This window comes from Kitasatospora sp. NPDC088779 (genome assembly GCF_040685395.1).
Classification (GTDB): domain Bacteria; phylum Actinomycetota; class Actinomycetes; order Streptomycetales; family Streptomycetaceae; genus Kitasatospora.
Genome location: NZ_JBFBHW010000008.1, coordinates 55082 through 244225, shown reverse-complemented (window position 1 = coordinate 244225; position 189144 = coordinate 55082). Strand labels below are relative to the sequence as shown.

General features: G+C 72.9%; 167 protein-coding genes, 1 tRNA gene and 4 pseudogenes (1 of these 172 running past the window's edge). 109 read left to right on the top strand and 63 right to left on the bottom strand.

Annotated elements, in window-relative coordinates:
- Window positions 1-89: 89 nt before the first annotated feature.
- Together AB0P03_RS10480 and AB0P03_RS10475 are read right to left on the bottom strand one after the other, a co-directional pair.
- Complete coding sequence (locus tag AB0P03_RS10480) at window positions 90-968, bottom strand: alpha/beta hydrolase (protein WP_363628418.1); 879 nt, start codon at window positions 966-968, stop codon at window positions 90-92.
- Window positions 969-1094: 126 nt separating this feature from the next.
- Window positions 1095-2306 carry an FAD-dependent monooxygenase gene (locus AB0P03_RS10475; protein WP_363589395.1) on the bottom strand — a complete coding sequence of 404 codons (1212 nt, stop codon included), beginning with the start codon at window positions 2304-2306 and terminating at the stop codon, window positions 1095-1097.
- Window positions 2307-2624: 318 nt separating this feature from the next.
- Between AB0P03_RS10475 and AB0P03_RS10470 the strand changes: the two genes are divergently transcribed.
- Window positions 2625-3878 carry an MFS transporter gene (locus AB0P03_RS10470; RefSeq protein ID WP_363628416.1) on the top strand — a complete coding sequence of 418 codons (1254 nt, stop codon included), beginning with the start codon at window positions 2625-2627 and terminating at the stop codon, window positions 3876-3878.
- 49 nt (window positions 3879-3927) lie between these two features.
- Here AB0P03_RS10470 and AB0P03_RS10465 read toward each other — a convergent pair whose 3' ends face one another.
- From AB0P03_RS10465 to AB0P03_RS10435, 7 genes are all read right to left on the bottom strand, one after another.
- Window positions 3928-4806, bottom strand: coding sequence for a helix-turn-helix domain-containing protein (locus AB0P03_RS10465; RefSeq protein WP_244293271.1), 879 nt, complete (start codon window positions 4804-4806; stop codon window positions 3928-3930).
- 113 nt (window positions 4807-4919) lie between these two features.
- Window positions 4920-5762: a class I SAM-dependent methyltransferase gene (locus AB0P03_RS10460; protein ID WP_363628414.1), complete on the bottom strand. Its 843-nt coding sequence runs from the start codon at window positions 5760-5762 to the stop codon at window positions 4920-4922.
- On the bottom strand, window positions 5759-7333 hold the full coding sequence (locus AB0P03_RS10455) for a 4-hydroxyphenylacetate 3-hydroxylase N-terminal domain-containing protein (protein WP_363589401.1): 1575 nt from the start codon (window positions 7331-7333) through the stop codon (window positions 5759-5761). Before AB0P03_RS10455 ends, AB0P03_RS10460 begins: the two co-directional genes overlap by 4 nt.
- 19 nt (window positions 7334-7352) lie before the next feature.
- Window positions 7353-7883, bottom strand: a complete 531-nt coding sequence (locus AB0P03_RS10450) for a flavin reductase family protein (protein WP_079135392.1) — start codon at window positions 7881-7883, stop codon at window positions 7353-7355.
- Entirely contained in the window at window positions 7880-9715 is a 1836-nt protein-coding gene (gene asnB, locus AB0P03_RS10445) for an asparagine synthase (glutamine-hydrolyzing) (RefSeq protein ID WP_363628413.1), read from the bottom strand. Before asnB ends, AB0P03_RS10450 begins: the two co-directional genes overlap by 4 nt.
- Window position 9716: 1 nt before the next feature.
- Window positions 9717-10496, bottom strand: coding sequence for a hypothetical protein (locus AB0P03_RS10440; protein WP_363589405.1), 780 nt, complete (start codon window positions 10494-10496; stop codon window positions 9717-9719).
- A gap of 255 nt (window positions 10497-10751) precedes the next feature.
- Entirely contained in the window at window positions 10752-11693 is a 942-nt protein-coding gene (locus AB0P03_RS10435) for a response regulator transcription factor (RefSeq protein ID WP_363628411.1), read from the bottom strand.
- Window positions 11694-12435: 742 nt separating this feature from the next.
- Here AB0P03_RS10435 and AB0P03_RS10430 point away from each other — a divergent pair.
- The 7 genes from AB0P03_RS10430 (at window position 12436) to AB0P03_RS10400 (ending at window position 19906) form a co-directional block, all read left to right on the top strand.
- Entirely contained in the window at window positions 12436-13380 is a 945-nt protein-coding gene (locus AB0P03_RS10430; RefSeq protein WP_350880832.1) for an ABC transporter permease, read from the top strand.
- A 1-nt stretch (window position 13381) separates the two neighbouring features.
- On the top strand, window positions 13382-14320 hold the full coding sequence (locus AB0P03_RS10425; protein ID WP_363628410.1) for an ABC transporter permease: 939 nt from the start codon (window positions 13382-13384) through the stop codon (window positions 14318-14320).
- Window positions 14317-15099, top strand: coding sequence for an ABC transporter ATP-binding protein (locus AB0P03_RS10420; RefSeq protein WP_363581888.1), 783 nt, complete (start codon window positions 14317-14319; stop codon window positions 15097-15099). Before AB0P03_RS10425 ends, AB0P03_RS10420 begins: the two co-directional genes overlap by 4 nt.
- Window positions 15096-15893, top strand: a complete 798-nt coding sequence (locus tag AB0P03_RS10415) for an ABC transporter ATP-binding protein (RefSeq protein WP_363581886.1) — start codon at window positions 15096-15098, stop codon at window positions 15891-15893. Before AB0P03_RS10420 ends, AB0P03_RS10415 begins: the two co-directional genes overlap by 4 nt.
- 108 nt (window positions 15894-16001) lie before the next feature.
- Window positions 16002-17621 carry an ABC transporter substrate-binding protein gene (locus AB0P03_RS10410; RefSeq protein ID WP_363581884.1) on the top strand — a complete coding sequence of 540 codons (1620 nt, stop codon included), beginning with the start codon at window positions 16002-16004 and terminating at the stop codon, window positions 17619-17621.
- A gap of 67 nt (window positions 17622-17688) precedes the next feature.
- Window positions 17689-18750, top strand: coding sequence for an LLM class F420-dependent oxidoreductase (locus AB0P03_RS10405; protein WP_363581882.1), 1062 nt, complete (start codon window positions 17689-17691; stop codon window positions 18748-18750).
- A gap of 64 nt (window positions 18751-18814) precedes the next feature.
- Window positions 18815-19906, top strand: a complete 1092-nt coding sequence (locus AB0P03_RS10400; RefSeq protein WP_363624725.1) for an LLM class flavin-dependent oxidoreductase — start codon at window positions 18815-18817, stop codon at window positions 19904-19906.
- Between the two features lie 82 nt (window positions 19907-19988).
- On the opposite strand, the gene AB0P03_RS10395 is transcribed toward AB0P03_RS10400, so the two are convergent.
- Entirely contained in the window at window positions 19989-20561 is a 573-nt protein-coding gene (locus AB0P03_RS10395) for an RICIN domain-containing protein (RefSeq protein WP_363628408.1), read from the bottom strand.
- Window positions 20562-20764: 203 nt separating this feature from the next.
- On the opposite strand from AB0P03_RS10395, the gene AB0P03_RS10390 reads away from it, so the two are divergent.
- Complete coding sequence (locus AB0P03_RS10390) at window positions 20765-21121, top strand: hypothetical protein (protein WP_363581876.1); 357 nt, start codon at window positions 20765-20767, stop codon at window positions 21119-21121.
- A gap of 7 nt (window positions 21122-21128) precedes the next feature.
- On the opposite strand, the gene AB0P03_RS10385 is transcribed toward AB0P03_RS10390, so the two are convergent.
- Window positions 21129-21887, bottom strand: coding sequence for a helix-turn-helix domain-containing protein (locus tag AB0P03_RS10385; RefSeq protein ID WP_363581874.1), 759 nt, complete (start codon window positions 21885-21887; stop codon window positions 21129-21131).
- A gap of 293 nt (window positions 21888-22180) precedes the next feature.
- Between AB0P03_RS10385 and AB0P03_RS10380 the strand changes: the two genes are divergently transcribed.
- Window positions 22181-22984 carry an alpha/beta hydrolase gene (locus AB0P03_RS10380; protein WP_363581872.1) on the top strand — a complete coding sequence of 268 codons (804 nt, stop codon included), beginning with the start codon at window positions 22181-22183 and terminating at the stop codon, window positions 22982-22984.
- Window positions 22985-23298: 314 nt separating this feature from the next.
- On the top strand, window positions 23299-24039 hold the full coding sequence (locus AB0P03_RS10375) for a class I SAM-dependent methyltransferase (RefSeq protein ID WP_363628406.1): 741 nt from the start codon (window positions 23299-23301) through the stop codon (window positions 24037-24039).
- Window positions 24040-24090: 51 nt separating this feature from the next.
- Here AB0P03_RS10375 and AB0P03_RS10370 read toward each other — a convergent pair whose 3' ends face one another.
- Window positions 24091-25194, bottom strand: coding sequence for a hypothetical protein (locus tag AB0P03_RS10370; RefSeq protein WP_363628404.1), 1104 nt, complete (start codon window positions 25192-25194; stop codon window positions 24091-24093).
- A 149-nt stretch (window positions 25195-25343) separates the two neighbouring features.
- Window positions 25344-26321, bottom strand: a complete 978-nt coding sequence (locus tag AB0P03_RS10365) for a helix-turn-helix transcriptional regulator (RefSeq protein ID WP_363628403.1) — start codon at window positions 26319-26321, stop codon at window positions 25344-25346.
- 198 nt (window positions 26322-26519) lie between these two features.
- Here AB0P03_RS10365 and AB0P03_RS10360 point away from each other — a divergent pair, with 198 nt between their 5' ends.
- The 3 genes from AB0P03_RS10360 to AB0P03_RS10350 all read left to right on the top strand — a co-directional run bounded on the left by AB0P03_RS10360 (window position 26520) and on the right by AB0P03_RS10350 (window position 30752).
- Window positions 26520-26900, top strand: a complete 381-nt coding sequence (locus AB0P03_RS10360; RefSeq protein WP_363581864.1) for a nuclear transport factor 2 family protein — start codon at window positions 26520-26522, stop codon at window positions 26898-26900.
- 196 nt (window positions 26901-27096) lie between these two features.
- Complete coding sequence (locus AB0P03_RS10355; protein ID WP_363628402.1) at window positions 27097-28968, top strand: ABC transporter ATP-binding protein; 1872 nt, start codon at window positions 27097-27099, stop codon at window positions 28966-28968.
- Window positions 28965-30752, top strand: a complete 1788-nt coding sequence (locus AB0P03_RS10350; RefSeq protein ID WP_363628401.1) for an ABC transporter ATP-binding protein — start codon at window positions 28965-28967, stop codon at window positions 30750-30752. The genes AB0P03_RS10355 and AB0P03_RS10350 overlap by 4 nt, the downstream gene beginning before the upstream one ends.
- A 37-nt stretch (window positions 30753-30789) precedes the next feature.
- On the opposite strand, the gene AB0P03_RS10345 is transcribed toward AB0P03_RS10350, so the two are convergent.
- Window positions 30790-31203, bottom strand: a complete 414-nt coding sequence (locus AB0P03_RS10345) for a cupin (RefSeq protein WP_363581858.1) — start codon at window positions 31201-31203, stop codon at window positions 30790-30792.
- 92 nt (window positions 31204-31295) lie between these two features.
- On the opposite strand from AB0P03_RS10345, the gene AB0P03_RS10340 reads away from it, so the two are divergent.
- Window positions 31296-31958, top strand: coding sequence for a TetR/AcrR family transcriptional regulator (locus tag AB0P03_RS10340; protein ID WP_363624706.1), 663 nt, complete (start codon window positions 31296-31298; stop codon window positions 31956-31958).
- 28 nt (window positions 31959-31986) lie between these two features.
- Here the strand turns inward: AB0P03_RS10340 and AB0P03_RS10335 are convergent, their stop codons facing one another.
- From AB0P03_RS10335 to AB0P03_RS10300, 8 genes are all read right to left on the bottom strand, one after another.
- On the bottom strand, window positions 31987-33174 hold the full coding sequence (locus tag AB0P03_RS10335) for an SPFH domain-containing protein (protein WP_363581854.1): 1188 nt from the start codon (window positions 33172-33174) through the stop codon (window positions 31987-31989).
- 37 nt (window positions 33175-33211) lie between these two features.
- Entirely contained in the window at window positions 33212-33448 is a 237-nt protein-coding gene (locus AB0P03_RS10330; RefSeq protein WP_350880803.1) for a hypothetical protein, read from the bottom strand.
- A 249-nt stretch (window positions 33449-33697) separates the two neighbouring features.
- Entirely contained in the window at window positions 33698-34378 is a 681-nt protein-coding gene (locus tag AB0P03_RS10325) for a hypothetical protein (RefSeq protein ID WP_208869047.1), read from the bottom strand.
- Window positions 34379-34558: 180 nt separating this feature from the next.
- Window positions 34559-35191, bottom strand: a complete 633-nt coding sequence (locus AB0P03_RS10320; RefSeq protein ID WP_363628400.1) for a LysE family transporter — start codon at window positions 35189-35191, stop codon at window positions 34559-34561.
- Window positions 35192-35371: 180 nt separating this feature from the next.
- Complete coding sequence (locus AB0P03_RS10315; protein ID WP_363624702.1) at window positions 35372-36670, bottom strand: coproporphyrinogen-III oxidase family protein; 1299 nt, start codon at window positions 36668-36670, stop codon at window positions 35372-35374.
- A 65-nt stretch (window positions 36671-36735) separates the two neighbouring features.
- The gene (locus tag AB0P03_RS10310) at window positions 36736-38241 is read right to left on the bottom strand and encodes a radical SAM protein (protein WP_363581848.1); all 1506 of its coding nucleotides are present in this window, start codon (window positions 38239-38241) and stop codon (window positions 36736-36738) included.
- A gap of 35 nt (window positions 38242-38276) precedes the next feature.
- Entirely contained in the window at window positions 38277-39713 is a 1437-nt protein-coding gene (gene amrS, locus AB0P03_RS10305; protein ID WP_363581846.1) for an AmmeMemoRadiSam system radical SAM enzyme, read from the bottom strand.
- 851 nt (window positions 39714-40564) lie between these two features.
- On the bottom strand, window positions 40565-41203 hold the full coding sequence (locus AB0P03_RS10300) for a TetR/AcrR family transcriptional regulator C-terminal domain-containing protein (protein WP_363628399.1): 639 nt from the start codon (window positions 41201-41203) through the stop codon (window positions 40565-40567).
- 54 nt (window positions 41204-41257) lie between these two features.
- Between AB0P03_RS10300 and AB0P03_RS10295 the strand changes: the two genes are divergently transcribed.
- The 6 genes from AB0P03_RS10295 to AB0P03_RS10270 all read left to right on the top strand — a co-directional run bounded on the left by AB0P03_RS10295 (window position 41258) and on the right by AB0P03_RS10270 (window position 50365).
- Window positions 41258-42772: an FAD-dependent monooxygenase gene (locus tag AB0P03_RS10295; protein WP_363628397.1), complete on the top strand. Its 1515-nt coding sequence runs from the start codon at window positions 41258-41260 to the stop codon at window positions 42770-42772.
- Between the two features lie 147 nt (window positions 42773-42919).
- Window positions 42920-43798, top strand: coding sequence for a BadF/BadG/BcrA/BcrD ATPase family protein (locus AB0P03_RS10290; protein WP_363628395.1), 879 nt, complete (start codon window positions 42920-42922; stop codon window positions 43796-43798).
- Between the two features lie 193 nt (window positions 43799-43991).
- A complete protein-coding gene (locus tag AB0P03_RS10285) occupies window positions 43992-46724 on the top strand; it encodes a penicillin acylase family protein (protein WP_363628431.1) in 2733 nt (910 codons plus the stop codon).
- 201 nt (window positions 46725-46925) lie between these two features.
- Window positions 46926-47480: a YceI family protein gene (locus tag AB0P03_RS10280; protein WP_363628393.1), complete on the top strand. Its 555-nt coding sequence runs from the start codon at window positions 46926-46928 to the stop codon at window positions 47478-47480.
- A gap of 111 nt (window positions 47481-47591) precedes the next feature.
- Window positions 47592-48830: a pyridoxal-phosphate dependent enzyme gene (locus AB0P03_RS10275; RefSeq protein ID WP_363628391.1), complete on the top strand. Its 1239-nt coding sequence runs from the start codon at window positions 47592-47594 to the stop codon at window positions 48828-48830.
- A gap of 179 nt (window positions 48831-49009) precedes the next feature.
- Complete coding sequence (locus tag AB0P03_RS10270) at window positions 49010-50365, top strand: hypothetical protein (protein WP_363628429.1); 1356 nt, start codon at window positions 49010-49012, stop codon at window positions 50363-50365.
- A 65-nt stretch (window positions 50366-50430) separates the two neighbouring features.
- On the opposite strand, the gene AB0P03_RS10265 is transcribed toward AB0P03_RS10270, so the two are convergent.
- From AB0P03_RS10265 to AB0P03_RS10240, 6 genes are all read right to left on the bottom strand, one after another.
- Window positions 50431-51486 (bottom strand): NADP-dependent oxidoreductase, encoded by a 1056-nt coding sequence (locus tag AB0P03_RS10265; RefSeq protein ID WP_363628389.1) that lies wholly within the window; start codon window positions 51484-51486, stop codon window positions 50431-50433.
- On the bottom strand, window positions 51483-53147 hold the full coding sequence (locus AB0P03_RS10260; RefSeq protein ID WP_363581915.1) for an NAD(P)/FAD-dependent oxidoreductase: 1665 nt from the start codon (window positions 53145-53147) through the stop codon (window positions 51483-51485). Before AB0P03_RS10260 ends, AB0P03_RS10265 begins: the two co-directional genes overlap by 4 nt.
- 26 nt (window positions 53148-53173) lie before the next feature.
- Window positions 53174-54853 (bottom strand): NAD(P)/FAD-dependent oxidoreductase, encoded by a 1680-nt coding sequence (locus AB0P03_RS10255; RefSeq protein WP_363581834.1) that lies wholly within the window; start codon window positions 54851-54853, stop codon window positions 53174-53176.
- Window positions 54840-64082, bottom strand: a complete 9243-nt coding sequence (locus AB0P03_RS10250) for an amino acid adenylation domain-containing protein (RefSeq protein ID WP_363628387.1) — start codon at window positions 64080-64082, stop codon at window positions 54840-54842. Before AB0P03_RS10250 ends, AB0P03_RS10255 begins: the two co-directional genes overlap by 14 nt.
- 69 nt (window positions 64083-64151) lie before the next feature.
- Window positions 64152-64970 (bottom strand): sterol desaturase family protein, encoded by an 819-nt coding sequence (locus tag AB0P03_RS10245; protein ID WP_363628427.1) that lies wholly within the window; start codon window positions 64968-64970, stop codon window positions 64152-64154.
- A 391-nt stretch (window positions 64971-65361) separates the two neighbouring features.
- Window positions 65362-66810 (bottom strand): helix-turn-helix transcriptional regulator, encoded by a 1449-nt coding sequence (locus AB0P03_RS10240; protein WP_363628385.1) that lies wholly within the window; start codon window positions 66808-66810, stop codon window positions 65362-65364.
- Window positions 66811-67178: 368 nt separating this feature from the next.
- On the opposite strand from AB0P03_RS10240, the gene AB0P03_RS10235 reads away from it, so the two are divergent.
- Both AB0P03_RS10235 and AB0P03_RS10230 read left to right on the top strand, forming a co-directional pair.
- On the top strand, window positions 67179-70319 hold the full coding sequence (locus AB0P03_RS10235; RefSeq protein WP_363581911.1) for a M28 family peptidase: 3141 nt from the start codon (window positions 67179-67181) through the stop codon (window positions 70317-70319).
- 193 nt (window positions 70320-70512) lie between these two features.
- On the top strand, window positions 70513-71751 hold the full coding sequence (locus AB0P03_RS10230; protein ID WP_363628383.1) for a cytochrome P450: 1239 nt from the start codon (window positions 70513-70515) through the stop codon (window positions 71749-71751).
- On the opposite strand, the gene AB0P03_RS10225 is transcribed toward AB0P03_RS10230, so the two are convergent.
- On the bottom strand, window positions 71700-72185 hold the full coding sequence (locus AB0P03_RS10225; RefSeq protein WP_363628381.1) for a hypothetical protein: 486 nt from the start codon (window positions 72183-72185) through the stop codon (window positions 71700-71702). The two genes, AB0P03_RS10230 and AB0P03_RS10225, sit on opposite strands and share 52 nt — an antisense overlap.
- A gap of 86 nt (window positions 72186-72271) precedes the next feature.
- On the opposite strand from AB0P03_RS10225, the gene AB0P03_RS10220 reads away from it, so the two are divergent.
- The 3 genes from AB0P03_RS10220 (at window position 72272) to AB0P03_RS10210 (ending at window position 74396) form a co-directional block, all read left to right on the top strand.
- The gene (locus AB0P03_RS10220; protein WP_363581822.1) at window positions 72272-72574 is read left to right on the top strand and encodes a muconolactone Delta-isomerase family protein; all 303 of its coding nucleotides are present in this window, start codon (window positions 72272-72274) and stop codon (window positions 72572-72574) included.
- Window positions 72571-72930, top strand: a complete 360-nt coding sequence (locus AB0P03_RS10215; RefSeq protein ID WP_363628379.1) for a nuclear transport factor 2 family protein — start codon at window positions 72571-72573, stop codon at window positions 72928-72930. Before AB0P03_RS10220 ends, AB0P03_RS10215 begins: the two co-directional genes overlap by 4 nt.
- A 200-nt stretch (window positions 72931-73130) precedes the next feature.
- A complete protein-coding gene (locus AB0P03_RS10210; protein ID WP_363628377.1) occupies window positions 73131-74396 on the top strand; it encodes a DUF4157 domain-containing protein in 1266 nt (421 codons plus the stop codon).
- 59 nt (window positions 74397-74455) lie between these two features.
- Here the strand turns inward: AB0P03_RS10210 and AB0P03_RS10205 are convergent, their stop codons facing one another.
- The 4 genes from AB0P03_RS10205 to AB0P03_RS10190 all read right to left on the bottom strand — a co-directional run bounded on the left by AB0P03_RS10205 (window position 74456) and on the right by AB0P03_RS10190 (window position 83188).
- Complete coding sequence (locus AB0P03_RS10205; RefSeq protein WP_363581816.1) at window positions 74456-75151, bottom strand: hypothetical protein; 696 nt, start codon at window positions 75149-75151, stop codon at window positions 74456-74458.
- On the bottom strand, window positions 75148-79368 hold the full coding sequence (locus AB0P03_RS10200) for an NEW3 domain-containing protein (RefSeq protein ID WP_363628375.1): 4221 nt from the start codon (window positions 79366-79368) through the stop codon (window positions 75148-75150). The genes AB0P03_RS10205 and AB0P03_RS10200 overlap by 4 nt, the downstream gene beginning before the upstream one ends.
- Window positions 79369-79451: 83 nt before the next feature.
- Window positions 79452-81896 carry a discoidin domain-containing protein gene (locus AB0P03_RS10195; protein WP_363628374.1) on the bottom strand — a complete coding sequence of 815 codons (2445 nt, stop codon included), beginning with the start codon at window positions 81894-81896 and terminating at the stop codon, window positions 79452-79454.
- 215 nt (window positions 81897-82111) lie between these two features.
- The gene (locus tag AB0P03_RS10190; RefSeq protein WP_363581810.1) at window positions 82112-83188 is read right to left on the bottom strand and encodes a LacI family DNA-binding transcriptional regulator; all 1077 of its coding nucleotides are present in this window, start codon (window positions 83186-83188) and stop codon (window positions 82112-82114) included.
- Between the two features lie 170 nt (window positions 83189-83358).
- On the opposite strand from AB0P03_RS10190, the gene AB0P03_RS10185 reads away from it, so the two are divergent.
- From AB0P03_RS10185 to manA, 7 genes are all read left to right on the top strand, one after another.
- Entirely contained in the window at window positions 83359-84648 is a 1290-nt protein-coding gene (locus tag AB0P03_RS10185; RefSeq protein WP_363581808.1) for a sugar ABC transporter substrate-binding protein, read from the top strand.
- A gap of 97 nt (window positions 84649-84745) precedes the next feature.
- The gene (locus AB0P03_RS10180; protein ID WP_363581806.1) at window positions 84746-85618 is read left to right on the top strand and encodes a sugar ABC transporter permease; all 873 of its coding nucleotides are present in this window, start codon (window positions 84746-84748) and stop codon (window positions 85616-85618) included.
- A 5-nt stretch (window positions 85619-85623) separates the two neighbouring features.
- Window positions 85624-86550, top strand: a complete 927-nt coding sequence (locus AB0P03_RS10175) for a carbohydrate ABC transporter permease (RefSeq protein ID WP_363628372.1) — start codon at window positions 85624-85626, stop codon at window positions 86548-86550.
- A 76-nt stretch (window positions 86551-86626) separates the two neighbouring features.
- A complete protein-coding gene (locus tag AB0P03_RS10170) occupies window positions 86627-87895 on the top strand; it encodes a glycosyl hydrolase (RefSeq protein ID WP_363623716.1) in 1269 nt (422 codons plus the stop codon).
- Window positions 87896-87944: 49 nt separating this feature from the next.
- Entirely contained in the window at window positions 87945-90986 is a 3042-nt protein-coding gene (locus AB0P03_RS10165) for a glycoside hydrolase family 38 C-terminal domain-containing protein (RefSeq protein ID WP_363581799.1), read from the top strand.
- A gap of 177 nt (window positions 90987-91163) precedes the next feature.
- A complete protein-coding gene (locus AB0P03_RS10160) occupies window positions 91164-92114 on the top strand; it encodes an ROK family protein (RefSeq protein WP_363628370.1) in 951 nt (316 codons plus the stop codon).
- A 24-nt stretch (window positions 92115-92138) separates the two neighbouring features.
- Complete coding sequence (gene manA, locus AB0P03_RS10155; RefSeq protein WP_363628369.1) at window positions 92139-93398, top strand: mannose-6-phosphate isomerase, class I; 1260 nt, start codon at window positions 92139-92141, stop codon at window positions 93396-93398.
- Here manA and AB0P03_RS10150 read toward each other — a convergent pair.
- The 6 genes and pseudogenes from AB0P03_RS10150 to AB0P03_RS10125 all read right to left on the bottom strand — a co-directional run.
- Window positions 93281-93757, bottom strand: a complete 477-nt coding sequence (locus tag AB0P03_RS10150) for a DUF2267 domain-containing protein (RefSeq protein WP_079135401.1) — start codon at window positions 93755-93757, stop codon at window positions 93281-93283. The two genes, manA and AB0P03_RS10150, sit on opposite strands and share 118 nt — an antisense overlap.
- 350 nt (window positions 93758-94107) lie before the next feature.
- A complete protein-coding gene (locus tag AB0P03_RS10145; RefSeq protein WP_363628367.1) occupies window positions 94108-94719 on the bottom strand; it encodes a thioesterase family protein in 612 nt (203 codons plus the stop codon).
- Window positions 94716-95015 (bottom strand): hypothetical protein, encoded by a 300-nt coding sequence (locus AB0P03_RS10140; protein WP_350880739.1) that lies wholly within the window; start codon window positions 95013-95015, stop codon window positions 94716-94718. Before AB0P03_RS10140 ends, AB0P03_RS10145 begins: the two co-directional genes overlap by 4 nt.
- A 288-nt stretch (window positions 95016-95303) precedes the next feature.
- Window positions 95304-96272: a DUF6528 family protein gene (locus AB0P03_RS10135; RefSeq protein ID WP_363628366.1), complete on the bottom strand. Its 969-nt coding sequence runs from the start codon at window positions 96270-96272 to the stop codon at window positions 95304-95306.
- A gap of 193 nt (window positions 96273-96465) precedes the next feature.
- Window positions 96466-97854, bottom strand: coding sequence for an FAD-binding oxidoreductase (locus AB0P03_RS10130; protein WP_363628425.1), 1389 nt, complete (start codon window positions 97852-97854; stop codon window positions 96466-96468).
- 163 nt (window positions 97855-98017) lie between these two features.
- A pseudogene (locus AB0P03_RS10125) lies at window positions 98018-98434 on the bottom strand (flavoprotein); the annotation flags it as partial.
- A gap of 355 nt (window positions 98435-98789) precedes the next feature.
- Here AB0P03_RS10125 and AB0P03_RS10120 point away from each other — a divergent pair.
- Together AB0P03_RS10120 and AB0P03_RS10115 are read left to right on the top strand one after the other, a co-directional pair.
- Window positions 98790-99146 (top strand): hypothetical protein, encoded by a 357-nt coding sequence (locus AB0P03_RS10120; RefSeq protein ID WP_363581790.1) that lies wholly within the window; start codon window positions 98790-98792, stop codon window positions 99144-99146.
- Between the two features lie 207 nt (window positions 99147-99353).
- Window positions 99354-100511, top strand: a complete 1158-nt coding sequence (locus tag AB0P03_RS10115; RefSeq protein WP_363628365.1) for a serine hydrolase domain-containing protein — start codon at window positions 99354-99356, stop codon at window positions 100509-100511.
- 101 nt (window positions 100512-100612) lie between these two features.
- Here the strand turns inward: AB0P03_RS10115 and AB0P03_RS10110 are convergent, their stop codons facing one another.
- Window positions 100613-101098, bottom strand: a complete 486-nt coding sequence (locus AB0P03_RS10110) for a cysteine/serine endopeptidase inhibitor (RefSeq protein ID WP_363628364.1) — start codon at window positions 101096-101098, stop codon at window positions 100613-100615.
- 261 nt (window positions 101099-101359) lie between these two features.
- On the opposite strand from AB0P03_RS10110, the gene AB0P03_RS10105 reads away from it, so the two are divergent.
- Window positions 101360-101569: a hypothetical protein gene (locus tag AB0P03_RS10105; RefSeq protein ID WP_363628362.1), complete on the top strand. Its 210-nt coding sequence runs from the start codon at window positions 101360-101362 to the stop codon at window positions 101567-101569.
- Between the two features lie 60 nt (window positions 101570-101629).
- Here AB0P03_RS10105 and AB0P03_RS10100 read toward each other — a convergent pair whose 3' ends face one another.
- Together AB0P03_RS10100 and AB0P03_RS10095 are read right to left on the bottom strand one after the other, a co-directional pair.
- Complete coding sequence (locus tag AB0P03_RS10100; protein WP_363628361.1) at window positions 101630-102439, bottom strand: SMP-30/gluconolactonase/LRE family protein; 810 nt, start codon at window positions 102437-102439, stop codon at window positions 101630-101632.
- Between the two features lie 25 nt (window positions 102440-102464).
- The gene (locus AB0P03_RS10095) at window positions 102465-102779 is read right to left on the bottom strand and encodes an SDR family oxidoreductase (RefSeq protein WP_363628359.1); all 315 of its coding nucleotides are present in this window, start codon (window positions 102777-102779) and stop codon (window positions 102465-102467) included.
- Window positions 102780-103351: 572 nt separating this feature from the next.
- On the opposite strand from AB0P03_RS10095, the gene AB0P03_RS10090 reads away from it, so the two are divergent.
- The 5 genes and pseudogenes from AB0P03_RS10090 to AB0P03_RS10070 all read left to right on the top strand — a co-directional run bounded on the left by AB0P03_RS10090 (window position 103352) and on the right by AB0P03_RS10070 (window position 107381).
- On the top strand, window positions 103352-104302 hold the full coding sequence (locus AB0P03_RS10090; RefSeq protein ID WP_363628358.1) for a TauD/TfdA family dioxygenase: 951 nt from the start codon (window positions 103352-103354) through the stop codon (window positions 104300-104302).
- Window positions 104303-104417: 115 nt separating this feature from the next.
- Entirely contained in the window at window positions 104418-105713 is a 1296-nt protein-coding gene (locus tag AB0P03_RS10085) for an ROK family transcriptional regulator (RefSeq protein WP_363628357.1), read from the top strand.
- Window positions 105714-105798: 85 nt separating this feature from the next.
- Window positions 105799-106118 (top strand): annotated as a pseudogene (locus AB0P03_RS10080) (hypothetical protein); the annotation flags it as partial.
- Between the two features lie 184 nt (window positions 106119-106302).
- Window positions 106303-106956 carry a 4'-phosphopantetheinyl transferase superfamily protein gene (locus AB0P03_RS10075; protein WP_363628355.1) on the top strand — a complete coding sequence of 218 codons (654 nt, stop codon included), beginning with the start codon at window positions 106303-106305 and terminating at the stop codon, window positions 106954-106956.
- Between the two features lie 41 nt (window positions 106957-106997).
- A complete protein-coding gene (locus tag AB0P03_RS10070) occupies window positions 106998-107381 on the top strand; it encodes a barstar family protein (protein ID WP_063346419.1) in 384 nt (127 codons plus the stop codon).
- 49 nt (window positions 107382-107430) lie between these two features.
- Here AB0P03_RS10070 and AB0P03_RS10065 read toward each other — a convergent pair whose 3' ends face one another.
- Window positions 107431-108381 (bottom strand): polysaccharide deacetylase family protein, encoded by a 951-nt coding sequence (locus tag AB0P03_RS10065; protein WP_363628353.1) that lies wholly within the window; start codon window positions 108379-108381, stop codon window positions 107431-107433.
- Between the two features lie 287 nt (window positions 108382-108668).
- Here AB0P03_RS10065 and AB0P03_RS10060 point away from each other — a divergent pair.
- From AB0P03_RS10060 to AB0P03_RS10035, 6 genes and pseudogenes are all read left to right on the top strand, one after another.
- Window positions 108669-109049: pseudogene (locus AB0P03_RS10060) on the top strand (phosphoesterase); the annotation flags it as partial.
- Between the two features lie 49 nt (window positions 109050-109098).
- The gene (locus AB0P03_RS10055; RefSeq protein ID WP_363628351.1) at window positions 109099-110553 is read left to right on the top strand and encodes a recombinase family protein; all 1455 of its coding nucleotides are present in this window, start codon (window positions 109099-109101) and stop codon (window positions 110551-110553) included.
- Window positions 110554-110657: 104 nt separating this feature from the next.
- Window positions 110658-110924 carry a hypothetical protein gene (locus AB0P03_RS10050; protein ID WP_363628349.1) on the top strand — a complete coding sequence of 89 codons (267 nt, stop codon included), beginning with the start codon at window positions 110658-110660 and terminating at the stop codon, window positions 110922-110924.
- Between the two features lie 324 nt (window positions 110925-111248).
- Window positions 111249-111322: transfer RNA gene (locus AB0P03_RS10045), tRNA-Gly, on the top strand.
- Window positions 111323-111368: 46 nt separating this feature from the next.
- Entirely contained in the window at window positions 111369-112256 is an 888-nt protein-coding gene (locus AB0P03_RS10040) for a class I SAM-dependent methyltransferase (RefSeq protein ID WP_363628347.1), read from the top strand.
- Window positions 112151-112639, top strand: a complete 489-nt coding sequence (locus AB0P03_RS10035; RefSeq protein ID WP_363628345.1) for an HNH endonuclease signature motif containing protein — start codon at window positions 112151-112153, stop codon at window positions 112637-112639. Before AB0P03_RS10040 ends, AB0P03_RS10035 begins: the two co-directional genes overlap by 106 nt.
- A 59-nt stretch (window positions 112640-112698) precedes the next feature.
- On the opposite strand, the gene AB0P03_RS10030 is transcribed toward AB0P03_RS10035, so the two are convergent.
- Window positions 112699-113328, bottom strand: coding sequence for a hypothetical protein (locus tag AB0P03_RS10030; protein ID WP_363628343.1), 630 nt, complete (start codon window positions 113326-113328; stop codon window positions 112699-112701).
- A 166-nt stretch (window positions 113329-113494) separates the two neighbouring features.
- Window positions 113495-113938, bottom strand: a complete 444-nt coding sequence (locus AB0P03_RS10025) for a DUF3307 domain-containing protein (RefSeq protein ID WP_363628341.1) — start codon at window positions 113936-113938, stop codon at window positions 113495-113497.
- Window positions 113939-114635: 697 nt separating this feature from the next.
- On the opposite strand from AB0P03_RS10025, the gene AB0P03_RS10020 reads away from it, so the two are divergent.
- The 32 genes from AB0P03_RS10020 to AB0P03_RS09865 all read left to right on the top strand — a co-directional run bounded on the left by AB0P03_RS10020 (window position 114636) and on the right by AB0P03_RS09865 (window position 143816).
- The gene (locus AB0P03_RS10020; RefSeq protein ID WP_363628339.1) at window positions 114636-115001 is read left to right on the top strand and encodes a hypothetical protein; all 366 of its coding nucleotides are present in this window, start codon (window positions 114636-114638) and stop codon (window positions 114999-115001) included.
- 592 nt (window positions 115002-115593) lie between these two features.
- On the top strand, window positions 115594-116664 hold the full coding sequence (locus AB0P03_RS10015; protein ID WP_363628337.1) for a terminase: 1071 nt from the start codon (window positions 115594-115596) through the stop codon (window positions 116662-116664).
- A 14-nt stretch (window positions 116665-116678) separates the two neighbouring features.
- Entirely contained in the window at window positions 116679-118073 is a 1395-nt protein-coding gene (locus AB0P03_RS10010; RefSeq protein WP_363628335.1) for a phage portal protein, read from the top strand.
- A complete protein-coding gene (locus AB0P03_RS10005) occupies window positions 118070-119026 on the top strand; it encodes a hypothetical protein (RefSeq protein ID WP_363628333.1) in 957 nt (318 codons plus the stop codon). The genes AB0P03_RS10010 and AB0P03_RS10005 overlap by 4 nt, the downstream gene beginning before the upstream one ends.
- A gap of 59 nt (window positions 119027-119085) precedes the next feature.
- Window positions 119086-119625, top strand: coding sequence for a hypothetical protein (locus AB0P03_RS10000; RefSeq protein WP_363628331.1), 540 nt, complete (start codon window positions 119086-119088; stop codon window positions 119623-119625).
- Between the two features lie 35 nt (window positions 119626-119660).
- The gene (locus AB0P03_RS09995) at window positions 119661-120587 is read left to right on the top strand and encodes a P22 phage major capsid protein family protein (RefSeq protein ID WP_363628330.1); all 927 of its coding nucleotides are present in this window, start codon (window positions 119661-119663) and stop codon (window positions 120585-120587) included.
- A complete protein-coding gene (locus tag AB0P03_RS09990) occupies window positions 120587-120964 on the top strand; it encodes a hypothetical protein (protein WP_363628328.1) in 378 nt (125 codons plus the stop codon). The genes AB0P03_RS09995 and AB0P03_RS09990 overlap by 1 nt, the downstream gene beginning before the upstream one ends.
- 32 nt (window positions 120965-120996) lie before the next feature.
- Window positions 120997-121314: a head-tail adaptor protein gene (locus AB0P03_RS09985; protein WP_363628326.1), complete on the top strand. Its 318-nt coding sequence runs from the start codon at window positions 120997-120999 to the stop codon at window positions 121312-121314.
- Window positions 121289-121573 carry a DUF5403 family protein gene (locus AB0P03_RS09980; protein ID WP_363628324.1) on the top strand — a complete coding sequence of 95 codons (285 nt, stop codon included), beginning with the start codon at window positions 121289-121291 and terminating at the stop codon, window positions 121571-121573. The genes AB0P03_RS09985 and AB0P03_RS09980 overlap by 26 nt, the downstream gene beginning before the upstream one ends.
- The gene (locus AB0P03_RS09975) at window positions 121570-121989 is read left to right on the top strand and encodes a hypothetical protein (protein WP_363628323.1); all 420 of its coding nucleotides are present in this window, start codon (window positions 121570-121572) and stop codon (window positions 121987-121989) included. The genes AB0P03_RS09980 and AB0P03_RS09975 overlap by 4 nt, the downstream gene beginning before the upstream one ends.
- Before the next feature lie 11 nt (window positions 121990-122000).
- Window positions 122001-122561 (top strand): hypothetical protein, encoded by a 561-nt coding sequence (locus tag AB0P03_RS09970; RefSeq protein ID WP_363628321.1) that lies wholly within the window; start codon window positions 122001-122003, stop codon window positions 122559-122561.
- Window positions 122562-122605: 44 nt separating this feature from the next.
- Window positions 122606-122953, top strand: coding sequence for a phage tail assembly protein (locus AB0P03_RS09965; RefSeq protein WP_363628319.1), 348 nt, complete (start codon window positions 122606-122608; stop codon window positions 122951-122953).
- Window positions 122905-123312, top strand: coding sequence for a hypothetical protein (locus AB0P03_RS09960; RefSeq protein ID WP_363628317.1), 408 nt, complete (start codon window positions 122905-122907; stop codon window positions 123310-123312). Before AB0P03_RS09965 ends, AB0P03_RS09960 begins: the two co-directional genes overlap by 49 nt.
- Window positions 123313-123333: 21 nt before the next feature.
- Entirely contained in the window at window positions 123334-125979 is a 2646-nt protein-coding gene (locus AB0P03_RS09955) for a hypothetical protein (RefSeq protein ID WP_363628315.1), read from the top strand.
- Window positions 125980-125983: 4 nt separating this feature from the next.
- Complete coding sequence (locus AB0P03_RS09950) at window positions 125984-127249, top strand: hypothetical protein (RefSeq protein WP_363628313.1); 1266 nt, start codon at window positions 125984-125986, stop codon at window positions 127247-127249.
- Window positions 127236-129470: a hypothetical protein gene (locus AB0P03_RS09945; RefSeq protein WP_363628311.1), complete on the top strand. Its 2235-nt coding sequence runs from the start codon at window positions 127236-127238 to the stop codon at window positions 129468-129470. The genes AB0P03_RS09950 and AB0P03_RS09945 overlap by 14 nt, the downstream gene beginning before the upstream one ends.
- Window positions 129471-129529: 59 nt before the next feature.
- Window positions 129530-129667, top strand: a complete 138-nt coding sequence (locus AB0P03_RS09940; RefSeq protein WP_363628310.1) for a hypothetical protein — start codon at window positions 129530-129532, stop codon at window positions 129665-129667.
- A gap of 71 nt (window positions 129668-129738) precedes the next feature.
- The gene (locus tag AB0P03_RS09935; RefSeq protein ID WP_363628309.1) at window positions 129739-130857 is read left to right on the top strand and encodes a peptidoglycan-binding protein; all 1119 of its coding nucleotides are present in this window, start codon (window positions 129739-129741) and stop codon (window positions 130855-130857) included.
- 16 nt (window positions 130858-130873) lie between these two features.
- Window positions 130874-131098, top strand: a complete 225-nt coding sequence (locus tag AB0P03_RS09930) for a hypothetical protein (RefSeq protein WP_363628308.1) — start codon at window positions 130874-130876, stop codon at window positions 131096-131098.
- 62 nt (window positions 131099-131160) lie between these two features.
- Window positions 131161-131385, top strand: a complete 225-nt coding sequence (locus AB0P03_RS09925) for a hypothetical protein (RefSeq protein WP_363628307.1) — start codon at window positions 131161-131163, stop codon at window positions 131383-131385.
- A 169-nt stretch (window positions 131386-131554) separates the two neighbouring features.
- Window positions 131555-133132: a hypothetical protein gene (locus AB0P03_RS09920; RefSeq protein ID WP_363628305.1), complete on the top strand. Its 1578-nt coding sequence runs from the start codon at window positions 131555-131557 to the stop codon at window positions 133130-133132.
- Between the two features lie 121 nt (window positions 133133-133253).
- Window positions 133254-134087, top strand: a complete 834-nt coding sequence (locus AB0P03_RS09915) for a hypothetical protein (RefSeq protein WP_363628303.1) — start codon at window positions 133254-133256, stop codon at window positions 134085-134087.
- A 65-nt stretch (window positions 134088-134152) separates the two neighbouring features.
- On the top strand, window positions 134153-134860 hold the full coding sequence (locus AB0P03_RS09910; RefSeq protein WP_363628302.1) for a hypothetical protein: 708 nt from the start codon (window positions 134153-134155) through the stop codon (window positions 134858-134860).
- Complete coding sequence (locus AB0P03_RS09905) at window positions 134853-135128, top strand: hypothetical protein (protein ID WP_363628300.1); 276 nt, start codon at window positions 134853-134855, stop codon at window positions 135126-135128. The genes AB0P03_RS09910 and AB0P03_RS09905 overlap by 8 nt, the downstream gene beginning before the upstream one ends.
- On the top strand, window positions 135125-135742 hold the full coding sequence (locus AB0P03_RS09900) for a hypothetical protein (protein WP_363628298.1): 618 nt from the start codon (window positions 135125-135127) through the stop codon (window positions 135740-135742). Before AB0P03_RS09905 ends, AB0P03_RS09900 begins: the two co-directional genes overlap by 4 nt.
- A 44-nt stretch (window positions 135743-135786) precedes the next feature.
- The gene (locus AB0P03_RS09895) at window positions 135787-138207 is read left to right on the top strand and encodes a phage/plasmid primase, P4 family (protein WP_363628296.1); all 2421 of its coding nucleotides are present in this window, start codon (window positions 135787-135789) and stop codon (window positions 138205-138207) included.
- Window positions 138208-138314: 107 nt separating this feature from the next.
- A complete protein-coding gene (locus AB0P03_RS09890) occupies window positions 138315-140117 on the top strand; it encodes a DNA polymerase (RefSeq protein WP_363628294.1) in 1803 nt (600 codons plus the stop codon).
- Between the two features lie 371 nt (window positions 140118-140488).
- A complete protein-coding gene (locus tag AB0P03_RS09885; protein WP_363628292.1) occupies window positions 140489-141295 on the top strand; it encodes a sigma-70 family RNA polymerase sigma factor in 807 nt (268 codons plus the stop codon).
- A 207-nt stretch (window positions 141296-141502) separates the two neighbouring features.
- Window positions 141503-142513 (top strand): DNA cytosine methyltransferase, encoded by a 1011-nt coding sequence (locus AB0P03_RS09880; RefSeq protein WP_363628291.1) that lies wholly within the window; start codon window positions 141503-141505, stop codon window positions 142511-142513.
- Between the two features lie 143 nt (window positions 142514-142656).
- Window positions 142657-142926, top strand: a complete 270-nt coding sequence (locus tag AB0P03_RS09875; protein WP_363628289.1) for a hypothetical protein — start codon at window positions 142657-142659, stop codon at window positions 142924-142926.
- A 264-nt stretch (window positions 142927-143190) separates the two neighbouring features.
- Entirely contained in the window at window positions 143191-143544 is a 354-nt protein-coding gene (locus AB0P03_RS09870; protein WP_363628287.1) for a hypothetical protein, read from the top strand.
- Window positions 143541-143816, top strand: coding sequence for a hypothetical protein (locus AB0P03_RS09865; RefSeq protein ID WP_363628286.1), 276 nt, complete (start codon window positions 143541-143543; stop codon window positions 143814-143816). The genes AB0P03_RS09870 and AB0P03_RS09865 overlap by 4 nt, the downstream gene beginning before the upstream one ends.
- 66 nt (window positions 143817-143882) lie before the next feature.
- Here AB0P03_RS09865 and AB0P03_RS09860 read toward each other — a convergent pair whose 3' ends face one another.
- Together AB0P03_RS09860 and AB0P03_RS09855 are read right to left on the bottom strand one after the other, a co-directional pair.
- A complete protein-coding gene (locus AB0P03_RS09860) occupies window positions 143883-144086 on the bottom strand; it encodes a DUF397 domain-containing protein (RefSeq protein WP_363628284.1) in 204 nt (67 codons plus the stop codon).
- Entirely contained in the window at window positions 144079-144912 is an 834-nt protein-coding gene (locus AB0P03_RS09855; protein ID WP_363628282.1) for a helix-turn-helix transcriptional regulator, read from the bottom strand. The genes AB0P03_RS09860 and AB0P03_RS09855 overlap by 8 nt, the downstream gene beginning before the upstream one ends.
- A gap of 109 nt (window positions 144913-145021) precedes the next feature.
- Here AB0P03_RS09855 and AB0P03_RS09850 point away from each other — a divergent pair, with 109 nt between their 5' ends.
- The 6 genes from AB0P03_RS09850 to AB0P03_RS09825 all read left to right on the top strand — a co-directional run bounded on the left by AB0P03_RS09850 (window position 145022) and on the right by AB0P03_RS09825 (window position 148555).
- Complete coding sequence (locus AB0P03_RS09850) at window positions 145022-145273, top strand: hypothetical protein (protein ID WP_363628280.1); 252 nt, start codon at window positions 145022-145024, stop codon at window positions 145271-145273.
- Window positions 145270-145524, top strand: a complete 255-nt coding sequence (locus AB0P03_RS09845; protein ID WP_363628278.1) for a hypothetical protein — start codon at window positions 145270-145272, stop codon at window positions 145522-145524. Before AB0P03_RS09850 ends, AB0P03_RS09845 begins: the two co-directional genes overlap by 4 nt.
- A gap of 340 nt (window positions 145525-145864) precedes the next feature.
- The gene (locus AB0P03_RS09840) at window positions 145865-146182 is read left to right on the top strand and encodes a hypothetical protein (protein WP_363628276.1); all 318 of its coding nucleotides are present in this window, start codon (window positions 145865-145867) and stop codon (window positions 146180-146182) included.
- Window positions 146183-146406: 224 nt separating this feature from the next.
- Complete coding sequence (locus AB0P03_RS09835; RefSeq protein WP_363628275.1) at window positions 146407-147528, top strand: radical SAM protein; 1122 nt, start codon at window positions 146407-146409, stop codon at window positions 147526-147528.
- Window positions 147525-147656: a hypothetical protein gene (locus AB0P03_RS09830; protein ID WP_363628273.1), complete on the top strand. Its 132-nt coding sequence runs from the start codon at window positions 147525-147527 to the stop codon at window positions 147654-147656. The genes AB0P03_RS09835 and AB0P03_RS09830 overlap by 4 nt, the downstream gene beginning before the upstream one ends.
- Window positions 147657-147748: 92 nt before the next feature.
- A complete protein-coding gene (locus tag AB0P03_RS09825) occupies window positions 147749-148555 on the top strand; it encodes an aminoglycoside phosphotransferase (RefSeq protein ID WP_363628271.1) in 807 nt (268 codons plus the stop codon).
- Window positions 148556-148798: 243 nt separating this feature from the next.
- On the opposite strand, the gene AB0P03_RS09820 is transcribed toward AB0P03_RS09825, so the two are convergent.
- A complete protein-coding gene (locus AB0P03_RS09820; protein WP_363628269.1) occupies window positions 148799-149059 on the bottom strand; it encodes a GntR family transcriptional regulator in 261 nt (86 codons plus the stop codon).
- A 171-nt stretch (window positions 149060-149230) separates the two neighbouring features.
- On the opposite strand from AB0P03_RS09820, the gene AB0P03_RS09815 reads away from it, so the two are divergent.
- The 4 genes and pseudogenes from AB0P03_RS09815 to AB0P03_RS09800 all read left to right on the top strand — a co-directional run bounded on the left by AB0P03_RS09815 (window position 149231) and on the right by AB0P03_RS09800 (window position 151763).
- Window positions 149231-149707 (top strand): hypothetical protein, encoded by a 477-nt coding sequence (locus AB0P03_RS09815; protein WP_363628268.1) that lies wholly within the window; start codon window positions 149231-149233, stop codon window positions 149705-149707.
- Window positions 149704-149886 (top strand): hypothetical protein, encoded by a 183-nt coding sequence (locus AB0P03_RS09810; protein WP_363628266.1) that lies wholly within the window; start codon window positions 149704-149706, stop codon window positions 149884-149886. The genes AB0P03_RS09815 and AB0P03_RS09810 overlap by 4 nt, the downstream gene beginning before the upstream one ends.
- A gap of 77 nt (window positions 149887-149963) precedes the next feature.
- Window positions 149964-151085, top strand: a pseudogene (locus tag AB0P03_RS09805) (CehA/McbA family metallohydrolase); the annotation flags it as partial.
- A gap of 183 nt (window positions 151086-151268) precedes the next feature.
- Window positions 151269-151763 (top strand): hypothetical protein, encoded by a 495-nt coding sequence (locus AB0P03_RS09800; RefSeq protein WP_363628264.1) that lies wholly within the window; start codon window positions 151269-151271, stop codon window positions 151761-151763.
- Window positions 151764-151807: 44 nt separating this feature from the next.
- Here the strand turns inward: AB0P03_RS09800 and AB0P03_RS09795 are convergent, their stop codons facing one another.
- The gene (locus AB0P03_RS09795) at window positions 151808-153859 is read right to left on the bottom strand and encodes a hypothetical protein (protein WP_363628263.1); all 2052 of its coding nucleotides are present in this window, start codon (window positions 153857-153859) and stop codon (window positions 151808-151810) included.
- Between the two features lie 379 nt (window positions 153860-154238).
- On the opposite strand from AB0P03_RS09795, the gene AB0P03_RS09790 reads away from it, so the two are divergent.
- Window positions 154239-155081, top strand: a complete 843-nt coding sequence (locus AB0P03_RS09790) for a methyltransferase domain-containing protein (protein WP_363581766.1) — start codon at window positions 154239-154241, stop codon at window positions 155079-155081.
- 132 nt (window positions 155082-155213) lie between these two features.
- On the opposite strand, the gene AB0P03_RS09785 is transcribed toward AB0P03_RS09790, so the two are convergent.
- Complete coding sequence (locus AB0P03_RS09785) at window positions 155214-156488, bottom strand: MFS transporter (RefSeq protein ID WP_363581764.1); 1275 nt, start codon at window positions 156486-156488, stop codon at window positions 155214-155216.
- A 238-nt stretch (window positions 156489-156726) separates the two neighbouring features.
- On the opposite strand from AB0P03_RS09785, the gene AB0P03_RS09780 reads away from it, so the two are divergent.
- The 3 genes from AB0P03_RS09780 (at window position 156727) to AB0P03_RS09770 (ending at window position 160160) form a co-directional block, all read left to right on the top strand.
- The gene (locus AB0P03_RS09780) at window positions 156727-158088 is read left to right on the top strand and encodes a condensation domain-containing protein (protein ID WP_363628262.1); all 1362 of its coding nucleotides are present in this window, start codon (window positions 156727-156729) and stop codon (window positions 158086-158088) included.
- 93 nt (window positions 158089-158181) lie between these two features.
- Window positions 158182-159156, top strand: a complete 975-nt coding sequence (locus AB0P03_RS09775) for an NAD-dependent epimerase/dehydratase family protein (RefSeq protein ID WP_363628261.1) — start codon at window positions 158182-158184, stop codon at window positions 159154-159156.
- 143 nt (window positions 159157-159299) lie between these two features.
- A complete protein-coding gene (locus AB0P03_RS09770) occupies window positions 159300-160160 on the top strand; it encodes an AAC(3) family N-acetyltransferase (protein WP_363628259.1) in 861 nt (286 codons plus the stop codon).
- A gap of 93 nt (window positions 160161-160253) precedes the next feature.
- On the opposite strand, the gene AB0P03_RS09765 is transcribed toward AB0P03_RS09770, so the two are convergent.
- The 4 genes from AB0P03_RS09765 to AB0P03_RS09750 form a co-directional block, all read right to left on the bottom strand.
- Entirely contained in the window at window positions 160254-161780 is a 1527-nt protein-coding gene (locus tag AB0P03_RS09765) for a M1 family metallopeptidase (RefSeq protein ID WP_363628423.1), read from the bottom strand.
- A 241-nt stretch (window positions 161781-162021) separates the two neighbouring features.
- A complete protein-coding gene (locus AB0P03_RS09760; RefSeq protein ID WP_363581754.1) occupies window positions 162022-162894 on the bottom strand; it encodes a sulfurtransferase in 873 nt (290 codons plus the stop codon).
- Between the two features lie 139 nt (window positions 162895-163033).
- Window positions 163034-163360, bottom strand: a complete 327-nt coding sequence (locus AB0P03_RS09755; protein ID WP_363581752.1) for a hypothetical protein — start codon at window positions 163358-163360, stop codon at window positions 163034-163036.
- Between the two features lie 178 nt (window positions 163361-163538).
- A complete protein-coding gene (locus AB0P03_RS09750) occupies window positions 163539-164399 on the bottom strand; it encodes a polysaccharide deacetylase family protein (RefSeq protein WP_363581750.1) in 861 nt (286 codons plus the stop codon).
- A gap of 228 nt (window positions 164400-164627) precedes the next feature.
- Between AB0P03_RS09750 and AB0P03_RS09745 the strand changes: the two genes are divergently transcribed.
- A complete protein-coding gene (locus tag AB0P03_RS09745; RefSeq protein ID WP_079135406.1) occupies window positions 164628-165488 on the top strand; it encodes an SAM-dependent methyltransferase in 861 nt (286 codons plus the stop codon).
- A gap of 87 nt (window positions 165489-165575) precedes the next feature.
- Here the strand turns inward: AB0P03_RS09745 and AB0P03_RS09740 are convergent, their stop codons facing one another.
- Window positions 165576-166445 carry a DNA-formamidopyrimidine glycosylase family protein gene (locus tag AB0P03_RS09740; RefSeq protein ID WP_363628257.1) on the bottom strand — a complete coding sequence of 290 codons (870 nt, stop codon included), beginning with the start codon at window positions 166443-166445 and terminating at the stop codon, window positions 165576-165578.
- A 135-nt stretch (window positions 166446-166580) separates the two neighbouring features.
- Here AB0P03_RS09740 and AB0P03_RS09735 point away from each other — a divergent pair, with 135 nt between their 5' ends.
- From AB0P03_RS09735 to AB0P03_RS09720, 4 genes are all read left to right on the top strand, one after another.
- A complete protein-coding gene (locus AB0P03_RS09735; RefSeq protein ID WP_363581746.1) occupies window positions 166581-167033 on the top strand; it encodes an SRPBCC family protein in 453 nt (150 codons plus the stop codon).
- Between the two features lie 166 nt (window positions 167034-167199).
- Window positions 167200-167859 carry a hypothetical protein gene (locus AB0P03_RS09730; protein ID WP_363628255.1) on the top strand — a complete coding sequence of 220 codons (660 nt, stop codon included), beginning with the start codon at window positions 167200-167202 and terminating at the stop codon, window positions 167857-167859.
- 98 nt (window positions 167860-167957) lie between these two features.
- Window positions 167958-168755, top strand: coding sequence for a thioredoxin domain-containing protein (locus AB0P03_RS09725; protein WP_363628253.1), 798 nt, complete (start codon window positions 167958-167960; stop codon window positions 168753-168755).
- Window positions 168752-169369 (top strand): vitamin K epoxide reductase family protein, encoded by a 618-nt coding sequence (locus AB0P03_RS09720; protein WP_363581740.1) that lies wholly within the window; start codon window positions 168752-168754, stop codon window positions 169367-169369. The genes AB0P03_RS09725 and AB0P03_RS09720 overlap by 4 nt, the downstream gene beginning before the upstream one ends.
- A 75-nt stretch (window positions 169370-169444) precedes the next feature.
- On the opposite strand, the gene AB0P03_RS09715 is transcribed toward AB0P03_RS09720, so the two are convergent.
- The gene (locus AB0P03_RS09715) at window positions 169445-170428 is read right to left on the bottom strand and encodes an adenosine deaminase (protein WP_363581738.1); all 984 of its coding nucleotides are present in this window, start codon (window positions 170426-170428) and stop codon (window positions 169445-169447) included.
- A 173-nt stretch (window positions 170429-170601) separates the two neighbouring features.
- Between AB0P03_RS09715 and AB0P03_RS09710 the strand changes: the two genes are divergently transcribed.
- On the top strand, window positions 170602-170883 hold the full coding sequence (locus AB0P03_RS09710) for a DUF6158 family protein (protein WP_350883625.1): 282 nt from the start codon (window positions 170602-170604) through the stop codon (window positions 170881-170883).
- Window positions 170884-171006: 123 nt separating this feature from the next.
- The gene (locus AB0P03_RS09705) at window positions 171007-172395 is read left to right on the top strand and encodes an NADP-dependent succinic semialdehyde dehydrogenase (protein ID WP_363581736.1); all 1389 of its coding nucleotides are present in this window, start codon (window positions 171007-171009) and stop codon (window positions 172393-172395) included.
- A 46-nt stretch (window positions 172396-172441) separates the two neighbouring features.
- Here the strand turns inward: AB0P03_RS09705 and AB0P03_RS09700 are convergent, their stop codons facing one another.
- A complete protein-coding gene (locus AB0P03_RS09700) occupies window positions 172442-172732 on the bottom strand; it encodes a hypothetical protein (RefSeq protein ID WP_363628252.1) in 291 nt (96 codons plus the stop codon).
- A 44-nt stretch (window positions 172733-172776) separates the two neighbouring features.
- Window positions 172777-173799, bottom strand: a complete 1023-nt coding sequence (locus AB0P03_RS09695) for a Ku protein (RefSeq protein ID WP_363628250.1) — start codon at window positions 173797-173799, stop codon at window positions 172777-172779.
- A gap of 151 nt (window positions 173800-173950) precedes the next feature.
- On the opposite strand from AB0P03_RS09695, the gene AB0P03_RS09690 reads away from it, so the two are divergent.
- The 3 genes from AB0P03_RS09690 to AB0P03_RS09680 all read left to right on the top strand — a co-directional run bounded on the left by AB0P03_RS09690 (window position 173951) and on the right by AB0P03_RS09680 (window position 177219).
- Window positions 173951-174178, top strand: coding sequence for a hypothetical protein (locus AB0P03_RS09690; protein WP_363628248.1), 228 nt, complete (start codon window positions 173951-173953; stop codon window positions 174176-174178).
- Window positions 174179-174423: 245 nt separating this feature from the next.
- A complete protein-coding gene (locus tag AB0P03_RS09685; protein WP_350883615.1) occupies window positions 174424-175863 on the top strand; it encodes an amino acid permease in 1440 nt (479 codons plus the stop codon).
- A gap of 165 nt (window positions 175864-176028) precedes the next feature.
- Window positions 176029-177219, top strand: a complete 1191-nt coding sequence (locus AB0P03_RS09680; RefSeq protein WP_363628246.1) for a helix-turn-helix transcriptional regulator — start codon at window positions 176029-176031, stop codon at window positions 177217-177219.
- A gap of 116 nt (window positions 177220-177335) precedes the next feature.
- Here the strand turns inward: AB0P03_RS09680 and AB0P03_RS09675 are convergent, their stop codons facing one another.
- Complete coding sequence (locus AB0P03_RS09675; RefSeq protein ID WP_363581726.1) at window positions 177336-178133, bottom strand: serine protease; 798 nt, start codon at window positions 178131-178133, stop codon at window positions 177336-177338.
- Between the two features lie 143 nt (window positions 178134-178276).
- On the opposite strand from AB0P03_RS09675, the gene AB0P03_RS09670 reads away from it, so the two are divergent.
- The 4 genes from AB0P03_RS09670 (at window position 178277) to AB0P03_RS09655 (ending at window position 184625) form a co-directional block, all read left to right on the top strand.
- Window positions 178277-179122, top strand: coding sequence for an EI24 domain-containing protein (locus AB0P03_RS09670; RefSeq protein ID WP_363628244.1), 846 nt, complete (start codon window positions 178277-178279; stop codon window positions 179120-179122).
- 539 nt (window positions 179123-179661) lie between these two features.
- A complete protein-coding gene (locus AB0P03_RS09665; protein WP_363628242.1) occupies window positions 179662-180324 on the top strand; it encodes a lytic transglycosylase domain-containing protein in 663 nt (220 codons plus the stop codon).
- Window positions 180325-180524: 200 nt separating this feature from the next.
- Entirely contained in the window at window positions 180525-181529 is a 1005-nt protein-coding gene (locus AB0P03_RS09660) for a glycosyltransferase family 2 protein (protein ID WP_363581720.1), read from the top strand.
- Between the two features lie 174 nt (window positions 181530-181703).
- On the top strand, window positions 181704-184625 hold the full coding sequence (locus AB0P03_RS09655; RefSeq protein ID WP_363628240.1) for an FAD-binding and (Fe-S)-binding domain-containing protein: 2922 nt from the start codon (window positions 181704-181706) through the stop codon (window positions 184623-184625).
- 151 nt (window positions 184626-184776) lie between these two features.
- Here the strand turns inward: AB0P03_RS09655 and AB0P03_RS09650 are convergent, their stop codons facing one another.
- Together AB0P03_RS09650 and AB0P03_RS09645 are read right to left on the bottom strand one after the other, a co-directional pair.
- On the bottom strand, window positions 184777-185235 hold the full coding sequence (locus AB0P03_RS09650) for a CBS domain-containing protein (protein WP_363628238.1): 459 nt from the start codon (window positions 185233-185235) through the stop codon (window positions 184777-184779).
- Between the two features lie 77 nt (window positions 185236-185312).
- Complete coding sequence (locus AB0P03_RS09645) at window positions 185313-186284, bottom strand: SPFH domain-containing protein (protein ID WP_363581714.1); 972 nt, start codon at window positions 186282-186284, stop codon at window positions 185313-185315.
- Between the two features lie 171 nt (window positions 186285-186455).
- Here AB0P03_RS09645 and AB0P03_RS09640 point away from each other — a divergent pair, with 171 nt between their 5' ends.
- Window positions 186456-187235, top strand: coding sequence for a uracil-DNA glycosylase (locus AB0P03_RS09640; protein ID WP_363581712.1), 780 nt, complete (start codon window positions 186456-186458; stop codon window positions 187233-187235).
- Window positions 187236-187317: 82 nt separating this feature from the next.
- On the opposite strand, the gene AB0P03_RS09635 is transcribed toward AB0P03_RS09640, so the two are convergent.
- On the bottom strand, window positions 187318-188091 hold the full coding sequence (locus AB0P03_RS09635; RefSeq protein ID WP_363581710.1) for an SDR family oxidoreductase: 774 nt from the start codon (window positions 188089-188091) through the stop codon (window positions 187318-187320).
- Window positions 188092-188238: 147 nt separating this feature from the next.
- Between AB0P03_RS09635 and AB0P03_RS09630 the strand changes: the two genes are divergently transcribed.
- On the top strand, window positions 188239-189090 hold the full coding sequence (locus AB0P03_RS09630; protein ID WP_363581708.1) for a helix-turn-helix transcriptional regulator: 852 nt from the start codon (window positions 188239-188241) through the stop codon (window positions 189088-189090).
- A 7-nt stretch (window positions 189091-189097) separates the two neighbouring features.
- On the opposite strand, the gene AB0P03_RS09625 is transcribed toward AB0P03_RS09630, so the two are convergent.
- Window positions 189098-189144, bottom strand: partial view of a CHAD domain-containing protein gene (locus tag AB0P03_RS09625; RefSeq protein ID WP_363581706.1) — the 3' end only. It continues 841 nt past the right edge of the window; only the last 47 of its 888 coding nucleotides appear in the window; the start codon falls outside the window, past its right edge; the stop codon is at window positions 189098-189100.

The window sequence follows — 189144 nt, the reverse complement described above, 5'->3', positions numbered from 1 at the left end:
GTCCAAGCACACCTACTCGAACTCCTCGGCATAGACGAAACCCGACCCCGCTGGCTGGAGACCTAAAACCCCATGTGCGAAGTCCGGGCCTAGACAGCTGAAATACCTTCGACGATCCGGCGGATCTCTCGCGCCAGGGCGTCGGGGTCGCTGGTCGGCACCATGTGGTCGGCGTCGGCCGCCAGTACGTGGCGGCCGACCTCGGCCCGGCCGACGCGGTGGGCGTGCGAGGCGTTCACGGCCTCCCGGATCTTCGGGCCCATGCCGGCCGAGGTCCGCACGGCCGAGACCACCGTGAGCGGGAGGCCGCCCAGGGCCGGCGGATTCTCCTTCATGGCGGTCAAGTCCGCGACGACGGAGCCGAGTTCAGCTCCCCGCGTACGGATGGTGGAGACGGTGAAGCCCTCCTCGCGCATCTCGGCCGCGGCGTCCGCCGGCAGGGCGTCGAGCATCGGGCGGAAGGCCCGGGCCAGCAGGCCGGTGCGGGCCAGCAGCATGCTGACGGCCTGCCCGATCCGCTCCTGGCGGCGCACCGAGGGCGCGAACACCAGGTCGCAGGACTCGTCCGTCGGGTCGGCCAGCACCAGGCCCGCGATCCGCTCGGGGCGGGCCGCCGCGGCGAGCCGGACGATCGGCCCGCCCCAGCTGTGCCCGACCAGGACGAACGGCCCGTGGCCGAGGCCGCCGAGGTGGTCGAGCAGGTCGTCGAGGTCCTCGGCGAGGCGGCGCAGCGGGCGCGGCGCCGGATCCGGCACGCTGCGGCCGAGCCCGCTTCGGTCGTACGCCACCGTCGCCGCGACCCCGTCCAGCCGGAGCTGCACCGGCGCCCAGTACGAGCGGCTGGAGGCGAGCCCGCCCTCCAGCACGACCGTCGGCACGCCCTCGCCGCCGGGCCCCGGCCGCCGCATGTAGAACAGCTCCCGGCCGTCCCGTGTCCGCGCCCGCCCCGGCTCACCCTGACTGTGCATCCCCGGCACCGCCCTCACCCTCGACCGTCCATCAAGTTTGGTTAGCCTAACCTCACTTGCCTGGTGATCGCGACCACCCGTGGCCGACCTGCGGGGCGGCGGGGTCGGCGGGGGCGGCGGGGTCGGTCAGTACTCGGCCAGGTCGAAGACCGTGGCCGCGCGGAAGGCCTCGCCCAGCTCGGGGCCGGGCCGGTCGAAGCCCTCGACCCCCTCGGAGTCGACCTCCGTGGTCTCGAACCGGCCCTTGGTGTGGTCGAGGATGGCCTGATTGGCCGCCACATGGCCGCGCAGCCGCTGCTCGTAGGCCTGGTAGGCGGCCTCGTGGTCGCCGTCGGCCGCGTGCAGTTCCCCGGCCAGCACATAGGCGGCGGTCAGGGCCACGCTGGTGCCCTGGCCGGTGGCCGGGGAGCAGCAGTACCCGGCGTCGCCGAGCAGGGCGACCCGGCCCTGCGACCAGCGGTCCATCCGGATCTGCGCGACCACGTCGTAGTGGAAGGCGTCCCCCTCCCCCAGGGACTTGAGGAACTGCGGCACCTCCCAGCGCATCCCGGCGCAGCGCTCGGCCACCAGCCGCCGCTGCTCCGCGAGGTCGCGCGGCAGCAGGTCCCCGACCGGCTCGTCGGACGTGAAGACGGCGAAGACGCGCAGCTCGCTGTTGTCCCGGACGGTCATCGCCATGCAGCCCCAGGCGGCCTGGCCGTTGGGCTGGTGGATGACCTCCCAGTGGTCGAGGCCGAGGTGGTTGGGGGCGCTCCAGCCGGCGATGTAGATGCTGGTCGGGTGCAGGTAGTCGGCCTCGGGGCCGAAGACCAGGCGGCGGGTGTTCGAGTGCAGGCCGTCGGCGCCCACGACAAGGTCGAAGGACTGCTCGTCGCCGCTGGTGAAGCGGACCTGGACGCCCTCCTCGTGCTGCACGAGGGTGTCGATCGACTCGCCGAACCGGTACCGGACGCCGGGCCGGGCCGCCCCCGCCAGCAGGGCGGCCAGTTCGTCGCGCAGGATCTCCACGTCCGGGCCGTCCACGGCGCCCCCGGTGGCCGTCCACTCGGTGGTGCGCTTGAGCTCGCGGCCGTCCGCGTCGACCAGGGACATGCCGCGCAGTCCGGTCCTGCGGGCCCGGACCTCCTCCAGGAGGCCCATCCGCTCGATGATCTCCAGCGCGTTGCCCCGCACGTCCACCGCCTGTCCGCCGCCCCGGAGTTCCGGGGCGCGCTCGACGACCGTGACGTGGAAGCCGTAGCGCTCCAGCCAGTAGGCGAGGGCGGTGCCGGCGATCCCCGCCCCGGAGATCAGGACCGAGGTCGTGCGCGAGTGGTGCGGTCGGGTGCTGTTCGACATGGTGCTCGACATAGTGGACCTCCCGTGAGTCGATGTCGTGCCGCCAGTCTCGCCACGGCGGCCGACAGGTCGCTCACAGGACGCTGACACGACCGACGAGCGACCGCCGGACCGCCGACAGGCCACCGACAGGCCGTGGCACCGGCCGGACCAGGGCGGCAGCCTGTGACCTGGGGTCACAGGATGACCGCCTGTCTGGCTGGCCGCGAGGGCCGTCCGCAGGATGGCCGCATCGGACTCCTGCCCTCCCGTCGCGGCCGCTCGCGCCTGCCGTCCGAAGGCCCGGCCGCTCCCTCGCACGACAAGGTGGTGATCGCTGTGAGCAGCATCTCCGACCCTCCCCGACCCGAACAGGCCGAGGACGTCCCGCCCCTGGCGCCGGCCCAGGCCTTCGAACGGTGGCGCTACGCGGGAGTGTTCCTCCTGCTGTTCCTGTTCGGCACGGAGACCTTCCTGGTGTCGCCGCTGCTGCCGACCATCGCGGACTCGGTGCACACCACCGAGGCGGCCGCCGCCTCCAGCGTCACCGCCTACGTGCTGGTGTACGCCGTCGCGGCGCCCTTCCTCGGGCTGCTGAGCGACCGGTTCGGCCGCCGCCGCACCCTGGTGGCGGGCACCGTGCTGTTCGTCGTGTCCAACGCGGCGGCCGCCCTCTCCACCGGGCTGACGCTGCTGGTCGTCTCCCGCGCGGTGGCCGGGCTGGCGGCGGCGGCGGCCGGGCCGGCGATCTGGGCGCACATCGCCGAGACCGCGCCGGAGGCGGTGCGCGGCCGGGCCCTCGGCCTGGGCATGGCGCTGTTCTCCTGCGGCCAGGTGATCGGCGTGCCGCTCGGCGGCTTCCTCGCCGGGCTGGCCGGCTGGCGGTCGGCGTTCTGGGCGCTGACCATCGGCACCGCGGCGGCCGTGCCGCTGCTGCTGAGCCAGGTCCAGCGCCGTTCGGCGCAGGCGGACGCGCCGCAGGTGGGGGCGGTCCGGGCGATCCTGGCGGGCTGGGCCGACCCGACGCTGCGCCGCGCCCTGCTGGTCAACACGGTGTTCAACACGGCCAACCTGGGCGCCTACACCTTCCTCGGCGCGGTGCTGGTGCAGCGCTTCGACCTGTCGGTGCAGGCCCTGGGCCTGGTGGGCGTGCTGGTCGGTGCGGGCAGCCTGGTCGGCTCGCTGCTGGGCGGCCGGCTCGGGGACCGGGCCAGGACCGCCGGGCGCTCCGACCTGCCGCTGCTGCCGCTGTGGGGCGTGCTGCTGGCGGCGGGCGTCGCGCTGGCGGCCAAGGGGCCCGGCCTGGTCCTCGCCCTGGCCGGCGTGGTGGTGTGGTTCCTGGCCTCCGGAGGCTTCGTGACGGACCAGCAGACGCTGGCCGGCACCATCGCCCCGGAGCTGCGGGCGACCTCCAGCGCGTGGCTGACCTCGACCATGTACGCGGGCACCGGCCTCGGCGCCTGGGCGATCGGCACGTTCGGCAACGTCGCGGACGGCACCCTGCTGATCGGCACCGGGCTCGCGCTGGTGGCCGCCCTGGGCGCGCTGGCGGTCAGCCTCGGCCTGCGCCGGTCCACCGCATCGGGCACCTGAGGCCCCGCCGGAACGGCCGGGCCGCCCCGGGGGACCGGCGACCGGCGGCTCAGCCGACCCGGCGCTCCCCCTCCACGCCGCCGACCGCGCGCAACGGATGATCGACCAGTTCGGTCATCCGCGCCCGGTCGGCGGCGCCGTGCGGGGTGAACAGCAGCACCGTCGCGGTCGGGTCGTCCACCGGGTGGAAGGACGACAGCGTCAGCCGGACCGGGCCGAGCCCGGCCGGCTCGACGGTGACGGTGCGGACGGTCAGCTCCGCCACCGAGTGGCAGCCCCACCAGTGCCGGAACTCGGGCGCGTCCTCGTCCAGGTGCCGGTAGACCTCGCCGGTGCGGGGGTCGGCCAGGGCGGGACCGGCCTGCGCCCGGAACTGCTGGAAGACGTTCATCGCGAGCGGCTCCCAGTCGCGGAACACGGCCCGCACCCGGTGGTCGGCGGCCATCACCCACATCAGGTTGCGCCGGTCCGCGGGGACGAACTCGGGCGAGCCCCAGAGCGCGACCCAGGCTGCGTTCCAGCCGAGCAGGTCGAAGTGCCGGTCGAGCAGGACGGCCGGGCTGGTGGGCCAGGAGTCCAGGACCGGCCGGATGGCCTCGGCGAGCCGGTCGGCGCCGTCCTCCGAGGCGGCGGCCGCCGTCGGCTCGTGGTAGCCGGCCAGGCGCATGGCGTGCCGCAGCCCGGCCGCGTCCAGCCGCAGCACCCGGGCGATCGCCTCCAGCACCTGCCGGGAGGCGGTGACCCGCCCCTGCTCGACCCAGGTGTACCAGGCCAGGCCGACGCCGGAGAGGGAGGCGACCTCCTCCCGGCGCAGACCGGGGGTGCGGCGCCGGGTGGTGGCGGTGAGGCCGACGTCGGAGGGCTTGAGGAGCTCACGATGGGCGCGCAGGAAGGCGCCGAGTTCCCTGCCTGCGGGGGGAGTTGACACGGTTGGCTCCTCGGCCCTGGTCGGTGCCGTCGAATGCGGGGGGTGTGGGCTGCCACCAGCGTAGACGCAGCCCGCCGCCCACCCCAGGGGTGAGCGGCGGGCTACACATGTTGTTAACGAGACGTCAGCTGCCACAGCCGGACGGGCATGTGGCTGACGTGGCCGCGCTCCTGCTGCCGGCGCCAGGCGCTCTCGCCGACCGCGCGGAAGAAGGCGGGCCGCTGCTGCGCCGGCACCGCACGGCTGTAGTAGTCGCCGAAGGTGGCGGCGTGGAAGTGCTCGTACTGGGCGGCGCCGTCGACGGTGACCACGGCGTCGCGCTCCAGGTGGCCGGCCACCGCGAGGTGCGGGCCCACCACCGCCGCGAGCTCGTCGACGGTCCTGGTCCGGGTCGCGATCGGCAGCACCCCGGCGCGCTCCAGGACGCCGGGCACCTCGTCGTACGAGGTGCCGAGGGCGACCAGGGCCTCGCGGACCAGCTCGTCCTCACCGCCGAGGCCGCGCTCGTCCCGGGCCGGGTGGTAGGTGGTGAGCAGGAAGCGACCGCCGGGGGCGAGGTGGGCGGCGGCCCAGGCGAAGATCCGTTCCTCGTCCGGGTACAGCCAGTGCAGCACCGAGGTCTGGGTGATCACGTCGGCCCGGAACGGCAGCGGCTCGGGCACGGTGAGGTCGGCCCGGTGCAGGGCGACCCGCTCGCCGTAGGGCTGGAGCCGGGCGGCGGCTTCGGCGATGCGGTGCTCGGAGCGTTCCAGGCCGACGGCGCGCCGCAGGGAGGGGAAGCGCTCCAGGGCCTCCTGGAGCAGCTGGCCGATCCCGCTGCCGAGGTCGATCAGGGACTCGGGGGCTCCGGTGACCTGGTCGAGCACCCAGTCCCGGTCCTGGACCTGGCGCAGCCGGCTGGCGTCGGCGTACCCCGCGAGGGTACGGGCCTGGATCTCGACGGCGGACGTGCTCACGGCTGGTTCTCCTCCACGGTGGACGGCTGTTCGGTGGACGGCTGCTCGGTCGGCGGCTGTGCGGCGGACGGCTGTGCGGCGGCGGGCTGCTCCGCGACGCCCTGGTCGACCAGGTGCAGCAGCCGTTCGCGGGCGGCGCTCTGGTCGTAGCGCTTGAAGAGGTTGATCCGGTTGCGGGCCAGGTCGCCCCGGTGCACGTACTCGTAGAGGTCCTGGCGCTGGCCGAAGCCGTCGCCGGTCAGCTCCCAGGCGATCCGGAAGAGCCGGGCCTTGCGTTCGGCGTCGATGTCCCGGCCGCGCATGTAGCGGTCCAGGTGCGGGCGCAGCCGGGGGTTGGCGAGGTCCCCGGCGGTGGGCTGGATGAGCAGCCCGGAGGCGCCGATCCTGCGGACGATCTCGACCGCGCTGCCGGCCACCTCGGCCGACCAGACCCGGGAGGCCGCCGTGTCGCCGGGGGCGAACAGGCCGCCGTCGGTGAGGCCGCCGCGCGCCTCGGCGGCGTCGAGGAAGTACTCGGTCAGTTCGGCGTACCCGGCGAGGCGGCCCAGGTCCTCCTGGATGTTGCGGAAGCCGTCCACGCCGATCGACTCGGCGACCAGGGTGGCACTGGCCAGCAGGGTCCGCAGCCGCTCGCGGTAGCGGATGTGGCCGACGTAGGCGCTCCAGGCGTTGATCCGGCCGAGGCCGGTGCGCGCCAGGTTCGCGTCGCGCAGCAGGAAGACGCGGTCCCAGGGCACCAGGACGTCGTCGAAGAAGAGCATCGCGTCCTGCTCGTCGAACCGCGCGCCGAGCGGGTGGGCGTGCCCCCAGGAGGCGCTGCCGAGCGGCTCGCGGGCGAGGGTGATCAGGCCGGGGGTGTTGAGCGGCAGGGCGAACCAGGTCACGAACTGCTCGCCCCGGCCCTCGGTGAACGACGCCGAGAGGTAGACCAGCACCTCGTGGGCGATCGGGGCGAGCGTGGTGAGCTGCTTGGCGCCGCGCACCACGATGCCCCGGTCGTTCTCCTCCACGACGCGCAGGGCGAGGTCCGGGTCGTCGAGCGGGTTGGCGGAGCGGTCGATCTGCGGGTCGCCGAGGGCGTGCGAGAGGACCAGGTCGTTGCTCGCGCAGTGCCGGTACCACGCCTCGGCGTTGGCGCCGAAGCGCGGGTCGGCCCCGGCCAGCTGGTGCCGGAAGTCGTAGACGCCGACGGCGATCGAGGCCATGAAGGCGGGTGAGCGGCCCTGCTGCCCCAGTGCCTCGGCGTGCCACAGCTCGGCGCTGCGGCGCTGGAGCCGCAGGTCCTCCAGGGTGCGCGGGGGCTGGTAGGCGCGGGCGAGCCGCAGGCCGCTGTCCGGGTCCTCCCAGGTGAGCAGGTCGCGGTGGGCCGGGTCGTGCTGGAGGTCGATCAGGCGGGCCAGTTCGTCCACGGCCGGGCGGAACGCGGGGTGCTCGGCGGGGTTCGCGATGCGCTTGCCGTCGAGGTAGAGCTCGCGGCCGTCGTCCAGTTCGGCCCGGTACCGGTCGCCGGTCAGCAGGCCGCGGGCGGTGGCGGGTGCGCCGCGGCCGGTGATGGTGCCCAGCAGTGTCATGCGCCAACTCCGTTTGATGTCAAGGGTTCAAGGGTTTCGGGTCGATCACGCGGTACCGGCCGTCGTGGTAGAGCAGCGGGTCGCCGTCGCCGCGGTCCGCGGCGGCGACCCGGCCGACCAGGATGGTGTGGTCGCCGCCGGGCAGGGTGCCGTGCAACCGGCAGTCGAACCAGGCCAGGGCGTCGTCGACGAGCGGGGCACCGGTGACCGCCGTCCGCATCGGCACCGCGGTGAAGCCGCCGAGCGCGCGCCCGGCCCCGGGTGTGGCGAAGCGCCGGGCCACCGCCGACTGGCCGTCCGTCAGGACCGAGAGGCCGAACCGTCCGGCGGCGCGGGCCGCGGCCACGAGCGGGCTGTGGCGGCTGACCGCGACGGTGACCAGCAGCGGGTCGAGGGAGAGGGTGCTGAAGGAGGAGACCGTCTTGGCGAAGACCTCCTCGTCCGCGCGGGTGGTGACCACCGCGACCCCGGTGGTCCAGCCGCGGGAGGCGGCCCGGAAGGCCTCCTCGGTGGCCTTCGCCGTGGTCACGGCCGCCGCGGGGCCGCTCATCGCAGCCCCACCCGGTAGGCGCGCAGCCACTCGTCGACCTGGACCAGGTGGTCGAGGCCGCCGACCGGGTTCGGCGCGGTGCGCGGGCTGGGCAGCGGGCGGCCCTCGGCGAGCAGCCGGCGGACCGGCTCGCGGTCCACCAGCTCGAAGACCGGCGCGTTCGGGTCGGCCAGCAGCTCGTGCGCCCGGGCGGTGAGCACCTCGGTGTAGCGGACGGCCGGGGTGGACGGGTAGCCGCTCTTGGGCCGGTCGGTGACCTGCGGCGGGAGGAGGTCCCGGACGGCGTCGCGGAACAGGCCCTTGGCCCGCCCGTCCGGCGCCTTGAGCGCCCACGGGACGTTCCAGAGGTACTCCACCAGGCGGTGGTCGCAGAACGGCACCCGCACCTCCAGGCCGACCGACATCGACACCCGGTCCACCCGGTCCAGCAGCGGGGGGAGCCAGCGGGTGAGCGCGAGGTGGAAGACCTCGCGGATCCGCGCGTCGGCGGCCGACTCGCCGGGCAGGCGCGACACCTCGCCGAGCGAGCGGTGGTAGGCGGCGGCGGTGTACTCCTCGGGTCGCACCTCGGCCCGGACGTCCGGGCGCAGCAGGTCCGCCGGCGTGGCCTTGCCGTGCAGCCACGGGAAGGTGGGCGCGGCGACGGCCTGCGCGTCGTGGAAGTACGGGTAGCCGCCGAAGATCTCGTCCGCGGCCTCGCCGGAGAGCGCGACCGTGGAGCGCCGCCGCACCTCGCGGAAGAGCAGGTGCAGCGAGGCGTCCATCTCGCCCCAGCCGGGCCGGTCCCGGGCGCGCAGGACGGCGTCGCGGGCGTCCAGCAGGTCGTCGTCGGGCACCAGGACGGTGGTGTGCAGGGTGCCGATGTGCTCGGCGGCGGCCTGCACGTACGGGGCGTCGAGGGTGGTCCGCCAGGCGTCCGGGGTGCGGTCGGTGCTGCCGGGGAAGTCCACCGAGAAGCTGGCGATCTTCCCGTGGCCGGCCCGCTCGCGGGCGGCCGCGGCCAGCGCGGTGACGGCGCTGGAGTCGACGCCGCCGGAGAGCAGGGTGCACAGCGGCACGTCGCTGATCAGCTGCCGTTCGACGGCGTCGGCGAGCAGGTCCCGGACGGTGCCGCGGGTGGTCGCGGCGTCGTCCCGGTGCTCGGCCGACTCCAGCCGCCAGTAGCGGAGTTCGCGGGTGGCGCCGCGGCCGACGACCACCAGGTGGCCGGGCCGGACTTCGTGCAGCCCGCGGAACAGCCCGTGGCCGGCGCTCGGCGCGGCGGGCAGCGCGAACAGCTCGGCGATGCCCTCGGCGTCCAGTTCGGCGCGGAACAGCGGGTTCGCGAGCACCGCCTTGGGCTCGGAGCCGAACAGCACCCCGGTGGCGTGGGCGTGCCAGTACAGCGGCTTGATGCCGAGGTGGTCGCGGACCAGCAGCAGTTCCTCGCGCGCGGCGTCCCACAGGGCGTAGGCGAAGATGCCGTTGAACCTGGTCGGCGCGTCCTTGCCCCACTGGAGGTGGGCCCGCAGGACCACCTCGGTGTCCGAGCGGGTCCGGAAGACGTGCCCGAAGGCCTCCAGTTGCGCGCGCAGCTCGCGGTGGTTGTAGAGCTCCCCGTTGTAGCAGAGCACGGCGCCGGCGTCGGGCCCCGGGCGGTCGGCGAGCGGCTGGACCCCGCCGTCCAGGTCGATCACGGACAGCCGGCGGTGGCCGAACGCGGCGTGCCGGGAGAGCCAGACGCCGTCCGCGTCCGGGCCGCGGCAGGCCAGGGTGGCGGTCATCTCCCGGACCGTCCGCGCCTGGTGGCGCAGGTCGGTGTCCCAGTCGATCCAGCCGGTGACACCGCACATCTCAGGACTCCCCCGGTTCGTCGTTGGCGGCGGGCCCGGCCGCGGCGCTCGACTCCCAGCGGCAGCCGTGGCCGGTCGGGCCGTTGGTCAGGCGGTGCGCGGGCCGGTAGCCCTTGGCGCGGATGTTGGCGGACAGCGCCTCGGTGCAGTAGGTGCAGGGCGAGGCGAGGGTCAGCTGGACGCCCGAGCGGCGGGCCTTCTCGCGGTAGTCCCAGATCGCGCAGTGCGTGATGGTGAGCGCCGCGTGCTCGGCGCCGGGCGGCTCCTCGTCGTCGAACTCGTACTCCGAGCCGTACAGTTCGGCCTGCCGGGCGATCCGGTGGATCGGGTCGGCGGCGCCCCGGCCGTGGTCGGGTTCGACCTCGCGGTGCACCTCGGCATTGGACCGGGCCCAGTCCCCCAGCCCCTCCTCGCCGTAGCGGCGCACGAGGAAACGTTCCATCAGCGCCTGGTCGCGGAAGAACACCCGCTGCCACTCCGGGGCCGGGGCGTCCGGCGCGGGGAGGTCGGCGAAGAGCTCGGACTGCAGCACGAACCAGTCGGTCAGGTGCAGCCCGTTCCCACGCGACACCAGGTACCGCGTCAGGCCCGCCTCGGCCTCGTGCAGCCGCTGGCGCCAGAGCGCGGACCGCTCGGCGTCCGACATCGCGCGGTACGGGGACCTCGGCTGCTCCGCGCCGGGGCTCCGGTGACTCGCGGCGGCCAGCACCGCCGTGCGCGGGCCGGCGTCGGCACCCGCCGCACCGGCGGAACCGGTCGGGCCCCCGGTCCTGTCGGACACACCCCCCATCGGGCCATCTCCCTTCGGCTGGACGATCCTTCGGACCGTCTCGTGTGGTGGTCGTTTCCCGCCACGCTACGGAGCCGGCCAGGCGCCCCGGTAGCCCCGAACGGCGCCGCTCAGGGCGCCGATCGTCGCCTCGCACATGCTCCGAAGGTCACCTGCGGGAGGCGGCCGGAACACGACGGAGGGCGGGCCCCGCGTGCTGCGGGGCCCGCCCTCCGGAGGGTGGCGACGAAGATGTACTGAGACGAACTACCCGGCGAGGCCGTGCCGGTGGGCGTAGAGCGCGGCGCGCAGCCGGTCGGGCTGCCCGATCTTGCGCATGGCCTGGGTGAGGTGCTTCTTCACGGTGGCCTCGGCCAGGGCGAGTTCACGCCCGATCTCGGCGTTGCTCAGCCCGAGCCCGAGCTGGACCAGCACTTCGCGCTCACGCTCCGTCAGCCCGGCGTGCTGCGGCGGCAGTTCGCCGACGTGCTGCGGGGGCACCGCCGCGTGGGTCCGGGCCGGCGGCGGCGCGGGCAGGAACACCGACCCGCCCGCCGCGGCGAGTTGGACGGCGCTGATGATCCGGTCCTCGGCCAGGTCGAGCGGGAAGCAGCCGCTGGCCCCGGCCAGCAGCATCCGGCTCGCCTCCGCGGTCGACTCGGCCCGGCGCAGCAGCAGCACCCGGGCGTCGGGCGCCGCGTCCGGGCCGCGCAGCGCCACCACGACGGCGAGGTCGGCCTCCAGGCTCGCGCCGCGGCCGAGCAGGATGACGTCGGGGGCGACCCGGCGCACGGCGGCCACCGCGCGCAGCGGGTCGCCGGTGGACCCGACCACGGCCAGTCCGGGCACGGTCGTCAGCACGCTGCGCAGCCCGGCGCTGGCCACCGAGTGCCGCTCGACCAGGAACACCCGGGCATCGGCCGTGCGGTCGCGGTCCTCCTCCACGCACATCGGATGGCCGCACCCGCAACCGGTGGCGGTCGGCCCCGCCGGGGGTGGCGGCGTCACCGTCTCCGCCAGCAGCTGGTGACCGGCGATCAGATCGAGCGGGTTGTCGATCTCGGCCTGCGCCGGTGGTGCGGCGTGCACCGGCGGCGCGCCCGCGGCGGGGGCGTCCACCAGGGTGGCGCCGCCGCAGGCACCGCGTCGGGCGGGAAGCCGGCGGCCGCGCGGGCCGGCCGGAACGGCGATCTTGCTCACTGCGGCCATCGCGCACCCCCGGGGGCGGAGGCAGGGCGTCTGAGGTACGGCATGGCGATACGGTCCCCTTGCTGGTGGCGGGCCGGCCCGGTGGGCACGGGTGCTGCGGCGAGGATCCGTCGAGGACGCGCACGGGCGTCGGCTGCGGAATCCGGGACTGGGGAGGGGCGCCGACCGCAGCGACTGGGAACGGGGCGGTCAGCGCGCAGCGCGCGGGCGACAGAGCTCGTCGAAACACCGTCGGTGCCACGAGCCGCCGATCCCGACCAGGGTGATGTCGGTCCGCCGAATAGCCATGCGGGGAACCCTAGGTCCGGTTCCTTGTGCAGGTCAAGGACGGAACCGGGGCTCAGCGCCCTGGGCAGTGGCGGTCCTGACACTCCGGATGCTGTGACCAGGAGTAACAGCATCAAGTGCTGACTGGCTGTCCGGGCCACCGGTCCGCAACGCTCCTTCAAGCGGCCGCAGCGGCCGGAGCGGCACCGACGTCCCACGTCCCACGGACCGCCCGACCCGTGCTCCGGCACCCGATCCCGCCCGGACGCGGCATCCGCCCCCGGCGAACGGCCCGTCCCACGGCCCCGGTCCGGCGCTCCAGCCCCCCGGACGCCGCCGGTGACTGCCGGTTACCGCTGGTGACCGTCCCGACCCGCTCCCGAACCGCCCCTCCCGGAAGGACCACCAGCCCCATGCCCGCCCCGCCCAACCGGCCCGCCGCCGGCCAGTCCGGCGCCACGCCACGGAGGGCCGGGTGACCCGCTTCCTGCTGCGCCGCCTCCTGCTGGCCGTACCGACCCTGCTCGGCGTCACCGCCGTCGTCTTCGCGACCGTCACGCTCGTCCCCGGCGATCCGGTGGCCCTCTTCCTCGGGCCGGGCGCACCGCCCGAGGCCCGCCGCGAGCTCTCCGAACGGCTCGGCCTGGACCAGCCGTTGCCCGTCCGCTACGCCTCCTGGCTCTGGCACGCGCTCACCGGCGACCTCGGCACCTCCGTCTCCGGTCAGCGCCCGGTCGCCGACCTGCTGCTCCCGGCGCTCGGCCAGACGCTGACCCTGACCGCGGCCGCCTTCCTGCTGGTGCTGGTCGGCGGGGTGGCGCTCGGCGCCGTCGGCGCGCTGCGCCCGCGCGGCCCCGGCGGGCGGATCTCCGGCGCGCTGTCCGCCCTCGCGGTCTCCGCCCCGCAGTACTCGGTGGCCCTGCTGCTGATCGCCGTCTTCGCCGTGGGCCTGCGCTGGCTGCCGGCCGGGGGCACGCACGACGTGTTCGGCTCCGGCGGCCTGCCCGACCTGGCCCGCCACCTGGTCCTGCCGGCCGTGGCCGCCGCGCTCGTCCCGCTCGGGCTCACCGCCCGGGTGTTCCGGGCCGCGCTGGGGGGCGTGCTGGCCGGCGAGCTGGCCGACTCGCTGCGCGCCCGCGGCCTGCGCCCGGCCACCGTGCTGCGGCACTGCGTGCACAACGCCTCGCCGGCACTGCTCACCATCGGCGGCCTGCAACTCGCCTACCTCCTGGAAGGGGTGATCTTCGTGGAGACCCTGTTCGCCTGGCCCGGCGTCGGCCGGCTGCTGTACGACGCGCTCACCTCCCGCGACCTGCCCCTGGTGCAGGGCGGGGTGCTGGTGGTGGCGGTCGCGTTCGTCGGCGTCAACATCCTCGTGGACGCGGCGCACGCGGCGATCGACCCGCGAGTAAGGAACTGATGTGACGTCACGTGTCCTCGCCCGAGCGAACCTCGGCCTGACCGTCCCCGCCGCCCTGGCCGCGCTGCTGGTCCTGCTCGCGCTCGCCGCGCCGCTGGTCGCCCCGTACGACCCGGCCGCCGGGCGGCTGGCGGACCGGCTGCTCGACCCGGGCAGCCCCGGCCACCCGCTCGGCACCGACGGCCAGGGCCGCGACCTGCTCAGCCGGCTGATCTGGGCCGGGCGCGCCTCGCTCACCGGCGGGCTCGTCCCCGTTGCGGTGGCCGCCGTCGTCGGCACCCTGCTCGGCGTCGTGGCCGGGCTCGGCGGCCGGATCACCGAGCAGGCCCTGCTGCGCCTGCTGGACGTGCTCTACGCCTTCCCCGGGGTGCTGCTGGCGATCGCCATCGCCTCGCTGCTCACACCCGGCCTGGGCGCGACCGTGCTCGCGCTGTCGGTGGTGCTCACCCCCGCGGTGGCACGGGTCGCGTTCACCGAGACCCGGCGCGTCCGGGCCGCCGAATACCTGGTGGCCGCCCGGGTCAGCGGCGCCGGCTGGGGGTCGCTGGTCCTGCGCCAGGTCGCCCCGGTGGTGGCGCCGGTGGTCCTGGTGTACGCGTCCTCGCTGGTCGGGCTGGCCATCATGTACGCCGCAGGGCTGTCCTTCCTCGGGCTCGGGGTCGCCCCGCCGACCGCCGAGTGGGGCGCGATGCTGGAGGAGCTGCGGCCCTCGCTGCTCACCCACCCCTGGGTGGCGGTCCTGCCGGCCCTGGTCATCCTCGCCGTCTCGGTCGTCTTCAACACCCTCGGCGAGACGCTGCGCACCCGCGTCGGCGACACCGCCGCCCTGCTGGCGCACGCCGCCCCCGCCGCCGCCGCGAGCCGGTCCGCCGACCGCTCCACCGACAGCTCGGCCGACGGCTCGGCCCGGCCGCGGGCCGCGAAGCGGGTGGGCGCATGAGCGCGCTGCTGGAGATCGACGGCCTGACCGTCGAGTACCCCGGCGGGGTCCGGGCCGTCGACGACGTCTCCCTCGCCCTGCCCGCCGGCCGCTCCCTGGTGCTGCTCGGCGAATCCGGCAGCGGCAAGACCACCGTCGCCCGCACCGTGCTCGGGCTGCCGGGGCACGGCGCCGCCGTCACCGGAGGCGTCCGGCTCGCCGGGACCGACCTGCGGGCGCTCGGCGAACGCGAACTGGCCGACGTCCGCGGCCGGCGCATCGGCTACGTGCCGCAGGACCCGACCGCCTCGCTCGACCCGCTGCGCCGGATCGGCCCGCAGCTCGCCGAGGTGCTGCGGCGGCACGGGATCGCCGCCGACCGCCGGGCCGCCCGCGCGGCCGTCCCGAAGCTGCTCGCCACCGCCGGCATCCCGGACCCGGAACGCGTCGCCCGGGCCTACCCGCACGAGCTCTCCGGCGGCCTGCGCCAGCGCGCCGCCATCGCCGTCGCGATCTGCTGCGGCCCGGAACTGCTGATCGCCGACGAGCCGACCACCGCGCTCGACGCGCTGATCCGCGGGCGGATCCTCGACCTGTTCGCCACCCTGCGCGCCGACTGCGGCATCGCCCTGCTGCTGGTCACCCACGACCTCGCGGCGGCCCGCCGGATCGGCGGCACCGTGGCGGTCATGCGGGCCGGCCGGATCGTCGAGCTCGGGCCCGCCGAACGGGTGCTGGGCGACCCGGAACACGCCTTCACCGCCGCCCTGGTGGCCGCCGAACCGGGAGCCCGCCGATGAACACCGTCGACCACGCCCGGCCTGACGCCGTCCACGCCCCGCCGGGCCCGGTCCTGGTCGTCGACGCCGTCACCAAGCGCTACGGCGACCGGACCGCCCTGGACGCCGTCAGCCTCACCGTCGCGCCGGGCGAGACCGTCGGTCTGGTCGGCGAGTCCGGCTCGGGGAAGTCCACCCTGGCCCGGCTCGCCCTCGGGGTGCTGGCCCCCGACGCCGGCAGCGTCCGCTTCGCCGGCCGCGATCCGTACCGGCTGCGCGGCCGCGCCGACCGGGCGCTGCGGGGCCGGCTCCAGTTCGTCCCGCAGGACCCGCGCGGATCGCTCAACCCCAGCCTGCGCGCCGGGGAGGCGGTCGCCTTCGCGCTGCGCCTGCACGGCACGCCGCGCGCCGAACGCGCCGCGGCCGTCGCCCGGCTCTTCACCCAGGTCGGCCTGGAGCCCGCGCTCGCCGACCGCTACCCCCGGGAGCTGTCCGGCGGGCAGCTCCAACGGGTGGCCGTCGCCCGGGCCCTGGCCACCGGGCCGGACCTGGTCGTCTGCGACGAACCGACCTCCGCCCTCGACCGCAGCGTGCAGGCCCGCCTGCTCGACCTGCTGACCGACCTCCAGGAACGCACCGGCCTGGCCTACCTGTTCATCTCCCACGACCTCGCCGTCGTCCGGCACCTCGCCCACCGGGTCCTGGTGCTGCGGCACGGCCGGGTGGTCGAGGAGGGCCCCGCCGGCCTGCTCTGGGACTCCCCCGCGCACCCGTACACCCGGGCGCTGCTGGAGGCCGCCACCGGCGTCGCGTGACCCGCCGCCGAAGCCCCGTGCCGACACACCGCTGAACCTCCGTACCCCCGCACCACCGAACCCCCGCACCACCGAACCTCCGCACCACCGAACCGACGAGGACTCACCATGACGCGCACCAGCCGTATCCGCTCCAGAGCCGTCGCCCTGCCGGCCGCCGCCGTTCTGCTCGCGGCGGCGGCCGGCTGCGCCGGCTCCGACGGCGGCGGCTCCGCGGGGGCGGGCGGCGGTGACGGCCGCGGCGGCACCCTGGTCATCGGCGCCACCGGCAGACTCCCCAACCCCGACACCGTGATCGGCGGCGCCGGCTTCGAGGGCAAGCGGCTGGTCTCCTTCCAGCTCTACGAGGGCCTCACCCGGTACGAACTGCTCAAGGACACCGACAAGCCGCCGGCCGTCACCGGCGCCCTGGCCACCGACTGGCAGGTCGCCGCCGACGCCAGGACGTGGACCTTCACCCTCCGCAAGGGCGTCACCTTCCAGGACGGCACCCCGTTCGACGCCGACGCCGTGCTCTTCAACCTGGCCCGCTACCTCGACAAGAAGAGCCCCGAGTACACCGACGCCCTCGGCGCCGCCGCCGCCGAGTACGCGGGCGACATCGTCTCGTACCGCAAGACCGACGCCGACCACGTCGAGCTGGTCACCAAGGACCCCAACGGCCACTTCCCCGAGGACCTCGCGCACGTCCTGATCGCGAGCCCCACCGCCGTCCGCAAGTCCGGCTCGGCCGACTTCGCCCAGCACCCGGTCGGCACCGGCCCCTTCTCGTTCGTCTCGCAGACCGAGGGCCAGCAGATCGAGCTGGCCGCCAACAGGAGCTACTGGCGCGGCGCCCCCAAGCTCGACCGGCTCGTGATCAAGGCGCTGCCGGACGCCGCGGCCCGCACCGCCGCCCTGCGCTCCGGCGGCGTGAACTGGATCGAGTACCCGAACCCGGACGACATCGACAGCCTCAAGGCCGACGGCGTCCAGATCGCCACGAACAGCTACGACCACCTCTGGTACTGGATCCTGGACACCTCGAAGGCACCCTGGGACAACCCGCTGGTCCGCAGGGCCGCCAACTTCGCGATCGACCGCAAGGCCATCGCCGAGAAGCTGCTGCACGGCACCGCCGACCCCGCCTACCAGACCGCACCGCGCGCCACCGCCGCCTACGACCCCGCCGGCGACGTCTACTCCTACGACCCCGCCAAGGCCCGGCAGTTGCTCGCCGAGGCCGGCGTCCCGAACGGCTTCAGCACCTCCGTCACCGTGCCCACCGGCGGCAGCGGCAACCTGCTGCCGGTGCCGATCGCCGAGGCCCTCCAGCGGGATCTCGCCGCCGTCGGCATCAAGGTCGAGCTGCGCACCACCGACTGGACCACGCTGATCGGCGCCGAGGCCAAGGGCCAGGTGGCGCTCGGCTCGGACGCCGTCGCCCAGTCCACCACGCTGTTCCAGTCCGAGGCGCTGCTCCCGCTGTTCATCGGCTCCAAGAGCCCGTTCTGGACCGGCCACTACACCAACCCGCAGGTCGACGAGCTGCTCGCCTCCTCGGCCGCCGATGCCGACCAGACCGCCCGGCAGGCCGGGTACCGCAAGGCGCTCGCCCTGGTCACCCAGGACGCGCCCTGGCTGTTCGTGGTCAACGACCGCAATCCGCGGGCCCTTTCGCCGAAGGTCCAGGGGCTCGTGCAGCCGCAGTCCTGGTTCCTCGACCTGACCACCGTATGGGTCCGCTGACCCGCGGACACCGCCTCTCCCCCGGCTCCGAAGAGCACCGCGCACCACAGGAAGGACGGCCATCCCGATGACCGACCCGCACCGACCGCACCACCACAGCGGGACCGTCCCGCCCGGCTCCGCGCACGGCCCCGTGCCCGCCGCACCGCCCAAGTGGGGCATCACCCTCCCGCTGCCCGGCCTGACCATCGACCGGCACCGGTTCCTGGTCGAGCGGCTGCCCGACCTCGGCTACACCGACGTGTGGAGCGCCGAGGGCGGCGGCACCGACGCCTTCACCCCGCTGGCCGCCACGGCGGCCTGGTCCCCCTCGCTGCGGATCGGCACCGGCATCGTCCCGGTGCACACCCGCGGCCCGGCCGTGCTCGCCCAGACCGCCGCGACGCTCGCCCAACTCGCCCCGGGCCGACTGCTGCTGGGCATCGGCGCCTCGGTGCCCGCCCACGTCACCGACATCAACGGCATCCCGTTCGACGAGCCGTTCAAGCGGACCAGGGACGTCCTGCGCTTCGTCACCCGGGCGCTGCGCGGCGAGTACGTCACCGGCGGGTTCGACACCTTCGACATCACCGGCTACCGGCTGCCTCACCCGCCGACCGAGCCGGTCAAGGTCATCCTGGGCGCGCTGCGGCCCAACATGCTCCGGCTCGGCTTCAACGAGGGCGACGGCGCCATCACCAACCTGCTGTTCCCGCACGACGTGCCGAAGATCCTGGACGCCGTCGGCCCGCAGCCGCCCGGGAAGGAACTGGTCGTCAAGGTCTTCGTCTGCCCCACCGAGGACACCGACTACGCCCACCGCGCCAGCCGGCCGTTCCTCGCCTGGATCCTCAACCGCGAGCCGTACCGCAAGTTCCACGAGTGGCTGGGCCACGGCGAACTCCTCGCCGAGACCCACCGCCTCTGGGCGGCCGGCGACCCGGAGGGCGCCCAGAAGGCGCTGCCCGACGAGGTCGTCGACGGGCTGTTCATCAGCGGCTCGCCGGAGGAGTGCCGGGAGCGCATCCTCGCCTACCACCGCCCCGGCGTCACCACCATCCAGCTGTACGTGTCGCTGCCGCCCGAGGTGTTCGTCAGCCGCGCCAAGCTGCTCGACACCCTGGCCCGGCTCGGGCCGGCCGCCCTCTGACCGTCGCGCCCCACCCGTCCCCATCCCCTGCCACCCTCACGACGCTCACGACCGGAGGAGAGCCGTGCCACTCGAAATCCGCGGCGGGGTCCGCGCCGCACCCGTTCCCGGCCACACCGCGCAGGAACGCCAGGCCCTGCGCTGGGCCCCCGACGGCCGCGACCGCACCGCCGACCCCGCGTACGTCGCCCGCACCGCGCGGGAGAACGAGGAGGACGGGCTGGACAGCGCCCTGGTGGTGCAGTCCAGTTCGTGGCCCGACCCGTGGCTGGTGGCCTCCTGGGCCCTGGCCGCCACCACACGGCTCCGCATCGCGGTCGCCCACCGGGTCGGCACCACCGCGCCGACCGTCGCCGCCCGCTCCCTCGCGACCCTGGACCGCCTCTCCGGCGGGCGGGCGGCGGCCCACGTCATCATCGGCTCCAGCGACCACGACACGGCCCGCGACGGCGACCTCCTGGACAAGCAGGAGCGCTACCGCAGGGCCGACGAGTACCTCGACCTGTTCACCCGCTACCTCGCCGCCGACCAGGACATCGACCACAAGGGCGAGTTCTACACCGTGTCCGCCGCCCGGCCCGGCCTGCACCCCAGACCCGGCGGCGAGCTGCTCTCCTTCGGCGGCTCGTCACCGCAGGGCCTCGACCTGGCGGCCCGCTACGCGGAGGTCTACGCCGTCAGCCCGCTGCCGCTGCCGGACACCCGTCGGCGGATAGCCCAGGTCCGCACCGCCGCCGCCGCGCACGGCCGGACCCTGCGGATCTGGCGGCACGTCACCGTCGTCCTCGCCGACACCGACGAGGCGGCCCGCGACCGCGTCCGCCGGCTGCGCCGCGACGCCCTCCGCCTCACCTCCGGCGGCGGCGGACCCTGGACGGAAGCCGTCCAGCTCGACCGCGACCGCGAGCGCGGCCGCTCCGACCCCTCCCGGGGCGACGAGCAGGTCGCCGCCTACATCCGCCGCTCGCTCACCGCCGCGTACGCCGGCTCCCCCGCCACCGTCGCCGCCCGCATCGGCCTGCTCCGCTCGGCCGGCGTGGACATCGTCCAGCTCGACCTCCCCGTCGAGACCGACCAGGACCGCGAGCTGCGGCGCAGCCTCGTCCGCCACCTCCGCACCGGCCTGGGCACCCCCGCCGACCGCCGCGTCTGGTGACCGGCGCCCCCCGTTCGGCCGGGGCCGAGGCGATCACCGCCTCGACCCCGGCCACGCCGGTCCCCGGACAGGGCCCAGATGTCTAGATGTTGGGGTTGATCGGACGGTCGCTGTCGGAGTGGTGCCAGTCGAACTCCTGGGTCTGCCCCATGCTCGCGTTCCGCCCCAGCGTCCAGAGTCCGTAGGAGTTCCGCGGGCCCTGGTTGCCGACGTAGGTCAGGCAGGCACCGACGGCGTTGCACACGCCGCGGTCGGTGCCGAACGTCCAACGCTGCTTCGGGTCGCCCCCGTTGCACCCCACCGCCGTGGCGCCCGGGCTGTCGGACGGGCCGCTCGGGACGTGGCCCGACAGACAGCGGCCGTCGTTGGTGCTGTGGATGAGGCCGTCCTCCGAGACGAACCAGAACTGGTTCCAGGAGCCGTCGCACGGCCGCAGGACGACCGGCCGGCCGTCGCCGTTGGTCTGCCGGTACTCGTCCATGCAGTAGTAGGTGCCGTTGGGGCCGCCGTTGGCCGGGCGGGCGAGCGCGGCGAGGTAACCGTAGGCGTAGGGCTGCGGATTGGCGGGGTCGGCCTGCGCGGCGGCGACGGGCAACGAGACGCTCAGGCCGATCGCGAGTGCCAGGGCTGAGACGATCTTTCGGGCGGACTTCATGAGGTCCGACACCTCCCTCTCTGACGTCGTGTCACTGCGGAATGCGGCCATCCTGGCAGCGGAGTTGAGGGCCTGGGCAGCTTTCCGAACGATCCCGAACAAACGGGAGTGTATGGATTTCGCCATTTGATTCACCTCAGTTGACAGGAACCCCCGGCGCGAAGAGGCTGTTCACGCAGGCCCGGCGGGGGGAGGACAGAGCGTTGACCTGGTCACCTATGCGCACCACGGCGGCCCCGTGCTCCTGCCGGGCCGCCGAGGTCAACTCCGCTGCGACGCTAGCCCGTTCGCACTCCTTGGACGCGCTCGCCGAGTCCCTCACCCTGCTCAGGCAGGAGGCCGGCAGCCCCTCCTACTCGACCATCGTCCGGCGGATCAGCTCCGTCCGGGCAGCCCGCGGCGTCCCGGCCGGGGAACGCACACCCGGGCGGATCACCGTCTACGACTGCTTCCGCAGCGGACGCCAACGCCTGGACGTCGAACTGCTCTCCGACATCGTCCAGGCCCTCGGCGCGGACCCGGGCCCCTGGCGCCGCGCCTACCGCGCCGCCTCCCGGTGACCGCCGGCTATCCGTGGTCCGGACGCGGAGCGGCCGGTCCGGACGGGGTCGCCTCGGGCTTCGCGTGGAGGATCTCGCGGGCCTGCTCCGCCGCGCGGACGATGCTCTCGGAGACGAAGTCGACGAAACGGGCGATGTTCTCCAGGCGGGTGGCGGCCGGGGTCTGCGGGCCGAGGACGCCGACGCCCTGCCGCGCGACCTCGACGAGGTGGGCGGTGGCGCGGGCGCTGGCCATCATCGACTGGTACCAGACGTCGTCGTCGACGACGTAGCGCTCGCGGCGGCGCTCGTCGCGCTCCCGGCGGACGAGGCCCTGGCCGTCGAGGAACGCGATCGCCTTGGAGATCGACGGCGGGCTGACCTGGAGGTGCCGGGCGAGTTCGGACGCGGTGAGGCTGCCGCTGTCGGTGAGGGTGAGGCAGGCCAGCACCCGGGCCGTCATCTTGGGCATGCCGGAGGCCATCAGGACGGTGGTGTACGTCTCCTGGTACTCGCGCACGGCCTCGGCATCGCGCCCGTGGGCCTGCGGGGGCGCCTCCGGCCCCCGGGGCGCGGCCGGCCTGCGCCGCTGGGCGCGGCGGCGTTCGGTGGCCCGGTGGGCCAGGTCGGCACGGTAGGCGGTGGGGCCGCCGTTGCGCATCACCTCGCGCGTGACCGTCGAGGTGGGGCGGTCGAGACGCCTGGCGATCTCCGCGTAGGCGAGGCCGTCGGCCATCCCCAGCGCGATCTGCTGGCGTTCCTGCTGAGTGAGCCTGCCTCCCGGCACCGCGATTCTCCCTTCACGCTTCCCCGAATGCCCTCACCATAGCGTTCACTCCCATTCCAGTGCAACGAACACAGTGGCTGACGTTGCGTTAAATTCAAGGCCACTGCAACGATAATCGCGTCTTCACCTGCACCAATGCTGATTACGAGCAACGAACTGGTTGCCGCCATCCGTGAAGGCAACGTAGCGTTTCCATCATCAGAAACAACGAACCGCAGCAGAGCGGCCCTCGGCAACCCGCCACCCCCGCACCCGCACCCGCACCCGCACCCGCACCCGGAAGAAGGCACACCATGACCATCGAGCAGCCCGCCTGGACCGGCATGGTCTCCGTCGACGACACCGCCCTGGCCGTGACCGACACCGGCGGGCCCGGCCGTCCCGTGGTCTACCTCAACGGCTCCTACGCCGACCAGTCGCACTGGCGGCGCGTCATCGCCGACCTCGGCGACGACTACCGGCACATCACCTTCGACGAGCGCGCCCGTGGCAAGTCGAAGCGCTCGGCGGACTACTCGTTCGAAGCGTGCCTGCGCGACGTCGACGCCGTCCTCGCCGCGAGGGGCGTGGACCGGCCGATCCTGGTGGGCTGGTCCTACGGCGCGATGCTCGCGGTGCACTGGGCCGCCCGGCACCCGGACCGCGTCCTCGGGGCGGTGTCCGTGGACGGCGCGTTCCCGCACGAGTGGCTCGACGACGCCACCCGGGAGCAGGTCCGCAAGCTGTTCCGCCGGCTGAGCCCGCTGTTCCCGATCGCCCGCCGACTCGGCATGGCCGCGCGGATGAGCGCCGAGCAGCACGCCGAGATCAACCTCGAAATCAACGAGCTCTGCGCGCCCGCCGCCCTCGACCCGGTCTTCGACCGGGTGACCGCACCGGTCCGGTACGTGGTCGCCTCGGGCGGCAACCTGGGCGGCGAGGCGAAGCTGATGGAACAGATCCGCACCAACCTCGACCCGGTGCTCGCCCGCAACCCGAACATCCGGGTCAGCACGAAGGTCGCGAGCAACCACTCCAAGATCCTGCGCAAGGACTTCCACGCCATCGCCGACACGGTCCGCGACCTCGCCGCCACCCCCGCGAGCGTGACCGGCTGAGCCTCGCACCGACCCTGCGGGGTCACCGCCCCTGCGGGGTCACCGCGACGCGCTCGCACGGCGGGGCGGCCGTTCGGGCGAACTTCGCTCGGAATTACCGCATTCGGGTGACTCGCGGCCGGCCTCGCCCGCCGGGGTCGTTAGCGTGACTGACCGTCATCGGCCGTCCGGTCGGGCGGAGCTGCGCGCAGCTCGGGGGTTCAGGGAAAGCCGGGGGCGCAGGCCTTCGCGGATTCCCTATGCGCCTCCACGCGCCGCTCGCCGTCCGGGGCCGATCCCGACACCGTGCTCCACCAGCTGGGAGGTTCTCCGCCATGCCCGTGTCGAGTCGGTACCTGAACGCCTGGGAGGGCTTCTGGCGCGACGCACCGGCGGAGGCCGGCGCGGTGATCTGGGACGCGGAGCCGGCGCTCACCGCGAGCGTGCACCTCGCGCTGTTCGACCCCTACCTCGCCGACCCGGCGCTGCCCGTCGTCGACGTCGGCTGCGGCAACGGCACCCAGACCCGCTTCCTCGCCGAGCGCTTCGGCCGCGTCCTCGGGGTCGACCTGTCCACCGCCGCCGTGGGGCTCGCCCGCACCCAGCATCCGGACGGGCGGGCCGAGTTCACCCAGCTCGATGCCACCGACGGGCCGGGCGTCCGGGAGCTGCACGCCCGGCTCGGCGATGCCAACGTGTATGTGCGCGGCCTGATCCACCAGTCCGAGCCGGCCGACCGCCAGCCGGTCGCCGACGCCATCGCCACCCTGGTCGGGGGTCGCGGCCGGGCGTTCGTCGTCGAGCTGTCCTCGTCGGCGAAGGCCGTCCTGGCCGGCCTCGCCCAGAGCCCGCAGGGCCCTCCCCCGAAGCTGCGCCCCGTCTTCGAGCACGGCCTCGCCCCCGCCGAGGTCGTCGACTCGGCCTTCGGCGAGCTGTTCCGCACCGCCGGGCTCACCGTCCTCGCCTCCGGCGAACTGCCCTTGTTCCTCACCGAGTTCGCGCCCGACGGCAGCCGGATCGACCTTCCGTCCCACTGGCTGGTGGTGGGCGTGGACGGCGCCGCACCCCAAAGGTGACCTGGTCGGGGCGGTCGGTGGAGTTCCACCGACCGCCCCCACCAGGCGGTGTCAACCGGCGATCCAGGCGCTTTCGGCCGCCTTGTACAGCGGCTTCGTGATCGCGGAGGTGAACTGCGGGCCGACCAGGTGCCGGGTGCAGGAGGTGTCGCCGAAGTCGCAGACCCGGCCCGAGGAGTCGAAGGACGGGCCCTGGGTGTTGTCGCCCACCACGGTGCCGATCCCCGAGGACGGGTCGAAGTCGGCGATCCGGGGGCCGCCGCTGGAACCGCCGCCCATCACGCAGGGGGCGCCCCACTCACCCGGGGGCACCGGGTGGCCAGGGAAGCCGGGGTGCTCGCGGGTCTGCCCCGCGCAGTAGGCGAGCCGGGCCCCGGTGTATTCGGGCAGGCCCTGGCGCGCGGGATCGCCCGACGCCGCACGCGGGTAGCCGAACTGGTGGACCTTCGCGCTGCCCGGCCGGTCGAAGCCGATGCGCTGCGCGGCGCCGACGGCGTCCTGGACCCGCTTGCCCTCGGCGTTGCCGTTCAGGACCAGGAACGCCTGGTCGTAGGCGGAGTACTTGCCGTCCTGCTGGTCGTTGAGGAGCCAGGTGGCGTGGACGACCCCGGTGCGGGCGACGAACGTGCCGTACGGGGCGGTGCCGTCGTGGTAGCCGGGGACGAACATCGAGTTCGTCAGCCACTCGTTGTTCTCACCGAGCAGGTCGGTGTTGTTGACGCAGTGCGCCGCCGTGACGACGGTGCTGCGGTTGGCGCTGTCGACGACGGTCGCGGTGCAGCTCCCGTCCTCGCCGTGGTCGGTGAAGAAGAGCCGGCCCACCGTCTTGCTCAGGGTGGCGGAGCCGGTCCACGGAGCCCCGTCGGGGCCGCTCTTGGGCGGGTTGCCGGAGGACGGCTGGGTCAGGGCGGCCATCCGCTCCGGGGTCCAGTAGTCCAGGACGGCCTGCTGCTGCGCGGGCGTGACCGCCTCCGGGTGGACGGCCACCTGGCTGGTGGCGGCCCCGTCCTGCGGCGCGGCCCCTGCGGGCGCCGCCAGCGCGAGGCCGGCGGCCACCACGAGGGCGGTCAGGAGGACTCGGCCGCGCGCTCGGCCGCGGGCCCGGTCGTGGTTCCGGTTGTGCTGACTGCTGGTCTGGCCATAGGTAGGTGGCATGCGTCGCACGGTAGGAGCGGGATGTCAGGTTCCTGTCGAGGAGGCGTTTCATCCGTCCATCGGTCACGTCAGGTTCCCGTGTGGAGCGCGTCTCATCCGTGTATCGGTCATGAGGATCGCAGGCCCCGTCACCGCTGGGCGGGGTGGAATCATCGCTGGGCCCGGCGGAAGTCGCCCGGGGTGCGGCCGGTCTCGCGGGCGAAGAACTTGCCGAAGTTGGTGGCCTCGGTGAAACCGAGCGCGCGACCGATCGCGGCCACGGGCAGGTCGGTGTGGGCGAGCAGCCGCTGTGCCTGTAGGGCGACGCGGGCGTCGGCGAGTTGCTTGGCGCTGCGGCCGGTGGCGGCCAGGCAGGCGCGGGTCAGGGTGCGCGGGGAGTAGCCGAGCCGCGCGGCGTAGTCCTCGACGGAGCGGGTGGCGGCGAAGGAGCGTTCCAGTTCGCGGCGGAAGGCGGGGTAGACCCCGGCACCGGGCGGGGAGAGGGCGGGGCGTCCGGCCGGGTCCGGGAGGCGCGCCATGCGGATGAGCAGCGCGCCGAGGAGCTGGCACAGCAGCACTCCGGTCAGCTCGGCATCGACATCAGCACCGGCATCGGCATCGGCATCGGCATCGGCATCGGCATCGGCATCGGCATCGACGGGCGCTGTCGGGCCGGGGGCCTGCCCGTCCCGCAGCCTCCGGTACTCCGTGTCCAGTTCCGTCACGGCGCGGTCGAAGGCGTCGAGCTCGGCCGGCGGCAGGAGCCGTGCGACGGGGCCGAACCCGTCGAGCATCTGCTGCGTCGCGGGCAGCGGCGGCGGGAAGTCGGCGGTGAACAGCAGCAGGACGGCGTCAAGGTCCGCGGGGTGGCCGTTCGCGTCCGAGGGCAGGCGCTGCACCTGGCCGGGCCGCAGGTGCAGCAGTGTGCCGCGGGTGCACGGGTAGGTGACGAAATCGACCATGGCGGTGCCCTCGCCGCCGCGCACCAGGATGAGCTGGTGGAAGTCCAGGCGGCTCGGCCGGCGGGCGACCGCGCTCTTCAGGCGCGGTTTCAGCGCGTCGAAGGTCAGCACCTCAATGCCGGTCCGCAAGCGGTCGGGGTTGTCGTAGGCGATGTCGACGACGTCGCGCTGTCCACTTTCGACCATGTCGAGTCCCGACTCTACCTCGCCCGAGGGGTGGCTGCGGCGGCATCGTGGAGTCACGGGCGAACGGCGGGCACCGCAGCGAACACCGCAGCGGGCGCCGCACCGGGCGCCACGCCCGGCAGCACAGCGAGCACCGCACCGGGCGCCGCGCCGAAGGGCCGTCACCACCACCCGTTCCCGACCTGAGGACCTCTCACCATGCTCCCTGTCATCACCGACCCCACGCAGCTGCCGACCGTGTTCCAGGACGCGCTGAACGCCGGAGACGTCGACGACGTGCTGGCCCTGTTCGCCGAAGGTGCCGCCATGCGCACGGTGGCCGGCGAGCTCCTCACCGGCGTCGAAGCACTGCGTGCGGAGATCGGCGGAACCGTCGCCGCCCGCGGCAGGCTGACGAACGTCCCGCGGCACAAGGTCATCGGCGCGGACACGGCCCTCCTGGTCACCGACTGGACCCTGGAGATCGACGGCCCCGACGGCGAGCGGATCGCCCCCACCGGCACCACCGCCAACATCGCCCGCCGCGACGCCGACGGCGGCTGGCGCTTCACCGTCCTCAACCCGCGCGGCATCGCCTGAGCCCTGCCGCCCCGCAACCTGGCGGCCCCCGGCCGCCGGCTGCGCGCGGGGGGGGGGGGGGGGCGGCAGGCCCGCCGCCCCCCGACCTGTGGGTGCGTCAGTTCCGTGGTGGGGCGGTCTGCCAGACTCCGGGAATGAGACATCAGCGAATCCTGGACCAGTTCGCGGCTCGGGGGCCCGTCCGAGGGCAGGCGGGATGACCGGCGCCGGACCGGACCTGCCCGCGGGTGCGCGCCGGGTCCCCTACCGCGATCCCGGGGTGCCGGACCACCGGAGTCCGCTGCGCTTCCTCTGGTGGCTGGTGCGCAGGCAGCGCGGCCGCGTACTGCTCGGCGCGACCTGGGGCAGCCTGTGGATGTGCGCCCTGATGCTGCCGCCCTACCTGATGTCCAGGACGATCGACGAGGGCCTCCGGGCCCGCGACAGCGGCGCGCTGGTCTTCTGGGTGTCGGCCGTCCTCGCGGTCGGCGCGCTCATCGCCGTCCTCGGGATCCTGCGGCACCGCACCATGACCTTCATCCGGGTGGACGCCGCGTACCGCACCGTCCAGGTCATCGCCCGGCACGTCAACCGGCTGGGGACGACGCTGCCGCGCCAGGTGTCGGCCGGCGAGCTGACCCACCTCCAGGCCGGCGACATCGGCCGGATCGCGCAGACACTGACCATCACCGGGCCCGGCGTCGGCGCGGTCATCGCCTACCTCGCCACCGCCGTCCTGCTGGTCCGGATCTCCGTCCTGCTCGCGGCGGTGATCCTCCTCGGGGTGCCGCTGCTGGCCCTCACCGTCGGCCCGTTGCTGGGGAAGCTGCACGGCGCCGAGGGAAGCTACCGCGAGCAGCAGGGGGCGCTGACGGCCCTGGCCGGCGACCTGGTCGCCGGGCTGGGCGTGCTGAACGGCATCGGCGGCAAGCCGATGTTCGCCCGGCGCTACCGGGAGCGCTCGCAGGCCCTCGTGCCGCTCGGCTACCGGGTGGCCTCGTTCACCAGTTGGGTGCAGGCGCTCGGCGCCTGCCTGCCGGTGGTCTTCCTGGCCGTGGTGACCTGGCTCAGCGCCCGGATGGCGGCCGCCGGTTCGATCACGGTCGGTGAACTCGTCTCCGTCTACGGCTACGTGGCGGCCCTGCTGGTGCCCGTCTCCGCCTTCATCGAGGGCGCGGACGACCTGCCGCGCGGGCTGGTCTCCGCCCGCCGGGTCACCGACATCCTGGCGCTGCGGCCGGATTCGACGCGCAGCCGGACACTGACGGACCCGCCGGAAGCGCCGGCGGTGCTGAGCGACCCCGACTCCGGCCTGCTGCTGCGGCCCGGGCGGCTCACCGCGCTGGCCGCCGCCCGGCCCGAGGAGGCCCGGGCCGTCGTCGAGCGACTGGCCGGCTACACCGACTCGGACGCCACCTGGGGCGACACCAGGCTGTCCGACTGGGTACCCGCCGAGCTGCGGCGCCACGTCCTGGTGTCGGACGACGACGCGTACCTGTTCGGCGGCACGCTCCGTTCCGCGGTGTCGATCCGCGGCGACCGCATCGAGGAGGAACTGCGGCGCGCCCTGCACGCCGCCGCGGCCGAGGACATCGTCGACGCCCTGCCGGGCGGCCTGGACGCGCCGCTCGACGACCGCGCCGGCAACGTCTCGGGCGGGCAGCGCCAACGGCTGCGGCTGGCCCGCGCGCTGCTGGCCGATCCCGAGATACTGCTGCTGGTCGAGCCCACCTCGGCGCTGGACGCGCTCACCGAGGCGGCTGTGGCGGCCCGGATCGGCGCCGTACGCGGCGGCCGGACCACCCTGGTCGTCAGCACCTCCCCCCTGGTACTCGGCCGCGCCGACGAGGTGGTCCACCTGGTGGACGGCAAGGTCCGGGCCACCGGCACCCACGGCGAGCTGCTGGCCCGCGACCCCGGCTACGCGGCGCTGGTGTTCCGCGGCAGCACCGGCGCCCGCCCGGCGGGCGCCGCGACCGACGACCGCCCGCGGACCATCCCGGCAGGCGCCGACCGCCCCGCGAGCGTCACGACCGACGACCACCCGCGGAGCGTCGCCGCGGACACCGAGGAAGGACTGGCCCGATGAGCGACCCCGACGGCCCCGACGGCCCCGACGACCGCCACGCCCCCCACCGCCTCCCGGTCGCCGACACCACGACGGTGCGCCGGGCCAGTTGGCGCCTGCTGGCGGACGACGGCCGGGCGATGGGCGCGATCGTCGCCCTCACCTGCCTCGCCGCCCTCGCGGGCGTCGCCGGGCCGTGGCTGCTGGGCCGCATCGTCACCCGGGTCGAGAACGGCGAGCTGACGGTCGGCCAGGTGGACGGCTTCGCCGCGGCGGTCCTGGGGTTCGCCCTCGCCCAGCTGGTGCTCACCCGCTACGCCCGCCACCTCTCCCACCGGTTCGGCGAACGCGCCCTGGCCCGGCTCCGCGAGGAGGTCGTCGAGCGGACGCTCGCGCTGCCCGGGCGGTACGCGGAACGGGTCGGCGCCGGCGACCTGGTGACCCGCTCCTCGCTGGACGTGGGCACCGTGGCCGCCACCCTGCGCAACGCGGCCCCGGACGTCTTCATCGCCGTCGTCCAGGTGCTGGTCATCCTCACCGCGACGTTCCTGCTCGACCCGCTGATCGGGCTCTGCGCCCTGGTGGGCCTGCCGATCGTCTGGGCGGTGAGCCGCTGGTACCTGTCCCGGGCCCGGGAGGCCTACCTCGCCGAGGGGGCCGCGGCGGGCGGGGTCACCGAGGTCCTCGACTCCACCGCCCACGGCGCCCGGACCATCGAGGCGTACGGGGTCGGGGCGCGCCAGGACGGCGTGGTCGACCGGGCCGTCGACACCGCCTACCGGGCCCGGGTGCGCACCCTGTTCCTGCGGACCGTGCTGTTCCCGGTCACCGAGTTCGCGCACGCGCTGCCGACGGCCCTCATCCTGCTGGTGGGCGGCCTCGGCTACCTCCACGGCTCGGTGACGCTGGGCGCGGTGGTGGCGGGCGGCCTCTACATGTGGCAGCTCGTCGACCCGCTGGACCGGGCGCTCAACTGGGTCGAGCAACTGCAGAGCAGCGGTGCGTCGTTCGCCCGCATCAAGGGCGTCGGCCTGGTGTCGCAGGAGCCGCCGGCCACCGGCCCGCGCCCCGCCGACGACCGGATCGAGGCCATCGGCGTGCGGTACTCCTACACCGGCTCGCACGACGTGCTGACGGACGTCGACCTGGTGGTCCGGCCGGGCGAGCGGCTGGCCGTGGTCGGCCCGTCCGGCGCCGGCAAGTCGACCCTCGGCAAGCTGCTCGCCGGCGTCGACGCCCCGGACGCGGGGCGGATCCTGGTCGGCGGCGTGCCGGTCGCGGACCTCGCCGCGGCGGGCGAGCTGGGCAACCGCGTCGTCCTCATCACCCAGCAGCACCACGTCTTCATGGGGACGCTCCGGGAGAACATGACGCTGGCCGCCCCGGACGCCGAGGACGCGGCGGTCCTGGCCGCGCTCGCCCTGGTGGAGGCGGACTGGGTGCGCGACCTCCCGGACGGGCTGGACTCGCTCCTGGGCACCGGCGGGACCGAACTCGGCGCCGCGCAGGCCCAGCAGCTCACCCTAGCCCGGGTCCAGCTGGCCGATCCGCACACCCTGATCCTGGACGAGGCGACCTCCCTGCTCGACCCGACCACGGCCCGGCAGGCGGAGCGGGCGATGGCGGCCGTGCGCTCCGACCGCACGGTCATCTCCATCGCCCACCGGCTCCAGACCGCGCACGACGCGGACCGGGTCGCCGTCATGGAGGCGGGCCGCATCGTCGAGCTGGGCACCCACGACGAGCTGGTCGCCGCCGGCGGGCGGTACGCGGCGCTCTGGCGGTCGTGGAGCGGGGAGTCCTGACCGGCCCGGCGGCGGTGCCACCGGGCCGCGCCCGCGGTCAGGGGGTGTCGGTGCGCTTTTCGAGCCGGGTGCCGTGGCGCAGGGTGAGCGACATCAGGTCGCTGGGGCCGTCGAGTTCGAGGCGGTGCCAGCGGCCCCGGGGGACGACCACGGCGCTGCCGGCGGGCAGCGGCACCATCTCGTCGGCGCCTCCCCCCGCGCCGCGCCCGTCCCCGTCCGCGGGGCGGAGGTGGAGCCGCGCGCCGCCGGTGAGGCAGCACACCGCCTCGTCGGCCTCCGGGTGCATCTCCCAGTGGTCGGCGTGGACGTCGGCGTCGGTCTCCACGTGGAAGGCGCCGAGGTGCCAGGTGCCCGGCGCGCCGCCGGCCATCTGCCGCCCGGCGGCTCGGACTTCGCCGTCGGGGTGGAAGTGCAGGGCCGAGGCGAACAGGTCGACGACGGTGGGCGTCATGGTGGCGTTCCTTCCGGTCAGCAATTTCTATACGCGTAAGAAAACTAACCCCGCACGACCGCCGCTGTCGACCCCTGGGGAATGATGGACCCATGCCGACCGCACCGCGCAGGACCTCGGGCCGACCGCCCCGCATCTCCCGTGAGCAGGTCGTCGAGGCGGCCCGCCGGATCGTGACCGAGGAGGGCGTGGACCGGCTGACCATGCGCCGCCTCGCCTCCGAGGTCGGCAGTACGCCGATGGCGCTCTACCACCACGTGCGCGACAAGGAGGAACTGCTCGTCCTGCTGCTGGACGACTACGCGGCGCGGACACTGCGCCGGCCCGAGCTGCCCGCCGACCCGCGCGACCGCGTCGTCGGGTCCGCCGCCGCGATCCACGAGGCGCTGGCCGGCTGCCCCTGGATCGTCGAGGTGCTGACCGCCGACGACCTGATGTCCGCGTCCGCGCTGTGGTTCGTCGAGCAGATCGTCGACGGCCTCACCGCGTGCGGCCTCACACCGGAACGCGCCGTACAGGGGTACCGCACGATCTGGTACTACACCGCCGGCGAGCTGGTGGTCCGGGCGGCGGCGGCCCGGCGGCGCGCGGACGACGAGCGCGCCACCTACCGGGAGCAGGTGTTCGGCGGCCTCGACCCGGACGAACTCCCCCGCCTCGCACAGGTCGCGGACCGCTGGGCCGCGCTGACCACCGACGACACCTACCTGGACGGCCTGCGGGCCCTGGTGGACGGCCTCGTCGCCGCCCGTTGACGCCCCGGCCCGCAGGCCCCGGCGCGCCTCAGGTCCGTTCCGGGAAGCGGGGCTTGGACTTGCCGTCGCCGAACGGGCCGGTCGAGTGCTGGAGCGAGTGCAGGATGGCGAGGCCCTGGCTGACGATGCCCGCCGCCATCTGGTTGACCCCGTCGCTGCCGTTGAGGACGGTGAGCTCCGCTCCCGACATGCCACGGGCCGCCGCGTCGGCGAGGGCCGGCAGGTTCTCCACGATCCGGTTGGCCGCGATGAGCTCCTGGTTGCCGCCGCGCAGGGAGTCGGCCCGGGCGGTGTTGGCGTCCGCCTGCGCCTGGGCGAGCGCCCGCTCGCTGTAGGCGCTGCCGTCCGCCTCGAACTTCACCCGGTCACGGGCGGCCTCGGCCAGCGTCCGCTGCCGGTAGGCCTCGGCGTCCGCCGGGCGCCGCACCTCGGCCTCCAGTTGCTGGGCGGCCAGCGCGGCCCGGCGTTGGGCGAGCGAGGTCTGCTCCTCGATGACGTCCTGGGAGGCCCGGGCCTCGGCGAGCGGCCCGGCCTGGGCGGCCCGGGCCCTGGACTGCTCGGTCTCGGCGAGGAACCCGGCCCGTTTGATCGCGGTGTTCCGCTCGTACTCGGCCTTCAGCGCGGCCGCCTGCTGCTCCCGCTCGGTGGCCTCCTGGTCCGCCTTGGCCTGGGCGATCCGGGCCTGGCTGGCGACCGCCGCCGCGTGCGGCGCGGCCAGGTTGTCGATGTACCCGGTCGAGTCCTCGATCTCCTGGATCTGCAGCGCGTCGACCACGATGCCGAGCTTCTCCATCTCGCCGTGGCTGCCCGCCATCACCTCCTGGGCGACCCGGCTGCGCTCCCGGATGATCTGCTCGACGGTCAGCCCGCCGATGATCGAGCGCAGGTGGCCGGCGAAGATCCGGCCGACGAGCTCCTCCATCTGGTCCTGTTCCGAGAGGAAGCGGCGGGCCGCGTTGGCGATCGACACGGCGTCGTCGCCGACCTTGAACACGCAGACCGCGCGCACGGTGAGCCGGATCCCCTGCTGGGTCACGCAGTCCTCGGCGATCTCCGCCTCCCGCAGGGCCAGGGAGAGCATGCGGACCTTCTGCTTGACCGGCAGGACGAGGCTGCCGTGCCCGGTGACGATGCGGAACTGGGTGTCCTGCGCCTGGTGCTTGGACCCGGAGATGAGCATCGCCTCGTTGGGTGCGGGAACGTGCCAGAAGAACATGACCGACCACCTGACCAGCTGGGATCCGAAACCGCGGTTAGGGCGGCAGCAGCTCGACGATCACCGAGCGGGCCGAGATCGCGTCCACCACGACCACCCGGACGTCCCGGCCGACCGGCTCCGAGCACCAGGCCGCGAACACCTCCGAACCACCCCGGAGGGCGACCAGGACCTCGCCCGGGCCGCCCGCCGGAATGGGCACCGTCACCTTGCCGACGGCTCCGACCGGGCTCTGCCGGGAGTCGTCGACCGCGGGCATGCTCTCTCGCGCCACCGGCGCCTCCGGTCCCCGCGTCGCACCACGTCGCACCACGTCCGCCGCACCTGCACCGTGGACGGTCACCGGCCACCACCGCCTCCGAAAGGCCCGGGCCGCCGGGCTCGCCACGGGTCGAGGACACCTGCGGCAACCGCCGACGGCGGCGGTGCCTCGACCCCTTCCACGGTACTCCGGCAGCCGGTCCGCCACCGGCCGACGCCGGAGCGGGCCGGACCGCCGCCGGAGCGGACGGACCGGCGCCGGTCAGGGCACGGCCAGGGCGACCGCGAAGCCGTGGTCCGGAATGTCGAGGAAGCGCCGGTTGAACCGGACGAAGGGCTCGATGAGCAGGTCCACGAAGACCAGGAAGGCCACCGTGCCGATGCCCACCGGGCCTCCCAGCAGCCAGCCGCAGAGCAGCAGCACCCCTTCGATCAGCCCCTTCGCGCACCAGAACGGCCAGGTCCAGCGGTGCCGGATGGTGATCGCCAGCAAGTCGATGGCCCGGATGCCGAAGCCGCTCATGATGATCAGCGCCGAGGCGTAGGCGCACAGCAGCGCGCCGAGCAGCATCAGCGGGTAGCTGCTCAGCCCCAACCAGGCGGCAGGCCGCAGCCATTGGAAGAGGTCGATCAGGCTGCCGCACAGGAAGAAGGTCACGAAGGGCGAGACCACCGGGCGCTTGCGGTTCCACGCCGCCCACGCGCCGATGCACACCACCGCGACGGCCGCCTGGCACAGGCCGATGGTGAGCGGCAGGTGCTTGAGCACGCCCAGCGAGAAGACGTCGAGCGGGTCGGTGCCCAGATCGGACTGGATGAAGAAGTGGGCGCCCGTCGAGAAGACCACGCAGCCGGCCAGGTACACCAGCGCCCTGGGAAGTAACTCCCCCAGCCGCCAAGGTTTTCCGTTCGGATCGACGCCAGGGGGACGGTGGGACGCCATCGGTTCCTCCAGGGGGACGGGCGTCCGGCCCGCTGCCGTCCCCGAGGCGCGGAGGCGGGCGGCGGCGCGGACACCGGGCTGTTCGGAAGCCGGGGCCCGCCGCCGAACTCCCGCCAAACGGCTGGGAGTTCGGCGAAGGGCCTCGGTCAGCCGCCGCCCGACGCCGTCACCGCGGCCGGTTCAGGCGAGCGACTGGTAGGCCAGGAAGCCGCCGAAGAGGATGACCCCGATCCCGGCGACCAGGTCGACGCCCTTCAGCAGCCGGGCGCTGAAGCGCCGGCGGAACACCACCACGCCCGTGCTCAGCAGGGTGAACCACAGGAGCGTGCCGCAGCCGACGCCGACCAGCATGGACACCGAGGCGGGCAGCGTCCCGGTGACGTTCGCCGCCGTGGCCGCGGCGAAGGCGGCGGCCCAGTAGCCGATCGTCGCCGGGTTGGAGGCGGTGGCCGCCAGCGCCGTGCGGAACGCCGCCAGCGGGCGGACCAGTTCGGGGTTCCGCTCGTCCTCGGTGGCCGCCTGGACCCGGAAGGCGGAGCGCAGCGAGCGCGCGCCGATGTACACCAGCACGGCGGCCCCGGCCAGCCCCAGGGCCGTGCGCAGCGCGGGGACGTCCAGCAGCCTGCCGACCCCGGCGAGGCCCAGGCCGGCGTAGGCGATGTCCACCAGGGCCGCGCCCAGGCCGATCGCCCAGCCGGTCGGGAAGCCGTCGCGCAGGACGCTGCGCACGCACAGCAGGCCGATGGGGCCGAGGGGCAGGGCGACCAGGAAGCCGAGGCTGAGCCCGGCGAACCACGCGGGGAGGATGTTCACCGCGGTCCCCCGCAGGTCACCGCGATCATTCCGGTCCGGTGGAAGTCCGGGCGGAAGTCCCCACGGGAGTCCCCGCGAAAGCCCCGGTGGAAGTCCCGGCTCAAGGCCCGGCGGAAGGCCTGGTGCGAGCACGTGCGCGACAATTCGCTCTGCCCCTCGTCACAACACCCGCCGATCAGGTCACTCGACGAGCTCCGATATGCCGAACCGTACCTCATCCCCTTCGGCGGGACTGAGATCTTCCGGCGCGTAGAACAGCTCGTACACATTGGTCGACAACAACTGACCGAGCCTGGTCAGCGCATACACGTCCGTGCCCCGTTCCTCCAGCCATCCCTTGTCGACGAGCTGCTCGATCTCCGCCCCGAAGACGGCCTCCATGGTGACGCCGAACCGGTCGTGGAAGTCCGGCCGGTTGACCTCGCACATCTTGAGGCCGCGGATCATGACGCGGCGCATTTCCTGTTCCTTGGTGAGGTACGTGGCGAAATCCAGCGGGATTTGACCACTTCCAACCATCTCGTAGTACTTCTTGAGCGGCTTGACGTTGACGAACAGCCGGTCGTGGATCACGCTCTTCGACGAGACGCCGAATCCGATCATCGGCCAGGTCCGCCAGTAGTACTCCAGGAAGCGCGAGTAGTCGGCGCAGCGGTCGGGGTGGTAGTACCCGGTCGAGCTGCGTCGGGCGAAGCCCGCCGCCTCCAGCGCGTCGATGGCGTACTCGTACATCCGGCGCTCGTCCTGCGCCGAGGGGAGCGCCATCTTCCCGGACGTGATGAGCGAGTGGAACGCCGTCTTGGGCCAGATCTCCAGGCCGTAGGCCGTGATGCAGGCCGGTTCGAGTTCGATGGCCCGGTCGACGCTGCGCTTCCAGTCGTCCACGGACTGGCCGGGCAGCGGGAAGATCAGGTCGATGTTGGTGTGCGTGAAGCCGCCGTCGACGACGGTGCGGAAGGCGCGCTCGGCGGTGGCGAGGTCGTGCGAGCGGTTGCAGATCTCCAGCAGCCGGTCGTCGAAGGCCTGGACCCCGACGCTGAGCCGGGTGAATCCGGCCTCCCGCATGCGCGCGATCTTGGCCTCGTCGACCGTCGAGGGGTCGAATTCCAGGCCGATCTCCGCGCCCTCGTTGAATTCGAACGATTCCCGGCAGGCGTCCAGCAGCCGGGCCGTCTGGTCGCCGGTGAGGATGCCCGGCGTACCGCCGCCGAAATACACCGCGTCGACCCGGAACGCGGGGAAGGCCCGATTGGCGGCGAAGGCGCGGATCTCGCGTTCGAGCACGTCGACGTACTGGGCGAAGTGCTGCTCGTTCCGGTTGATGTAGACGGTGTAGTCGCAGAATCCGCACTTGGTGATGCAGAACGGGACGTGCAGGTAGAGCACCGCGTTCTCGGGGCGGAAGTACTCGTCGTACTCGTGGTGCCGGTATTTGAACGGGTACGTGTGGATGTTCCGTCGGATGATCTTCTCGGCCATCTGCTGTCGCTCCTTCGTCGGGGCCGGCCTGGCGTGGTGGTGGACGGGTCCGGGGGCGGAGGCCGTCAGCAGAGGACCTGGAACGGACGGACGTCGGCGGACGCGTCGAGGTCCGGCCGGTCGTTGGGGACCACCGGGCGCCCGCACGAGACGAAGAGGTCGTCGTAGCGCGCCCGCGACCGCTCGCGGTAGTCGGCGGCGGAGCGGGCCAGCATCTTGACGACCTCCTCCGCGAGCATCAACTGGTACTGGCAGGACTCGGTGTTGAGGACGTTCACGTCGCCCGAGGCCACGTGGTTCTCCTGCCGGCAGCCCCCGCCGCACAGGTAGCGGGCCCAGCAGGACCCGCACACCCGGTGCTCGTCGACGGTGCGCCGCCACTCGGGGTGGTCCCGGGTGAGGCCCTCGGCCCCGGTGCCCACGTCGAAGCCCTGGTCGCCGACCAGGCGGTGGCAGGGGCTGACGCTGCCGTCCGGGGAGTGCGTGTAGTACGTCCGGCCGCCCGAGCAGAACGCCAGCGCCGCCGCGCCCTCGGTGACCATCTGCACGGCCCGCTCGTACTCCAGCACGCCCTTGAACCGGTTGTCGGGGGCGAACAGCTGCGGGTAGTGGACCAGGAAGTCCTTGAACTGCTCCACGATGCCGGGCTGGAGGAAGTGGTTGATGTACTGGATGCCCTTCGGTTCGGACAGCTTCCGGTCCCCCAGCGTGAGGGCGATCGGCACCGTCGTGCCCTGCTCCACCGGGTAGACGCCCGGATAGATCTGGAAGTAGTCGAAGAGGTCGAGCCCCCACAGGTCGAGCACGCTCTCGGTGAGGCTGGGCTGCGCCGTCGCGATGGTCATCCGGGCCACCAGGGTGACGTCGTCGCCGCACGCCTCGCGCAGCCGGAACAGGTTGCGGATGATCCGGTCGTAGGAGCCCTTCCCGTTCTTGGACGGGCGGTTGGCGTCCTGGACCTCGCGGCCGCCGTCGATCGAGACCGAGACGATGAACCGGTGGTCGCGGAACAGCTCCTCGACGCCCTGGGGCATCAGGGTGAGGTTGGTCGAGATCCGGTGGACGAACTCGGTGCCCGAGCGCCCGGCGAGGTCGCGGGCGCGTTCGCAGATCTTGCGGATCACCGTGAAGTTCGCCAGCGGCTCCCCGCCGAAGAACTCGAAGCGGACCCGCTGCCCGGGCGCGGCGTAACGGTGGATGAAGTCGAAGATCCAGGCGATCGAGTGCTCGCCCATCGCCTCGGTGATCCGGCCGTAGTCCCCGCCCTCGGCGAAGCAGTACGTGCAGGCGAGGTTGCACACGTTCGTCAGGTTGACGTTGACCGCGAAGTCGGCGCCGTCGGACAGCGCGCTCTCCCGGAGCCGGATGCGGTTGGCCTCCCGGCCGGTGGCGGCGCCGGCCTGCAACCGCTCCCACGCCCGCCGCTCGTCCAGCCGCAGGTGGTCGACGCCGGAGGCCAGCCGCTCGGCGGTGTCCGCCGGGGCGAGCAGCAGCCGGTGGCTCCCGGTGATGAGGACGGCCGACAGGTCGTCGCTGAACGGCAGGACGCGGTAGTCGGTCCCGTGCCGCATCGGACCCGCCTGCTCCGTCGCGCTCGCGGGCCCGGTCATGACCTGGCGCGGGGCTGGAAGAGCGGCAGCGGCGAGACGTCCTCGTTCAGCGTTCCGGCGGAGGCCTCCACGGTCGGGAAGTGCGCGCGGTCGAAGACCTGGTGGAGGCTGGAGGTGCACTGCGGAGGTACGGCCACCTGGACGCCGACCTCGCCCGCCGTGCTCTTGGCCGCGATGTACCGGAAGCTCTCCTGCGGGGCCAGGTCGATGACCTGCCAGCCCTGCTCCGCGGCCGGGTCGCCGTAGCGGCGGTGGTAGGCCCGAACCGGCGCGGCGGAGGTGTTGCGCACCTGGACGTGCAGGGCGCGGACGTCGCCGTGCCAGTCGAAGCGGGCCAGGTCCAGGCCCTCGGCGGCGGGGAGTTCCGGCACCCGGGCGCGCGGGCGGGCGTCGGGCAGCAGGACGATCGGCGAGCGGGCGCCGCAGCCGATGCAGGCGCCGGCCGCGTCCAGGCCGACCAGGTCGGCGTTCAGGCCGTAGCGGGTGATCTGGAGCTGCCCGCACCGGTGGCACCAGGTGTTGGTCGACTCCGTGTCGTACACGTTCCCCAGGTAGACGTGGTTGAGCCCCATGTCCATGGCGACCTTGCGGGCCCGTTCCAGCCGGTCGACGGGGGTGCGGATGGTGTTGGTCATCTTGTAGTCCGGGTGGAAGCGCACGAAGTGCGTGGGCACGTCCGGGCTGAGCCGCTCGCCGACGAACCTCGCCATGTCCCGGGCGGTCGCCTCGTCGTCGCTGAGGTCGGTGACCATCAGCGTGGAGACCTCGACGTGCTTCCCGGCCCGGAACACCTGCTCGGTGCCCTCCAGGACCGGTTCCAGCCAGCCCTTGGTGATCTTCCGGTAGTACTTCGGGTCCAGGGACTTGATCGACACCGAGAAGATGTCGATCACCGGGATCAGTTCCTCGATCGCCTCGCCGCTGATGAAGAACGCGGACTTGTAGAGGTTGACGATTCCCGCCGCCTTGGCGAGGGCGGCCGTCTCCACCACGAACTCGTGCCACACCACCGGGTCGTTGTAGGTCCAGGAGATCACCTTCACGCCGTGCCGGACGGCGATGTCCACGACCTCCTCGGGCGTGTAGTGGTAGACGTCCTTGTCCTCCACGTGGCGCGCCTGCGACGTCTTCCAGTTGTGGCAGTAGTCGCAGTTGAGCATGCAGCCGACGTTCCCCATCGAGAGGATCCGGGCGCCGGGCGCGTAGTGGAACACCGCCTCGGTCTCGATGGTCTCCTCGGTGGCGTGGACCGAGCGCCCGTAGTTCAGGGTCACCAGGCGGCCGTCCCGGTTGGCCCGGACCATGCAGAATCCGTGCTGGCCGGGGCGGATCCGGCAGTTCCGGGGGCTGAGATGACATCGGACCACGCCGTCGTCCAGGCGTTCCTCCAGCCTGGCGGGGCGCGGTTCCTTGTCCCAGGTGTTCTGCGACATGGCTGTTCCTTCCGTGCGGTGGTACGGACACGGTGGTACGGAGGCGGTGGTGCGGCGGTGGTGGTACGGCGGCGACGGGTCGGTCCCGGACGGGCAGGGGCGGACGGGCAGGGGCGGGCGGCCCGGTGCGGTCGTCCGCGCCGGGCGGGGCCCTCCGGATCAGGCCGTCGCCGGAGGAGGTGCGGTCACGTGCGCGGGGCACGCCGGGACGGGGCGCGCCGGGGCGGCGCGGTCAGGAAACCCGAATTCCCGCACTGTGGTGTGGAATTCGACATCGGCCCGCCCGTACATCCGCCCGTGGTCCGGAACGCCACTGTCCCGATGTCTCGCTTTCACCGGGCGGGCCGGTTCCGCGCGGGTTTCCGCGGTCACGAACGTCAAGCGGATCTCACTTTCCCTCATGACGAAGCCACTGCTGAGAAAAACGCCTCGTGAAGAGGCCGAAGCGGAGCGGGAGTTCGGTGAGAAATTCGCCAACTGCGATGAGCTTCGGCGTACGGGCTCCCGCCTGTCAAGAAGTCCGCGTGCCGCCCGATCCGGCCAACACCGGGAAGCGGACAGCGCCCTCCGGTCGCGGCGGGGAGCAGGTTAGGCAAGCCTCACAAACGGTGATCTCGCGCCTGCCCAGCGGGTTCCCGGGCCGGGGAACGGCGGGGGCCGATCCGGCGGGGCGGCGCGGCCGGGATCGCCCGGTGCGGGAGGAGGGCCGAAAATCGCCGCCGATCGGTGGAATACCTGCCGCCACAGGGCCGATCGGCCGTCCCACCCGCCGCTCGCCGAGCACCGGTAAAGGCGGTCCCGAGGGGGGGCGTGTGGAGCGGCCGGGGCAACGAGGGGCGGCTGCTGGGAATTCAGGGGGCGGTGGGGCCGGACGGGGAGAGGATCCGGGAGAGGCCGAACTCGAAGCGCTCGGTGAAGGCGGCGTCCTCCAGGTGCGGGGCGACCCGGGCGAGCGCCGGGTAGTCGCCGCCGGCGATGGCCGGGCCGAGGGTGTGCACGCCGTCCTGGGCGGCCAGGGCCTGCTCCTCCTGGGCCAGGCCGAGGGTCAGGTACTGGATGGTCCAGAACACCCAGGACGCGTGGCGCTCGTCCAGTCCGCCGTCGAGGAGCGCGGCGATCATGGCGTCGGTGAAGCGCAGGGTGCCGGGCTCGGCGGCGTAGGTGCCGGCGACGATGACCGCGCCGTCGCGGTGGGCCAGCAGGCACCGGCGGTAGCGGTGGGCGAGCTCGCGGGCCCGTTCGCGCCAGGGCGCGGGCAGGTCGTCGAGCGGGATCTCACCGACGATCGCGTCCGCCATGAGTTCCAGCAGGCGGCCTTTGGTCTTGGCGTGCCAGAGCACGGTGTTCATCCGGACGCCGAGCCGTTCGGCGACGCCGCGCACGGAGACGGCGGCGGCGCCCTTGTCGTCCAGCAGGTCGAGGGCGGCGCGGACCACCGTGTCGGAGTCGAGTCGGGTCCGGGGGGCGTCCGGGGCTTGCTTCTTGGTCACTGACCTAGTCTACTGGAGCAAGTCATTGGTCACCGACCAAGAGAGGGATGAGTCATGGAACAGGTCGTCATCGCCGGCGGGGGCCCGGTCGGGCTCTGGCTCGCCGCCGAACTCCGGCTGCAGGGCATCGAGGTCACCGTGCTGGAGAGCCGCACCGAACCCGACCCGCACTCGCGGGCCACCACCGTGCACCCGCGCACCCTGGAACTGCTGGCCTGCCGCGGCCTGGTGGAGCCCTTCCTCGCCGAGGGCGTCCGAATCCCCGGCGGGCACTTCGCCGCACTGCCGCCCCGGTTGGACTTCAGCCGGCTGGACACGCCGTACCCGTTCACGCTCGCACTCCCCCAGGTGCGCACCGAGGCACTGCTGGCCGAACACCTCCGCTCGACCGGCGCCCGGCTGCTGCGCGGACACCGCGTCACCGGGCTGGACCAAGGCGACGACGCGGTCACCGTCCACGTCCACGGCCCGGACGGCCCCCACCGGCTGCGCACCGCCTACCTGGTCGGCTGCGACGGCACCCGCAGCACCGTGCGCGAGGCGGCGGGCATCGGCTTCCCCGGCACCCCGGCCACCGCCTGGGCCTGGATGGCGGACGCCGTGCTCGACGCACCACCGCACTGGCGCTCCGTCTCCAACGAGCAGGGCACCGTGATGGTCTTCCCGCTGCCCGGCGGGGTGCACCGGGTGGTCGGCAACGACACGGCGACCGTCCACACCAAGCCCGGCCCGCTGACCTTCGAGCAGCTGCGCGCCAAGGTCCGCGGGATCACCGGGACGGACTTCGGGATGCGCGAGGCCGGCTGGATCTCGACCTTCGGCAACGCCTCCCGCCAGGCCGACCGGTACCGGCACGGGCGGGTCCTGGTGGCGGGCGACGCCGCGCACTCGCACTTCCCGGCCGGCGGGCCCGGACTCAACGTCGGCATGCAGGACGCCGCCAACCTCGGCTGGAAGCTCGCCCGCACCATCACCGGCGCCGCCCCCGACGGCCTGCTCGACAGCTACCACGCCGAGCGCCACCCGGTCGGCGTGGAGCTGCTGCGCTCCACCCACGCCCAGTCCGGGCTGATGACCGACCACTCGCGGACGACACTGGCCCTGCGCGGCCTGCTCGCCGAACTCATCACCGGCGTCGACGAGTTCTCGGACGAACTGGCCGGTCGCGCGGCCGGCCTCACGACCGCCTACCCGGCCGACCCCGCCGGCGGGGCGCACCCGCTGACCGGCTCCCGGGCGCCCGACCTGAGGCCCGCCGGGCCCGCGGACGGCACCGGCCTGTTCACGCTGCTGCGCCCGGGCCGCCACGTCCTGCTCGACCTCACCGGCCGGGCCGGCACCGAGTTCGCCGCCCTCGCCCACGCCACCAGCCCGGGCGTGACGGTACACAGCGCGCCGCTCGCCGCGTCGCGGCCCGCCTGGCTCGGCGTCACCGCCGCCCTGGTCCGGCCCGACGGGCACCTGGCCTGGCTCACCGAGGAGCAGCACCTCCCCGCACTGGTCACGGCCGCGCACGCGGCCGTCACGGCGACGACCGCCCACCCTTCCGCCGCGATCCCTCTACGCTGAGGACCGATCGGCCCACGGGCGCCCCCTCCGGAGCCCCGAGGGCCGGCGGCAGCCGCTCGCGCAGGTCCGCGGCGCCCTGCCGGCCGCCGACCTGATGCCGCTCACCACCACCCCGGCCACCCGCCGAGCCCGCACCGGAGCCGCCCGATGACCACCCTCCACCTCGGCGTCGACGCCGGCGGCAGCCACACCCGCGCCGTCCTCCTGGACGCCGCGGGCGCCGTCCGGGGCCGCGGCGAGAGCCCCGGCGCCAACCCCGCCGGAGAGGGCCCGGAGCCGGCGCTCGACCGGCTGGCGGCGGCGGTCACGGCCGCCCTCGACACCCGCGGCCCGGACCGCATCGCCGCCTGCCTGATCGGCCTCGCCGGGTACCGCTCCCTACCGGACCCGGACGCGTTCGCCGAGCGCTGCCGGGCCGCCCTCGGCCTGCGCCACCCGGTACGACTCGTCCCCGACACCGTCCCGGCCCTGGCCTCCGGCGGCGTCACCGACGGCCACGGCACCGTCCTGATCGCGGGCACGGGCGCGATCTGCGTCCGGCTCGCCGGTGCCCGCACGCTCGCGCACACCGGCGGGCTCGGCTGGCTGCTCGGCGACGAGGGCGGCGGCTTCTGGCTCGGCCGCGAGGCCCTGCGCCACGCCCACGCCGACCCGGCCGGCCCGCTCGGCACCGCCATCCGCGCCCGCTGCGCCGCCGACTCCCCCGACGCCCTGCTCCGCTGGGCCTACGCCGGCCCGCCCCGCCGGCTCGCCACCCTCGCCCCGCTGGTCTCCCGGCTCGCCGCGCAGGGCGACCCGGCCGCCCGCGCCATCGCCGACACCGCCGCCGACCACCTGGCCGCCCTCGCCCGCGCCACCGCCGCCCCCACCGAACCCCTGGTCCTCACCGGCTCGGTGGCCACCGCCCCCGGCCCGATCCGCGAGCGCCTCCACCACCTCCTCGCCGACCTCCACCCCCGCCTCCCCCGCACCGACCCCGCCACCGCCGCCGCCCACCTCGCCACCCGCCTCGCCACCGGGCGGTAGACGGCCCGGACGGATCACCAACCCGGCCGCGCCCCACCGAAAATGGCATGCACGCCACTAGCCAACCGGTCAGTAACGCCCCTACCGTCGAGCTCCCGTGGCTTCGACGGAGGAGCTCCCCTTGCGCCTACGCCCCCACCCCCTGCGCTTCCCGGCCGCCGCCGTCGCGTCGGCCCTGCTCGTCACCGCCGCCCTGACCACCACCCCCACCGCCGCCGCCCCCGCCGCCCCGACCGCCACCGCGGCCGACTACTGCGGCGGCCACTGCCGGGACATCCTGCCGCCCGGCGAGAACGGCAACGCCACGCTCGCCGAGATCCTGCTCAACCGGATGTTCGGCAGCCGCCCCGCCCACACCGACGACCAGCTCGGCCCGTACGCCGCCCTCGCCTCCGGCTACCCGGGCCTGACCGAGGCCAAGCTGCGCGACTTCTTCAACGACGCCTCCTTCGGCGTCCCCGCCGACCAGGTGGCCAGCACCATCAGCCCGCGCGCCGACGTCACCATCGTCCGCGACAAGGCCACCGGCGTCCCGCACATCACCGGCACCACCCGCTACGGCACCGAGTACGGCGCGGGCTACGCCGCCGCCCAGGACCGGCTGTGGGTGATGGACCTGTTCCGACACGTGGGCCGCGGCCAGCTGTCCGGCTTCGCCGGCGGCGCCGCCGCCAACCGCCAGCTGGAGCAGAGCTTCTGGCAGGCCGCGCCGTACACCGAGGCGGAACTGCAACAGCAGATCGACGCCCTGGCGGCCCGCGGCGGCCGGGCCGCCCAGGCCCTCACCGACGCGAACGCCTACCTCGACGGCATCAACCAGTACGCCAAGGAGTCCTACAACGCCCGCACCTTCCCCGGCGAGTACGACCTGACCGGGCACATCGACCCGATCACCAACGCCGGGTCGATCGAACCGTTCAAGCTGACCGACCTGGTCGCCCTGGCCTCCGTGGTCGGCGCCCTGTTCGGCTCCGGCGGCGGCGGTGAACTCGCCTCCGCCCAGGTCAAGTCGGCCGCCGAGGCCCGCTACGGCAAGGACGCCGGGGACGCGGTCTGGAAGTCGCTGCGCGAGGCCGACGACCCGGAGGCCGTCCAGACCCTGCACGACGGCCAGCGCTTCCCCTACGCCCCGGTCCCCGACGCCCCGCAGGGCGAGGCACTGCCCGACCCCGGCTCGGTGGTGCCCGAGCGGATGATCTACGACGCCACCGGCACGGGCGCCGGCGCCGCGAGGACGGCCGCCCCTGGCGTGCTGCCCGGCAGCCTGCTCACCGCCAAGCACGGCATGTCCAACGCCCTGCTGGTCTCCGGCGCCCACACCGACGACGGCCACCCGGTCGCCGTGTTCGGCCCGCAGACCGGCTACTTCGCCCCGCAGCTGCTGATGCTGGAGGAGATCCAGGGCCCCGGCATCAGCGCGCGCGGCGCGGCCTTCGCCGGCCTGAGCTTCTACGTGCAGCTAGGCCGCGGCCAGGACTACGCCTGGAGCGCCACCTCCGCCGGGCAGGACATCACCGACACCTACGCCGTCCCGCTCTGCACCACCGACGGCTCCCCGGCCACCACCGCCGCCGACTCCTACCTCTGGCACGGCCAGTGCGTCCCCTTCGACCGGCTGGAACGCAAGAACACCTGGAACCCGACCACCGCCGACTCCACCGCCGCCGGCTCCTACACCCTGGTCATGTACCGCAGCAGGTACGGCCTGGTGACCGCCCGCGGCACGGTCGGCGGCGCCCCCGTGGCCTTCACCTCGCTGCGCTCCACCTACCGGCACGAGGCGGACTCCATCATCGGCTTCCAGGAGCTCAACGACCCGGGCGCGGTGCACGACGCCGCGAGCTTCCAGCAGGCGGCGCAGGACATCAACTACACCTTCAACTGGTTCTACGCCGACTCCCGCGACATCGCGTACTACAACTCCGGCAGCAACCCGGTGCGCGCCCCCGGGGTCGACGCCGGCCTGCCGCTGCGCGCCGAACCGGCCTACGAGTGGGCCGACTTCGACCCCGCGACCAACACCGCCCGGTACACCCCGGCGGCCGAGCACCCGCAGTCCGTCAACCAGGACTACTACATCTCCTGGAACAACAAGCAGGCCGACGGCTTCACCTCGGCCGGGTTCGGCAACGGCTCGGTGCACCGCGGCAACCTGCTCGACGACCGGGTCAAGGCGCTGCTGCGCAACGGCGGCAAGGCGAGCCGGGTCTCGCTCACCCAGGCCATGGCGAGCGCCGCCCTGGCCGACCTGCGCGCCGAGGACGTCCTGCCGGACCTGATCCGGGTGCTGCGCAGCGCCCCCGTCACCGATCCGGCCGCCGCCACCGCGCTCCAGCAGTTGGAGGCCTGGCTGGCGGACGGCGCCCAGCGGAAGGAGACGTCGCCCGGCAGCCACGGCTACGCGGACGCCGCCGCGATCCGCGTCCTGGACGCCTGGTGGCCGCTGGTCGCGGAGGGCGTCATGCGGCCCGGCCTCGGGGACCAGCTGTTCACGGCCCTGACCGGCGCCCTGCAGATCAACGAGTCACCCTCCGGCGGCCAGACCGGTCCCGGCAGCGGCGGCCCGGTGAGCGCCAACGAGGCGATCCCGCACAAGGGTTCGGCCTTCCAGTACGGCTGGTGGAGCTACCTGGACAAGGACCTGCGGTCCGTCCTGGGAGACCAGGTGGCCGGCCCGCTGGCCCGCCCGTACTGCGGCGGGGGCGATCTGGCGGCCTGCCGGGGCGTGCTGCTGGACACCCTGAAGCGGGCGGCCGCCCAGACCCCGGCCCAGGTCTACCCGGGCGACGCGGACTGCTCCGTCGGCGACCAGTGGTGCGCCGACACGATCATCCAGCGCCCGCTCGGCGGTGTCACGGACGACAAGACCACCTGGCAGAACCGTCCGACCTACCAGCAGGTGGTGCAGTTCCCGAGCCACCGCTGAGCCCGTGCCCTGAAACGGCCGCGGGTGCCCCCGTCCACCCGGGCGGGGGCACCCGCGTGGAAGACAGCGGCCCGGGCCCGACGGGCGGGGACGGGGCGCAGCACCTAGCGTGGTCCGGGGCCGACCCAGGCGTCAGCGGCCCCCTAGGACCCCCGCGATTCCCCGGAGAGGCCCCAAACACGCCCAGGAGGTAAGCCGACCATGACCGTCTCCCTGTCCGAGCTCACCGGGGACTACGTCCTCGACCCCGCCCACACCCGGATCGGCTTCGTGGCGCGCCACGCCATGGTGACCAAGGTCCGCGGCTCCTTCACCGCCTTCGAGGGCAGCGCCCACCTGGACGGCGCCGACCCGGGCCGTTCCACCGCCCGGGTGACGATCCGGACGGAGAGCATCGACACCGGCGTCGAGCAGCGCGACCAGCACCTGCGCACCAACGACTTCCTGGACGCGCCGAACTTCCCGACCATCGCCTTCGCCACGACGGCGGTCGAGCCGCGCGGGGACGGCGAGTTCCGGGTGACGGGCGACCTCACCGTCAAGGACGTCACCCGCCCGGTCACCATCGACGTCGAGTACACGGGCAACGCCGTCGACCCCTACGGCAACCTGCGGGTGGGCCTGGAGGGCTCGGTGACGATCAGCCGTAAGGACTTCGGGGTGACCTGGAACGCGGCCCTGGAGGGCGGCGGCGTCCTGGTCGGCGACAAGGTCGTCCTGGAGTTCGACGTCTCGGCCGTCCGACAGGCCCAGTAGCGGCCGCAGGAGCCAGGAGCGGCCCGCCGGAGCCCCTGGGGCGCGGCAGCCCCAGCCACGGGCCCCGGAATCCGCCGGACCGGGCGGCGCAGGCCCGGTTAGGCTCCTGACATGGCGACAGACGGCTCCCTCGCAACCGGCCAGCGCTCCCTCGGCGATCCCACCCTCGACTACCCGTTGTGGCCCCCGCTCACCGCGGGCTGTCCCCGCACCGGCACCGAGGACGTCTCCTACCCCGTCGAGGTCGACTACGCCTACCGCGAGGCCGACGCGGCAGCCCTGTTCGCCCCGGGCACGGACGCCGGGGCGCCGCGCGGCGGGCTGGAGCGGTGGGCCCCGCTGCTGCCGCCGCTGCTCGCGCCGGGCCTGGGCGAGGGCGGCACGCCGCTGGTCGAGCTCGAACCCGGGGTGTACGTCAAGGACGAGGCCCGCAACCCGACCTGGAGCCACAAGGACCGGCTGAACCGCTGCACCACCAGCGCCGCCGTGGGGGTCGGCGCGCCCGGGATCGCGGTGGCCTCCTCCGGCAACCACGGCGCGTCCGCCGCCGCCTACGCCGCCCGTGCCGGGCTGCGCTGCGTGGTGTTCACCGGGCCCGACCTGCCGCCGGCCGTCGACGCGTTCCTCAACGCCTACGGCGCCGTCGTGCTGCCGGTGCCGTGGGAGGCCCGCTGGCCACTGCTGCGGCAGGTCGTGGACCGGCTGGGCCTGCACCCGGTCAGCAACCTCACCACCACCCACACCGGCCACGCGTACGGCCCAGAGGGCTACAAGACCGTCGCGTACGAGATCTTCCGGGACATCGGCGTGCCCGCCGCGGTGTTCGTGCCCACCGGCTACGGGGAGCTGCTCTTCGGCGTCTGGAAGGGCTTCAGCGAACTGCACCGGCTCGGCCTGGCCGACCGGGTGCCGCGCATCGTCGCCTGCGAGTCCGCGTCCGGTGCGCCGCTCGCCCTGGCCGTCCGCCAGGGCCTGCCGGCGGCCCGGGTGACGGTGGGGCCGAGCGAGGCGTACTCGATCGCCTCCCCGGTCGGCGGTTACCGGGGCGTGGTCGCGGTCCGCGAGAGCGGCGGCCGGGTGCTGGCCCTGGACGACGGCCAACTCGCGGCCGCCCAGGCCGAACTGGCCCGCTCCGGGCTCTGGACGGAGCTGTCCGCGGCGGCCGGGCTCGCCGGGCTGCGCAGCCTCGGCGGCGTCGAGGGCCTCGGGGAGGCCGAGGGGCCGGTGGTGTGCGTGTCGACGTCCAGCGGTTTCAAGGACCGGGGCGTCGGCGCGCGGTCGACCGCGCCGGTCACCCCGGAGTGGGAGGAGGTCCGCCGCCGGCTGCACGCGGCCGGAATCCGCGGCTAGCGGGACTCCCCCCGACTCACGCCCGGCGTTGGAGGCCTGCTGTTCGCCGTCCGGTTCTCCGGCGTAGGGTTGGCGTTCGCCGCGGCCGCCCAGGCTGGTCCGGATCCGCACCGCCCCCGCTCCTCTCCGTGCGTCGAAGGGCTGTCACCGTGTCCCGTTCCCCCCGCCGTCTGCTCCCGCTGGCCGTCGCCGTCGCGGCGGTGCCCGTACTCGCCCTGCCGGTGGTCCCGGCCACCGCGGCCTCGTACGGCACTCCGACGATCACCTTCTCGGCCGGCTACCTGTCCGGCGCGGTCGGCGCCACCGGCGATCCGACGGTGTCCGTTGCGGTGGCGCAGAGCGGGGCCGCGGCCTCGGCGCTGACCGTCGCCGCCTCGGCGAGCACCCGCAGTGCCGTCGCGCGGACCGGCGACGTGGCGGTGACGGGCACCGGCGGCACCCGCACCCTGGCGGTCGCCGCGCAGGGCGTCGGCTACACCGACCTCACCATCAAGGTGACCGGCCTGGGCGGCAAGACCGCGACCCGCACCCTGCACTACGCGGCCTCCCCCGCCGTCCGGTTCCCGGCCGCCAGCCGCTACCTGACCGGTTCCAGCGACGCCTCCGCCGCGGTGGACGCGGGCGGCGGCTACATCCTGGTCGGCGACGACGAGTCCAACGTGCTGCGGCTGTACGACCGCAACGCCTCCGGCGCGCCGGTCCGCACCTGGGACTTCAGCTCCGCGCTCGGCGTCTCCAAGGAGATCGACATCGAGGCCGCGGCCCGGGTCGGCGACACGATCTACTGGACGGGCTCGCTCGGCAACAACAAGGACGGCAAGGTCAAGCCGGACCGGCACACCGTGTTCACCACGAAGGTCACCGGCTCGGGCGCCGACACCCAGCTCTCGCTGGCCGGTTCGTACCACGGCCTGCGCGACGACCTGATCGCCTGGGACGGCGCCCACGGCGACCGCTACGGCTTCGCGGCGGGCGCGGCGGACGGGCAGGCGCCCAAGCAGATCGACGGATTCAACGTCGAGGGGCTGGAGTTCGCCCCGGGCAGCACCACCACCGCGTACATCGGCTTCCGCGCGCCGCTGACCCCGGCGGTCACCGGCGGCCGCGCGCTGCTCGTCCCGGTCACCAACCTCCCGTCGCTGCTGTCCGGTTCGGCCTCGCACGCGACCTTCGGCGAGCCGGTCGAGCTGGACCTCGGCGGTCTCTCCATCCGCGACCTGCGCCGCAACGACCTCGGCCAGTACCTGATCGTGGCCGGCTCCTGGTCCGCCGAGGACAACTCCGCCCCGTACGCCCTCTACCGCTGGAACGGGCAGTCGGGCTCACAGCCGGTCAAGCTGGTCGACCTGCCGACCAGCGACGCCGGCGCCTGGGAGGCCGTCCCGGACGTACCGAACCTGGACGCCCCCGGCGCCCGGGCCCAGCTGATCACCGACGACGGCTCCGCCGACCTGTACGGCGACGGCACCGCTGCCAAGGACCTCGCCCAGCCGGAGTGGAAGAAGTCCCGCTCCACCTGGTTCACCCTGAACTGACCTGCGCGCCGCCGGGGCGGGCACACGAACCGCCCGCCCCGGCCGGGCCCCGCCGACCGCCCGGCTCAGAGTTCGACGAGCACCTTGCCCCGGCTCGCGGAGCGGTCCACGTACAGGCTGCGGTAGGCGGCCGGGATGTTGTCGAAGCCCCGGTGGACGGTCTGCTGGTAGCCCAGGTCCCCGCTGCGGACGAGGGCGCCCAGCTCCTGCCGCAGCGCCGACCAGTTCTCCTCGGTGAACCACTCCAGCGAGAAGATGCCGCGGATGGTGGTGCGCGGGAACATGATCATCGGCAGCAGCCGCGGGCCCGTCCAGTCGCCGCCGACCTGGCTGCCCCACTGCCAGCAGACCGCGACCCGGCTGTCCACGGCGAGCAGGGAGAAGACCGCGTCGGTGAGCGCCCCGCCGAGGCTGTCGAAGTAGCGGTCGATGCCGGCCGGGGCGAGCTTGGCGAGTTCCTCCCGCAGCCGCTCGGGGTCGTCGCCGTCGCGGTAGAGCAGGACCGCGTCGAAGCCCAGCTCACGCAGCCGGGCGGCCTTGGCCGGGGTGGCCGTGGTGCCGATGACCCGGGCCCCCCGGTGCCGGGCCAGCTGTCCGACCACCGAACCGACCGCCCCGGACGCCCCGCTGACCAGCACGGTGTCCCCCGGCCGGACCTCCAGGAACTTCTCGACCGTGCCCCAGGCGGTCATCCCCGGGCCGCCGAGGACACCGAGGGCGGTGGAGATCGGCAGGGCGTCGTCGTAGTCGCTCCGGTCCAGCCGCCGGTAGGCGGGGAAGACCATCGGGAAGGTGCCGGTCTGCCAGAACGCCGGGGCGCCGTTGCTGATCACGTGGGTGCGCCAGCCGCCGAAGCCCTGCACGAGGTCGCCGACGGCGAAGGCGGCGTCCGGCCCGGCCTCCACCACCTCCATGATGGAGTCCGCGCCCATGTGGTCGCCGATCGGGGTGTCCAGGGCGATCCCCTGGAGGTACGGGTCGACCGAGACGTACCTGGTCCGCAGCAGCATCTCGTCCGCGGCGAGGCGGACGTCCACCTCCTCGACCACCTTCCGGTACATCCGTTCGACGTCCGGCACGCCGTCCACGTGCTCGCGGACGACCCACTTCTCGACCCTCATGAGGTGACTCCAAACCGCCGGTCGGCGGGCCCGACCGGTTCGATGACCAGGGTGGGCGGCGGCGCGCTGTCGTCCACGGCAGCGGTGAACGGCCGGCCGTCGTCGCGGCAGATGAACTGGACGACGTGCCGGCCGGCGGCGGCCGCCCGGATCAGTCCCCCCGTGGTCGCCCACACGCCGGAGAGGTAGAAGTTCGCCAGGCCGGGCAGCCCGGGCCCGTTGCGCTTGATCTCGTCCTCCAGGGTCTCGCCGCTCTCCACGAACGGCTGCCAGCCGAGCACCGTGCCGTCGTAGTTGCCGGTGTAGCGGACCTGGGTGAGCGGGGTGGACACGTCCTTGACGGCGACGGCGTCCCTCAGACCGGGGTGGTGCCCGTCCAGGAACTCCACGATGGCGTCCCGCACCCGGCGCTTCTCGCGCTGGTACTCGCGCCCGCGCCCCACCGGCAGGGTGTGCAGTTCCTCGCCCCGCCGCAACCGTGGCGCCTGCTCCGGGCCGGTGCTCAACTCCCGCCAGGGGGCGATGTCGCAGAAGTAGCTGGCGTAGACGACGGTCGTCGCGGCGGGCGACAGCTCGGGGTAGTGGCGGCTGCGGAACTGGACGTTGATGCTGGGGTGGCGGATGCCGGTGAGCCGGTCGGCGACCTCGTCCTCCAGCAGGTAGGTGGTGCACGGGTCCCCGGCCGGGAAGGGGCGGCGCAGGCCGAGGAAGACGGTGAGGTAGCCGGGGAAGACCATGCCGGGCTCGGTGATGGTCCGGGTGTACAGCCGGCGGTAGGTGTCGTTCAGGTAGCGGCCCTTGAGCAGGTCCAGCATGGTGGTGCGTCCGTCGCAGGCGGCGACCACGATGTCCGCCCGGATCTCCCGGCCGTCGCTCAGCCGCACCCCGACGGCCCGGTCCTGCTCGACCAGGATCTCGGCCACCTTGGTGTTGTAGCTGATCTCGCCGCCGAGCCGCCGGTAGCGCTGCTCGATCGAGCGGGCCAGCCCGAGCGAACCGCCCTCCGGCACCCCGGCCGACTGACCGGCGTGCGAGGCGAGTTGGAAGTAGGTGGGCAGCACCGGGAAGTTGGGGTGCTTCTCGTAGAGCACGAAGTTGAACGCCTCGCGCAGCAGCGGGCTCCGGAAGCGCGCCGAGTAGTCGCTCATCAGCACCGTGATCGAGCGCCGGATGACGTTGAAGTACGGCAGGAACGAGGCGAGCATCCGCCAGCGCTCGGCCCGGCCCATCAGTCCGACCGGCTTGAGGAAGGGGTAACGGACCAGGGCGCGGCGGAACTTGCGCAGCCCCTCGCAGAACTGCCGGATCCGCCGGGCGTCCTCCGGGGCGAGGTCGAGCAGGTGCGCTTCCAGGCGGTCGGGGTCGGAGTAGAAGTAGACGGCGCGCCCGTCCCGGGTGCGCACCACGTTGAAGACGTCGAAGTTGCGCATCACCTTGCCCTGCAACGCGCCGAGTTCGAGCCAGATCTGGTGCATCTCGTTGCCGGGGCCGCTGCCGAGCAGCCAGCTCACGCAGCAGTCGAAGGTGAACTCGCCGCGGTCCCAGGCCGTGCAGCAGCCGCCGGGGAGTTCGTGCATCTCCAGGACGGTGGTGCGGTAGCCGTTCATCTGTGCGTAGCAGCCGGTCGACAGGCCGCCCAGCCCGCCCCCGACGATCACCATGGTCTGCCTGCTGGTGCTCATTCCGGTCATTCCGGCACTCCCACGGTGGCCCGGTCGAGTTGCGGCAGTTTGCCCAACTTGCCCGCATGCCAAGGTTCCTGGTTGTCACTGGGCCAGGCCCGGAACGGCCGGCCGAGCTCCCGGCAGAGGTACTGCGCGGCGTACCGGCCGCTGGTGGCGGCGCGGATCAGACCGCCGAGTCCGGCCCACTGCCCGGCCATCGAGAAGCCGCGCAGACCGGGCAGCCGCATCCGGTCCCGGTTGACCAGCCGGTTGGCGGCGTCCTCGGCCTCGGAGAAGGCCTGCCAGGCGAGGATGCTGCCGTAGGTGTTGCCGGTGAACCGCTCGGTGGTCACCGGGGAGGCGACGTCCACGACTTCGATCCGGCGGCCGAGCCCCGGGTACGTCCGCTCCAGGAACTCCCGGACGAACGCGGCGACTTCCTGCTTGCGCGCCCGGTAGGCGCGGCGGTCGCGGACCCGCAGGTCCTTCCAGGAGCGGTAGTCGCTGAAGTAGGTGCAGTGCAGCACCGACTTGCCGGGCGGCGCGAAGCCCTCCGCGTAGTCCGAGCGCAGTTGGACGACCAGGCTGTGCTGGAGCGAGCCGGGCAGCCGGGCACCCTGCTCGGGCGACAGCAGGTAGGTGGTGCTGTGCGGTTCGCCCTCGGGCAGCGGGCCGTCCACGCCGACGAAGGCCGAGACCACGGCCGGGTACAGGTTACCGGGCTTGTCCAGCAGCTCGCCGTACAGCCGGTCGGTGGCGGGGCTGGACCAGCGGCCTTCGAGCAGCCGGTCGAGCACCGTCGGCCCGTCGCAGGCGGCCACCACGTGGTCGGCGAAGTGCCGGGAGCCGTCCCGGAGTTGGACGCCGACGGCGCGGTCCCCCTCGACCAGGATCCGCTCCACCCGGCAGCGGTAGCCGACCACCCCGCCGAGCGAGGTGTAGCGCTCCTCCACCGACCGGGCCAGCCCGAGCGAACCGCCCTGCGGGAAGCCAGTGTTGCCGTTGTGCGCGGCGGCCAGGGTGTACAGGTACGGCAGCAGCGGGAAGCCGGCCGGCTCCTGGAGGAACATGTTGGGCAGCGCCCGCCGCAGCAGAGGGTCCTGGAAGCGCTCGGCGAAGCCGCTCATCGGGGTCGTCGCGGTCCGCCAGAAGAGCCGGAACGCGGGCAGCACGGTGCGCAGGGTGCGCAGCCGCTCGGCCGGGCCGCGCAGCGGCGGCGGGGTGAGGTCCCAGGGCAGGTCGATGGCGGCGAAGCGGCGCAGGTCCCGGCAGAAGGCGCGGATCGGCTTGGCGTCGCCGGGGGCGGTGGCCAGCAGGTGCTGTTCCAGCCGGTCCGGGTCCCCGTAGAAGGTGACGGCGCGGCCGTGTTCGTCGACGACGCGGTTGAAGACGTCGAAGCGGGTGATCGACTTGCCGTCGAGGGCGCCGAGTTCGCGCCACACCTGGTTCGCCCCGGTGCCCTCGGCGGTGCCGATCAGCCAGTCGATGCAGTAGTCGAACAGGTAGCCGTGCCGGGACCACGCGGTGCAGCAGCCGCCCGGCAGCACGTGCTTCTCGAAGATCCGGGTCTCCAGCCCGCTCATCTGCGCGTAGCAGCCGGTGGAGAGCCCGCCGATGCCCGCGCCGATCACGATGACCCGGGGCGGGCCGCCGGGGGCCCGCTCCCGGCTCGACCAGTCCGGCCCGCGCTCAGACCCGGCCATCGGCGGTGCCTCCGGCCAGGATGGCGCCCGCCAGTTCGGCGTTGCGGGCGGCGAACTCGGCGTCCAGCATCTCGGCGTGGCTGCCGTGCCCGGCGTGGACGGCCGTTCCGGCGCTGGAGGCGCCGTGCCAGGAGCCGTGCTCGCCGCCCGCGTGCAGCGCCAGCCGGTCCCGTTCGCACACCACGTTGAGCGGGGCCTTCAGGACGCCCAGGTTGGGGGTCCTGCTGCAGAACGCCAGGTAGTCCCGGGCCTGTTCGAGGGTCTCCTGGGCGACGATCCGGGAGCCGGTGTGCCGGTGCAGGTGCTCGTGGAGTTCGCGTTCGAAGACGGCCAGGTGCTCCTCGCCGAGCTCGAAGGGCTCGGGGATCCGGTAGGAGTCCACCACCAGGACGGAACTGACCGTACGGCCTCGGCGTTCGAGCTCCCGGGCCACCTCGAAGGCGAGGTTGCCGCCGAGCGAGTAGCCGAGCAGGACGTACGGCCCCGCCTCCTCCAGGTCCTCGACCAGGTCGGCGTAGCGGGCGGTCTTGTCGTCGCCGGTGAGGTAGTTGAAGGCGGCGAGCCGGTGGTCGGGCAGGTGGGCGGCGAGCTGGCGGTAGACCAGGCCGTGGCCGCCGGCCGGCGGGAAGCAGAACACCGTCCGCCCCTCGGGCGCCCCGGGGTTGAACCAGAGGTACGGCTGGCCGCCGGCGACCTCGCCGGTGATGATCTGCTCCAGCGTGCGGGCCATCCCGTGCAGGGTGGTCACCTTGAACAGCAGGCCGACCGGGATGCTGATGTTGAACTCGGTCTGCAGGTGGTGGATCAGCTCGATCAGCCGGATGGAGCTGCCGCCGAGCTCGAAGAAGTCGTGCTGGAGGCCGACCTCCGCCACGCCGAGCAGGTTGCTCCAGTGCTCGGCGGTGCGGATCTCGTAGAGGGTGACGGGCGGTTCGTGCTGCGCGCCGCCGGTGTCGATCCGGGGCTCGGGCAGGGCTGCCAGGTCGACCTTGCCGTTGGGGGTGAGCGGCAGGGCGGGCAGTTCGGTGAGGTGGGAGGGGATCATCACGGTGGGCAGGTGCTCGGCCAGGTGGCGGCGCAGTTCCCGGCGGTCCAGGGTGGTCCCCTCGGCGGGGACCAGGTAGGCGGCCAGCACGGCTTCGCCGGTGGAATCCTCACGGACCGTCACACAGGCCTGGGCGAGTTCGGGGCGGGCGGTGAGGTGGGCCTCGATCTCGCCGATCTCGATCCGGTGGCCGCGCACCTTGACCTGGTTGTCGATCCGCCCGAGCAGGTGGGCGGTGCCGTGGGCGTCCCAGTGGCCGAGGTCGCCGGTGCGGTAGAGCCGGACGGGCGGGCCGTCGAGCTCCAGGGTGGTGAAGCGCCGGGTGGTCTGCTCCGGGTCGTTCGGGTAGCCGGCGGCGACACCGGCGCCGCCGATCCACAACTCGCCGGGCACGCCGGGCGGTACCGGCTCGCCGTAGTGGTCGAGGATGTACAGCGCGCTGTTGGGGAAGGGTCGGCCGATCGGCACCATCCGGCCGGGCTCCAGGGCGTCCGCGCCGCCCTCGTAGTAGCTGGTGTCGATGGTGGCCTCGGTCAGGCCGTAGGAGTTGACCAGCCGGGTGTCCGGCCCGCACAGGGCGCGCAGCCGCCGGTGCTCGGCGGCCTTCCAGGAGTCGGAGCCGACGACCAGCAGCCGCAGGAAGTCCAGCCGCAGGCCCTCGCGTTCGCAGTGGGCCAGCAGGCCGCGGGCGACGGCGGGCACGAACTCGCCGCAGTCGACGGCTTCCTCGCGCATGGTGCGGTACAGCCGGGCGGTGTCGAACAGCAGGTCGCGGTCGACCAGGACGAGGGTGCCGCCGGTGCTCAGCGCCCGGGCGAGGTCGCCGGAGAACACGTCGAAGGCGGTCCCGGCCATCTGGAGGTGCACCCGGGCCTCGGTGTCGAGGCGGTACTCGGCGCGCCAGCCCGCGGTGACGGCGGCGAGGTTGCGGTGGTCGACCCGCACGGCCTTCGGGCGGCCGGTGGAGCCGGAGGTGTGGATGACGTAGGCGGGGCGGTCCGGGTCGGCGGCGGGCAGCGGGCCGCTCTCGGCGGCGGGCCGGTCGAGCTCGTCCAGGGTGACGGGGCGGACGGGCGGTTCGGTGCCGAACGGGTTCCGCTCCGCGACCACGACGAGGGCCGCTCCGGCGTCGGTCACCTGGTAGGCGAGCCGGTCGGCCGGGTGTCCGGGGTCGAGCGGCAGGTAGGCGGCGCCGGCCCGCCAGATCGCCAGCAGGACGACGATCAGCTCGGGTGACTTGTTTAGGCAGACCGCGACCACCGAGCCTTCGCCGACGCCCAGTTCGCGCAGCCGCAGGGCCGTCCGCTGGGCCCGCCGGTCGAGTTCGCCGTAGGTGAGGCGGCGGGCGCCGTCCGGGCGGGGGGCCGTGACGGCGACGGCCTCGGGGTGTTCGGCGGCGGCCTTGGCGACGAGTTCGGGCACCGGGGTGTCGTGGTCCGCCCGCCGGTCGGCGCCGCTGAAGCCGGTGAGGATGCGGCGGCGTTCGGCCTCGTCGAGCATCCGCAGCCGGCCGACCGGGCGGTCGGCGCCGGCGCTGGTCATGGCGTCCAGCAGGTTGCGGTAGTGCGCGGCCAGCCGCTCGACGGTGGCGGCGTCGAAGAGGTCGGAGTTGTACTTGAACACGCAGTGGAAGCAGCCGTCCGCGCGGTCCTCGTAGGCGGACAGCGTCAGGTCGAACTGCCCTTCCTCCTCGGGGAGTTCGATGTACTCCAGGCGGTAGCCGAAGCGTTCCACGGCGACCTTGTGGGTGAGTAGGATGAACATCGCCTGGAACACCGCCGAGCGGCTGGGGTCGTGCTGGAGCCCCAACTGCTCGACCAGCAGCGGGAACGGGTACTCCTGGTTGTCCAGGCCGCCGAGCACGCTCTCCCGCACCCGGGCCAGCAGCTCGGACACGGTCGGCTCCCCGGCCAGGCTGACGTGCAGCGGCAGCGGGTTGACGAAGTAGCCGTAGACGGAGGCGAACTCCTCCTGGGTGCGGCCGGTGACGGGGCTGCCGACCACGATGTCCTGCTGGCCCGACCAGCGGTGCAGCAGCAGGTAGTAGGCGCTGAGCAGCACCATGAACGGGGTGGCGTGGTGCGCGCGGGCCAGCTCGTGGACGCGGGCGGTCAGGTCGGCGTCGAGCCGGAAGAACGCCGAGGCGCCGTTGTGGGTCTGCACGGCCGGCCGGGGCCGGTCGGTGGGCAGGGCGAGGACGGGCATCTCGGCCGGCAGGTGGCCGCGCCAGTAGTCGAGCATCCGCCGGGCGTCGGGGCCGGCCAGGAAGCGGTTCTGGTGGTTGAGGAAGTCGAGGTAGCGGGCGGCCACGGCGGGGAGTTCGGGGGTGCGGCCGTGGCGCAGCGCCTCGTAGACCTCGAACAGCTCCTCGATGAAGGTGAAGGTGGAGATCGCGTCCGAGACGATGTGGTGGACGGCCTTCATCAGGACCCAGCGGTCCGGTCCGCGCCGGAACAGTCGCAGCCTGACCAGCGGGTCGTTCGCGAGGTCGTACGGCCGCCGGTACTCGGCGACGATCAGCGCGTGGATCTCCTCCCAGGGGCGGCCCTCGACGTCGAACAGTCCGGTGTCGGCCACCGCCTCCGGGCGGATCCGCTGGACCGGTCGGCCCTCCTCGGCGGTGAAGGCGGCCCGCAGCCCGGGGTGCCGGGCGACCAGCGCGCGGAAGGCGGCGAAGACCAGCTCGGGGTCGAGCTCGGCGCGCACCTCCACCGCGCCGCCGATGTTGTAGGCGAAGCCGTCCGGGTGCAGCTGGCGCAGGAACCACAGCGCCTGCTGGTTGTGGGTGAGCGGGTAGCGGGCCTCGTCGGTGTGCAGCTCGACCTCGGCCTGCTCGGGGCCGCCCTCGGCGTCGAGCCGCTCGGCCAGGCCGGCGACGAGCAGGTCGACCAGGTCGCCGACGGTGCCGTTGCTGAGCAGCGCCACCACCGGCAGGGCGACGCCCAGTTCGCCGTGCACCCGGGCGCGCAGCTCCATCGCGAGCAGCGAGTCCAGGCCGTGCGCGCCGAGCCTGGTGTCCGGGGCGATCCGCTCGGCGCCGATCCGCAGCACGGCCGCGGCGGCGGCGGTGAACCGCTCGGTGACCAGCCGGTGCCGGGTCGGCGGATCCGCCGTGCGGTAGGCGTCCAGGAAGCCGCCGGTCTCGGCCGGGGCCTGCTCGGCGGCGCCGGCGGCCAGGTCGGCGACCAGCGGCGGCGGCGCGGGGTACCAGGCGAGGAAGGTCGGCCAGTCGACCACGGTGGCGACCAGCAGCTGGGCGCGGTCCTGGCCGAGGACGCGTTCCAGCACGGCCGTGCCGGCGTCCGGCGGGAGCGAGCTCATGCCGCGGGCGTCGCGGTAGTGGGCGACCAGGCCCAGTTCCTCGATCATGCCGGTGGCCCAGGGGCCCCAGTCGAGGCTGAGCGCGGGCAGGCCGGCGGCCCGGCGGTGGTGGGCGAGGGCGTCCAGGAAGGCGTTGCCGGCCGCGTAGTTGGTCTGCCCGGCGGTGGTGAGCAGCGAGGCGACGGAGGCGAACAGCACGAAGTGGTCGAGCGGTTCGTCGCGCAGCAGCCGGTGCAGCAGGTGGCCGCCGACCACCTTGGGGGCGTATCCGGCGTCGAAGGCGGCCCGGTCCATCTGCGGCACCAGCACGTCCTTGACCTGTCCGGCGAGGTGGAACACCCCGCGGATGGGCGGGCGTTGGCGTTGCCGGTAGTCGGCGAGCCAGGCGGCGAGGGCGGTCTCGTCGGTGACGTCGACGGGGGCGAGCAGCGGTTCGGCGCCGAGCGCCTGGAGTTCGCGCAGGAAGGCGATCCGCTCCCCGGCCGGGCTGGCGGGGTCGGTCCGGTACCACTGGTCGCGCTCGGGCAGCACGGTACGGCCGACCAGGATCAGCCGCCGGGCGCCGCGCCGGACCAGGGTGCGGCAGAGCAGCCGGCCGAGCGCGCCGAACGCGCCGGTGACCAGGTAGCTGCCGTCGGGGCGCAGGACCGGCGGCAGCGGGCGGGTGAGGCCCTCGGCCCGGCGGAGCCGGCTGGTGCGGCGGTGGCCGTCCCGCAGGGCGATCTCCTGCTCGTCCCGGGAGGTGAGTTCGGCGAGCAGCGCCTCGGCCTGGTCGAGCGGCTCGGCGGCGGGGTCGAGGTCGATCAGGGTGCCACGCTGGGCGACGAGTTCCTGCTGCCAGAGCACCCGTCCGATGCCCCAGGCGGGTGCGCCGAGCGGTTCGACCCGGTCGTCGGGGGCGGCGGCCTGGGTGCCCCGGGTGACGATGTGCAGCCGGGCGTCCGGGAGGGCGGCGGGCAGGGCCTGGGCGAGGGCGATCAGCGCGTAGCCGCCGAGGGTGGCGAGCTGGTCGAGCCGGTCGGCCGTGGTGGTGTCGAGGGCGGGCTGGTCGAGGTTCCACAGCTGGACGACGGTGCGGTAGCCGGGGCCGAGGTCGGTGAGGAGCCGGGTGAGGTCCTCGGCGGAGTCCGGGCGGACGGTCGAGCGCCCGTCGCCGGGCCGGTAGTCGGTGCCGGGCCGGACCAGGTGGCAGCGGGCGCCGCGTTCGGCGGCCAGCGCGGCGAGGCGTTCGGCGAGGCCGCCGGCGTCGGCGAACAGCAGCAGGTCGCCGAGGTCCTGGTCGGCGGGCGCGGCCGGGGCGTCCGTCCAGGCGAGTTCGGTGAGCCAGCTGTCGATGGTGGCGAGGCCGACCGAGGCGGGGGCCTGCGCGACGTCGGCGACCCGGAAGCCGGTGATCCGGCCGACCGGGGTGCCGTCCTCGGTGTACAGGGCGAGGTCGCCGACGAGTTCGCCGCCGCCCTCGCGGGTGACGGTGGCGTGCGCCCACAGCGGCCGGTCGCCGGCCTGGTCGAGCCGGACCTCCTCGATGGACACCGGCAGCCGGACGCCGCCGTCCTCGGGTGTGAGCAACCGGGTGGCCAGCAGGGTCTGGAAGCAGGCGTCGAGCAGCACCGGGTGCAGCTGGTGGTCGGCCGCCTCGGGGCCGAGCCGGTCGGTCGGGCTGATCCGGGCCAGTGCCTCGCCAGGGCTCGTCCACACCTCCTGGACGGCCTGGAAGGCGGGCCCGTAGTCGTAGCCGCGGGCGGCCAGGAGCCGGTAGCAGTCGGGGCCGTCGAAGCGCTGTCCGCGGGAGCGGATCGCCTCGGCGTCCAGCGCCGGCCCGTGGGCGCGGCGCTGGCCGGTGCGGACCCGGCCGCCGGCGTGCACCACCGGTTCGCCGCCGACCGGGGTGGAGGCGATGGTGAAGCGGGCGTCCTCCGGGGCGTAGCCGAGTTGGACGGGGGTGGGCTCGGTGTCGGAGAGGAACAGGGCCCGGTTCAGCTCGATCTCGGCGAGCACCACCTCGGTGCCGCCGGTGAGGGCGCGGACGGCCTGGGCGGCCATCTCCAGGTACCCGGCCGCCGGGAAGACCATCTGGCCCTCGATCCGGTGGTCGGCCAGGTAGGGCAGCCGCTCGGGGTCGAGTGCGGTGGTCCAGGCGGGTTGGGCACTCGCGGTGCGGCGGCCGAGCAACGGGTGGTCGACCTCGCCGAGCCGGACCTGCCGGACGGCGCTCGGCTCGACCCAGTACCGGTCGCGCCGCCACGGGTAGCCGGGCAGCGGCACCGGGCGGCCGGCCGGGTGCAGTGCGCGCCAGTCCGGTTCGACGCCCAGGGTGTGCAGTTCGGCGAGCGACCGGGTGAAGCAGGCGGGCTCGTCGGCGTGCCGGCGGATGGACGGCAGGGCGTGCGCGCCGTCGACGCACTCGCGGATCGCGTGGCCGAGCACCGGGTGCGGGCCGATCTCCAGGAACAGGCCGTGCCCGTCCTGGGCCATCCGTTCGACGGCGGCGCGGAAACGCACCGGGTTGCGGACGTTGTGCCACCAGTACCCGGCGTCGAGTTCGGGGCCGCGGGCGAGGCCCTCGCGGGCGGTGAGGTAGAGCGGCAGCCGGGCCTCGTTGGGCTTGAGCGCGGCGAGCGCTGCGGTCAGCTCGTCCCGGATCGGGTCCATCCGCACGCTGTGGTAAGGGACTTCGACCTCCAGGAAGCGGGTGAACACCTCCTGTCCGCGCAGTTCCTCGGCGAGTTCGCGCAGCGCGTCGGTGTCGCCGGCCAGGGTCACGGTGGAGGGGCTGTTGACGGCCGCCAGCGAGACCCGGGCTCGGTACGGGCGGATCCGGCGCTCCGCCTCGGCCTCCGGGAGGCCGACGGCGAGCATGGTGCCGGTGCCGGCCAGCCGCTGCTGGAGGCGGCTGCGGGCCAGCACCACCCGGACGGCGTCGGCCAGGTCGTACACCCCGGCCTCGTAGAACGCGGCGACTTCGCCGGTGCTGTGCCCGACCACCGCGTCGGGGCGCAGGCCGTGGCTGCGCCAGAGCGCGGACAGGCCCAGCTGGACGGCGAAGTTGGCGGGCTGGGCGAGCCAGGTCTCGGCCATCCGGGAGTCGGCCTCGTCGCGGTGCAGTTCGTCGAGCAGGGACCAGCCGGCCTGCTCGCGGATCTCCCGGTCGCAGGCCTGGACGGCCGCCCGGTAGACCGGTTCGTTCTCGTACAGGCCCCGGCCCATGCCCCACCACTGCGGGCCCATGCCGGTGAACACCCAGGCGAGACGGCGCTGTTGGCGCTCCCGGGCGCGGCCCTGGAGCACCCGGGGGTGAGCCTCGCCGCGCTCGTGGGCGGCCAGCGCCTCGTCCAGGTCGTCCCGAGTGGAGTAGGCCACCGCGAGCCGCTCGGGCAGGTGCTGGCGCCGGTGCGCCAGGGTGTGGCCGAGGTCGTCGAGCGGCACCCCGGCAGCGAGCTCCCGACGGATTCCGGCGGCGAGTTCGGGCAGCCCGGCGGCGTCCTTGGCGCTCAGCGGCAGCACGGTGCAGGCCGGCTGCGGGGCCGGGGCGGCGGGCCCGGTGCTCGGCGGCTCCTCCAGCAGGACGTGCGCGTTGGTGCCGCCGAAGCCGAAGGAGTTGACGCCGGCCCGGGCCGGTCCGTCGTGCTCGGGCCAGTCGATCGGGGCGGTCGGGATGTCGAAGGGCAGCGCGGCCAGGTCGATGCCGGGGTTGGGCCGTTCCAGGTTGAGGTGCGGCGGGATCCGCCGGTGCTTGAGGGCCAGGGCGGTCTTGATCAGCCCGGCGACGCCGGCGGCGGCCTCGGTGTGCCCGATGTTGGTCTTGACCGAGCCGACGTAGCAGCGGTCGCCCGGGCGGCGGCCGATGCCCAGCACCCGGCCGAGCGCGGCCGCCTCGATCGGGTCGCCGACCGGGGTGGAGGTTCCGTGCGCCTCGACGTACTGGAGGCTGCCGGGCAGCACCCCGGCCTCGGCGCAGACCCGTTCGATCAGGGTGACCTGGGCGTCCGCGCTGGGGACGGTGATGCCGTTGGTGCGCCCGTCCTGGTTGACGCCGCTGCCGAGGATGACGGCGTGCACCGGGTCGCCGTCGCGCAGCGCGTCCGACAGCCGCTTGAGGACGACCACGCCGACCCCCTCGGCCCGGACGTAGCCGTCGGCGGAGGCGTCGAAGGCGCGTGAGCGGCCGTCGGCGGACAGGAAGCCGCCCTTGGTCTCGGCGATCGTGTACTGCGGCGCCATGTGCAGCAACGCGCCGCCCGCCAGGGCGAGTTCGGTCTCGCCGCGGAGCAGGCTCTGGCAGGCGAGGTGCACCGCGACCAGGGAGGAGCTGCAGGCGGTGTCGATCGAGACGCTGGGGCCGCGGAAGTCGAAGCAGTGCGAGATCCGGTTGGACACCATCGTCATCATGGTGCCGGTGGCGGTGTGCGCGGCGAGCGTGCGGAAGTCCAGGTCGGCGAACTGGAGGATCTTGTAGTCGAGGGTGAAGGCCCCCATGTAGACGCCGACGTCGCGGCCGGCCAGCTCGCCGGGGCGCAGGCCGCCGTCCTCCAGGGCCTCCCAGCTGACCTCCAGGAGCTTGCGCTGCTGCGGGTCCATATGCTCGGCCTCGCGCGGGCTGATGCCGAAGAAGTCCGGGTCGAAGGTGTCGAAGCCGTCGATGTAGCCGCCCCGGCCGCCGACCAGGCGGCCCGGTTTGGACCGGTCCCGACTGCCGAGCGTGCCGGTGTCGTAGCGGTCGGCGGGTGTCGCGGTGAGGCAGTCCCGACCCTCGACGAGGTTGCGCCAGTAGGTCCGGTGGTCGTTGGCGTGTCCCGGCAGGCGGCAGCCGATGCCGGTGATCGCGATCCGGTCGCAGGGCACGGCGAAGGGCGAGGTGTTCATGATCCAATCCGAGGGTGATGGCGTGGCGGCGCGGACACGGGCGGAGGAAGAGCGGCCTCGCGGGCAGGGTCAGACGGACGGCTCGGTGGTCTTCACCTGGCGCCAGGGGTGCAGCAGGGTGGCACCCACTTCGCCGGTGGCCGGGAAGGCGGCCGGATCGGCGAGGCCGACGGCGGTGGGCACCCGGCCGGGGCGCCAGGTGAAGCTGCCGAACACGTGGTCCCACAGCGAGAGGTCGGAGGCGTAGTGCCCGGCCTCAGCGAGGTCGGTGCTGTGGTGCAGTCGGTGGAGCTCGGGGCCGGCCAGCAGGTGGCCGAGGAACCCGAGGCGGACGTCGATGTTCGCGTGAACGAAATACCCCTGCGCAAGAATGAATATTCCGACCACGAACACGGATTCCGCCGAGAAGCCGATCAGCGACAGCAGGAGTTGCACCACGGACTGCGCGACGAACACGTCGAGAATATGGTTCACACCGTTGTTCGCGACATTCACCTTGTCCGGCACATGGTGGACGCCGTGCAGGCGCCAGAGCCACCGGTTGTGGTGGGACCAGCGGTGGACGAGGTAGTCGCCGAGCGATCCGATCAGCAGCGCGAGCGGGATCTCCAGGGCGAACGGGAGCACCGGATGGGCCGCCCCGAGCACCTGCACCAGCGCCGTCACCAGCCCCTGGGCGAGCGCACCGCCGACCATGCTCAGCACGAAGTACACGGTGTACCAGCGCAGTTCACGCCCACTCGGATGCCAGTCGGTCCGGTACGGGATCACCCGCTCCAGTACGGCCAGGTACCCGAGGACGCCGACCAGCACGAGGGGGGAGACCCGGTCGGGCTCCCAGTGGAAGTGCAGTGTGGCGACGGCCGTGCACAGCACCCCCAGGAGCAGAAGCGGATGAGCGAGCCGGCGTGCAATGGCGGACAGCACGCGCCCCCTTGGTTATTCGCGAACTAATGACTGGAAACGTCAGAGACTCTAGCTGGAGAGGTCAGCTACGGCAGTCATTCGACGTGTTAACGCCATAAATAACCCGATCGGAGGAAGATCTGCGCACGAAGTTGACACCAGACCGGCGCGAAAGGGGCGCGTTTGTTCGCAGGCGCTGGAGAAACCGGAGCGCAGCGGGGTCGGTCCCACGCCGGGCGAGGTCGCACGCCCCCTGGCGCAGGGGGCGGTCCGGACCCGGATCCGGCCCCCGGTCCGGCGAGGGCGGCGCGGGTGGCACCGGGCGAGCGCGAGCCTGGCGCGAGGGCGCGGGCCGTGCGGGTGGCGCCGCCCGTCAGGATCCCGCCAGCTCCGCCAGCCGCCACGCCGCCTCCGGCCGGTACGCCGCGAGGCGGTCGCGCAGGCCGCGCAGCTCGTACCCGACCAGGGCCGGCAGGGCCGCCGCCGGGGCGGTCTCCAGGGCGGGCCCGAGCAGTTGGACGGCGGTCTGCGGGTCGTGCGCGCAGGCGTGGCAGTCCGCCACCCGGACGGTGAAGAGGAGACGGCTGGAGGGGAGCTGGGCCGGGCCGAGCAGGCCGAGCGCGGTCTCGGCCGCGGTCAGCGCCCGGCGGGCCAGCCGGGGGTCGCCGACGACCGCGGCGAGGTCGCGCAGCGCGGCGGCCGCGCCGGACTCCACCCGCAGCCGCATCGAGGCGATGGAGAGCCAGGGCGCGTCGTCCTCGTCCCGGGCGCCGATGTGGTCCAGGTGCAGCCGGGCGCGGCCGAGGTGGCGAATGGTGGCCCGGACGTCGCCGGTGAGGGCGTGCGCACGGGCCTGGCCGATCTGGCCCATCGCGCCGGCCCAGTGCCGGCCGGGGGCGGCGCGGCCGGTCTCCCGGGCGTAGCCGAGGGCGGCGGCCGGGTCGCCGTCCATCCGGGCGAGGGTGCTCATGTCGCTCAGCGCGGCGACCTGGGTGGCCTGGTCCCCGGCGAGCTCCGCCCAGGCGAGCGCGCGGTCGAAGCAGGCCATCGCGGTGGCGTTGCGGCCGTCCTGCATCCGCAGCGCGCCCGCGGCGTGCGCGTGCTCGGCGGCCAGTCGGGCGAGCGGGCGGCGCTGCGCGGCGGGGGCGGCGGCGAGCCGGGCGAGCACGGCCTGCAAGGTGCGTTCGACGGCGGCGGCCAGGCCGGGCAGGCCGCCGGCCTCGCCGGAGCGCAGGTGGGCGGCGAGCAGCCCGGTGAGGGCGTGTGCGGTGGCGGCGTCCAGGGGTGGCGCGCCGGCCGGGTTCGCGGCGCAGAACTCGGCGTGCAGCGCGGCGAGTTCGACCGGGTCGGGGACGTCGCAGCCGTCGGCGCCGTGCAGCGGGCAGAGCAGGCCGTAGTCGGGCAGCCGGGGCGGCGGCTGGGCGGGGGCGCTCCAGCGGGCCGGGCCGCCGGGCCCGTTCGCGGCCGCGGTGGGCAGCGGGGGCCGCAGCAGGGCGGGCGCGAGGGGCGCCAGGGAGGGCAGTTCGGCGGTCTCGGCCCGCTGGCAGGCGGCCCGCAACTCACCGCCCGCGCCGAGGAGTTCGTCGATCCTGTCAGCGATCCGAGGGGTGACCCGGCGGGCGCCGTGCTCGATCTTGCTCACCGCGGTGTGGTCGTAGCCGATTCCGGCGCCGAGTTGGGCCTGGGTGAGGCCGGCCCGGCGCCGCCAGTGGCGCAGCCGGGCGCCGAAGTCACGCCAGGCGCCCAGCTCCTGGGCGGGCGGGGCGACGGGTGGGGACGGAGGTGAGGACGCCGGTGCCACGGCCACGCGGTTCCGGTGCACGGCTGCCTCCTCCGGTCGCTTCCCCCGGGCCCCTCGCCAACCTTCCGACCATCAGGACGGTACTCGATGACACCCGGTCCGTACATGAGGTGGTCTCAACCACTCGGGCAAAAGCCCAGCTTGACGGAATTTGCCAACCCTATGCATCGCGTGCACCAGCCATTGACCAGAGCATGACGCCGTGTGAGGGTTCCGGCACCCGAGCGCGGACGGCCCGCACGGCCGTCCCCCAGACACGGCCCTGCGGTGGGCCACCAGCCCTGCCGTCCGCGGTCGAGGACCCCCACATGCGAGGAGCCTCGATGCAACGCAGAGTTTCCACAGGACGGTTGCTGACCACGGCGACCACCCTGACCGTGCTGGCCGGCATGATCGCCGCCACGGCCGGGCCGGCCACCGCCGCGCCCACCCCCTCTCCCGCACCACCCAGCGCCCTCGCGGCAGCCGTCAACGCCGCCGACGCGGCCGCGGCCGCCGGCCTGGACGCACTGGCCAAGGGCCCCGGCGAGACCTACGAACGCCGGGCCGTCACCCCCTGGCTCGGCGGCCTCTACTCCGTCGCGTACGACCGCAGCTACCGCGGCCTGCCGGTGGTCGGTGGCGACGCCGTGGTGCTCGCCGACGGCCAGGGCAAGGTCCGCGGCCTCCAGTCGGCCGCCACCGGGCCGGTCGGCGGCTCGATAACCCCGCAGGTCAGCGCGGCGAACGCGGAGAAGACCGCGCGCACCAAGCTGGCCGCGGTGGACTCGGTGGCCGAGCGCCGCCTGGTCGTCCGGGTCAAGGACGGTGCGAGCCGGCTCGCCTGGGAGACCGTCCTCAAGGGCCGTACCGAGAGCGCGCCGAGCACGTTGCACGTCTTCGTGGACGCCGCCAGCGGCGAGGTGATCGACAGCTACGACGATGTCCGCGCCGGCACCATCAACAGCAAGTGGAACGGCCCCGGCCCGCTGACCATCAGCACCACCAACTCCGGCGGCTCGTACTCTCTGCGCGACCCGAACCGGCCCGGCCTGACCTGTTCCGACTACAGCAGCGGCCAGGTGTTCAGCAAGTCCTCCGACTCCTGGGGCACCGGCAACCCCTCCAGCAAGGAGACCGGTTGCGCCGACGCCATGTGGGCGGCCCAGAAGGAATGGGACATGCTCCGCGACTGGCTCGGTCGCAACGGCCACAACGGCAACGGCGGCAGCTGGCCGGTCAAGGTCGGCCTCAACGACGTCAACGCCTACTGGGACGGCAGCTCCGTCTCCATCGGCCACAACCAGAACAACGAGTGGATCGCCGCCCAGGACGTCGTCGGCCACGAGTTCGGCCACGGCATCGACCAGTACACCCCCGGCGGCGCCAACAACGAGAACGGCCTGGGCGAGGGCACCGGCGACATCTTCGGCGCGCTCACCAAGGAGTACGCCAACCAGCCCGCGCCCTACGACTACCCCGACTACCAGGTCGGCCGGCAGGTCAACCTGGTCGGCCAGGGGCCGATCCGCAACCTCTACCAGCCCTCACTGGTCAACAACGACCCGAACTGCTACTCCTCCTCCATCCCCAGCACCGAGGTGCACGCGGCGGCCGGCCCGCTGAACCACTGGTTCTACCTCCTGTCGATGGGCTCCAACCCGGGCGGCGGCAAGCCGTCCAGCCCCACCTGCAACAACTCCTCGGTCACCGGCATCGGCGTCAAGCAGGCCGGCCAGGTCTTCTACGGCGGCATGCTGCTCAAGACCAGCGGCATGACCTACAAGCGGTACCGCACCACCACCCTGACCGCCGCCAAGAACCTCGACCCGACCTGCAACTACTTCAACCGGACCAAGGCCGCCTGGGACGCGATCAGCGTGCCCGCGCAGAGCGGCGACCCGACCTGCACCCCGTCCGGCAACAACGACTTCTCGCTCGCGCTCGGCCCGGCCTCCGGCTCGGTCCAGCCCGGCGCCTCGACCACAGCTACGGTCTCCACCGCCGTCACCTCGGGCACCGCGCAGACCGTCAACCTGACCGCCTCGGGCGCCCCGACCGGGGTCACCGCGACGCTCAGCCCCTCCTCCGTGCAGACGGGTTCGTCCGCGACGCTGACCCTGTCGGCCTCCTCGGGCGCCCCGGCCGGGACGTACGTGATCACCGTCACCGGCACCGCCGGCGCGGCCACCCACACCGCCCAGTACACCCTGACCGTCGGCGGCGGGGGCACCCCCGGCGGGCCCGCGCCCGACATCGACGTCGCCAAGGTCCAGGCCCACCTGACCCAGCTGAACACCATCGCCAGCCAGAACGGCGGCAACCGCCGGGCCGGCAGCGCCGGGCACAGCCAGTCCGTGGCGTACATCAAGGGCAAGCTGCAGGCCGCCGGCTACACCGTGACCGAGCAGACCTGCACCTCCTGCACCTACCAGTCCAACAACCTGATCGCCGACTGGCCCGGCGGCCCCGCCGACCAGGTCACCATGTTCGGCGCCCACCTGGACAGCGTCTCGGCCGGCCCCGGCATCAACGACAACGGCTCCGGCTCGGCCACCCTGCTGGAGAACGCCCTCGTCCTCGCCCAGCAGAACCCCACCCTGACCCGGCACGTCCGGTTCGCCTGGTGGACCGGTGAGGAGCAGGGCCTCCAGGGCTCGCAGTCCTACGTCGGCCAGCTCAGCTCCACCCAGCGCTCCGCGATCAAGTCCTACTACAACTTCGACATGGTCGGATCGCCCAACGCCGGCTACTTCATCAACAACATCACCTCCGCCGCCGCCGCGCCGATGAAGGCCTACTGGGACTCCCTCAACCTCCAGCCGGAGGAGAACGTCGAGGGCCAGGGCCGCTCGGACGACTACTCCTTCCAGCAGGCCGGCATCCCCACCTCCGGCTACGCGGCCGGTGCCGACGCCGTCAAGACCTCCGGCCAGGCGACCAAGTGGGGCGGCAGCGCGGGCCGTTCGTACGACTCCTGCTACCACCAGTCCTGCGACACCACCAGCAACATCGACCCGACCGCGCTGAACCGCAGCGCCGACGGCGTGGCCTACACCATCTGGAAGACTTCCGTCGGCGGCACCACCCCCGCCAACGACTTCTCCCTCGCGGTGAACCCGGCCACCGCCACCGTCAACCCCGGCGACTCGGCCACCGCGACGGTCTCCACCGCCACCACCTCCGGCTCCGCCCAGACGGTCAACCTGACCGCCTCCGGCGCCCCGGCGGGCGTCACGGTCTCCTTCAGCCCGTCCTCGGTGCAGTCCGGCGCCTCGGCCTCGCTGACCATCGCGACCGCCGCGAACACGGCGGCCGGCACCTACAGCATCACGCTCACCGGCACCGGCTCCGCCACCCACAGCACCAGCTTCTCGCTGGTCGTGGGCAACGGCCCGACCAACCCCGGCGGCACCTGGACGCCCGGCACCACCTACCAGGCGGGCGACGTCGTGACCTACAACGGGGTCAGCTACCGCTGCCTCCAGGGTCACACCGCCCAGGTCGGCTGGGAGCCGCCGATCGTCCCCGCCCTGTGGCAGGCCGTGTGACCCGCAGGTCACCTGCCTGACACCCCGTAAGCCGCTGCGCCGCGGTCCGTCGAGGGGGACGGATCGCGGCGCAGCCGTGTGCCGGGCGCACCCCCGGGTCACCGGGCGTAACCGGGCCGCCACTCGGCTGACGTACAGTCGGCTGCGGGGCGGGCCGCCCGCCCACGACGGCCGACCCCCGAGGAGACTCCTGGTGACCACCGACACCCGCCCCGTACCGGAGCTGGCCGCCGAGGCCGTCGAGCAGTGGCGCAGCGAGGAGGCCGACCTCGTCGACCTGCTCGCCCGGGCGCAGCGGGGCATCGGCGGCATCGCCGCCTTCCGGCTCGGCCCCACGCCCACCGTGCTGGTCACCGACCCGGCCGCCGTGCAGCACGTGCTCGGCCGCCACCCCGACCGCTACGTCAAGCGCTCGCACCGCGCGCGGATGCTGGTCGGCGACGGCGTGCTCTCCGCCACCGGGGACGCCTGGAAGCGCCAACGGCGGCTGCTGCAATCCCAGTTCACCGGCACCGGGATGCGCCGCTACGAGCAGCGGATCGCCGCCGCCGCCCGCCGGACGGCCGACCGCTGGGAGGGGTACGCGCGCAGCGGCGAGACCTTCGACCTCGGCGAGGAGATGCGCGGATTCGCCCTCGACACCGTCTGGCGGGCCCTCACCGGGCTGCCGCTGGACGACCGCACCGACCATGAACTCCGTTCTGTGGAACGGGTGGTGGCGGCCATGCCGACCCTGCCCACGGACGCCGGGGACGCCCGGGACGCCGTCGCCGCCGACCTCGCCCGGATCGACGCCGTCGCGCTGGCCGCCATCGACGCGGCGCGCTCGGCGACCGACGCCGAGGAGCCCGGCGTGCTGCGGGTCCTGCTCGACGCCTCAGCCCAACACCCGGAGTACACCGACCGGTTGATCCGCGACGAACTCGTCACCCTGCTCGTCGCCGGGCACGAGACCACCGCCACCACCCTGACCTGGCTCTTCCTCCTCCTCGACCGCCACCCCGAGGCGCGCGGCGCGGACCCGCAGGCCCTGGTCAGCGAGGCCCTGCGGCTCTACCCCCCGGCCTGGCTGCTCCCCCGGCACGCCGTCGAGGACGACGTGATCGACGGCCACCGCATCGCCGCCGGCACCGACGTCCTGGTCTGCCCCTACCTCACCCACCGCGACCCGGCCCTGTGGCCCGACCCCGAACGCTTCGACCCCGCCCGTTTCACCGCCACCGGCGCCCGCCCCGCCCAGCTCGGCGCGTACCTCCCCTTCGGCCTCGGCGCCCGCGCCTGCCTCGGCACCCAGTTCGCCGTCCGCGAGACCACCGCGCTGCTCGAACTCCTGCTGCCCGCCCACACCGTGCGGTTCCGATCCGTCCCGACCGGCTCCGCCTACAGCATCACCGTCCGCCCCGACGGGCCGACGCCGGCGGTGCTGGGCTGACCGATCCCGGTCGCGGTCCCGGTCGCCGGCGGGAGGAAGGCGTCGGCCAGTTCCTCGCCGGCGAGGGCGGCGTCGACGCGGGCGTGGATGTGCGCGTGGGTGACCGGGCAGTCCAGCGGGCGGTCGCGGTGGCAGTCGAGCATGTGGGTCAGAACGGCCGCGGCGCGCTCCAGGCGGCGGGCGCGGGCCGTCATCTCGTCCCGCTGCGCCGCCAGCAGCGCCTTCCGCTCCGCCGCCTGCTCGCTCGCCATCACGGCGGCTTCCTCGCCCCCGTCCTCGCCGCCGCCCGCACCGACCAGCGGCCGCACCTCCTGGCCGTGGTGGCCGTCTGCGTCCTCGGCCTGCTCGGCGTCATGCTCGCCCCGGCCGCCGGTGCTCCGCTCCGGGCTGGCATCCTCGACATCGGCATCGGCATCGGCATGGGCGCCGGCCACGACGCCCGGCCGTGACCGGCGTGGCTCCGCACCGGCGACCGCGCCGCCCCTCGATACTCCGGTAAGCCCCGAACGAGAGGACACCGATGGAATTCCTGGTCGACATGGTGACCACCGTCCCGGACGGAACCACCGAGGACGCGGTCGCCGACATCCGGGCCCGCGAGGCCCAGCGGTCGCGCGAACTCGCCGCCCAGGGTGCCCTGTTGCGGCTCTGGCGCCCGCCGCTCGCCCCCGGCGAATGGCGCACCTGGGGCCTCTTCAGCGCCCCCGACGAGACGCGGCTGGAACAGGCGCTCGCCTCCATGCCCCTGCGGGTATGGCGCCAGGACACCGTCACCCCGCTCGCCCCGCACCCCAACGACCCCGGCACGGGAGGCGCCCGATGAGCGACGAAGCCGTGCTGCGCGGCGTCCTCAACCGCTGGAAGGCCGCCGTCGACGCCCACGAACCCGAGCAGGCAGCCGACTGCTTCACCGAGGACGCGATCTTCCAGGGCCTCCACCCGTACACTGTCGGGCGGGCCGGCATCGGTGCCTACTACGCCTCCCAGCCCCCCGGCATGACGGCCGACTACCGCATCCTGGAGTCCCGGCGGCTCACCCCGACTCTCCTCCTCGGCTACCACAGCGTCGACTTCGCCTTCTCCGACCGCCCCACCCTCACCGTCAACCTCGGCGTCCTGCTGCGGCGCTCCGACGACGGCTGGTCCATCGCCCACTACCAGGTCTCGCTGCTGCCCTGAACTGCGCCGACACATCCCATCGCCGCGATCCGTCGCACACCACGTCGTGAACCCGGCCCGCCGAGCACCCAGCTCGGCGGGCTGACGGGGGAGGTGGCCCCGGGGGACATCGGACGTTGCCCTGGCGTACCTTCCGCCGGAGGTGCGGGGTCGAACAGACTGGGAGGGACTGTCGCCGATCCCTCGAAGGGGCCTTACCTGTGCGTGCCCATGACTCCGGTAGTGCGTTTGCCACCGACCGACGACCGGGCCGTACCAGTCGGCCCACGGCTCCCGCCCGGCTGCCCTCCGGTGCCCGGGCCGTGACGCCGGCGGCGCTCACCGCCATGCAACGGGCCGTGGGCAATGCCGCGGTGAGCCGGCTGCTGGAGCAGGAACAGGAGCAGCACGAGCACGCTGCGGCCGACGTGCAGCGCTCGGCCGTCCACGAGGTGCTGCGGAGCCCCGGCACGCCGATGGCCGACGGGCTCCGGGCCGAGATGGAGACCCGGCTCGGCGCGGACTTCTCCGATGTCCGGCTGCACACGGGTGCGACCGCCCGGGAGTCGGCGGCGGGGATCGGCGCCCGCGCGTACACCTCGGGCAGCCACATCGTGCTCGGCGCCGGAGGGGGCGACAAGCACACGCTCGCGCACGAGTTGACCCACGTCATCCAGCAGCGCAGCGGCCCCGTCGCGGGCACCGACAACGGGAGCGGGCTGCGGGTCAGCGACCCCTCGGACCGCTTCGAGCGCGAGGCCGAGGCGAACGCCTCCCGGGTGCTGTCCCGGCCGCTCGCCCGGGAGTCCGAAGCGGAGCACGCGGCCCACGCGCACGGCACGCAGGCCGGCGAGCCCTCGGTGCAGCGGCGCCCCACGGCGAAGCCCGCCGAGGAGGAGGGCGACCACACCCACGTCGACGCCGACTATCCGGGCATGCGGCTCATCCTGGACCAGAAGCTGACCGACGAGCACTACGAGAAGATCTACCAGCTCGCGGGGTCCGAGGAACGCGTGATCTTCGACGAGGACGGCAGCTACGGGTACATCAAGGTCGACGACGGCCTGGAGACCTACTACAAGCTCGTCAACATGGAGGTCGGCCCCGAGCAGGCGCAGGCGGACCTGAGCGGCCACGTCAACCGGCAGCGGGACTCCAGCTACCACGTCCGGGCCGGTGCCGGGACCTTCGAGGGCGCACAGATCGACCAGTTGCAGGACTTCGCCGCGCAGGGCGTGCGTCCCGGCCAACTGGTCGAAGTGAGCGTCGCGTTGCTGCAGCAGGCCAGCGGTCGTGCGCAGACGGTGGCGGGCGGGCTCGACGAGAAGCGGCTCAGTGCCGCCGTCACCGGCATGAAGAACAGCGCCGCGCTCGAACCGATCAAGATCCGGGTCGACGGGGGCGGCATCAGCATCCAGGACGGGAACCACCGCCTGGGCGCGGCCGTTCAGCTGGGCGCCGCGTACGCGCCCTGCAAGATCGTCTGACCGCCCGTTCCGCTGCCGACCTCGCTGGTGATCCCGGCGAGGTCGGCAGCGGTGGCGTCTCAGTGGCGGTGGTGGTTGTCGGGTTGGGCCGGGTCGCCCGGGTGTTCCAATCCCTCGACGAGGGTGAGGCGTCGGGCGCGCTCGTGGTCGAGCCAGCGGACGAAGGCGGCGCGGCGGGCGGCCTCGGTGAGGTCGGCGGTGGGGTCGTGCTCCTCTGTGACGGTGTGCACGGAGCGGAGCGCGGCCCTCCAGGGGCCGGCGGTGACCCAGGTGCCGGGCGGAGCCTCGCGGAGGGCTTCGGCGAGGGCGGTCGGGAGGGTGTCGGGGTCGGCGTCGAGTTCGCCGTCGGGCAGGGCGAGGTGCCAGACGGCCGACGGCGGGCGGGTGGTCAGGGTGCGGTAGTGGGCGACGTCGGCGGCGGAGGGTTCGACGTCGGCGGTGACCGCCGCGTAGACGGCTCGGACGGCTGGGCTGCCCTCGTAGGCGGCGGCGGTGATGGAGCCGAGTTCGACGGCGGCCTGCTGGTCCAGGCGGGCCGGGCCGGTGGACCGTACGGGCAGGTCGCGCTCGGTGGCGACCGCCTCGCACAACGCCTCGGTCAGCAGCACCTGGGCGACCCAGCGGCTGAGCTGGCGGTCCTCCGAACTGCCGGGCTGGGGCAGGGCGGTGGAGCGCGGGCCGGTGCGGAGGGCGGCGAGGCGGTGGTCGAGGGCGGCGCGCGGGAGGGGCTTTCCGTCGAGCAGACCGAGGGTCATGCCTCCACCTCCAGGGCGACGGTCGGGGCGTACTGGCAGCGGCCGAACCACATGACCTTGGCCAGCGCCCAGTACGCGCCGGGGTCGGTGGATTCGGGGGCGGCGATCTCGAAGGCCACGGTCGAGGACGATCCGGCCGGGACGGTGAAGCCGCGGACCGGGTCGGCGATGGCGTCCCAGGTGCCCCAGGGGGAGACGAGTTGAAGTTCGCCGCGGATCTCGCCGCGGGTGCGGTTGGTGAGGGTGAGGCCGAGGGTGGTGCGGCCGCCCGCGGTGACGCGCAGGGTCTCCTCGGAGACGGCGACGTCCAGGCCGGTGTCGCGGCCGGTGGTGGCCTTGGTGCCCTGGGCGATCGTCCAGTCCTCGGGGGCGTCGCCGGGGACGGGCAGCAGGTTGGGGAGGTCGCCGACGGCGATGGTCACGACGTCCTCGATCTCCTGGCCGTCGTGCACGATCCGGACGGCGGCGAAGTGCAGGCCGGGCAGGACTTCGGCGGGCGGGGTGAGGGTGACCGGGAAGCGCAGGTGGCCGCCGGGCTCCAGCCGGTAGGGGCGGCTGCCGAGGCTGGTCTGCCAGCCCTCGGGCGGCAGGACGACGGCCGTGCCCTCGACCGCCGCGTCGCGCAGTTGTGAGGACAGGGCGACGGAGAGTTCGACCGCCTCGCCGTCCGTCCGCAGCAGGCCGGGCGAGGCGCCGACGGAGACCGGCAGGTAGCCGAGCGGCGCCGGACCCCGGTTGTGCAGCCAGTAGCGGGCGTGGACGGGTTGCGCGGGTTCGGCGACCGGGCCGAGGACCGGGCCGCCGGGCTCGGCGGCGACGCCCGGGGCGGCGAGCAGGGTGGCGATCTGCGAGCCGGCGAGGTCGACGCGTTCGACGGCCTCGCCGAGGGGGCGTTCCAGCAGGTCGGCGGGCCGCAGGTGGCTCAGCCCGAGTGCGCCGCCGAGTTCCGCCGTGCGCCCGAGTCCGGTCGACTCGACCAGCCGGACGGCGAGTTCGCGCCCGACGGCCGCCGCCGAGCCGTGCGCGATGGGGTTGCCGGCGGGCTTGAGCGCGCCGAGCAGGACTTCGCGCTGCGGTTCGACCCGCAGCCAGGAGAGGGTGGCCGGCAGCGGCCCGTCCTGCGGCGGCGCGATCCGGGCGTGGAGCGGGTGGTTGAACTCCTGGCCCTGGGCGGGCAGGGTCTGGCTCCGCCAGTCGCCCGGGCCGCCGACCAGTGCGTAACTGAACTCGTGCGTCCAGTGCTGGAGTTGGAAGGAGGCGCCGTCGGGCAGGGTGCGCCGGGGCGGGTCGATCCAGACGCCGGAGGGCCAGCCGGTGCAGGAGCGCATCAGGGAGAGGTGCAGGGCTCCAGTGGTGTCGACCGCGAAGCCGGGCAGGCCGAAGCTGAGCAACGCGACGGTGTGGTCGGCGAGTTGGTCCACGACGTCGGACGGGCAGACGGCGCCGATCCGGGCGTCGGCGAGGTCCGCGACGAGCGCGGCGGCGTCCGTGACGACCAGTGCGGGCAGCGCCCGCAGGTCCCGCAGGTCGGCGCCGGGCTGCCAGACCTCGGCGAGCGGGGTGAGTGCGGGCACCCACACCGCGCCGTGCGTCTTGAGGACGCTCGCGTACTCCTCGCCGGCCCGCTCGATCAACTCCCGGGCGGCGTCGTTCTCTTCCGGCCCGCCGAGGACGATCCGGAAGTCGGGCAGGTTGGAGTCGACGTCCAGCCAGCCGTACCGGGCCCAGTCGGCGCCGGAGGTGGTGGCGGTGACGCCGACCCGGGCGAGGGCGACCACCAGCGGGCGGGCGTCGGCGGCGTCGTCCAGGCTCGGCACGACCACCTCGGCGACGCCCAACGCCCGCTCCCCCAGCGGCGATCCGGCCGGATCGGACAGCACGGCGCGCGCGGTGGCGCCGAGGCCGAACCAGGTGTTGGCCGGGTTGTCCAAGGTCCACGGCGCCTCGGCGGAGTCGACGTCGGGCAGGGCGAAGCCGCGCCCGACGACGGCGCCGGCGACCTCGCTGACCGGCAGCGCGCCGGGCAGGTCGACGGGGAAGCGCAGCCGCAGCAGCCGATCGGCGCCGGAGTAGTCGACGACCCGGGTGCGGCAGTCGACCCGGTCGAGGCCCCGCCACAGGGTGACGGTCTGCTCGTAGCGGATCCCGTCGACGGTGCCGCCGATCACCAGCCGCTCGCCGAGCGGGCCGGTCTCGCGGCGCACGTCGGCCGGGGCCGTGCCGGAGCCGCGCACCGGTCCGCTGGGCACCAGGTGCCAGGGGCCCTCGCCGAAGTCGGGGTGCTGCGGGTACTCCTCGTAGACCCGCAGTTCGTTGCCGATCCGGCCGCCCTGGATCAACTCCCGGTCGTGCAGGAGGTCGTGGACGGAGGACAGGCCGCCGCCACGGACGGGGTCGGCGCTCACCCGGTAGCGGTCGTTGGTGATCACCACCCCCTCGGCCGCCGTCCAGGGCTCCGCCGCCGGGCCCTCCACCAGCCGCCAGGTGCGCCAGCCGAGCGCGGGGACGTCGGCGGCGAGGAAGCGCAGGGCCCCCCGGTCGACGGTGCTCGGCACGGGCTCGCCCCGGTCGTCGAGCACCCGTACCGCCCCGGTCTGCGGGGGAAGTTGGACGACGACCAGGTCGGTCCGGTCGAAGGAGAGCGTGTTGGTGACGACCACGGCCGAACCGGCGGCCACCGCCGACCCGCCGGCCCCCTCCGGACCGACGCCGGCGGTGGAGATCCGCGCGGTCAGCGCGTCCAGCGCCTGGTCCCGGACGGCGGCCGCGAGGTCGTGCGCCTCTCGCCAGCCGCCGAGCAGGTCGAGGTAGACCTGGTCGGACTCGGAGCCGGTGATGGCGTCGTGGTGGGCGCCGTAGGCGAGTTGGCGCCAGACCTTGTCGAGGGCGGCGGTGGGGTACTGCCCCAGGCCGTGGACGGCGGCGAGGGTGGCGAGCTTCTCGGCGTCGGCGGCCGCGACCTCGCCGGCCCGCTGGGCCTGCTTGGTGTCGATGTACGAGACGTCCTTGCCGGTGTAGACCGGGTTCATGTCGCGGGTCTGCGGGCTGGGCCGGCGGCCGGTGGCGGCGAGTTCGGCCCGGACGGCGTCGAGGAAGTCGCGCGGGGTGGCGCAGACGAAGCGCGGCCAGAGGTACTTGGCGGCCCAGGAGCGGTGGATCTCGGTGACCCACTTGTTGGGCGGGGTGTAGTCGGTGCCGACGGGCAGCAGCAGGTTCCTGGTCGCGCCGACGGGCTTGAGCTTGCGGTACAGCTCGTAGACGGCCTGTTCGGCGGTGGCGAGGTCCGGGGAGGAGTCCATCCACCAGCCGGCCGAGTAGTGGTGCGGCATGTAGTGGGTGAGCACGCCCTCGCCGGAGGGGGCGATCCACTCGAACTCGCTCGGGAACTGCATCACCCGGGCGTCGTCCTTGGCCTCGCGGAAGTTCTTCTGGATCGGGCCCCACTGGTGGAAGGGGCCGCGGGCCCAGGCGCTGCCGGTGAGGCCGGCCGCGGCGAGGTGGCCGGGGAACTGCGGGTCGTGCCCGAACACGTCGAGCTGCCAGGCGGTTTGCGGGTCGCCGCCGAGGATGTCGCGCTGGTAGCCGATGCCGTAGACGAGGTTGCGGATGGTGGTCTCGGCGCCGGTCAGGTTGGTGTTGGGCTCGTTGTAGGTGCCGCCGACGAGTTCGACCTGGCCGCGCTCGAGCAGCGTGCGCAGGGTCTCGCGGCGCTCGGGGTGCTGGTCGAAGTACGGCTTGAGGTAGTCGACTTCGGCGAGGACGAACTTGTACACCGGGTCCCGCAGCGCGAGGTCCATGTGCGCGTCGACGAGCGCGAAGCCGTTGCGCTCCCAGAGCGGCCGGGTGGTGGCGTCGGCGGAGAGCAGTTCCCAGGGGGATGTGTAGGCGGCCTGGGTGTTCCACCAGACCGGGTCGTAGTGGAAGTGGGAGACCAGGAACATCGTCCAGCCGGGTTCGGCGACCTCCACCAGGGCGTCCACGGAGGCGCCCTCCGCCTCGACGGTGACGGGGAGTTCGGTGCCCGGCTCGGGGGCGCCGGTGAGCTCCAACGGGACTTCGACCAGCCCCGTGCCGGTCGCCTCGCCGCGCACGCCCGGACCGCTGACGGTGATCCGGGCGGCCGGGCCGTCGAGGGTGACCCGCAGCAGTTGGCGCGGGGCTTCCTCGGGACCGGTGAAGAGGTCGGTGTTCTCGACGGCGGTGATGGTGACCGGCACGGGGAGGGTCCTTTCGGTGCAGGTGCGGGGGCCGGGCGCGGGGTTGGGTGCCGCGCCCGGCGGGAGGTGCTGACGTGCCCGGTTTACTGGCCCCAGGCCTCGAACTCGTAGATGCGGGCGGCCGGGTCGGTGTTCTGGGTGGGCTTGGTGACGACCAGCCGGACGTAGCGGGCGGTGGTGGTCACCGGGTGGGTGGTGGTGCCCGCGGTGTTGCCGGTGACGTCGGCGACCGTCGTCCAGGGGTCGGTGGTGTTCGAGCGGACCTGGATCGAGAAGTCGCGGGTGTTGAAGGCCGCGCTCTCGCCGCCGGCGCCCGCGTGCTTGACCACGAACTTCGACAGCTGCTTGGCCGAACCGAGGTCCACCTCGAGCCACTTGGAGCTGTTCAGGCTGCACCACTTGTCGCCGGTGCCGCCGTTGGCGCTGCCGTTGACGGCCTTGGCCGGGCCTTCGTCGGCGTTGCACTGGCCGGAGGCGGTGGCCGGGCGGTTCAGCGCCAGGTTGCCGCCGGTCGCGGGCGGCGTGCCCGTCCAGCCGACGGTGGTGGAGGCGGCGGTGGAGCGGCCGTAGGTGGTGGAGACGGCCTCGACGTCGAGGGTGGTGGCGTCCTCGGTGCCGGCCCGGTCGAGCCGCCCGACGTAGTACGCGTCGTTGGGGGTCGCGCCGAGGAAGGTCCGGCTGCCGTCGGCGTTGCGCCGGTACACCTCGTAGTGGTGGACGTCGCCGCCGGGCGCGGCCGTCCAGGAGAGCCGCAGCGACTGGCTGGAGCCCGCCGTCACGTCGCTCGCGCCGAGGACGGTGAGGCCGCTGGGCGCCGCCGGGGCGCCCACGTCGCCGTCGTGGACGGAGATCTGGCCGATCCGCACGTCGTAGGCGGGGTCGGAGCCGTCGGCCCGGAGGGCGAGCTGGGCGATGGTACGGCCCGCGTACGGGGCGAGGTCGAGGGTGTGCCGCTCCCAGCCGGTACCGGAGTTGGCGCCGACGTCGATCGTGGTGAAGCTGTTCGGCGCGTCGGTGAAGGAAACCGCGGCCTTGAGCTTGGTGGGCCCGGCGGCCGGGGTCCTGACCACCAGGTCCAGCTTGGTGTTCGCGGCGACGGGCAGTTTGGTCTCGTACAGCCGCACGGTGTTGGCGGCGTCCAGGGTGCCGGTGAGGCGCAGCGAGGAGCCGCCCTGGTAGGCGTCGGTGAAGTCGACGGACGGGGTGAGCTTGCTGCCGCTGGAGTCGACCATCCACCGGTAGGTCGGCGGGACGTCCTGGAGGGACAGGTTGTTCCAGCCGCCGGTGGCGACCCGGGTGCCGGCGGAGTTGTAGAAGTCCCCCTGCCCGGTGTTGAAGTTGGTGACGAAGGGCTTGGCGGTGATCGGCGAGGACTCGGCGACGTAGCCGGCCAGGCCGGGCCAGTTGTCGGAGGGGTTGGCCTTGGACGGGTCGTTGTCGGCGCCGACCCAGTAGCGGGCGTCCTTGGCGTAGAAGTCGGCCCGGTCGGTGGCGGACTTCCAGGTCCATTCGGGCCGGTAGAGGCCGAGCGAGGTGGTGTGCGGCTGGCCGGTCGGGAAGAGGGACTTCCAGTCGACGCCGGTGTTGTAGCCGTTGGCCTCGGTGTCGATGCCGGAGTAGAGGTCGTACTCGCTGCGGCCGAGTTGCCGGGCCAGCGCGCGGGAGGAGTTCAGGCCGCCGGAGCTCCAGTTGAAGTTCAGGAACATCGAGTCCGAGGTGCGCTTCGAACCATCTTGGAGGAACGGGGAGTTGGCGGAGGTAAGGGCGTTCTGCCAGTTGACCGAGCCGGAGGTGGTCATGGCGTCGTACCACATGAACTCGGTGCCGCTCTTGGCCTTGCTGTACTGCATGAGGTTGCGCACTTCGGTGGCGAGGGCCGAATCGCCGCCGCCGGTCTCCTGGTTGATGAACCAGCCGTCGAAGCCGTAGTACTGGGCGGCCTGGGCGAGTTTGTCGGCGACGGGGTAGCTGTTGCCGGACTTCTGGACGAAGTCGCGGAGCCACTGGAGCTGGCCGCCGTAGGCGGCGGGCGGGAAGAAGACGGTGCCGTAGACCTTGACGCCGTTGCGGTGGGCGGCGTCGATGACGGTCGGGTTGGGGGCGAGGATCAGGCCCTCGCCGGCCGAGCCGCCCCAGAAGACCAGCTTGTCGACGTACTGCCAGTAGCCGAAGGCGTAGTAGTTGGGGTCGGCGGAGCCCTGGGAGGGGTTGTTGGAGGTGGGCCCGAAGGAGACCAGGGAGGCGATCTTCCCTTCGCCGGTGCGGGCGTTGGGGTTGGCCTTGAGGGCGGGGTCGCTGGTGCGCGGCTGGAGCGGGACGCGGGAGCGGTTGAAGCGGGCGTCCGGGTCGGTGGCCGGGTCCCAGTTGAGGATGGTGGAGGGGTACCAGTACGAGGCGTAGGGCTGGGTGCCGGGGGTGCCGGCGGCCGGGGTGGTGGGCGCCTGCGGCCCGGCGTGGGCGGCGGGGGCGGCACCCAGCACGGCGGCCGCGAGGGCGGCGCTGAGCAGCAGGGGTATCCGTCGTGACATGCGGTGGCTCCGATCGAGCGGAGGTGGGTGGGGGCGGGCCGTCGGCGTGGACGGGCCGGGTGCATGTGGGCGTGGCGGTGCGCGAGGAGGCGGGGTGACCGTGTCGCGGCTGCGGCCGGCCGCAGCCGCGACGCGGCGGGCCCGCCGGGGGTGCGGGCCTGCGGAGGGTGCGGGCCTGGGTGCGCGCCGGGCGGAGGCCGCTCGGCGCAGCGAACCTAAACCGGTTCAGGAGCGCTGTCAACGACTCGCGCAGCAACCACCCCGTCGGGTGGCTCGGCCCCCGGCGGCGAGGTGGACTCGCGCACGGTCAGCCGCGGTGTGGGCATCTGCAGGTCGCGCCCCGGGCCAGCCTCGTCGAGGGCCGCCAGCAGGCTGCGGGCGACCTGCTCGCCGAGCGCGAAGGTGTCCCGGCTCAGCGCGGTCAGCGGCGGGTGGACGATCCGGGCCAGCACCGAGTCGTCGAAGGAGACGATGGACAGTTCGGCGGGCACCGCGACGCCCATCTCCCCGGCCACGCCGAGCCCGGCGACGGCCATCACGTCGCTGTCGTAGACGATCGCGGTGGGCCGCCGGGGCCGGGAGAGCAGGGTGCGGGTGGCGGCGGCGCCCTCGGCGTCGCTGAAGTCGGTGGGCACCGACACGGCCTCCTCCAGTCCGAGCCGGCGGGAGGCGTCGCGCAGCGCGCGGATCCGCCGCTGGGTGTGCTGGAAGTGCGGCAGCCCGGCCAGGTGGGCGATCCGGTGGTGCCCGATGGCGGCCAGGTAGTCGACGATGGAGAGCATCGCCTCCCGGTCGTCGGCCCAGATCCGCAGCGGGCCGCCGCCCTTGCCGGGCCCGCCCAGGATGACGGCGGGCAGGCCGAGTTCGTCCAGCACCGGCAGCCGCGGGTCGCGGACCTGGAGGTCGACGACGATGAAGCCGTCGACCCGGTGCTCGGAGGCCCAGCGCCGGTAGACCTCGATCTCGGCGGCGGTGTCCTCGACCACCATCAGGTGCAGTGCGACGGAGCTGGCCGAGAGCACCGCCTGGAGGCCGGACAGCAGTTGGCTGAAGAACGGCTCGACGCCGATGGTGCGGGCCGGGCGGGCGATCACCAGCCCGACGGCGTCGGCCCTGGCTCCGCCGAGGGCCCGCGCGGCGCTGTGCGGGCGCCAGTTCATCTCCTCGGCGACCCGCAGGATCCGGGCCCTGGTCGCCTCGCTCACGCCGGGGCGGCCGTTGAGCGCGAAGGACACCGCGCCCTTGGAGACACCGGCCTGGCGCGCGATGTCGGCGATCGTCGGTCTGGCCACAGAACCCGACTCCTCTCTTGACATCCAAGTTTAGGCGGGAGCATAGTCCCTGGCATAGCTAGACCGGTTTAGTAAGACAGGTTCTGGAACTCGGCACCACCCCCGTGACCCAAAACCACCCCCCGAGCTCGGCACGATCCCCCACCCACCCCCAGGACCGGGAGACCCTCATGCGAAGAATCTGGGCGGCACTGACCACGACGGCGTTCACCGCGGCCGCACTCACCGGCTGCGGACTCGGCTCCAGCGAAAGCAAGAACAGCGACAGCGTGGCGAGTGCGGCCGCCACCGGCGAGGTCAAGGGCAAGGTCTCGATCCAGACCTGGGCGCTCAAGCCGAAGTTCACCGACTACATGCAGGGCGTCCTCGACGGCTTCAAGAAGAAGTACCCCGGCGTCGAGGTCGAGTGGCTCGACCAGCCCGGCGAGGGCTACTCCGACAAGGTGCTCAGCCAGGCCGCGTCCGGCGGCCTGCCCGACGTGGTCAACCTCCCGCCGGACTTCGCCTTCCCGCTGGCCAAGAAGGACCTCCTGCTGGACGTCCTCAAGGCCGACCCCAAGCTCGCCGACGAGTACGTCGCGGGCGGCGTCGAGGCCTACCGCTACACCGGCCTGAACGGCACCTTCGGCTACCCGTGGTACCTCAACACCGATGTGAACTACTGGAATTCGGAACTCCTGACGAAGAACGGGCTGGACCCGAAGAAGCTCCCCGCCAGCCTGGACGACCTGATCGCCCAGTCCCGGGCGATGAAGGAGAAGTCCGGCGGCCAGACCTACCTGATGAGCCGCAAGCCGGGCCTCGGCGACCTCTACAACGCCGGCGTGAAGCTCATGTCCGACGACGGCAAGTCCTTCACCTTCAACACCCCCGAGGCCGCCGCGCTGCTCGACAAGTACCGCGACGCCTTCAAGGAGGGCCTGCTGCCCAAGGACGTGCTGACCAACACCTACGTCGGCAACTCCAAGCTCTTCAACGCGGGCACGGCCGCCTGGACCACCGGCGGCGGCAACTTCATCACCAGCCTCGCCACCGACAACCCGACGATCGCCCCGAAGATGGTCTCCTCCCCCACCATGGGCGTCCCGCCGCTGTACGTGCAGGGCCTGACCATCCCGAAGAACACCAAGAACCCGGCCGCCGCCGTCGCCCTCGCCCGCTGGGTCACCAGCGCCGAGAACCAGGCCGCGTTCTCCCACCTGACCAGCGTCTTCCCGTCCACCAAGGCCTCCGCGAACGACCCGTTCTTCAGCAAGAGCGACGGCACCAACGCCGGCGACGCCAAGGTGGTCGCCTTCGACTCGCTCGCCAAGGCCAAGCTGATCCAGCCCGTCCAGGTCGACGACGCCATGAGCACCATCGTCAACCAGCAGATCGCGCTGGCCATCAGCGGCGACGCGAGCTCCAAGCAGGCGCTGGACTCCGCCGTCGAACAGTGCAACAAGCTGCTCAAGGGCTGACGGCCAGGCGCCACCCCGACCGTACCGGTCAAGCGGCGGGCCACCCCCGCCCGCCGCACCCGGGAATGACCCGCACCACCCCCAGGAAGGCAACGGCATGACCCACCGGCGTTGGTTCACCCCCTGGCTGCTCGCCGGGCCCGCGATACTCTGGCTGGCCGTCTTCAACCTCTGGCCGGCCGTCAACACGGTGATCCTGTCCTTCACCAACGCCAAGCCCCTGGGCGGCGGGCAGTTCACCGGCCTGGAGAACTACGGGCGCCTGCTCGACGACGAACAACTCGCAGACGCCCTGCTCAACAGCATCGTCTTCATGCTGGTCTGCCTGCCCCTGCTGACCATCCTGCCGCTGCTGCTCGCCCTGCTCGTCCAGCGCAAGATCCCCGGCATCACCTTCTTCCGCACCGCCTTCTACACCCCGGTCATCGCCTCCGCCGTCGTGGTGGCGCTGATCTGGGGCTGGGTGCTGGACGACCGCGGCCTGGTCAACGGCCTGCTCCAGCAGTCCGGTCTGACCGACTCCCCGGTCGCCTTCCTCACCGACCGCTGGCTGCTCCTGTTCAGCGCGATCGCCCTGACCGTCTGGAAGGGCTTCGGCTACTACATGGTCATCTACCTGTCCGCCCTCGCCAACGTCCCGCGCGAACTGCACGAGGCGGCGGCCGTCGACGGCGCCAGCCCGATCCGCCGGTTCTGGCACGTCACCCTGCCCGGGGTGCGGCCGACCATGATGCTCGTCTCCGTCCTCATCTCGGTCAGCGCGCTGCGCGTCTTCTCCGAGCTGTACGTGCTCTCCCACGGCCAGGGCGGCCCGGGCGGGCGGGACATGTCGGTGGTGATGCTGATCCAGATGTACAGCCGCGGCTTCAACGGCCACCTCGGCTACGCCTCCGCGCTCAGCCTGATGCTGTTCGTCATCACCCTCGGCCCGATGCTGCTGCTGATGCGCCTGAACCGGAAGGCGGCCTGAACCCCGTGACCTCCCCCCGTTCGAAGGCCGTCCGCCGCGCTCAAGGCTCGCAGGGCTCCCGGGGCTCCCAGGGCTCCCGGGGCTCCCAGGGCTCCCGGGGCTTCAACACCCCCTCCACCGCCCAGACCGCCGGCCGCTACCTGCTCCTGGTGCTCGTCCTGCTGCTGGTGGTAGGGCCGTTCCTGTGGCAGCTCTCCACCTCCCTCAAGGGTCCCAACGAGGACGTCTACACCAGCACCCCGAGCTTCATCCCCGAACAGCTGACCTTCGGCAACTACGGCAAGGTCGCCGAGACCATCCCGGTCTGGACCTACGCCCTCAACTCGCTGATCGTCGCCGCCATCTGCATCACCGGCAACGTGGTCGGCTGCACCCTGGCCGGCTTCGCGCTCGCCCGGCTGCGCTTCCGCGGCGCCAAGCTCGTCCTCGGCCTCTTCCTCGCCACCCTGGTGCTCCCCGGCGAGGTCACCATCGTCTCCCAGTACGTGCTGGTGCGCGGCCTCGGTCTGGCCGACACCCTGACCGGCGTCGCCCTGCCCGGCGCGATCGCCATGCTCAACGTGCTGCTGATGCGCACCGCCTTCGCCGCCGTCCCGCTCGAACTCGACCAGGCCGCCCTGGTCGACGGCGCCACGGTGTGGCAGCGGCTCTGGCACATCGGCCTGCCCAACGTGCGCGGCATGCTCAGCGTGATCGTCATCTTCACCTTCATCGGCGCCTGGGACGACTTCCTCTGGCCCCTGATCGTGCTCAACGACCCGCAGAAGTACACCCTCACCGTCGGACTCCAGTACCTCAACGGCACCTTCTCCGCGAACCCGCGGCTGATCGCGGCCGGCACCATGATCGCCTTCCTGCCGATCGTCGTGGTGTTCGGCGTCTGCCAGCGCTTCTTCTTCAAGGGCGTCGAGGAGGGAGCCGTCAAGGGTTAGGCCCCGGCCGGACGTGTCCGACGATTCCTGACCCCACCGCCCGTTCGCCCCACACCCGTTGAGGACTCACCCGCCCATGAGCAACCCCGCACCGCAGCGCCCCCGCTTCGGCGTCAACTACACGCCCAGCGCCGGCTGGTTCCACCACTGGCTCGACTTCGACCTCGACGCCGTCCGCGCCGACTTCGACTCCATCGCCGCACTCGGCCTGGACCACGTCCGGGTCTTCCCGCTCTGGCCGCTGTTCCAGCCCAACCGCACCCTGATCCGCCCGCGCGCCGTCGAGCAGCTGGCGGCCCTGGTGGACGCGGCCGGCGAACGCGGCCTGGACGTCGCGGTGGACGGCCTCCAGGGCCACCTGTCGAGCTTCGACTTCCTGCCCTCCTGGACGCAGACCTGGCACCGGCGGAACATCTTCACCGACCCCGAGGTCCTCGACGGCCAGGCCGCCTACCTGCGCACCCTCGCCGAGGCGCTGCACGAGCGGCCCAACTTCCTCGGCATGACGCTCGGCAACGAGATCAACCAGTTCTCCGGCGAACCGCACCCCGACCCCGACCGGATCACCCCCGGGCAGGCCGACGCCTGGCTGCGCCGGATGCTCGACGCCTGCGAGCAGGGCGCGCCCGGCCGGATGCACCTGCACGCCTCCTACGACGCCGCCTGGTACCTGGACGAACACCCGTTCACCCCGTGGCACTCGGCCCGGATCGGCGCCGCCACCGCCGTGCACTCCTGGGTGTTCAACGGCACCGCCCAGCGCTACGGCGCCCACTCCACCGCCACCGCGCAGCACGCCGCCTACCTGGTCGAGCTCTCCAAGGCCTGGGCGGACGACCCGGCCCGCCCGGTCTGGCTGCAGGAGGTCGGCGCCCCCGCCCCGCACATCACCGCCGAGGACGCCGCCCGGTTCACCGGCGCCACCGTCGAGGCCGTGCTCGACTGCCCGGACGTGTGGGGCGTCACCTGGTGGTGCTCGCACGACGTGGACCGCTCGCTGGCCGACTTCCCCGAGCTGGAGTACAGCCTCGGCCTGCTCACCACCGACCGCGCGGTCAAGCCGGCCGGCGCCCGGCTGGCCGAGGCCGCCGCCGAGGCGCGCCGCTCCTGGCAGCCGCCCGAGCCGCGCACCACCGCCGTGGTGGTGGCCACCGGGGACGAGGTGACCGCGCCCAAGCGCTCGGTCTGCGGGCCCGGCGGCGCCGTCTACGAGGCGTTCATGCGCCTCGCCGAGGCGGGCGCCCGCCCGACCACCGTCCTCGCCGAGCACGCCGAGGACCAGGCCCACCTGGCCGCGCGTGGGATCACCGAGGTGGTCCACCCGGACGACGTACGTTCTCTCTGACCCTTCGCCTCAGCCGTTACCCCTCAGTCACGCAACGGAGCCCGCTGACATGCACGATGACCGCACGCTGGTCGAGTCCCGCCTCAAGCGCGTCCTGGACGAGCGCATCCGCCCGGCCGTCTACCCCGAGTCCGTCCCGCTGGAGGTCGGCATCTGGACGGCACCCGGCGAGCCCGTCCCGGTCGCCGAGGGCCTGGCCGCGCCGCGCACCCCGATCGCGGTCGGCGACGCCTGGGGCGCGCCGTGGGGCACCAGCTGGATCACCGTGACCGGCACCGTGCCGCAGGCCTGGGCCGGGCGGACGGTCGAGGCGCTGATCGACCTCGGCTTCGACGCCAACATGCCCGGCTTCCAGTGCGAGGGCCTGGTCTACCGCCCGGACGGCACCCCGGTGAAGGGCCTCAACCCGCAGAACCAGTGGGTGCGCATCGCCGCCCCCGCGGCCGGCGGCGAGCAGGTGCTGCTGCACGTCGAGGCGGCCTCCAACCCGGTCATCCTGGACTACCACCCCTTCCTGCCCACCGAGTTGGGCGACAAGGACACCGCCGGCGACCAGCCGCAGTACAAGCTGACCAGGATGGACCTCGCCGTCTTCGACGAGACGGTCTGGCAACTGGTGATCGACCTGGAGGTGCTCGGCGAGCTGATGGCCGAGCTGCCGGTGGACGGCGCCCGCCGCTGGGACGTCCTGCGCGCGGTCGAGCGGGCGCTCGACGCGATCGACCTCCAGGACGTCAACGGCACGGCGGCCGCCGCCCGTTCGGAGCTCACCGACGTGCTGGCCGCGCCCGCCGTGCCGTCCGCGCACCGGATCAGTGCGATCGGCCACGCGCACATCGACTCGGCCTGGCTCTGGCCGCTGCGCGAGACCGTCCGCAAGGTGGCGCGCACCACCGCCAACATGACCGCGCTGCTGGAGGACGAGCCGGACTTCCTCTACACCATGTCCCAGGCACAGCAGTTCGCCTGGATCAAGGAGCACCGCCCCGAGGTGTACGCCCGGGTGCAGAAGGCCGTGGCGGAGGGCCGGTTCGTCCCGGCCGGCGGCATGTGGGTCGAGTCCGACACCAACATGCCCAGCTCGGAGGCGATGGCCCGGCAGTTCGTGCACGGCAAGCGGTTCTTCCTGGACGAGTTCGGGGTGGAGAACCACGAGGCGTGGCTGCCCGACACCTTCGGCTTCACCGGCGGCCTGCCGCAGATCATCCGCAACGCGGGCTCCAAGTGGCTGCTGACGCAGAAGATCTCGTGGAGCCAGATCAACAAGTTCCCGCACCACACCTTCCTCTGGGAGGGCATCGACGGGACCAGGATCTTCACCCACTTCCCGCCCGTGGACACCTACAACTGCTCCATGAAGGGCAGCGAGATCGCCCACGCGGCACGGAACTTCAAGGACAAGGGGGTGGCCCGGCACTCGCTCGCCCCGACCGGCTGGGGCGACGGCGGCGGCGGCACCACCCGCGAGATGGTCGCCAAGGCGGGCCGGATGAAGGACCTGGAGGGCTCGGCCACCGTCCGCTGGGAGAAGCCCGCCGAGTTCTTCGCCAAGGCCGAGGCCGAGTACCCGAACCCGCCGGTCTGGGTCGGCGAGCTCTACCTGGAGCTGCACCGGGCCACCCTGACCAGCCAGGCGAAGACCAAGCAGGGCAACCGGCGCAGCGAGAACCTGCTGCGCGAGGCCGAACTCTGGTGCGCCACCGCCTCGTTGCGCACCGGCGCGGCTTACCCGTACGAGCAGCTGGACCGGATCTGGAAGACCGTCCTGCTGCACCAGTTCCACGACATCCTGCCCGGCTCCTCCATCGCCTGGGTGCACCGCGAGGCCGAGGCGACGTACGCGGCGCTGGCCGCGGAGCTGGACTCGCTGATCGACGGCGCCCAGCAGGCCCTCGCCGGGGACACCGCCGGCGGGCGCGAGCTGGTGTTCAACTCGGCGCCGCACCCGCGCTCGGCCGTCCCGGCCGGCGGGGCCGCCCCGGCCGTGCTCGGCTCGGGCGCCTGCGAGGTCATCGAGCGGCCCGAGGGCGGCTTCCTGCTGCGCAACGGGCTGCTGGACGTGGTCGTGGACGCCGACGGCCTGGTGGCGTCGGTGGTCGAGGTGGCGAGCGGCCGGGAGACCGTCGCCCCCGGCACCCGGGCCAACCTGCTCCAGCTGCACCCGGACTTCCCCAACATGTGGGACGCCTGGGACGTCGACCAGTTCTACCGCAACACCGTCACCGACCTGACCGCCGTGGACGCGCTGACGGCGCTCTCCGCCCCCGACCAGGCCGCCGTCCGGGTGGCGCGCTCCTTCGGCTCGTCCACCGTCGTCCAGACGCTCACCCTGCGGGCGGGCGAGCAGCGGCTCGACATCGACACCGAGGTCGACTGGCACGAGACCGAGAAGTTCCTCAAGGCCGCGTTCCCGCTGGACGTGCACACCGAGCGGTACGCCGCCGAGACCCAGTTCGGCCACCTCTACCGGCCCACCCACACCAACACCAGCTGGGACGCCGCCAAGTTCGAGGCCTGCAACCACCGCTTCGTCCACCTCGACGAGCCCGGCTGGGGCGTCGCCCTCGTCACCGCCTCCACCTACGGCCACGACGTCACCCGCGCCGTGCGCGACACCGACGGCGGCACCACCACCACGGTCCGCTTCTCGCTGCTGCGCGCGCCCCGCTTCCCCGACCCGAAGACCGACCAGGGCCTGCACCGCTTCCGGCACGCCCTCGTCCCGGGTGCGGCGATCGGCGACGCCGTCCGCGAGGGCTACCGGATCGGCCTGCCCGAGCGGCGCGTCACCGGCACCGCCGAGCAGGTCGCGCCGCTGGTGCAGCTGGACAACGACGCGCTGGTGGTCAGCGCGGTCAAGCTCGCCGACGACCGCAGCGGCGACCTGATCGTCCGGGTCTACGAGGCGGGTGGCGGCCGCGCCCGGGGCCTGCTCACCACCTCCTACCCGCTGGCCGGCGCCGTCCCCTGCGACCTGCTGGAGCGGCCCTGGGACGGCACCCGCGGCGAGGTGGCCGTGGAGGACGGCGCGGTGCGGCTGGCGCTGCGGCCGTTCGAGCTGGTCACGCTGCGTCTGAGCGCGGCGGGCTGAGCACCGCCGGCTGACGGGCGGGCGGGGCCCCGCCGTTCGGGGCCCCGCCGTTCGGGGCCGCCGTTCGGGGTCTCGCACCCCGCCCGCCGCGCCCCGCATGCCGCACTACGCTGATCGGCGCCCCGGCCCGCCCGCCGGGGCGCCGCCCCCGCCCGAACCCGCCTGGAGCCCGCCGCGATGACCCTCACCCCGCCGCCCGCCGCCACCCCGCTGTTCGCCGCCGTGGACATCGGCGGCACCAAGATCGCCGGGGCGCTGGTCGACGGCCACGGGCGGCTGCGGCACCGGCACCAACTGCCCACCCCGGCCCGGGAGCCGGGCGCGGCCGTGCTCGCCGTCGTGCACGAGGTGCTGGACCGGCTCGCCCGCACCGCCGACTGGGCCGCCGTGACGGCCGTCGGGATCGGCAGCGCCGGCCCGGTCGACCTCGTCGCCGGCTCCGTCAGCCCCGTCAACATCCCCGGCTGGCACGACTTCCCGCTGGTCGCCGAGGTCGCCGCGCACCCGGCGGTGGCCGCCCGGCGGCTGCCCGTCCAACTGGCCGGGGACGGCGTCGCGATGGCCGCCGCCGAGCACTGGCAGGGCGCCGCCCGGGGCGCGGCCAACGCGCTGTGCCTGGTGGTGTCGACCGGGGTCGGCGCCGGGCTGGTGCTCGACGGCGCCGTCCGCCCCGGGCCCAGCGGCAACGCCGGCCACCTCGGCCACATCACCGTCGACCTGGACGGCGAGCCCTGCCCGTGCGGCTCGCGCGGCTGCCTGGAGGGCCTCGCCAGCGGCACCGCCATCGCCCGCCGGGCCCTCGCCGAGGGCTGGCGCCCGGCCGGGGAGGACCGCTCGGCCCGGGCCGTCGCCGCCGACGCCGAGGCGGGCGACCCGGTCGCGCTCGCCTCCTTCGACCGCGCCGCCCAGGCCCTCGCCGCCGGGATCGCCGCCACCGCGGCCCTGGTCGACCTCGACCGGGTGGTGGTCGGCGGCGGCGTCGCCACCGCCGGCGACGTCCTGTTCGCACCGCTCGCCCGCCACCTCGACCGCTACGCCACGCTGTCCTACATCCGCGGCCTCGACGTCCGCCGCGCCGAACTCGGCACCGATGCCGGGCTGATCGGCGCGGCCGCGCTCTGCCGCTGACCCGAACCCCTCGGAGGCCGCGCCATGTCGCTCCCGCCCTTCGCCCTGCTCCACAACCCGGTCCGCCCGTACGCGTGGGGCTCGCCCACCGCCATCCCCGCGCTGACCGGCACCGCGCCGACCGGCGCCCCGCAGGCCGAACTGTGGATGGGCGCACACCCGTCGGCGCCCTCCGAGCTGCTGTCTCCGGACGGCACCGGCGGGCCGCAGCCGCTGGACGAACTCATCCAGCGGTACCCGAACGCCATGCTCGGGCCGGACACCGTGGGGCGGTTCGGCCCGACGCTGCCGTTCCTGTTCAAGGTGCTCGCCGCCGACCGGGCGCTCTCCCTCCAGGTCCACCCGACCCGGACCCAGGCGGCGGCCGGGTACGCGGCCGAGGAGGCTCGCGGCGTCCCGCTCGACGCACCCGAACGGGTCTTCAAGGACCCCGGGCACAAGCCCGAACTCATCTGCGCCCTCGGGGACTTCGAAGCACTGTGCGGCTTCCGCCCGGCCCCTGGAACGGCCCGGCTGCTGGACGCGCTCGCCGTCCCGCTGCTCGCCCCCTGGGCGGACGACCTGCGCGCGCACCCCGCCGCCGAGGCCCTGCCCGCGCTGCTGCGCCGGGTCCTGGCCGAGGTCCGGCCGACCCGCACCCAACTCGGCGACGTCACCAGGGCGTTGCACCGGCTAGCGGCCGAGGGCGGCCCGTTCGCCGAGGCCTGCGCCGGCTACGCCCGCGCCGCCGCGCAGTACCCCGGCGACCCGGGCCTGATCGCCGCACTGCTGCTCAACCACGTCCGGCTCACGGCGGGCCAGGCCCTCTACCTGGACGCCGGGGTTCCGCACGCCTATCTCCGGGGCGTGGGCGTGGAGTTGATGGCCAACTCGGACAACGTGCTGCGCTGCGGGCTCACCCCCAAGCACGTCGACGTCGACGGCCTGCTGGCGGTCACGTCCTTCCGCACCGATGAACCGCAGGTCCTCACGGCACTCCCAGGCGACCGATTCGAGGACGAATTCCCCTCCCCCGCCGAGGAGTTCAGGCTCTCCCGGCTGCGCCCCGGCCCGGCCGCCGTCCGCGCCGAGCTGCCCACCCCGCAGATCCTGCTGTGCGTCGAGGGCCGCGCCCGACTGCACGCCCCCGGCTTCGCGGACCTCGACCTCCCCCGGGGCGCGTCCGTCTACCTGCGGCCGGGCGCCGGACCGGTCGAGCTGACCGGCCGGGGTGCGGAGCTGTTCCGGGCCACCACCGGCGCGCCGGCCCAGGCCGGCACCGGGTGGCCGAACAGCAGATCGTAGCCGTCCGGGAGCTGCTCGACCACGCGGTCGACCAGTTCCCCCGGGGCCAGGTCGGCGAGGGTGCCGAGCACGGCCCCGATGTCCCACGGCCCGGTCGCCTCGGTCGCGCCGTCGATCCAGCCGACCACGCCGCGCACGAAGCGCTCGGCGGTCAGCGGTTCGGCGGCGGGCCCGGCATCGCGCAGCAGCGGGGCGTACGCCTCGGGCAGCGCGTCGGCGAGCTCGGCCCGTTCGGCCCCGACCAGGTGCTCACCGAGCAGCGCGAGCACGACCCGGATGGCGTGCTCCGCCTCCGCCTCGCTCGGGTACTCCCCACAGTCGACGACGCGGGCGCGGAAGTCCTCCGGGGAGATGGTCATCGCGTCCTCCTTCCGGTCGGCGGGAACCGGCTGCGCTCCGCCCGGAAGCCGGAGGCCGAGAGCCGCCGGCCCTCTCGCGGACGATCCCTGGCCCGGTGGCCCGGAGGCCCGGAGGCGGCGGACGGCTGGTGTGGCGGACGGCCCGTGGCGGACGGCTGGTGGCGGCGAGGTCCGGTCGGCTGCGCCGTCACGGCCCGTGACCGCCTGGGGTTCGCCGGTACCCGTGCTGCTCAGCGTACTGCGGCACGGCGGCACGGCGGCAGGGAGACCGGCCGGACGGATCGACGCCGTTGTCGATCACGCCGCCGGCCCGCGCTCTGCCCGGCGCGGGGCCACCAGGGGACCGGGTGTCAGGCCACCGACGCCCGACACCGTCTGCGGGTGCGGTGCGGCAGAGCGGCGCCCGAGCGGGCCGCCACGCGCTGCGGCGGAGGCGCCGTGACCGGCACGGCCGGTGCGGCGGGCACAGCGGGCACGGTGGACACAGCCGGCGCGGTGGACACCGCCGGCGCGGCCGGCGGGACCGCGACGGCCTGCACGGCATCCGGCATAAACGCCTCGAGAAAACGCCGCTCGTTCGAACTGAGTTTGCGCGAGCGGCCGGATTCACGGTCCCGCGCGACCACCACGGTCCTGGCCCGCATAAAGGTGAGCGGGTCACGGCAGACATTCACCACGACATGCGTGGAACTCCGCCCGATCCGTTCAACCGTCAACTGCACCGACAAGGGCTCGGGCCGGTGGTACAACTGCTCCAGGAAATCGATCTCGTGCCGCGCGATAATGAATCCGGACGGGAACAGGGCGTCCCGGACGGCGGTCTCGTGGTGGCAGAACATGTCGTAAATCCCCTCCTGGACGTAGCCGACCAGCCGGGCGTTGTTGATGTGCCCGTTCTCGTCGACGTCGCTCCACCGGGTGGGGCAGGACAGCACGTGCACGCCCGGGTGCAGCGCGCTCACTGCTGCGTCAGCCCGGCGCCGGTCGCGGCGGGGAGCAGTGCCCGGCGCAACCTCGCGTAGTAACCGGACTGTTCCGCCGCCATCCGGGCCGCCGTCCAACCCTCCTCGGCCGCTTCCGCGGCGACCTGGACGACCAGGCTGTCGAGCACCGCGTCGACCGACCGGCAGAGTTCGGCGACCGCCGCGAGGCGCTCGGTGACATCGGCGCCGACGGCCGCGCCCCGGGCCGGGAAAGCGGCCAGCGATTCCGCCGCGAGTTGCAGGTCGTCGACGGTGTCCGGCATTTTCTCCGGCATGTTTTCCGGCATCAAATTCGACACGTTTTTCTCCATGACTCATTCCGGCCATTACGGCCCGGTAACTAGTGTTCGAATACACCGAATCGGTGTCGGCCCCCCGACGCCTTCGACGCTATCCCAGCCGACACGGTCGACGGATGGTTTACGGACGGCGACGGGAAACTCACTCCTATTGGAGTAGTTTGGCGGGGTACACAATATGCCCCATCATCCGAATGCCGTCGGCAGAACGGGTGGCATCGCCGACCCGAACCCCGAAACCGACACCTGCACGTCGCGGATCTGCTACCAGCCTCCCCACCACCTCGCCTTGTAGAGATGCGTCCCGCGCAGCATCCGCGTCCCGTCCGGCCGGTGCAGGGTGATCACCGAGGTGCACCAGGAACACGGCCCGCTGTGGTCGGGGGCCACGGTCAGCAGCCGTCCGGTGCCGGGCTCGTCCCCGACGCTCTTCACGTCCCGGACGGCTGCGGGCTCGCCCAGCCGCACGGCGGTGAAGCGGTCGGCCGCCGGGTCGTACCGCCACAGGCCGGTCAGCGTGCTCACCCAGAACCGTCCGGGCTCGGCCAGCACCGGCGCGAGGTCGTGCCCGCCGTGGTCGGGCAGCGGCGTCGAGCGGACGGCGGTCAGGGTGGGCGCCGCCGGGGTGCCGCCCACCCGCAGCGCGGTCAGCACGTCGTCGCCGAGCACCCAGAGCAGGCCCGTCCGGCCGTCCCAGTGCACGCCGTGCGCGCCCGGGAGCGGGTAGCCTGCGTGGGCGGTGGCGCGCGGCCCCTGCGAGGCCGCGTACAGCCGCACCCACCCGCCGCCGCTCGCCGCGACCGCGACGTTGCCGTCCGGCAGCAGCTCGATGCTGTGCGGATTGGCCGCCCCGCCCAGGTCCGCCGCCCAGCGGGTCGCGCCGGTGGTGGTGTCCACGACGGCGGCCAGGCCGCCGGAGGCGGTGGTCAGCAGGTAGCGCCGGCCCTGCCGCACCCGGCTCTTCGCCTCGTCCGGATTCGTCCAGCTCCGCGCGGGCGTCAGGTCCGCGAGCCCGGCCGCCCGGTCGGCGCTCCAGCCCCACACGACCGGCAGCCGCCCCGGGCCCCGGTAGGCCATCAGCTCCTCGGCGCTCTGCAGCACCAGGACGCTACGGGACTCCTGGTCCACCACCACGACCGCCCACCCGGGCGACCTGGCCTGCGCGCCGGTCGCCGGCACGCAGAACAGCAGGACGCACAGAGCGCACAGGGCCACCAGCGTTCTCCTCAGCACGCCCCCACCGTGCTTGCTCCCGGGCCGCTTTGCACGGCGGAGCGTCCGAACGGCCGTGGCGAGCGCGGTGGCGGATCCGGGGTGGCGAATCCGCCACCGTGTTCGCCACCGTCCGGATCCGCCACCGTGTTCGCCACCGTCCGGATCCGCGCGGGCGCCCTCCCTCACGCCCGGACCCGCGCGGCCGCGTTCACTACCTCCCGGAGACGGCGTCCGCGACGCGGGCGATCGGCGAGGTGGCGGCCCGTCCGCCCGCCTCCTGGCGGTCCGCCGCGTGGTAGGCCGCGTACATCGCGTGCACCCCGATCCAGCGCAGCGGCTCGGGCTCCCAGCGGCGCACGGTGTGGCCCACCCAGGGCAGCCCGGTCAGCCTGGTGTCCCGCCCGAGGACCAGGTCGCGCAGGGTCCGGCCCGCCAGGTTCGTCGTGGTCACCCCGCTGCCGACGTACCCGCCCGCCCAGCCGAGGCCACTCGCACGGTCCAGCTCCACGGTGGCGCACCAGTCCCGGGGGACGCCGAGCACGCCCGCCCAGGCGTGGTCGATCCGGGCGCTCGCGGCCGCCGGGAAGAAGCGGTTCAGGATCTGCCGGAGCTGGCGCACGGTCTCCACCTGGGTGCCGCCGTCCGCATCCGTCCGCGAGCCGAACCGGTACGGCACGCCCCGGCCGCCCAGCGCGATCCGGTCGTCCACGGTGCGCTGCGCGTACATGTAGGCGTGCGCGAAGTCGCCCAGCACCTCGCGGCCCTGCCAGCCCGCGTCCGCCCAGAAGGCGGGCGGCAGCGGCTCGGTGGCGATCATCGCCGAGTTCATCGGCAGCCAGGTCCGCCGCTCGCCGCGCAGGCCGGCCGTGAACCCCTCGGTGGCGCGCAGCACGTACTCGGCGGTCACCGTGCCCTGCGGCGTCACCGCGCGCGGCCGGGCGAACGCGGTGCCCGGCAGGATCGCCGTCACCGCCGTCCCCTCGTGCACCGCCACCCCGAGGTCCCGCACCACCCGCGCCAACCCGCGTACCAGCTCGGCCGGTTGGATCCGCGCACCGTACGGCGTCCAGGTGCCGCCGAGGGCGCCCGCGACGGCGATCCGGTCGGCGGCCTCCTTGGCGCCCAGCAGCTCGACGCGGCCCTCGCCGTACGCCCGCTCGGCGGCGGCGAAAGCCTTGAGCCTCTCCAACTGGGCTCTGTTCCTGGCGACTTCGAGCACCCCGCCACGCACGATGTGCGCGTCGATCCGCTCGGCGGCGGCGACGTCCACGACCTCCCCGACCGCCTCGTCCATCGCCCGCTGCATCGCCGCCGCCGCACCCGGGCCGTACCGCTTCGCGAACGCGCCCCGGCCCGCGAAACCGTTGTACAGCCACCCGCCGTTGCGGCCCGAGGCGCCGTAGCCGCAGAACCGGCGCTCCAGCACCGCGATCCGCAGCGACGGCTCCGCCTTCTTCAGGTAGTACGCCGTCCACAGCCCGGTGTACCCGCCGCCGACGATGCACACGTCCACATCCGCGCTCCCGGGCAACGCCGGCCCCGGCTCCGGCAGCCCGCTCGCCGCGTACCAGAACGACACCTCGCCGTTGACCGCCACCAGAACCTCCCACACCCGTCGCCGACCTGCCCGGACGCTACGCCGCACCGGTCACGCCGGAACACCCCCACACTGCCAAGATCCCCCCGCCCGGCCAGCCACCCTGTCAGACCGCCAGCAGCTCCAGCACCCGCGTCCAGCTGTACGCCCCCGGTGTGAACTCCGCGATCCGCACACCCATGCTCCGCAGCCTGGCCAGGCTCTCCCCGTACGCCGGATGCGCCGCCTGCGCCGCGCTCAGACAGGGCTGCACCGCCACCGGGACGCCCCACCCGTACGACTCGCAGAGGATGCCGAGCGCCAGGGTGTCCGAGATCCCCGCCGCCCACTTGTTGATCGTGTTGAACGTCGCCGGGGCGACCACGACCGCATCCGGATCCGGCAACGGCCGCGGATCCCCCGGCTTCCGCCAGGCCGAACGGATCGGATACCCCGTCCGCGCCACCAGCTCCTCCTCGTCGATGAACCCCATCGCCCGCGGAGTCGCCACCACGCCCACCTCCCACCCCCGCCCCTGCGCGGCGGATACCAACTCCCCCACCCCACCCGCGACTCCGGCCGCACACACCACGACGTAGAGCATCAATTTCGTCTCCCCGCTGTTCCTGTCACTGGCACATCACCGTCCCCCAGAGCGCGATCAGCATCATCACCCCGGCCACGGAGACCCCACACGCTAGCCACACCCGCACCGGGTCGGCGATCCCACTCTCACCCCTCACGGCCGCCCCACTACCAGGTCCGCATGCACGACCTTCCCGCACGGCTCGACCACGGCTCCCCGACGCCCCTTCGTCAGCTTGTGCACCAACGCCAGCCGCCGGTGGCACTCCTCGTCCTCCCCCGCAGCCATCAGTACCGGCAACGACAACCGGATCGCGGAGTTGCACGACCACATTACGGCGCTCCAGCGCGCCGCATGAGGAAAGGAACAGCTCATGACCGAGGACGGCAGGATCTTCCGGGAGGCGTGGATCGCCGGAGTGAAGCGGCACTTCCCCGGAGAGCCGAAGCCCGGCTGCATCGCCTCCTGGGAGGAGACCCCCGACTGGGAACGACCCTGCGCCGCAGCCGTGTTCGGGCAGGTTCGGGACTTCGTGGCCGTGAGCGGCGGGACGACCGTCAAGCTCTCCCGCGAGCAGAAGGGGCGCTTCGTCTCGCTCTGCTGGATCGCCCAGATCCACAAGCACATCGAGAGCCCCAAGCCCGGCTACGTCGCGGATTGGAACGACCTGCCCAAGTGGCAGCAGGAGACCGACGCCGACATCTTCGAGGCGATCGAGCGACTGGTTTAGGTAAGCCCCGGGTGTCCGCCCCTGCGGCGCGCAGGGGCGGACACCATCACACAGCGCCGGCCGGATCGCCGTTCATACCCCGCAGGTCGTAGACCGTCAGGACCACGGCTTCGGCCCCCGCTCCTCCTGCGCGCGGACGACCGTCGCCGGTGCCGCGTGGTGCCCTGGTGGTCCCGGGCGCGCCGGCCCGACGAGAGGAGACGCTCCGTGAACCCGTCCACCCCGTACAGGAATCGACCACTCCGGCTCAGCGCGGCGGCCGTCGCCGCGGGCGCCCTGCTGTTCGGCGTGACCGCCGCGCCGGCAGCCCAGGCGGCAGGCCCCCGAGCCGACCTCGTCCAACAGCGGCTCGACGCGCTGGTCCGGCAAGACGGTGTGCCCGGCGCGCTGGCCACCGTGCGGGACCGGAACGGGCACACCCGCACCTCCACGGCCGGGGTGGGCGATCTCGCCACTGGCGCGGCGGTGCCCGTGGACGGGCAGGTCCGGGCGGGCAGCAACACCAAGTCCTTCACGGCCGTCGTCGTCCTGCAACTCGTCGCCGAGGGCAAGGTCGATCTGGAGGCCTCCCTCGACACCTACCTGCCGGGCCTCGTCCGCGGCACCGGCGCCGACGGCAGCCGCATCGACGGGCGGAAGATCACCGTCCGCCAGATCCTCCAGCACACCAGCGGCCTGCCCGACTACACCCACTTCCTGCCCGACCAGAGCCTCTCCCAGTACCACGAGCCCCGCGACCTGCTCGACCTCGCGCTCGCCCAGAAACCCGACTTCGAGCCCGGCAAGGGCTGGAAGTACTGCAACACGGGCTACCTGATCGCCGGTCTGATCATCCAGAAGGTCACCGGGCGGCCCGCCGGCGAGGAGATCACCCGGCGGGTCATCGACCGCATCGGCCTGCGCCACACGTACTTCCCCGCCCAGGGCGACATGACGGTGCACGAGCGCCACCCGCACGGCTACTTCACCGAGGAGCCCGGCGGCCAGCCGCTGGACGTCACCGAACAGGACATGTCCTGGGCCTGGACGGCCGGCGCCCTGGTGTCCACGAACAGCGACCTGAACCGCTTCTTCCGCGCCCTGCTCGGCGGCGAGCTGCTGGCCCCGGCCCAGCTCGCCCAGATGCAGGTCACCGTCCCCGCCGAGTACATGGGCCCCGGCGGCCGCTACGGGCTGGGCCTCGCCAGCCGCCCGCTGTCCTGCGGCGGTGTGTACTGGGGCCACGGCGGCACGCTCCCGGGCTACGTGACGCGCGGTGGTGTCACCGAGGACGGTCGCGCCGCCGACATCGCCGTCACCACCCTGCCCTCCGCCGACGTCAAGCAGCGCGTCGCCGACGCCGTGGACGCCGCGCTCTGCCGCTGAGGCGCTGAAACGCTGAAACACCCAGGCCCGGAAGCGGACCCCGGGCGACGGCCGTGCCCGCCCACGTGTCACGGGGCGGGCACGGCCGCTCATCCGCAGTCTCAGCCGATGGTGGAGCCGGTGACGGGCTCGGAGAGTTCGACGGTCCTGCCGTTCAGGCCGGCCTTGACGAACTGCCAGGTGAGGCCGTTGATGACGCCCTGGCCGAGCGGGGCCAGCTGGGCGAACGCGGGCTGGCTGAGGTCGAGGTGGCCGGCGTCACAGGAGGGGCACTTGTCCCGGACGGGGACGGTGACGGTCTTGCCCTGGTAGCTGACCTTGACCGAAATGCCCTGACACAGGGGGTCGTTGTTGGGGTTGGCGCTGGTCCACCAGGTGTGGGAGACCGCGACGAGCATCTGGTTGGAGGCGTTGATCTGGGTGCCGCAGGCGCCGTAGCCGGCGTCGTTGTAGTAGGTGGCCTTGCCGGACATGGGCGTGTTGATCGGTATCGCCGCACTGGCGGTGCCGGCGGTGAGGGCGATGAGGGCGGCGGCCGCGAGCGGGGCGCCCGCGAGGATCCTGAGGTTCTTGCTGATGGCGTGCATGGTTCCCTCCGGTTCTCTAGCCATGGGCATGACAGGTCGAAGTCGCCGAAGCCGCAAGGGGGTTCAGCGAGATCGCCCGATGCCCGTCCGAGTGAAGAGAACGTATGCGCCCGACGGCGGTATGGTCCAGACCGCCGCCATGTTGACATGAACACAAGGCAGGAATCTTTACCAATACGGCCGAAGGGGCGAAGATACGTGACCGCACCGCGCCGCAGGGTGTTGACAGGTCACCACGCCCACCCCCGGAGGCCCCGCCCCATGCGCACCGCACTCGCCGCCCTGCTCCTCGGCGCCGCCCTGATCCCGGCCGCCGCCGCACCCGCCAACGCCGTGCCCGCCAACGGCGCGCCCGCGCCCCGCGCGGTGAACCAGGGCTACAGCATCCCCGTCGGCGCCGTCACCGACCTCGGCGCGCTACCGGTGCTCGGCAGCCTCGGGCTGGACTTCGCCCGCCTGCTCGGGCAGTAGGGTCGCGCCGCCCCCTCGAACCCGGCGCCGCCAGACCCGGACCCCTCGCACCCGGACCCCTCACACCTGGACGCTGAACAGACCGCCGGACAGCGGGTGTTGGTCGGACCGGGCGGACGTGATGTAGAGCGTCCGCCCGTCCGGCCCGCCGAAGGTGCAACTGGTGACGCGCGGCACCGGCAGCTCGACCGACGCCAGCACCTCGCCCTCGGGCGAGAGGCAGCGCACCGCCCAGCCGTCCCAGAACGCCACCCACAGGTTGCCGTCGGCGTCGAGCGTCATGCCGTCCGGGTGACCCGGCAGGTGGGAGACGTCGAGCGTGCGGATCCGCTCGCCGAGGGGGCCGTGCTCGGGGTAGGGGTAGAGGGCGATGCGGCGCGTGGTGGTGTCGATGTGCCAGAGCCGGTCGGGCTCCGGCCAGGCGAGGCCGTTGGGGATGTCGAGCCCGCCGAGGATCGCCCGGACGCCGCCGTCGCGCTCCAGCCGGTACAGCGATCCGGGCTCGCGCGGCTCCCCCCGCCCCATCGAACCGGCGACCGGTCGGCCGTACGGGTCGGTCTTGCCGTCGTTCATCCGGCGGTCTGGGCGGTCGGCCTCGACGGCGGCGACCAGCGTGGTGCGGCCAGTGGCCGGATCGAACCGTTCGAAGCCGCGCTCGGTGGCGAGCATCAGCCCGCCGTCGCCGTACGGCATCAAGGTGCCGGGGGTGGCGTCGAGTTCGACCGAGCCGATCGCGCCCGAGGCCGGGTCCAGGGTGAGCACCCGCCGGTCGGGGATGCCGATCCAGCGCAGCAGCTGCGCGGACTGGTCCCACAGCGGGCCCTCGCCCAGCTCCAGGTACGGTGTGTCGGCGACCGGTTCGGCACGCACAGCGGGGCCCTCCTCGAACAAGGTGTCAGCGCAGCGGGGCTTCGGGCAGCATCGCGGTCGTTCCTCCGTCCACGGCGAGGCGGACACCACTGACGACCGAGGATTCCTCGGCCGCCAGGAAGCCGACCACCCGCGCGACCTCGGCCGCACTGCCGAACCGCCCCAGTGGGGACGACCGTAGCATCGCGGCGCTCGGCTGCGGATCCGCCCACACGCGCCGGTTGCGCTCCACCGGGACGAAGCCGGGAGCGACCGCCGCCCTGGCCCGCCCGGCGCCCGGGCCGGCCTCGGAGCACTCGCCCAGTCCGTACGCTCCGTCACCGCCGGACAGTCGCGCCACCCGTCACGTGGTCCGCGCCGACGCGCGGGCGTGCAGCAGTTCCAGCACGGGCGCCGACCTCCCCTTCGCCAGGGCCCGAGGGCGCGCCCTCGGCCCGCTCCGAACTTACTTCCGCTCCGCAAGTTAGTAACCGCCGCGAGCCCGTCACAAGGTCGAACTCCCGCCCGCAGCACACCCGCCACCCCCGCGACATCCGCCGCAACACACCGCAACGCGGCGGCAACACCCTTTCCCAGAAGCCAAGTTGACGATTGACAGCGAGCCCCGCCCTTCAGCACGATGAGCGCCGAGCCCACTCGCGGCGAGCCGGAAGGAGGGCCGATGCACACCGCTGTCCGCCGTGCCCCGCGCCCGGCCACCGCCTGCTGCCCGCGCCGCTGTTGTCGCGGCGCGCTCGCCCTCTGACCGTCCGTCCCGCCGGACCGGCCTCCCTCCCGCACGCCCTGCCCCGCCGCTCGGCCTTGCCCCGCCTCGCCGCTCAGCCCTGCCCTGCCCGGCGACCGGCACGCGGAACGGCCCGGTGCCGCCATGCGTCACTCACCGTCACCATCTTCCCGTGAAGGGGAACCGTCATGACCACCGCCCTGACCGAACTCCGCCTCACCCCCGCCGCCGGCCGGATCGGCGCGATCGTGCACGACGTCCGCCTCGGCGGCGACCTGCCGGCCGAGACCGTGGCCGCCGTCGAGGCCGTCCTCCACCAGCACAAGGTGCTGTTCTTCCGCGGCCAGCAGCACCTGGACGACGCCGGACACGAGGCGTTCGCCCGCCTGTTGGGACAGCCGGTCGGCCACCCGACCGTCCCCAGCGCGGACGGCCGCTACATCTTCGAGCTGGACGCGACCAAGGGCGTGCGGGCCAACAACTGGCACACCGACGTCACCTTCGTGCCGTCCTACCCCAAGGCCTCGATCCTGCGCTCGCTGGAGCTGCCCCCGGCCGGCGGCAGCACGGTCTGGGCCAACACCGCGGCCGCCTACCAGGACCTGCCCGCACCGCTGAAGGCCCTGGCCGAGAGCCTGCGGGCCGTCCACACCAACGACTACGACTACGCCGCCCGGCTGGCCCTGCGCCCGGAGCTGGCGGACAACGCCGAGATCGCCCGGCTGTTCCGCGACGTCTTCGTCTCCACCGCCTTCAAGACCGAACACCCCGTCGTCCGGGTGCACCCGGTCACCGGGGAGAAGTCGCTGCTCCTGGGCGCGTTCGCGCAGCGCATCCAGGGCGTGTCGGGCGCCGACAGCCGGGCGCTGATCGACCTGTTCCAGCGCTACGTCGAGCGGCTGGAGAACACCGTCCGCTGGGACTGGCAGATCGGCGACGTCGCGATCTGGGACAACCGGGCCACCCAGCACTACGCGGTCAACGACTACGGCGACGAGCCGCGCCTGGTCCGCCGGATCACCCTGGACGGCGACCTGCCGCTCGGCGTGGACGGCGCTCCGAGCCGTCTGCTGGAGCCGGCCGACCCGCCGCGGGTGGCCGGCCTGGTGCCCGCCGAGGAGCTCGAAACGGCCAACTGACTCGGCCGGGGCACGCGTTACCGCCGATCGTCCCGACCGGAGGAACGCGATACGACCGACCCGGCCGGGGAGGACCCGGCCGTCAACCGACCCAGAGGACCCGGGTACCGCCACCATGACCACCACCCTCGCCCGGCCGCCCGTCCGCACCGGGGACGACCGCCGGGACGCCAACGCCTCCGCCGTGCTGCGCACGGTGCTCGACCACGGGCCGATCGCCCGCAGCAGGGTCGCCGCTCTGACCGGGCTGAGCGCGTCAGCGGTCTCCCGGCAGGTGGTGGACCTGGTGCGGCTCGGACTGCTGCGCGAGCGCCGGGAGTTGGCGGACGAGCGCGGCACCGGGGCGCTGGGCCGCCCGCAGCTGCCGGTGGACGTGGACACCGACCGGCTTGCCGTGGCCGGACTGCACATCGGCGTCCCGTACACCACCTTCGCACTGCTCGACCTGCGCGGGCAGGTGCTGTACCGGCAGGAGATCTCCAACCGGGGCCGGACCGGATTCGCCGTACTGAAGCCGCTGTTGGAGCGACTTCCCCGGCTGATCGCCGCCCTGCGCGGCGGCCGGACGGTGGTCGGCCTGGGCGCCGTCACCGGCGGCGCCGTCGACCCGGAGCGTGGGCTGATGCTCCGTCACAGACCTTTGGGCTGGCGGGACATGCCGCTGCGGGAGCTGCTGGAGGACACCACCGGCCTGCCCGTCCAGGTGGACAACCACGCCCGGGCGCTCACCCAGGCGGAGATCCTGTTCGGCCACCCGGCCGCCCGGCGGAGCATGGTGCAGCTGTTCGTCGGTCATGTGGTGGACGCGGCGCTGGCGGTCGCGGGCACGGTCCATCAGGGCCCACCCTCGGCCACCGGCGACCTCGGCCACCTGCCGATCGCGGACCGGCTCGCGGACGGACAAGCGGACCAGCAAGTGGACCAACAAGCGGACGAGAGAGCGGACGAAGACGCGGACGACGCCGCACTCTGTCACTGCGGCCGCCGGGGCTGCCTCTCGGTCGCAGCCTCCGACACCACCCTGTTCGAAGCGGCTGCCGCCGAGGGGATCACCGCCAAGCCGGACCGCGCCCAGCTGATCGCCGCCGTCCAGCAGGGCGACCCCCGGGCGGACCGGCTGGTCCGCGAGCGGGCCCGGACCATCGGCCGCGCCCTCGCCCTGCTCGCGGACGTGGTCAACCCCGATCTGCTGGTGCTCACCGAGACCTTCGCCGTCCTCGACCCCGCCTATCTCGACGTCGTGCGGGCCGAGTTCGCCCTCCGCTCACACCTGCACCGGGACGCCGACCTGCTGATCGCCCAGCAGCGGGGCCCCGACGCGCTAGCCGTCGCCGCCGGCGCCCCGGTGCTCGGCGAGCTGTACACCCGGCCCGTCCGGGCCCTCGCCGCGACGCCTGCCCGGCACCGCTAGCCCCCGCCCAAAAGCCCTCGAAAGCCCCCCGCAGACCACCCCGCCCACCGACCCGCCGGCCGACCCCCGCCGCCGCGACCCCTACGCCGCCGACGACCGCGCCAACTGACCGCTGCAGCAGGCCTTCGACCAGTACTACGGCGTCCTGGAAGGCCTGACCGGCCTCTTCCCCCTGCCCGTCACCGGGGCCGCCACGACGGCGGCTGGGACGAACTGCGCCGCAGCCGCTTCGCCCGCCAACTCGCCGCCGGCCACTTCCCCGAGGGCACCCGCAGCTACTTCAGCCGCTTCGTCCACCACCCGAACCTGCCCGACGACTGGAACCCGGACGTCGAGCGCGAGGCCGCGCTCATCGGCGGCCCGCAGAGCCTGGTGCGCTACCCGCGCAGCTGGGGCCTGGCCTCGGCCGACCGCTGCGGTCGCTGGACGGCGCCGAGCAGTACCGCGAGTTGGCCTCAGTGGTCCCGGTGCTCCCGATGCTCCGGGTGGTCCCGGTGGATCTTCCCCGGAAGGCCCGCCGGGACCACCCCCACCCGGGTTAGGCTCGATCCGCGCGGCGGCCGTCCGCGCACCGACCGAGGGGGAGCGTGTGATCGGGGACCTGCTGCCGGACGCCGTCGTGACCGAGGTGTCCTACGACGACCCGCCGGAGGCCCGGCTGGAACCGGCCGAGGAGGCCGCCGTCGTCCAGGCGGTGGCCAAGCGCCGCCGAGAGTTCACCACCGTCCGCCACTGCGCCCGCACCGCCCTCACCCGCCTCGGCATCCCCTACCGCCCGCTGGTCCCCGGCCTGCGCGGCGCCCCGAGCTGGCCCGACGGCGTCGTCGGCAGCCTCACCCACTGCGAGGGATTCCGAGCGGCGGCCGTCGGCCACTCCGGCGACCTCGCCTCGGTCGGCATCGACGCCGAGCCCGCCCTGCCGCTTCCGGACGACGTCCTGGACGTCATCGCGCTGCCCGAGGAGGGGAAGCGGATCGTCGAACTGCTCGCCGAACACCCCGGCACCCCGTGGGACCGCATCCTGTTCAGCGCCAAGGAATCCGTGTACAAGGCGTGGTTCCCGCTCACCGAGCAGTTCCTGGACTTCAGCGAGGCCGACCTGGTCCTCTCCCCCGACGGCTCCTTCACCGCCCGGCTGCTGGTCCCCGGCCCGAACGTCAACGGCCGCCGCATCGAGGGCTTCGAGGGCCGCTGGGCCGTCGGTGACGGCCTGCTCGCCACCGCCATCGCGGTCGCCCGGTAGTCCGGCGCACCGACGACCGCACTCGGCATATCCTCGACCCCGTGACCGTGACCTATGTGATAGCTGGCACCCGGATCCACACGCTGGACGACTTCTGGGACGTGGTCGGTGAGACCATCGGCAGCGACGGCTACTTCGGCCGGAACCTCGACGCCTTCGCCGACTGCCTGCGCGGCGGCTACGGCACCCCCGAGGACGGCGACTACCTGATCGAGTGGCGCGACCACGCGGTCTCCCGGCGCAACCTCGGCTACCCCGAGACGGTCCGCCAGCTGGAACTGCGGCTGGCCCACTGCCACCCCGCCAACCGCGAGCACGTCCGCGCCGACCTCGCCGCCGCCAGGGCCGGCAAGGGGCCGACGGTGTTCGACTGGCTGGTCCGGATCATCGAGGAGGAGCACCCGGGAGGCCTCCGACTGGCCTAACGCCGCAACGCGGTCCGCGCACGTCGCCGCAGCGCGGCACGCCCGCGCCTCACCGCATCACGTCCGACAGCCGGACGAAGCGCCGCCCCGCCGCCAGCAGCCCCGGCACCGCCGCCACCACCCCGGGGGCGGTACCGCCGCCCGGGTGGTTCATGTGGCAGATCACGATCGCCCCGGGCGGGGCCGCCGCGATCTCCTGCCGCACCTCGACGGCGCTGAGCGTCGCCCCGCCGTCGCCGTTCACGGTGAAGCCCGCGGCGCGTTCCCCCAGGTCGGCGACCACCCGGGCGGCGACGTCGTCGTAGTGCGCGGTGCCGGAGCGGAAGAAGCGCACCGGGCGGCCGAGCAGCCCGGCGAGCTTGTGCGCGTTGCCCGCGACCTCGTCGTACACCTCGCCGACGCCACCGGTGCCGGCGATGCCGTAGGCGGAGCGGCCGGTGACCGAGAGCGGGCGGTGGACGGTGCCGTGGTTGCCGATCTCGAAGAGCGGGTCGGCGGCGAGCTGCTCGAACACGTCCGGGTTGGCGTCGATCCAGCGGGCGTTCAGGAAGAGCGTGGCGGGGACGGAACGTTTCCGCAGGAAGTCGATCAGGTCGGCGTCGTACCCGTTCCCGCCGGGGCCGCCACAGGCGTCGAAGGTGAGCGCCATCGCGATCTCGCCGGCGGGCAGCTCGGTGATCACCCCGGTGACCTCCATCCCCCACTGCTTCGGCTCGGCGCCGCCGTACCGGGCGACCAGCTCGGCCCGGGTCGGCTCCGGGCGCCCGGGCGCAGCGGTCGGGGTGGTCGGGGTGGTCGGGGCGGGCGTCGGGGGCTCCGACGGCGTCGCCGCCGATATCGCCGAGGCCTCGGAGGCCTCGGCGGCCTCGGCGGCCTCGGAAACCGAAGCGGAAGCCACCGAGGCCGCCGGGGCCGCCGCCCCGCCGCCCGCCGAGGGCCCGCACCCCGCCAGCGTGCCCCCGGCCACCGCCGCCAGCAGCGCCCGCCGACTCAGTGCCACACCCGTCTCCTCCGCGATGATCCGATCCGCTCGCTATGAATATGAACGGACTATTCGTCACCGCCCGCAACTCGCCGACCCGGCCGACGGCGACCCCCTTCACCGAGCCGCCCCCCGCCCGTGGGCCCCGGCTCACCCCTGATTCACCGCCACGGGTAAGGAGCCGAACGGACCCCGCCCGCCCTGCCCCGGAGGACCCGATGCCCGCCGACCACGACACCCCACGCCCCGCCCGTCGCGACCTCCTCCGCACCGGCCTCACCACCGGAGCCGCCGCCGCCCTCGGCCTGGCCGCGACCACCCCCGCCGCCGCCTCCGCACCCGACGCACCCGGCGCACCCGGCACCCCCGGCACCGAGCGGACCCTCACCCTCACCGGCCACCTCCCCACCGGCTCCCCCGACTTCGTCCACCTCCCCGTCGAAGTCCCCGCCGGTGTCCGCGAGATCGCCGTCAGCTACGGCTACGACAAGCCCCCGGTCCCGGCCGGCACCCCCGGCAACTCCTGCGACATCGGCATCTTCGACGAACGCGGCACCGACCTCGGCGGCCCCGGGTTCCGCGGCTGGTCCGGCGGTTTCCGTACCGAGTTCAGCCTCGCCCGCGACACCGCGACCCCCGGCTACCTCCCCGGCCCGATCAACCCGGGCACCTGGCACCTCGCCCTCTAGCTATATACCCGTCGGGTTGCACCTTCCCGTGAGGCAGGAATGACCCGTGCACTCCCCGGCCACCATGAATATCCCGGCCACCTTCCAGCCCAAGGCCCGCATCGCGATTAGCCTCCGGCTCTCCCGCTCTGACGACGCCTCCACCTCCCTCGACGTCCAGCTCCGCGCTTGCAAGGACAGCATCCGCGCCGCCGGGTTCGACCCGGAGAAGGCGGAGGTCTTCATTGACGACGGCGTGAGCGGCGTGACGCCGCTGTCCGACCGTGACGGCATGTCGTCTCTCATGGCCTACCGGCCAACCCATGTTTGGGCATGGAAGTTGGACAGGTACAGCCGTAGCGTCCGTGAGTTCCTAAACCTCGTAGCGTGGGCGGAGACGCCCAACAATCGCGTCATCCTCGCCACCGCCGACGGTGAACTCAACACCGGCACCCCCGGTGGTCGTCTCATCGCCCTCATACTCGTGGCACTCGCTGAGTGGGAGCGGCAGATGATGACGGAACGTATCCTCGCGGCCCACCAGGAACGACGGGAACAGGGTCGTTGGTCTGGCGGACCCCCGCCCCTTCCGTACAAGATCGTGCGAGAGCATCCAAAGGCGCCTGCGTACCTGGACGCCGACAGCTCGCTGGTTCCGTTGGTTCTCGCGGGGATTGCGGACCTCTTGGCGGGCGGGTCCCTCGTTTCGTCCTCGAAGCCCCTCCCCATCGGTCGCCAGGCGTGGCGGAATCTCGTTAAGGGCGTGACCTTGCGCGGATGGCGCAAGCACAAGGGAGAACTCATCGTCCAAAAGGACGGCGTGACCCCGGTCCAGTTCGGACCGGAGATCATCGATGCAGTGACCCTCGCCCGTCTGCACGCTCGGCTCGATGAACTGGCCGTCGGGGAAAGGGTGTTTAGAGAGGCGGCTCCTCTCTTGGCCGCCCTGATGATCTGCGACCGCTGCATGGGGCGCTTCTCGGGCGGCGTGGGTAGGAAGGGCAAGCCCACTTACCAATGCAGCAACGGGCACTGGGCGATCAATGCGGACATAGTCGAGCCACAGGTGGAACGCGCGTTCCTCAAGGCATTCGGGCAAGACCCGGTCATGCGAGCGGTGCACCAGGGTGGCATCGACCACTCGGCCACTCTGCTTGACCTGGCCGCCACCCGGACACGCATCGTGGAAGCCATCGCCAGCATTGCGGGCCCGAGCGTAGCGGACCTCGCCGCCAAGTTGCAGGAGATCGACGCCACGATCGAACGCGTAGAGGCCAAACACGACCCGGAAATCAAGACGACGTACGTACCCACCGGGCTTCAGATGGGCGATCTGTGGGCGGATGCGACGGAGGACACGAAGCGGAGGCTTCTGGAGGACAAGGGCCTCCGGGTAACGGTCCGCAAGAACAACCACCCAGCCGGACGGCTGCTGATCGAGTGGGGCCAGCCACCCCTTGAGAAGCGGAAGGCGGTCCCGGCCATTACCGCCGAGAAGCCGCCGGAGCTCACCACTGCCTAGCCACATACGGCCCGTCATCGGACATCATCCGGTGGCGGGCCGTTTGCATGCCCGCGCGCGGTGGCCGGGGTGCGGGCCGGGTCGTCGTGGGTCAGGGTCGGGGTATGGCCACGATCGTCGTCCTCTTTGAGCTTGAACCGACCGGGGACCTCGGGGCCCACGGTGTGGGCCCGGCCGTCCTCCTCGTCCACGCCGCCGGGGCCGACCCGGATGCGCCGGAGGACCCGCAGGCGTGGACGCTGTGCGGCCGGGACACCACGCCGATGGAGCATGCGCACTACGCCCCCGCCCGGCCGGGCGAACCGTGGTACCCGCCCGCCCTCTCCGACCTCCGGTGTCGGGACTGCGAGGGGGCCCTCCGCCGGCAGTAAGGTCACGACACGGTAACGAACCATGGGGACCGGCCGGGATGGCCCACGGGCCGCCTACACAGCGACAGCCGATCACACCGGATCTGACCTGCGGTTTATGTAGTTATGTAGGAATGCACCCCACCCCCGGTACAGATCGCATTTCTTAGGGGGTTTACCCGGGGCCGTCGTCACTTCGACATTTCGACATCGGGCCGTCTCCCCGTCCCGCCCCGCTCTACCCATGCGCCCCCCAGCGGTTGCGAGCGGGATTCCCGCGCACCCCCCGGGGGCCGGCGGTCCGAGGGCCCGTTCGCGCAGCCCGTGACGACACCCGGGCGTCCAGGTTCCGTCGGCTAACCGGCAAGGCCGCCCCCAGCCCGGGGGTAGCGCGGGTTCGATTCCCGCCGGAACCCCCACTCATCGCCCGCCCTGCGGGTACTCAACCTCGTACCCAGGGGGGTCATGGCAGCGACCGAGAATCGATACGGCCCTGTGGCCGGTATCTCACCGTTCAGCATCTACCGCAGTGAGCTTGGCCCGTGGATCAACCGGCGCCGGGAGTGGAAGGACCTCGGGCTTGGGGGTGCCGCCGGTCGTGAGGACGTGGAGCTGTACCGGCTCCCGGGCAACTTCGGCGGTACCGGCTACGGGGTGGCACCGAGCGTCTTCGACCCGGTCCTCGCCGAGGCCGACTACCACTGGTACTGCCCGCCGGGCGGCACGATCCTCGACCCGTTCGCCGGGGGTGCCGTCCGTGGCCTCGTCGCCGGGAACGGCGGCTACCGGTACACCGGGGTTGATCTGTCCCCTGGTCAGGTGGCGGTGAACCGGGACACCGCCGACGACTGGCGCACCCGCGATCTCCTGGCCGCCGATCCCGAGTGGATTACCGGGGACGCCGCCGACGTCCTTCCGGAGTTGCCGAGTGGCGGGTTCGACCACGTCTTCACGTGCCCGCCGTACCACGATCTTGAGGTCTACTCCGATGACCCGGCCGACCTGTCGGCGATGTCGTGGGACGACTTCACGAAGGCGTACGAGGCGATCATCGCGGAGTCGGTGCGGTGCCTGGCCGACGACAGGTTCTCGACCTGGGTGGTCGGTGAGGTGCGGGACCGGGCCGGGATGATCCGGGGCCTTGTCCAGCACACCATCGCCGCCCATGAGCGCGCCGGGGCCCGCCTGTACAACGACGGCGTTCTCATGAACACCATCGGCACCATGGCGATGCGCCTGCCGGCGCAGTGGACCCGGTCGCGGAAGTTCGGCCGTATCCACCAGTACGTGCTGACGTTCGTCAAGGGCGACCCGCGGGCGGCAACCGAGGCGGTCAAGGGGACGGCAGCGTGACCCGCGCCGCCCCGTGCCTCGACTGCGCCGTCCCAGCGACCCGCCGGGGACGTTGCGACGACCACCACCGGGCGTTCACGGCGGGCGGGGCGTTCAGGGCCCGGTACCGGCAGTGGAGGGACGTTGCCCGGCGCTACGACGCCGCCGCCGACCTCCGCCGCACCCTGAACGCCAACGGCGGTGGCGTGTGCACCCATTGCGGGTCATCGCACATCGCCACCGCCCTCGACGTCGACCACATCACACCCATCGCCCACGGCGGTGAGGACGTGGCCGGAAACGTCCAACTCCTCTGCCACGCATGCCATGCGGCGAAAACGCGGCGGGAGTTTCGGGCGAAGCGCCGCCGTTATGACAGCACGACGCCCCGGCACGGGCTCTGACGGGTCCGCACCGGGGCAACAGGAGAACTAACTAAACGCGTCAGCGTAGGAGGACTTCCCTAGTTCGTCCAGGAGTTACGCTCCTTTTCACGCTGGTTGTCCTTGGCCTCGCTGGCGTAGCCGGCGTTCCTCGTGGCCTCGACGACGACATCCGAGCCCCTGGGGTAGACGTTCACCTCTTTGCCGTAAACGGGCTGGTACAGCGTGACCCCGTAGTCGTCATCGCCACCGTTGCCGTGCCAAACCTTCTTGATGACTCCGTCTTGATACTGACCGCCAGTGGACTGTTCCAGCTTGGTGTTGATGATCCGCACCTCTCCGGTGGGATAGGGCTCCTTGAGCTTGTTGACCCTGAGGGTGGACGCCTCGCGTGCGGCCCACTCGCGCTCCGCCACGGCCCTGGCGTCCTCCCGGTCGAGGAAACCGGATTTGTCTGAGTCGAGGTCATCGAAGAGCTTGGCGGCTTCCTGCTCGTTCCACAGTCCCTCGAACATGCCCCGGTCACTCCGGGCATAGGCGAGCCACTCCTCCTTGCTGACCCTGCCGTCCGCGAACGGAAGGCCGTCCTCGCGCGAGTCGGCCACGAGAAGCCACCGCTGGAACTGCTTCAGCGTGACAGTACTTACATCCATGGTCATCTCATCTCTCTGCGACTTCTTGTCGCCCGAAGCAGTGCCCACCGTGATCACCCGAAACACCTCAACCACTCGAACGGGTGAACTAAAGCCGGATCCCCTGCTGGCCGAGTAGATCCGAGGTATCCCGCGCCCCGAAAACCCCGCCCGCCGCGCTTGGCATCCGGCCGCCCTGCGCTGGACAGCGCTCCGCACCGGCACGGGCCCTGAGAGGCAGGCGTCACAGCAGGGTGATCAGCAGCGCCGACAGCCACAGGCACAGCACGTGCCACGCCTGGTCGACCTGGAACCGGCCGAAGGGCTGTTCCGCGAAGTCCCGGCTCCCGGTGCGGCGCATCCACGCCCTGATCGGCCAGCGCCTGTCCAGGAATCCGTGGGTGATCGCCGACCACGCGAGGCCGGCAGAGGCTCCGGTCAAAGTGACCGGGAGGTCGAGGACGAGCACAACGACGGCGAGCATCGCCGCCATCACCAGGTGATAGCTCACCACATGGGCGATCAGGGCCCGCCACGACTGTGCGGCCGTCGCGGGGTTCTCTTCCCCCGGCCGTCCCTTCCGCGCCGCTTGGGCGTCCGTTTGAACCGCGAGGTCGGCCCACTTGTGGGCGGCGTACAGCGTGGCGGCGATGGCGCCGAAGGTGGCGCCGTCGTTGATTTCGATCATGTCGTCCTTTCGTGACGAATTGTCAAACAAAAGCCCCGGGCACTGATTTGCATCCGGGGTGGTCTCGGGGGTGGAACGTGCCGTGGAGCAGCAGCACGCGTAAGGCGCGGCTACCTGCCAACTGGCGGGCGATCCGTGCACGCGTCCTACGTCGCGACGGTTGGCGTTGCGTTGCGTCGCTTCGTGATGGCGACCGGTGCACGGAGGCGGCGACGGACGTCGACCACATCCGGCCGGGCGACGACCACAGCCTCGACAACTTGCAGGCGCTGTGCCGTTGGCACCACGCGCGAAAGTCGGCTCGTGAGGGCACGGCGGCACGGGCGGCACGGCCCCGGGCGGGGCGGGCGAGGCCGGTCGGTCGACACCCAGCGGACCTGTGACCGTGTGTGACCGCAGGGCATAGGCATGCAGGCACGGCCGCATAGCCATGCCCGCCCGGTGGCCCGGCGGGCCCTGGGGGGTGACCCCCTTCGGGCCGTCTCGGCCCCCGAAGGCGTATAGCACCTCGGGTTCTGTACGGGTTCCAAGGTCGCCGGACGGCCGCCAAACCGGGGCTGACCTGCTGGTTCACGCGGGTCCGCGACCGCCACAACGCCGGTTAACCACGCTTTCGAAGAGGGGGTGCCCCATGCCCGGACCGGTGCCGAAACGTTCCTCTCAGCGACGCCGCCGCAACGAGGACGGTCCCTCCCTGGTGACCGCTTCCGCCGGCAAGGCCCCGGCGGTGCCGCGTGCTTCCGGTGACTGGCACCCGATCGCCGCCCGCTGGTTCCGCTCGTTGAAGGAGTCGGGGCAGGCGCAGTTCTACGAGGCGTCCGACTGGTCCACGGCGTACTACATTGCCGAGGCCATGTCCCGGAACCTCCAACAGGGCAAGTTCAGCGCCCAGTTGTTTCAGTCCGTCCTGTCCGGCATGACCGACCTGTTGACGACCGAGGGCGCGCGCCGTCGGGCCCGGGTCGAGCTGGAGCGCCTGGATCAGGGCGAGGACCCCCGCGAGGCTGCGCACCTCGTGCTCATGGAGCAGTACCGGCAGGCCGCCGAAGGCGGGAGCGCGTAGCCGGTACCAGGTTGAGTACCCAGGGGGTGGTCGGTGCTGGTGCTGTCCCCGGTCCGCACCTGGCCGGACACCGTTCCGCCGCCGAACCGCACCCTCGGCTGGGCCGTCCTCGACTGGGTCTCCCGCTACCTCCTCCAGCCCGACGGGCCGGACGCCGGACGGCCGTTCCGCTTCACCCCGGAGCAGGTCCGCATCCTGCTCCGCTGGTTCGAGGTCGACGCCGACGGCGCGTTCGTCCGCCGGCAGGGCACGATCCGACGGCTCAAGGGCTGGGGTAAGGATCCGTTCCTCGCGGCCATCTGTGCGACCGAGTTCGTTGGCCCGTGCCGCTTCGGCGGGTGGGACGACGACGGAATGCCCATCGCGGTGCCGCATTCGGCCGCGTGGGTGCAGATCGCCGCCGTCTCGAAGGACCAGACGCGCAACACGATGCGGCTGTTCCCGTCGATGCTCTCGGAGTCGTTGATCGCCGAGTACGGCCTCGACTTGGGCAAGGAGATCATCTACTCGGCGCGGGGCGGGGTGATTGAAGCCGTCACCAGTTCGCCGCGCGCGTTGGAGGGCGGCCGATTACCGGGCCACCTTCGTTCTGATGAACGAGACCCATCACTGGATCTCGTCCAACGGCGGGCACGAGATGGCGATGACCATCGCGGGCAACGTCGGCAAGTCCCGTGGCGGTGGCGCCCGGACGATGGAGATCACGAACGCTCCGCTCCCGGGCGAGGACAGCGTGGCGGAGCAGTCGTGGCACTCCTGGTCGAAGATCAGCGAGGGCAAGGCCCGGGACTCCGGCGTCTATTACGACTCGGTGGAGTCGCCGCCGGTCGACATGAGCGACCCCGAGCAGCTTCGGGCGGGGATCATCGCCGCCCGGGGCGACTCGGCATGGCTGGACGTCGACTGGATCATCTCCACCATCTACAGCGGCCTCATGCCGCGCTCGCGCTCGCAGCGCATGTTCCTCAACCAACTGGTCACCGCCGAGGACCAGTTGATCGACCCGGCCGACTGGGAGGCGTGCACCGTGGATGGTGCGTTGTCGCCCGGCGACGAGGTCGTGTTGGGCTTCGACGGGGGCAAGACCGACGACTCAACGGCGTTGTGCGCCATGCGCGTTCGTGACCGCCTCCTCGTCCCGCTCGGCATCTGGGAGGCCCCTGACGGGCCTGCGGGCGAAGGGTGGGAAGTCGACCGTTCGGCGGTCGACGGCGCCGTACGCAACGCCTTCGCCACTTACCGTGTCTCGGCGTTCTTTGCGGACGTCGCCCTGTGGGAGTCCGCCATCGACTCGTGGTCGGAGGACTTCGGCAGTCAGCTTGTCATCCGGGCGTCTCCGCAATCTGCGGTCGGCCGGGACATGCGCAACGGACTCCAGGAGTTGACGCGCGCGAACGAGCGGCTGATGGCCGCGATCGAGCAGCACGTCTTGCCTCACCTCGGCGAGGAGTTCCCGCTCGGGAAGACCCTGCGCCGCCACGTCCTGAACGCCCGGCGCCGGCCGAACCGGTTCGGAATGTCCTTCGGTAAGCCGTCGCGCGAGTCCGGCCGGAAGGTCGACGGCTACGCAACCACCCTGCTGGCCGACCTCGCCCGCCACCGGCTGATCGAGTCCGGCAAGACCCGCCGCGAGGAGCGGGAGGGCACGGTGTACTTCTTCTAACCCACGGGGGGACCTTGGCAGACACGATCATCACTCCCCTCGTCGGGGCGGAGAAGGGCCTCGACACGCTTCGTGCCGACACCGTCCGCCTGGACCGTGTCGACAGGTACCTCCGCGGCGACCACGACGGCCCTTACACCCCGCGCAGCGCAACCGAGGAGTACAAGCTCCTCGCCAAGCGGGCCGTCTCCAACTGGCTCCCCTTGCTGGTGAAGACACCCGCGCAGGCGTTGGCGGTCGAGGGCTTCCGGCGATCCGGGGCGACCGACGCCGAACCGCCGGCCGAGTGGTTGGCGTGGCAGGCCGAACGCATGGACGCACGGCAGGCGCAGATCCACCGTGCCGCGCTGGCCTTCGGGCAGTCCTGGGTGACGGTCCTCCCGCACCCGGCCGACCCGCGACGCCCCGTGATTCGTGGCGTGAGCCCACGTCGCATGATCGCCTTCTACGACGATCCGGCCGCCGATGCCCATCCGCTGTGGGCGTTGCGCGTCGACTCCGTCCCGCAGAGCACGGACACCGCCGTCCTCGGCTGGTTCTACGACGCCACCGGGGTCACGTCGCTGTCGATCGGCGGCAAGGAGGGGACGCGGGTACGCGGCTTCACCCCGCACAACCTGGGCGTCTGCCCTGTCGTCCGGTTCGCCCCGGACATCGACCTCGAAGGCCGCGTCACCGGGGTGATCGAGGGCGTGATCCCGCTCCAGGACCGGATCAACCAGTCCGTGTTCGATCTCCTGGTGTCCCAGACGTTCGGGGCATTCAAGGTCCGCACGATCAGTGGGATGGCGCCGGAGATCGTGCGCGACCCGGAGACCGGGGAGCCGGTGTACGACTCGGCGACGGGCCGCCCGAAGGTGCTGCCGATCCAGGCCGACGCGTCCCGCTTCCTCGTCGCCCCGGACCCGGACACCAAGTTCCAGCAGCTCGACGAGACTCCGTTGGAGGGCTACATCGCGGCTATCGAGCTGGCCGTGCGTCAGCTCGCCGCCGTCTCCCAGGTGCCCGGCCAGCACCTCCTGAACGGCACCGTCGCGAACATGTCCGCCGAGGGCCTCGGAGCAGCGGAGGCGGCGATGTTCCGCGCCATCGATGAATGGCAGCACAGCTTCGGGGAGAGCTGGGAGTTGGTCCTCGGGTTGTGTGCCCAGGTGCTCGGCATCGAGTCGGACCCGCGCGGCCAGGTGACGTGGAAGGACGCCGAGTCCCGGTCGTTGTCGCAGACCGTGGACGCCCTCGGCAAGATGGTCCAGATGCTGGGCGTGCCCGTACGCGGCGTCTGGGGCCGCATTCCCGGCGTCACCGCGACCGACGAGGAGCACTGGGCGCAAATGCAGGCCGAGGACGACCCGGCCATGCGCCTGGCCGACTCCCTCGCCAAGGTCCCCGTCCCGGCGGGTGCGGCGTGAGGGCAGAAACGATCCGCCTGACCACCGAGTACTGGCAGACCCAGGCCCGTCTGGGCTCTGGCCTCGCCGCCCGTTCGCTTTCCGCCTGGTCCCGGGTCTCCCCCCGGTCCCTCGCGGCCACCGGGGGCGTTTGGCTCGCTTCCACCCTTGCCCTCGTTCGCCAGGAGCGGGCCCGGTCGAGGGAGGTAGCAGCGGCGTTCTACCGCCTCCAGCGGGCCGTGGAGACCGGGCACACCGTTCCGCCCCTGCACGGCGGTTACGACGCCCACACCGTCCGTCTGGGCGACCTGCGCGCCGAATGGGCAAGCTTGGCCGGCACGGCCGCGGAGCACCAGGAGGACGACGGACGCCCAATCGCCCTAGATCCCTTCGACTGGCCCGAGGCGGACGACGAGGCCCACGACCTCGCTGCACGGACGTCCCTCACGGTCACCGGGCCCGTGCGGGCCGGGCAGGCGCTCGACCGGCTGACCGCCGACCTCGACAACCGGCTCGACGCCCCGGCCTTCCTCGCCGACCTCGACCAGGCGATGGGTGACGCCGGGACGGTTGCCGCCGGGGCCGCCGACCGCGAGGCCCTTCGGGGCGGTCGGGACCTGGTCGCCGCCGCCTCCCGGACGGACCGCCGCGTCCTGGGCTGGGCCCGGGTCACCGACGACGACCCGTGTTCCTGGTGCGCCATGCTCGCTTCCCGTGGCGCCGTCTACAAATCCCGGAAGTCGGCCGCGTTGAAGGACGCCGACAATCTTCCGGTCGACCCGGAGGACGTCGAGAAGTTCCACGCGATGTGCCATTGCCAGACCGTCCCGGTCTACTCGCGCACTCTCCTCATCTCGGAGGCGGCGACGCAGTACCGCGAGGAGTGGAAGACCGTCACCAAGGGTCTGCGCGGCGCCGAGGCCATGAGGGCATGGCGCCGCCACCACGACGCCAAACGTCGCACCTCCGGCTGACGCCTCCCCTTTCCCGGCCCGCCCCGGTGGTGGGCCCGTTCACCGCCCTGGAGGCCGCCATGAACACCCCGCCGACCCCGTCCGAACCCGCAGACAGCGGCACCGAGACGGACGAGACCACTGTGTCGAACACCGACCCGGGCACGGAGAGCGACCCGAACACCCCCGGCACCGAAACCGACGAGACGGCGACGGACGGCGAGCAAGACGAGGCGGCCCTCCCCGAGTGGGCCCGCTCCGAACTGGCGGCCGTACGACGGGAGGCGGCGAAGTACCGCACCCGCGCCAAGGAGATCAAGACGGCCTTGGAGGCCGCGAAGACCCCCGAGGAGTTCGAACGGGTCACCGCCCGTGTCGCCGAGCTGGAAACCGAGCTGCACCGCGAACGTCTCAGCCGCACCTACAACCTGCCACAGGTCTTCGCGGACCTGGTCCAGGGCGACACCGACGAGGAGCGCGAGGCCCACGCGAAGGCCCTGTCGACGGCCTACCACCAGCGTGGCACCGGCATTGGTTCCGGCGGCCTCGACCCACACACCAAGCCAGACCCGACCGACCCGGCCGCCCTTGCCGCCCTGGTCCGCCGTGGCCGGCACTGACCGGTACTCAACCTAGTACCCCCTCGGAGGTTCCCTTGGCTAACCAGTTCCTCAAGGCGGAGACCATCGCCGCCACCGCCCTCGGCCTGCTGGAGCGCGAGCTGGTCCTCGCGAACCTCGTGTGGAACAACGCGGGTTTCGACTTCACCGGCGCCAAGAACGACAGCGTCACCATCCGCATCCCGGCCGTCCTGGACGCCCGCGAGCAGGAATGGCGTGCGAACGCCCCGGCCGACATCGTCCTCGACTCACTGACCGAGTCGAGCATCGATGTCAAGCTCAACAAGGACATCTACAGCGCGGTCCAGGTCACCGACGAGGAACTCACCCTCGACATCAAGGACTTCGGCTCGCAGGTCCTCGCGCCGCAGGTCAACGCCGTGGCCCGTGCGATCGACAACGGTGTCGCCGCCTTGGTTGAAGGCGCCACCTACACCAACACCATCACGATCGACCCGAAGGACCCGTGGTCCGGCGTGATCGACGCCCGCGCGGTCCTGAACCGGCAGAACGTCGACTTCAAAGATCGAACTCTGCTGGTCGGTTCCGACGTCGAGACCAACATTCTCAAGTCGGACCGGCTGTCGAAGGTTGACCAGTCCGGCGACGACTCCGCGCTCCGCGACGCCACCGTGGGCAAGCTCGCCGGGTTCAACGTCGTCACCTCCAACGCGATCGACCCGACCACCGCCTACGCGTTCGTCCCGTCCGCGTTCGTTCTCGCTACCCGGGCCCCGGCCATCCCCGGGGGTGTCGCCTTCGGTGCCTCTCAGTCGTACAACGGCCTGTCCATGCGTTGGATCAAGGACTACGACAGCAACAAGCTTCGTGACCGGTCGATCGTGAACATCTACGCCGGATTCAACGTCATGACGGACCCCCTTCGCACGGGGAAGCCCGCAGACAAGGGCAAGACCGCCCTTCTGCGCGCGGTGAAGCTGACGCTGCCGAAGGCGCCGTAGTGCCCGGTCCGCTGGCGTCCGTCGACCAGTTGACCGCCCGCCTCGGCTACCCGCTCACCGGGCCCGATCTGACCATGGCGGAGGCCGCCCTCGCGGACGCCTCCGCCGTGGTCCGCGCTCACGGCCTCGGCTGGAGCGACCCTGCCCGGGTCCCTGACGTGGTTCGCTCCGTCGTTCTCGCGGCCGCGGAGCGCCGGGTGCGCAACCCGGAGGGGTACCGCATGGAGCAGCAGGGTTCCTACTCCTACCAGTTGCCCGCCTCCAGTCCGCTCGGCGTCGATCTGACCACGAGCGAGGTGCGGCTGATCCGGGGGGCGGCCGGGGTCGCGGGCGGCGTGTTCGCCGTACCGATCGCAGGCCTCGGCGGGTCGCTGTGAGCCTGATCGACCGGGGCCGCGAACGTCTCATCGTGCACCCCGTCCGCGACGTTGACGACGGGTACGGCGGCACACAGCCAGGCATCGGCGCCCCGGTGACCGTGTGGGCCTCCGTTCGACCCGCGACCACGGAGGAGTCCGCCGACGCCGGGTTCACCACCGAGACGTTGTACCGGCTCTGGAGCCGGTCCCTGCCGGCGGGCCCGTGGTCGCGGGTGGAGTGGGACGGCGCCGCGTGGACGGTGGTCGGCGAGGTCCAGCACTACCGGGGCAACCGCCGCGTCACCTACGACGCGGCCCTGATCCGCAAGAGGGGGAACGCGGTTGGCCAAGGTCAAGCCGAACACTAACGCCGTCGTCGCCCACCTCCCAGAGGTGCGGCGGGAGATCCGCACCGAGCTGGAGCGCCGCGCCGCCCTCGTGCGGGCCGTCGTCGCCACCCACGTCGCGACCGGCGCCCTGGCCGCCTCCCTCAAGGTCGAGGTAGACCGCACCGACTCCACCGTGTCCATCGCGGACCCCGCCGTCGTCTCGATCAACTACGGCCACCTCGCCCCCGACGGCCGGTTCATTCCCGGCATCCACGCCATCGAGGCGGCGATGACGTGATCCCCATCCTCCCCGACACCGACGCCCTGATCACCGACGCCCTGCGCGCCGGGCTCCCCGGGGCAACCGTCCGGGTCCTGTGGCCCGACGACTGGTCCACCCACCTGCCCCTGGTCGTTGCCCGGCGCGTGGACGGGGCCGCCTCCAGCTCGGCCGGGGTGGACGCGGCGATCATCGACGTGCAGTGCGCGGCATCCACCCGGCGCGAGGCCTCCCTCCTGGCCCGTACCGCCCGCACCGTCCTCCTCGCCGCGTGCCGCGCGCAGTTCGCCGGCCTCGACGGCTACCTCAGCACTGGGGCCGAGGCGAGCGGACCGGCCGAGCTGCGCACCGGCACCCCGACGGCCGGGCCGGACCTGTTCAGGTTCCAGGCGACGTATCGCGTCACGACGCGCCCACATCCCAAGTCCCCTTAAGGAGTGCACTGTTGGCGCTTTCTGACGCCAGTGTCATCGTCCCGGCGGGCGGCTACATCTTCACCGCCGCACCGGATGAGCCCAAGCCCACCGCCATCACGGACCCGTTGAACCCGGGCGCGAAGTGGACCAACATCGGTCACACGTCGCTCGACGACCTGCCGGAGTTCGGTCGTGATGGTGATGATCCCGAGGTGAAGGGCAGTTGGCAGAACGCCAAGCTCCGTACCACCACGCCGTCCGTTACCTACTCGGTCGGCCTGAAGTCGATTCAGGCCGATGCAGAAACGTATCGCCTCTACTTCGGCGCCGGCGCGGAGGCCGTCCAGGCCGACGGGTCGTTCCGCATCCCCGCCAACCCGATCCCACAGACCCGCGCTCTCCTGATCATCCTCGTGGACGGCAAGCGGTTCCTCCCGCTGTGGCACCCGAAGGTGTCCCTGCTCGGATCGGATGCCGTCGGCATGAGCGGCGACGACTTCGTGAGCTTCCCGATCAAGGGCACATTCCTCGGTTCCTCCCTCATCGGCAACGCGATCGGCGAGTGGGCCTCCCTCACCACCACGCCGTGACCCGGTACTCAACCTAGTACCCCCTCAACCCCCTTGGAGTGTCCTTGACCGTCCTGTCGTGCGCCGACCTCATGGCCGAGGTCGAGCGGGAGTACACCGGCCTACCGGTCACCACCCGGGCCGGGGTGTCCGTGACTCTGCGGAATCTGCTCCTGCTGTCCACCGAGGGCATGGCCTCCGCGCGCGTCCTGCTCGGCGCCATCGATGACGGCGGTGAAGGCGACCTCGACACCGTCGCCCCGCAGCTGCGCGACCTCCTGCTCCTGGTCGCCTCCGATCCGAAGGCCCTGGCCGCCGAGATGGAGGACTGGCCGCTGGCCATGCACGTGCGCGTGATCGAGGCGTGGCAGGAGGCCACCCAGCCGGGGGAAGCGCCGGCCTCGGCGAGCTGATCGAGGCCGGACACGGCGCGGCCCTCCGGGCTGACTTCCAGCGCTTCTACGGCCTCGACCTCGCCGACGTGTGGCGGGGCCACCTGTCGCCGCGCCGTGCCTGGGCGCTCGCCGAGCACCTTCCCGAGGAATCGGCCCTTGCCGCCTCTCTCGCCGGAGGCCCTGAACACCGGGGCTGGACCCTCCAGACCCATCTGCTCGCGCACCTTCTCAACGCCGTCCGCTTCGCCGACGCCAACAACGTCCGCGTCAACGGCGGCAAGCTCAAGCGCGACCCCGAGCCGGTGAAGACACCGAGCACCGCACGCAAGCGGCCCGCCCTGGACCTCACGCACCACCCGCTCGCCGTCGCCCTGTAACCGCAACCACCGGGGGGCACTTTGGCCGGGCCCGGTGGGCGGGAGACAGGACGTCTGAGCGTCCGCGTCCTGCCGAACACGTCCAACTTCGCGCAGTCGCTCCAGCGCTACCTGGACCGGATCGAGAACCGGGCCGTGGTCAAGATCCGGGCCGTGGTCGACCACCGGCGCCTGGTCGCCGACACCCGCGAGTCCATGCGGGAGCTGGACGGTCGCATCCTGATGCCGGTCCGGCTGCTCCTGGACGAGGACGAGGTGCGGCGCCTTCGGGCCGAACTCGCCCACCTCACCACTTCCTTGGCGATCCCGGCACGGGTCGAGGCGGACCGTTCCGAGCTGGAGAGCCTGCGGGCCTCCGTCGCCGCCCTGGGCAAGGACAGCGATCCCGCCCGCGGTCGCTTCTCTGCGCTCCTGGGGGTCCTCGGCAGCGTCGGCGGCACCCTCGCCAAGGCCGGGACCATCCCGTCCCTGGCCGGGGTCGGGTCGAGTCTGGTCTCCATGGCGCCCGCCGCCTCGCTGGCAGCCCCGGCCGTCCTGGCCGCAGGCCTTGCGTTCGGCGTGCTCAAGACCGGCATGTCCGGTGTCTCGGACGCCCTTGGCGGGGATGCCGACGCGTTCGCCAGGCTCACCCCGCCCGCGAAGGCGTTCGTTCAGCAGGTGCGGGCCCTTGGCCCGGCCTGGGACGACGTCCGCAAGTCGACGCAGACGACGCTGTTCACCGGCCTCGCCGCCGAGTTGAAGGGCACGGCGAAGGACGTCCTGCCCCCGCTCAAGGCCGGGATGGTCACGGCGGCCCAGTCGGTCAACGACATGGGCATCGGTCTCATGATGACCGCCTCGCAGCTCGCCACGTCGGGCGCGTTCGGCAAGGCGCTGTCCGGTGCGAACTCCGCCCTGGCGAACCTGTCGCAGTTGCCCGCCCTGGTCGTCCAGGGCCTGGTGCAGATCGGCGCCGCAGCCGCCCCGGCGTTCACGAAGATCACCGCTGGCGCTACGGCCGGGATCGAGGGCATGTCCGCCCGGATGGACAAGGCGTTCCAGTCCGGGGCGATGCAGCGGACCCTGGAGTCCGCCATCGCGCAGGCACGCCAGCTCTTCGCGACGCTGGCGAACCTCGGGATCGTCCTCGGCAACGTCTTCGGTCCGGCGGCGACCGCCGGCGCCGGGGTCCTCGCGGTCCTTGCCGAGCTGTCCAAGCAGCTCGCCCAGCTGACCGGGACGGCCGAGGCGCAGGCCGCGTTCTCGGCGCTGTTCCAGACGCTGGCGGCCGTCGGGTCGGTCGTCTCCGGCGTCCTGGGCGCCGCCCTTCAGGCCGCGCTCCCGCTGCTGGCCAATTTGGTCGGCATTCTGGCCGGGCCGATCCAGGCGGCTGCGGCCGTTTTGGCGCCGACCCTTTCCGGGCTGGCGACTCTGCTTTTTGCGGCCGTTGGCCCGGCCGTCTCCGCGGTCGCTTCCGCGCTTGCGCTGGTGCTGCCTATCGGCGCCCAGCTGATAGCGCAGCTCGCGACTTTCCTGGGCCCCACCCTTATTCTCGCCGGGCAGCTTTTTGCCCAGTTGGCGGGAATTCTTCTCGGCGCGCTGTCGCCGATCCTCGCGCAGCTACCGGCGCTGCTCGGGCCCATCCTCGCCGCGCTGACCACCGTTCTCGGGGTCTGCGGTCAGCTTGCGTCTGAGCTGCTCGCGGCGCTACAGCCGTCCCTGGTCCAGATCGGCGCCAGCTTCGCCGAGCTGCTGGTCGCGGTTGCTCCGCTCCTGGTCGTCCTGGGCGACCTGCTGTCCAAGGCGCTGACCGCACTGCTACCGCTTTTCATTCAGATCGTCGGAATCGTCGGCGATCTCGCGGCAGTTTTCGCCAACGTTTTCTCATCGGCTGTGACGAATGTCCTCGTTCCCGCTCTCCGGATGATCGTCGCGCTTTTGCAGGGCGATTTCTCCGGAGCCTGGGAGCACGGAAAGCAGCTGATTTCCGGCGTCAAGACGCACTTTGTCACCACGCTGCGCGAGATGTCTAATTTCGTGAGCGAATCACTTGCGCGCATCCCCGGATTTTTCGGGGACATGGCGCAGGCGGCGTGGCGGCGGGTCCAGCAGCTCGGCAGCGACATCGTCCACACCATAGGTGCCGCCCTGTCAGGGTTCACCGCTGCCATCGACGGCGGGTTCAACACCACCGTGCAGTACTTCGCCGGGCTGCCGGGCCGCCTGCTGTCCGCCCTGGGCGACATCGGCTCGCTGCTGCTCGGTGCGGGTAAGGACCTGCTCGGCGGCCTGTTGCGCGGGATCGACCACGGCGTCGAGAAGGTGAAGAGCAAGCTGCGGGCCGTGACGGACCTGCTGCCGGACTGGAAGGGCCCGCCGGCCAAGGACCGCAAGATCCTCGCGCCGAACGGCCGCTTGATCATCCGGGGATTCCAGGCCGGTATTACCGACCAACTCCCCTCCCTGCACCGACAGTTGTCGGGTTTGACGATGGACATCCCGGCCCTCGTCGGTACGGGTGCGGCGATGGCTCCGGTCAACTCCGGTGCCTGGACCGACCGCCCCGGAACCGATGACCTGGTGTCGCTGCTGCGCGACGTCGCCGGGCGGGACGTGGTGGTCCAGATCGGGTCGCAGGAGATCGCCCGTGCCTCGGCCCTCGGGGCGCGACAGCTCAGCAGGAGGTAGCGGCGTGGGGATGTGGATCGGGCGGCCCGGGAACCTCCGGGACATTGACGAGGCCGCCGTGTCGTACGACCGGACGCCCGACCTCACGGTCACGGAGTTCCGGGCGCTGTCGGGGGCCGTCACCACCTGGACGGCCCCCGTCCAGCCCCGACGGCTCAAGGTCTCCTGGACGCGGATGCTGCGGGACGACTGGGCCCACCTGGACCGCATCGCCCGCCGGATCGACGGCCCCGGTCCCGTCGCCGTGGTCGACCCGCTCTCCGACAACATGCTGTCGCCCGGCCAGTCCCTCGGGCTCGGGTCGGTGGACCAGTGGACGCCGAGCGCCGGGGTGTCGCTGATGGGAGGTGGCTCCCAGTGGGCGACGGTGATCGTCAACGCCCTCGGGTCGGTACCGTCGTCCGGGCTGACGCTCCGCTGGAACCACCCGTCGTGGCCGGGGTATCCGGTGGCACCCGGGCAGGTGATCGCCTGGTGGGTGCCCGGTGCCGTCACGATCGCCGCCGAACTCCGGCTCACCTGGTACGACGTTTACGGGGCCGCGCTGTCGACCAGCCGCAGCACCGTCACCACCCGTCCCATGGTCCAGGCCGCCCCGGCGGGCGCGGCATTCGCCTCCCCGTCCGTGCAGTTCGCCACGGCCGATGTCTCGACCGCCGGGCCCGCCCTGCTCCGGGTCGCCCGGCCCGAGGACATCGTCTCGGACCCGCCCGCCGTGGAACGTCTCACCGGCAGCCAGCTCACCGGAACAGGGGCGCCGAACCAGTGGGCGACGACCCCCCACCTGCGGCTGGCCAACTCCGGCGCCGACGTGGTCGTTTCCTACGCCGGGCAAGGCCCCGGCGGCATCCTGCGCTTCAAGCCCCCTGCGGGATTGAGCGGTTGGCCCGTCGTGCCCGGGGAACGCGTCACGTTCACGCTCTCCCCCACCCTCGCCGCCATCGGGGGCGCGAGCTACCCGTACCTGGAGTGGTTCTCACCGACGGGCCAGGCCGTGACCGCCGTCGCCACCGCCCAGGCCGTGGTGCCCTACGGCGTCGGCTTCGTGGCGCCCGCCGTGCAGTGGGGGGCGAGCACCGCGACGAACGTCAAGATCGGCGCCAACTCCCTGACCGTGGCCCCGCGCCACACCGGGACGCCGACCGTACCGCCGGGTGACGGCACCCCGGCGTACAGCATCACCGGGTACGCGCAGGGCACCGTGCCCGGACAGCCGGACACCCGCGACGTCTCCCTCGACCTGGTGGAGGTGACCAGTGCAGCAGGCTAACGCGACACTCACCGCAGCGCTGCGGGCCGGTGACCGCAGCGAGGCCCACACCACCCGCCTGGGCGGTGCCGAGGTCGGGCCGCAGGTCCAATCGTGGTCGCTGGAGTCCGCGTACGGCACCGACCTGCCCGACGCCATGCGGGCCTGGTCCGGGTCGGCCTCCACGCAGTTGGAGCTGTCGCTCGGCGGCAACCGCGGAGTGCCGGCGCCCGCCCTCTACGGCCCGTGGGCACCGCACGCCACCGCCGACATAGCCCGGCCGGGACAGTCCGCTGTCCATGCCTGGGGCCTGGGCGGAGAGACCCTGCCGGCCTTCCGGGGACAGATACGGTCACGGTCTGCCCAGTCAGGTGGCGACACGGTCCGCATCACCGCGCTCGACGGGGCGGAGCGCCTACGGATGCCCGCCCACCTGCCCCGCCCGTCCGGCGGGATCGACCAGGACGCCTCCGGTGTCGCGTCGAGCGATTGGGTGGCCTCCGCCACCTGGTGTGTGGATCACCTCCTGCGGCGTGCCGGGATTCACACCTCACCGCCCCCGCGCACCGGTTGCACCCTGTACGCGAGCTACCACGGGGGCGCCGCCGCGAACATCGGCACCCTCTACACCCTGTCCGGTGGCTGGAACCGCTGGGACCACCCGGCCCCGCCGTTCACCGCAGCCGCGCGAGGCCCGGTGACCGGCCAGGCCACCGCCCGGTACGTGCCGACCGTGCGCGGGCTGAACCGCAACCTCGGCAGCGCCGGCTACTGGCATGAGTGCTGGTTCGACACCACCGGTCCCGGGTCCGCCAACCAGCAGGCCCGGCTGGAGATCCGCTGGGCCACGGAGGACCGGGACTGGCGCACCGCGCTGGAGATCGACTGGTCGAACCGGCGAGTCCGGGTCAGCAGTGGGACCACGGATACCATCCCGGGCGACAATCCGTCACTCACGTGGAACCCCGACCAAATGAAGACCGAGGCCCCAGGCCGGTGGCATGTCGGGTTCTGGGTCAGAGTCGCCAACGACGGTGTCACGACGGTGGAGTTCCGGCTCACCCCACCGAGCGGGAACACGATCTACGGCCTCGGCGCGGACATCCCGCAGATCAAGCTCCCACCCGGCGTGATCATGGACGTGTCGGTGGTCCTCGGCGACCTCGCCATCGAGGGCATGCAGTTCACGCCGATGTCGGCGATCCCGTCCGACCTCACCCAGTCCGATTGGAAGCGCGGTGCAGTCCTGGACCCGCCCGTCTACCCCCTCACCGTGATACCCGTGGTGAGCGGGAGCGCCTGGGACGTCATCACCACCATCGCCAAGGCGACCGTGTCGACAGCGGAGTTCGACCCGTCGGGGATGTTCCGGTGGCGCAACGGCACACGCTGGACCACCACCCCGTCCACACCGAACCTCACCGTCAGCTCGGCCCGCGAACTGGCCGCGCTCACCGTTACGGAGGAGATCGACGCGTGCCGTAACTGGGTTCGCGCGCGGTGGCGCAACTGGGCGCGGGTCAAGTCGGTGACCACGTACACGACGTCCGGTGAACTCCTGGTCATCCCGGCGGGGCGGACGATCAGTGTCTCGTGGGTGTCCGGGGAGGACCAGCTCGACGCCCTTCCCCCGATCACCCGAGGGGGCGGGGCGCCCGGCTGCATCCGGTTCTCCTTCTTCAACTCCGACGGAACGGCGACCGTTCACGGGGCGGTCGAGGTCGGGTTGACGCGCACCGACGGCCTCACCACCATGACCCTGCGCAACACCGCGACCGTCGATGTCTACTGCCGGCCTCCCGTCTACGGGTACGGGACCTCGTACTCCGTTCTCACTCCCACGCTTCCGACGGACACCGGTCCCGAGGACACATGGGTCACCATGCAGAACAGCGAGAGCCAGGCGGTGTACGGCCGCCAGGCGTACGACCACGACGCCGAGGGATGGGTGCAGGAGTTCACCTCGGCGGCCTACCTCGCCCTCCACCTCCTCAACGCCGGAAAGCTTCCGGTCCCGCTCCTGGGTGACGTCGAGATCCTGCCGGACCCCCGCATCCGCCTCGGGGACGTCGTCCGCGTCATCGACCGCACTGGGGCCCAACTCGACACCCTGGCATGGGTCGTGGGGAACAGGGTCACCGGCGGCGACAGTGCAGTGAAGCAGGTGCTCACCCTTCGCGGCGCGTCCTCGCCCGGGTTCCCCACCGATACCGGACTCACCCCCGACCCGCCCACCGTCTAGGAGGACCCGCCATAGCCGAGCCGACTCCGATCGTCCTCACGGACGAACAACTCGCCTCCTTGGCAGACCGGTTGGCCGTGCTCCTGCCCGGCTACCTCGTGCGCCGTGACCCGCCCGTCGTCCCGGTCGGCGCGCCGGAGACACGCTTCGGCGACGTCGCCCTCCTCCCCGGCCTCGTCGTCACCGGGCCGGAGTAGATCCGTGCACCCCTTGGGAGGGGGCGGGTACTCAACCTGGTACCCGCCCCCGACCATTGGGGGTATTTGCATTGGGAGACAACTGGATTCCCGGCGCCGAACGAATCGGCTCCGGCTCCATCGGCGGCGCCATGGACAGCCCGGACCGGCCCGCCCGCGTCGTGTGGCACACCACCGAAAGCGGCGCCGGCGACGGCTCGTTCGAGGCAGTCGGCGCCTATCTGGTCAACGTCGCCTCCGAGCCGCACATTCTGTACGACCCGACCACCGACCGCATCGGTCAGTACGGGCCGTTCGGCCGAAGCGCGCGGGCCCTGCGCAACGACGGCGCCACCCGCACCAACCGTACCGGCGGGGCGTGCATCCAGATCGAGGTACTCGCCCGCGCCGCGAACCCGTTCACCTCCTACTGGCGGCCGGGGCCTAACTTCCGGGCGCTCATGGCGGCGATCCGCTCGTGGGGCATCCCCGACCGGTTCCCGATGGGTAACCCGCCCGCATACCCGGGGAGTTCGCGGCGCGACCGGTCGGTGTGGCTCACCGAGGGCGGGCACTACTGCCACGCCAACGTACCCGGGAACGACCACGGCGACCCCGGTGCCATCGACCCCGCAGCGCTGTTCGGCTCCGCGGGCGGGGGCGCCGGCAACGACGATGGCGGGGGCGGCAACCCGCCGCCGGCCGTCTCCCGGGCACAGGCCGTGATCGGCGGTCTCACCTACGGGTACGGGGCCCGGGGCGAGCACGTGACCGCCGTCGGCCGCGCCCTCGTCGGCGCCGGGTTCGGGTCCCACTATGCCGAGGGCCCCGGTCCGCTGTGGTCCGATGCCGACACCGCCAACTACGCCGACTTCCAGCGGTCGCTGGGGTTCTCCGGCTCCGACGCCGACGGGGTTCCCGGCGAGACCAGCCTCCGCCGCCTGCTCGGCTATCTGCCTCGCGGGATCGAGCCGTTCCCCGGAGCCGGGTTCTTTCAGGGCGGTCGGCACTCCAGTGTGATCACGCGCATGGGTGAGCGTCTGGTCGCCGAGGGCTGCGGACGCTACAGCGTCGGCCCCGGCCCGGACTGGGGCGGCGCCGATCAGCGGTCGTACGCCGCGTGGCAGCGACGTCTCGGCTACACCGGGTCGGCCGCCGACGGCGTCCCGGGCCAGGCCTCGTGGGACCGGCTCCGCGTTCCGACCGGCTGAACAGAAGGGGGTGGGTGTGGGCGACGACGACCTGTCCGTCCGGGTGTCCCCGCGCGAGATCTACGACGAGATCGTAGGGATGCGCTCCGACGTCCGGTCCCTGGGCGAACAGACGCAGGAGGTCCGCGATCAGCTCGCCGACCACGAGGCCCGGTTGCGGACCCTGGAGGCGTGGAAGTACGCACTGCCGATTGCCACACTCGCCACCGTCGTCGGCGCCGTCGTCCAGCTCATCCGCTAGCCGGTACTCAACCTAGTACCCACCCCTCGAAGAGTGACCAACCACCGTGAAAGAGAGAGCAGTTGACCCAGTTCCTGAAGACTCATCCGGCCCGCCTGTACGCCATCGCCGCCACCGTCCTCGCCCTGGTCGCCCACTACGTCCGGGACCTGCCGGACGTCCTGATCCTCGCCGTCGTCGCGGCGACCCTGGGTGTCGGTGAGACCGTCCAGCGAGTGGAGGACGGCAAGACCCTGGCGGCCGGTGAACCCGCCGCACCGGCGGCGCCGTCCGAGGTCGACGCGTAGCCCCCTTCCCATAGGTACTACCCGCCCCACCTCCTGCCGCCAGCACTCCGAGTAATCGCAACCGGAGGAAAAGTCTCCGATTCTCCCTGGAGTCTGGCCGCCCAGCCTCCGTATGGTCTCCAGCAGACGCCGGGCCACACGGGAACGGCAGGCAGGGAAGGATCAAGAAATGAGCGCAACTGTCCTGGTGAAGGACGCAGTTGAGGCGGGATACGTTGTCGGCACCGTGGGCAAGGGGGTCAAGCCTCACGCCCTCCCCCTGGTCGATGCCGAGACCGGGGCGGGCGCCACTCTCTGTGACCGTGATGGTGTCGCGAAGGACGACATGTCCACCGATGCCGCCCTGTGCGGGACCTGCGCCCGAGTGGTGACCGGAGACCTCGCCGACCAGGCTGCCGAGGCCGAGGCTGCCACCCGGCTCATCCGGGAGCTGACCGCCACTCAGGAGCCGACCGCCGAGGCCGAGGGCCCCGCCGCAGAGGAGGAGCCCACCGCCGAGGAGAACAGTTGGACCGAGGTGCACGACGTGCCCGTACTCGGTTCCGACCTGCGCACCGTCTGGTACACCAACGAGCCGTTCATGGGCATCACCGGGGGTCGCATCGCGGAACTGATCCCGGACACCGCCGACCCCGAGTTCGACGACCAGGGCGACCCGGCCGAGCACGTGTGGGACCAGGTCGCCGACCTGATCAACACCATGGACGAGGCAGGGGCCGACCAGCACGGCACCGCGCTCGACGACGAGGCCGGGGGCGACCCGGAGGTCGTGGGAGCCGAAGCCCCCACCACCATCGTCCCCGGGCCGGAGGCCATCGAGACCACGCAGGACCGGGACGAGGAGGCCCGCAGGGGAGCTGAGCCGACCCGGGTCCTGGTCACCACCACCGACTACCGAACGGTGGAGGGTGTCGAAGAGGTGCTGGCCGCCGGGGCCGCCGTGATCGCCTCCGCCTTCAAGACCACCATCTCCATCGGCCTCGCGGTCGCCAACACGATGCTTCAACTCCGCCGGTTCATCCAGGTTGACGGCCTGCCGTCCCTCGACGGCAAGGCCAACCAGTACCAGGCCGCCGTGGCGGACCTGTTCGACCTCGCCACCAAGCAGGTCGCCGACATTCACGAGGTGGACGTCAAGGAGGTCCGCAACCAGATCAAGCGGGCCGCGCAGAACCAGATGAGCGCGGTCCTGGTCCCCTACGTCCGGGCCCTCGACGTCGCCGACGAGGAGGAGCGGGCCCGCTACGCCCCGCTGCTGGAGAAGGCGGAGGAGTCGCAGCGCCAGGCCATCGAGTCGGCCCAGGCCTACCTGGACGCCGCGATCAAGAAGGACGACCAGGAGCACATCGACCTGGCCGCCGAGACGTTGGAACTGGCACAGCGCCCGGTCCTCCTGTCGGACCTCGTCCACGACCACTTCGACATCCCCCGGCAGACCCGCCAGGAGCTGGCCAAGGCGGACGCCGCGCGGCGCCGGGAACTGGCCAAGGCCAACAAGGCAACGCGGACCGCAGCCGCTGAGGCGGACGAGGAGCCCGAGGAGGACCCGGCCCCGGAGCCGACCCCGGTTGCCCCGGCGGCCAGCACCCCGGCCGCCATCCTCGGCGACGTCGCCCAGGTCCTCACCGCCGTTCCGCTGGCCCCGGTGAGCATGCTGGAAGGTGACGAGCGGGAGGCACTGCTCGCCCAGCTCGACGCGATAGAGAAGGCGCTCGCCGAGATCCGCGACGCCGCCAACCCGCTGTAACCCAACTCCCAGGCCCCGTCCGACCCTTACCGGTCGGGCGGGGCCCTTTCACGTTCCCGGCCCCCTCTACGTGTGCGCGCCCCTACCGGTGTCAGAACAGCACCGACCCCGAGGGGAAACTGTGAGCGGCACCGTCCGCACGATCAAGCGCGGGGGCGCACGGTGGTACGTGCACCCCGAGACACACGACAAGCACCCGGGCGTAACGTCGGTCCTGTCGATGATCCCCAAGCCGTTCCTGCCGTTCTGGAACGCCCGGATGGTGGCTGAACTCGCCGTCGACAGCATCGACTTCGTGGAACAGATGGCGGCCAGGGACAAGGCCGGGGCCGTCGACTTTCTCAAGGGTGCGGCGACCCGCTACACCCGCGCCAGGAGCCGTCTGGGCAGTGACGCCCACGACCTGTTCGAACGGCTCATCCGTGGCGAGCAGCTGGACCGGGTGGGCCCCGACCTCGAACCGTACAAGCGGCATTTCCTGGAGTTCCTGGACACCGTCCGCCCCGAGCTGGTGCATGCCGAGGACGTGTGCTGGAACGACGAGATCGGCTACGCCGGGTCGTTCGACGCCATCCTCCGCGTCCGCCTCGGCAAGGACGGGAACCTCGACCCCGACGGCGCCCCCCAGCTGCTCATCGTCGACTGGAAGACCAGCCGGGACACCTACCCCGACGTCGCCCTCCAGCTGAGCGCGTACCGGCACGCCGAACGCATCATCCACGCCGACGGCAGCGAGGAGCCGATGCCGGTGGTGTACGGCGCAGCCGTCCTCCACATCACCGACCAGGGCTGGGCGTTCAAGCCCGTTCGGTCCGGCTCAGAGGTGTTCGCCGTGTTCTGCCACCTCCGCCGCATCTTCGACTGGGACCGGAACCAGTCGGGGACCGTGATCGGCCGTGCCCTCGCCGCCTCTGCCGGCCCTCTCGTCACCGGCACGCAGCGCCGCGCGAAGTAGCGCACCGCCGGCCGCTCCGCGGTCGAGCCCTTCCACATAACCCCCACCCCAAGGAGCCCAGCAGCTTGGCAGTCCGCATTTTCGAAACCGACCCCGCCGCGTTCCCCAAGGTCCGGCCCCAGTTCGCCGATGACCTGGCCTACCGCCTGCGGGCGGGCAAGACCGTCAACGACCGGCCGGTCAGCCTTCCCACCTGGCGCATCACCACCGGCGATCCGGCCGTGGCCGAAGCGATCTCCAAGCTCCTGGGCGGCGCCGTCGAACCGTGGGCGACCACCAAGGAGGACTCCCTGGAGGTCATCACCGAGGTCGACAGCCTGCGCCTCGTCATCGACGGCGCCGACGCCGTGGAGTCCAGCCTCGTCCAGTTCGGCCGCTCCGGTCCACCGATCCACGTGTGTGACGGCGTCGAGTTCCTGGAGCCACCGGAGGACGCCGGCAGGCCCTGCGGTTGCCCGGCCCTGCTGAGCGAGCGCAAGGCCCAGTCGAAGACCGGCCGAGGCCCGTCGCCGCTCATCAAGGTCACGTTCCGCCTCGCCGACTCCCCCGACCTCGGCAAGGGCCAGCTGACCAGCAGCTCCTGGGAACTGCTCAAGGTCCTTCACGAGCTGGAGAACGCCCTCGACAAGGTCGACGGCCCCGCCCTCGTCCAGCTCTCCCTGGAACTGGTGCAGTTCACCACCCAGACCGGCGTGGACGTCTCCTTCCGCAAGCCGGTCTTCAAGGTGCTCGGCCCGGTCCCGGCCGCAGAGGGGGGCACCACCAATGAGTGAGCGAAACACCGTCTGCGACTACGCGGGCGACGAGATCCACACCGGGGACCTGGTCAACTACGCCGCCCGCCGGCGCAACCGCGTCCGCGTGACCGATGCCGTGGTCCGCCGGGTGACGACCAGGGTGGTCGACGGCCGGCTCCGGCCCATGCTGCTCGTCCAGCCGACCGGCGTGGAGAGCGGCTTCGTTCGGCGCCGTTCCATGCGCCGCACCTGGGTCTCCGCCGAACACGTGCGGCTGATCATGCCGGGATACCTGGAGCAGTGAACCGAGGGGTCGACGGGTGGCACACGCCGCCGGTCGGCCCCTCTCGGCATGTCCGCGTACTCAACCTAGTACCCCGGGAGGGGAACATCGCGAACCGCAACAAGCAGCAGGGCACCCGCTGGGAGAGCGCACTCCGTGACCACCTGAACAAGGCTCTCGGCCACGTCGACCAGGAAGGCCGCCTCCTGGACCCGTTCGACCCGGGCAACGTCCGGCGCCCGGCGCAGGAGGGGCGGCTCGACGTCGGCGACCTCCACGCCGTCCCCGTGATCATCGAGGCCAAGGACGTGGCCAACTCCGCCGTTCCCACCTGGCTCCGCCAGGCCCGCGCCGAGGCGGTGAATGCCGGCTTCCCCTTCGGCCTGGTTGCGGTGAAGGAACGCCGGGCGGCCGTCGCCCGGGGGAAGGTCCACGCTGACGTCCGGACGTGGACCCGGCTTCGCCTCGACCTCGGTCTCGACACCGCGACCATGCGGCGTCGCTACGGGTGGCGTCCCTGCCTGCGGGGCCTCGACACCAACCGGTGGTACCTGTCGACCGACGTCGCCCACCTCCCCGCGCTGGTCCGAGACCTTCGTGACGCGCACCGTTTCGCGGAGGACCAGGTGGTCTGACGCTCTACACGTGCACTCCACCGCGCTCGAACAAAGGAGCGCACGTGCAGATCACCGACATCCTGAGCAGGTTCCAGCAGGTCACCGGGCACGGTGACGGCGGCTACATCGCCCGCTGCCCCGCCCACCCCGACCGATCGCCCAGCCTTCGCATCTGGCACGGCGAGGACGGCAAGGTTCGTTTCAAGTGTCGGTCCGGGTGCGAGAACGACGCTGTCCGCCGGTCGGTCCAGCTGAGCTGGGCCGACCTCTTCAACGCCACCGGGGACGGGCCACGGGTGACCGCGGAACGGCCGGCACCGGCCGGGCCGGGCGCGATAGCCGCCCTGGCCATGTACGTCGACCTCACCTCGGCGGCGCTGGCCGACTACGAAAACGCCACCGCCGAGGCCGCCCGCGCCTACCTCGACCGCTTCGGCCTCTCCCTCGACACGGCCGCCGACCTCCTCCTCGGCGTCGACCCCGGAACGCCCGGGTTCCGCTACCGCTCCCGCGCGTTCACCGCGTTCCCGCGCCTCACCGTGCCCATGCGCGACTTCGCCGGGGTGACCCGGGGATTGCAGGGCCGGGACGTCACCGGCCGGTGCCCGGCACGGTGGGTGAGCCTGAGCAACCCAGAAGGCGAGCGGTGGTGCCAGTACGGATGGTTCCCCGGCCTCGGCGGCTATGGCACCGTCATCATCACCGAAGGCCCCGGGGACGCGCTCACCGTGGTAGCCGTCGGGTACAACGCCGTCGCGATCCGTGGCGCTGCCCTGGCCAGCGTCCCCGAGTTGCTGGCCGAACTCGCCGCCGGATTGCGCGGCATGCACGTGGTCATCGCGGGCGACCGGGATGCGGCGGGCTCGCAGTTCAGCCGGCGCCTGGCCGAGGGCCTCGCCGAGCACGGCATCGACGCCTACCTCCTCGACATCCCGCACGACGGCGACGACCTCACCGCCTGGCGGGCCCGTGACCCCGAGGGGTTCCCTGCAACTCTCCACCGCGCGATCAAGACGGCCCGGCCGGTCCGGGGCATCGCCGACGAGGTGGCGGAGCGTCGAAGCGCCGTGTTGTCCGAGCGGACCGGCGCGGATTTCGTGAGCCGCGAGCAGGGCCTCGAAGCCCTCGAAATGCTCAAGGACTTGACGGACAAGTTCGGCGACTCCGCCGCGATCAATGCCTACGCGCTCGTCAACTGGACGAGCGGCCGGATCAGGTACAGCCCCGGGCTCGGGTTCTTCGCCTGGGACGGCCGGCGATGGGAGCAGTCGGCGACGCGGGTCCGGCAGGAGATTCACCGGATGGGCGCCGCCCTCGCCCTCGCCGGAAACCCTGGTGCGGCCAAGGCATTTCTGAACACGTCAGGTATCGACAATCTCATGACGGAGCTCAAGTCCGTTCCATCGGTGTACATCGGCGCCGCCGAGTTCGATTCCCGGCCGGACCTCCTCAGCTTCAAGAACGGGACGGTAAACCTCCGGACCGGGCATCTCCGCCCGCACGATCCCGACGACCTGATCACCTACTGCCTTGACATCGACTACCGGCCCGAGGCCCGTGCCCCTCGGTGGGAAGGGTTCCTGAGCGAAATTTTCCCGGACCATCCGGAACTCGTCGGTTTCATGCGACGGATGATCGGCTACGGGATCACCGGCAATACGAATGAGCAGTGTTTCGCCGTATTCCACGGCGAGGGCGCAAACGGAAAGTCCGTCCTGACCGACTGCCTGACCAAGACGTTCCGCACCATTTCCACCACAACGCCGTTCTCGACATTTGAAGAGCGGCCCTCGGGCGGTATTCCGAACGATCTCGCCGCCCTGCGCGGCGCCCGCCTGGTGCTGGCCTCCGAGGGCGAGGCCGGACGCCCGATGAGCGAGGCCGTACTCAAGCGCTCCACGGGCAAGGACATGATGAGCGCACGATTTCTCCGCAAGGAATTCTTTGAATTCAAGCCCGCTTTCCTGTTGATTCTTTCCAGCAATCACAAGCCCAAGTTCAAAAGCCAGGACGCCGGCCTCTGGCGGCGCGTGAAGCTGGTGCCGTTCACACGCTTCTTTGCCCCCGAGGAACGTGACTACGACCTGGACGAGAAGCTGGCGGCGGAGGCTGAGGGAATCGCCGCGTGGGCGGTCCAGGGCTCGATCGAATGGTTCCGCGAGGGACTGCGTGAACCGTCGGTCATCACGGCCTCGGTACGGGATTTCAAGCAGACCTCTGACCAGCTCGCCGGGTTCTTCCCTGACATTCTGGAGCCGTGCCCGGACGGAACCCAGATGGATGGGACCGATGCATTCAACCGGTATCTCGGCTGGTGTGACGCCGAAAACCTCCCGATGAAGGAGCGGTGGACGCGCCGCGCTTTCTACGCCGCACTTGAGGAGCGAGGTGTCCGGCGGAAGCGGATCGCACGTGGAATCGCACTCGTCGGCGTTCGCGAATCGGTCGGGCCGTGGTCCCCGTCTGTGGATCTCGCAGCTTAGGAAATATCAGCGGGGCGGGTACTCAACGTGGTACCCGCCCCTCCTATTCGGGGGCTCCCATTCTCACCTACCGGCATTCCATAGCCGGGGACACGGTCACCGTCAACGTGCCGCAGACCCCGGCGGACCTCGACGCGTTCTACGCCTGGGCACAGGAGGCCGACCGGCGCGGCGCCATCGCCGTCAACACCAAGACGACAGGGCGCCGCCCGTACTCCGCCGGATTCCGGCTGCGGACCGTTCAGTTCGGCGACCCGCACACGGCCTGGGTCATCCACTGGGAACGCGGCGGGGAGTTCCAGCAGTTCGCCCGTGCCGTCCTCACGTACTGCCGCCGCTTCGTCATCCACCACGGCATGTACGACTGGCAGGTCCTCGACCGGCACGCTGACATCCGGATCGAACACCTCGCCCCCCGCACCCGCGACACGCTGGTCATGGCCAAGCTCATCGACCCCCGCCGGTCGAAGGACGACGACGGGGTCGGTGGGAAGTTGAAAGCCCTGTCCGCCCGCTGGGTCGACCCCACCGCGCCGGACACCGAGGCTGGTCTCCAAGAGGAGTTCCGGCGACTCGGCTTCACCCCCGAGACCGGGTGGGCAAACATCCCCCTCGGAAACCGGCTCTTCAACCTCTGCGCCGGCCTCGACGTGGTTCTGGCCTCACGCCTGGAGCCGAAGCTTGCCGCCGAGTTGAACCGCCTCGGGGTCCGCCAGGCCCTGGGCGACTATGAACACCAGCTCGCCCGGATGTGCGCGATCATGGCCCGTACCGGCCTGATCCTCGATGTCGACTACACCCGACGCCTCGACGCCAAACTCGCGGACCAGGTAGAGGAGTTCACCAGCCAGGCCGCCCGCTACGGAGTGGCCAGCGTCAACTCCTCCGCTCAGATCGCCACCGCCCTCGCCGCGATGGGCGAACGGCTGACGGAGCGGACCCAGTCAGGTGCGTTCCGCCTCGACAAGACCGTCCTACTCCCGCTCGCCGACCTCGACGACAACTGGGAGCGGCTCAACGCCCGCACCCCCAACCCCCTGGCCTACGCCGTCCTGCGGGCCCGTCGCGCCGGCGCCTGGCGCACGTCGTTCGTGTCCGCGTTCCTCGACCACGTCGGGGCGGACGGGCGCATCCACCCGGTGATCAAACCTCTGGAAGCGATCACCGGCCGCATGGGCCTGGAGAAGCCCCCGCTTCACGGCGTCCCCGCCGGGGACAGCGAGGTCCGCAGTTGTTTCCTCGGCGAGCCCGGGCACGTGATGGTGTCCACCGACCTCTCCGCGGTCGACATGCGGACCCTCGCCGCGATTGCGGACGTGTCCGGGATGAAGGCCGCCATCGCCGCCGGCCGGGACCTCCACGACCACACCGCCGCTTTGGTGTTCGGCCCCCACTTCACGCCCCGTCAAAGGACCCTGGCCAAAAAGATCGGACTGGGGAAAATCTACGGCGGCGGAAAGGAAACGATCGCCCGTCAATCCGGCGCCCCGGTCGAGGATGTGGCACGGGCCATCGCCGCTTACAACGCCGAGTTCCCCGAAATCGCCTGGGCGGCGCGGAAATGGCAGGCAGAGGCATTCGCGAACGGAATGTGGCTCACCACCCCCATCGGCCGACGCATCCCCCTCTCACGCGATCGTTCGTACGCCGCCACGAACTACATGACACAGAGCACGGCCCGGGAGGTTCTGGGACAGGGCCTGCTGAACATCGAGGCGGCAGGCCTCCTTCAGTACGCACGCCTCCCGATCCACGACGAGGTCCTTTCCAGCGTGCCCGCCGACCAGGCCCAGGAGATCGCCCGCGAGATCGAGCGGTGCATGTCATTCGAGGTCTACGGCGTGCCGATGGAGGCAAAGTCCAAGGTCGGCGGACGGAGTTGGGGCTCCCTGTACGACGCCACCACGTAGGCGACCACCGCGACGGGCCGGTACTCAACCTGGTACCGGCCCGTCCGTCACGGCCCGATAACGGGCACTCCGGCATTCCCTCCCACTCTCATCCTCAGGTAGGAGACCCGGGTTACGGCCGGGCCACACCATCTCCGGCATATCGCCCATTAACGCTCATTAACACCGGCATTTCCGATCGATTCGTCGCGCCCTCGTGAATGGCTAGGTGCACGCAACACGGCGCCTGATCAGCCCGTCTGCGCCTGTCCTGGAACGGGGCAGCGCAAGCCCAATTCCGGGCCGCTGATCGGCATTTGCGCGCCCTCGTTCCGTCCGCTCTACCCGCGCTCTCCCCGGAGATCGCGGAACAAGCGATCGGGAGCGAACGAATGCAGCTCAGCCTCACCCCGGAACAGATAGCGGGTGCCCGGAACAACAACCTCGGCGATATCACCGCCGTCCTCGCCGCCATGGACCACCGCGTCCAATGGCACGCGAACCACTACGCCTCCACCGGCGGCCGTCTCGATCGCGACCTCGCCGAAGACCTCGCCCAGGACGGGAGGATGGCACTCTGGCGGGCGATCGAGCGGTTCGAGGGCGACGAGGTCTCCCAGTTCTTCGCCTTCGCCGACCGCACCATCTCCGGCGCCCTGGCCGACAAGCGGCGCGAGATGACGCGGCAGGGTGCGAGCCGCCAGGCGTCGAAGGACTTCGAGACCGCACTCGGTATGTGCGGCGGCGACCCCTACGAGGCGGAGCGATTCTGCATCGACCCACCCACCGGCTTCCGGCGCCTCAGCCCGGAGTCCGCGTGGGCGGCCCGAATGGCATGGCAGGGCCTCCGATACCTCGACGCCCCGGCCGGAGTCGACGGCACGACCCTCGGCGACGTCGTCGCGGACACCACCGACGTCCCCGCCGACCTCGTCGAACAGGCCGACGTGGAACGGCACCGCCGGCACGTGATCCGGGACGCCGTCCACACCACGCTCAACAAGATGGGCCCGATGCAGGGCCACGTCCTGCGCGCCGACTTCGGCATCGCCCCCGTGCCCCTGTACGGCCCGGAGGTCCCGGACGAAGACCTCGCCGCCGACATGGGCGTCACCGAGCGACAGGTCCGGCAGGGCCGGTACCTCGGCCGCAAGCGCTTCGCGGAGCTGTACCTCGCCGGCGCCACCGAGGCGGCGTGATGCGGGAGTTCACCACCGACGACGGCCATGTGATCACCGTCCGGCGCCTTTCCAGCGGCGCCCACGACGTCCAGCTCCACAACGCCACCGGGGAAACCACCGCGACCGTCCGCATCCCTCCCGGTGGCCTCATCCCCAACCGGTGTGCGACTGCGCGCCGTCTCGGCGTAGTTGACCTCGCCGCGCTCCTCATGAGGGGGCCGCGCCGTGCGCATTCTTGAGCTCTGCGCCGGGTATGGCGGCCTCGGCATCGCCGTGGAACGGCTGACCGGGGGCCGCGTCGCCTTCGTGGCGGAGATCGACCCGCACGCCTCCGCCGTCCTGGCCGCCCGCTTCCCCGCCGCCCCGAACCTCGGGGATATCCGCACCATCGACTGGTCCCCGCTCCGCGGGAAGGTCGACGCCATCACGGCGGGATTCCCCTGCCAGAACATCAGCCACGCCGGACGAAGGGAGGGGATCAACGGTGACCGCTCGCGAATCTGGGCCGACGTCGTCACGGCCGTTCGCGTACTACGACCCCGCATCCTCTACCTGGAGAACGTCTCCGCCCTCCGAACCCGGGGCCTCGACCGTGTCGCCGGCGACCTGGCCTCGATCGGGTACGACATGCGGTGGACGTGCCTACGTGCTGGCGACCCCACCGTCGGCGCGCCCCACGGCCGGGACCGGTGGTTCGCCATCGCGCATCCCGCTACTGAAGACGCCAACGTCCAATTTGGGTTCGAACGGCGCGCCGCAACCGCCGGCCAAAAGACGGGCGGGCGGGCACGGCCCCAACCTGGAGGACGAGGTCGTGTTCCTCTTCCCGCCCGAGAACCCCTGAGACTCCTGCCGACCCCCAAGGCCTCGGACGGGCCCAAGGGGAGCCCGAACCAGCGGGATTCGCAGGGATATTACTTCCTCCCCGGCCAGGCGATCCGATTGTCCCCCCGGTGGATCTCCACCGACGGAGTCGATTACGGGCCCGCAATCCGACGGTGGGAGAACCTGGTCGGAAGAGAAGCCCCGTGCCCAACTGAGGTAGGCCCCAGGGGTGGGCGCCGGCTTAGCCCCGTGTTTGCGGAATGGATGATGGGCCTTGCCGAAGGGCATGTGACCGGCCTCGGCCTCCCGCGCGGGAAGGCGCTAACAGTCATCGGTAACGGAGTTGTTCCCCAACAGGCCATCGCGGCTTACCGCACGCTCGCGGTAGCCGGTCCGCCCTCTCCGGACTGAGGCAGACTCTCCTCCCCGGGTACTAAGTTGAGTACCCGCCAGCACTGGGAAAATTGGAGCAACTCCTGCCCTGGAGTCTGGTGTTGGAGGTGCGCTTAGCTGGCCTCGCGGGGCGATCAACGCCCCGGCGAGAGGAGCACAAAATGCGAACCATCGAAAGCCTTATAGCCTTCTTCGACGCAAACTCAGCCCCCGCCACGGCGCTTGACTTGGAGGGGGGCGACATCGTGCGGACGGCAGATGGCCGACTGTCCACGGTCACGGAGTGCGTAGCTGAGCAGGCAGGAACGCCGATGGCGGTGGTCTGGGTCCTGCTCGACGGCGGCGACCACGAGGGCTTCCACCCCGACACCGAATACGTCCGTGTCACCGGCGCCACCGCCGATCGGATGCGCCGGATGGCCAGCAAGTAAACACCCCATAAGGACCCCCTGCCTCACGGCGGGGGGTCCTTTGCGTTCGCGTGCAACCTTCTGGCGCCCCGAACGTCATACATCACATGGGGGTCAACCGCGATCTAAGGCTCAGCAAAGTGAGGGCCGGTACACACATCTTATTGACATGTTCGCGGGTGGTTTCCAGCCGCTCAGAATATCTACACGCGTGTAGTTTTCCGGCCACGAAAAGTTACCAAAAACACTTGTTCGAACCGGTACTACTACATAGGGTCAATGCTCATGCCGCAGAACGTCACCGTACGCATGGATGTCGAGGTCTCCACGAACAACTCGTCCGGTCAGATCGTCTGGCACGCGTGTCCGAAAATCGGCCCCGGGGCCGCCGGGCGGGCATTGTTCGTTGAGAGTTGGGGGGAACTGGTGAAGGTCATAGAGCAGACAGGGGCCATGGCGGGACGACTGATCCCGCGCCGGAGCACGACGGCCTACAGAGTCACGGCCCACCACGACATCCCCGGCGGCATCCTCCTCGGCCTAGCCGAGTGGCACCGGTCGATCGAGACCGGCCTCTGGCGTCCCGCCCTCTGCTGGACCGCCGGAGAGCACGCGGCGTACGAGGGGCGGATGGCATGAGGAAGCGGCACACGTACATCGCGGTTCGCGGCACAGCCGCGGAGGCATGGGAGCTGGCCATCCGACTCGGCCAGGTCCTCGTCCAGGCCGGCATCGCGGAGCGGTACGGCGTTCAGGCCCGGACGGTCCCGGGCAAGCGGTCCGACGTCGCCGTCGGCGTGTACCTCGTCGACCGATACCCGGGGGAACCGTACCCGTCCAGCCTGGTCTTCACCGCTCCGTCCGGGGCGACACGCAAGCTCCCGGCCGCGCTGATGGCCCTCGCCGCGTAGGCACGCAAAGGCCCCGCCACTCCGGGAAGAAGAGGTGGCGGGGCCTCGGAGCAGCGCGCGCGTGCGTCAGACGTCGCCGAACTCGCCGGACCGGACGGCGGCAACGAACGACGACCAGGCATCGGCCGGGAAGGCCAGCGCGGGGCCCTCGGGGTCCTTGGAGTCACGGACGGGAACGGCGCCGGGCACGCTGTCCGACACCTCGACACACTGTCCTGCCTGGGCACTGTAGCTGCTCTTGTACCACGTGGCATTGCGTAGATCATCCATGCTCAAAACCCTTCCGCACTTCTCGAATGAACTCGATGCTCGCTGCCCGGGACAACGCCTCGACCTGGAGGTGATCGTACTCACTGGTCCAGTCCGCCAGCGTCTTGGGATCACGCTCAAGGAAGCCCCGTCGCTCCGTCTCGCTGTAGCCAACGATGGTCCTGTTCGGCATGGTCAGCAACGTAATTGGATGAGCGAACGGCCGACTCTCACCTGTTGAGAACGGACTTACCTGGACCAGGAAGCGAGGCCGAGCAGCAAGTGCTTCTAGGTGCTGGAGTTGCGCCACCATGACGTCGCGGCCCCCGATCGGTCGCCGTAGCGCACCTTCGTCTATGACCACCTGAACAAGCGGCGCCGGATCTTGAGTAAGGGCCCGTTGCCTGCGGAAGAGTAGCTCGGTTCGTTCGTCGGCCTGCTCCTGAGTTGCGACCCCTCGTAGTACTGGTGCCGCCTGGTAGGCGTGGACGTACTCAGGAGTCTGGAGCAGGCTCGGGATGATGTTGATCTCGAACAACCGCAGAGCCACCGCCTTTGCCTCACTGCGCAGGTACTCATCAAAGCCCTCGAACAGAACACGCTGGCCGGACGTGCTCCACTCCCTGAGGAACTGCTCTCCGGAACCAAACGCCCTGTCAAGTGCTGTTGCAATCTGTTGACTTGGTTTCCTTCGACCATGTTCGAGGGCCGAGATGTACGACGATGTGCAGCCCACCAGCTCGGCAAGGTGTTCTTGCGTCCACCCTCGCTGCTCGCGTGATGCGCGCAGCAGTGCTCCGAACTCGGCCGCAGGGGATGCTTTGGGGTCAAGTTCCCGCTTGTTCAAGGCTATTCGTCCTACCAATCTGACGCCGTGGGACAAGTTGAACAACCCCGGAGCCTAGAGGACAGTTGGCGCCCCCGGTAGTCATCGCGCTACGGAACGGAGCGACGCTTTGACGCGCAAACGCACCCCCACGCCCCCCGCCAAACCGCCCTACCGCCCCACGCCCGGCGAACTGGTCAAGGACACGAAGACCGGTCAGCCCGTCGTCTACATGGAGACGCGCAGCGGAGAGGCCTACCTGAGGCCGCCCTCGGGAGGCACCGAATGGACGACGGCCCCCGCCAACATCGTCCCGCTGGACGGCGCGATCGTGGTCCACATCGTCCCGAGCGCCCCGCGCGGCTCGAAGGACGCCGCGTGAACTCCGGGACGGCTACACGCTACGGCGTGTGGAAGATCCAGCCCGACCCCGACGGCCTCGACGAGTACGTGGTGGTCTGCGTCTCGGAGGCGGAGAACGGGACGGTCTGCGGTCTCGACTCCGGTTCCGGCGACATGGCCGCGTTTGTCGAATGGGCCCGGCGCCACCGATGGACGCACCCCGACCACCGAACGTACCGCCTGGTGGCGGATGTCCAGATGGTGATGGTGCCCGAGGTCGAACCGCTGTGACCGTCGACCTCGTCGCCACGTCGATCCGGGTGCTCTCCCCGGATGAACGCCCACTGCCGGCTCAGGCCGGCGACGCGAACGACTGGGTAGTTGGCCACTGCTGGCTGTACTGCATGCGGGACGGCGTGCCGGTGGTCTGGATCGGCGCCGTGACTGCCCCCGGCGGGGTGACCGCCCCGATGACCGCATGCGGCGAATGTGTGTCCCAACTCGCCACGCAGACTTTCCAGTTCGCGGCGCAGCGGGACGCCCCCGTACGCACCCGAGGCCGGCACGCCCGGAGCCGTCCGCGCCGCCCGTTCTGGCGACTCCCCCCGACCGACCGAGAGAGGCCGTCCCCGTGAAGCGCAGGAAGTCGTACACCTCGCAAATCGCGGCGGCAAACCTCGCCCGGTGGATGTTGGAGAACGGCACCCCGGAGATGTGGGCGCGGATGCTCACGGACCCCATCCCGCCCGTAACCCTCGGTGCGCTGCTCCGTGGCCACGTCGGTACGGCGGTGTTCCGGTCGCGTAAGTGGCTGATCGGGCAGTACCGCCGGGCTCGGTGGCTGCTCGCGTCGCCCCGACGGGGTGAACGGCTGGCGCAGCGCGACCTCGACCGCTTCCTCTCGAACTACCCGCAGTGCGCCCCCGCAGTCGACCCCGGCAGCGGGTAGCTCGGCTACCAGGTTGAGTACCCAGCAAGGCCCGCCACCCCACAGACCCCCGCCCCGGCCGTCCGTCCGTCCAAGTCGCCGAGCCGGGGCGGGCCCAACCCCCGTTCCCTGCGCGCTTCATCCTCCTCTCCCGTGCAGGGGACGGGCTCCCACGTCCGTACCCTCTCGCCCCAGTCCGATGAACTGGCGCCCCGAACGAGCGCCACGAGACCACCGGAGGAACCGTGCACGATCTGATCGCAGCCCCGTTTCTTGGCTCCCACGTCGTACTGCTGCCTGGTCGCCTGGAGGCGATCAAGTTGCCGGAACGGCGGTTCCGTGAACTGGAACTCGCCAGTACCCGTGGCGAGGCCTGTCCTCCGTGGCTCCTGGACGCCGCCAAGGCCCGATGGGGAACCGGCTTGCCGGTGCGACCGGTCGGCGAGGCTGTGCTGATCAGGCGACCCTCGCTGTTCGGTCACAGCCGGGGAAGCTGGGAACTCAACCTCGGGTGCAACTTCAGCTGTGATCACTGCTTCCTGGGCGAGCGGCCGTTCGCCGGCTTGGACGAGGCGGGGAAGCACAGCATGTTGCGGACCTTGCGGGACGCTGGCGTCCTCTGGCTCCAGATGACCGGGGGCGAGCCCCTGATCGACCCCCATTTCGCTGGTGCCGCGCAGCTTGCCCACGACCTCGGGATGATGATCGAGGTGCAGACGAACGGGTCGCGACTCGCGCGACCCGAGGTTCTGGACGTGCTGACGTCCGTCAGGCCGTACCGAGTCGCTGTGTCCCTGTACGGCGCCACGGAAGAGACGTACGACGGCTTCACGCGCACCCGGGGGGCGTTCAAGCGAGCCACAGCCGGTCTGGCTGCTGCGGTTGCTGCCGGGGTACCGCTGCGCCTGTCGCTGATCATTACCGCGCAGACCGCCCATGAGCAGGACCGCATGCGCGGCATGGCGGACGACCTCGGGGTGCCCTATATCGAGTACACCCACATGTCGCCGACCATCTACGGCGGGGGCGAAACGCTCAAGTCGCAGTCCCCGGCGCACCTCAAGCCGCTTGGCAGGTTCGAGGGCTGCAACGCGGGCCACACCTTCCTGCACGTGGACCCGCACGGTCGGGCCTCGATCTGCAAGGTCGCCCGCGACGAACAGGTTGACCTGACATCCGAAGGAGCCCAAGGGCTCGCTCGCCTCGGCGTGATCGCCGACGGCCTGATGCTTCGCACCGGTGGCTGCTCCGGCTGCCAGCTCGCCGCGAACTGCTCGGTTTGCCGGCCGCTGGCCAAGCGCTACCAGGAGGCGAAGGCACCACTCAGGAATTACTGCCAACACGGACAGAAGGAGAATGCAGCATGACCGCTGTCATGGTCGAGTTGACCACCACCCGCACCGAGGAGAACGACGAGCTGTCGTTCATCGACGACGCCGAGGCTTTCGGCGCCGACGCGCTGCCCGGGTGCAACGACGACAACCCGTACCGGTAACCCGGTACTAGCGTGACGTGTCCCTGGGCGGGCTCCCAGCGTTTCAGCCTGTGGCCCGCCCGGGGCCTGTCACGAGAGACGAACGGACGACTGTGACCACGACCCGAATTCCGTACGCGGACCTGCCTGTTACGGCGCGCAGGGCCGTTGAAGCGCACACTGGCCCGGTCCTGAAAGTGGAGTCGGAGGTTGAGGGCTTCAACAGCTCGATCGCTGCCCGCCTGACGTCGCCGACTGGCGACTACTATGTGAAGGGGCTTCGGGCAGACCACCGACGGGTGTGGACTCAGGCACGAGAGGCGGAGGTGAACCCGTACGTGCGAGGGATCGCACCCGCCTTGGTCGCCCGTGTCGAATCCGATGGGTGGGACCTGCTGGTCTTCGAAGCGGTCGACGGGCACCACGCCAACTACCGTCCCAGCTCACCCGACCTGGCGAAGGTGGTCGATGTGCTGCGTCGCCTGGGGGAAATCCCCTGTCCGCCGATCGAGCTGCGGCGCGCGGAGCAGCGGCTAGAGAGGTACGTCGACCGCCCCGAAGATCTCGCTTACCTCGCCGGGAACGCGCTGCTTCACACCGACTGGAACAACACGAACGTTCTCGTGAACGACCAGCGAGCCCAGCTTGTTGACTGGGCCTGGGCCACGCAGGGCGCCCCTTGGCTGGATGCCGGGTATTGGGTGGTCTGGCTGATCGGGTCCGGCGGGCACGAACCGGCGTCGGCCGAACAGTGGGCCGCCCGCGTGCCCGGATGGCGCGATGCTCCTGCTAACGGGATCAGCGCGTTCGCAGCTGCCAACGCCAACGTCTGGGATGAGATCGGCGGGCAAGACCCCGACCCGTGGACGGCCCGGATGGTCTCTGCCGCCCGGCTGTGGCGCGACTACCGGAAGGCATAAGCCGCGTGAGACAGCCCCGTCGCCTGGTCGGGGCCTACCTCGGGCTCCGGGTGTGCCCGATCGAGCTACAGTGAGCGGCGGGCGCGGGGGTTTCAAGCGATTACGACCCGCTAGCGCGCCCCGCGCCCCTCGGCCCCGCAGAGCGGGAATCGGCCCTAGGCCGAGATCGTGATCAACTCGCGACAATGACCCCCGCTGCGCGGGGATCGGCTCCACCCGTCTGAAAGTCCGGGCGGGTGGGGTCTACTCGTCCCCGGTGGCCTGGTCGGTACGGCCCACGGCGATCACTCGGGAACCGCGCCCCCACGTGGTTTCGATCAGCCCCCACTCCCGTAGCACCCCGATCGCCCTACGGGCCGTCCCCCGTGAAACGTCGAACCTCCCCATCAGCGCCGACTCCGGCGGTACAGGGTCGCCGACCTTCAACACTCCCCCCTCAATGTCACGGGACAGCGCGTTGACGATCTTCATGTATGGCGGGACCTGGCGGCTCTGGGCGGACATGGGGTGAGCGTAGTCAACCCCGCCCAGAAGCCTCCAATTGCACGTGTTGAACGTATGGATATCTTGTACGTGTTGGACTACGCTCAGTACAAACAACAAAACCCCTGGCAACTGCGGACACAGTTGCCAGGGGCAGGCATCGAACCAGCTAATTGGGAGCTGATCTTCGCCATGCGCCACCTTATCCTGGCCGCCCTTCTCCGGGCGTGCCGGCTCCTGCTCGCGCCCACCGGCCGACGCCGCGCCCCCGGCGCCGCCCCGGCCCACACCACTCCGCCCGCCCCGGCCTGGGCTGACTGCTCGCGGAACCAACCCGTCCCGGCACACCTCCTCGCCCTCACCATCCCCCTACCCCCGACCCGACTCATCCCGCCCTACCTCGAACTTTGGGAGGCCCTTCCCGAGAATGAGAAGGAGGCGCAGCGCCGGGCGCGTGTCCGGGAGGCGTGGCCGCAGTGGGTCAAGATCCAGCGGGCCGAACTGAACCGTCGCGTCGTGCGGGCCCAGGAGAGGAAGGGGCAGCCGAGTCTCGTGGCGGCCCGGCGGGCGTGCGCATTCGCCGCCACCCTCAACCTCCCCGACCCGCTCCACTACCTCGACGACGCCACCAACGACGCCCGGGAGCTCGTCGGGGCGGTGTCCCGATGACCGACCCGTCGACCCCCGCCAAGTCCCCCGTGCACGTCTGCTGCCTCTGCGCCGACAACGGCACCAACGTCGTCGCCGTGGGCGCCCAGGAAGCCGCCAGTGGCCCCGGGCAGACTCTCTTCGCGTGCCCCAAGTGCGCGCCGTCCGTCCGCGCCGTCTTCACCCCCGGCGACAACTAGTTCCACCTGCCCCGCCCGGTCACCGCCGGGCGGGGTTCCTTATAACCATCAGTGCAACCTGAGGGGTATACAGCCTGCTCGGCCCCTACCAGATCGCGCCGCAGGGGCTGGACTACCACGTCCAGGTCACCCTCCGGTTCGGCGCCCCCGGGCCGGCGTTCACCCCGCACTACCCGTCCGAGCGGGCCCGCGGCCGCGGCCGCGCCTGGTACCGGGGCGACTGCCACCTGCACACCGTGCACTCCGACGGACGACGCCTCCCGGAGGAGGTGGCCGCCGGAGCCCGCGCGGCCGGCCTCGACTTCATCGTCTCCACCGACCACAACACCAGTTCCTCGCACGCGGTCTGGGGCCCGCTGGCCGGCCCCGACCTGCTGATCATCCCGGGCGAGGAGATCACCACCCGCAACGGCCACTGGCTGGCCCTCGGCCTCGAAGCGGGCCAGTTCGTCGACTGGCGCTACCGCTCCCGCGACGAGGAGTACCCGCGCTTCGTCCGTCAGGTCCACCGCTCCGGCGGCCTGGTGGTGCCCGCGCACCCGTACTGCCCGTACGTCGCCTGCCAGTGGAAGTTCGGCTACGAGCAGGCCGACGGCGTCGAGGTGTGGAACGGGCCTTGGACGTACGACGACGAGTCCGCGGTCGACACCTGGGACGGCCGGCTCGCCGTCGCCCTGCGCGAGGGCCGTTCCTGGCTGCCCGCCCTGGGCAACAGCGACGCGCACAGCGCCCCGCAGGTCATCGGCTCCCCGCACAACGTCGTCCTGGCCGAGGACCTCACCCGGGACGCGATCCTCGACGGGCTGCGCGACGGGCGCAGCTGGCTCGCCGAATCAGCCTCCGTCCAGCTGGAGTTCACCGTCACCGGGCACGGCCGCCGGGCCGGCATCGGCGAGGAGCTGGCCGTCCCGGCGGACGCCCCGCTGGACGTCCGGCTCGCCGTCTCCGGCGTGCCCGGCGGGACGGTCCGCCTCCTCACCGACGAGGGCCAGCTGCACCAGGAGTCACTGCCCGCCGACGGCTCCGGCACGGTGGTCTGGCGCACGACGGCCTCGCTCGCCGCCTACGTCCGGGCCGAGGTTCGCCACCCGAAGCCGGACGGGTCGCCCGGCAAGGGCAACGCGATGGGCCCGGACCTCCCCTGGGGCCCGATGGCGGCCCTCACCAACCCGATCGTGCTGCGCGTCGAGGACCGCTGAGCGCCCCGGTGCAGGAGTGGGGACGACTCGGGGCACCGGCGTGGACTAGGTTGATCCCCGAAAGCACCAGTCGTAGGGACGAGGCGGTCGGCTGTCCGTATCCGGGCCGGCCGGCCCGTCCGCACTCCGACCGCCTCGCCCCGGCTACCCGTCCGTCCCCGGCCCGCGAAGGGATCAGCAGCTGTGAACCGTACGACCGTAGGTGGGCCGGAGCTCGGGGGCGGCCGGGGCGCCGGCGGCGTCCTCGTCCTCGTCGACCCGGCCGGGGCCGGCCAGAGCCCGGTCGCGAGCCGGCTCGCGGAGGAGCTGCACCCGAGCGTCCACCTGCGTGCGCACGACTTCCTGCGGGTCATCCGGCGCGGCCAGCTCCCGCCGCACCTCCCCGAGGCCGAGCGGCAGAACACCACCGCCCTCGCCGCCGCCGCGCAGGCCGCCTTCGCCTACGCGACCGGCGGCTACCAGGTCATCGTCGAGTGCCCGGCCGCCCCGCCCACCCTCGACACCTTCCGCCGCGAGAGCCGCACCACCGGCGCCGCCCTCCACCTCGTCGTCCTCCAGTCCACCCCGGGCGCCGTCCCCGGCCCGCACACCCTGGACACCAGCTCCCTCACCCCCGCCGGCGCCGCCGAGTCCATCCTCGCCGCCCTCACCCGCCGCACCCACCTGCTCGGCTGGTGACCCCGCCGGGTGCCCGAGGCCCCGGCCCCGGGCACCCGGCCCCGCTACAGGACCGGCGCGGCGCCCCGCGTCAGGTCCTCGAAGACGTCCAACAGGTACCCGCTCACCAGGGAGCCGTCCAGGGCCAGCTTCGGGTTGACGACCAGGTTCGTGCCCCGCGTCATCGCCAGCCGGACAAAACGGTCGAACTGCTCGTCGCTCAGGATCCCGGCCACCGTGAACTCGGGCAGCTCGACGCCGCTGCGCGCCCAGTTCCGCACGTAGGAGTCCAGCTCCAGCGGATCGGTGAGCAGTGTGATCACCCCGTCCACGACCACGGGGTCCCCGGTCTCCGCGTCCACCAGGTACGCCAGTGGCGCGTAGTACCGCCGGCAGTCCGAGTAGGCCTCCCCGATGGCCCGGGTGTACCGCACCGCCTTGGCCCGGACGCACGGGATCGGCTCCTCCCCTTGGCGGAGCAGCCTTGAGTAGGGGGCGAATCCGGAGCCGTCGGGCGTGTAGCACCAAGGATCCCCCGACCTCCGCGCGGCGGCGAAGTCCGCGTTCATCCGCTCGGCGCCCTCCGCCGCCCTCCGCTCCGAGCGCCGGGCCACCCGACCGCGGTCGGTGACGTAGTTCGCGCCGCCGTCCTCCAACGAGATCCGGACACACCAGCCGCCCCGGGAGAAGTCGTCGTACTCCGACTTCCAGGCGATGCGGGCGACCGGCAGCTGCGCCCTCGCGATCCCGCCGAACATCCACTGGCCGCCCTGGAGGGCGGCGATCCAGCCCGCGTAGTCGAAGTTGCGCAACCGCGGATTCTCCCGGAGGAGTTCGCCGTCCACCCCGCCGAGCACCCGGTCCGTCGGCCGCAGGCACTCCTCGTGCACCAGGCCGATGTCCTCGGGGCGGCCCTCCTCGTCGACCTCGATCAGCGGTGCGCCCGCCTCGGACACGGCGTCGCCGCAGTGCCGGCAGCCGAAGGCGTCCTCGACGCGTTCGGCGAGGTTCGCGCAGTGCTCCGCGTGCGCGCGGGCCGCCGGTGCGTCACTCGGGTCGTCCGTGAACGTGGCGGGGATCATGAGCACCCGCCGGTCCCGGTACTCCTCCGCACGGTTTTCGAGGTGCCTTTCCAGTCCCGCCCAGGTGGCCCACCGTCCGACGACCCTCCACCGCTCCCCCGGCGCCCACTCGACGTGCCCGTCCGCGAAGGTGACGCGCTTCGCCCCGGCCTCGTCGAACCTGCGGAAGTCCGCGATGACGAGTTCGTACCCCTCGAAGGAGGCCTCCGCGAGCACCACCTCCCGGCCGAACGCCAGCCCGGCCACCGTCTCCCGGTTCAGCAGCCCGCTCGCGCCGGGCCCCGGCGGCTCCGGGTGGTCCCGGACGTACTTGCCCATCCGCGCCCGCAGACCCTCGGCATCGATCGCGAGCCTGTCCCGTGCCAGCGACACCGCCAGCGCGATCAGGCCGCCCCAGAGCAGCCGCGGTCCGATCGCCGACCGGACGCTGAGCATCAGCAGTGCGGCCGACTCCAGCGAACCGCCCTCCCGCACGTCCAGCGAGCTGACCCTGATCCGGGCCAGGATCTCCCGCAGCTCCACCGCCGTGATCGCGCGCCCGGTCGCCGTCTGGTAGTGCGCCCGGACCAGCCCCTCGGTCTTCTCCAGGACGTCCCGCTCGGCCCCGTTGAGCGGAAGCTCCGCGCTGCTCGACCGGCTCAGCCGCGCGGCCTCCGTCAACTTGCGCAGTTCCCTGCGCACCCGGGCGGACGCCTCGGTCGAGGTTGCCAGCAGATAGACGTCCCCTGGCCGGCTGTCCGTCACGTACTGCCGCACGAACTGGCCCAGCACCGACCCGAAGTCCGAGGTCGGCGCGGCCGACACGCTGATCGTGTTCTTGGCCTGGACGAAGTACCGCACCCCGGGCCCGACCAGCACGAGGTCGTCGATCTCGTCCTCCGTCTCGAACCGCAACTCCTCGACCCGGCCCGTGCCGTCGAGCCCCAGCAGGCTCAGATCGGCGAGGTCGCACAGCATGTGGCACATGGCGAGCGCCGCCACGCGCTGCTGGAAGTCGATGCCGGAATGCGCCGCGGCACCTCCGCTGTTCCCCAAGGAATCCCCTCTCCTGTTCAGACGTCCCGGTAACGGGCCGGGCGGCCCGCACGACACGCCCCGGCGCCCCGGCGCCCCGTCGGCCGCGTCCCGCAGGAAGTCCGCGCGCCCGGTAGCCGCCCAGGGTAGTGCGGCGGTGTTCTGAGCCCCCCGGGCCACCTCCGCGCCCCTTTCCCGCCCCGGACCGGGGTCCATCACGTACCGTGTTCGGATCACCACCGGTTTGGGTACGTACCTCGGCGCGCCCGACGGGCGCCGAACACCGCGGAGCCGGTCACAGCGCCGCCACACCGTCACACTGCGCGTTCAGCGCCCCCGGTCCGGGGTCGTCACTCCACCGCCGAGACCGGGTACATCACACACCGGGAGACCGACCATCATGAGCCACGACCACATCCCCGCCCCCGTACGCCGGACCTACGGTGCCGGCGATCTGTCCCGGGCCGCGAGCTTCGCCGGTGGATTCATCAACTTCGGCTACTGGCAGGACATGGACCTCACCGCCCCGACGACCGAGGACCGGGTCCACAGCCAGGAGCAGCTCTACCGCCGGGTCCTGCGGGAGTTCGCGGAGCCACGTGAGCGGCTGCGGCTGGCCGAGGTCGGCTGCGGGCGCGGGCTCGGCGCGGCGCTCGCCCTGCGCGAGTTCCGGTTCGGGGGCGTGACCGGGGTCGACATCCACCCGGACCAGATCGAGCGCGCCCGCGCCGTCAACGCCAAAGCCCTGGCCACCTACCCCGATCGGCTGGCCTACACCTTCGGATCGGCCAACCAACTCCCCTTCGCCGACGCCTCCCTGGACGGCGTCTACTCCGTCGAGGCCGCCCAGCACTTCCGTGAACTCACCGGCTTCGCCCGCGAGACCGCCCGCGTCCTACGCCCGGGCGGCCGACTCGTCGTGACCACCTTCTTCGCCGCCGCCGGACCGGACATCACCGAGCGCCTGAGCATCCTCCTCGCCAGCTTCGCCGACGGCCTCGACGTCCCCCACCCCCTCGCCGCCTTCACCAGCGACCTCACCGCGGCCGGCTTCACCACCATCACCACCGAGTCCATCGGCGACGCCGTCTGGCCCGGCCTCGACCGCTATCTCACCGACGCCGTCCCTCCCGGTCACTGGAGCCGCAACTTCCTCCCCGCCTGGCGCAGCGGCCTCCTCGACTACCACGTCGTCACCGCCACCCGGCCCGGACCGGCGGAAATGGCCCGCCAGCCGATCTGACGAGCCGCCCCGCGGCAGCGCGGCCGACCGTCCCCCCGCACGTCACGAGGCCCTGACGCCCCCTCCGCCGTCCGTCCCGGCCCGCCGGCGGCACCGGGCCCGGCGGGCGCCCGGCGGCCGCGACGCGCCGGATCAGCCGACCGCCGCGCCCACCCGCGGCGACGGCTCGGCCGCCGGGCCGGCCAGCGCCGCCAGCCGGCGCAGGCTGGCCCGGCGCTGGAGCGCGCCGAGGCCGACGGTCGCCGCGCCGAGGGCCAGCCAGCCGGCCGGACCGGCCGTCATCACCACGCCGGTGAGCAGCAGCGGGCCCACCGACTTCTGCACCGACTGGGCCATCCCGGCCACCCCCAGGTAGGAGGCCTGGGCCCCCGGGGGCGCCAGGACGACCGCCAGCTCCCAGGAGCTCACCGAGCGCATCAGCTCCGCCAGTGTGACCAGCATCGCCGCGGCGAGCAGCGCGAGCGAGGCCGTCCACGGCCCGCCGCCGGTGGCGAGCGCGGTCAGCAGGCAGCAGCCGAGCAGCGTCAGGCCGTACCAGCCCACCGCCGCGGCCGCCCCGCGCGGGCCCTCCGCCCGCGCGGAGACGCGCAGTTGCAGGAGCACCACGAGCACCGTGTTGAGGATCAGGAAGGCCGGGACGACGGCGTGCGGCGCGCCGGTGTGGTGGACGAGCCAGAGCGGCAGACCGACGTTGAGGATCGAGTCGTCGAGGTTCAGCGGCATGTCCAGCGCGACGAACAGCAGGTAGCCCCGGTCGCGCCAGGGGCTCGGCACGGCCGCCGGGGCGGCGGCGGGCTCCTCCCCGGAGGCCGCCGCGACCAGGCCGCGCCCGGCCGGCTCCCGGGTGCGCCAGACCAGGACGGCAGCGAGGACGAAGGAGAGCGCGTTGGCCACGATCAGCGCGCGGTAGGCGGTCGTGGTGCCCATCGCCAGGCCGATCGCCGCGATGCCCGCGCCGAGCGCGTACCCGGCGTTGGCCACGCTGCGGAACAGCGCCTGGTACGTGCCGCGCCGCTCGCCCGCGATCCGGGTGGCGAACAGCATCTCCAGGGTCTTGGCCGCCCGTTCGGCCAGGCAGGTCAGGGCGACGGCGGGGAGCAGCGTGGCGAAGTCGTCGACGACCAGCAGCAGGCCCATCGTCCCGATCCGCAGCAGGTGACACCCGATCAGCAGCCACCGCACCGGCAGCCGTTCGGCCGCCCGCCCGGCGAGCGGGGACCCGGCGATCCCCGCCGCCGCGCCCACGCCCAGCAGCACGCCGAGCTGTCGGGCGTCCATTGCGCACACGTAGGTGAAGTACAGCACCGAGGCCGCCGCCCACACCCCGCTCCCGGTCCGGTCGACGCACTGCGCCAGCAGCATGATCCGCGCGTCCCGCCCGCCCGGCGGCTTCCGCAGCTGCGCCATCAGTCCGTTCCCCCGCATGGCAGGCCCCCGTTGCATGATCGGCATCAATCTCGACATCAAGATACTTCACGTCGAGATAGATGCGGAAGCCCCGGCCGCGCGCCCGCCGGAGCCCCGGCCCCCGGGCTCCGGGCCTCGACGGCGGGCAGGCGGTGCGCCACACTCTCCCCAGCAGCATCCGCGCTCCCAACGCACCGGCACGACGTCACGATCCACCGCCACATCGGAGAGCCACACGGTGACCACTCGTCAACTGCTGCACATCGCCTTCTCGTCCGGCCGGGCCGGGTCCGGTCCCGCCACCTGGGGCCAACAGGCCATCCGGGACGCCGTGAGCCGGCTCGCCCCGGCCGACGCGCCGCGCTACAACATCGCCGCGGCTGCGCCGCTCGACCCCGGGCTGCCGCTGCCCGTCCTGCTCGCCGGCCTGGAGCGACTGCTCCATCTGCACGACTCGCTGCACACCCGCCTGGTGCCGGGCGAGGCCGGCCGCTTGCGCCAAGTAGTCGACCCCGAGGGCCGGTTGGAGGTGGAGGTACGGCACTGCGCGGAGCCGGCCGATCCGGTCGAGGCGGGCGCGCGGCTGCACGAGGAGCTGGCGGCGCTGCCGTTCGACACCGCCGCCCAGTGGCCGATCCGGGTCGGCGTCGTGGAGACGGGCGGGTCGGCCCGGTACGTGAGCCTGGTGCTCTCGCACACCGCGGTCGACGGCACGGGGATGAACCGCCTGGTGGCCGACCTGACCGCGCTCTGCCAGGGCACCTCGCCGGACGAGCTGGCCAAGATCCGCGAGCCCGCCCAGCAACCGCTGGAGGAGGCGGAGTTCCAGGCCTCGGAACGCGGTCGGCGGCGGGACGAGGGCGCCCGCAAGCAGTTCCTGCGCAAGCTGCGGCTGGCCCCGGCCCGGCTGTTCCCCCCGCCCGGTGAGCCGGCCACGCCGGCCACGCCGGCCACCAGGTTCCCGAACGCCGTCCTGCGCTCGCCCACGCTGCCCCGCGCGGTGGACCGGGTGGCGGCCGCCCACCGGGTGACCTCCTCCTCGGTGCTGCTGGCGGCGACGGCGGCGATGACGGCCCGGCTGTCGGGCTCGACGGACGCGGTGCTGAACGTCGTGGTGAGCAACCGCTTCCTGCCCGAGCTGACCAACGCGGTGAGCGTGGTCGCGGGCGACGGGCTGTTCCACCTCCCGGACGCCACCGCCGAGTTCGGGGACGTCGTCCGGCGCACCAACGCCGCCGCGATCGGTGCCTACCGCCACGCCTACTACGACAAGCTCCGGCTGGAGGCCGAGATCGGGCGGCTCGCCGCCGAGGGCGTCCCGCTCGCGGACCGGTCCTGCATCTTCAACGACACCCGCGAGCTGGTCACCGCGTCCCCCGACACCGGGACGGGCGAGGACGCGACCACCCTGACCTGGCCGGTGGAGTTCGAGCCCCGCCCCGGCCTGACCTACGCCCTGGACGCGCTGCAGTCCCCGGGCGCGCTGAGCCTGACCATGACGGCCGACCCGGCGGTGCTCCCGCGCCCGGCGATGGAACGCTTCCTGTACGGGATCGAGGAGTTGATCCTCACCGAGGCCCGCGCTCTCGAAGCAACCTAGGCCCTTGTCCGGAGGGCACCGCGTGATGCGCGGTGCCCTCCGGCGCCCCCTCACCACCCGTTGTTCCCCCGGCCCCGCCGCTACGCTGGGCCCATGCGGATCCTCCTCCTCGGCGGCACCTCCTTCGTCGGCCGCGCGATCGCCGACGACGCCCTGCGCAGTGGCGCCGAGGTCGCCCTGTTCACCCGCGGCCGGACCAACCCCGGCCTCTTCCCCGCCGCCACCCACCTGATCGGCGACCGCGACACCGGCGACTACACCGCCCTGCGCGGCGACCGCTGGGACGCGGTGGTGGACGTCAGCGGCTACCGCCCCCGCCAGGTCGGCCAGGCCATGGACGCGCTCGGCGACCGGGTCGGCCGCTACCTGTTCATCTCCAGCCACGCGGTGTACGAGCGCGCCGGTCTCGCCCCCGGCTCGGACGAATCCGTCCCGCGCCGCGCACCGCTGCGCGACGCCGAGCAGCTCACCGAGGAGACGTACGGTCGGCTCAAGGTCGCCTGCGAGGACGACGTCACCGCCCGCTACGGGGACGGGGCGACGATCGTGCGCCCCGGAAAGGTGGCCGGCCCCCACGACGAGCAGCGCGGGCTCACCTACTGGGCGCGCCGGGCCGCCCGGGGCGGGCGGATCGCGCTGCCGGGGCGGCCGGAGCAGCCTGTCCAGGTGGTCGACGTGCGCGACCTGGCCCGGCTGGTGGTCCGGCTGCTCCAGGACGGCCGGGCGGGTGCCTTCCACGCCGTCGGCCCGGCCGAACCGACCACACTGGGCGGGCTGATCGCCACCTGCGCCGAGGTCGCGGGCACCGAGGTGGAGGTCGTCCCGGTGCCGCCGGAGAGCGCGCCGCCGCCGTTCTTCCCGCTGGTCCGGGCCACGCCGCTCTGGCCCGGACAGCAGCGCAGCGCCGCCCGGGCCAGGGCGGCCGGGCTGCCGGCGACCCCGCTCGAGGTCACCGCCGCCGACGTGCTCGCCTGGGACCGCGAGCGCGGCGAACCGCCCCTCGGCCACGGCTTCACGCCCGAGCAGGAGGCCCGGGTGCTGGCCGAAGCGACGGGGTCGAGGCCCTGAACGGCCGCCGCCCCGGCACCGCACGACCGAGCAGGACGGACTGCCGGACGGCCACCCCGTCCTGACCAGTTGTCAGTGTCACGCGCTATGGTCGGCCCCGAACGATCCCACCCAGCACCTGCACAGCACCGCCAGGGGGCACCATGACCGCGCACCGCACCACCGCGCACAGCGCCGGCCCGCGCACCACCCCGCTCGACGCACCGCTCGAAGCGCCGCTCAGCACCGCCGATCTCGTCGAGGGCTGGCGGCGGGTGGGCGTCCGCGAGGGCATGGCGGTGATCGTGCACTCCTCGCTCTCCAGCCTCGGCCGGGTCGACGGCGGTGCCGCGTCCGTGGTGGCCAGCCTGCGCGAGGCGGTCGGGCCCGGCGGCACGGTCGCGGTGCCCACCTTCACCACCGCCGTCGTCCGGGACCCGACACCGGAGCACACCGGCCTGCCGAGCCCCGAGGTCGCCGAACGGCGCGCCGCCGTCCCGCTGTTCCACCCCGGGCTCCCCTCACTGATGGGCGCCGTACCGGAGGCGCTGCGCGCGCTGCCGGAGAGCCTGCGCAGCACGCATCCGCAGGCCTCGGTCGCCGCGGTCGGGGCGCACGCCCGCGAGGTCACCGCCCGCCGCTCGCTGGGCTTCGCGGTCGGTCGCGAGTCGCCCTTCGGCGCGCTGCACGACCTCGGCGGGTACGTGCTGCTGATCGGTGTCGGGCACAACCGCAACACCTTCCTGCACTACGCAGAGACTTTCGCGCCCAACCGCCGCCTCAAGCTCCGGCGCTTCCCGATGGCGATCCAGGGCGAGCGGGTCTGGATCGAGGCACCCGACGTGGGCGACGACAACGACACCCACTTCCCGGCCGTGGGAAAGGAGTTCGAGGAGCGGGCGGGCATCCGCGAGGTGCTGGTCGGCAACGCGCCCTGTCGGCTGATCCCGGTCCGGGAGCTCATACCCTTCGCCGTCCGCCGCCTCACCGAGCTGCTGGCGGCGGACGGCCCCGGAGCGGCGTAGCCCGATCGACCGCCCGCTTCCTCAAGCGGCCGACCGGACCACGCCCGTCACCAGGTCACCAGGTCACATCCGGGGGCTCAACGGACCCAGGAATCAACGCTCCTCGTCGTGCAGCGAGTTGGTCTCCTGGATCTTCTTCCAGGACTTCGGCTCCGCCGGCAGCCGCCCGGCGTCCTGTCCCGCACCGGCACCCGGCGCGAGCGAGGCCGCCGCTGCGGCCGGCGCCGGCCCGGCGGCCGGCTTCGAGGCGGTGAACAGCCAGGTGGCGAAGAGGTCCCCGAGCTTCTTCCCGGAGACCTTCTCCGCGTACGCCTGGAACTCCGGGACGGAGGCGTTGCCGTAGCGGCGCTCGGTGGGCCAGCCCTTCAGGATCTGGAAGAACTTGTCGTCCCCGACGGCGTTGCGCAGCGCCTGGATGGCCACCGCGCCCCGGTCGTAGACGGCGTTCGCGAACTGGTTGGCGGCGCCCGGGTCGCCCGGCTTGACGGTCCAGAAGGGGTCGTCGGCCGGGTGCGAGGCGTAGACGTAGTCGGCGAGTTCCTGCGCCGTGCCCTCGTCCTCGTGCTCGGACCAGAGGAACTGCGAGTACCGGGCGAAGCCCTCGTTCAGCCAGATGTCGCTCCAGTGCGAGACCGAGACGCTGTCGCCGTACCACTGGTGGGCCAGCTCGTGGACGACGACGGAGGTGTTGGAGCCGCGCGCGAACTGCCGGGGGCTGTAGAAGACCCGGGTCTGGGTCTCCAGGGCGAAGCCGGTCTTGACGTTGGGCACGTAGCCGCCGACCGAGCTGAACGGGTAGTCGCCGAAGTAGCCGCTCAGCCAGTCGACGATCTCGCCGGTGCGCTCGACGCTGGCCTTGGCCGCGTCGGTGTCCTCGCCGAGGTCCTTGCTGTACGCGTTGTAGACGGGCAGCCCGCTCGGCGTGGTGTCGGTCGTGACGTCGAACTTGCCGACCGCGAGGGTGGCCAGGTAGGTCGCCTGCGGCTTGTTCTCGCGCCAGCTGTAGCGGGTCCAGCCGGCCTGGGAGACGGCACTGGTCAGGATGCCGTTGCTGATCACCTGGTTGCCGTCCGGCACCTGGACCGAGACGTCGAAGGTGGCCTTGTCGCTCGGGTGGTCGTTGCTCGGGAACCACCACCACGCCGACTCGGGCTCGCCGGCGGCCACCGCGCCGTCCGGCGTGCGCAGCCAGGCGGTGAAGCCGTACTTCTTCACGGTGGACGGGACGCCCTTGTAGCGGACCACCACGGTCGCCTGGCTGCCCTTGGCGAGCGGCCGGGCGGGCGTGACCTCCAGCTCCTGCTCGCCGCTGGTGGCGAAGGTCGCCGGACGTCCGTTGACCCGGACCTCCTGGACGTTCAGCGCGAAGTCGAGGTTGAAGCGGGAGAGGTTCTCGGTCGCCGTGGCGAGGATGGTGGTGGTGCCCTCCAGCTCGTCGGTGGCGGGCTGGTATTTCAGCCGGATGTCGTAGTGCGAGACGCGGTACCCGCCGTTCCCGTAGGTCGGGTAGTACGGGTCTCCGATGCCGGCCGCGCCGGATTGGAAGTCGGCCGCCGAGGCGGGGACGGCCAGGAACAGGCTCAGGGCGCTGGCAGCAGAGACGATCAGCCTCTTGCGCACGTGGTCCTCCAGGGTCACTGGGACGATGGGTCGGATCGATCCATGTCCCGGTGGCTCCCGCTCCACTCCCCAATTGTGAGATGTTCATGAAAAGAAACAGGCCGACACGGCACCGCCGCGGCACCGTCACACACCCCGCCGGCCCCCCGCGCCCCACCCGTCCCTCACGCCCCGACCCCTCACCCCCCGGCCCACTCACTCCTGACCCCCTTCACCCGCCGCCCCTTCACCCGCCGCCCCCTCACCCGCCGAGCGTCACCGGCGCCCGCACCAGCGAGCCGTACTCCGTCCACGAGCCGTCGTAGTTCTTCACGTGCGGGTACCCCAGCAGCTCGGTGAGCGCGAACCAGGTGTGCGCCGACCGTTCGCCGATCCGGCAGTACGCGATCACCTCGCGCTCCGGTTCCACGCCCTTCCCCGCGTACAGCGCCCGCAGTTCCTCCGCCGAGCGGAACGACCCGTCGTCGTTGGCCGCCTGCGACCAGGGGACGTTCACCGCGCCGGGAATGTGCCCGGGCACCTGCGCCTGCTCCTGCGGCAGGTGCGGCGGGGCGATCAGCTCGCCCCGGTACTCGGCGGGCGAGCGGACGTCGACCAGCACCGCGTCCGAGCCGGGCTTGGCGAACAGCTCGGCCTTGCCGAGCACTTCGTCCCGCAGCGCCCGCAGCTCCGGGCGCTCGGGCCCGGTCAGCCGGTAGGCGGTGTGCTGGTAGTCCATCACCTCTTCGGTGAGCCCGCGCCCCTCCAGCTCCCACTTCTTGCGCCCGCCGTCCAGCAGCCGCACGGGCCCGAAGCCGCGCAACCGCAGCAGCCAGTAGGCGTACGCGGCGAACCAGTTGTTGTTGCCGCCGTAGAGCACCACGGTGGTGTCGTCCTCCACGCCGGCCGCCCGCAGCAGGTGCTGGACGCCCTCCCGGTCGGCGTAGTCGCGGCCGACCCGGCTGTGCAGGTCGGTGGTCCAGTTCCAGCCGATCGCGCCGGGGATGTGGTCCCGGTCGTAGGCGGTGGTGTCCTCGTCGACCTCGACGACCCGGATCGTCCCGTCGTCCAGGTGGCGGGCCAGCCACTCGGTGCGGACCAGCGCCTCGGGGTGTGCGTAGCCGTTGCCGGTCATCCCAGGCCCTCCTTCGCTCTGCCCAGGCTTGGGGCGCCCGACCACGGGCACAGCGAGCCGCGCACGGGCACGGCGGGGCGCCGGCGACCGGGCCGGACAGTTCGACGCTACGCCGACCGTCCGGCCCGGGCCACCCCACTCAGGAGAAGACCACGGAGCGCAGCTTCAGCCGGTCGCCGAGCTTCTTGCCGGGGTTCATGACGTAGAAGACGTCGCCCTTGCAGTCGAAGTCCAGGAAGACCGTGGCCGTCGAGGTGGTGAAGTTCTCCGGCGCGAAGGCCGGGTCCTTCTCGGTGGCCCCGAACAGGTTGATGCACTGGCCGCTCTCCGGGTCGGCGAGCCCGGCCGGCACGCCGGGGCCGACCTTGTAGAGGAAGTCGCCGGTGGCGGCGCCGGCGGAGGTCGGAACCGCGAGGACGAGGGCGACGGCGCTGGCGACGGCGAGTGCGGTGTTGCGGAGACGCATGATTGATGGCCTTTCAGGAGGTACCTGGTGGTACCTGATGCATTGATGCGAGATCACCCTAGAGGCCCAAAATCAGCAGAAACGGTTCTCCCAAGCCACTCTTTCGGGTGGTTTAAGCGGTAAAGCCGCGACCTTCATCGGGAAACCGCCACCCGCACCCGCCGCCCCGCGCCCCCGCTCAGTTCGACGGGGCCGAGAAGGAGTACCCCTGGTCGACCAGCACCGGCAGGTACGCCTTCAGCGCCGCCACCGTCTGCGAGCGGTCACCGCCACCGTCGTGGTTGAGCACGATCGACCCCGGCCGGACGTTCTTGAGGATCCGCTCGGTGATCACCGAGGTCCCGGGCGTGGCCCAGTCCTCCGGGTCCACCGTCCAGCCCATCGGCCGCATCCCGAGCTCGGTGGTCACCCTGAGCGCGACCGGCGACCAGTCCCCGCCGGGCGCGCGGAACCAGGACGGCTGGCGCCCGGTGGTCCGGTACAGCAGGTCGGAGGTGCGCTCCAGTTCGTCCCGCACCGCCTCGTCGGACATGTGCCGCAGGTCGGGGTGGGTCCAGGTGTGGTTGCCGATGTGGTGGCCGCGGTCCGCGATCTCCCGGACCAGCCCGGTGTTCTCGACGGCGCACTCGCCGACCAGGAAGAAGGTCGCCCGGATCCCGTACTGCTGGAGCAGCGCCAGGACGGTCGGCGTGTACCGGGGATCCGGCCCGTCGTCGATGGTGAGCCCCACCACCCGCTGGCCCGGGTCGAGTTGGTTGACCGGCTTGGCCTCCTCCTCCGTGAGCCGCCGGCGGGCGGGCATCGGCGGGGCGGCGGCGGGCGGCGGCGCAGCCGTGGGGGCGGGCGGGGGCGCCGCGGAGGGGGCGGCCTGGGCCGCCTCCGGCCCGGAGCCCGGTCCGGAGGCCTCCGGCGCGGCACCCGGCGGCCGCGCCGTGGCGCCCGCCCCGGCGTCGTCCGCGTCGCTCCAGGGGCTGCCGCAGCCGGCCGCCCCGAGCAGGGACATCCCGGCCGCGACCAGTAGCAGTCGCCGCGAGGGCATTCGTGAGTAAATCTGATGATCTGACAGCATTCTGAATGCTTCCCCCGTGTAGCGCCGCCGCTCCCCGATGGCGCCTCAGACGGGCCCGATCACCACTCCGACGGCGCAAGCGCACCCCGCCCGCCCCCGGCTTCCCCGCGACTTCCCCGACCGGACGCTCGGCCTCCCCTCCCGACCGCTACGCTATGCCTTCCCCAGTGTGATGATCTGCCATCAGAGGACGTGGCCATGACGACAAGTCAGGACATCCCGGACCAGGGCCGGCCCGACGACGACCCCGCCGAGCTGAGCCAGTGGGAACGGTTCGGCGTCGACACCACCGCCCCGCACTCGGCGCGCGTGTACGACTACTGGCTGGGCGGCAAGACCAACTTCCCGCCGGACCGTGCCATGGGGCAGGCCATCGAGGAGGCCGTGCCGAGCGTCAAGCAGATGGCCAAGGCGAACCGCGCCTTCCAGGGCCGGGCCGTCCGCCACCTCGCCCGGGAACACGGCATCCGCCAGTTCCTCGACCTCGGCACCGGCATCCCCACCTCGCCCAACACCCACGAGATCGCCGAGGCGGTCAGCCCCGGCACCCGGGTGGTCTACGTCGACAACGACCCGATCGTGCTCGCCCACGCCCGCGCCCTGATGGTGTCCAGCCCCGCCAGCCGGACCACCTACATCCACGCCGACCTGCGCAAGCCCGAGGAACTGTTCACCGACCCGGCGCTCACCGCCACGCTGGACCTCACCCAGCCGGTCGGCCTGCTGATGATCGCCGTGCTGATGCTCATCGCCGACGAGGACGACCCGTGGGGACGGGTCGCCGCCCTGCGCGACGCCCTGCCCGCCGGCAGCTGCATCGCCCTCACCACCCCCACCCAGGACTTCGACCCGGAGGCGGTCGGCAAGGTCACCGAGGCCGCCCGGGCCGGCGGCATGACCCTCGTCCCGCGCACCCACGACGACGTCCTGCGCTTCTTCGACGGCTGGGACCTGGTCGAGCCGGGCCTCTCCCCCGTCCTCGCCTGGCGCCCGGACGGCGAGCCGCCGGCCGACCCGAAGGCCGCGTACTACTGGGGCGGCGTCGCCGTCAAGCGCTGAACCCGCGCCGGGCCCGCCCCCACCGGAGCCCCACGGAAACCCACCCCGGGTGGGGCGGGCCGCACCGGGCCCGCCCCGCCCGTGCCCTCACTTCAGCAGCCGCGACAGCCGCCGGTCCGCCAGCGGCTTCCCCCCGGTCTGGCAGGTCGGGCAGTACTGCAGCGAGGAGTCCGCGAAGGACACCTCGCGCACGGTGTCCCCGCAGACCGGGCAGGGCAGGCCGGTCCGGCCGTGCACCCGCAGCCCCAGCTTCTTCTCCGCCTTGAGCTCCCCCGCCGCCAGCCCCCGCGAGCGCTCCACCGCGTCCCGCAGCGTGGCGCCGAGCGCCTCGTAGAGCCGCGCCGCCTCCTCCTCGGTCAGGCTGGACGCCAGCTTGTACGGGGACATCCGGGCCGCGTGCAGCACCTCGTCCGAGTAGGCGTTGCCCACCCCGGCCAGCACGCCCTGGTCGCGCAGCACGCCCTTGAGCCGGCGCCGGTCGCCGCTCAGCAGGGCGGCGAAGTCCGCCAGGGTGAACGCCGGGTCCAGCGGGTCGGGGCCGAGTCGGGCCACCCCGGGCACCTCGGCCGGATCCTTCACCACGTAGACCGCGAGGCCCTTCTTCGTCCCCGCCTCGGTCAGGTCGAAGCCGTCGCCGGCTTCCCCGGCCAGGCGCAGCCGCAGCGCCAGCGGGTTCCTCGGGCTCGGGCGCGGCGGTTCGGCGGGCAGGCCGTCCTTCCAGCGCAGCCAGCCGGCCCGGGCCAGGTGGACCACCAGGTGCAGCCCGCCGGCCTCGATGTCGAGGAACTTGCCGCGCCGGGTCACCGGGCCGACCGTCCGCCCCTCCAGCGCGGTGACCGGCGGGTCGTACGTCTTCAGCGCGCTGATCGCGACCGGCTGCACCCGGGCGATGACGCGCCCGGTCAGCCGCTCGGACAGGAAGTCGCTCAGCGCCTCGACCTCGGGCAGCTCCGGCATGCGCCCAGTCTCCCGCAGCCCCGCGCCGGCCGCCCGCCCGGGGGCGTGCTTTTGCCCGGCCCCCGCGCGGGGCGCAGGCTGGAACTACGCGCCGTACCCCGCGTCGCCCATGCGCCCCCGCCACGGAGCACCGTGATGAGCATCCTTGAGGAACAGATCGACCTCGCCGTCCCCGTCCTCGCCGCCTGGGAGCAGCTGCACCGGGTGCACGAGTACCCGCAGTTCGTCGACGGCGTCCGCAGCGCCCACCCGCACGGGCGGAACCTGGCGCACCTCGGGGTGGAGGTCGACGGCGCCGAGCGGGCGGTGGACACCGAGATCACCGACCGCGGCCGGGGCCGGGTGATGTCCTGGCGGACGCTCGACGAACCGCGGCTGCACGGCGCGTTCGCGCTGCTGCCGCTGGACGCCCGGCACACCCGGTTGCAGATCCGGGTGGAGTACGACCCGGAGGCGATGCACGAGGCGTTCGGCGGGCCGCGCGGCTTCGCCCTGGCCGGGGCGATCGAGCGGACCGTGCGGGGCGACCTGGAGCACTTCCGGGAACTGGTCGAGGAGCGGGTCGGCGCGGCGGGCAGACGCGGCTGAGCGCAGCCGGCAGGCCCGGGCGAGCACGGCGGGCAGCCCCGGTGAGCACGGCGGCCCAACCCGCGTAAGGGCCGCATAAGCCCAGCTCAGCGCCGGTGGTGAGGCTCTTCACAGCGGACCTCCGGCCCGACCGTTTCGCTTTCAACCTGTGGCAGACTCGGATGCCATGGACATCGGCCCGGTCACCAGGACGCTCCGCGCGGCGGTCTTCGCCGCGCTGGTCGTGCTGCTCGCCGGGCTCGGCCAGGTGCTGGTCACCGGCCGCGCGCTGCCGGCCGGCCCGATGGCCCTGGCCTGCGTCGCCGTGTTCGCGGTGGCGTACGCGCCGGCCGGCCGCGAGCGCGGCTACCCGGCGGTCGCGGCGGTGTTCCTGCCGCTGGAGCTGGGCGTCAGCGCGCTGTTCGACTTCGCCCAGACCACCTGCCCGTCCTTGCCGCCCGGCTCCGCGCGCGGCTTCCAGCCGCTGCTGTGCGGCGGCGGTTCGCTGGGCGGGTTCCTGCTCGGCCACGGCGTCTCCCAGCAGACCGGCGTCCTGCTGCTCCTGCTGCTGCACGCCGCGATCGCGCTGGCCGGCGCGTTCTGGCTGCGCCGCGCGGACGCCGCGCTGGCCGGCCTCGCCCGCACCGCCCGGATGCTGGGCGACTTCCTGCACCGGCACCTGCCGGCCGCCGCCCGCTGGCTGCGGCTGCTCGCCGCGCCCGTCCCGGCCCGTCCGGTGGCGCGGGTGCCGTTCCCCCGGGCCAGCCGGACCCTGGTCCCGGCCGAGGACGTCGTCGTCCGCCCGACCGTCCGGCGCGGTCCGCCGGCGCTCGCCCTGGCCTGCTGACAGGCGCGCGCCGCTCGGCGCCGCTCCCGGCCGGTCCTCTCGCCGCGCGCCCCGCGCGCCCGCACCCCCGCACGCCCGAGAGCACAGGACGACACCTCATGAGCAACACCCGCAAGGCCGCCGCCAAGACCAGCGCCACCGACCGCATGCACGCCGCCCGCGCCCAGGCCGAGCGCTCCGACCGGATCCGCCGCCGGGTCGTGGTCGGCGGCGCCTCCGCCGCCGTGCTCGCCCTCGTGGCGGGTGTGGCCTTCGCCGTCGGCGGCTCCTCCGGCTCCGGTTCCGCCGACGCGGCCGCGAGCGGCCCGCTGGTCGTCCCCGCCAACACGGGCGGCCAGGACGGCACCGTGATCACCTACGGCAAGGCCGACGCCCCGCACACCCTGGAGATCTACGAGGACTTCCGCTGCCCGTACTGCGAGCAGTTGGAGACCACCACCGGCAAGGCCGTCCAGCAGCTCGCCGACGACGGCACGTACAAGATCGAGTACCACCTGGCGACGTTCCTGGACAAGAACCTCGGCGGCAAGGGCTCGCGCACCGCGCTGGCCGCCGCCGGCGCCGCGCTCAACGAGGGCGTGGACAAGTTCAAGCAGTTCCACGACGTGCTCTACGCCAACCAGCCCGACGAGCGCACCGACGGCTTCGGCGACGTCAACCACCTCCTCGACCTGGCCGGCCAGGTGCCCGGGCTGAAGACCGACGGCTTCGTCAAGGCCGTCCAGGACGGCACCTACGCGCCGTGGGCGGCCAAGGTCAACGAGGAGTTCGACAAGAGCGACGTCACCGGCACCCCGACCGTCAAGCTGGACGGCAAGAAGCTGGACGTCCTCACCGGCGGCAAGGCCGCCACGCCCGAGCAGTTCACCGCGATGGTCAAGCAGGTGACCGGATGACGGCCGCCGCCCCCGCCGCGCGGACGTACGGCGCGAGCCGCCCGTTCGCCTGGCTGCTGCTGATCGGCGGCGCGGTCGGCCTGTTCGCCTCCTCGGTCCTCACCCTGGACAAGATCCGGCTGCTGAAGGACCCGTCGTACGTCCCCTCCTGCAACATCAACCCGATCATCAGCTGCGGCTCGATCATGCGCAGCGACCAGGCCGAGGCCTTCGGCTTCCCCAACTCGCTGCTCGGCCTGGTCGGCTTCGGGGTCGTCATCGCGATCGGCGCCGGACTGCTCTCCGGGGCGACGTACCGGCGCTGGTTCTGGCTCGGCCTCCAGGCCGGGACGGTCTTCGGCGTCGGCTTCGTGACCTGGCTGATGTACCAGGCGCTCTACCGGATCAGCGCGCTCTGCCCGTACTGCATGGTGGTCTGGGCCTCGATGATCCCGCTGTTCTGGTACACCACCCTGCACAACCTGCGCTCCGGGATCATCCCCACCGGCCGCGCCCTGCGCCCGGTCGTCCGCGAGGCGGCGCGCTACCACTGGGTCGTCCCGGCGCTCTGGTACGCGGTGATCGCCCTGCTGGTCCTCAACCGGTTCTGGTACTACTGGAGCACCCTGCTCTGACCTCGTCCGCCCGGCCCCGGGCCCTACGCTCCGGGGCCGGGCGGCCGGTCCGTCAGCCGCCGTTCAGGACAGTTCCTAGAAGCGGAACTCCTCGACCTCGGCCAGCAGTTCGGCCCGGCGCTCGTCGTCGATGAAGGAGGCCCGGAAGGAGTTGGCGGCGAGCCGACGCAGGGTCTCCTCGTCGAGCGCGAGGGCCTGCTGCACGGCCCGGAAGTTGTCGTCGACGTAGCCGCCGAAGTACGCCGGATCGTCCGAGTTGACGGTGACCAGCAGACCGGCCTCCAGCATCTCGCGCAGCGGGTGGTCGGCGAGGGTGTCGATGCACCGCAGGCGGACGTTGGAGAGCGGGCAGAGCGTCAGCGGGACCTGCTCGCGGACCAGCCGCGCGACCAGCTCGCCGTCCTCCAGGCAGCGCAGGCCGTGGTCGATCCGCTCGACGCCGAGCACGTCCAGCGCCTCGGTGATGTAGGACGCCGGGCCCTCCTCGCCCGCGTGCGCGACGCGGCGCAGCCCGGCCTCGGCGGCCCGCCGGTAGACCTCGCGGAACTTGGCCGGCGGGTGGCCGACCTCGGCCGAGTCGAGGCCGATGCCCGCGATCCGGTCGAAGTACGGGCGGGCGGCCTCGAAGGTCTCCAGCGCGGATTCGGCGGACTCGTCCCGCAGGAAGCACATGATCAGCCGGGTGCTGATCCCGTGCCGCTCCTCGCTGCGCGCCAGCGCCCGGGTCAGGCCGTCGACCACCACGCCGAGCGGCACGCCGCGCGCGGTGTGCGCCTGCGGATCGAAGAAGATCTCCGCGTGCCGGACCCCCGCCTCGGCCGCCCGGGTGAGGTAGGCGTCGGCGAGGTCGGCGAAGTCCTCCTCGGTGCGCAGCACGGCCATCAGGGCGTAGTACAGGTCCAGGAAGGACTGCAGGTCGCTGAAGGAGTACGCCTTCCGCAGCGCCTCGGTGTCGGCGTAGGGCAGCGCGACCGCGTTGCGGGCGGCGAGGGCGAAGGCGAGTTCGGGCTCCAGGGTGCCTTCGATGTGCAGGTGGAGTTCGGCCTTGGGGAGCGGCATGGGGGATCTGTCCGAGCTGTAGGGGGCGGGAGCGAAGAGTCCAGAAGCATTCATCCTACGATCCGTTCGATCACGATCGGCCTGACGGGCGCGCCCCCGGCCACCCGAACTGGTGCACCGGCCGGGGGCAGCGGGCACCCTGGAGGAGGGGGCTTCCGCCGAGGAGGTACCAGATGCGGCACGTCGAGGATCCGCACATCCGGCCTGCGGGCGTCTCCCCGCACGCCCTGGGCAACGACACGCTCCTGCACGAGCTGGAACAGCTGCACCGCACGCGCCACGAGACCTTCCTGTACGGCTCGGAGGAGGCCCTCAAGCGGCACACCCTGCGCACCGGGCAGCTGGAGGCCGAGTACCTGCACCGCTTTCCCAGCCGGCTGGTGACGGCCGGGCGGACCAGGGCCGGCGCCCGGGCCCGCGAGGCGGCGGCCCGGGTGGAGTCGCTGCCCGAGTAGACGTGCCCGCGCCACCACCGCCCGGCGGGACACGCCGGGCGGTGGTGGCGTGCCCCCGGGCGGGCCGTCGGGGAGGGTGAGAGGCGCAGACGCACCGGACCCCGACCCCCCTGGGAGCCCCGCATGCCCATCGCCAGCGTCAACCCCGCGACCGGCGAGATCCTGGAGACCTTCGAACCGCTCGACGCGGCCGGCATCGAACAGCGGCTGGCCCGCGCCGAGGCCGCGTTCCACGGCTACCGCACCACCCCCTTCGCCGCCCGCGCCGACCTGCTGCGCCGGGCCGCCGACCTGCTGGACCAGGACCGGGAGGCGATCGCCCGCACGATGACCGAGGAGATGGGCAAGCCGCTCGCCGCCTCCCGGGCCGAGGCCGCCAAGTGCGCCACGGCGATGCGCTGGTACGCCGACCGCGCCGAGGAACTGCTCGCCGACGAGCACCCGGCCCCGGCCGACGTCGCCGACTCCGGCGCCGCCCGCGCCTACGTCCGCTACCGCCCGCTCGGGGCGGTGCTGGCCGTGATGCCGTGGAACTTCCCGTTCTGGCAGGTGGTCCGGTTCGCCGCGCCGGCCCTGATGGCGGGCAACGTCGGCCTGCTCAAGCACGCCTCCAACGTGCCCCGGACGGCGCTGGCGCTGGAGGAGCTGTTCCGGCGGGCCGGCTTCCCGGAGGGCTGCTTCCAGACCCTGCTGATCGGCTCGGGCGCGGTCGAGGGCGTGATCCGGGACCGCCGGGTGGCCGCGGTGACGCTCACCGGCAGCGAGCCCGCCGGGCGGGCGGTCGCCGCCACCGCCGCCGACGAGGTGAAGAAGGCCGTCCTGGAACTGGGCGGCAGCGACCCCTTCGTGGTGCTGCCCAGCGCCGACCTGGACGCGGCGGTGCGCACCGCCGTCCGGGCCCGGGCGCAGAACAACGGGCAGTCCTGCATCGCCGCCAAGCGCTTCATCGTGCACACCGACGTGTACGACCGCTTCACCGCCGCCTTCACCGAGGCGATGCGGGCGCTGCGCGTCGGCGACCCGATGGACGAGGCGACCGACGTCGGCCCGCTGGCCAGCCGCCAGGGCCGGGACGACCTGGAGGAACTGGTCGAGGACGCCCGCACCCACGGCGCCCGGGTCGAGTGCGGCGGCGGGCGCCCGGAGGGCTGGGACACCGGCTACTTCTACGAGCCGACGGTGCTGACCGGCATCACCCCGGCCATGCGGATCCACCAGGAGGAGACCTTCGGCCCGGTCGCCACGGTCTACCGGGTCGCCGACCTGGACGAGGCGGTGGCGCACGCCAACGACACGCCGTTCGGGCTCAGTTCCAACGTCTGGACCCGGGACGAGGGCGAGCAGGAGCGCTTCGTCCGCGACATCCAGGCCGGCGGGGTGTTCTTCAACGGGATGACCGCCTCCCACCCGGCGCTGCCGTTCGGCGGCGTCAAGCGCTCCGGGTTCGGCCGGGAGCTGTCCGGGCACGGGATCCGGGAGTTCTGCAACATCACCACGGTGTGGATCGGCTGAGCACCCCCGGACCTCCGGGCACGAGCCGGGCGCGGACGCGGCCGGGTCAGGGCGCCACGCGGTGCCTGCCCCGGCCGGGCGTCATCCAGCGGGCGACCACGCCGACCAGGGCGAGGACGGTCGCTCCCCAGACGATGGCCATCAGCACCAGCATCGGCAGCCAGCTCACCTGGGCGCCGACCATGCCCAGGCCGAGCGAGAGCGCGACCATGAACACCACGGCGGTCGGGTTGAGGCCGAGCAGCCAGTGCCAGGCCCGCTGCACCGGGCTCCGGTGCGGCGGCGGGGCCTCGGGGTCGGTTTCGGTGTCGAGTTCCTTGTACGTCAGCAGGTCCATCGGGATCGCCTCCGGTTCTCGGGGGGCTGCCGGATCCGCGGGGCTCAGGAGGCCTTGCGCGGAGCCGTGGACTTTCCGGTCGCGGTCTTTCCCGCCCCGGCCTTAGCGGTCGTGGACTTCGCGGTCGTGGACTTCGCGGTCGCGGACTTCGCGGTCGCGGTCTTCTTCGCCGGGGCGGCCTTCCCGGCGGCGGCCGCCGATCCGGCGGGCTTCTTCACCGGGGCGCGCCTGCGGGGCGCGGGCTGCTCCTCCTCCGGCTGGTCCTCGTCGGGCCCGGCGGCGTGCCCCCGCCCGCCCTTGGCCCGCTTGAGGCTGCTGCGCAGCGCCTCCATCAGGTCGATCACGTTGTCGGGCGCCTCGCCCGGCTCCTCCTCGTGCGGGAGCTCGACGCCCTCCAACCGGGCCGTGATCACCTGCTGGAGCGCCCGCTGGTAGTCGTCGTGCAACTGGGCGAGGTCGAAGTCCTCGGAGAGCGTGTCCATCAGCGACCGCGCCATCTTGAGCTCCTGCGGCCGGACGGTGACGTCCTCTTCGGGCGCGATGCCGGCCGCGGGGCGGACCTCGTCGGGCCAGATGCAGGTCTGCAGCACCAGTGTGCCGTCGTGCACCCGCAGCACCGCCGGGGATTCCCGGGTGCGCAGCGCGATCTTGGTCACGGCGATCTGCCCGGACGCGGTGAGCGCGTCGCGCAGCAGGGCGTACGGCTTGGCGGCGGCCTGGTCGGCGACGCCCACGTAGTAGGCCTTGGAGAACATCAGCGGGTCGATCTCGTCGGCGTCCACGAAGGCCAGCACGTCGATGATCTTCTTGCTGGGCAGCGGCAGGTCGGCGAGGTCCTCGTCGGTGAGCGTGACGGTCCGGCCGTCGGGGGACTCGTAGCCCTTGGCGATCTCCGCGTACGGGACTTCCTTCTCCTCCCGCTCGCAGTACCGCTTCATCCGCACCCGCCCGCCGTCCTTGGCGTGCACCTGGTGCAGCGGGACGTCGTGTTCCTGGGTGGCCGAGTAGAGGTGGACGGGGATGCTGACCAGCCCGAAGCTGATCGTCCCCTTCCAGGTGGTCTGCATGGGGGTCGCTCCTTCCCGGAGTTTCCCGTTGCCGGAGGTTCCCGCCCGGCCCGGCGTCCTCGCGCCGAGGACGTGCCGAGAATCCCACTGTGCCCGGGTTTGCCCCGATCGGCCACACCGGGCCGACAATGGGCCGAGGAGGTCGATGCCGATGACCGTCCGGAGCCGTGCGCAGGGCGCACCGCCGCCGCCACCGGAGCGGACCGTGTACCGGGTGGTGTACGCGGTGTGGGGCGAGGCCGGCGTGCGGCGGGCGGAGGTCGAGGTGGTGCCCGGATACTCGCAGGAGGGCGACATCCCCCGGATCCTGGCGGCGCGGCTGACCGGCCGGCCCGCGGACGCGGCGCGGATCACCGTGCTGGACCTGCGCGGGTCGTGAGCCGCGACGGGGGTCCGAGCGCCTCCGACGCATTGGCGGTGCGTCAGATTTGAGCTTTTCGCACCGCATTTCCACCCGCTCTGACCTGGCTTTTTGCGTCCGGTTACCGAACATTTACGGATGCTCTGTTCCGATACGCGGCCGTAGAAGTTAGGTTGCACCGCAATGCGCGGGTCCGTCCCCCACCCTCCGGCGCAACGAGCCGAGGGTCGCGCCGCGCGCGGGAAAGGCACAGGGCTCATCTGATGAGTGCGGACACCACCAGGCCTGCGGCAGCCGCCCAGGTCCCCCAGCAGGCCGGGCCGCCCGGGCACGGCGGCGAGGGCCACCTGAAGGCGGGGCTCAAGAACCGCCACCTGTCGATGATCGCCATCGGCGGGGTGATCGGCGCCGGCCTGTTCGTCGGCTCCGGCGCGGGCATCGCCACCACCGGGCCGGGCATCCTGCTCTCCTACACGCTGGCCGGTGTGCTGGTCGTGCTGGTGATGCGGATGCTCGGCGAGATGGCGGCGGCCGACCCGCAGAGCGGCTCGTTCTCGGCGTACGCGGACCGCGCGCTCGGCCGCTGGGCCGGGTTCACCATCGGCTGGCTGTACTGGTTCTTCTGGGTCGTGGTGCTCGCGGTGGAGGCGACCGCCGGCGCGAAGATCCTCAACGCCTGGATGCCCGGCGTGCCGCAGTGGGCGTTCGCGCTGCTCGTGATGGCGGTGCTGACCGCCACCAACCTGTTCTCGGTGGCCTCCTACGGCGAGTTCGAGTTCTGGTTCGCCGGGATCAAGGTGGTGGCGATCGCCGCGTTCCTGGTGATCGCCACGCTCGCCGTCTTCGGCCTGCTGCCCGGCACCCACGCGGTCGGCACCAGCAATCTGACCGGCCACGGCGGCTTCCTGCCGCACGGCGTGGGCGCGGTGTTCACCGGCATGCTCACGGTGGTCTTCGCCTTCATGGGCAGCGAGATCGTCACCCTGGCCGCGGGCGAGTCGGAGGACCCGGAGCGCGCGGTCAGCAAGGCCACCAACAGCGTGATCTGGCGCATCGGGATCTTCTACCTGGGCTCGATCCTGCTCGTGGTCACCCTGCTGCCGTGGGACTCGGACGCCGTCAAGGGCAGCCCGTACGTGGCGGTGCTGGAGCACGTGGGCATCCCGGGCGCCGGCCAGGTGATGAACGTGATCGTGCTGACGGCCGTGCTGTCCTGCCTCAACTCCGGGATGTACACGGCCTCCCGGATGGCCTTCTCGCTCGGCCAGCGCGGGGACGCGCCGAAGGCCTTCGCGACCGTGACCAAGCGGGGCGTGCCGCGGGTGGCCATCCTGTCCTCGGTGGTCTTCGGCTTCGTCGCGGTGTTCTTCAACTACACCTCGCCGGACACGGTGTTCGCTTTCCTGCTCAACTCCTCCGGCGCGGTTGCGCTGTTCGTCTGGCTGGTGATCTGCTTCTCCCAGCTGCGGATGCGCCGGATCATCGAGCGGGAGACTCCCGAGCGGCTGACCGTCCGCATGTGGCTGTACCCCTATCTGACCTGGACGGCCATCGGCATGATCGGGTTCGTGGTGGCGTACATGTTCACCGACGCCGACGGGCGCAAGCAGATGTACCTGTCGCTGGTCGCCGCGGCGATCGTGCTCGCGGCCTCGGCCGTGGTGGGCCGACGGCGGCGGGCCGCGGTGGCGGCGGAGTCCTGACCCGTCCGCGCCGCGCGACGGTGCCGGGCCGGGGAGCCGTTGCGGAGGCTCCCGGGCCCGGTGCCGTTCGAGGGATGCGACCCACAGTTTGACAATGGCACGTCAAAGGGGATACCTGGGCATGGCGCTCCCCCACGAGCGCTCCCCCACCCCCCGGGAGACCCCTTGCCACCCCTCCCCGCCCCCGCGTCCGCGCGCCTGCGCTTCGGCCACCGGCTGCGCCACTGGCGCGAGGCCCGCGGACTCAGCCAGGCCGAACTCGGCCGCCTGCTCGGCTACCACAACTCACTGATCAGCCGAGTGGAGAACGCCCGCCGCTGGCCACCGCCGGGACTCCCCGCCCGGGCCGACGAACTCCTGCTCACCGGAGGCGAGTTGGCCGCCCTCTGGCAACCCGTCCGGCAGGAGCGGGAGCACCTCGGCGAACTCGCCGCCCCCGCCCTGCCACCCCTCGGCGAGAGCGGCACAGGGCCCCCGACGGGCCGACCGGACGCCGCCACCTTCGCCGTGCTCGGCCACCTGCTCGACGTCTACCGCGCGGCCGCCACCCACACCGGCGGCGAACAGCTGGCCACCGTCCTCGAACACCACGCCCGCACCCTGGCCGCCTGGCAGCACGCCGCCCCGCGCGAAACCGCCCCCGCCGTCCGCTCGCTCGCCGCCCGCTACGCCGAACTCGCAGGCTGGGCCCACTTCGAGGGGGACCGCCGCACCCGCGCGCTCGGCTGGTACGCGGCCGGGCTGGAGTGGGCCCGCGCCGCCGACGACCAGCCGACCGCGGCCGCCCTGCTCGCCCGGCAGAGCACCCTGCACTGGTGGAGCGGCGACCCGGCCACCGCCCTCGCCCTGGCCGAGGCCGCCCACGCCACCGCCCGCACCCTGCCCGGCCTTCGCGCCTGGGCCGCCCTCGCCCAGGCGCACGCCCACGCACTGGCCGGCGCGGCGCCCGAGACGTGGCGGGCCCTGGCGGACGCCGAACGGCTGACCGAGGCCGCCCTGCGGGCCGGCGAGCCGGCGCCCGGGGCCGCCCGGGCCGCCCTGGTGCTGGGCGTCGCCCACGGCACCTGCCACCGGGACCTCGCCGTCCGCACCGGCCACACCGCCCACGCGCACGCGGCGGTGGCCCACCTGGGCGCCGCCCTGGGGCGCCTGGACCAGGCCGCCCACCCGCACGACCACGCACTGGTCGCCGGCCGCCTCGCCGGGGCGTACGCCCGGGCCGGGCGCCACGAGGCCGCGGCCGCCGTCCTCTCCCGGTTACCGCCGGACGCCACCGGCCGGATCGCCTACGAGCGGCGCCGGGCCCGGGCCTGGCTGGGCGGTTCGACGGCGCACCGGCCCCCGGCGGACGGCTGACCACGGACGGCTGACCACGGACCGCTGACGGCGGACGCGCCGGAGCGCCCGGTGGGGATCCCCCGGGCGCTCCGGTTCTCCGGTTCTCCGATTCTTCGGCTCTCCGGCGGTCGGCGTCAGAGCCCGGCCGCCGCCGCGGCGATGTCGGCCGCGTAGGTGCTGACCTTGGTGTAGACGCCCGGGTAGCCGGGCCGGGCGCAGCCGCTGCCCCAGCTGACGATGCCGACCTGGACCCAGCGGCCGGCCGCGTCCCGGTGGACCATCGGCCCGCCGGAGTCGCCCTGGCAGGTGTCGACGCCTCCCTGGTCGACGTAGCCCGCGCAGAGTGAGGCCGCGCTGTTCAGGCCCGGGTAGGCGTTGGCGCAGGCGGCGTCGTCGACGAACGGCACGGTGGCCTTGAGCAGGTAGCGCTGCTGCGCGCCGCCCTCGGTCGCGGCGCCCCAGCCCATGATGGTGAAGGTGCCGCTGTCGTAGGCGGTGGAGTCGGTGGTCGGCAGCGTGCTCACCTGGCTGCCGCCGACCGGCGAGGCCAGCTTGATCAGCGCCCAGTCGTCGCCGCTCTCCGCCCCGGAGAAGCCAGGCGCCTGGTACACGTACGACGAGCGGACCTTGACCGCGCTGCCGCTGCGCAGGTCGACCGCGCCGGCGGTCGCGGTGATGCTGGTGTCGGCGCCGGTGCCGTTGACGCAGTGGGCGGCGGTGAGCACGATCTGCGGGGTGTAGAGCGCGCCGCCGCAGCCCATCGAGAGCCGCACCACGAACGGGAACTCGCCCTGCGCCGCCCGCGTGCCGCCGACCACGCCCGGCGAGGGCGCCGAGGGTGCGGGCGAGGCGGCGGCGGGCAGCACGAGCGCGCCGGCGCCGAGCACCAGGGTGGCCAACAGCACGATGAATCTTCCGAATTGACGCTTCATCAGGCTCCTCCATCGACAGGTCGGGGAGCACCGAGGGTGGCCCCGCAGGCGTCACGACAGGAGGGGCCCGGCCCTGCCGGTCGAAACTGGCAGGAACACGGCAATGCGGGGTTCCGGAGGAGGAACCCCTAAGGTGATCGCCCATGCGAGATCTTGTGGCGGGGATGAAGTACCTGGTCGGGGGCCAGAAGTGGGTGGGCCGGCACGGCCGCTGGTGGGGCTTCGGCATGCTGCCCGCGCTGCTCACCCTGGCCGGCTACGCCGTCGCGCTCGTCTTCCTCGGCGGCTGGTCGAAGGACCTCGCCGACTGGGCCACCCCGTTCGCCGACCGCTGGAGCTCGCCCTGGCAGGGCCTGCTGCGCGACGCGCTCGCCGCGATCGCCTTCGGCGGCGGCCTGCTGCTCTCGCTGCTCACCTTCACCGCCGTCACCCTGCTGGTCGGCCAGCCCTTCTACGAGGCGCTGTCCGCGAAGGTCGACGAGACCGAGGGCGGTGCGCCCGCCCCGCCGGAGTCGTCACTGTGGCGCGAACTGGTGATCGCGGTACGGGACAGCGCCTATGTCCTGGTGCGGGTGGCCGCGTTCGGCGTGGTGCTGTTCGCCTGCGGCTTCATCCCGGTGATCGGGCAGACGGTGGTGCCGGCTCTGGGTTTCCTGGTGTCCGGCTTCTTCCTGACCGTCGAGCTCGCCGCCGTCGCCCTCCAGCGGCGCGGGGTGCCGCAGCGCGAGCGGATCCGGCTGCTGCGCGCCCGGCTCGGGCTGGCGCTGGGCTTCGGCACGCCGCTGATCCTGGCGTTCCTGGTTCCGCTGGTGACGGTGCTCGCCATGCCGGGGGCCGTCGCGGGCGCCACCCTGCTGGCCCGGGACCTGGCCCGGGACCTGGCCCGCGACCTCGCCCTCGACCCGGTCCACGACGCGGCCCCGGCGGACGAGCAGGAGCCGGAGCCGGCCCCCCGGCCCGCCGCCGGAAGCCCGCACGCGACCTCCTGAGGCGGTGACCGGCCGGTCACCCTGCGCCGATCCCGGCCGTCCGGACATGTGAGGCCGCCCACACGGGGTTCGCCGTCTACGGCCCCCGATAGTGGATGGCTGCGGCCAGGGCGTTGGCCGACCATCCGGCACGGGCTCCCGTCCCGCGTCGGGCCGCCCGGAGCACCTCGAAGAACGCAGGCCACCACACCTCGCACCCGCACATTCCGCCCGCGCCACCAGCCTCCGACCTACAAATACGCACGTCGGACAAATTCTCCCAAAATCATCACCGCGTCTCGCCACGCCCACCCTGCGGCTACTACCCGCCGTAGTGGCAACTGCCTTTGCCACCCGTCCCCGGCCCTGCCAAGAATGGCCCGTCGCCAGGCAGCGCAGCCGGCCCCGTCCGCCGCGCAGCCGACCCGCCCCGCCACTTCCGCCGGGGCACCACGGCCGTCCCGGACGGCCGCGCGGGCCCCGCTCACCCGGACGCCCGTGCGATGCCCCGCACCCGGTGCCACCGGCACGGCCCCCGACGGAAAAGGATTGTCCGCTTCATGCAGCTCAGCCATGCCCGCCGCAACTCCCTGATCACCGGCATCGCCACCCTCGTCGTCGCGAGCGCCGCCACCGCCGCCCTCGCCCTCCCGCAGACCGGGAGCACCACCGAGGCCGCCGCCCCCGCGGCCGCCGTCACGGTGGACGACAAGGCGGCCGCCGACCAGGCCCAGGCTGACACCGCTGCCGCTGCCGCCGCCGACCAGGCCGCCCAGGAAGCCCAGGCGCAGGCCCAGGCCGAGGCGGAGTCCGCCGCCCAGGCCCAGGCCGAGGCCGACGCGAAGGCCCAGGCGGACGCCAAGGCCAAGGCCGACGCGGACGCCGCCGCCTCCCGCTCCCAGGCGCGCCAGAACCTCACCAGCGCCCCGGCCCTCACCGGCAGCCCGCAGCAGATCGCCGCACAGCTCGTCCCGGCCGGCCAGCTCCAGTGCTTCAGCAACATCGTGTCCCGCGAGAGCAGCTGGAACCACCTCGCCGTCAACGCCTCCTCCGGCGCGTACGGCCTGGTGCAGGCGCTGCCCGGCAGCAAGATGGCCTCGGCCGGCTCCGACTGGCGCACCAACCCGGCCACCCAGATCAAGTGGGGCCTGGACTACATGAACTCCCGCTACGGCAGCCCCTGCGCCGCCTGGTCGTTCTGGCAGAACCACCACTGGTACTAAATCGAGGCTGCCAAGCCTCGACCCCCGGGCCCGCGACGCACCACGCGTCGCGGGCCCCGGCGCGTTCCGGCTGTCGTGGACGCGTCCGGCAGGCCGCGTGAAGATATGGCGTACGGTCGTACGATTTGGCGGGGATTGATCGGTATTACGCACCGTCAGGGCTTTGCCACGGTCAGCGCGTCCTCTTACGCTCCGGCGTCATGCCCTCACCCCTCATCAGCGTCGTGCTCCCCGCCTACGACCAGCACGAACAGCTCGCGGACTGCCTGGACTCGCTGCTCGCGCAGTCCCTCCAGGACGTCGAGGTGATCGTGGTCGCCGACCGCTCCCCCGACGCCGCGGGCGAGCTCGTCGACGCGTACGCGGCCCGGCACCCGCGGCTGTCGGTCCTGCACCTCAACGCGGCGGTCGGGGTCGGGGTGAGCCGGAACGCGGGGGCGGCGCGGGCGGCCGGCGAGTACCTGCTGTTCCTGGACGCCGACCACCAGCTGCCCCAGGACGCGCTGCGGACCCTCGCCGACCGGCTCGGGCAGACCGGCCCGGTGGACCTGCTGCTGTTCGGCCACTCCCGCCGGCACAACGACCGGAACTGGCCGGGCGGGGCGGAGTCGCTGCTCGCCGAGGCCGGCCCCGAGGTGTTCGAGCCCTTCGACCAGCCCGCGCTGTTCGGCGCGCCGCCGCTGGTCTGGGACCGGCTGATCCGCCGCGGCCACTGGGAGGAGCTGCGGCTGGCCTTCCCCGACGGCCGGTACGAGGAGATCCCGGTGGTGCACGCGGCGCTGCTCGGCGCCCGCCGCGTCGCCGTGCTGGCGCGCGAGTGCGTGCAGCTGCGCCGCCGGGAGACCGTCCACCCCACCGGCTCCCCGGGCAGCGGCGTGTTCGACCTCTTCGACCAGTACGAGCGCAGCTTCGCGCTGCTGGAGGACCAGCCGCACCTGTACGCGGTGCGGGACGCGCTGTTCGTCCGGATGATCCGGCACTACCTGTTCGTCTTCGACCTGGCCGGGTGCGTCACCCGCGCCGAGCGGCCGCAGTTCTTCCACCGGGCCGCCGAGCACCACCGGCGCTTCCAGCCGCCCGGCCACCGGCGGCCGGGCGGCCGCGAGGGGATCAAGTTCTCGCTGCTGGCCGGCGGCGCCTACCCGGCGTTCGAGATGGCCAAGCTCTCCCACATCGCCCGCGGCACGCTCACCGGGCGGCGGTGACCGGACTCCGGACGTGTGCGGCCCCGCCTCCGCAGGCGGCGGGGCCTAGGCCCTAGCCGGGCGGCCGCCCGCCGACACCCCATCGGCGGTACCCCGGCCGTGGCCGGTACCCCTGCGGGCGCGCGGCTGCCATGATCGGCCGGAGCCGTCGCCGCACCCGCCCGGAGGTCCCTGGTGAGCCGTCCGTCCGCAGCCCCCGGGGCCGAGCTGGCCCGCGAACTGGCCGCCGTGCTGCGCGGGGAGGTCCGCTTCGGCACCGCCGAGCGGACCGTCTACAGCCACGACGCGTCCAACTACCGGCAACTGCCGCTCGGCGTGGTCAAACCCGCGGACCTCGACGACGTCCGCACCGCCCTCGCGCTCTGCCGCCGGTACGGCGTGCCGGTGGTGCCGCGCGGGGCGGGCACCAGCATCGGCGGGCAGGCGATCGGCCCGGGCGCGGTGGTGCTGGACTTCCGCCGCCACCTCGGCGCCGTCCTGGACGTCGACCCGCAGGCCCGCACCGCCCGGGTCCAGCCGGGCACCGTGCTGGACGACCTCCAGCGCGCCGCCCGGCCGTACGGGCTGCGCTTCGGCCCCGACCCGTCCACGCACAGCCGCTGCACCCTCGGCGGCATGATCGGCAACGACTCCTGCGGCTCGCACTCGCTCGCCTGGGGGCGCACCTCGGACAACGTCGAGCGGCTGGACCTGCTGCTCGCGGACGGCACCGAGCTGACCGTGGGCGGTCGGCTCACCCCGCAGGAGCGCGCCGCGCTCCGCACCCTGCCCGGGCGGCCCGGTGAACTCCACCGGCAGCTCCAGGAGTTCACCGACCGCAACCTCGCCACCATCCGCCAGGGCCTGCCCGCGCTGCCCCGCCGCACCTCCGGCTACCCGCTGGACGCCCTGCTGCCCGAGCACGGCCACGACCTGGCCCGCGCGCTCACCGGCACCGAGGGCACCTGCGCGCTGCTGCTCGGCGCGACCGTCCGGCTGGTCGAGGAGCCGCCCGCGCGCGCCCTGGTGGTGGCCGGCTACCCCGACGAGGGCGCCGCCGCCGACGCCGTCCCCGCGTTGCTGCCGCTCGGGCCGCTCACCGCCGAGGGCATGTCCGCCGACCTGATCGCCGCACTGCTCGCCGCCGGCCCCCGCCCGCCCGCACTGGACCGGCTGCCCGCGGGCGAGTGCTGGCTCTTCCTGGAGACCGGCGGCGCCACCTCGGTCGAGGCCTACCAGGCCGCCCGCCGGCTCGCCGACGCGGTGCGCCGCGAGCGCTCCGCCTCCGTCGCCCTCGTCACCGACCCGGCCGAGCAGCGCCAGCTCTGGGCCGTCCGGGAGGCGGGCGCCGGCATCGTCACCCGGCTGCCCGGCGGCGGCGAGGCCTGGCCCGGCTGGGAGGACTCCGCCGTCCCGCCCGAGCGCCTCGGCGACTACCTGCGGGACCTGCGCGCCCTGCTGCGCCGGCACAGCCTGCGCGGCGTGCCGTACGGGCACTTCGGCGACGGCTGCGTGCACCTGCGGATCGACTTCCCGCTGGACGAGCCCGCCGGGGTACTGGTCTTCCGGGAGTTCCTGGAGCAGGCCGCCGACCTGGTGGTCTCCTACGGCGGTTCGCTCTCCGGCGAGCACGGCGACGGGCAGGCCCGCGGCGAACTGCTGCCCCGGATGTACCCGCCCGACGTGATCGCCCTGTTCGGCGAGTTCAAACGGATCTGGGATCCCGAGCACCTGCTCAACCCGGGGACCATGGTCGACCCGCGCCCGCTCGACGCCGACCTGCGCTTCGTCACCGCCCCGCGCCGCCCGCTGCCGCTCGCCCTCCCGTACGAGCAGGACGGCGGCAGCCTGGCCAAGGCCGTGCACCGCTGCGTCGGCGTCGCCAAGTGCGTGGACCCGAACACCGGGGTGATGTGTCCCAGCTACATGGCCACCGGCGAGGAGCGGCACTCCACCCGGGGCCGGGCCCGGCTGCTGGCCGAGATGCTGCGCGGCATGGCAGCACCTCCCGGCCGCCAGGGCGGCGCGACGATCGCCGACGGCTGGCGCTCGACGGAGGTCCGGGAGGCCCTGGACCTCTGCCTGAGCTGCAAGGGCTGCGCGAGCGACTGCCCGGTCCATGTCGACATGGCGACCTACAAGGCCGAGTTCCTGCACCAGCACTACCGGCACCGCCCGCGCCCGCTCGCCCACTACTCGATGGGCTGGCTGCCGCTCTGGCTGCGGGCCGCCGCCCTCGCCCCCGGCGCCGCCAACACCCTCGCCCGCTCCCCGGCCGCCGGGCTGCTCAAGCGGCTCGGCGGGATCGACCGGCGCCGGGTGCTGCCGGTCCTCCCGCCGGAGACCTTCACCCGCTGGTACCGCCGCCACCGCGCCGCGCACCCGGCCCCGGCGGGGGCACGGCCGGTGCTGCTGTGGCCGGACACCTTCTCCGACCACCTCCAGCCGAACGTGCTGCGCTCCGCCGTCGAGGTGCTGGAGCACCTGGGCTTCGACGTACGGCTGCCCGCCGGCCCGGTCTGCTGCGGCCTGACCTGGTACTCCACCGGCCAACTCGGCACCGCCCGCCGGGTGTTGCGGCGCAGCCTGCGGACGCTGGCCGGCGCCGGGCTGCCCGCCGACACCCCGGTGGTCGGGATGGACCCGAGCTGCACCGCCGCCCTGCGCGAGGACCTGCCCCGGCTGCTCGGCCCGGACGGCCGCCCGCTCGCCGAACGCACCCGCACCTTCGCCGAGTTCCTCGACCAGTACGCCCCCGACACCCCGCTCCCCCAGGTCCCGCTGGACGCCGTCACCCAGACCCACTGCCACCAGCACGCCGTCCTCGGCAGCGCCGCCGACCGCCGGATCGAGGACCGACTCGGCCTGCACAACCGGGTGCTGGACTCCGGCTGCTGCGGCCTGGCCGGCAACTTCGGCTTCGAGCGGGGCCACTTCGAGGTGTCCGAGGCGATCGCCGAGCGCGTCCTGCTCCCCGAGGTCCGGGCCGCCGCCCCCGACACGGTGGTCCTGGCCGACGGCTTCAGCTGCCGCACCCAGATCGCCCAACTCGCCCAGGGCCGCCAGGCCCTGCACCTGGCGGAACTGATCGCCCGGGCGCTTCGGGAGCGCGATTAGGGCGCGGCGTGCTCGCCGAGGAAGGCCCCGGCGCGGCCGCGGCCTCCTCCTTCGTCGGGTAGCCGCAGTCGGCCGCGTCCGATGCCCTGACTGATCGCAACGGCCCTGATCCGCCGGCCCGATCCGCCGCCGTCGTCAGACCCCGACGCCGTCAGGCCCCGGCCTTGGCCGCCTCCTCCGTGGCCGCCTCCTCTGCGCAGACCGCCGACACGAACTCCGCGACCCGGGCCTGCGGTAGCCCGCGCGCGATGTCCGCCTCGCTGATCATCCCGACCAGCTTGTGCTCCGGGTGGTTGATCACCGGCAGCCGGCGCACCCGGTACTGCTCCATCACCCGTAGGACCTGCTCCGCGTCCTCGTCCGCCTCCACCGTCATCGGCCGGCCCAGGGCCAGCTCGCCCGCCGTCACCCCGGCCGGGTCCCGGCCCTCGGCGACACAGCGCAGCACGATGTCGCGGTCGGTCACGATGCCCAGCAGTTTGTCGTCCTCCCCGCAGATGGGCAGCGCGCCGACGTGCCGTTCCCGCATGATCCGGGCGGCGGCGGCGAGCGTCTCGTGCTCGCGGATGCACTCCGCGCCCGGGTGCATGATGTCGCTGGCTCTGGTCATGGTCCCGCCTCCTGGCCTGGCTTCCGCCCCCCTGTCCATCCTGGTCCGGGCCCGCGGAGGCCGCCACCGGGCACCGGTCAGGCCGCCTGGTCCGGCTCCGCGCGCCCGCCCGGCGCGTCCGCGCCCGGAAGCGGCGACTGGTCCAACAGTTCCTCCAGCGGCGGGAGTTCGTGCTGCGACCGGTCCTGCTCGACCTCCGCCTTCGCTGCCTCCTCCCGCTCCACGGCGGCCCGTTCGGCGGCCTTCGCCGCTGCCGCCGCGGCATTCACCGCGGCCCGCTGCTGGTTGTCCGTCGCGCTGTCCAGGAAGCGCAGCAGCTCCACCGGGAAGGGCAGCACCAGCGTCGAGTTCTTCTCCGCCGCCACCTCCACCACCGTCTGGAGCAGCCGCAGTTGGAGCGCCGCCGGGGTCGCGCTCATCACCGCCGCCGCCTCCGACAACCGGGCCGAGGCCTGGTACTCACCGTCCGCCGTGATGATCCGCGCCCGCCGCTCCCGCTCGGCCTCCGCCTGCCGCGCGATCGAGCGCTTCATCGACTCCGGCAGCGCGACGTCCTTGATCTCCACCCGGTCGATCTGGATGCCCCAGCCCAGCGCCGGGCTGTCGATCATCAACTCCAGCCCCTGGTTGATCGGTTCGCGGTTGGCCAGCAGGTCGTCCAGCTCGCTCTTGCCGATGATCGAGCGCAGCGAGGTCTGCGCCACCTGGGAGATCGCGAACTGGTAGTCCTGCACGTTGACGGTCGCCCTCACCGGGTCCTCGACCCGGAAGTACACCACCGCGTCCACCCGGACGGTCACGTTGTCCCGGGTGATGCCCTCCTGCGCCGGGATCGGCATCGTCACGATCTGCACGTTCACCTTGCGCAACTTGTCCGCGATCGGCAGCAGCGCCACCAGCCCGGGCTCGCGCACCTCCCTGCGCACCCGGCCGAAGCGGAACACCACTCCCTTCTGGAACTGCTGGACGACCCGGACGCTCAGGCCCGCCCAGATCGCCCCCAGCCCGACCAGCCCCCCGATGGCACCCAGCACCGCATCGACGATCATCGCGGCCTCCTTGCGGCCTCGGCGAGGCCTCCTCGCGCACCAGCCAGCCCCGGCCGTCGCCGACCCGGCCCAGCCGGGGGCCGCCGGAGCAGCTGATTCCACGCTACGCCTGCCCGGGCAGGCCGGCGCAGGGCCGATGCGGGGCCAGAGCCGGACCGTAGGATCGTGGCCATGCCGCAGTCCGCCGCCGACGACCCCGGCCACCCCCGCCACCCCGCCGAGGCCGCCGCCCGCGCCACCTCGCTCACCGCGCTGGACCGCGTCGTCACCGACTGCCGGGCCTGCCCGCGCCTGGTCCAGTGGCGCGAGGAGACCGCCCGCACCAAGCGCCGCGCCTACCTGGACTGGGACTACTGGGCCCGCCCGATCCCCGGCTTCGGCCCGCCCGACGCCCCGCTCGTCCTGGTCGGCCTCGCCCCCGCCGCCCACGGCGCCAACCGCACCGGCCGGATCTTCACCGGCGACCCCTCCGGCGACCTGCTCTACGCGGCGCTCCACGACCTCGGGCTCGCCAACCGCCCCGAGTCCGTCCGGTACGGCGACGGCCTGCGCCTGCACGGCGTCCGCATCACCGACCCGGTCCGCTGCGCCCCGCCCGACAACAAGCCCAGCACCGCCGAACGCGACACCTGCCGCCCCTGGATCACCCGCGAACTCCAGTTGCTGCGCCCCACCGTACGAACCGTCGTCGCCCTCGGCGGCTTCGCCTGGCAGGCCCTCCTGCCCGCCCTCGCGCAGGCCGGCTGGCAGGTCCCCCGGCCCCGACCCGCCTTCGGTCACGGCGCCCTGGCCGTCCTCCCCGCCACCGACGGCGGCCCCGCCCTCCAGCTGTACGGCTGCTACCACGTGAGCCCGCGCAACACCAACACCGGCCGCCTCACCACCCCCATGCTCCGCGCCCTGCTCCGCACCGCCGCCCGGTCGGCCGGGCTGGAACCGGCGCCGGAGTAGGCCCGGCGGCACCGACCCCCGTACGGTGCCGCCGGGCCCGCCCCGACCGACCGGGTCTTCCCCGAACCGGCCGGGCCCGCACTCAGTCGAACCGCCGGGTCGCGGTGATCCCGCCGTCCACCGGCAGGGTCACCCCGGCCACGTACGACGCCCGGTCGCTCAGCAGCCAGGCCGCCGCCTCCGCGATCTCGGTGTCCGAGCCCGCCCGGCCCAGCGGGGTCGAGCGGACCACCAGGGCGTCGAACTCCGGGCCGGACGCGAAGAACTGCTCCGTCGAGGGCGTCCGCACCACGCCGGGCGCGACGGCGTTGACCCGGATGCCGTGTCGGGCGTAGTCGGCGGTGGCCGCCTTCACCAGGCCGGTCAGGCCGTGCTTGGCAGCCTGCTGGACGCCGTCCCCGAAGCCGCCGACCAGCGCGCCCACCCCGGAGTTGAGCACCACCGCGCCGCCCCGACCGCCCGCCGCCATCGCCCGCAGCTGGGCCCGCAGGCAGAGCCAGCTGCCGCGCAGGTTGAGCGCGTGGGTGTCGTCCCACTCGGCCTCGGTGCGCTCGGCGAGCGGGGCCGGCGACAGGCCGGAGCCCGCGTTGTCGAAGGCCGCGTCCAGCCGGCCGTACGTCGTGAGCGCCGCCTCGACCGTCCGCTCGGCGCCCTCCGCGGTGGTCAGGTCGGCGACGACGGCCACCGCCCGGGCCCCGCCGGCCCGCAGCTCGGCGGCCAGCGCCTCCACCTCGGCGCCGGAGCGGGCGGCCAGCACCAGCAGCGCGCCCTCCCGGGCGAACAGCCGGGCGGCGGCCGCGCCGATGCCGCGCCCGGCGCCGGTGACGATCGTGACCTTGTCGTCGAGAAGTCCCATGCGGCGAGCCTCCCGGCGCCCCGCCCGGACCACCAGCGGCCAGCCCTTCCCGGGGACGGGCCGACCGGGGACCGGCCGACCGGGGACGGGCCGGCCAGGGACGGCCAGGTCCTGGCTAACCCCGCCCGGCTGTGGCAGCGTGACCGCATGCCCGAGACCCCGCTGGGCGCGTTCCTGCGCGCCCGCCGCGCCCGCCTCGCGCCCGCCGAGGCGGGCCTGCCCCCGGCCGGGCGCCGCCGGACGCCCGGGCTGCGCCGCGAGGAGGTGGCGGCCCGTGCGGGCATCTCCGCCGACTACTACGCCCGGCTGGAGCAGGGCCGCCAGCGGGTGCCCACCGGCCCGGTCCTCGACGGCATCGCCGAGGCCCTGCAACTGGCCGGGGCGGAGCGCGCCTACCTGCACCGGCTGGCCGCCCGGCACCGCGCACCGGCCGGGGCACCGCCCGAGCCGCCGGCCGTCTCCGCCACCACCCTGGCGCTGCTGGACACCCTGGACGCCGCGCCCGCCTTCGTCACCGGCCCGACCTTCGAACTCCTCGCCTGGAACCGCCCGGCCGGCCTGCTGATGGCCTGGCCGGAACGGCGCCCGCCCCACGAGCGCAACCTGCTCTGGCAGGTGTTCTGCTGCCCGTACGGGGACCGCTCACAGGGCAACTTCGCGGCCACCGGCTCGATCGGCGCGGACCTCGTCGCCTCGCTGCGCGCCCACCACGCGGACCGCCCGGGGGACCGCGGGCTCACCCGCCTGGTCCGCCGGATGTCCTCGGACAGCCCGGCCTTCGCCGCGCTGTGGGATCGCCACCGGGCCGGCCCGCCCGGCCCCGGCCGGCTCCACATCCGCCACCCGGCACTGGACACCGACGTCCTGGACTACACGGTGCTCGCCCTGCCCGAGGAGGGCCGGTACGTCTTCGTCTGCCTCGCCCCACCCGGCAGCCGCGCCCGCCACGCCTTCGTCGCCGCCCACGACGCGGCCCCGGCCCACGCGGCGCCGACCTAGGTTCGCCCTAGCCGAACCGCGGCAGCTTGCGCCCCGCCGCCCGGTCCCACACCT

Coding starts and splice junctions, on each gene's coding strand:
- AB0P03_RS10195 (WP_363628374.1), bottom strand. CDS start 81,896: ATGTCACGACGGATACCCCTGCTGCTCAGCGCCGCCCTCGCGGCCGCC.
- AB0P03_RS09750 (WP_363581750.1), bottom strand. CDS start 164,399: ATGCCCTCGCGGCGACTGCTACTGGTCGCGGCCGGGATGTCCCTGCTC.
- AB0P03_RS09870 (WP_363628287.1), top strand. CDS start 143,191: ATGCCGCAGAACGTCACCGTACGCATGGATGTCGAGGTCTCCACGAAC.
- amrS (WP_363581846.1), bottom strand. CDS start 39,713: ATGTCGCAGAACACCTGGGACAAGGAACCGCGCCCCGCCAGGCTGGAG.
- AB0P03_RS10335 (WP_363581854.1), bottom strand. CDS start 33,174: ATGTTCTTCTGGCACGTTCCCGCACCCAACGAGGCGATGCTCATCTCC.
- AB0P03_RS10370 (WP_363628404.1), bottom strand. CDS start 25,194: ATGCCACCTACCTATGGCCAGACCAGCAGTCAGCACAACCGGAACCAC.
- AB0P03_RS09740 (WP_363628257.1), bottom strand. CDS start 166,445: ATGCCGGAGCTGCCCGAGGTCGAGGCGCTGAGCGACTTCCTGTCCGAG.
- AB0P03_RS10375 (WP_363628406.1), top strand. CDS start 23,299: ATGCCCGTGTCGAGTCGGTACCTGAACGCCTGGGAGGGCTTCTGGCGC.
- AB0P03_RS10450 (WP_079135392.1), bottom strand. CDS start 7,883: ATGAGCGGCCCCGCGGCGGCCGTGACCACGGCGAAGGCCACCGAGGAG.
- AB0P03_RS10480 (WP_363628418.1), bottom strand. CDS start 968: ATGCACAGTCAGGGTGAGCCGGGGCGGGCGCGGACACGGGACGGCCGG.
- AB0P03_RS10325 (WP_208869047.1), bottom strand. CDS start 34,378: ATGGCGTCCCACCGTCCCCCTGGCGTCGATCCGAACGGAAAACCTTGG.
- AB0P03_RS09715 (WP_363581738.1), bottom strand. CDS start 170,428: ATGCCGCTCCCCAAGGCCGAACTCCACCTGCACATCGAAGGCACCCTG.
- AB0P03_RS09710 (WP_350883625.1), top strand. CDS start 170,602: ATGCGGCACGTCGAGGATCCGCACATCCGGCCTGCGGGCGTCTCCCCG.
- AB0P03_RS10260 (WP_363581915.1), bottom strand. CDS start 53,147: ATGGTGATCGTCGGGGGCGGGCTGGGCGGCCTGTCGACCGGCTGCTAC.
- AB0P03_RS10410 (WP_363581884.1), top strand. CDS start 16,002: ATGACGCGCACCAGCCGTATCCGCTCCAGAGCCGTCGCCCTGCCGGCC.
- AB0P03_RS09820 (WP_363628269.1), bottom strand. CDS start 149,059: ATGTCCGCCCAGAGCCGCCAGGTCCCGCCATACATGAAGATCGTCAAC.
- AB0P03_RS10120 (WP_363581790.1), top strand. CDS start 98,790: ATGACCGAGGACGGCAGGATCTTCCGGGAGGCGTGGATCGCCGGAGTG.
- AB0P03_RS09860 (WP_363628284.1), bottom strand. CDS start 144,086: ATGGATGATCTACGCAATGCCACGTGGTACAAGAGCAGCTACAGTGCC.
- AB0P03_RS09675 (WP_363581726.1), bottom strand. CDS start 178,133: ATGAAGCGTCAATTCGGAAGATTCATCGTGCTGTTGGCCACCCTGGTG.
- AB0P03_RS10295 (WP_363628397.1), top strand. CDS start 41,258: ATGGAACAGGTCGTCATCGCCGGCGGGGGCCCGGTCGGGCTCTGGCTC.
- AB0P03_RS09685 (WP_350883615.1), top strand. CDS start 174,424: ATGAGTGCGGACACCACCAGGCCTGCGGCAGCCGCCCAGGTCCCCCAG.
- AB0P03_RS09725 (WP_363628253.1), top strand. CDS start 167,958: ATGAGCAACACCCGCAAGGCCGCCGCCAAGACCAGCGCCACCGACCGC.
- AB0P03_RS09775 (WP_363628261.1), top strand. CDS start 158,182: ATGCGGATCCTCCTCCTCGGCGGCACCTCCTTCGTCGGCCGCGCGATC.
- AB0P03_RS10475 (WP_363589395.1), bottom strand. CDS start 2,306: ATGTCGAACAGCACCCGACCGCACCACTCGCGCACGACCTCGGTCCTG.
- AB0P03_RS09785 (WP_363581764.1), bottom strand. CDS start 156,488: ATGGCGCAGCTGCGGAAGCCGCCGGGCGGGCGGGACGCGCGGATCATG.
- AB0P03_RS10185 (WP_363581808.1), top strand. CDS start 83,359: ATGCGAAGAATCTGGGCGGCACTGACCACGACGGCGTTCACCGCGGCC.
- AB0P03_RS10290 (WP_363628395.1), top strand. CDS start 42,920: ATGACCACCCTCCACCTCGGCGTCGACGCCGGCGGCAGCCACACCCGC.
- AB0P03_RS09885 (WP_363628292.1), top strand. CDS start 140,489: ATGCAGCTCAGCCTCACCCCGGAACAGATAGCGGGTGCCCGGAACAAC.
- AB0P03_RS10280 (WP_363628393.1), top strand. CDS start 46,926: ATGACCGTCTCCCTGTCCGAGCTCACCGGGGACTACGTCCTCGACCCC.
- AB0P03_RS09815 (WP_363628268.1), top strand. CDS start 149,231: ATGCGCCACCTTATCCTGGCCGCCCTTCTCCGGGCGTGCCGGCTCCTG.
- AB0P03_RS09875 (WP_363628289.1), top strand. CDS start 142,657: ATGCGAACCATCGAAAGCCTTATAGCCTTCTTCGACGCAAACTCAGCC.
- AB0P03_RS10090 (WP_363628358.1), top strand. CDS start 103,352: ATGACCACCGCCCTGACCGAACTCCGCCTCACCCCCGCCGCCGGCCGG.
- AB0P03_RS09760 (WP_363581754.1), bottom strand. CDS start 162,894: ATGACCGGCAACGGCTACGCACACCCCGAGGCGCTGGTCCGCACCGAG.
- AB0P03_RS09920 (WP_363628305.1), top strand. CDS start 131,555: ATGAGCGCAACTGTCCTGGTGAAGGACGCAGTTGAGGCGGGATACGTT.
- AB0P03_RS10355 (WP_363628402.1), top strand. CDS start 27,097: ATGACCGGCGCCGGACCGGACCTGCCCGCGGGTGCGCGCCGGGTCCCC.
- AB0P03_RS10165 (WP_363581799.1), top strand. CDS start 87,945: ATGCACGATGACCGCACGCTGGTCGAGTCCCGCCTCAAGCGCGTCCTG.
- AB0P03_RS09660 (WP_363581720.1), top strand. CDS start 180,525: ATGCCCTCACCCCTCATCAGCGTCGTGCTCCCCGCCTACGACCAGCAC.
- AB0P03_RS10310 (WP_363581848.1), bottom strand. CDS start 38,241: ATGCGGCACGGGACCGACTACCGCGTCCTGCCGTTCAGCGACGACCTG.
- AB0P03_RS10340 (WP_363624706.1), top strand. CDS start 31,296: ATGCCGACCGCACCGCGCAGGACCTCGGGCCGACCGCCCCGCATCTCC.
- AB0P03_RS10025 (WP_363628341.1), bottom strand. CDS start 113,938: ATGATCGAAATCAACGACGGCGCCACCTTCGGCGCCATCGCCGCCACG.
- AB0P03_RS09645 (WP_363581714.1), bottom strand. CDS start 186,284: ATGATCGTCGATGCGGTGCTGGGTGCCATCGGGGGGCTGGTCGGGCTG.
- AB0P03_RS10110 (WP_363628364.1), bottom strand. CDS start 101,098: ATGCACGCCATCAGCAAGAACCTCAGGATCCTCGCGGGCGCCCCGCTC.
- AB0P03_RS10405 (WP_363581882.1), top strand. CDS start 17,689: ATGACCGACCCGCACCGACCGCACCACCACAGCGGGACCGTCCCGCCC.
- AB0P03_RS09700 (WP_363628252.1), bottom strand. CDS start 172,732: ATGGACCTGCTGACGTACAAGGAACTCGACACCGAAACCGACCCCGAG.
- asnB (WP_363628413.1), bottom strand. CDS start 9,715: ATGTGCGGTGTCACCGGCTGGATCGACTGGGACACCGACCTGCGCCAC.
- AB0P03_RS09720 (WP_363581740.1), top strand. CDS start 168,752: ATGACGGCCGCCGCCCCCGCCGCGCGGACGTACGGCGCGAGCCGCCCG.
- AB0P03_RS09705 (WP_363581736.1), top strand. CDS start 171,007: ATGCCCATCGCCAGCGTCAACCCCGCGACCGGCGAGATCCTGGAGACC.
- AB0P03_RS10345 (WP_363581858.1), bottom strand. CDS start 31,203: ATGACGCCCACCGTCGTCGACCTGTTCGCCTCGGCCCTGCACTTCCAC.
- AB0P03_RS10415 (WP_363581886.1), top strand. CDS start 15,096: ATGAACACCGTCGACCACGCCCGGCCTGACGCCGTCCACGCCCCGCCG.
- AB0P03_RS10040 (WP_363628347.1), top strand. CDS start 111,369: ATGGCAGCGACCGAGAATCGATACGGCCCTGTGGCCGGTATCTCACCG.
- AB0P03_RS10360 (WP_363581864.1), top strand. CDS start 26,520: ATGCTCCCTGTCATCACCGACCCCACGCAGCTGCCGACCGTGTTCCAG.
- AB0P03_RS10150 (WP_079135401.1), bottom strand. CDS start 93,757: ATGACCATCTCCCCGGAGGACTTCCGCGCCCGCGTCGTCGACTGTGGG.
- AB0P03_RS10015 (WP_363628337.1), top strand. CDS start 115,594: ATGAACGAGACCCATCACTGGATCTCGTCCAACGGCGGGCACGAGATG.
- AB0P03_RS10160 (WP_363628370.1), top strand. CDS start 91,164: ATGACCCTCACCCCGCCGCCCGCCGCCACCCCGCTGTTCGCCGCCGTG.
- AB0P03_RS10105 (WP_363628362.1), top strand. CDS start 101,360: ATGCGCACCGCACTCGCCGCCCTGCTCCTCGGCGCCGCCCTGATCCCG.
- AB0P03_RS10455 (WP_363589401.1), bottom strand. CDS start 7,333: ATGACACTGCTGGGCACCATCACCGGCCGCGGCGCACCCGCCACCGCC.
- AB0P03_RS09830 (WP_363628273.1), top strand. CDS start 147,525: ATGACCGCTGTCATGGTCGAGTTGACCACCACCCGCACCGAGGAGAAC.
- AB0P03_RS10220 (WP_363581822.1), top strand. CDS start 72,272: ATGGAATTCCTGGTCGACATGGTGACCACCGTCCCGGACGGAACCACC.
- AB0P03_RS10380 (WP_363581872.1), top strand. CDS start 22,181: ATGACCATCGAGCAGCCCGCCTGGACCGGCATGGTCTCCGTCGACGAC.
- AB0P03_RS09865 (WP_363628286.1), top strand. CDS start 143,541: ATGAGGAAGCGGCACACGTACATCGCGGTTCGCGGCACAGCCGCGGAG.
- AB0P03_RS10215 (WP_363628379.1), top strand. CDS start 72,571: ATGAGCGACGAAGCCGTGCTGCGCGGCGTCCTCAACCGCTGGAAGGCC.
- AB0P03_RS10250 (WP_363628387.1), bottom strand. CDS start 64,082: ATGAACACCTCGCCCTTCGCCGTGCCCTGCGACCGGATCGCGATCACC.
- AB0P03_RS09670 (WP_363628244.1), top strand. CDS start 178,277: ATGCGAGATCTTGTGGCGGGGATGAAGTACCTGGTCGGGGGCCAGAAG.
- AB0P03_RS10395 (WP_363628408.1), bottom strand. CDS start 20,561: ATGAAGTCCGCCCGAAAGATCGTCTCAGCCCTGGCACTCGCGATCGGC.
- AB0P03_RS10180 (WP_363581806.1), top strand. CDS start 84,746: ATGACCCACCGGCGTTGGTTCACCCCCTGGCTGCTCGCCGGGCCCGCG.
- manA (WP_363628369.1), top strand. CDS start 92,139: ATGTCGCTCCCGCCCTTCGCCCTGCTCCACAACCCGGTCCGCCCGTAC.
- AB0P03_RS10000 (WP_363628331.1), top strand. CDS start 119,086: ATGAACACCCCGCCGACCCCGTCCGAACCCGCAGACAGCGGCACCGAG.
- AB0P03_RS10315 (WP_363624702.1), bottom strand. CDS start 36,670: ATGGCCGAGAAGATCATCCGACGGAACATCCACACGTACCCGTTCAAA.
- AB0P03_RS09770 (WP_363628259.1), top strand. CDS start 159,300: ATGACCGCGCACCGCACCACCGCGCACAGCGCCGGCCCGCGCACCACC.
- AB0P03_RS10350 (WP_363628401.1), top strand. CDS start 28,965: ATGAGCGACCCCGACGGCCCCGACGGCCCCGACGACCGCCACGCCCCC.
- AB0P03_RS09745 (WP_079135406.1), top strand. CDS start 164,628: ATGACGACAAGTCAGGACATCCCGGACCAGGGCCGGCCCGACGACGAC.
- AB0P03_RS10140 (WP_350880739.1), bottom strand. CDS start 95,015: ATGCCGGAGAAAATGCCGGACACCGTCGACGACCTGCAACTCGCGGCG.
- AB0P03_RS10235 (WP_363581911.1), top strand. CDS start 67,179: ATGATCGCCGCCACGGCCGGGCCGGCCACCGCCGCGCCCACCCCCTCT.
- AB0P03_RS10170 (WP_363623716.1), top strand. CDS start 86,627: ATGAGCAACCCCGCACCGCAGCGCCCCCGCTTCGGCGTCAACTACACG.
- AB0P03_RS09650 (WP_363628238.1), bottom strand. CDS start 185,235: ATGACCAGAGCCAGCGACATCATGCACCCGGGCGCGGAGTGCATCCGC.
- AB0P03_RS10265 (WP_363628389.1), bottom strand. CDS start 51,486: ATGAGGGTCGAGAAGTGGGTCGTCCGCGAGCACGTGGACGGCGTGCCG.
- AB0P03_RS10085 (WP_363628357.1), top strand. CDS start 104,418: ATGACCACCACCCTCGCCCGGCCGCCCGTCCGCACCGGGGACGACCGC.
- AB0P03_RS09665 (WP_363628242.1), top strand. CDS start 179,662: ATGCAGCTCAGCCATGCCCGCCGCAACTCCCTGATCACCGGCATCGCC.
- AB0P03_RS10050 (WP_363628349.1), top strand. CDS start 110,658: ATGGCCACGATCGTCGTCCTCTTTGAGCTTGAACCGACCGGGGACCTC.
- AB0P03_RS09690 (WP_363628248.1), top strand. CDS start 173,951: ATGACCGTCCGGAGCCGTGCGCAGGGCGCACCGCCGCCGCCACCGGAG.
- AB0P03_RS09730 (WP_363628255.1), top strand. CDS start 167,200: ATGGACATCGGCCCGGTCACCAGGACGCTCCGCGCGGCGGTCTTCGCC.
- AB0P03_RS09735 (WP_363581746.1), top strand. CDS start 166,581: ATGAGCATCCTTGAGGAACAGATCGACCTCGCCGTCCCCGTCCTCGCC.
- AB0P03_RS09640 (WP_363581712.1), top strand. CDS start 186,456: ATGCCGCAGTCCGCCGCCGACGACCCCGGCCACCCCCGCCACCCCGCC.
- AB0P03_RS09630 (WP_363581708.1), top strand. CDS start 188,239: ATGCCCGAGACCCCGCTGGGCGCGTTCCTGCGCGCCCGCCGCGCCCGC.
- AB0P03_RS09635 (WP_363581710.1), bottom strand. CDS start 188,091: ATGGGACTTCTCGACGACAAGGTCACGATCGTCACCGGCGCCGGGCGC.
- AB0P03_RS10420 (WP_363581888.1), top strand. CDS start 14,317: ATGAGCGCGCTGCTGGAGATCGACGGCCTGACCGTCGAGTACCCCGGC.
- AB0P03_RS10205 (WP_363581816.1), bottom strand. CDS start 75,151: ATGACCCTCGGTCTGCTCGACGGAAAGCCCCTCCCGCGCGCCGCCCTC.
- AB0P03_RS09905 (WP_363628300.1), top strand. CDS start 134,853: ATGAGTGAGCGAAACACCGTCTGCGACTACGCGGGCGACGAGATCCAC.
- AB0P03_RS10365 (WP_363628403.1), bottom strand. CDS start 26,321: ATGGTCGAAAGTGGACAGCGCGACGTCGTCGACATCGCCTACGACAAC.
- AB0P03_RS10275 (WP_363628391.1), top strand. CDS start 47,592: ATGGCGACAGACGGCTCCCTCGCAACCGGCCAGCGCTCCCTCGGCGAT.
- AB0P03_RS10435 (WP_363628411.1), bottom strand. CDS start 11,693: ATGGCCGCAGTGAGCAAGATCGCCGTTCCGGCCGGCCCGCGCGGCCGC.
- AB0P03_RS09790 (WP_363581766.1), top strand. CDS start 154,239: ATGAGCCACGACCACATCCCCGCCCCCGTACGCCGGACCTACGGTGCC.
- AB0P03_RS09755 (WP_363581752.1), bottom strand. CDS start 163,360: ATGCGTCTCCGCAACACCGCACTCGCCGTCGCCAGCGCCGTCGCCCTC.
- AB0P03_RS09695 (WP_363628250.1), bottom strand. CDS start 173,799: ATGCAGACCACCTGGAAGGGGACGATCAGCTTCGGGCTGGTCAGCATC.
- AB0P03_RS10255 (WP_363581834.1), bottom strand. CDS start 54,853: ATGGCCGGGTCTGAGCGCGGGCCGGACTGGTCGAGCCGGGAGCGGGCC.
- AB0P03_RS09810 (WP_363628266.1), top strand. CDS start 149,704: ATGACCGACCCGTCGACCCCCGCCAAGTCCCCCGTGCACGTCTGCTGC.